The sequence below is a fragment of the Echinicola vietnamensis DSM 17526 genome (assembly GCF_000325705.1).
Classification (GTDB): domain Bacteria; phylum Bacteroidota; class Bacteroidia; order Cytophagales; family Cyclobacteriaceae; genus Echinicola; species Echinicola vietnamensis.
Genome location: NC_019904.1, coordinates 2973335 through 3204020, shown reverse-complemented (window position 1 = coordinate 3204020; position 230686 = coordinate 2973335). Strand labels below are relative to the sequence as shown.

Annotated in this window: 188 protein-coding genes, 3 tRNA genes, 1 other RNA gene, 1 pseudogene and 1 riboswitch (1 of these 194 only partly in view); of the genes and pseudogenes, 65 read left to right on the top strand and 128 right to left on the bottom strand. The window is 43.5% G+C overall.

Features of this window, described 5'->3' with window-relative positions; all coding sequences use genetic code 11:
• Together ECHVI_RS13140 and ECHVI_RS13135 are read left to right on the top strand one after the other, a co-directional pair.
• Positions 1 to 421: the 3' portion of a DUF4982 domain-containing protein gene (locus ECHVI_RS13140; RefSeq protein WP_015266488.1), read on the top strand. 2531 nt of this gene lie to the left of the window's left edge; only the last 421 of its 2952 coding nucleotides appear in the window; the start codon falls outside the window, past its left edge; the stop codon is at positions 419 to 421.
• A gap of 62 nt (positions 422 to 483) precedes the next feature.
• Positions 484 to 2118 carry a family 43 glycosylhydrolase gene (locus tag ECHVI_RS13135; protein WP_015266487.1) on the top strand — a complete coding sequence of 545 codons (1635 nt, stop codon included), beginning with the start codon at positions 484 to 486 and terminating at the stop codon, positions 2116 to 2118.
• Between the two features lie 278 nt (positions 2119 to 2396).
• Here the strand turns inward: ECHVI_RS13135 and katG are convergent, their stop codons facing one another.
• From katG to ECHVI_RS13110, 5 genes are all read right to left on the bottom strand, one after another.
• A complete protein-coding gene (katG, locus tag ECHVI_RS13130) occupies positions 2397 to 4658 on the bottom strand; it encodes a catalase/peroxidase HPI (RefSeq protein WP_015266486.1) in 2262 nt (753 codons plus the stop codon).
• Between the two features lie 124 nt (positions 4659 to 4782).
• Positions 4783 to 5526, bottom strand: coding sequence for a LytR/AlgR family response regulator transcription factor (locus ECHVI_RS13125; RefSeq protein WP_015266485.1), 744 nt, complete (start codon positions 5524 to 5526; stop codon positions 4783 to 4785).
• On the bottom strand, positions 5523 to 6584 hold the full coding sequence (locus ECHVI_RS13120) for a sensor histidine kinase (protein WP_015266484.1): 1062 nt from the start codon (positions 6582 to 6584) through the stop codon (positions 5523 to 5525). Before ECHVI_RS13120 ends, ECHVI_RS13125 begins: the two co-directional genes overlap by 4 nt.
• A 16-nt stretch (positions 6585 to 6600) precedes the next feature.
• Positions 6601 to 7590 (bottom strand): Kelch repeat-containing protein, encoded by a 990-nt coding sequence (locus tag ECHVI_RS13115; RefSeq protein ID WP_015266483.1) that lies wholly within the window; start codon positions 7588 to 7590, stop codon positions 6601 to 6603.
• A gap of 6 nt (positions 7591 to 7596) precedes the next feature.
• Positions 7597 to 8874 (bottom strand): DUF4270 family protein, encoded by a 1278-nt coding sequence (locus tag ECHVI_RS13110; RefSeq protein ID WP_015266482.1) that lies wholly within the window; start codon positions 8872 to 8874, stop codon positions 7597 to 7599.
• A 269-nt stretch (positions 8875 to 9143) separates the two neighbouring features.
• Between ECHVI_RS13110 and bamG the strand changes: the two genes are divergently transcribed.
• The 3 genes from bamG to ECHVI_RS13095 all read left to right on the top strand — a co-directional run bounded on the left by bamG (position 9144) and on the right by ECHVI_RS13095 (position 11716).
• Positions 9144 to 10382: a BamG family beta-barrel-assembly machinery protein gene (bamG, locus tag ECHVI_RS13105; protein ID WP_015266481.1), complete on the top strand. Its 1239-nt coding sequence runs from the start codon at positions 9144 to 9146 to the stop codon at positions 10380 to 10382.
• A gap of 11 nt (positions 10383 to 10393) precedes the next feature.
• Positions 10394 to 10822 (top strand): DUF2141 domain-containing protein, encoded by a 429-nt coding sequence (locus tag ECHVI_RS13100; RefSeq protein WP_015266480.1) that lies wholly within the window; start codon positions 10394 to 10396, stop codon positions 10820 to 10822.
• 171 nt (positions 10823 to 10993) lie between these two features.
• The gene (locus tag ECHVI_RS13095; protein ID WP_015266479.1) at positions 10994 to 11716 is read left to right on the top strand and encodes a dioxygenase family protein; all 723 of its coding nucleotides are present in this window, start codon (positions 10994 to 10996) and stop codon (positions 11714 to 11716) included.
• Positions 11717 to 11759: 43 nt separating this feature from the next.
• On the opposite strand, the gene ECHVI_RS23680 is transcribed toward ECHVI_RS13095, so the two are convergent.
• The 6 genes from ECHVI_RS23680 to ECHVI_RS13060 all read right to left on the bottom strand — a co-directional run bounded on the left by ECHVI_RS23680 (position 11760) and on the right by ECHVI_RS13060 (position 20717).
• A complete protein-coding gene (locus tag ECHVI_RS23680; protein WP_157501411.1) occupies positions 11760 to 11924 on the bottom strand; it encodes a hypothetical protein in 165 nt (54 codons plus the stop codon).
• On the bottom strand, positions 11921 to 12457 hold the full coding sequence (locus ECHVI_RS13085) for a dihydrofolate reductase family protein (protein ID WP_015266477.1): 537 nt from the start codon (positions 12455 to 12457) through the stop codon (positions 11921 to 11923). The genes ECHVI_RS23680 and ECHVI_RS13085 overlap by 4 nt, the downstream gene beginning before the upstream one ends.
• A 264-nt stretch (positions 12458 to 12721) precedes the next feature.
• The gene (locus ECHVI_RS13075) at positions 12722 to 14644 is read right to left on the bottom strand and encodes a sialate O-acetylesterase (protein ID WP_245553319.1); all 1923 of its coding nucleotides are present in this window, start codon (positions 14642 to 14644) and stop codon (positions 12722 to 12724) included.
• A 54-nt stretch (positions 14645 to 14698) separates the two neighbouring features.
• Complete coding sequence (locus tag ECHVI_RS13070; protein ID WP_015266474.1) at positions 14699 to 17575, bottom strand: glycosyl hydrolase 115 family protein; 2877 nt, start codon at positions 17573 to 17575, stop codon at positions 14699 to 14701.
• Between the two features lie 778 nt (positions 17576 to 18353).
• Positions 18354 to 19514: a glycoside hydrolase family 43 protein gene (locus tag ECHVI_RS13065; RefSeq protein ID WP_015266471.1), complete on the bottom strand. Its 1161-nt coding sequence runs from the start codon at positions 19512 to 19514 to the stop codon at positions 18354 to 18356.
• Between the two features lie 63 nt (positions 19515 to 19577).
• The gene (locus tag ECHVI_RS13060) at positions 19578 to 20717 is read right to left on the bottom strand and encodes an endo-1,4-beta-xylanase (RefSeq protein ID WP_015266470.1); all 1140 of its coding nucleotides are present in this window, start codon (positions 20715 to 20717) and stop codon (positions 19578 to 19580) included.
• A gap of 489 nt (positions 20718 to 21206) precedes the next feature.
• Between ECHVI_RS13060 and ECHVI_RS13055 the strand changes: the two genes are divergently transcribed.
• Positions 21207 to 23111: a 7TM-DISM domain-containing protein gene (locus tag ECHVI_RS13055; RefSeq protein ID WP_245553317.1), complete on the top strand. Its 1905-nt coding sequence runs from the start codon at positions 21207 to 21209 to the stop codon at positions 23109 to 23111.
• Between the two features lie 285 nt (positions 23112 to 23396).
• Here the strand turns inward: ECHVI_RS13055 and ECHVI_RS13050 are convergent, their stop codons facing one another.
• From ECHVI_RS13050 to ECHVI_RS12945, 22 genes are all read right to left on the bottom strand, one after another.
• Positions 23397 to 26117 carry a glycoside hydrolase family 3 protein gene (locus tag ECHVI_RS13050; RefSeq protein WP_015266468.1) on the bottom strand — a complete coding sequence of 907 codons (2721 nt, stop codon included), beginning with the start codon at positions 26115 to 26117 and terminating at the stop codon, positions 23397 to 23399.
• 224 nt (positions 26118 to 26341) lie between these two features.
• A complete protein-coding gene (locus tag ECHVI_RS13045; protein ID WP_015266467.1) occupies positions 26342 to 27280 on the bottom strand; it encodes an alpha/beta hydrolase in 939 nt (312 codons plus the stop codon).
• A gap of 110 nt (positions 27281 to 27390) precedes the next feature.
• Positions 27391 to 29133: a glycoside hydrolase family 43 protein gene (locus ECHVI_RS13040; RefSeq protein WP_015266466.1), complete on the bottom strand. Its 1743-nt coding sequence runs from the start codon at positions 29131 to 29133 to the stop codon at positions 27391 to 27393.
• Between the two features lie 44 nt (positions 29134 to 29177).
• A complete protein-coding gene (locus ECHVI_RS13035; protein WP_015266465.1) occupies positions 29178 to 30548 on the bottom strand; it encodes a glycoside hydrolase family 43 protein in 1371 nt (456 codons plus the stop codon).
• Positions 30549 to 30558: 10 nt separating this feature from the next.
• Positions 30559 to 32508 (bottom strand): glycoside hydrolase family 97 protein, encoded by a 1950-nt coding sequence (locus ECHVI_RS13030; RefSeq protein ID WP_015266464.1) that lies wholly within the window; start codon positions 32506 to 32508, stop codon positions 30559 to 30561.
• A 78-nt stretch (positions 32509 to 32586) separates the two neighbouring features.
• Complete coding sequence (locus ECHVI_RS13025; RefSeq protein ID WP_015266463.1) at positions 32587 to 34488, bottom strand: alpha/beta hydrolase-fold protein; 1902 nt, start codon at positions 34486 to 34488, stop codon at positions 32587 to 32589.
• Between the two features lie 34 nt (positions 34489 to 34522).
• Positions 34523 to 35359, bottom strand: a complete 837-nt coding sequence (locus tag ECHVI_RS13020) for a sialate O-acetylesterase (protein ID WP_015266462.1) — start codon at positions 35357 to 35359, stop codon at positions 34523 to 34525.
• Between the two features lie 179 nt (positions 35360 to 35538).
• Positions 35539 to 36498, bottom strand: coding sequence for a glycoside hydrolase family 43 protein (locus ECHVI_RS13015; RefSeq protein ID WP_015266461.1), 960 nt, complete (start codon positions 36496 to 36498; stop codon positions 35539 to 35541).
• A 28-nt stretch (positions 36499 to 36526) separates the two neighbouring features.
• Positions 36527 to 37969: a glucuronyl esterase domain-containing protein gene (locus ECHVI_RS13010; protein WP_245553314.1), complete on the bottom strand. Its 1443-nt coding sequence runs from the start codon at positions 37967 to 37969 to the stop codon at positions 36527 to 36529.
• Positions 37966 to 40461, bottom strand: coding sequence for a glycoside hydrolase family 95 protein (locus ECHVI_RS13005; protein WP_157501408.1), 2496 nt, complete (start codon positions 40459 to 40461; stop codon positions 37966 to 37968). The genes ECHVI_RS13010 and ECHVI_RS13005 overlap by 4 nt, the downstream gene beginning before the upstream one ends.
• Before the next feature lie 14 nt (positions 40462 to 40475).
• Positions 40476 to 41831: a family 43 glycosylhydrolase gene (locus ECHVI_RS13000; protein WP_015266458.1), complete on the bottom strand. Its 1356-nt coding sequence runs from the start codon at positions 41829 to 41831 to the stop codon at positions 40476 to 40478.
• 15 nt (positions 41832 to 41846) lie between these two features.
• Complete coding sequence (locus tag ECHVI_RS12995; RefSeq protein ID WP_015266457.1) at positions 41847 to 43418, bottom strand: glycoside hydrolase family 43 protein; 1572 nt, start codon at positions 43416 to 43418, stop codon at positions 41847 to 41849.
• 384 nt (positions 43419 to 43802) lie between these two features.
• Positions 43803 to 44957: an endo-1,4-beta-xylanase gene (locus ECHVI_RS12990; RefSeq protein ID WP_245553312.1), complete on the bottom strand. Its 1155-nt coding sequence runs from the start codon at positions 44955 to 44957 to the stop codon at positions 43803 to 43805.
• Positions 44958 to 45228: 271 nt separating this feature from the next.
• Positions 45229 to 47367, bottom strand: coding sequence for an endo-1,4-beta-xylanase (locus ECHVI_RS12985; RefSeq protein WP_015266455.1), 2139 nt, complete (start codon positions 47365 to 47367; stop codon positions 45229 to 45231).
• A 144-nt stretch (positions 47368 to 47511) separates the two neighbouring features.
• Positions 47512 to 48537, bottom strand: a complete 1026-nt coding sequence (locus ECHVI_RS12980) for a DUF5627 domain-containing protein (RefSeq protein WP_015266454.1) — start codon at positions 48535 to 48537, stop codon at positions 47512 to 47514.
• A 54-nt stretch (positions 48538 to 48591) separates the two neighbouring features.
• Entirely contained in the window at positions 48592 to 50367 is a 1776-nt protein-coding gene (locus ECHVI_RS12975) for a RagB/SusD family nutrient uptake outer membrane protein (RefSeq protein WP_015266453.1), read from the bottom strand.
• Between the two features lie 17 nt (positions 50368 to 50384).
• Complete coding sequence (locus tag ECHVI_RS12970; protein WP_157501405.1) at positions 50385 to 53405, bottom strand: SusC/RagA family TonB-linked outer membrane protein; 3021 nt, start codon at positions 53403 to 53405, stop codon at positions 50385 to 50387.
• 40 nt (positions 53406 to 53445) lie between these two features.
• Complete coding sequence (locus ECHVI_RS12965) at positions 53446 to 55344, bottom strand: RagB/SusD family nutrient uptake outer membrane protein (protein ID WP_015266451.1); 1899 nt, start codon at positions 55342 to 55344, stop codon at positions 53446 to 53448.
• A gap of 13 nt (positions 55345 to 55357) precedes the next feature.
• A complete protein-coding gene (locus ECHVI_RS12960; RefSeq protein WP_245553310.1) occupies positions 55358 to 58804 on the bottom strand; it encodes a SusC/RagA family TonB-linked outer membrane protein in 3447 nt (1148 codons plus the stop codon).
• Between the two features lie 142 nt (positions 58805 to 58946).
• Positions 58947 to 59972: a FecR family protein gene (locus ECHVI_RS12955; protein ID WP_041739804.1), complete on the bottom strand. Its 1026-nt coding sequence runs from the start codon at positions 59970 to 59972 to the stop codon at positions 58947 to 58949.
• Positions 59973 to 59991: 19 nt separating this feature from the next.
• Positions 59992 to 60645 (bottom strand): RNA polymerase sigma factor, encoded by a 654-nt coding sequence (locus tag ECHVI_RS12950; RefSeq protein ID WP_015266448.1) that lies wholly within the window; start codon positions 60643 to 60645, stop codon positions 59992 to 59994.
• Positions 60646 to 62288: 1643 nt separating this feature from the next.
• Positions 62289 to 62363: transfer RNA gene (locus tag ECHVI_RS12945), tRNA-Val, on the bottom strand.
• Positions 62364 to 62593: 230 nt separating this feature from the next.
• Here ECHVI_RS12945 and ECHVI_RS12940 point away from each other — a divergent pair.
• The 3 genes from ECHVI_RS12940 to ECHVI_RS12930 all read left to right on the top strand — a co-directional run bounded on the left by ECHVI_RS12940 (position 62594) and on the right by ECHVI_RS12930 (position 66452).
• A complete protein-coding gene (locus ECHVI_RS12940; protein ID WP_041738629.1) occupies positions 62594 to 63850 on the top strand; it encodes a site-specific integrase in 1257 nt (418 codons plus the stop codon).
• A 152-nt stretch (positions 63851 to 64002) separates the two neighbouring features.
• A complete protein-coding gene (locus ECHVI_RS12935; protein WP_041738628.1) occupies positions 64003 to 64653 on the top strand; it encodes a peptide arginase family protein in 651 nt (216 codons plus the stop codon).
• Between the two features lie 356 nt (positions 64654 to 65009).
• Positions 65010 to 66452, top strand: a complete 1443-nt coding sequence (locus ECHVI_RS12930; protein WP_015266445.1) for a hypothetical protein — start codon at positions 65010 to 65012, stop codon at positions 66450 to 66452.
• A 719-nt stretch (positions 66453 to 67171) separates the two neighbouring features.
• On the opposite strand, the gene ECHVI_RS12925 is transcribed toward ECHVI_RS12930, so the two are convergent.
• On the bottom strand, positions 67172 to 67498 hold the full coding sequence (locus ECHVI_RS12925; protein ID WP_015266444.1) for a hypothetical protein: 327 nt from the start codon (positions 67496 to 67498) through the stop codon (positions 67172 to 67174).
• A complete protein-coding gene (locus ECHVI_RS12920) occupies positions 67495 to 67902 on the bottom strand; it encodes a helix-turn-helix domain-containing protein (protein WP_015266443.1) in 408 nt (135 codons plus the stop codon). The genes ECHVI_RS12925 and ECHVI_RS12920 overlap by 4 nt, the downstream gene beginning before the upstream one ends.
• Positions 67903 to 68093: 191 nt before the next feature.
• Here ECHVI_RS12920 and ECHVI_RS12915 point away from each other — a divergent pair, with 191 nt between their 5' ends.
• The 7 genes from ECHVI_RS12915 to ECHVI_RS12880 all read left to right on the top strand — a co-directional run bounded on the left by ECHVI_RS12915 (position 68094) and on the right by ECHVI_RS12880 (position 72794).
• Positions 68094 to 68513, top strand: a complete 420-nt coding sequence (locus tag ECHVI_RS12915) for a helix-turn-helix domain-containing protein (RefSeq protein WP_015266442.1) — start codon at positions 68094 to 68096, stop codon at positions 68511 to 68513.
• Positions 68514 to 68519: 6 nt separating this feature from the next.
• The gene (locus ECHVI_RS12910; protein WP_015266441.1) at positions 68520 to 68792 is read left to right on the top strand and encodes a helix-turn-helix domain-containing protein; all 273 of its coding nucleotides are present in this window, start codon (positions 68520 to 68522) and stop codon (positions 68790 to 68792) included.
• A 290-nt stretch (positions 68793 to 69082) separates the two neighbouring features.
• A complete protein-coding gene (locus ECHVI_RS12905) occupies positions 69083 to 69421 on the top strand; it encodes a hypothetical protein (protein WP_015266440.1) in 339 nt (112 codons plus the stop codon).
• Positions 69411 to 70178: a hypothetical protein gene (locus ECHVI_RS23925; RefSeq protein WP_015266439.1), complete on the top strand. Its 768-nt coding sequence runs from the start codon at positions 69411 to 69413 to the stop codon at positions 70176 to 70178. The genes ECHVI_RS12905 and ECHVI_RS23925 overlap by 11 nt, the downstream gene beginning before the upstream one ends.
• A gap of 98 nt (positions 70179 to 70276) precedes the next feature.
• Positions 70277 to 70846 (top strand): hypothetical protein, encoded by a 570-nt coding sequence (locus tag ECHVI_RS12890; RefSeq protein ID WP_015266438.1) that lies wholly within the window; start codon positions 70277 to 70279, stop codon positions 70844 to 70846.
• 169 nt (positions 70847 to 71015) lie between these two features.
• Complete coding sequence (locus ECHVI_RS12885) at positions 71016 to 72170, top strand: PIN-like domain-containing protein (RefSeq protein WP_015266437.1); 1155 nt, start codon at positions 71016 to 71018, stop codon at positions 72168 to 72170.
• A 282-nt stretch (positions 72171 to 72452) separates the two neighbouring features.
• Positions 72453 to 72794, top strand: coding sequence for a helix-turn-helix domain-containing protein (locus tag ECHVI_RS12880; protein WP_015266436.1), 342 nt, complete (start codon positions 72453 to 72455; stop codon positions 72792 to 72794).
• Positions 72795 to 72882: 88 nt separating this feature from the next.
• On the opposite strand, the gene ECHVI_RS12875 is transcribed toward ECHVI_RS12880, so the two are convergent.
• A tRNA-Ile gene (locus ECHVI_RS12875) sits at positions 72883 to 72956 on the bottom strand.
• Positions 72957 to 73091: 135 nt separating this feature from the next.
• Here ECHVI_RS12875 and ECHVI_RS12870 point away from each other — a divergent pair.
• From ECHVI_RS12870 to ECHVI_RS12860, 3 genes are all read left to right on the top strand, one after another.
• Positions 73092 to 73724, top strand: a complete 633-nt coding sequence (locus tag ECHVI_RS12870; protein ID WP_015266435.1) for an HAD family hydrolase — start codon at positions 73092 to 73094, stop codon at positions 73722 to 73724.
• Positions 73714 to 74820 carry a site-2 protease family protein gene (locus ECHVI_RS12865; RefSeq protein WP_015266434.1) on the top strand — a complete coding sequence of 369 codons (1107 nt, stop codon included), beginning with the start codon at positions 73714 to 73716 and terminating at the stop codon, positions 74818 to 74820. The genes ECHVI_RS12870 and ECHVI_RS12865 overlap by 11 nt, the downstream gene beginning before the upstream one ends.
• Before the next feature lie 227 nt (positions 74821 to 75047).
• Entirely contained in the window at positions 75048 to 76076 is a 1029-nt protein-coding gene (locus tag ECHVI_RS12860; protein ID WP_015266433.1) for a hypothetical protein, read from the top strand.
• Between the two features lie 86 nt (positions 76077 to 76162).
• Here the strand turns inward: ECHVI_RS12860 and ECHVI_RS12855 are convergent, their stop codons facing one another.
• Positions 76163 to 78466 carry a patatin-like phospholipase family protein gene (locus ECHVI_RS12855; RefSeq protein WP_245553308.1) on the bottom strand — a complete coding sequence of 768 codons (2304 nt, stop codon included), beginning with the start codon at positions 78464 to 78466 and terminating at the stop codon, positions 76163 to 76165.
• Between the two features lie 356 nt (positions 78467 to 78822).
• On the opposite strand from ECHVI_RS12855, the gene ECHVI_RS12850 reads away from it, so the two are divergent.
• The 6 genes from ECHVI_RS12850 to ECHVI_RS12825 all read left to right on the top strand — a co-directional run bounded on the left by ECHVI_RS12850 (position 78823) and on the right by ECHVI_RS12825 (position 84545).
• Positions 78823 to 79626, top strand: coding sequence for an autotransporter protein (locus ECHVI_RS12850; RefSeq protein WP_015266431.1), 804 nt, complete (start codon positions 78823 to 78825; stop codon positions 79624 to 79626).
• A gap of 651 nt (positions 79627 to 80277) precedes the next feature.
• A complete protein-coding gene (gene proC / locus ECHVI_RS12845) occupies positions 80278 to 81093 on the top strand; it encodes a pyrroline-5-carboxylate reductase (protein WP_015266430.1) in 816 nt (271 codons plus the stop codon).
• Positions 81086 to 81874 (top strand): glutamate 5-kinase, encoded by a 789-nt coding sequence (gene proB / locus ECHVI_RS12840; RefSeq protein WP_041739798.1) that lies wholly within the window; start codon positions 81086 to 81088, stop codon positions 81872 to 81874. The genes proC and proB overlap by 8 nt, the downstream gene beginning before the upstream one ends.
• Positions 81875 to 81950: 76 nt before the next feature.
• On the top strand, positions 81951 to 83150 hold the full coding sequence (locus ECHVI_RS12835) for a glutamate-5-semialdehyde dehydrogenase (RefSeq protein ID WP_015266428.1): 1200 nt from the start codon (positions 81951 to 81953) through the stop codon (positions 83148 to 83150).
• 148 nt (positions 83151 to 83298) lie between these two features.
• Positions 83299 to 84072 (top strand): subclass B1 metallo-beta-lactamase ECV-1, encoded by a 774-nt coding sequence (locus ECHVI_RS12830; RefSeq protein ID WP_015266427.1) that lies wholly within the window; start codon positions 83299 to 83301, stop codon positions 84070 to 84072.
• A gap of 50 nt (positions 84073 to 84122) precedes the next feature.
• On the top strand, positions 84123 to 84545 hold the full coding sequence (locus ECHVI_RS12825; protein ID WP_015266426.1) for a hypothetical protein: 423 nt from the start codon (positions 84123 to 84125) through the stop codon (positions 84543 to 84545).
• 29 nt (positions 84546 to 84574) lie between these two features.
• On the opposite strand, the gene ECHVI_RS12820 is transcribed toward ECHVI_RS12825, so the two are convergent.
• Positions 84575 to 86404 carry an alkaline phosphatase gene (locus tag ECHVI_RS12820; RefSeq protein WP_015266425.1) on the bottom strand — a complete coding sequence of 610 codons (1830 nt, stop codon included), beginning with the start codon at positions 86402 to 86404 and terminating at the stop codon, positions 84575 to 84577.
• Between the two features lie 313 nt (positions 86405 to 86717).
• Positions 86718 to 87341, bottom strand: a complete 624-nt coding sequence (locus tag ECHVI_RS12815) for a class I SAM-dependent methyltransferase (protein WP_015266424.1) — start codon at positions 87339 to 87341, stop codon at positions 86718 to 86720.
• A 122-nt stretch (positions 87342 to 87463) separates the two neighbouring features.
• Between ECHVI_RS12815 and ECHVI_RS12810 the strand changes: the two genes are divergently transcribed.
• Positions 87464 to 88927, top strand: coding sequence for a potassium/proton antiporter (locus ECHVI_RS12810; protein ID WP_015266423.1), 1464 nt, complete (start codon positions 87464 to 87466; stop codon positions 88925 to 88927).
• Here ECHVI_RS12810 and ECHVI_RS12805 read toward each other — a convergent pair.
• From ECHVI_RS12805 to ECHVI_RS12780, 6 genes are all read right to left on the bottom strand, one after another.
• Positions 88920 to 89156: a hypothetical protein gene (locus ECHVI_RS12805; RefSeq protein WP_015266422.1), complete on the bottom strand. Its 237-nt coding sequence runs from the start codon at positions 89154 to 89156 to the stop codon at positions 88920 to 88922. The two genes, ECHVI_RS12810 and ECHVI_RS12805, sit on opposite strands and share 8 nt — an antisense overlap.
• A gap of 837 nt (positions 89157 to 89993) precedes the next feature.
• Entirely contained in the window at positions 89994 to 90788 is a 795-nt protein-coding gene (locus ECHVI_RS12800; protein ID WP_015266421.1) for a YoaK family protein, read from the bottom strand.
• A gap of 5 nt (positions 90789 to 90793) precedes the next feature.
• On the bottom strand, positions 90794 to 91261 hold the full coding sequence (locus ECHVI_RS12795) for a hypothetical protein (protein ID WP_015266420.1): 468 nt from the start codon (positions 91259 to 91261) through the stop codon (positions 90794 to 90796).
• Between the two features lie 11 nt (positions 91262 to 91272).
• Positions 91273 to 91776 carry a hypothetical protein gene (locus tag ECHVI_RS12790; RefSeq protein WP_015266419.1) on the bottom strand — a complete coding sequence of 168 codons (504 nt, stop codon included), beginning with the start codon at positions 91774 to 91776 and terminating at the stop codon, positions 91273 to 91275.
• Between the two features lie 233 nt (positions 91777 to 92009).
• On the bottom strand, positions 92010 to 93467 hold the full coding sequence (locus tag ECHVI_RS12785; RefSeq protein WP_015266418.1) for a sensor histidine kinase: 1458 nt from the start codon (positions 93465 to 93467) through the stop codon (positions 92010 to 92012).
• Positions 93464 to 94159 (bottom strand): response regulator transcription factor, encoded by a 696-nt coding sequence (locus tag ECHVI_RS12780; RefSeq protein ID WP_015266417.1) that lies wholly within the window; start codon positions 94157 to 94159, stop codon positions 93464 to 93466. The genes ECHVI_RS12785 and ECHVI_RS12780 overlap by 4 nt, the downstream gene beginning before the upstream one ends.
• A gap of 688 nt (positions 94160 to 94847) precedes the next feature.
• Here ECHVI_RS12780 and ECHVI_RS12775 point away from each other — a divergent pair.
• The 4 genes from ECHVI_RS12775 to ECHVI_RS12760 all read left to right on the top strand — a co-directional run bounded on the left by ECHVI_RS12775 (position 94848) and on the right by ECHVI_RS12760 (position 98698).
• Entirely contained in the window at positions 94848 to 95828 is a 981-nt protein-coding gene (locus ECHVI_RS12775; protein ID WP_015266416.1) for an amidohydrolase family protein, read from the top strand.
• A gap of 153 nt (positions 95829 to 95981) precedes the next feature.
• Positions 95982 to 97133 (top strand): redoxin domain-containing protein, encoded by a 1152-nt coding sequence (locus ECHVI_RS12770; RefSeq protein WP_041738627.1) that lies wholly within the window; start codon positions 95982 to 95984, stop codon positions 97131 to 97133.
• A 150-nt stretch (positions 97134 to 97283) separates the two neighbouring features.
• A complete protein-coding gene (locus ECHVI_RS12765; protein ID WP_015266414.1) occupies positions 97284 to 97874 on the top strand; it encodes a TetR/AcrR family transcriptional regulator in 591 nt (196 codons plus the stop codon).
• Positions 97875 to 97945: 71 nt separating this feature from the next.
• Positions 97946 to 98698 (top strand): HD domain-containing protein, encoded by a 753-nt coding sequence (locus ECHVI_RS12760; protein ID WP_015266413.1) that lies wholly within the window; start codon positions 97946 to 97948, stop codon positions 98696 to 98698.
• A 390-nt stretch (positions 98699 to 99088) separates the two neighbouring features.
• On the opposite strand, the gene ECHVI_RS22990 is transcribed toward ECHVI_RS12760, so the two are convergent.
• Positions 99089 to 100054: a GNAT family N-acetyltransferase gene (locus ECHVI_RS22990; protein WP_015266412.1), complete on the bottom strand. Its 966-nt coding sequence runs from the start codon at positions 100052 to 100054 to the stop codon at positions 99089 to 99091.
• Between the two features lie 157 nt (positions 100055 to 100211).
• On the opposite strand from ECHVI_RS22990, the gene ECHVI_RS12745 reads away from it, so the two are divergent.
• The 6 genes from ECHVI_RS12745 to ECHVI_RS12720 all read left to right on the top strand — a co-directional run bounded on the left by ECHVI_RS12745 (position 100212) and on the right by ECHVI_RS12720 (position 110923).
• Positions 100212 to 101288 (top strand): hypothetical protein, encoded by a 1077-nt coding sequence (locus tag ECHVI_RS12745; RefSeq protein ID WP_169316419.1) that lies wholly within the window; start codon positions 100212 to 100214, stop codon positions 101286 to 101288.
• A gap of 340 nt (positions 101289 to 101628) precedes the next feature.
• On the top strand, positions 101629 to 104694 hold the full coding sequence (locus ECHVI_RS12740; RefSeq protein WP_015266410.1) for a SusC/RagA family TonB-linked outer membrane protein: 3066 nt from the start codon (positions 101629 to 101631) through the stop codon (positions 104692 to 104694).
• A 44-nt stretch (positions 104695 to 104738) separates the two neighbouring features.
• A complete protein-coding gene (locus ECHVI_RS12735; RefSeq protein WP_041739792.1) occupies positions 104739 to 106313 on the top strand; it encodes a RagB/SusD family nutrient uptake outer membrane protein in 1575 nt (524 codons plus the stop codon).
• Positions 106310 to 107593 (top strand): oligogalacturonate lyase family protein, encoded by a 1284-nt coding sequence (locus tag ECHVI_RS12730; protein ID WP_015266408.1) that lies wholly within the window; start codon positions 106310 to 106312, stop codon positions 107591 to 107593. Before ECHVI_RS12735 ends, ECHVI_RS12730 begins: the two co-directional genes overlap by 4 nt.
• A gap of 374 nt (positions 107594 to 107967) precedes the next feature.
• Positions 107968 to 109530: an arylsulfatase gene (locus ECHVI_RS12725; RefSeq protein ID WP_015266407.1), complete on the top strand. Its 1563-nt coding sequence runs from the start codon at positions 107968 to 107970 to the stop codon at positions 109528 to 109530.
• A gap of 493 nt (positions 109531 to 110023) precedes the next feature.
• On the top strand, positions 110024 to 110923 hold the full coding sequence (locus ECHVI_RS12720) for a DUF6528 family protein (protein ID WP_015266406.1): 900 nt from the start codon (positions 110024 to 110026) through the stop codon (positions 110921 to 110923).
• 94 nt (positions 110924 to 111017) lie between these two features.
• Here ECHVI_RS12720 and ECHVI_RS12715 read toward each other — a convergent pair whose 3' ends face one another.
• From ECHVI_RS12715 to ECHVI_RS12530, 37 genes are all read right to left on the bottom strand, one after another.
• Complete coding sequence (locus ECHVI_RS12715; protein WP_015266405.1) at positions 111018 to 111839, bottom strand: alpha/beta hydrolase; 822 nt, start codon at positions 111837 to 111839, stop codon at positions 111018 to 111020.
• Positions 111840 to 111956: 117 nt separating this feature from the next.
• Positions 111957 to 112949, bottom strand: coding sequence for a polysaccharide deacetylase family protein (locus ECHVI_RS12710; protein ID WP_015266404.1), 993 nt, complete (start codon positions 112947 to 112949; stop codon positions 111957 to 111959).
• Complete coding sequence (locus tag ECHVI_RS12705; RefSeq protein ID WP_015266403.1) at positions 112939 to 114177, bottom strand: hypothetical protein; 1239 nt, start codon at positions 114175 to 114177, stop codon at positions 112939 to 112941. The genes ECHVI_RS12710 and ECHVI_RS12705 overlap by 11 nt, the downstream gene beginning before the upstream one ends.
• A gap of 461 nt (positions 114178 to 114638) precedes the next feature.
• Complete coding sequence (locus ECHVI_RS12700; RefSeq protein WP_015266402.1) at positions 114639 to 115094, bottom strand: transposase; 456 nt, start codon at positions 115092 to 115094, stop codon at positions 114639 to 114641.
• A gap of 920 nt (positions 115095 to 116014) precedes the next feature.
• A complete protein-coding gene (locus tag ECHVI_RS12695) occupies positions 116015 to 117145 on the bottom strand; it encodes a glycosyltransferase (RefSeq protein ID WP_015266400.1) in 1131 nt (376 codons plus the stop codon).
• A complete protein-coding gene (locus ECHVI_RS22985; RefSeq protein WP_015266399.1) occupies positions 117142 to 118275 on the bottom strand; it encodes a glycosyltransferase family 4 protein in 1134 nt (377 codons plus the stop codon). The genes ECHVI_RS12695 and ECHVI_RS22985 overlap by 4 nt, the downstream gene beginning before the upstream one ends.
• Positions 118276 to 118445: 170 nt before the next feature.
• Positions 118446 to 118814 carry an endonuclease domain-containing protein gene (locus ECHVI_RS12685; RefSeq protein ID WP_015266398.1) on the bottom strand — a complete coding sequence of 123 codons (369 nt, stop codon included), beginning with the start codon at positions 118812 to 118814 and terminating at the stop codon, positions 118446 to 118448.
• Positions 118815 to 118898: 84 nt separating this feature from the next.
• Positions 118899 to 120032: a glycosyltransferase family 4 protein gene (locus tag ECHVI_RS12680; protein WP_015266397.1), complete on the bottom strand. Its 1134-nt coding sequence runs from the start codon at positions 120030 to 120032 to the stop codon at positions 118899 to 118901.
• Complete coding sequence (locus tag ECHVI_RS12675) at positions 120029 to 120937, bottom strand: glycosyltransferase family 2 protein (RefSeq protein ID WP_015266396.1); 909 nt, start codon at positions 120935 to 120937, stop codon at positions 120029 to 120031. The genes ECHVI_RS12680 and ECHVI_RS12675 overlap by 4 nt, the downstream gene beginning before the upstream one ends.
• Positions 120930 to 121778 (bottom strand): glycosyltransferase family 2 protein, encoded by an 849-nt coding sequence (locus tag ECHVI_RS22980; protein ID WP_015266395.1) that lies wholly within the window; start codon positions 121776 to 121778, stop codon positions 120930 to 120932. The genes ECHVI_RS12675 and ECHVI_RS22980 overlap by 8 nt, the downstream gene beginning before the upstream one ends.
• Positions 121765 to 122676, bottom strand: coding sequence for a glycosyltransferase family 2 protein (locus ECHVI_RS12665; protein ID WP_157501396.1), 912 nt, complete (start codon positions 122674 to 122676; stop codon positions 121765 to 121767). Before ECHVI_RS12665 ends, ECHVI_RS22980 begins: the two co-directional genes overlap by 14 nt.
• Positions 122664 to 123536, bottom strand: a complete 873-nt coding sequence (locus tag ECHVI_RS12660; protein WP_015266393.1) for a glycosyltransferase — start codon at positions 123534 to 123536, stop codon at positions 122664 to 122666. The genes ECHVI_RS12665 and ECHVI_RS12660 overlap by 13 nt, the downstream gene beginning before the upstream one ends.
• Complete coding sequence (locus ECHVI_RS12655) at positions 123508 to 124209, bottom strand: class I SAM-dependent methyltransferase (protein ID WP_015266392.1); 702 nt, start codon at positions 124207 to 124209, stop codon at positions 123508 to 123510. The genes ECHVI_RS12660 and ECHVI_RS12655 overlap by 29 nt, the downstream gene beginning before the upstream one ends.
• A gap of 2 nt (positions 124210 to 124211) precedes the next feature.
• Entirely contained in the window at positions 124212 to 125204 is a 993-nt protein-coding gene (locus tag ECHVI_RS22975) for a glycosyltransferase family 2 protein (protein WP_015266391.1), read from the bottom strand.
• Positions 125205 to 125211: 7 nt separating this feature from the next.
• Positions 125212 to 125949, bottom strand: a complete 738-nt coding sequence (locus ECHVI_RS12645) for a glycosyltransferase (RefSeq protein ID WP_015266390.1) — start codon at positions 125947 to 125949, stop codon at positions 125212 to 125214.
• On the bottom strand, positions 125946 to 126572 hold the full coding sequence (locus tag ECHVI_RS12640; RefSeq protein ID WP_015266389.1) for an FkbM family methyltransferase: 627 nt from the start codon (positions 126570 to 126572) through the stop codon (positions 125946 to 125948). The genes ECHVI_RS12645 and ECHVI_RS12640 overlap by 4 nt, the downstream gene beginning before the upstream one ends.
• Positions 126573 to 126685: 113 nt before the next feature.
• Entirely contained in the window at positions 126686 to 127966 is a 1281-nt protein-coding gene (locus ECHVI_RS23325; protein WP_015266388.1) for an ABC transporter ATP-binding protein, read from the bottom strand.
• Positions 127967 to 128200: 234 nt separating this feature from the next.
• The gene (locus ECHVI_RS12630; protein ID WP_015266387.1) at positions 128201 to 129016 is read right to left on the bottom strand and encodes an ABC transporter permease; all 816 of its coding nucleotides are present in this window, start codon (positions 129014 to 129016) and stop codon (positions 128201 to 128203) included.
• Positions 129017 to 129455: 439 nt separating this feature from the next.
• On the bottom strand, positions 129456 to 131780 hold the full coding sequence (locus ECHVI_RS12625; RefSeq protein ID WP_015266386.1) for an arylsulfatase: 2325 nt from the start codon (positions 131778 to 131780) through the stop codon (positions 129456 to 129458).
• 268 nt (positions 131781 to 132048) lie between these two features.
• Complete coding sequence (locus tag ECHVI_RS12620; RefSeq protein WP_157501390.1) at positions 132049 to 132741, bottom strand: endonuclease/exonuclease/phosphatase family protein; 693 nt, start codon at positions 132739 to 132741, stop codon at positions 132049 to 132051.
• Between the two features lie 115 nt (positions 132742 to 132856).
• On the bottom strand, positions 132857 to 134023 hold the full coding sequence (locus ECHVI_RS12615; RefSeq protein ID WP_157501387.1) for an Sb-PDE family phosphodiesterase: 1167 nt from the start codon (positions 134021 to 134023) through the stop codon (positions 132857 to 132859).
• 115 nt (positions 134024 to 134138) lie between these two features.
• Complete coding sequence (locus tag ECHVI_RS12610) at positions 134139 to 135890, bottom strand: RagB/SusD family nutrient uptake outer membrane protein (protein ID WP_041739776.1); 1752 nt, start codon at positions 135888 to 135890, stop codon at positions 134139 to 134141.
• A gap of 21 nt (positions 135891 to 135911) precedes the next feature.
• Complete coding sequence (locus ECHVI_RS12605; protein WP_015266382.1) at positions 135912 to 139442, bottom strand: SusC/RagA family TonB-linked outer membrane protein; 3531 nt, start codon at positions 139440 to 139442, stop codon at positions 135912 to 135914.
• Between the two features lie 128 nt (positions 139443 to 139570).
• Positions 139571 to 140599 (bottom strand): FecR family protein, encoded by a 1029-nt coding sequence (locus ECHVI_RS12600; RefSeq protein ID WP_015266380.1) that lies wholly within the window; start codon positions 140597 to 140599, stop codon positions 139571 to 139573.
• Between the two features lie 290 nt (positions 140600 to 140889).
• Positions 140890 to 141432, bottom strand: coding sequence for an RNA polymerase sigma factor (locus ECHVI_RS12595; RefSeq protein WP_015266379.1), 543 nt, complete (start codon positions 141430 to 141432; stop codon positions 140890 to 140892).
• 134 nt (positions 141433 to 141566) lie between these two features.
• Entirely contained in the window at positions 141567 to 141848 is a 282-nt protein-coding gene (locus ECHVI_RS12590; protein ID WP_015266378.1) for an Rdx family protein, read from the bottom strand.
• A 376-nt stretch (positions 141849 to 142224) separates the two neighbouring features.
• Positions 142225 to 142743 (bottom strand): hypothetical protein, encoded by a 519-nt coding sequence (locus ECHVI_RS12580; protein WP_015266377.1) that lies wholly within the window; start codon positions 142741 to 142743, stop codon positions 142225 to 142227.
• Positions 142744 to 142835: 92 nt separating this feature from the next.
• Positions 142836 to 143636: a hypothetical protein gene (locus tag ECHVI_RS12575; protein ID WP_015266376.1), complete on the bottom strand. Its 801-nt coding sequence runs from the start codon at positions 143634 to 143636 to the stop codon at positions 142836 to 142838.
• Between the two features lie 121 nt (positions 143637 to 143757).
• Positions 143758 to 144327: an HdeD family acid-resistance protein gene (locus tag ECHVI_RS12570; RefSeq protein ID WP_015266375.1), complete on the bottom strand. Its 570-nt coding sequence runs from the start codon at positions 144325 to 144327 to the stop codon at positions 143758 to 143760.
• A 117-nt stretch (positions 144328 to 144444) separates the two neighbouring features.
• A complete protein-coding gene (locus tag ECHVI_RS12565) occupies positions 144445 to 145035 on the bottom strand; it encodes an outer membrane beta-barrel protein (RefSeq protein WP_015266374.1) in 591 nt (196 codons plus the stop codon).
• An 11-nt stretch (positions 145036 to 145046) separates the two neighbouring features.
• Positions 145047 to 145682 carry a DUF4136 domain-containing protein gene (locus ECHVI_RS12560; RefSeq protein ID WP_015266373.1) on the bottom strand — a complete coding sequence of 212 codons (636 nt, stop codon included), beginning with the start codon at positions 145680 to 145682 and terminating at the stop codon, positions 145047 to 145049.
• A gap of 60 nt (positions 145683 to 145742) precedes the next feature.
• Positions 145743 to 146801 (bottom strand): HAD family hydrolase, encoded by a 1059-nt coding sequence (locus ECHVI_RS12555; RefSeq protein WP_015266372.1) that lies wholly within the window; start codon positions 146799 to 146801, stop codon positions 145743 to 145745.
• 63 nt (positions 146802 to 146864) lie between these two features.
• Positions 146865 to 147932 carry a BamA/TamA family outer membrane protein gene (locus ECHVI_RS12550; RefSeq protein WP_245553305.1) on the bottom strand — a complete coding sequence of 356 codons (1068 nt, stop codon included), beginning with the start codon at positions 147930 to 147932 and terminating at the stop codon, positions 146865 to 146867.
• Between the two features lie 266 nt (positions 147933 to 148198).
• Complete coding sequence (locus ECHVI_RS12545; RefSeq protein WP_015266370.1) at positions 148199 to 148771, bottom strand: DUF4136 domain-containing protein; 573 nt, start codon at positions 148769 to 148771, stop codon at positions 148199 to 148201.
• A gap of 352 nt (positions 148772 to 149123) precedes the next feature.
• Positions 149124 to 150008: an AraC family transcriptional regulator gene (locus ECHVI_RS12540; RefSeq protein WP_015266368.1), complete on the bottom strand. Its 885-nt coding sequence runs from the start codon at positions 150006 to 150008 to the stop codon at positions 149124 to 149126.
• A 1722-nt stretch (positions 150009 to 151730) separates the two neighbouring features.
• On the bottom strand, positions 151731 to 153761 hold the full coding sequence (locus tag ECHVI_RS12535; protein WP_015266367.1) for a M3 family metallopeptidase: 2031 nt from the start codon (positions 153759 to 153761) through the stop codon (positions 151731 to 151733).
• A gap of 187 nt (positions 153762 to 153948) precedes the next feature.
• Entirely contained in the window at positions 153949 to 155295 is a 1347-nt protein-coding gene (locus tag ECHVI_RS12530; protein ID WP_015266366.1) for a M28 family metallopeptidase, read from the bottom strand.
• A gap of 68 nt (positions 155296 to 155363) precedes the next feature.
• On the opposite strand from ECHVI_RS12530, the gene ECHVI_RS12525 reads away from it, so the two are divergent.
• Complete coding sequence (locus ECHVI_RS12525) at positions 155364 to 155879, top strand: DinB family protein (RefSeq protein ID WP_015266365.1); 516 nt, start codon at positions 155364 to 155366, stop codon at positions 155877 to 155879.
• 100 nt (positions 155880 to 155979) lie between these two features.
• Positions 155980 to 156498: an acyl-CoA thioesterase gene (locus ECHVI_RS12520; protein ID WP_015266364.1), complete on the top strand. Its 519-nt coding sequence runs from the start codon at positions 155980 to 155982 to the stop codon at positions 156496 to 156498.
• Between the two features lie 110 nt (positions 156499 to 156608).
• Here ECHVI_RS12520 and ECHVI_RS12515 read toward each other — a convergent pair whose 3' ends face one another.
• Positions 156609 to 157811: a hypothetical protein gene (locus ECHVI_RS12515; RefSeq protein ID WP_015266363.1), complete on the bottom strand. Its 1203-nt coding sequence runs from the start codon at positions 157809 to 157811 to the stop codon at positions 156609 to 156611.
• Positions 157812 to 158232: 421 nt separating this feature from the next.
• Here ECHVI_RS12515 and ECHVI_RS12510 point away from each other — a divergent pair, with 421 nt between their 5' ends.
• On the top strand, positions 158233 to 159912 hold the full coding sequence (locus tag ECHVI_RS12510) for a long-chain-fatty-acid--CoA ligase (RefSeq protein WP_015266362.1): 1680 nt from the start codon (positions 158233 to 158235) through the stop codon (positions 159910 to 159912).
• Between the two features lie 52 nt (positions 159913 to 159964).
• Here ECHVI_RS12510 and bioB read toward each other — a convergent pair whose 3' ends face one another.
• Positions 159965 to 160942: a biotin synthase BioB gene (gene bioB / locus ECHVI_RS12505; protein ID WP_015266361.1), complete on the bottom strand. Its 978-nt coding sequence runs from the start codon at positions 160940 to 160942 to the stop codon at positions 159965 to 159967.
• Between the two features lie 137 nt (positions 160943 to 161079).
• Positions 161080 to 161625, bottom strand: a complete 546-nt coding sequence (locus tag ECHVI_RS12500) for a DinB family protein (RefSeq protein WP_041739774.1) — start codon at positions 161623 to 161625, stop codon at positions 161080 to 161082.
• Positions 161626 to 161813: 188 nt separating this feature from the next.
• Here ECHVI_RS12500 and ECHVI_RS12495 point away from each other — a divergent pair, with 188 nt between their 5' ends.
• The 3 genes from ECHVI_RS12495 (at position 161814) to ECHVI_RS12485 (ending at position 166237) form a co-directional block, all read left to right on the top strand.
• A complete protein-coding gene (locus ECHVI_RS12495) occupies positions 161814 to 163187 on the top strand; it encodes an exonuclease domain-containing protein (protein ID WP_015266359.1) in 1374 nt (457 codons plus the stop codon).
• 627 nt (positions 163188 to 163814) lie between these two features.
• The gene (locus ECHVI_RS12490; protein ID WP_041738617.1) at positions 163815 to 164612 is read left to right on the top strand and encodes a hypothetical protein; all 798 of its coding nucleotides are present in this window, start codon (positions 163815 to 163817) and stop codon (positions 164610 to 164612) included.
• Positions 164613 to 164827: 215 nt separating this feature from the next.
• Complete coding sequence (locus ECHVI_RS12485; RefSeq protein ID WP_015266357.1) at positions 164828 to 166237, top strand: alkaline phosphatase PhoX; 1410 nt, start codon at positions 164828 to 164830, stop codon at positions 166235 to 166237.
• A 59-nt stretch (positions 166238 to 166296) separates the two neighbouring features.
• Here ECHVI_RS12485 and ECHVI_RS12480 read toward each other — a convergent pair whose 3' ends face one another.
• The 3 genes from ECHVI_RS12480 to metE form a co-directional block, all read right to left on the bottom strand.
• Entirely contained in the window at positions 166297 to 166689 is a 393-nt protein-coding gene (locus ECHVI_RS12480) for an acyl-CoA thioesterase (protein WP_015266356.1), read from the bottom strand.
• Positions 166686 to 167078: a PAS domain-containing protein gene (locus ECHVI_RS12475; RefSeq protein ID WP_015266355.1), complete on the bottom strand. Its 393-nt coding sequence runs from the start codon at positions 167076 to 167078 to the stop codon at positions 166686 to 166688. The genes ECHVI_RS12480 and ECHVI_RS12475 overlap by 4 nt, the downstream gene beginning before the upstream one ends.
• Positions 167079 to 167226: 148 nt before the next feature.
• On the bottom strand, positions 167227 to 169554 hold the full coding sequence (gene metE, locus ECHVI_RS12470; RefSeq protein ID WP_015266354.1) for a 5-methyltetrahydropteroyltriglutamate--homocysteine S-methyltransferase: 2328 nt from the start codon (positions 169552 to 169554) through the stop codon (positions 167227 to 167229).
• Positions 169555 to 169759: 205 nt separating this feature from the next.
• Positions 169760 to 169955: riboswitch (cobalamin riboswitch) on the bottom strand.
• A gap of 4 nt (positions 169956 to 169959) precedes the next feature.
• Between metE and ECHVI_RS23675 the strand changes: the two genes are divergently transcribed.
• The 8 genes from ECHVI_RS23675 to ECHVI_RS12450 all read left to right on the top strand — a co-directional run bounded on the left by ECHVI_RS23675 (position 169960) and on the right by ECHVI_RS12450 (position 174445).
• A complete protein-coding gene (locus ECHVI_RS23675; RefSeq protein WP_157501381.1) occupies positions 169960 to 170118 on the top strand; it encodes a hypothetical protein in 159 nt (52 codons plus the stop codon).
• A gap of 53 nt (positions 170119 to 170171) precedes the next feature.
• Positions 170172 to 171128: an aldo/keto reductase gene (locus ECHVI_RS12465; protein ID WP_015266353.1), complete on the top strand. Its 957-nt coding sequence runs from the start codon at positions 170172 to 170174 to the stop codon at positions 171126 to 171128.
• 946 nt (positions 171129 to 172074) lie between these two features.
• A tRNA-Pro gene (locus ECHVI_RS12460) sits at positions 172075 to 172148 on the top strand.
• A 289-nt stretch (positions 172149 to 172437) separates the two neighbouring features.
• On the top strand, positions 172438 to 172881 hold the full coding sequence (locus ECHVI_RS24075) for an Arm DNA-binding domain-containing protein (RefSeq protein ID WP_245553304.1): 444 nt from the start codon (positions 172438 to 172440) through the stop codon (positions 172879 to 172881).
• A gap of 15 nt (positions 172882 to 172896) precedes the next feature.
• Positions 172897 to 173130 (top strand): phage integrase SAM-like domain-containing protein, encoded by a 234-nt coding sequence (locus ECHVI_RS24070; RefSeq protein ID WP_342662050.1) that lies wholly within the window; start codon positions 172897 to 172899, stop codon positions 173128 to 173130.
• Positions 173118 to 173732, top strand: coding sequence for a site-specific integrase (locus tag ECHVI_RS24065; RefSeq protein ID WP_245553303.1), 615 nt, complete (start codon positions 173118 to 173120; stop codon positions 173730 to 173732). The genes ECHVI_RS24070 and ECHVI_RS24065 overlap by 13 nt, the downstream gene beginning before the upstream one ends.
• A 75-nt stretch (positions 173733 to 173807) precedes the next feature.
• Positions 173808 to 173951, top strand: coding sequence for a hypothetical protein (locus ECHVI_RS23670; RefSeq protein WP_015266352.1), 144 nt, complete (start codon positions 173808 to 173810; stop codon positions 173949 to 173951).
• Between the two features lie 236 nt (positions 173952 to 174187).
• Complete coding sequence (locus tag ECHVI_RS12450) at positions 174188 to 174445, top strand: hypothetical protein (protein ID WP_015266351.1); 258 nt, start codon at positions 174188 to 174190, stop codon at positions 174443 to 174445.
• Between the two features lie 44 nt (positions 174446 to 174489).
• Here ECHVI_RS12450 and ECHVI_RS12445 read toward each other — a convergent pair whose 3' ends face one another.
• Positions 174490 to 174954 (bottom strand): hypothetical protein, encoded by a 465-nt coding sequence (locus tag ECHVI_RS12445; RefSeq protein ID WP_052331430.1) that lies wholly within the window; start codon positions 174952 to 174954, stop codon positions 174490 to 174492.
• 90 nt (positions 174955 to 175044) lie between these two features.
• Here ECHVI_RS12445 and ECHVI_RS12440 point away from each other — a divergent pair, with 90 nt between their 5' ends.
• Positions 175045 to 175653, top strand: coding sequence for a hypothetical protein (locus ECHVI_RS12440; protein ID WP_015266350.1), 609 nt, complete (start codon positions 175045 to 175047; stop codon positions 175651 to 175653).
• A 158-nt stretch (positions 175654 to 175811) separates the two neighbouring features.
• On the opposite strand, the gene ECHVI_RS12435 is transcribed toward ECHVI_RS12440, so the two are convergent.
• The 11 genes and pseudogenes from ECHVI_RS12435 to ECHVI_RS12390 all read right to left on the bottom strand — a co-directional run bounded on the left by ECHVI_RS12435 (position 175812) and on the right by ECHVI_RS12390 (position 189265).
• Positions 175812 to 178076: a S41 family peptidase gene (locus ECHVI_RS12435; RefSeq protein WP_015266349.1), complete on the bottom strand. Its 2265-nt coding sequence runs from the start codon at positions 178074 to 178076 to the stop codon at positions 175812 to 175814.
• Between the two features lie 203 nt (positions 178077 to 178279).
• Positions 178280 to 178438, bottom strand: a pseudogene (locus ECHVI_RS23320) (JAB domain-containing protein); the annotation flags it as partial.
• Positions 178439 to 178555: 117 nt separating this feature from the next.
• On the bottom strand, positions 178556 to 179569 hold the full coding sequence (locus ECHVI_RS12430) for a site-specific integrase (protein ID WP_015263899.1): 1014 nt from the start codon (positions 179567 to 179569) through the stop codon (positions 178556 to 178558).
• A complete protein-coding gene (locus tag ECHVI_RS12425) occupies positions 179556 to 180539 on the bottom strand; it encodes a tyrosine-type recombinase/integrase (RefSeq protein WP_015263898.1) in 984 nt (327 codons plus the stop codon). Before ECHVI_RS12425 ends, ECHVI_RS12430 begins: the two co-directional genes overlap by 14 nt.
• Complete coding sequence (locus ECHVI_RS12420) at positions 180532 to 181800, bottom strand: site-specific integrase (RefSeq protein ID WP_015263897.1); 1269 nt, start codon at positions 181798 to 181800, stop codon at positions 180532 to 180534. The genes ECHVI_RS12425 and ECHVI_RS12420 overlap by 8 nt, the downstream gene beginning before the upstream one ends.
• Positions 181801 to 182069: 269 nt before the next feature.
• Positions 182070 to 182615 (bottom strand): winged helix-turn-helix transcriptional regulator, encoded by a 546-nt coding sequence (locus ECHVI_RS12415; RefSeq protein WP_015266347.1) that lies wholly within the window; start codon positions 182613 to 182615, stop codon positions 182070 to 182072.
• Positions 182616 to 182850: 235 nt separating this feature from the next.
• A complete protein-coding gene (locus tag ECHVI_RS12410) occupies positions 182851 to 184029 on the bottom strand; it encodes a hypothetical protein (RefSeq protein WP_015266346.1) in 1179 nt (392 codons plus the stop codon).
• 343 nt (positions 184030 to 184372) lie between these two features.
• Positions 184373 to 184570 carry a hypothetical protein gene (locus ECHVI_RS12405; protein WP_015266344.1) on the bottom strand — a complete coding sequence of 66 codons (198 nt, stop codon included), beginning with the start codon at positions 184568 to 184570 and terminating at the stop codon, positions 184373 to 184375.
• A 265-nt stretch (positions 184571 to 184835) separates the two neighbouring features.
• The gene (locus ECHVI_RS12400) at positions 184836 to 185648 is read right to left on the bottom strand and encodes a DUF4249 domain-containing protein (protein WP_157501378.1); all 813 of its coding nucleotides are present in this window, start codon (positions 185646 to 185648) and stop codon (positions 184836 to 184838) included.
• A 2-nt stretch (positions 185649 to 185650) separates the two neighbouring features.
• Entirely contained in the window at positions 185651 to 187918 is a 2268-nt protein-coding gene (locus tag ECHVI_RS12395; protein ID WP_342662017.1) for a TonB-dependent receptor, read from the bottom strand.
• A gap of 366 nt (positions 187919 to 188284) precedes the next feature.
• On the bottom strand, positions 188285 to 189265 hold the full coding sequence (locus tag ECHVI_RS12390; protein WP_015266341.1) for a GlxA family transcriptional regulator: 981 nt from the start codon (positions 189263 to 189265) through the stop codon (positions 188285 to 188287).
• A gap of 122 nt (positions 189266 to 189387) precedes the next feature.
• On the opposite strand from ECHVI_RS12390, the gene ECHVI_RS12385 reads away from it, so the two are divergent.
• Entirely contained in the window at positions 189388 to 189801 is a 414-nt protein-coding gene (locus ECHVI_RS12385) for a VOC family protein (protein WP_015266340.1), read from the top strand.
• 30 nt (positions 189802 to 189831) lie between these two features.
• Here the strand turns inward: ECHVI_RS12385 and ECHVI_RS12380 are convergent, their stop codons facing one another.
• Both ECHVI_RS12380 and arsC read right to left on the bottom strand, forming a co-directional pair.
• On the bottom strand, positions 189832 to 190845 hold the full coding sequence (locus ECHVI_RS12380) for a cation diffusion facilitator family transporter (RefSeq protein WP_015266339.1): 1014 nt from the start codon (positions 190843 to 190845) through the stop codon (positions 189832 to 189834).
• Positions 190846 to 190872: 27 nt separating this feature from the next.
• The gene (arsC, locus tag ECHVI_RS12375) at positions 190873 to 191226 is read right to left on the bottom strand and encodes an arsenate reductase (glutaredoxin) (RefSeq protein WP_015266338.1); all 354 of its coding nucleotides are present in this window, start codon (positions 191224 to 191226) and stop codon (positions 190873 to 190875) included.
• 513 nt (positions 191227 to 191739) lie between these two features.
• Between arsC and ECHVI_RS12370 the strand changes: the two genes are divergently transcribed.
• Positions 191740 to 192687, top strand: coding sequence for a tetratricopeptide repeat protein (locus ECHVI_RS12370; protein WP_015266337.1), 948 nt, complete (start codon positions 191740 to 191742; stop codon positions 192685 to 192687).
• Here the strand turns inward: ECHVI_RS12370 and ECHVI_RS12365 are convergent.
• From ECHVI_RS12365 to ECHVI_RS12340, 6 genes are all read right to left on the bottom strand, one after another.
• Complete coding sequence (locus ECHVI_RS12365) at positions 192675 to 194567, bottom strand: ATP-binding protein (protein ID WP_015266336.1); 1893 nt, start codon at positions 194565 to 194567, stop codon at positions 192675 to 192677. The genes ECHVI_RS12370 and ECHVI_RS12365 overlap by 13 nt on opposite strands.
• 95 nt (positions 194568 to 194662) lie before the next feature.
• On the bottom strand, positions 194663 to 195382 hold the full coding sequence (locus tag ECHVI_RS12360; protein WP_015266335.1) for a DUF2490 domain-containing protein: 720 nt from the start codon (positions 195380 to 195382) through the stop codon (positions 194663 to 194665).
• An 8-nt stretch (positions 195383 to 195390) separates the two neighbouring features.
• Positions 195391 to 196005 (bottom strand): PepSY-like domain-containing protein, encoded by a 615-nt coding sequence (locus ECHVI_RS12355; protein WP_083891973.1) that lies wholly within the window; start codon positions 196003 to 196005, stop codon positions 195391 to 195393.
• Positions 196006 to 196102: 97 nt separating this feature from the next.
• Positions 196103 to 198376 carry an aconitate hydratase gene (locus tag ECHVI_RS12350; RefSeq protein ID WP_015266333.1) on the bottom strand — a complete coding sequence of 758 codons (2274 nt, stop codon included), beginning with the start codon at positions 198374 to 198376 and terminating at the stop codon, positions 196103 to 196105.
• Positions 198377 to 198700: 324 nt separating this feature from the next.
• A complete protein-coding gene (locus ECHVI_RS12345; RefSeq protein ID WP_015266332.1) occupies positions 198701 to 200008 on the bottom strand; it encodes a short-chain fatty acid transporter in 1308 nt (435 codons plus the stop codon).
• 96 nt (positions 200009 to 200104) lie between these two features.
• Positions 200105 to 201121 (bottom strand): acyl-CoA reductase, encoded by a 1017-nt coding sequence (locus ECHVI_RS12340; protein WP_015266331.1) that lies wholly within the window; start codon positions 201119 to 201121, stop codon positions 200105 to 200107.
• Positions 201122 to 201495: 374 nt separating this feature from the next.
• On the opposite strand from ECHVI_RS12340, the gene ECHVI_RS12335 reads away from it, so the two are divergent.
• From ECHVI_RS12335 to cas6, 5 genes are all read left to right on the top strand, one after another.
• Positions 201496 to 201843 (top strand): 4Fe-4S binding protein, encoded by a 348-nt coding sequence (locus ECHVI_RS12335; protein ID WP_015266330.1) that lies wholly within the window; start codon positions 201496 to 201498, stop codon positions 201841 to 201843.
• Positions 201844 to 202039: 196 nt separating this feature from the next.
• Positions 202040 to 202378, top strand: a complete 339-nt coding sequence (locus ECHVI_RS12330) for a DUF3276 family protein (RefSeq protein WP_015266329.1) — start codon at positions 202040 to 202042, stop codon at positions 202376 to 202378.
• A 133-nt stretch (positions 202379 to 202511) separates the two neighbouring features.
• Complete coding sequence (locus ECHVI_RS12325; protein ID WP_015266328.1) at positions 202512 to 203597, top strand: AI-2E family transporter; 1086 nt, start codon at positions 202512 to 202514, stop codon at positions 203595 to 203597.
• A gap of 11 nt (positions 203598 to 203608) precedes the next feature.
• Positions 203609 to 204706, top strand: coding sequence for a redox-regulated ATPase YchF (gene ychF, locus ECHVI_RS12320; protein WP_015266327.1), 1098 nt, complete (start codon positions 203609 to 203611; stop codon positions 204704 to 204706).
• Positions 204707 to 204819: 113 nt separating this feature from the next.
• Positions 204820 to 205686 carry a CRISPR-associated endoribonuclease Cas6 gene (gene cas6, locus ECHVI_RS12315; protein WP_015266326.1) on the top strand — a complete coding sequence of 289 codons (867 nt, stop codon included), beginning with the start codon at positions 204820 to 204822 and terminating at the stop codon, positions 205684 to 205686.
• 707 nt (positions 205687 to 206393) lie between these two features.
• Here cas6 and ECHVI_RS12310 read toward each other — a convergent pair.
• Complete coding sequence (locus tag ECHVI_RS12310; protein WP_015266325.1) at positions 206394 to 207662, bottom strand: type IX secretion system plug protein; 1269 nt, start codon at positions 207660 to 207662, stop codon at positions 206394 to 206396.
• Positions 207663 to 207766: 104 nt separating this feature from the next.
• Positions 207767 to 209689, bottom strand: coding sequence for an ABC-F family ATP-binding cassette domain-containing protein (locus tag ECHVI_RS12305; protein ID WP_041739767.1), 1923 nt, complete (start codon positions 209687 to 209689; stop codon positions 207767 to 207769).
• A 100-nt stretch (positions 209690 to 209789) separates the two neighbouring features.
• Here ECHVI_RS12305 and ECHVI_RS12300 point away from each other — a divergent pair, with 100 nt between their 5' ends.
• Entirely contained in the window at positions 209790 to 210983 is a 1194-nt protein-coding gene (locus tag ECHVI_RS12300) for a PQQ-dependent sugar dehydrogenase (RefSeq protein WP_015266323.1), read from the top strand.
• Positions 210984 to 211385: 402 nt separating this feature from the next.
• On the opposite strand, the gene ECHVI_RS12295 is transcribed toward ECHVI_RS12300, so the two are convergent.
• Positions 211386 to 212708, bottom strand: coding sequence for an ABC1 kinase family protein (locus ECHVI_RS12295; protein ID WP_015266322.1), 1323 nt, complete (start codon positions 212706 to 212708; stop codon positions 211386 to 211388).
• 12 nt (positions 212709 to 212720) lie between these two features.
• On the bottom strand, positions 212721 to 213386 hold the full coding sequence (locus ECHVI_RS12290) for a TetR/AcrR family transcriptional regulator (protein WP_015266321.1): 666 nt from the start codon (positions 213384 to 213386) through the stop codon (positions 212721 to 212723).
• Between the two features lie 156 nt (positions 213387 to 213542).
• Between ECHVI_RS12290 and ECHVI_RS12285 the strand changes: the two genes are divergently transcribed.
• The gene (locus tag ECHVI_RS12285) at positions 213543 to 214871 is read left to right on the top strand and encodes a S41 family peptidase (RefSeq protein WP_015266320.1); all 1329 of its coding nucleotides are present in this window, start codon (positions 213543 to 213545) and stop codon (positions 214869 to 214871) included.
• A gap of 78 nt (positions 214872 to 214949) precedes the next feature.
• Here the strand turns inward: ECHVI_RS12285 and hisIE are convergent, their stop codons facing one another.
• The 14 genes from hisIE to ECHVI_RS12215 form a co-directional block, all read right to left on the bottom strand.
• Positions 214950 to 215555 (bottom strand): bifunctional phosphoribosyl-AMP cyclohydrolase/phosphoribosyl-ATP diphosphatase HisIE, encoded by a 606-nt coding sequence (gene hisIE / locus ECHVI_RS12280; protein ID WP_015266319.1) that lies wholly within the window; start codon positions 215553 to 215555, stop codon positions 214950 to 214952.
• A gap of 23 nt (positions 215556 to 215578) precedes the next feature.
• The gene (gene hisF / locus ECHVI_RS12275) at positions 215579 to 216334 is read right to left on the bottom strand and encodes an imidazole glycerol phosphate synthase subunit HisF (RefSeq protein ID WP_015266318.1); all 756 of its coding nucleotides are present in this window, start codon (positions 216332 to 216334) and stop codon (positions 215579 to 215581) included.
• Between the two features lie 135 nt (positions 216335 to 216469).
• Positions 216470 to 217189, bottom strand: a complete 720-nt coding sequence (hisA, locus tag ECHVI_RS12270; RefSeq protein WP_015266317.1) for a 1-(5-phosphoribosyl)-5-[(5-phosphoribosylamino)methylideneamino]imidazole-4-carboxamide isomerase — start codon at positions 217187 to 217189, stop codon at positions 216470 to 216472.
• Positions 217190 to 217191: 2 nt separating this feature from the next.
• Positions 217192 to 217776, bottom strand: a complete 585-nt coding sequence (hisH, locus tag ECHVI_RS12265; protein ID WP_015266316.1) for an imidazole glycerol phosphate synthase subunit HisH — start codon at positions 217774 to 217776, stop codon at positions 217192 to 217194.
• Positions 217777 to 217992: 216 nt separating this feature from the next.
• Entirely contained in the window at positions 217993 to 218787 is a 795-nt protein-coding gene (locus ECHVI_RS12260) for a phenylalanine 4-monooxygenase (RefSeq protein ID WP_015266315.1), read from the bottom strand.
• A gap of 299 nt (positions 218788 to 219086) precedes the next feature.
• Positions 219087 to 220106 (bottom strand): bifunctional 3-deoxy-7-phosphoheptulonate synthase/chorismate mutase, encoded by a 1020-nt coding sequence (locus tag ECHVI_RS12255; protein ID WP_015266314.1) that lies wholly within the window; start codon positions 220104 to 220106, stop codon positions 219087 to 219089.
• 139 nt (positions 220107 to 220245) lie between these two features.
• The gene (trpA, locus tag ECHVI_RS12250) at positions 220246 to 221022 is read right to left on the bottom strand and encodes a tryptophan synthase subunit alpha (protein WP_015266313.1); all 777 of its coding nucleotides are present in this window, start codon (positions 221020 to 221022) and stop codon (positions 220246 to 220248) included.
• 112 nt (positions 221023 to 221134) lie between these two features.
• Positions 221135 to 222313, bottom strand: a complete 1179-nt coding sequence (gene trpB, locus ECHVI_RS12245) for a tryptophan synthase subunit beta (RefSeq protein WP_015266312.1) — start codon at positions 222311 to 222313, stop codon at positions 221135 to 221137.
• A gap of 33 nt (positions 222314 to 222346) precedes the next feature.
• On the bottom strand, positions 222347 to 222967 hold the full coding sequence (locus ECHVI_RS12240) for a phosphoribosylanthranilate isomerase (protein WP_015266311.1): 621 nt from the start codon (positions 222965 to 222967) through the stop codon (positions 222347 to 222349).
• A 3-nt stretch (positions 222968 to 222970) separates the two neighbouring features.
• The gene (gene trpC / locus ECHVI_RS12235; RefSeq protein ID WP_015266310.1) at positions 222971 to 223789 is read right to left on the bottom strand and encodes an indole-3-glycerol phosphate synthase TrpC; all 819 of its coding nucleotides are present in this window, start codon (positions 223787 to 223789) and stop codon (positions 222971 to 222973) included.
• A 3-nt stretch (positions 223790 to 223792) separates the two neighbouring features.
• Complete coding sequence (gene trpD / locus ECHVI_RS12230; protein WP_015266309.1) at positions 223793 to 224809, bottom strand: anthranilate phosphoribosyltransferase; 1017 nt, start codon at positions 224807 to 224809, stop codon at positions 223793 to 223795.
• A gap of 183 nt (positions 224810 to 224992) precedes the next feature.
• Entirely contained in the window at positions 224993 to 225562 is a 570-nt protein-coding gene (locus ECHVI_RS12225; RefSeq protein WP_015266308.1) for an anthranilate synthase component II, read from the bottom strand.
• 74 nt (positions 225563 to 225636) lie between these two features.
• The gene (locus ECHVI_RS12220; protein ID WP_015266307.1) at positions 225637 to 226017 is read right to left on the bottom strand and encodes a four helix bundle protein; all 381 of its coding nucleotides are present in this window, start codon (positions 226015 to 226017) and stop codon (positions 225637 to 225639) included.
• A 37-nt stretch (positions 226018 to 226054) separates the two neighbouring features.
• Positions 226055 to 227464: an anthranilate synthase component I family protein gene (locus ECHVI_RS12215; RefSeq protein WP_015266306.1), complete on the bottom strand. Its 1410-nt coding sequence runs from the start codon at positions 227462 to 227464 to the stop codon at positions 226055 to 226057.
• A 428-nt stretch (positions 227465 to 227892) separates the two neighbouring features.
• On the opposite strand from ECHVI_RS12215, the gene ECHVI_RS12210 reads away from it, so the two are divergent.
• Positions 227893 to 228120, top strand: coding sequence for a hypothetical protein (locus ECHVI_RS12210; RefSeq protein WP_015266305.1), 228 nt, complete (start codon positions 227893 to 227895; stop codon positions 228118 to 228120).
• Between the two features lie 17 nt (positions 228121 to 228137).
• On the opposite strand, the gene ECHVI_RS12205 is transcribed toward ECHVI_RS12210, so the two are convergent.
• Entirely contained in the window at positions 228138 to 228446 is a 309-nt protein-coding gene (locus ECHVI_RS12205; protein WP_015266304.1) for a hypothetical protein, read from the bottom strand.
• Between the two features lie 143 nt (positions 228447 to 228589).
• Here ECHVI_RS12205 and ffs point away from each other — a divergent pair.
• From ffs to ECHVI_RS12190, 4 genes are all read left to right on the top strand, one after another.
• Positions 228590 to 228680: signal recognition particle sRNA small type (gene ffs / locus ECHVI_RS23180), an RNA gene on the top strand.
• 257 nt (positions 228681 to 228937) lie between these two features.
• Positions 228938 to 229597, top strand: a complete 660-nt coding sequence (fsa, locus tag ECHVI_RS12200; RefSeq protein ID WP_015266303.1) for a fructose-6-phosphate aldolase — start codon at positions 228938 to 228940, stop codon at positions 229595 to 229597.
• Between the two features lie 153 nt (positions 229598 to 229750).
• On the top strand, positions 229751 to 229954 hold the full coding sequence (locus ECHVI_RS12195; protein ID WP_015266302.1) for a hypothetical protein: 204 nt from the start codon (positions 229751 to 229753) through the stop codon (positions 229952 to 229954).
• Between the two features lie 8 nt (positions 229955 to 229962).
• Complete coding sequence (locus tag ECHVI_RS12190) at positions 229963 to 230661, top strand: cell division ATP-binding protein FtsE (protein ID WP_015266301.1); 699 nt, start codon at positions 229963 to 229965, stop codon at positions 230659 to 230661.
• The last annotated feature ends 25 nt before the right edge of the window (positions 230662 to 230686 follow it).

The window sequence follows — 230686 nt, the reverse complement described above, 5'->3', positions numbered from 1 at the left end:
TCAATCCAATCCCGAGGACGTTTCCAAATCCTTTGATGACAATGAAATGACCAGTTGGGAAAATGATGGAGAACGATCCACGGGATGGATCGAGTACGAACTGGAAAGGGAAGCAGAAATCAGTGAAATCACCATGAAGCTCAGTAATTGGCGCAACCGGAGCTATCCGATATCCATTAGCATGGATGGTAAAGAAGTGTTTTCCGGTAATACGCCGAAAAGCCTGGGCTATGTCACCTTACAATTCCCTCCAACCCGCAGCAAGAAAGTCCTGATCAAATTGATCGGTGCCAATATCGATGGAGACGCTTTCGGGATCGTGGAAATTACTGGAAAAATAGAGCCTTCAGGAGCGGAAAAGAAATCCAAAGGCGAATTGGATATTGTGGAAATAGAATTTTACGAACGTAATCACCAATAGTAAGGACATACCTTTTCAAATTTAATCATAAACCAAAAAAACGACCCAAAACCTAAACACAAATGGATCACAACACTCATAACCTTACCCAGGCCATTAAATCAATTACCGCTATCCTGGCATTCTTTGCGCTAAGTCTCCACATGGTAAATGCCCAAAGCCTTAACATCAAAAATGACCGTTTTTGGGATACTCAAAACGGAGAACCCATTTACAGCCAAGGCGGTGGAATTTTCACCTTTACCGATCCCAAGGATGGTCAGGAAAAATATTATTGGTATGGGGTGCACTATGAAGAAGCGGAGAAATACCGAGAGGATCCATCTGTCACGCATAGCCGCACCCATTTCAAGGCAGTGACCTGCTATACCTCTACCGATTTGGTCAATTGGAAATCCGAAGGCAATGCCTTGGAAAAATCAGAAGTTGAGGAAAACTACCAGCACATTTACTGGATGGGAAGATTGGGCGTAGCCTATATAGAAGAAATAGATCAGTACGCCATGCTCGTACAGCACAATAGCAACGTAATCATTGCACTGGCCGACCAACCTGCCGGCCCCTTCAAATGTCATAATCGGCTGGACATGACCGATCGAATCGGCACCCCCAATACCGGGGACCAAACCGTTTTCACGGATCCTGACACAGGGACTTCCTACCTGGTATACTCATACGGAAAGGGAAGGCACAAGATCTACCTTTCAGAAATTGGGGTAAAGGATGGCAAGGTGGATTTACTGGATGTCAACCAAATCTTTAAGGGAAATGGACGAGAGGGAAACTGTATGGTGAAATATAAAGGCAAATATTATGTTTTTGCTTCCAACTTATACGGCTGGGATTCCAGTCATGCTTTTTACTTGGTGGCCGATGAAATCAAAGGGCCATACCTGCCAGAAAACAACATGCTGATCACACCGGGCACTTATGATGATTATGCCCATATCACCCAAACGGGCTTTTTTGTCAATGTAAAGGGTAGTAAGCAGGAAACGGTCATTTATTGTGGGGACCGCTGGGCAGATTTTGCCGGAAACGGATTGGGCTATAATCAATGGTGTCCCCTTTCCTTTGAGGGAGAAACGCCTGTCTTCAATTCCCTCAATTCATGGAACCTAAATGAATCGACAGGCGAATGGAGTGTTGCCGAGGACAATAACTTTGTCAAAAACAGTAGCTTTGAGGCTGACCGAAAAGCCATCCCCAGTACGGTCAAACCCATTCAAGAACAGCTACTGGGCTGGCATGCAGAGATCCAGCAAGGCAATACAGTTGTCGTGGGATCGGAGGATTCACCTGTCCTGAACCATGCCAATACCTTAGAAGACAGAAAACACGTCATCGGAGAACGGAGTCTGAACATTTCCGATCAGGTACCTTTCAAAAGAAAAGTCTACCAGATGATCACTTCCACTCCATATGTTCCCTTGGAGGATGGCACCTACACCTTATCGTTTAAGGTCAAAAGTGCAGGGACTTTTCACCGGCTGGAGGCCTATACCGAAAGCAGCGCCTATCAAAAAACCGAAAACGTGAAGCAATCGGACAATTGGAAAACGATTAGTCTTGAAAACGTAAACGTCACCAATGGCAAAGTAGAAATAGGCTTTATCGCCCATGGCGAAGCTGGAGCAAGTTGTCAAATAGACGATGTAACATTTGTATCCAACAAGGTGATGACGTATCAGCGGTAAATTGAGCAGTAGGATTAGCTTAAATAAACGAAAATTACTTTTTAAACTTCATTTCTTGTTCAATCTGATACTCCACATACCATAAGTTCATTTCTGTATCAATGATTATCGTATAACACATTAGCCTATGACCTAAGAACAAGTGACCCTCGCCCTGATCTGTTCCACCGGTGGATGACTAACCAAATTACTATTTTTTAAGTAAAACAGCCGCCAAAAAACTATTGGCGGCTGTTTATATTATCTTAGGAAATTATCTGAATACCCTAAGTATCGATTTAACGATACCTCAAATCAAAACGATCCAACTTCATCACTTTGTCCCATGCTTTCGCAAAATCCTTCACAAATTTCTCTTTCGCATCATCACTCGCATATACCTCTGCCAATGCTCTCAGTTCGGAATTGGAGCCAAAGATGAGATCAGCTCGAGTGGCCGAATAGATAACTTTTCCAGATTTTCTGTCCTTGCCCTCAAACACCTCTTTGGTATCATCCACTGGAGCCCACTCTGTACGCATGTCCAATAGCTTTACAAAGAAATCATTGCTTAGGGCAGCTGGATTTTCGGAAAAAATGCCGTGCTCACTGCCATCATAATTGGCTGCCAAAGATCGCATTCCCCCCACCAAAACGGTCATCTCCGGAGCCGTCAACGTCAGTAACTGGGCCTTGTCCACCAGTAGCTCTTCAGTGGATAACGTATATTGGGTCTTGAGATAGTTCCTAAAACCATCCGCCATTGGTTCCAATACCGCAAAGGATTCCACATCCGTTTGCTCTTGGACCGCATCCATTCGCCCTGGTACGAAAGGGATCTCTATTTCGTACCCCGCATTGGCAGCTGCCTTTTCAATGGCCGCATCTCCAGCCAGTACAATCAGATCTGCTAAGGACACTTTTTTTGCCCCGTGTGAAGCATTGAAATCAGCTTGGATCTTTTCATAGACGCCCAAAACCTTGGCCAATTGCTTAGGATTATTGACTTCCCAATCCTTTTGGGGTGCCAGTCTAATGCGTGCACCATTGGCTCCCCCTCTTCTGTCAGACCCTCTATAGGTGGAAGCAGAAGCCCAGGCAGTAGTGACCATTTCTTGAATGCTCAACCCGGAATTTAACAGGTCGGCCTTTAATCCCTCAATGTCTTTGGCATCGACCAATGGATGATTTACCGCAGGAATGGGATCTTGCCAGATCAAATCTTCTTGGGGTGCCTCGGGGCCCAAATAAGTGGTCTTGGGCCCCATATCCCTGTGGGTAAGCTTAAACCATGCTTTGGCAAAAGCCTCATTGAACAGTTCCGGGTTTTCGTAAAACTTTCTGGAAATCTTTTCGAAACTTGGATCAAATCTCAGGGACAGGTCCGTGGTAAACATGGTAGGTGCATGACGTTTGCTATCGTCAAATGCATCAGGAACGGTCATGTCCGAATCCTTGGCCACCCATTGGTACGCACCGGCAGGTGATTCGGTCAGTTCCCACTCATTCTCGAACAAGCTGACAAAAAACAAATGGCTCCACTGCGTGGGCGTAGGTGTCCAGGTGACCTCTAGCCCAGATGTAATGGCATCGGCTCCCTTTCCTGATTTATAATCACTCTTCCAACCAAAGCCCTGCTCTTCAATCCCTGCAGCCTCTGGATCGTCCCCTACATGGGAAGCAGGGCCTGCTCCGTGGGCCTTGCCTAGCGTGTGTCCTCCTGCAATCAAGGCAACGGTCTCTTCCTCGTTCATCCCCATTCTGCCAAAAGTCGCTCGGATATCATCCGCTGCCAATAAGGGGTCTGGATTGCCATTGGGGCCTTCTGGATTCACATATATCAATCCCATCTGAACGGCCGCAAGGGGATCTTCGAGCTCTCGGTCTCCCGAATAACGCTCTTCATCACTCAGCCACCTTTTCTCGGCTCCCCAATAAACATCGGTTTCGGGCTCCCAGGTATCTATCCTGCCCCCAGCAAATCCAAACGTCTCAAACCCCATGTCCTCAAGGGCTACGTTCCCCGTTAAGACCATAAGATCGGCCCAGGAGATTTTATTTCCATATTTTTGCTTAATTGGCCACAATAACCGCCTGGCTTTGTCCAAATTGGCATTGTCCGGCCAACTGTTCAATGGGGCAAACCGTTGCTGGCCAGCGCGTGAACCGCCACGGCCATCACCTGTCCGGTAAGTTCCGGCACTGTGCCAGGCCATTCTGATGAACAATCCTCCATAATGACCAAAATCTGCCGGCCACCAGTCTTGTGAATCTGTCAATACTTTTTGGATATCACTTTTTAAGGAATCGTACTCCAGACTATTGAAGGCTTGGATATAATCAAAATTCTCTTCCATTGGATCTGAAAGGGATGAATGCTGCCTCAGAATACTTAGATCCAACCTGTTTGGCCACCAATCGCTGTTCTCGGTAGCTTTTACTTTCTTTGTGGCGCCGGAATGTCCATCTGCGGACTGCTCCTTGCCTTGGTGATTTTGCTGGCAGGATAATGCCAACAATCCGAAGACCACCAAACTTAAAAATGGTAATGCCTTTTTCATCGCTGTCTAGTTTTATGTTTTGTTTATGACACAATATTAAGGGCTAAAAATGACTCTATAGCAATAAATGCAATTGATAGTTTTTATAATATGATAGACAAAATCTATCGAACCACCATTAATCTTATAGGTTTTTACGCACCACCAATTCATAAAAAAAATCCCTGTATGACTCTCCAATGGTAATGAACAGGTCCTTTTGATACAATTTAACTTTGTTTCTGCTAATGTTCTCTATCTGGTCAATGGACACGATATAGGATTTATGAACCCGGATAAATCCCTTTGAAAACAAACTCATTTCGTAGTGCTTTATAGAATTAAGCGTCAAAACAGGATGCTTTTCGTTAATCAAATGGATTTTTACATAATCCTTGTATCCTTCAAAATAAGAGATTTCATTTAAGTTAATTTTGATGGTGCTATGCTCCACTTTTATGAAAATGAAACCACGCTGCTCCTTTGTTTGCTGTATTTCGCTGGATATGGAAGTATTGGGTTCCTTCGCCAAATCAGATTGATTAAGGATTTTACTGACTGCCTGAAAAAACCGATCAAAACCAATAGGCTTGAGCAAATAGTCTGTGGCATTGATTTCAAAACCTTTGACAGCATATTCACTATAGGCAGTGGTAAAAATCACTTTTGGCTTTTGCGGTAAGCCCTCATAGAATTTTATTCCATTGATATCGGGCATATTGATGTCCAAAAATATAAGGTCTACCTTATTTCGCATGATACTGTCCATGGCCTGTATGGCGGAATTGAACTTTCCCTTTAGGGTAAGCAGGGGAATTTTGGAAATATAATCCTCCAAAATATCCACGGCCAATGTTTCATCGTCGATAATGATACAATTGATGTTCATTTACTGATGGTTAAAAAACTCTTAAACGTACTGTTTTCATAGATTTGTTTAAAGCTATGCTTTTTAGGATATAGTAACTCCAACCGTTTCTTTAAATTGGATATCCCCAATCCCTCTTTGTTGGTATTGGTTAGCACGCCGTCCTTTTGGTTTCCGACACTATTGATCACGGACAACAATATCTCTTTATCGTTTTCTTCCATCGATATCAGTATGAAAGATGGAGACACATAACTAATTCCGTGTTTAAATGCATTTTCTATTAGGGTTATAAACAACAACGGCTCTATCGGAAACTGCTCATGTAGAATGGAAAATGAGCAGTTTATTTTTGGAGCGATTTCGGGATGGTATTTCAGCTTTTCCAAATTGACATAGTTTTTGATAAAGGTTACCTCCTGCTCTAAGGGAACCTTTTCCTTACCGGATTCATAAAGCACATATCGTAACATATCGGATAACAGCAGTATCGCCGGTGTGGTATCTTCAGATTTCTTTCTTGCAAGAGAATAAATATTATTCAATGCATTAAACAGAAAGTGGGGATTAAGCTGATTTTTAAGAAAGTTTAACTCCTTGATGATCTTCTGCTTTTCTAATTCTTCGTACTTCTTTTTCTCCTTCTCAAACTGTAATATAAGTTCGATGCTGGTACCAAGTCCCATGATCATTAAAAAGCGGATAAACTCTGGCATAAAAAAGTGGAAACTAAATCGTGGTTTCTCAAACCCCTCCGACCCATTTATGTGCCCCTCTCGAAACATCTCTGGAGGAGCTTCCCTAAAATAATGGTGAAGCCAAATGAAAACAGCCATAAACCCCAGCAAAAAAAGGGTGTATTGCAGGTACCTGCTTTTTAGGATAAAACTTGGGATTAGCCAAATCACATTGACTACATAAAAAAACAGAAGACTTATATTAGTAATGCTGAAATAGAACAAAGACACCGGCCTATTATTGGTCCCTGTCAAAAAAGAAAGCGCTGGGGACATGATGATCCCCAGTACCAATAGGTGAATGATCACCTTCAATAAGCCTCTTTGTTTTTTTTTGAACATTTTTTATTTCAATATATCAATCCTCTTCGTCGTAATCAACAAAAGGATCCAATTCCCATATATCATCAAATCGCAAACTAGAACTTTTACCAAGCAAGACAAAAGCACGCTCTCCATTAACGGAAAAGGCAGAGGCACCTGTCCTGAAAGTCCCTTCAAAATCCGTTTTTTCTGCCCAACTATCTGTGGAGGGATGGTATTCCCAAGTACTGCCAATAATGGATCCTCTGTTTCCCACAGTGACGTAGCCATACCCGCCAATGGTAAATGCACTGCCATTGGAACGATAAATCAGATAATCATCATCGTAATCCAAATCTTCTTTTTGGGTCCATGCTAAGCTATTCCCATCCAATGCCCATAAATCAAACTCATACGAGCCATTATTGATTCCGGTACACACATACGCAACGTCATTGATAACAAATGCCACTGCACCTTGTCTTTTGGCACCCCCCATGCTAATTATCTGCTGCCAAGAATCCGAAGCAGGATCATATTGCCAAAAATCCTTCTGCTCACTCCCATCATAACCGGTCCCGATATACCCTTTTCCCGTCAGGGAAAAACCTACCGCATCATACCTGGCAGTGCCTCCAAATGGAGCCACTTCCTTCCATGAATCGGTTTCAGGATTGTATTCCCAAAAATCCTTCAGTCTGTCCGTACCATCATACCCTGTTCCTACATATCCTTTTCCGTCAATAGAAAAGGCCACTGCATTACTTCTGGCAGTTCCCGGAAAATCCCCTTTTCTTTCCCAATAATCCCCTTCTGCATTATACTCCCAAAAGTCATTTAAGTATTCATCTCCAGTATAACCTCCCATGATATAGGCCTTATTTCCAATGGAAAATGCCGCTGCATTGGACCTGTTGTCTCCGTCAAAATAAGACCTCCTGACCCAGTTTCCCTCTGATGTTTCTTCTTCTCCATCAGTACAGGAAAAGGTAGACAATAATCCCAATAGTAGAATAATGAATTTCAATAAGTTCTCTTTACGCATTGTTTCTTAATTTAATGGTAGATATGTGATATCGATTTTTATTTTTTGCTCTCCTGAAATATCCGAGAAAATAAGCCCCGAAGCCTGCAGTGTGCTAGTGGAAGGCGGAACTGAAATCCACAGGGCATCTTGGTTATTGATTCCTTTAGAAAGTTTGTAATCAATGAAATCCTTGATAGGAATTTCGTAAAAGGTCTTTTCTTGGAATTGCTCATCCCAAGACGTCAAAGATGTGCTTCCTACGTATTGGATAAGGAGATTTTTTTTATCCACTATGGCGGTATTGATCGTAGTAACGGGCGGATTAAAATACCTGTCATACGTATTTGGCTTCAATGGAAGCCTTAGACTGGCAGTAGTGATATAATAATCATCCGCCAGTTCCAGCAGCTCATGGATATTGGGCAGTTCTATACGAATGGATGCCCCCATGAGCAAATCGGCCATAACAACTCCTTGAGACTCCTCACGGGAAATATTTACATATGGTGCTGGAGATTCATAAAATTCAGAATGCCGGTCGACACTTATATGTGTAAATTTTTCTTCCCCTAGGTTTACGGGAAGTTTCAGTGTCTTGGCACCCTCATCAAGATCACTGGGGATCCTGTAATAAAACCCAATATAGGAATCCTCCGAATAGCTCACTAAGGAACTGTTGTCTCCTGTAGTAAGCATCAATCCTTTAAACAAGTCCTTAAGGTTTTCTGTGGATTCAAAAGGGCCATCATGCTCCTTCCCCAAGTCAAACAACTGCTTCCCAAAGGATACTGGTAAAGTTATAGTCAATGAATCCTTATGGGGAACTATCCTAGATCGTGCCGTGACCATGGGTTGTTCTGCATGACCAAACTCCTGATAGCTGAAAATATTGCCATTATCATTGGCCTCCAATTCTTCAGTCAGCTCATACACAGAAATATCAAAGGCAGGAAGTGTATCATAGTGATAATCTTCGTAAAACAGGATCAGCACAGTAGAGTCCAATGAAGCATCATCATCGATACTTGATCCCGAACTTATCCCAAACTGCAAATAGGGTTCTGCATGAATTTTCCCACGGTAATTGTCCTCGTGATGCCCAAGCATAAAGGAGCTAAGGCTATTGGTGACCAATGAATCATTAAAATAGGTGAATAATTCAATGTCCGTATATTCTATTAACTGAAGTTCTAGCTCATCACTATTGATGACCATCTGGGAGTCTGTAAGGCTCTCGTTTTGGAAACAGCCCGTTAACATGAGCATGTAAAACAAGAGATAAAAAGGTGTCTTTTTTGTCATATATCGACCTTAAAAGGGCTATTTAAATCGATTAATTATGGACACAAAGCAATAAAAAAAGTAAAGGTCAATGCCTGAAAAATAGACTTACTATGCATTTTCATCGATGAAACCTGCCTATGGCTCTTCCTAACCCAGCGGGAAGGGTTCCCTTCCATTATAGGGGGTTGATTATGACAATTGAGAGCTTGTCGTGAATTTTCACCTGTTGGTCTATAAATCCAAAAATCGAAAACCAAACGGGGTACTTTGCTAGAAATTTGAAATTTATGCATCGCATTTTAAGAATATTTTGTTGTAGTGTTTGTTTTCTGATTTTTCAGGGTGAGCTGTTTGCCCAGCGTGGTAATGGCTCACTTTACTCTTCCTATGGCGTTGGCCTATTATCGGAAAACAACTTCGGTCAAGCGGCCAGGTTATCTGGAAGTGGGATCGCCGCACGGTCTCCTTATTTTTTGAATTACCTGAACCCTGCCAATGGCACAAGTGTCACTGCCTATAACTTTATGGCCGATGCGCAGATTGACTATAAGTTGATGAACATTCGCACCTCTTCTGAAGAAATCACCATTAACCGGACCAACCTGAGTCTAATTTCCCTTTGGTTCAGGACATCCAGAAAATCTGCCCTTGGTTTCGGCATCATGCCTATGACCAGTGTGGATTATAGCTTTGTGGAAGAAACCTATTTCGCGGGCTCAGCTATCCCTTTTGACAAGTACATCAACGGGTATGGAAACATCAACAAGGTATTTGCCAACTATGCCTTTGACATCACATCCCGGTTAACGCTTGGGGTGAGGCCCTACTTTGCTTTTGGCCATATAAACCATGAAAAATATTACGATACCGATCAGGTTACAAGCGGATCAATCGCAGGCTTCACCATGAACAACCGTGACAATTATAAAGGAATAGGGCTAGATGCAGGGATCCAATATGTAGCCTTCAAAAAAGGAGATAAACAGTTTAACATTGGCGCTGCCTATGAAGCCCCCATTAAACTGACCGCTACCCCCACCACTTTGGCATACCTCAATGAGACTGATTCTGTACTCTATGAAATATCCGGTATGGAGACCAGTGCCAAGTTGGGGAATACGATCAAGGGAGGACTCGCTTTCCAAAATAAAAAATGGCTGATCGCTGCTGACTACAGTTATAAGATGTTTAACTCGAAATGGGAAAACTACACCGATAGTCACAGGTTTAGTATAGGAGCAGAAATTTTACCCAATTTTTACAGTTACAAATTCCTTAACAGAATGAACTTCTCCGCTGGCCTCTTTTATGACAGTGGCTATATAAAATCAAGGGACACAAGTGTGGGCGTAAAAGGTGCTAGTCTGGGTTTTGGATTACCAATTCAGGGATTCAGCAGGGTGAGTCTATCCTACCAATACCAAGAAACAGGCTCGGTTTCCCTCTTATCCAAAGAGGTCACCCATGGCATTACACTCAATCTAAATATCGCAGACATCTGGTTCCAAAAACCAGCCTACAAATAAATATATAACTCATGACAATTACTTTACTCTCTCTAATTCTCTTACACTTGGCACTACCTCTACCTGAAGAATATGCAGGTACCGAAATCATTATAGACAATATCGACCTCTCTTTAGGCGGGAATATTAAAATTCAGGTTTTTAATGAGCTTGCAGTAACTTCTGATAGGATGGTCCCCATCCTAGAAAAAACAATAGCTGCCAACGGAGATAAATCCCCGATAACACTGGCCCAATTGTCCACTGGAAAATACATGATAGCAATAATGCACGATTGCAATGGTAACGGAAAAATGGATTATTCCTTTTTTGGAGTTCCTAAAGAGGGTTATGCCTTCTCCGGTCAGTTTTCCTGTGGCTTAAAATCTGCTGGTCCAAAGTTTCACATGATAAAGCTAAATGAAGGGCTACAACAAGTCAGGATGCATTTATGTTATTGAAGCATTAAGCCCCATAGCCTGCACCATACGGCCCCAATATACCAAGTACCAGCAGCCTGGGATAAATTAGTTTACGTTAAAGGTTATCTGATATATTCCTTCAGGAAAACCATTGACTAACGATTTTGGCAAAAAATGATTAAACCAATTTACAACTAAACAAACCAAATCATGGAAAAAAGAACATTCTTAAAACAATTAGGCCTTAGCAGCTTGACGTTTCCATTTCTTACTTTTTGTACTGAAAACGAAACTCCGGAAACAGAGAATGATATGGAAAGCGGTGCAGGTGATGGCACATGTATGATCACTTCGACGGAAACAGCAGGTCCTTTCCCCACCCACTCCCCCTCGTCCCTTACTCGTATGGACATTCGTGGTGACCGAACGGGCATTGACCTTGACATCGAAATCACCATCCTTAATGGCAATGAAAGCTGCGCGCCTATGGAAGGGGTAATGGTAGACATTTGGCATTGTGATAAAGATGGAAACTATTCCGAATATGGAGGGACTGGCATGCAACAAGAAAATTATACTGACCAACATTTCCTTCGAGGACGACAGGTTACCGATGTCAATGGAAAAGTTGCTTACACCTCTATTTTCCCAAGATGGTACCAAGGCAGAGCCACACATATCCATGTGCAGGTTTTCAATGCGTCCAATCAATCTTTATTGGTAACCCAGATCGCCTTCCCAGAAGGGACTGATAGTGCTGTAAACCAAGTAAACGCCTCCAGTGAGGAAGGATACACCAAAGGTATGAGCGGCTACACTTCCAATGCGAGGGATAATGTATTCAGCGATGGGGTAGAAACCGAAATGTCCATCCTTTCTGGCAGTATCAGTGAAGGATACCGTTTGACACACCATATTGTAGTAAACGGATGATGGGCATCAATCCAAGGTTGTTCGAAACAACTTCTGGTATGGATCATTTGATGAATAAAAGCAGTATGTCCGATGCAGAAACTTTCATCGCTGCTGCAACGATCCGTTTCAGGTATACCTCTGTTCCGCCTATTCCCTCAGAAGGGGCCTTGACAATACACGAAAACTGTAAAAGAGTGGGCATCCCCCACCCTTTTCCACTCCTCATGGATCCTTCCGCTTGAACACCATTTGTACCAGACCGGTATCAAATGTTTTGACATCCATCAGTTTGAGCCGCTGTTCAGGCCTGCCCTTCCTGAACAGCCTGGTGCCATCCCCAAGCAATATGGGAATTACTGATATGGTCATTTCATCGATCAGGTCATGCTTCAACAGCCCATCAATAGTTTCTGCACCACCATCACAATAGATGGTATTTCCTGCCCCGGCTTTCAACTTTTCCACCAATTCGATAAGCCCATCCGAATGGAAAGTCACCTTGCCTTGGTCTGGTCTGACTTCCCTGGTGATGACATAGACGTCCCTCCCTCCATTGTCATAGTGTCCAGGACCTATGTGCTGTAGGACATAATCGTAGGTTTTTCTTCCGACGATGACCGTATCCACCATATCGATGAATTTGGCATAGCCATAATCTTCCCCTTCCTTTTCCACTGATGCCAGAAAACTTAGGTCATCATTAGGTCCGGCAATAAACCCGTCGAGACTGGTAGCGATAAACAGTGATAATTTTCTCATGGTGCTTTTTTCAACAAAAAAGCAAAATGCAGACCATTGGACAATTTATTGACATCAACTGTCCCATTTTAAATTGACCAAGGATCTAAGGGTAGCCTTGACCAGCCATGGTACCAGATCTTCTCTTGACAGATTCGGTTCAGCAGCGGCCTGATCGAATAGACGAGAGACAAGTTCGTACCGCGAGTGGCCCTTCGCTTTCCTGTCCTTCTCCAATTTAGATAAATACTGATTAGGGTAAATTTTCATCGCACTTTTCAGGCATCAACGAGGATCATCAATGACGACTTCAAAGGGTGAGGCTGGCAATCCCTTTTCATTGACCAGATTGGCCTGAACAGGATTATTTGCCCAAGCATAACAAACCTTTTCGGGCTGTTCAATATGACTGCAATCCAAAACAACCTTATTATTTGCAATTTTAGCCGCTACCCATTGATAGTTTTGTCCCTTTCCTGCTACTGCAAACCCCTTAGGTGGCCTGCCTTCTTTGGTGTTTAAGCCTTCGCCTATTTCCTCGAACGTCAGAATTATTTTACTTCCCTTCACTTTTACTTTTTTTAATTCAGGACCTGAAAAAGGACCTTTTTTTTCGCCATATGCTACTTTGAATGCCTGAAGGGCCAAGCGCTCACCAACAGTCTTCTTGTCCAATGGATGAATATCATTGGCTTCTCCCACATCTATGGTCACCGCCATTCCCGTATGGGGCACCTTTAGCGTCTTTCTCTGGGCTTCTCTCAACTCTGGCCAGTTTCCTGAATGTGGATCATCTGTTGGTGCCATAAAATTGGGAAGTTGCACAAAGAGAAAAGGTAATTTTGGCACCCCCCAGGATTTCCTCCACCCTTCAATCAACGAGACCATTTGATCTTCATATGTATGAGGCTGACCGGCATTGGATTCCCCTTGGTACCAAAGGACGCCCTTTACAGGAAATTCATGCAAAGGCGATATCATAGCATGATAAAGTCCCAATGGCTTGAACCTAATAAAAGTCTGTCCTGGCATTGGGGGCATGACTGCCCCTTGTTTGTAAATCCAATCATTTTTTAAGTCAACAACCTCTTCGCCCACTTCAATCTGATAGGGTTTATCTTTGACAAAACCTCCTCGGCCACGCTCATTGATCACTCGAACCACCAAGAGGTTCTTTCCGGGCTTCAAAACTCCCTTAGGAACACTATACCTTCGGGGAGGATATTGATAAGCAGTGGTTCCCACTAATTCCCCATTAACATAGGCTGAGTCACTGTCCACAATGGTTCCTAAAAGTAATTTTGCCTCTAACTCTCCAACCTGGTCCTGTTCCAGATAAAACTCCTTTCGAAACCAATACACGCCATTTCCCGGCTGCTTCCCCTTTTCTACCGGTAGCAAATCCAACCGCTCCATAACGTTCCAATTTTCAGGGTGGTATTTAGCATCAAGCCAAGTCATGGACTGATCCGCATACCCCTTATCTTTTTTTCTTACTTCAAGATGCCACTTCCGCCTATTGTCTCTGTCCTCCTCTTCTATTGCTTTGATCAGGTTTGGGTTTTGAAACCGTACGGCTTCCTTGTAATCCTCGGGAAAACGTTTCAGTTCTTTCTCCCTGATCCATGACTGAATCGGTGAGCCCCCCACACTGGCATTGATCAAACCAATTGGAATCCCATATTTCCGGTGAACTTTTTGTGCAAAAAAATAGGCCACAGCTGAAAACTGCTTAATATTTTCCTGATCTGCAGCGACCCACTTCCCTCCCGTTACATCTAGTTGGGGAGTAGAAAAATCATAAGCATCCGGCACATCAAAATAGCGGATTTTTGGATTATTGGCATTTTTCACCTCATCTGGGAACATGGGTTCTACTCTGGCCATGGTCTGCTCCATATTGGACTGGCCTGAGCAAACCCACACATCCCCTATCCAAACATCCTTCAATAAAAAAGAATGGTCATTCCCAATAATGTTCATCTCATAAGGTCCCCCTGCTGCCCTAGCAGGAAAAATCACCTCCCACATTCCATCAGTGCCAGTAGTAGTCTCTTTCATTTCCCCTACAAAATCCACTTTCACCACTTCTCCGGCATCTGCCCAACCCCAAATACGAATTTCGTGGTTCCTTTGAAGGACCATTCCATCACTGATCAAATAGGGCAGTTTTACCGCTCCATAGCTCCAATGAGCCTTAAGGATCAATATTACAATTAGACAAATAACTGACCTTATATTCAAACCGACTTTCATCCCTTTTTACTTTTTTGGTATTCTAAAAAAACTTTCCTCTGGCCCTAAATAACTATCTTTAAGTCCCCCTGTGTCCACCACTATTTTTTGGAACACCACCCCAGGATCTACTAACCATATTTTGATTTGGTGTTTTCCAGGCTTATCGATATGGTGTTGACTGCTTTTAATATTGATGCTCTCACCTACCCATTTGTCCCAACTTCCTGGTTTCTCATCCTGATGCATGGAGATGATCTGCGGTTCCTCACCATCCACGGATATTCCAAACCTTAAACCCTCTTTGGTGTTTTTATAGTTTAAGGTTGGCGATAAATAGGTATAAATAGTGATGTCACCAGAAGTCGTAAAATAGGCATCAAATGAAATGTGATGCTCAAGTGTATTTGTATTCTGGGTTTCAAAGTCCACTGGAAAAGCGGTAACAGCTGAACTAGTTTTGCCCAGTCCAGGAATCACCTGCCAACGCACCGGAGAGATTTCTTCCTTGGAAGTATAATGGACAGCTTCCATCGACACATAACCATTGCTCTCCACAAAACCCGTAAAATTCTCCGGCACTTCTACCCGGTTAACAGGAACCAGTATTTCCACTTTCTCTTCACCAGAACTGATGGTCAATTCTCCTTCCGTTTTGCCATAGGGAAGTCTTTGCCAATCTACCTTGATCGACAACTTCTGCTGCTCATCAAAGCTACCTGAGGCCTTATCCACTATAAGCCATTGGGGCTTTTTCTGAATCTCGAACCGAATAGGCGACTTACCACGGTTAAAAAGTACAACATGGTTGTCATAAATTTGATAATCACTCATCTCTTCCATCACCAATTTCTTGGTTTGCGGATAAAACGTCTCACCTTCTGATAAAGCGACCCCTAACCCTCCCATTTCAGGTAGTGTAATGCGCTTTACTTCCGGCATGACATTGGTCTTTGGCTCCTGCCAATAAGTATAGCCAATATGGGTCTGATCCATCATATGATTCCATTTTCCGCCTGATAGGTCTTCGTGATAGGACCGGGTCATTTCAGCATCCTTGGCAAAAAGTGCTTCTACCTTTTGGGCCATTTCATTGGTCTGTGCTCGCCCCTGTTGCGCATAAAGCCTGTTTTTAGCCACGGACAAATACAGCTCATGTAAGTTGGAGCAAGCCAAAACAGGAAATAACACCAACTGAAAATAAGCGTCCTTATAATGCCCTTCTAGTTGGCCATGGATAGTTTTGGCCTTTTGTGCCAAGGCCTGATAAGCTTTCACTACCCTTTCGGCCTCTTGATAATGGGTAAGGCTATAGGTATCCTCATCAAGCATTTCAGGGGTTCTCCTGCCATTGTATTGGGTATATAGATCCAAGATTTCGGCAATTTCCTCCCTGTATTTCACGCCAAATTGTTTCTCTGCCCATTGTCTGGTATATGCTGGAAGCCTTTCTGCTGGCCAAGCATTGGGGGACCAGGCATAATCCAGAAAAAAGCTAATCGGCAGCTCCATGGGCTTGATGTCCCCGACATTGACAATCCAGATCTCATCGACTCCATGTTCGTAGGTGAGGTGCATTTGCTCCCATATTCGGGGAATTGGATTGGTATTTAGCCATTTATAGTTTCTTGGGCCACCTACATAGTCAAAATGATAATACATACCATACCCACCTGAGTGCTGCTTCTCACCGATTTTGGGCAGTTTTCTAACATTACCCCAGTTATCATCACATAATAATAGGGTGACATCATCGGGAACGCGCATTCCTTTATCATAATACTCCTGTACCTCCTTGTACAAAGCCCAAACTTGGGGAGTTTCACGGGCCGGTTTACCGGTGACGGAGGCGATAATCTTTCGCTGGTCTTCCACTATTTTTTCCAAAAGTTCCACATTGCTCGCTTCGCTCATGGCTTCATCCCCATCACCTCTCATGCCTATCGTAACCAAGCTTTCATGGTCTCCCATCCGCTGAATCCCTTCCTTCCAAAACTGCCTTAATTTTTCATCATTTTTTGTATAGTCCCATTCACCTTCACCATGCCTGCCCCAATCGGCATGTGCACGCATTAAAGGCTCATGATGAGAAGTACCAATGACTACTCCATATTTATCCGCCAATACAGGATTCAAGGGATCATCTTCATACAGCGACCTACCCCACATTGCAGGCCAAAGAAAATTACCTTTTAGCCTCAGGATCAATTCATAGACCTTTTCATAAAACTGATGGTTAAAGCCGCCAAACTTTTCATGTGTCCAACCACTTAGTGCGGGGGCTTCATCGTTGATGAATATTCCACGGTACTTGACCGAAGGACTTCCCAAGCTAAACCTTCTTTTCTTCACAAAAAGACGTTTGGACTGCTTTATGGGCACATCTGCCCACCAGTACCATGGGCTTACACCAATTTGTTCGGACATCTCATAGATCCCAAAAATAGTTCCTCGCTTATCACTTCCTGCGATTACCAAGGCTTCTTCCACTCCCGGGAAAGGATGCTCCAGCGTCTCCACCAAAAAGGTCTCCCATTTGCCTGCCACTCCAGCAACCTTTAACCTACCGGATGCCACCATTTCATCCACAAGCCCTCCTGTCCCCAATGTACCTATAATGACGACAAAGGAATCATCTGGAGCATCTTCTGATTTAAACAGTTCCGGTTCGATCCCTGTAACGGCTTTGACATCTTGTTGAAAATTCTGGGCGGCTAGGATCACTCCTTCCTCTTCACCGGCATCGATCCATATAGGAACAGCTTCTTTATCAACCAATGGAAAACGATCCACCCCTTGCTCGTTGGTGACCAGTTGGCTTTCCTGTCTTGCCAGCGCATGAGCACTCGACAGAAGAAACATCAACACAAATAAGAGGTTAAACTGGGATTTGTAGGTATTCATAATTATTAGAATGTTATAATGGGCTTGCTCGATCACCTGATCTTGCCTGTATGGTTTAACTTTTCTCTTTCAACCTTATTTTAGGTTATGACATTATTTTAGCCATAAAATAACCCCAAATATTCTTTAGGAACCCTTGGGGAAAAGAACCAAATAGAAATTTGGCCAGGGGTTGTTTTGGCCTCTAGCTAAATATCCCTCCTTCCCCTCAGACGCTCCATGCCAAATGCTGTTCAACAGGTTACACGCTTCACGAAAGAGAGGTGATGTAAAGTAGTAAGGTTTAGCCATTTCTAGTAGTTTTTACGATCAACTTTTCTGACTTCCCCTATTTATAGGAAAAAGTCAGGGAGGACCCCTTCCTGACTTTCATGATTAATAAACCCCAAATATGAACCTGGCACTAATTATTGACAAGTGCACTTCATATTCTTATTGTAAAGTAGATTTAATGACACCTTTTCTATTATCTAAATTTCGATGTCAGTATTGTTCTCCCACTATTAAAGAGGGGCTCCCCACCTTAAACAACCTCATTTTTCAAGCATAATAACAAAATCTGCCTCGTGAATGCTTTTCAGCCTCATCGATAAAGAAACCAGTCCTATTCAGTGTATGCTGGCTAAAAAAACCAAGAAGGAAACCTCCTTGGCTTTTTAATTAGGTTTACCCTATAAAAATCCATTTTCCATGGATCGTTGTTGTTGTCCTTTAAGGGAATGACTTCGCTGTAGCGCTCTTCTACAGTCATTATTCAATTCTTCAATTCGCACTTTATTCAGTTAATGGAATGGCTCACGGGGTATATAGTCGCTATGTCCCCGTTATCCAGGTGTTCCAAAGGCGTCATCTTTATGTTTCTTAAGTGCGTCTTTCCTGACAATTGGGTATCATGGTAAAACAGGTACCACTGATTGCGCACTTTCACAATGGAATGGTGATTCGTCCACCCTTGTACTGGCGCCAGCAACACCCCTTTATAGGTAAATGGCCCATAAGGGGAATCTCCTGTGGCATAAACGATTTTATGGGTATCCCCGGTAGAATAAGAAAAGTAATAGGTTCCTTCATGCTTATGCATCCACGCCGCCTCAAAAAAGCGCCTTTCATGGTCTCCCGCCTTTATAGGTTCACCGTCCGCACCCAAAATCACCACATCTCGTGGGGTTTCAGAAAACGTGGTCATGTCTTCGGACAGTTTGGCAACCTTAGGGGAAATGGCAGGTTCATGGCCTGCAGGCTCATCGGCATATGGACTATCACTGGTCGAATGGTAAACTCCTGTTCTCCACTTTTGCAACTGTCCTCCCCAAATTCCTCCCCAATACATATAATAGTCGCTAGCATTGTCCTTGTATACGGCCGGGTCGATACTAAAACTGCCGGGTATTGGCTCATCCATTGGCTTAAAAGGCCCTGTTGGACTAGTAGAAACTGCCACCCCGATCCTAAAGATATCTGCAGTATCCTTGGCCGGAAAATACAAGTAATATTTCCCAGCTCTTTCAGCTGCATCCGGAGCCCACATCTGCCTTTTGGCCCAAGGCACATCCGCTACTCCCAAAACCTTTCCATGATCGATCACCTCGGCATCAGGACTTTCCATGGAATACACATGGTAATCCTCCATGTTAAAATGCCCTCCAGTATCATCTTCTACTGCATGGGACTCCACGTCATGCGAAGGATAAATATATATCTTGTCCCCAAAAACATGGGCAGAAGGATCCGCTGTAAAGGTCGATTTAATCAGCGGTTCATTCAAGAAGATCAATGGGCTGGAACCTGCAGGATTAGTTTTAGTTTTAGCTTTAGCCTCATCCTCTCTTTCACCATTACAAGCGATGACCGTCATTGCAAACAGCAAAACAAACAATCGATGACAGGGAACCGTATTCCCCAACAAGGTATTCACAATATATTTCTTCACTACATTCATTATTTTTAATAGAATAGTTTAATAATTGACATTATGAGATGAACCAAAAGGAATCAAGCGCATTTATCCGCTATTGTCTCCTTTTTTGAGGGTGGTCAATGAGTCGAAAATATAATCCTTCAACTGATATTCTTCATCAAACAATAATGGATAGGCCGTCCTGCCGCGAATTGGCCAGTTGTTTAGCCAACTGTCTTGGTCCCTAATGCTCCAAAAAGTGACCCTATCAATATGCTTGCGGTATTTGAGAAACAACTTGAAAATTTCCCGGTACCGCTGGGTAAGTTTCTCTTGCATCATTGGCGGAAGACCATCTTTATAGGGATCGTATTTGGCCTCGTAAGGGAAGTTGGCATCTATATCAGCTCCTTGACGCCCACTTTGATTGGGCAATACATCAATATCGAGTTCGGTTATGGAAATCCTGAACCCATGTTTAATGATTTTCTGTATGGCCACTTCCAATTGATTGACAGTAGGGTATTCCAACCCCAAATGGCATTGCATGCCAATTCCATGGATGTTCACACCTTGGTTCCGAATCTTTGAAGTGTAGGAAAGTATTGCATCCGTCTTTTTAGGCTTCCAGACATTGTAATCATTATAGTACAATTCAGCCTCCGGATCTGCTTCATTCGCGGTTTGAAATGCCAATTTGATAAAATCCTCCCCTAATGTCTGATACCAAGCTGAGGGCCTAAAGTCCCCCTCATCGGTAAAAGCTTCATTTACCACATCCCAGGTTTTGACACTCCCCTTAAAATGTCCCATGACATTTTGAATATGGTCTTGCATCATGGCTGAGAGGTCTTTTGACGACCTGGGCATCCCTCCTTGGTCTTTGAAAACCCATTCAGGAGTTTGTTTATGCCATACCAGCGTATGTCCCACCAAATGGCAACCCAGCCTTTTCCCCAATTCCACATACCGATCCGCCTGAACAAATTGAAATTTTCCGGAATCCGGATGAATGCTCTGCCACTTCATCAGATTTTCCGGACTCAAGCTGTTGAAATGATTACTCAATGTCATGACCATTGATGTGGGCTGCTCCCTGACATCATTTCCGGACAATGCTGCCCCTATATAAAAATCATCATAAAACAGGTCTTTGAGACCTGATTGGGCCTGCTGATCCCTGCTCAGCGGGAAGACGCATGACCATAGACCAAATAATACCACTGGTATAATGAAAAGTTTCATTGGTTATTAGGGTTATGTTTTAGGTATTGGATATCCATCTATAATCTATTTCAGAATGGATTCATGATCAAATATAGGCTTCTACGTGATATATTTGAAACCCTCAAAAAATACACAAAACACTGAAAACCAATAAATTAAATCTATAACCACATTTACATGAAGGGAAAAAAATCTTTAAAACGCTTTGTGGAAAGGCTCACGCAAACCGTATTCCCAAAATTAAGGGTATGAACCAATAAATTAGCCTTCGAAATAGCTAGCCCTGTTGCGGATAGATAAAATCACTAACTATCAACTACTTACGTTATTTATCTACAAAAACAATCTGAATGGATGGCCTGATGGCGTGATTATGCTTAAGAATAGAAATGGCTCATTCTCTCTATAAACTTTCTTTTTTCATCTAAAGGCAATTTAACCTAGGTTGAAATTATAGTTATCATTATATTCGATATTAATCTTTATGAAATACCCAGCAAGATAACCGTGAATAGACTACCCCTCCATTTTCCGATGATAGTACTGTTTCTGTTTTCTTTGGTGTCAGCACTAAAGGCAGAAGAGCACTCGGTCATCCATCTACAGAAGGATGTCAAATGGATCCCGGAAATTATCCAAAACCTTGATTATTTTATTGACACCACCAATTCTTTGGGTATCGAACAGGTAGCTTCTTTAGAATTCCAAGAGAAGTTTAGTCATATAACGGATCCCCATGTCGTCTATGGACATCTCAATGACTTCTTATGGATCAGGATGACTGTGGCCAATCAGCAACAAAACGATCACTACGGTTGGTATTTTGAATCATGGGGATACGACCTCGACGAAATCACCTTTTTTTCTCCGCAGGGGGAATCAGGTTATTTTCCCATGAAAGCAGGATATGATTATCCTTTTGATGACCGCGACATCCTTCACAAAAACTTCAATTATTTTCTTAACATTCGCCCTGGAGAAACCAAGACGTATTTCATTAAAATTCGAAGAAGCTATCCCTTGACCTTTTCATTTCATCTTCGAACCAATGACAATTTTATTTCTCATTCACTTAATGAATATTTCTTCCTGGGGCTCTATTATGGGATATTGGTGCTCATCCTGACCTTACATGTCTACCTTGTCATAAAACTGAAGGAAAACCTGTACCTGTTTTCCTCCATCTTGATCGTGTCCAGCATTTGGTTTTCTTTGGGACGGGATGGTCTTGGCTTCCAGTACCTATGGCCATCAGTGCCTTGGATCAATACCATCACCAATTTCAGTAGTTTGACAGAGCTCATTGTCATCATCTCCACGTTGCTTTTTTCCTATTTCTTTGTCCAGAAATATAAGAAGACCCCAATATTGAAACCCCTGACGGTTGCAGCTATTGCCATTATGATGGGCATGTTTCTTAACCAAAATTATGGAATGGTGATGGATGCCATCCCCTATATGGTCATATCCTTTCTGATATTATTGGTTCCCTTTACCATTGGCTTGAGATCACTGCTTTCCATAGGAAGGTTTTCTTTGTCTTATACATTGGCTTATGTTTGCCTTTTCCTTATCATTTTCCATAGCTATACACGTGCGTTTGCATTGTTTAATGACCCGATCTTGAATTGGTACTTTGTGCATCCAGTCATCATTATAGAAATGGTCTTGTTTTCACTGTCCATCTTAAATCAGATAAAGTATCTCCAAGAAGAATACAAAAAAGCCAACATTGAGAAGACCACCGCCTTGGAAGAAAAAAACCGGGTTACCTATGAAATGAACAATAGGCTCCACCAAAAGGTTAAGGAGCGCACTGAAGAAATCGAAAACATGGCCACTGCCCTGGCCCAAAAAAATGTGGTACTTCAAACGACAAACCTTAAACTTGAGGAACTCAATGCGCAGATTTCAAATATCAACCGGTACCTTAAGGAAAACAACGACAAACTCCGGAGCAATGTAGAAGAAATTACCAAAGATATGGCGCTGATGAGAGGATTTGATTTTGAAGACTTTAAAAAAGTCTTCCCTAACAAAGAGGCCTGCTTGAAATTTCTTTCAGAATTAAAGTGGCAACAAAAATTTGTCTGTAAAAAATGTGGGTATAACAAATCCAACGAAGACAATAACCATGGCAGGAGATGTAAAAACTGTAATTACTATGAATCTCCCACTGCCGAAACCCTTTTCCATAAATTAAAATTCCCCATTGAAAAAGCCTTCTATATCCTGTACCTCAGCAATAGAAAAGATGTAGAGCTAACCCTAAACGAACTATCCGAAATTTTGGACCTAAGGCGGGAAACCTGCTGGGCATTTAAAAACAAAATAGCACAAGCCATGGAGAAAGTCGGCCACAACAAAGACCTTAGCGGCTGGGAGACCTTGGCATTGGTCTATTTGGAGTAAATGGTAATCCTTCCAATTTGACCTTATTGTCCTCACGAGTCATTTCCAAAAACGAGCCTGTCTCATAAATGGGCCTCATTGCGCTCCCAGTAAAAGCGCAGAGCACCTGCCTAAAGGCGAAAGGCAGGCAGGTGCTCTCTAAATGCTATCGAATGCATGTGGGACAATCATGTGAAAATAGTAGCCGTACAAATGCCACTCTCTGCAGTCCGCATTGCAAATGCGGATTAGACGGCTATTCGGAGGTATCCGTGCTTTGGGAAACAGCCGCTACCCCTTATCTGCTTATAGATCCGCAAGTTCCTGGTTTCCTATTACTTGAAATTCACCAGTCACCACTTCGGTGGTTTCCGCCTGCAATTTACCATCAAATCCAGGTTGCTCCCCTCCCACATGGATGGAAAATACCCCTTCCTCTATCACCCTTTTGGATTCCCCATTGATCATGGACAGCTGCCGAGCAGATAAGGTAAAATTCACCACTTTGCTCTCCCCCGGCTTCAAATGTATCCTTTGAAAACCTTCCAACTGCCGAATCGGCCGCATTGTGGAAGCTTCCTTGTCATTTAGGTACAGCTGGACCACCTCATCACCTGCCCTGGATCCGATATTAGTAACCGTTACGCTGATCTGTACCGGGTCTCCTGCATTGACCTTAGCGGGAACTTCTAGGTCCTTATAGGAAAAACGTGTATAACTAAGTCCATAGCCAAAGGGATAAAGAGGTTTTCCTTCAAAGTAACGATAGGTCCTTCCCTTCATATCATAATCCTCAAAGGGCGGTAAATCCTCCACAGATTGATAGTAGGTGATCGGTAACCTGCCTGCCGGATTATAGTCTCCAAAGACCACATCAGCTAAAGCATTGCCGCCTTCTTCTCCAGGATACCCGGCACTGATAATAGCATCCACATTTTCCTTCGCCCAATTGATAGCCATGGCACTGCCAGCATTTAACACCAAAATCACAGGTTTACCGGTTTCCTTCACTGCTTTGAGCAAAGCCTCCTGCTGGGCAGGCAACGTGATAGCAGTACGGTCGCCCCTGTCAAATCCAGGCGTGACCACATCCATGCTTTCCCCTTCCAGTCTTTGGGACAACCCCAGCACCACCACAGCCAGATCAGCGCTTTTGGCCATTGCCACTGCTTCATCTATTTTACTCACATCTGGCATTGCCCATAGCATTTGGGCGATGGCATTGGTTTCATCACTAAAGAAAGTTACTTCGACTTTATATTTTTTCCCTCCTTCTAGGGAAAGGATATCAGTCGCATACCTTCCGCGATGAATGGTACCAGACCCATTGGATATTTCCTTTCCATCGATACGTATTTTCATGCCCCTTTTTGAAAACACACCGAACTCATACCGACCACTGGCAGGAGGAACCAAATAGCCTTCCCACTTCACGGAAAAATTATCAATCAGGTCTTTGGAAATGGGCTGGTGCTCCCATGAAAAATCTATTTGGTCATCAACCCGCTCCAAGACAGGTTTACCTTCCCACTTAAGATTATCGTAATAGGAAGCTTTAAGTCCTTGGCGCCCATCTTCAGTTTCAAAATAAGCAGACGGAATGGGCTTCAGGTTATAAAAACCTTCTGCAGGATGCACCCCTTCAGTATACAAAACTTCGGCTTTAGGGCCCACTTTATGCTTTATCCCGTCCAAAAAAGTAACCGGTTTTTTGGGAATACCGTGGTAATTCCCCAGCAGCGACTCCACATTGTCCGCATTGGGGCCTATGACTGCTATCCTTTTGATCTTATCCACTGAAAGGGGCAAAAGATTTTTCTGGTTCTTTAGCAATACCATGCTTTTTTGGGCGGCCTGTCTTGCTAAGGTATTGTGCGCTTCTGAGCAGACTATACCGAAAGGAATCTGCGCATAGGAAACCGCTTCCTCTGGATCAAACATTCCCAACCGGAACCTTGCCAAAAACAACCTTTTCACGGCAATATCAATCTCTTCTTCACTGATCAGCCCTTCGGCCACTGCTTCGGTCAAATGGGTATAATAATTTCCGCAATTCAAATCACAGCCGCCCGAAACGCCAATGGCGGCGGCTTCTGCTGCTGTGGAAGCAATCTTGTGCCCGGTGTGAATATCCTGAATGGCGCCGCAGTCCGATACCACATAGCCCTCAAAGCCCCATTGCTCCCGCAGCAATTGATTTAACAGAAAATCATGGCCGCTGCACGATTCACCCCTAAATCTATTGTACGCCCCCATGATGGAATATACTTTTGCCTCCTTTACCGTCTTGCGGAATGCCGGGAGATAGGTTTCGTAAAGGTCACGGTCACTTACATCCACATCAAACGTATGCCGCAAAGGCTCCGGTCCAGAATGCACGGCAAAGTGCTTGGACGTGGCAATGGTCTTCAGGTATTTGCCATCCGAATCTTGCAAACCTTCTATGAACTGGGAAGCCAACTCTCCCGTCAGGTAAGGGTCTTCTCCGTACGTTTCATGTCCTCTTCCCCAACGTGGATCCCGGAAGATATTGATATTGGGACTCCAAAAATCCAGCCCGGTATAGATTCCCCTTTTGCCGTTACGAATAAATTCATGGTGTTTGGCCCTGGCCTCATCAGAGATTACCGAGCCAATATCCTTCATCAGGTTTTTATCAAAAGAAGCCGCCACCGAAATGGACTGGGGAAAAACAGTGGCATAGCCCGCTCTCGCCACGCCATGCAAGCATTCGTTCCACCAATTGTATTCCGGTACCTTCAACCGCGGAATGGCCGGAGAAGCATTCATCATCTGGCTCACCTTTTCCTCCAAGCTCATCTGATCCACCAGAATATCCACCCGCTCTTCAAAGTTTTTTTCCATGTCCAAAAAGGAAAAATCAAGTGTGCCATCTTGGGCGTTTACCCTCATTATTCCCGCCATTAGGTAAATCAGTAAGCCCATTCCCAAGTACTTCCACTTAGGAAAACTTACACCCGATCGAATGATGGGTTGGGGTGTTTCTTCTTTTGTTTCTATTTTCATTATGAGGTCATTTTGATGAAATCATTTTGATATATGGTCAAATCCCTGGGTAGGGAAATCATGGCAACTGGAAAAACCCCATACCGTTACACAAAATCCGAATAAATGCTTCATGCTCCAATTTTATGTAACAAAGAGAACCTTTCCTATATCATATCCGCCTACCGATACCCCAACTTCTAAGGTTCTCGGTGGGGATACATGCATATCCCTTCATTCAATTTTCACTTATCATCTCCCTCTAGGAAGTCATTCACGTCCAACCAGTGCATAAAGGCTTCAAACCATCCGTTGCTGGTGCGGTCGGGATTTCCTAGGCCGAAACCATGACCGCCATTTTGGTAAAGGTGGAACTCTACCGGTATACCCGCTTCATACCAAGAGCGGATCACACCAAATTGCCCGTTGAAAAGAAAATCATCACTGGCAATTACATTGAACATTGGAGGTGCATTCTTTGGTACCTCTACTTCTCCCATCCCACCATAGACCGGGCCGATAAAGGCCAAATCCATGGTGACTGAATTAAGGGTGCAGTGCATGGTAAGACCTGCACCAGCAGAAAAACCGATCATGCCTATCCTGTCGGTATCTACGCCCCATTCTTCTGCACGTTCCACAATCATGGCATAGGCTGCTTCTGCATCTTCAAGTTGATCGGAAAGGTTCCTGCGAGGTCTTCGAGGGGCTTCCCTATCTTGTGTCCCTTTAGCTGCTTCGTCAAAGGTCCTGTTCATGGAATTACTGAAATCTTCCAACGATTCGGGGGTCGGATGCAGCCTGTATTTGAGTACAAATGCCGTGATCCCCTGCTCAGTAAGGGCTTTGGCCACTTCCCAGCCTTCGTTCCCCATAGAAAGCCACCTAAATCCTCCCCCGGGCGCTACGATCACCGCAGTGCCGTTGGCCTTGCCGGGTTCGGGGAAAAAAGGAGTCAGGGTGGCGGTACTGATATTTCGGGCCATCGGGTCGCCCCATTGACGGAACCAAGTCTCCTGAGAAGGTTGGCCTGCCACCCCTCCTGTTTCCAAGGGGATGGCATTGGGTTCTTCAGGGTTGTCAATTGGATACATGGTCCCATCCTGCGCCAAAATAACGTTGGCACACAGGAGCAAAACTCCAGTAAGGACGGTTTTGGTGAGGGTTTTCATTATGTACGACATCATCAGGTTATTTATTAGGTTAAAATCAATTATGTATTGTACAGTAGCATGTTTCGTTATCTAGTTCCTTCTCCGCATCACTTATCCATTCTAATTGGAGAAATCATCAACTACTCCGAAACAGGCAAGGCATCATTAGATTTGGTGGCATACAGGCCGATCATACTTCCGGTAAACCCTCCAGCCACATTGGTGGAAAGAATATCGCCGGAAACGGTCCCTCCCAGATTTTTCGGTGTTCCTCCATCCACGGCATAAGCGAATTCATAATTGTCTCCATCTGCACTGACCTGAAGACTGATCTGCCCGTCAAATGGAATTCGCTCACTGGCAATGGTGGTGGATTTGGTATCTCTGCTCCTCATGGACGGCTTTTCGTTGCGCTGAAGGACCACATAGTAATCACTTCCCTTTTTGGTCACCCCGAAAACATAGTTGAAGCTTTCGTTTTGCAGACAGGTGATCCCTGCCAACTCTTCTGCTGACCCCGGAAGGTAATGCATGTCCGCAGTGAACGAAAAGCGGTTGTGCTGCTGCCGGTAAAAAAGCGTGGAAGTAGGTTTAAGCTCCTTGATATTGGCGGCAAAAGGAGTGATCTCCAAGCCAGATTTGGATGTAGCAATAAAGGCTTCCCTGGGACCTCTCAGACCGATCCACCTGTAATCCAACTGTTTACCTGTAAAATCCTCCTCGTAAGTAAAATTCCCATTGGGAAAAAAGCCGTTTGCGCCTGTTTTATTGACCACTCCAGCTGGTACCTTTAGCTTGGGTTTCATCGGTACCAAGCCATTCTCAAAAATCGGAAATTCACCTGACCAATCCACCGGCAGGATAAATGTCTCCCTTCCGGTATTGACACGGTCTTTTTCGTTTGGTCTTACACCAAGGAAAACCCCATAATATTTATCGTCCGGCCCCAGCACCAAATCGGCATGTCCAGCCCAGTCCACTTTGTTTTTGCGGTCCTTTGGAAAGTACCTTTGGGTAAGGATAGGGTTACTGGGAGCAGGCTTAAACAGTCCCTTTGGCGAATCCGACACAAAAATCACCTCGCTGTGCCAACCTCCAGTACCACCTTCTGCACACATCAGGTAATAGCGTCCGTCTTTTTTGTAAAGGTGAGGAGCCTCTATCCAGATGGGTTGCTCGGAAAGGTCCACCCCTCCATTTACGATGATCTTGTCAGTACCTGCTATCACCTGGTCCTTTGCCACATCATATTCCCATACCTTGATCACACGGTGGCCATTGTACAGTTCTTCTCCCCTCGGTGGTGCATCATTGTGGACGACATAGGCCTTTCCATCCTCATCAAAGAAAATAGACGGATCAATACCATCAAAATCAAGTTTTATGGGATCACTCCACCCTTGTTTGGGATCCTTTGTCTTGACGATAATATTACCCAATCCTCCGGCAAAAGCCGTCGTGATCATGTAAAACGTATCGTTGTGGGGATTATAGGTGATTCCTGGTGCATACACCCCTGAACTGATCCCGGTATCATGGAGATCCAATTGAGACGTTCGGTCCAGGACATGGCCGATCTGGGTCCAGTTCACCAAATCATTGGAGTGGAAAAGGGGGACGCCAGGAAACATCGCAAAAGAAGAACAAACCATATAGTAATCGTCTCCTTTTCTGGTAATGGCTGGATCGGGGTAGCATCCTTGGAGGATTGGATTGTAAAATTCCCCCTCCTCCAGAGGATGATCATGATATACCTGATCGTCTCCCTGATAGATCACCTTGGTAAACAGCGGGGTACGGTCGGCTTCCTGCCTTCCTAACGCTTGGTTAAAAGTAAAAGTGGCCCATAAAAAAGCCAATAGGATAATAGGTCGTTTCTTCATTTTTATCTTCTTAATATGGATTCTATTTAATTTTGCTGAGAGGATTATTTTGAAAACATCCAATAATCGAAATACAATACGTCTTTTGGTGCCTTGCCTTTATAGATAAAGTAGAGATCATGTGCGCCTGTCACCTTGGTAAGTTGTTTTTTGACAAGGGCCCAGCGGTCACTTCCGCCAGTGAGCGGAACCTCCACTTCGGCAATCAAATCTCCCTCCAAGCCATCCAGCCTTACTTCCACGCTCACATTCCCATTGTGGGTCGTCGCCAGCCGCAAATGAATGGTCGTGGCGCCCACATCTCCAAAATCTACTCCTTTGACCATGGAATAGGCACCGTCATGTTCCGCAATGACGTAATTGCCCACTCCTTCGTTTTGCGCAGTGCTGACTCCTTCTGACCATGCAATGGTTTCCGCTTCATTTTTCCTAAACGGGTTCAATTGCGAAAGCCCTTCGGCAATTCCATGGCTCATTGTGAGGGGCATGATGGTTCCGTTTTCATTGAACTTCACCTCTTCGACACACACCGAACGGGTAAACCCTCCCCCTCCGGGCAATGCCCCATTATGGTAAAACAGATAGGTCTTTCCCTTGAAATCCACCAAACCTGGGTGGTTGGTAAAGCTCTTTCCCTCGGTAGGCATCAACACGCCTTGGTATTGCCATGGGCCTGTAGGGCTCGTACTGGTCGAATAGCCAATATGCTCGGGTAATGGCCCCGCAGCAAAAAGCAGGTAATACAGGTCATTTCTCTTGTACAGCCAAGGCCCTTCCTCATAGGTCGTGGGGCGACGTGGATCTTCTTTGCCTTTACGTTTACCAAAAGCAGCTACCGTATTGGGAAACTGCCCTATCTCCCCATCAAGAGAAATCATATCCTTGTTCAGTTTCACATAATAACAGACCGGGTTTCCCCACATCAGATAAGCCTGCCCATCATCGTCTATAAAAACCGTCGGGTCAATATCGGCCATGCTATTGCTGATTAAGGGCCTGCCTAAAGGATCAATAAAAGGTCCATATGGGCTATCGGATACGGCTACTCCAATACCGTTTTTATGATTCCTATCGGTAATGGGCACGTACATATAAAATTTTCCGTCCCGTTCGATACACTGCGGCGCCCAGGCATTCATTTTGCCCCAACTAAAATCCTTATAGGACAAGACTGCCCCATGATCTGTCCAATTAACCATGTCCTCTGTGGTGTACAATCTCCAGTCATTCATCGTAAACCACGTCGAATGATCCTCATCATGGGAGGTGTATAAATATACCTTGCCATTATAGACCATCGGAGCGGGATCTGCCGTATAGGAAGTTTGGATGATGGGGTTTTGGCCCTGGGCGTTCAGGCAAGTCCCTCCAAGGAGGAATGCCGAATAAACGAGTTTTTTAAAGCTTATATTCATGGAATTGTCCTTAATTCGTTATCACAAAGCCTCCCCCTGGCTGGACCGTCACGGTCAATTCTCCATTTTCTCCTACTTCCACCGTTTGGTGCGTAGGCTGTCTTTTATCGCCATCATTGTACAGGGAAACCTGCTGGCCTTGGAGCATGGGAAGAGCTATCCTCAAGGTCTTGGGAGCATTTTCAGCATTGACACCAGCGACATACCAGCGTTTTCCATTTCTTCGCGCCAAGACACTATATTTGCCTGGGTATCCATCGATAAAGACCGTTTCGTCCCAAGTCGTGGGTAGCTCCCTTATAAACTCCAGCTCAAATTCGGGTACATCAGTCAGGTTATTTGGTGTCAAGCCAAACATTTGGACCGGATTCTGGAAAAGTACCCCTGTGGCCAACTGAAAAACGTCAGTGGTCAGCCGCTCTTGGCCACGTTCATTTCCTTTGTTGAGGAATTTGTTGAGCAAAACCCCGCCAAACTCCATGCTTCCCACTGAATTTCTTATAAATGGATGCAATGATGCATAATATGCCTCCTTCTCTCTCACATCTTGGGAGAAAATCAACATCTCCGAAGCCAACACGGCCTCACTTCCTACAAAATTGGGATACATTCTTTCCCAACCCCTGGGCAAAGTAGTCCCATGGAAAATCACCATCAAGCCATGGTCATTGGCATCCACCAAAATATCCTCATATAGCCGCATGGTTTCCTGTTTGTCTCCACCGAAAAAGTCCACTTTCAAGCCTTTTACCCCAACTTCCTTCAACCATTTCATTTCCTCTTTCCTGGCTACGGAAGTGTTCATTTTGTTCAGGGGAGTCTGAAATGCATCATTAGCGCTTCCGTTGGAATTGTACCAAAGGAAGACATTAACCTCCTTCGAATTGGCATACTGGATCAGCTCTTCCATCTTTTCATAGCCAATTCTTTCATCCCACCACGCATCGATCAGGATGTATTCAAAATCCATGGCCGCGGCCAGATCAATGTACTTCACTTGGTCTTCATAATTCATGCTGTTGTCCTGCCAGACTATCCAGCTCCAGGTTCCTTTCCCATATTGGTAGGCAGTAGACGGCTCATATAGCGGCTCCACCACATCAAAGGGAATGGTGGTCTCTACGATCGGCTTAAGGGATTTTCCTACGGTAAGGGTCCGCCAAGGGGTGTGGCCCGGAAGTCCGATTTGGGCACCAGTACTCCCAAAACCATTGTTTTGCTCCATTTGGGGATATTCCATGGTGTATATTCCATCCGTGAAGCTGCTGAGGTGAGCGCCGTTATAATTGCTACCCACGCCTGTTTCGGACAGCAGGACCCAGCCATTTTCACCAATCTTAAAAAGTCCAGGAAAAACATAACCATACTCTGCAGTAGTACTTTTCAAATCAGCATCTGTCACATAACCGCTTTCATAACTGGGAGCCGTCCGCGCAAACCCGGTCATCGGCCTCATCATTGAGGAAAGAAAGGCGGAGCTTTCTGCTGGAAACCGAAATCCGGTATATTCCTTTTCTACCACCGTGGCCCGCGTGTCTCCCCATTTGGGCAGCTCATACCGAAAGGCAATATCGTGGTCGCTCACTTGAACACGAAGGACCATTTGTTTTCCTTCCTCATTCTTTATGGTATAATCCAGTGTGTTGGCCTCATACTTCACGGAGGCGGTCTTTATCTTTTCCTGTTTGTATTGTGTGGTTATTACATCCATGAAAGCCGCCACAAAGCTCAGGCTTGAAGTAAAGTCCCCTTCATTGGTCTTCAGTCCCAATGGGGAGTGCTCCAGCATCGGTTTATCATCATAAAGAACGTCATAGTGCCACTTCCCCTCCACGGTCTCCACGACGAAGACAAGCTTACCATCAGGACTGGATACCTTCCTGCTGTCTTGCGCACTGGCATCAACAGTAAATAATAGGATTAAAAAGACAGTAAACAGGGAATAATTAACCGTTTTCATGTTGTACTTTTAATAGGTTTGATGTGATTTAATTCGATATGACTTATATGCTCGGTGTGGTTTACTATACCTTAATGCTCATTGGAAAAGTAAAGGAGCAAAATGGTGGAGATCATGCCGCCACACCGGCCAAGTATGGCCACCAGGATACTCACTATAGCGATAGTTTATCCCTATCCGATCAAACTCCCCTAACATTTTTTCACAATTATCATGGGCTATATCCTCTTCTCCTCCCATGGAAATCCAAAAAAGATTCAATTCAGCATTGATCTTGGCAGCGTTTTTTTCCATCAAGGCATACTGCTTTTCGGCAATACCATTTTGACGCTGGGAAATCCAGCCAGAACTGAATACACCCAAATGGGAAAACATATTCGTGTTATTGATGCCGGCATAAAGTGTCTGGATTCCTCCCATGGAGAGCCCCGCCAATGCCCTGTTGGCTGGGCCTTCCTCCACCCGGTAATGCTTTTCCACATGGGGGATGATGGCATCTTTCAGTTCACTTTCGAATAGTTGTAAGCCCCTTTCCTCAAATGCGGCTATCGGCATATTGCCGTCAGGCATCACCACTAGCATTGGTTTAGCTTTTCCTTCTGCAATCAGATTATCAAGGATCAAATCTGTTTTCCCCTGCTGTCCCCAACCTCTTGCGTCTTCTCCACCGCCGTGAAGGATATAAAGTACCGGATATCCTTGAGCGGAATGATGATCATATCCGGGAGGTGTATAAAGAAAATACCTCCTCCACGTCCGTAACACTGGAGAATAGTACCTCACTTGCCTGATTTCGCCATGAGGAACATCCTTGACCGCATAGAAATCATCCCCGGAAAATGGAACCTCAATACCGCTGGCCATTCTGCCCATACCATAAAAAGCCTCACTCGCAGGATCTACTACCGCAACCCCATCAATCAACAGAGAATAGTAATGAAACCCCTCGCCCAATGGATCGGTGGTCACTTCCCACTCTCCTTGATCGTTCTTTGTCATAGGGTATTTTTTCCCCAAATCCACCTGGATATTATCCGCAGATGGGGCCCTAAACTTGAACTTTACACTTCCGTCAGGCATGATTTGTGGAAACTTCGCCCCACGTACGTTCGTTGCCGCGGCAATGCCTAAGGGACTGTATTGATTGAATTTAGCCTGATCCACTGGCTTAAACAACAGTTGTGAAAACATATAGAGTCCGTTTTTCCATACCTTAAAATCATGGCCACCTTCCTCGATATAAAAAATATGGGGAACATCCTTTTCTACCAAGTAATCATGGGTACGCTGACTAAAGCTCAATAGGCCATCCTGGTCCCCGCAGGATATCCAAAGCAATTTCAATTTCTCCCTGGCGTACGCAGGATCCGGCACCAGCATTTCAGGGCTTTTGGTATTTGGTGCTGCAGAATAACTCCCGACCCATGCAAAATAATCCAAGTTTCCTAAGCCAAAATTAAGGGTTTGGCCACCGCCCATGGACAAACCAGAAATGGCCCGGTGCTCCCTGTCGGCCAAAACGGGATAATGGCTTTCCACAAAAGGGATCAGGTCATGGAGCAGGTCCTTTTCAAAGGTGGCAAAGGCCTCTACCTTATCTTTTGCCATGATATTTCCCGTGGCACGGTCATCTTTCATGGCGCGCCCATTGGGCATGACGATGATCATGGGCTCCGCTTTTCCCGCAGCATAGAGGTTGTCCATGATCACTTGGGGCTGACCGCCTCGCAACCATTCTGTTTCATCCCCTCCGATGCCATGTAAAAGGTAGAGGACAGGGTATTTTTTTCCTTTGTCAAAGTTTGGCGGGGTATAAATTACCGCTTTACGTTCCGTACCCACTGTATTGGAAGTATACTTCACCGTATCCAATTTCCCATGGGATATATCACTTTGCACTTGGTCGAAACCTTCCGGAGCTTCCTTTTCCACTTGTTGGCGACCAAAACCAATCGTTGTACTCCAGACAAACAATAGCATTAAACAGGTTATTCTTCTCATGGTAGTTTATTGGTTAATTTTCTAAAATCGAGCTCATTTTGGCTCCGTAGCGTCTGCCTAGCTCCCTGTATCCTGCTGCTGAAAAATGCAGCCCATCGGAAACCGCTTCGCAATCTTGGGATGAGATCACATGGGCATTGGGAATCACCTCCGGTAAGGTGGCAATGATGGCATTCATGCTGGCACATTTCCCTCCCTGCTCGGCACTGACCATTTCCCCAGCCAATAGCGGTACTTCCTCTGGTACCAAGCCCAAGTCGGAAAGCAGGTTTTCATATACTCCCTTCACTTTATTGGGCCATTGGACATCACCAGTATTGGACTCGCCCTGATGGAGTAGAATCCCTTTGATCACGCCATCCTCCTGCGCTTTCCTTGCCAGTTCCACCAAATGGCCGTAAGGATCTCCATCGTATACCTTGATCATGTTCAGCATCCAATCAGGCGCTGTATCGACATAGGAGGAATAAGTATCTTTTTCGAACAGCGCTATTTTACATCCTCCCACAGACACATTGATCACGCCCACCCGGATACTGTCTGGCAGGTTTTTTACCAAGGTCCTTCCAAAATAATCGGCTGGAGTGAGCCCCGTATGGCATCGGGTCAATGGCGGAACAGCCGGGTACCATTGCCCTTTTTCCCTGCCCAAATCAGGACAATCAATGGATTGTAAGACCTGAAACCGTGGATTTACCTCCCTATCCTGTTCTTCAAACTTCGCTGCTCCTTCCATATTGGATTGGCCGAAAGCAAGAAAAATGTAAAAATTCTTGTCCTGGGCTTGGGCAGAAACCCCTAGGGTCATAATGACAAGCACCAGAGATATTTTTTTGAATGTTTCTTTCATTTAGATGGTTTATTAATTGGTTTTATTTTGTTTTCTGAGCCCTCCGATCACGATAGCTATCAGGATTCACAGTTCGCACGCTGCCTCGTCCACCCTGCCTTTGGCGGCAGACAGGAGCGGCGGAGCCTCTTTTCTCTTTATGCTTTTCTCTTCTTTTATGTCTTGATACATATGGATAATCACTCTGCCGGAAGTACTCCCTCTTTTGTCTGCGTCACTTTCCGGATGGTGCCGTCTTCATTATAATGCATATAATCTACACAGATGGAGCGTCTATAACTGCCTCCGGTGGGAAGTGTCCCATTATGGTAAAAGAAATAATCTTTTCCCTTATAGGTGGCTATTCCAGAATGAACGGTAAAGCAGTTGGGGACATTTTCCATGATGATTCCCTGGTAGTTCCACGGGCCTTCGGGACTTGAGGCAGTACAGTATTCTATCATTTCTGGTTTTGTGCCGGCGCTGGCATACACCAAATAATACAGATCTTGCCGTTTGTACACCCAAGGGCCTTCGATAAAATGCTTAGGCTTGAAGTGATGGATCGGACCGTCCAGCTCCACCATATTGTCTTTGAGCTTGGCCCATTTACAGCTTCCATTTCCCCAATAAAGATACGCCTGGCCATCGTCATCGATAAAAACTGCCGGATCGATATCATCCCAACCGTGCTCATTATCAGTAGTCATTTCATTGACGATCAATGCTTTTCCCAAAGCATCCTTGAAGGGACCAGTAGGACTATCAGACACGGCTACCCCAATGGCTGCACCGCCATTGCTGTTTTCATCTTTTTTATGAAAGGTGGATACATACCAATAGAACTTACCATCTTTCTCTACACAATGGGCGGCATAGGCATCACCAGTGGCCCAAGAAAATGATTTTGGGGAAAGCGGAGCACCATGATTGGTCCAATTCACCATATCAGTAGACGAAAACACCAACCAGTCTTTCATCTGATAGTTTGTGGCTTCCACGGAAGCGGTATCGTGGCTCGTGTACAGGAATACGGTATCCTGATAAACGATCGGAGCAGGATCGGCTGTGAATACATCGGTGATGATAGGGTTTTGGGAATATGATTTCCCGAAAAACCCTAAGCAAAAAAGGAAAGTTAAATAAAAGGTAGATTTCATTTCAACAGCTTTTTATATTTTAAATTATTTATAGCCCTGTATTCCAATATCGTGAAGCCCAAGCAATCCAAGTACTCCAGTTGGGGCCTGTAGAATGGCCTCCTGCATGCTGCCGGAAAGCCACTTCACCATCAGTCAAGGCAGTGCCCATTTCTGGGAATTCCGAGGTTCCAAGACCTTTCTTGCCCAAAAGTTCATACACAGGACTTGCTTGGACTCCTCCCAAAAACATCCCTCTGGCATCCACCCATTGCCCCTCGATAAAAGGCGACCCCACACTGATAAACACAGGCCGTGGAGCACAAAGGGCCAGTAGGGAATGTGCATCCACAGGTAAATCATCTACCGCCAGGTCACTACCATATTTCAAGAAATTCCCGCAAAACCAATGGTATTCGGCTGAAGAGGTCAAGTTTTCCACCTGCTCTCCAAAGTTCCTCCTCAGGATGGATGCTCCTCCGGCGCCAGAGGAACCTATAAATCCAAGTGAAAACCTGTTATCAAAGGCCATCGTGACCAAGGCTGCTTTTCCGTACCGCGATGTACCTTCGATGCCAATCCTAGAAGCATCCACATTCGGGTCACTTTCAAAATAATCCATGGCCTGACTGGCTCCCCATGCCCAAGCACGAAGTACTCCCCACTGTTCAGGTCTCCGGAATTTCCCCTTGTTGGCCAATCCGATAATTCCAGTTCGCAATCCAGCACCATGATCCGGTTGGATACTTGAAGGAACCAATACGGCGTACCCCCAACCTTTAGCCAGCAATTGCTGTTTCCAACGGGGTTCGTAAGGGGACATGAAATAACTGGCGGGCTCCGCCGAAGGATTGCCAAATGGCCACCGGATGAATCCAAACTCCATCACCAATGGAACCTCCGCTGTAACTGCAGTAGGTACTCCCACAAGCAACTCGATTTGTACATCAATTTCGGGATGGCTCGCATTGTCCACTTTGCCGACCAATAATCTTTCGGTCACCGGAAAATTTGCAATTACGGTATCTTTCTCCGAGACCACATGCCAGGTCACGGCAGGTAAATTGGCGGGCAAGGCCCCATACATTTCGGTTTCTAAGTCCTGTACGATTTGAGGCCTTCTTTCTTCCTCCCAACCTCCTTGTGACGTGACTTTTTTCCCGTCCTTTGCAATAAGCGGATCTGGCAAGGAATAACTCCTCACTTTTGATTCATCAGTATTGGCGGCATTAGCAGCGGAAGGATCTCCAGAAGGCCCAGGACGCATGGCTGCCTTTAGCCCCAGCTTTTGTTTCATGTCATCGTAGTCTTGCTGGGTCAGGTTATAAAGACTGTCACGTTCCGAGACTTGGGCTTGAAGTTCATGATCCATCAGTGAAAGGACATTCAGTATGGTCAGCGTAATTGCCATTAGCAAAAGCCTCTTCTCATTTGCTCTTTTTATATGATTTGGATTGATCAGTCTTAGCATGTTACTTTTTACAAAGGTCATTTCGCATGAAGTTCATATTTCTTTCCTGGTTTGGTGGATAAATCGTATTCATATATTTCATCCAAAACCAGTGGCAATAATGTAGATGCTGAAGCAACCAAAGCCGGTTTTACTTCAGGCGTCTGAAAGAACGGATTGCTGATTTCCCCGGTAGCTGGTTGAAGTCCTTCTCCGCTCAGGGGATAATAAGAGCGAATCCTACAATAGCCTCCTAATGTAGAGCTGATGGTCACTTTTTGCGGTTTTCCATTCTTCCAGGCCATTTCCACCTCAAACCCACCTCTTGTCCTCAACCCACTCACCTTTCCTGTCTCCCATGCATCGGGCAGAGCAGGCAAAAGGTGAATGGCTCCATCATGGCTTTGAACCAGCATCTCTGCAATTCCCGCCGCACAGCCAAAATTGCCATCAATCTGAAATGGTGGATGTGCATCAAATAGATTCGGATAGGTACCTCCTTTTTGTTTGCCATCCGCCTGGATGGACGGGGACAATTGGTCCTTGATCAACTTGAGTGCGTGATTTCCATCAAGTAATCTGGCCCAAAGGTTGACTTTCCATCCCATGGACCATCCGGTAGATTCATCTCCTCTTGCCATAAGGGAAGTTTTGGCTGCCTGAAATAACTTAGGTGTATGGTAAGGTGAAATCTGGTTGGAGGGATAAAGCCCATACAGGTGGGAAACATGACGGTGATGGTCTTCTGGATTGTCCCAATCGTACATCCATTCTTGCAGCTGGCCCCATCGTCCGATTTGCATGGGTGCAAGCAGTGCCCAACTATCCTTCAACTGCTCCGCAAATGCCTTATCATCCAAGATACTGGCCGCACGGGAAGTTCTCTGGAACAAGTCTGACAGCAGCTGGTTATCCATTGTATGTCCGGCACCTACAGAAGCATCATGGTCCAGATAAGGAGCATTCTCTGGAGAAATCGATGGTACCACCACCTTCCAGCCCGTTTCCGGAGCTACTTTTAGGATATCCAAATAAAATAAGCAGGCCTCTTTTAGTATGGGATAAATGGATTTTAGATAGGTTGTATCGCCAGAAAAATCGAATTTGTCCAAAAGGTGCTGGGTGAGCCAAGCTCCTCCCATGGGCCACATACCCCAAAATGCGCCGTCCACTGGACCGGTGATCCGCCAAAGATCGGTATTATGGTGCATTGCCCAGCCACGGGCGCCATACATGTCCTTGGCTGTTTTTCTTCCTGTTTGGGAAAGTTCCCTGACCATCTCCACTAGCGGCTCGTTCATCTCAGAAAGGTGGGTGATTTCAGACGGCCAATAGTTCATCTCTGTATTGATGTTTACCGTGTACTTGCTGTCCCAGGCCGGGTTGAGCTGGTCATTCCATATCCCCTGTAAGTTGGCCGGTTGGCCTCCTGCCCGGGAGGCGGCAATCAGCAGGTAACGTCCAAACTGGAAATATAAAGCAGCCAGCCCTGGGTCGTCTCTTTTCGAAAAGTTTTCTACCCTTTTGTCAGTTGGATCCTTTTCTGCTTCACTTTCCCCCAAATCAAGCGACACACGGTCAAAATACCGGCGATGATCTTCCTCGTGTGATTTCCTGATTTGATCAAATGACTTGCCCAAGGCCTTTTCGAGGTGTTGCTTGGACAATTCCACTGCATTACCGCTGATGTCATCATATTGCTTGAAATTAGTGGCCATGGAAATATAAATGGTAGCTGAATTGGCATTGTTCACTGCAATTCCCTCACCTGTCTTGACCATCTCCCCTTTTGAATGTTTGACCCTTACCCTAGTGGCAAATTCCACCCCGCCCTTGATACCTTCATGATCACCGGAAGTGCCTGTCATAAGCAATTCCCCATTGGCGGCGTGCTGCAGCTGGAAGGGTCCGGGCCTGTCCACCAAAGCCGTAAAATGAATGGCTCCAGGCTTATCGGCAGTCAGGTGAATAACCATGACCTGATCGGGATGCGAGGCGAGAACTTGTGTGGTAAAGTGGGTATCGCCCTTCTTATAATGCGTGGTGACAAGGGCCTTTTTAAGGTCAAGTTCCCTCCGGTATTCCTTCACCTCTCGCTCATCGTCAAAATAAAGCTTTAATTGCCCCATTGTCTGATAGGGCATTCCATTGATTCCCGAAAAAAATGTCTCATTGATCCGATGCTGGGCAGCACCATATTGACCATCAAAAATCATCGATTGCACTTCGGCCAGCGCTTCCTTTGCGTCGGGATTATCGTTTCTGTGTGGACGGCCAGCATAGAGGGTGTTTTCGTTCAGCTGGATCACTTCCTCATAGGGGTCACCAAAAACCATGGCACCCAACCTTCCATTTCCTATCGGAAGGGCTTCCACCCAAGATGCTGCGGGATCATCATACCAGAGTTTGAGCTCCTGACCGGCTACTTGCCCAGGACATATAATGCTCCCATACAGGCTCACCATGCACCACACCAAAGACTTCCACCAAAACTCCATTGGCCTGAAGTTACTAAATGAATTGATTTGCTTCATTTCCTTTACTTTCCTTACTCAAAATTGATCCAATCGACCGCCACCCTTTTTCCATTTTCATTCACCAATACGAGGTCATGGATGCCGGAAGGGTTTCCTTTGACTTTTCCTTGGACTACTGTCCAGTCCTCACTCTCCGAATATCCGATCTCCGCCATGACCTGTCCATCCTCCTTTCCTGATCGCAAGGCCAATTTCCCCGCATCTTTGGCTTGGATGCGGAGGCGTACCGTTTGGACACCTTGATGGAATTCGACACGGTTATACTTCACCCAAGCTCCACCTGCCAAAGTGACTTTCCATCCCATAAAAGGCTGTGATGGGTCCAAAAAGGCTATGGAAGCTCCTTGTTCTCCAAGTGCACTGTACCTGTCCATTTGAATGTGATCGGTCATTTGGGTCACCCCAATTCCCCTAAGGGTCGGCTGCACTTTTCTAATCTCACCATTGGCTTCAAAAAAAAGGCTGTCCGCACGGATGGAGCGGTTTTTATCAAATCCCGGCGAGTAATCATTATGATGATAAAACAAGAAATGCTGCCCCTTGAACGGGATGATCGAATGGTGGTTGGTCCAGCAGCCTGTGGGAGATTCGTCCATGATGACACCTTTAAAATCGAAAGGTCCCAATGGACTGCTTCCCATCGCATACTCCAAACGCTCGGTTTTATTGGCCACATGGGGATAGGTGAGGTAATAGGTGTCGTTCCTCTTGACCATATACGGTCCCTCTTTTAACCCTTGATCTGGAAGTTCCTTCAGGATTACAGGATCTCCCGCCAGCTCAAGCATATTATCCTTAAGTTTTGCTCCATAAATATGCTCTTGGGACCAATAAAGGTAGGCTTGGCCATCATCATCAATAAACACATTGGGATCTATTCCCTTCACTCCTTCAATCGGCTGATCTTGGGGAACGAAGGGGCCTGCGGGATGATTGGCCACGGCCACTCCTATGGTAAAGCCCTTGCCATTAATGCTGGACTCCTGGCCGTGATCAGGAAAATAAAAATAGTATTTTCCGTTCCGCTCGATACAGTCCGGCGCCCACATGCTGTTGGCGGAGGGATTGCCCCAAGGTACATTTTCTTGGCTGAGGATAACGCCATGGTCCGTCCATTCCGTGAGGTTATCAGAAGAAAAAACATGGTAATCCTGCATGCAGAACCAGTTTTCCCTTCCGTTATTTTCTTCACAATAAATATCGTGAGAAGGATATACATAAATCCTATCCCCCACCACCATGGCTGATGGATCAGCGGTAAACTGATCCCTTACCAGAGGGTTTTGGGCGTGGACAGTACTTCCATAAAAAGAGAATAAAATCAATATCCATCGGTAGCATTTGTTAGCAGTTAATTTAGGCATCATATAGTTGGCATGTGGTTAGCGTCGTGTATCGGTAATGTGAAAGAAGTCGAAATCGACATGGCCTCCTGGCGATTTGGTGGCGTAGTTAAACAACCCAAACCGGTAACCCATAAAATGGGGAAGGGTATATTTCATGTGCAAAGTGGATCCGATAGGCTTCCAGTCTTTTCCGTCCAAGCTGTAATAGAAGTTGGCTTCATCCTTTCGTTCGGTAAAATCACCGGTGGCTTTCAGGTAAACAGTGTTGGCATGGAATGGAATTCGTTCGATTTCTTCCGGTTCTCCCGCATCGGCATTGACCATGACAAGGACCTTTTCACCATTGACTGCCTTTACCCCTACTTGGCCGTACAGCTTCTGGAGCAGGGCAAGGCCTGCAAAATCACCGTCCTTCATGTCAGAAACATCCATCTTGATAATTCCCTCACAGTATGGCCCAATAGTCCGTTGGGTCAGGGTATTCTTCGCATCCACCAACGTCTTGTCCACTCTTGCAGTGGTCAGGCGTAGAAAGCCCTTTCGCTTACGCACAGACCAATGTTCAGGATCCGGGTTATGGTTCCACTGCCAGACCAAGGGCAAGTCTCTGTCTTTCTTTTTCCGGTCAAAATCATCCGAGGCTACAATTCCTGGAATCAGGCTTTTATTAGCAGGAAGATCCAATTGATCGGGTACTTTTCCGGCTGCTCCCAGCACAGGCCATCCATCTTGCCACTGGACAGGCACTAAGTAGGGAATTCTTCCTACGGCCCCATAATCCCTAAATAAATAGGCATACCATGTACCATCTGGCGTATCGATCAGCCCTCCTTGGGCCACACCTTTGTCCTGAAGCATGACCCTCCCTTCATAAGGGCCGTTTATCTGATCTGCGCGATGCACGATAACGGTGCGCATGCCACCCTGTGGCCAAGAAATATTGAAAAGGTAATAGTTACCATCCACCTTGAAGAGTTGGGAACCTTCAGCAGGAAGCATCACATCCGGACCGGAAGGAGCCGTAGCATTCTCGATCAAAACCCGCTCTGTGCCGGGTTTGACGCCAGACAGATCTTCCTTGACCTCCACCATGCTGAGCTTTCCTCCACCCCAGATCAGGTAAATCTTACCATCATCAAAAAATAGGGTGTGGTCATGATAGGAAGGAGAAAAGGAATGCGATTCCCAAGGACCATTTTCAAGGTCATCGGTAGTGAAAATGTAGGTTTTGCCGGTAGTGGAAGAAAATGTACTGACATAGTACATTCCCTCATGATACCTCAAGCAGCTTGCCCAAGATCCTGCCCCGTAGGCATTCTTACCATTCTCCATATTGATGGCATCCACCTCTCCCAAACGGTCATAAGCGTAATTGATCAGTTCCCAATTGACCAAATCCTTTGACTTCATTATAGGAACGCCTGGGCTCATGTGCATCGTGGTACTGCTCATGTAATAGGTATCGCCTACGCGTACCATGGACATGTCCGGTACATCCGCATGGATGATGGGATTTTTTGCGGCCTGGGCCTGTGCCATCGCGGTATGACTCATTAAAAAAGCCATCACTAAAGTAATTACAGGGAGTAAACTGTTAATTTTTCTCATGTGATATTATGACTATTCGGTATGTTGCACATAGCTATATATTCTTCGGTTTTGCTTTTATGATCCCTTTTCTGTCCTTTTCCATTGATGAAAAGGACCAAAAATCTAGGCCTGTGGTACGGCTTTTAAATTGGGAATATCGATTTATATTTATATAGAAATTCTATAGCACAATTTAATTTTAAGAAAACTGTTCAGACCTAAAAATGAGCGGATCTCGCTGTTCCACGACGCGAGCTAGCTCATTTTCTTAACGACCTGCCCATTTCCTTAAAACCTGCCCCACCAAGGACCTTCCTTATACTTCGATACCATATTCTGCTTATATACAAGTACGTGCAAGATTGCGGATACACATATTTGATATTTAATCATGAATAATATTTACTGCTTGGTTAGTTTTATAAGCTTTTCCACTATTGGTTTTGCTTTATTTTCCCGATCAAAGAGCAAGGGATAATCTGTCCTGCCTCGAATCGGCCAGCCGTTTCTCCAGGAATGCTGGTCGGCCACTCCCCAAAGGGTAACCCTAGAAATCTTGTCCTGGTGCTTAAGGAATAAAGCGAAGAACTCCAGGTAACGCGCATCAAAAGCATCCCTCACCTCGTCGGGGAGCCCATTGGGAAAAGGATTCATTTTGTCCTCATAGTCAAAGTTTTTGCTGACCTCAGCCCCTTGGTCATCCCAAGGGGAAGGAAGCACGGTAAGGTCCAGCTCGGTGACCATCACTTCCACACCCAAATCGGCAAAGGCTTCAAGGCTTTTTTCAAATTCTCTGATTTCAGGATGGTGCAGGCCAATATGCCCCTGCATGCCGATCCCATCAATCTTGACGCCTTCAGCTTGGAGCTTTTTGACCATGCGAACGACCCCTTCCCTTTTCCCGGGCTCAGCCATGGAATAGTCATTATAATACAGCTCAGCATCAGGATCAGCCTCATGGGTAAACTGAAAGGCCAATTTGATAAAATCCTCTCCGATAATCTGGTAGAACTTACTTTCCCGATAACTGCCATCGTCCAAGATGGCCTCGTTGACTACATCCCAGGTATCCACTCGGCCCTTGTACCTTCCGACCACGGTATGGATATGCGTTTTCATCCGCTCGATCAGCACTTCGCGTGATACGTCCTGCCCTTCTGCATCTGTGAAAAACCACCTTGGTGCCTGGGAATGCCAGATCAAGGTATGGCCATTGATGAGCATATCATTTTGCTCCCCAAATTCCACAAACTGATCGGCTAGGTCAAACGTAAATTCCCCTTCCTCTGGCTGCAGGCGGCCACTCTTCATGCAGTTCTCCGCCACGATAGCGCTAAACTGGTCTTTAATAATCTTGGTGGCGGCAGAATCCCTGCCGGAAATCTGCCAGGCATTCATGGCTGTGCCTATTGCAAATTTATCTTCAAAGGCGGTTTTCAGGGTGCTATTTTCTTCATGTTGTGCGTTGCCTTTGCATGCGCTAAACAATAGCGCAGAAGCCAACAGGCACTTTATGGAAGTTTGAAAAACGCCTGCCATTCGTTTAGTCCTCGACATAGTCATTAAATTACTGGTTAATTTGCATTTTGCAGCAATCAATAATTGTAGGATATATTTAAATAGTATCAAACGGAATAGGCCGATCCAACTGCCGCACGGTAATCTCCTTTAACCTATCAATAGAGCGATTCCTGCCTGAAACAACGCCCAGCTCTTCATAAGCTAAAGCCCCAGTTTAGGTATTGAACCTCGACCACGCCTTACCTGATACTATCTAACAGTCCATAACGAAACACCATTGATTGCTAATTTACTAATCATTGGTGTGTTACAATCCCTGAATTCCCTCCACAAAACCAACATAAGCTGGTTTCCTATTGAGGTCAAGGTCCCAAAGCCCCTGGTGTTCTCCCGGCAGCCAATTGGCATCATCCGGACTGTCGGTAATGCCCCAGACTGTGATGCCGTACCGTTGCGATTCCGGCACGTATTGCAGGTACATGTCCACCACGTATTTGTACATTTCAGATTGCTGTTGGAGGATTTCCGCGGTCGGTGTGGAGCTATTGACCCTTACGTCCAGCTCGGAGACCTTAATCAGCTTGCCCGTGGCCGCCAGCATTTCGAACATCTTGGCAATATTTTGCTTGTTGGAATCAATGCCGATATGCATCTGTGTACCGATGCCGTCCACTTGCGCGCCTTGGCTTTCCAGATAGGCCACATAGTCGATAATGCCCTGACACTTGTCCAGGTTGTATTCCAGGTTATAGTCATTGATAAAATGAAGGTCATCGGGATTTCCATATTCCCTGGCCCATTGGAAGGCTTTGACCGCGTAATCTTTGCCCACATAGTCCTGCCAGTAAAATTCATCTGATGCCATATCGGTCTTGCCAATGCCCGTTTTCAGTTCGTGAGGATTACCGTCATCCATGGGTTCGTTCACCACATCCCAAGCTTTTACATGTGCTTTACTGTTGGTCACCATTTCGGCTATCCAGCGCTCAAGTTCACCTGAAATGATGGCTTCTTTTTCCTCAGGTGTCTTTTGTACCAGCGTGGTAGAACCACCGGAAAAAGAGGCACTGCTCAGGACCACATTATCGATGTAAACTGTGCCGGCAAATTCTCCATAACTAAAGATCAACCGGCTTCTATCATCAGCAGTGGCCGTCGTAGTGAGCTCCACCTGCTGCCATTCCTTCGTCACCATCACCTGGCCATAACCATTGGAGGAATAATCCGGACTCTGGAGCTCAGGACGGATGATGCCCTCGGCATCACCTTTTACCCAGAAGGACAATTTGTAAGCTTCGCCATTTTCCAGTGGCTCAGCAAACTCATAGGAGGTCTGCACTTCCCAGAAACCGCCAGTCACCGATGGATTGGTCACGAAAAAGGCCTTTCCTTCTCCACCAAAACCCATTCCGTCCTCTGTAATGCCACGGGTGGAGCCATTGCCCCAGCCGCCCCAGCCGGTACCTGCCTCAAAATCCCCGTCCACGACAAGGTTATTGATCATTGGTTCTCCATTGGGGTCAAAGACATACAGGTTATTGATATCCAGGTAGGTGGTGGCACCGGGCGTATAGCCTAGGTCAAATTTGATCTTGAAGGTTTCCCCTTGGAAATCGTTTACCCTAATCCGAATCTCTTTCCAAGACATGGAAGTCTGAAAAGTCGCCGAGATCTCACCGGTGGACATCCAATCCATTTCAGGCTCGTTGTTCTCCAAGCCTTCAAAGCTGATTCTTCCCTCTGCAGGTATATCAGATTTGACATAGGCCACGATCTCGTATTCATTTCCAGGGACAATGGTCATTTCAGGGGTGACCAGTTGCAGGTTTGAAGGCTCCGAAACGCTCTCCCCTGCGCTTAGCTTAAAGGCAGGCGTTCCCGTTCCCATTCCTTCATTTTGGGCGATAGCCACTTCCCCTTGGGTATCCCATCCGGAAAGGTCACCTTCCAACGCTGGCGAAAGGTCCAGTTCATTGGCAAAAGCAGGGGAATTGACCACGAGCGGTTCCAGCAAACCATTCAAGTACCCCGCATTTTGATTGGCATGCCAACAGAGCGTGTGACCATAAATGCTGGTTCCCGCCGCTGCTGCAGCTTCGTACATAGCGTTTACTCCATCCAGTAAAAGGCTGCCATCTGCTTGTACGACAGCTCCATGTTTCATACCATAGCCGGCCGTGATTTCATTGAAATTACTGTTGATCAAGCGGTACATGACTCCCTTATCCGCATATTCGGACTGGCTTACTGCTCCACCAAGGATAAAATCAGGATGGGCAATACTGTCCACATAGGACTTTAGAGGCAAATACGCATTCAATTCCTCCTGCAGGGCAATACTTTCAGGTTTTTCCACTTGGTATTCATCTGTGGGCACATAGTCCACACAAGATGTACCGAGCCCCAGAGCGAGTATTCCCAGTATATTGATATATCTTGTTTTCATATTCTTAGGTTATTGGTTATTGAGGAAAGTCAAATCCCGATTACTTGGTAGCTCCGGATTTGAAATCGGGAAAGTATCCCTCAGGAAAGGCTTCTCGAGCTACCAAAGCCGATCTTGCCCATTCTTAATTCATCATTCTCCATTTTACTTAAGCACAGGATTAAACGTTTCCATACCCACACCACGATCCCTGAGAACCAAAGTATCCACGGTGGCCACGTGCATCTGCTCCATATCGATCTCATATTCGAGGTATAACGCATCCCGATCTTGGTTTCCCCAGCTGGCCTTCTCGCCATCTTTCACAAAACGTCCTGTTCCGGTAACCGTGTAACCGTCCTCAGCAGCAGAAATGGTACAATTTCCCTCATCATTGAAAGTCAGCAGGAGATCCGCGGAAACGTTCACTCCTCCCTCTCCGGTCAAGGTAAGCGGAAACACCACTTCGGTCATGGACCGCGTTACCAATTCATTGATTTCATCATCCACCACATTTTCTTCATGGCGGACCAACGTTTCATCTATAATGGCTGGATTTTTACCCGTAATGACATCCCTGCCCCTACGCAGGTAATTGCCGTGCCATTCATTGATGTATTTGACGGCATAAAGCGTAAAGTCCTTGGGAGCAGGAAACCAGTCATCCGCTATCGCTCTTTTGGGATTTTCTACCACGGGAGTGCCGGACAATACCGAATCCGCGTTCATCACTTCCGTGATCCTTACAGGAAGGACAAAAGTTCTGTTCACTGCTCGGGGATCGCTAAAAAATGCTCCGGTAAGCTGTACTTCCACCCCTCCGGCCACTGTGCCTTTGGGGATGGTCACTGTTTCGGAATTTAGCTGGTAATATTCAGAAGAAAGCACTTGTATTTCCTCCCCACCTTCTTCAAACAGCAGCCCCTCGGCCAGAGATTCGTCCACTTCTATCTGAACGGTCACATCAGTTGGAGAGGAATAAACGCCTCCTGTGGTCACCATTAACTTGAATTTGCCTTCATTGTCTAGAGAGGTGTCAAAGATATCCTCCCCAAAGGTGATCGTCCTCACCGGAAACTGATAGGCAAAATAAACCGTTTGGTATTCGAAATCGGGAAAATCCCAATCCTGGTTTTCGCAAGCGCTGAAAACCAACGAGAATACTAGGATTAAATATATTTTATTCTTCATCTTGTTTGTTCGTTATTACCTTGATCGTTTATTCATCATTCCTAATTCACCCACTTACCAGCCTGTATTTTGCTGGAGGGCACTGAACTTTAACATCTCGCTATACGGAACAGGACCGTAGATCATATAGTCTTGATACACACGGTTTTCCACATCTATAACGGAATAATCATCCTCATTTTGGATCCGCATTCCCTGGGCCGTTTCGGTCAGGTCTGCGCCCCATCTTCTCAAGTCCCAAAAACGGAACCCTTCAAAGCTCAGCTCCAATCGCCTTTCGTTTCTGATCAATTGGCGCATGGCCTCCTGATCACCTTTGATGGATTCCAAGTAAGCATCATTATTGTCCAATCCTATTCCAGCGCGCTGACGGATCGCCTTGATCACATCATAGGCGGAGTAGGAAAAGCTCCCGCTTGCCATGGGGCCCCAAGCCTCATTGGCCGCTTCGGCATAGATCAAAAAGAACTCGGTATAGCGCATTCTCGGCTGTAGGTGCCGCTGACCCGTGGTGGCCACTGGGTCCAGGTTTACGTCCTGACGCAGAAGTTTGCGCATGTAATACCCCGTACGCGTGGATGTTTCCACCTTGTTCAGTCCATCATTGGTATCCGAATCCAAGGCGGTATTGATGGTCTCCCCCGTCGGACCGGCAGTGCTTCCATTGAGTAGAATGAACTGAGCCAATCGTGGATCCCTGTCTGCATAAGGTGCCGCAGCCGAATATCCAGCGGCAGGATCGGTAATGGGATAGCCATTGGCCATAGGAAAGGCATCCACTAAATTCTGTGTGGGATTTACCAAGCCCTCGCCATACAGTGTTGGGGGATAATTCTGCGTTTCCAGGTTATTGGAAGGGCCACCGATAGACCCCCGCCAGAGGATTTCTGGAGGATTGTTTCCGGCTCCCAGTCCGTCGATTACCGACCTGTTATTGTACCAGGTCACGCCATTGGGATCCAACCCACTTATGCCTCCGATATCGTTGAGCAATTGACCTGCATAGGTAGCAGCATCGGCCCATTTGGCTTGGTCATTGTCCAGGTTAAAAGAAGGACTGGCAGCCAGCAAGGCAGCCTGCGCTCGGATGGCTCGTGCGATCCTTCCAGATACCAATTGCTTGGCATCATCCCCAAAAACCCTGTTATAATCATTGACTCCAATCCCGCCATCTTGGTATTTGGAAGGGATCATCGATGCATCCCCGATATTGTTATAATCCATGGGAAGTAAATCCATCGCAGTATTTAGGTCCGAATACAGCTGTGCCATACAATCCTCAAAAGTGGCCCTGGGCATATTGAAATCGGAATCTACCGATTGTGGCTCCAAAAATATGGGAACGCCCAAAAGCTCTCCTCCGGCCATTCCTCCATGTGCCTGCAACAGGTAATACATAAAGAGTGCCCTCAATGCGTAGGTTTCGCCCGTCAATCGGTCCAAAAACATTTGATTTACTTGTGGATTGGAGGCATACTCGGTATTCCCCACTTCGGTCAGCATTTCATTGAGGTATTGGATGGCGGAATTAGCAGCATTCCACCTGTCCACGGGGTTAAAATTGGATGCCCATTGTCCAGTGGCCATGTTCAGGTAGGCATTGTCCAGGTCATTGCTGACCGCATCATCCGTGGCCATTTCACTAAAATTGTAGCCATTGGTGGGAATCCTCAAATAGGCATTCAATAATAGGCCTTGTACCATTCCTGGTCTTTCCCGGATCATGTCCTTGCTTTGGATGTTTTCCACCGCCGGGTCGATCAGATCGCTGCAGCCGGCCATCAATACCAAGGCAGTAATGGCCAGTTTTATTTTAATCGTTATCTTCATCACTCTTTTGGGTCTAGTTAAAACTTCGCTTTGATACCAACATTATAAAACCTGGTCTGTGGGGCACTGCCAATATTCATCTCGAGAATTTCCCTGTTGGGTGAAATGGTCAGCAGGTTGGCGCCATTGGCATAAATGTCCAGTCCTTTCAGGAAACGCTCACCAAACATGTTGCTTGGGAAGGTATAGGAAAGCTGGACGCGAGAAAGGTCAAACCTGTTGGTGCTGTACATCCAAAAATCCGAATTCCGGAAATTATTGGCTCCATTCAAGGTGGTCAGTCGTGGATAGGTAGCCATGTCTTTTGTGGACTCTGTCCAACGCCCCCTGACCACTTCGGAATACTTATCATCGCCATTTACCCAGAAGTAATCATTGGTTTTCATGGCATACCCCCCGGTACGGGCGGTTCCTAAGGCGAAGAAGGTAAAGTTTTTATAACTGGCTGTGATGTTTACCCCCATGGTCAATGGCGCTCCGGACCATCCTCCCCGGCCGAGGTATACCTCGTCCTGAGCGTTGATGATGCCATCTCCGTTTTGGTCTTTGTACTTGATATCCCCCGGCTTGACTTCACCAAATGCTTGCTGGGGACTGTTTTCGATGTCATCGACACCCGTAAAAAATCCCATGCTTTCCAATCCCCATAGTCCATCCAAAGGCTTTCCAACTCGACTTTGATAATCAAACTCGAAATTCTCCGATCTTCTGCTGGCCTTGGTCGTATAGTAAATGCCCGAGAATCCCAGGCTCCAATCGACCTGCCCAATCCGTTTGTTCAGGTTCAGCTGGAAGTCCGCTCCTGTGCGCTGATCGTTGTTGTAGTTGATATAAGGAATCCAAGAGGATACTGGCCATCCCGTGCTGAAATAGTTGGGATAGATATTATCGTTTTGAACAAACAAGCCGGTCATCTTGCTGGTAAAAAAGGAACCATTTAGCGTAATCAACTTATCAAATAGGGAAGCATCCAACTCCACACTGATCTCTTCTCGCTTTGGCATGGCCAATTCCAGGTTTTCGCCTCTTCTCACATCAGTGGCGTAATTGTTCAGGCCATCCTTCCATTCGTACCAAGAACCCTCATCAGTATAGATCCCCTTATACAGGTAATACTCCTCGATGTCCAGATCGGTATGGAGAATCCCTCCGGATACGGACAGTCTTAGGTCGTCCAATACGCTGGATGAGACCAAGAAATCCTCTTCACTGAGCCGCCATCCAAGGGACACGGTGGGTGAGAAAGCATTCCGATTGCCCGGTGCCAACTTGGCACTATGAACAATGGCACCGCTAAAGTCCAAGTAGTATTTTTCCTTATAGTTATAACTTCCATAAAGCCCTAAATTGGCGTTACTGGCCTTGTGGTAAATGGCGGACTCGGAAGTCTGGAACCCATTGGCAATGAGCATCGTAGAAATATGGTGCCTATTGTCGATGTTTTTCTGATAGTTGAATTGTCCCGAAAAGGAAAGTGTCTGCCTGAACCAGCTATTACTTATATTTTGCGTTTTGGAGCTGGCATCTTGCCCATATTTGGCAAGGCTGGCAATTTCATCGATGCCATTAAAGTTTGTCCATGTGGGCTGGTAAACTGCATAATCGTTATTAAAAGAAAGGTTATAGGTAGTGGCATAGTCCAGTCCGAACAGGGAGTTAAAGCTCAATCCTTCCAAAACATTGCTCAAATCTGCATCGACTCCGGCATTGAACTGAAACTGTCTGCTGGTATACTTAGACGATCCTCCAGCATAACTGCCCGCAATGGGATTGGTCTGGTCCAGCTGGGTACCGCCAAGCAGATACTTGCCATCAATCAGGTGCTGGCTGCTCTGTACATAACTCTGCGAAACCTCATCATCGGGCGACAGCATATCGATCGGCACCAGCGGCGTGAAGCGGTAAGGTCTCAAGGTGGTGGATCCTCCCCAATAATCTGCATTGATCCCCCTTCCATTGTAAAAAATGGCTGCGGCATCCACTTTTGCGGAAATGTAGTCGTTCAAGTTGATGTCCACATTTCCACGCACGTTGAACCGCTCATTGCCGTTTTCGGCAGCCTGCCCAAAATCCAGCACGGAACCCTCTGTCCAAAAACCCAGGTTGGTATAGTATCGGGCCTTTTCATTGCCACCGGAAATCTCCATGGTGGCATCATAACGCGTATAGGCTTTCTGTAGATAGTCGTCCGAATAATAGTCGACATTGGGATAACGATAAGGATTGTTTCCTGAGGAATGATTATAGATGTCCTCTTCGGTATAGAGAGGGCTGAGTCCATCATTGGCCCTGGCCTCATTGTAGAGACTCATGTATTCACCCGATCCCAGGTATTTCGGATAGCTTTTGGGAACATTGACACCGGCATTGGTACGGACATCGATCGTCTGGGTATTGGCCACCCCTCTTTTTGTAGTGACTAATAATACCCCTTTTGCCCCTCGGCTTCCATAGAGTGCAATGGCATTTACGCCTTTCAGAAATGTTATTTGCGCAATTTCCGTAGGCATCACACTGCCAATGTCGCGGGGTACACCATCCACTAGCGTGAGGTAGCTATTGTTTCCCCATAGATTACCGTTATATCCTCCCACAAAAGCTTCCATCCCATCCAAAGGGTAGGTTATGTAATTCTTATTGAGGATTTCGGGCATATTGACATACGATACACCACCCATGATATCTCGCTTATCTTTGGATTGAAAAGCCACCAAGACTTCCTCTCCCTCCAGATAAGGATACAGTACGATTTCTTCCAGTCCCACATGTGCCTGAAGGATTTTGGTCTCGTAGCCTGGAGCCTCCACTGCCAGATAGGCATTGGTGGTCACTGCCAGCTTTACGGTGCCCAAGCTATCGGATACGGCCGAGTAGTCATCCAGATCACTGGTCACGATGGCTCCACGGATAGGATCCCCGGAACTGGCCCTGACCACAGGCTCAATGTTTATCTTCTTGGCATCCTGCGCCCTCAGGTGCAATGGAAATAGCACTAGAAGGACATAGCATACCGAAATGAATTTTATATATTTCATCATTTAAATTCGTTAAGTTTTACCATTGAAAAAGTCATCCCACTTACCATCCGGGGTTTTGATACAATTCCGGATAGAGGCTTACATCGGCCAGCTTTAGCGGCAGCCAATAATGCTTGGAGGTGAAATTCCGTTCGATGATTACTTCCTCTCTCATGTTCACAATTCTGTTCTCGGTAGGATCATCGGTATTGAATTCCCCCGCCCGGTCAAATTCGAATGAAGTCTTGATGGTATATGGCTCTTCTGTTAGGAGCATCCACCTACGGAGGTCATTGAAACGGTGTCTTTCAAAAGCCAGCTCCACAGCCCTTTCCCTTCGCAGCTCGGGGAGAAAATCACTTACCGATCCCAAAAACCTGTCTTGGACAAGTGCCATTCCCGCACGCTCCCTGATGGTGTTTACTGCCTCCACAGGAGTTTTTGAGAAATTAGAGGATGATGCTCCAAGACTATTGTATCCCATCAATGTAGCTTCTGCATACATCAAATAAACATCAGCCAGCCTCATATAGGGCACATTAATATGTAGGGCAGAACCCCAATCGTAAGCCCTATCGTATTCATTGGCTGACAGTGGGGAGAACTTACGCGAAGCATATCCCGATAAGCTCCCTGTCACCACTTCTCTATAACTCCCTCCCGTATACAGGTTGGCATATCGGTTGACTTCCTGATTAGCATCTGGGATGGCCCCCTGAACCACTTTTACACCGTCATACACGATAGTCTTGTAAAACCGTGGATCACGACCTTTCCAAGGGTAGTTTGGATCATATCCTGATGCCGGATCAGCTTGGGTAACATCATCCGGTAACGGTAGGCCATTGGCCATGCCAAAATTATCATGGACATAGTTGGCAGTTGGGTAGAAATTTGTCGGGTCACCTTGGTCCATGAAAGTAGGCTTATACTGCTTTGAAATCCGCCAGTGGGTATCATTGGCAACATAATAGGTTGACCTGAAAATCGCCTCTGTTCCTCCGGCCAGCGCCCAGTTTTGCCCCATGGTATAGAAATTATCATTATACTTGTCAAAAGGCAGCAAGGCATATTGGGTTTCCCCGCTTTCCACAAGCTGTAGTAGTTCTCCAAAAACATCAGCTGCCTGCTTACAGTATTCCGCGTGATACGTTTGGCTTCCTGTAGAGACCGAATTCATCAACGGGCTCCCCGCCCACAGGTAATTTTTACCCAAATAGCCCAAGGCCATGATCTTATTGATTCGCAGCTGGTTTTTGCCCAAGGTTCGTCTTCCGGCAGTCGTATCGTCCCAGTCTATTGGGAGCAGATCAGCAGCCTTTTGTAGATCTTGGGCTATACGGTCTGCACATTCATGGTAACTTAAGCGTGGTAACGTCAATTGCTCATCACTGGGCAATACTTGGTCCACATAAGGCAAGCCTCCAAAGTACTGAATGAGTGAAAAGTGAAACCAAGCCCTGAAAAACAAGAGCTGTCCTTCGATCAATTGCCGCTCTTCCTGGGTGGCATCCGTCATCAACGAGAGATTTTCCAGTCCCATATTGGCTTTGCGGATACCATACCACGCAAGCGGCCAGAGCCCCTTGTTTTTATGGTCCCTGTCCGTATTGGCTCCGTTTGCATCCAGCCAGCCATTGTTTCCAGCGCCATTTTCTACCTGCCAGGCCCAGAAGTTGCCCCGGTCGATATTATAGGACAAATGAAAGGTACCTGCAGTGGACTCGATTTCATCCTCACCCCAATTCCAGGAACTGGTATATCCGGACAAGGTGAAATTGGGCACGCAGTGGTACAACTCCTCTACATAACCTTGGAAATTAGTAAAGTTTTGGAAGGCCTGCTCCTCGGAAATAATGGATTCCGGTGCCCTTTCTAAATAGTCTTCGCAAGAGGAGACAATTAAAAGCATCGCTATCCAAATCGATCCTCTCATTAATGGTTTTATATATCTATTCATAGGATTGGCTCGTTTAGAATGTAACATTTAGACCCAAGTTGATCCTCCTTACTGTTGGATAGGCTCCTTGCCAGGATGGCCCTCCAAAGTTCGATTCCCTGTCATCTGGCATATCGGTCCACAGCAAGAGGTTGTTGCCATTGATGTAAAGTCGCATATTGCTCATCCCCATACTTCTCACCCAGTCGGACTGGAAATTATAGGCGATTTCAGCATTCTTTAGCCGGAGATAAGAACCATCGTAGAGGTACCTGGGACCATAATTATAACTGGCAGGTTGGGAACGCCATCTCGGTAAAGGTGAATCAGCCGAGGTGTTTTCCTTGGACCAATAGGTTCCTTCGTCATAGACCAGGTTCAAGCCTCCGCCCAAACTACTGAGTGAAACGTCCCGGGTCACGTTGTTCACACCATAAAACTGTACGTACAGACTCAGCCCTTTCCATTCTATACCCAAGTTGGTGCTATAGGTGTTTTGGGGAACGCCAGAAAAGCCATAAGGAGCAGAATCAAAGGCATCTACGACACCATCACCGTTAAAATCCACGATATAATAGTTCCCAGGCAATTTGGCCATGTCGTTGGTGTTGTGCTGGGGACTGCCATACAGCTCGTCCCAAGTATTGTAATATCCTGCACTGATATGACTTCTGTATTGTCCCAATTGATAGCCTGCATTCTTTTGGTAATCAGGACGCAGCTCTGGATCATCTCGATCAATCACCTGATCAATGGCATGGGTCATGGAAAAATCACCCCAAAGCCTGATCCCGCTATCAAAGGTGTGGTTCAGCCCAATGGTCAGTTCATAGCCTTCGGTCTCCACACGGCCAAGATTGGCAGCTGGGGCTGTGGCACCATAATAACTGGGAACCGAGCGGCCGCTACCCATTAGGATATCTACCCTATTGTCCCTGAACCAGTCCACGCTACCGTTGATCAGCCCATTCATAAATCCGAACTCCACCCCCGCATTGTACTTGTAAACCGTTTCCCAATGCACATTGGGATTGCCCACGGCATTTTGCCTGTACCAAGTGTAAGGACTGTCTTCTCCAGCTTGACCAATTACCCCCATTTGGGAAGTGCTCCCATAGACCCACTGGTCCATAAACAGGAAGCGTCCGCCGATATTGTCATCCCCTACTTCCCCGTAAGAAGCCCGCAACTTTAACCGGTCCACGAAGGACATGTTTTTCATAAAGTTCTCTTCGGTAATATTCCAGCCTATTCCCCCAGAGGAAAAAAAGGCAAAGCGATTTTCGGGAGAGAATTTTTCAGAGCCATTATAAGCACCGTTATATTCGATCAAGTACTTGTTTTTATAATCATAGGTAGTCCTAAATACCCAATCCTCACGATAACTAGGGATCACACTTCCTCTTGCATCCTCCTGCCTGTTCAGCAGTCCCATCAGTGAAAAATTATGGTTTCCTTCAATGCTTTTCGCATAGTTCAGTTGTAGCTGATAGAAAAGCCTTCTTTGAGATGCATTATTGTCTACACTCCCTGCTTGGTCCTGCCATGTGATTGCTTCCACGTAATCAAATCGGGTATTGGGATTTAGAATATTTGTAAAGTCCTCCTCTCCTGTAAAAGGGTTGATCCACTTGGTATTGGGACTGTTATTATCATCATTTACCCCCCTATTGGTTTCCTGAAAAGAATTGTCCACAGCCAGGGTTCCCCTGAAGTTCAATCCTTTGATGATCATGCCGAGGTCTTGCTCAAGCGAAAAATTAGTGGAAAGCCTTGTTGTGGTAATGTAATTGATGCCGCTGATGGCCAAGTTCAACAAGGAGTTGGTAACCGCATAATCATCAGGACTATACGTGCCATATGCCCCATCTGAGTACCGGGGCAAAAAGACGTCTGGTGGACTTCGATAGGCAGAGTTCCAGTAACTTTCCGGGAAGTTATACGCCCAAGGAGATTGGCGAACGCCATAAGTCCCGCCCAAGTTAACTCCCAATTTGGTAGTCGGTGTCAACTGAAAATCAAGGTTACTTCTGAAGTTGATTCTATTGAAGTTAAATCCAGCTTGGTAGCCCCTTCCTGTTTCAAATTTCCGAAAAAGGTCACCTTCGTACTGGTAATCGATGCTGGTAAAATATTTGACGAAATCCGTTCCTCCTCTTACGCCCACGTTGGCATTATAGGCCATGGCTTGGTCCTTGAAGACCACATCCTGCCAATCCACGTTTGGATATCGCTCCATTTCCTCCAGGTTGGCAGGAAACCGGTACTTCTCCCGCATGGCCTGTGGGATCATCTCATCCCAGCTGTTTGGGCTCAGGGAGAGTTCACGCTCAATGGCCCAGTTTCTAACGCCAATTGCATCATAGGAATCCAATTTCCCTGGCAATTTGGAAACCGACTTCATAGTGGTACTGATATTGGCAGTGATTTCTGCCTTGCCTTCTCGACCCCGCTTAGTGGTTACGATGATCACACCGTTTGCACCCCTGGATCCAAATACTGCTGTAGCCGAGGCATCTTTCAGTACTGAAATGGATTCCACGGAATTGATGTCCATATTGGCAAAAAACTCCGGCCGCTCTACCCCGTCCACCAAGATCAAAGGGGAATTACCATTCCAGCTGTTTTGGCCCCGGATGACGATTTGGGGCATTTCTTCCCCGGGTGTTCCCACACTGGAAGTCGTGATCACTCCGGGCAAGTTCCCAGTCAAGGCCTGTCCCACATTGGAAACTCCTCCGGTGCGCTTGAGCACCTCCCCGTCGGTCTGGGTCACTGCGCCCACGATGGTTTCCTTTTTCTGTTCTGCATAGCCCACCACGACCACTTCGTCCAAGGACTGTAGATCTTCTGCTAAAGAAATGTCAATGGTACTCTGCGAACCAACAACAACCTTCTTTTCTACAAAACCCACAAAACTGAACACGAGTGTCTCGCCCTCATTCACATCAATCGTGTATGCTCCATCGATATTGGTCACCGTCCCCCGTGTGGTTCCTTCTATGCGAACAGTAACCCCGGGAATCGGCATACCGTCCGTATCGGAGACCACCTTTCCGGTCACTTTTATCACTTCCGCAGTCGACGGGGTTTCCTTGACGGAGATATCACCGGACTTTTTCTTGGTGATATGAATGGTATTGTCCACCCGGACAAATTTCAGGGATGTTTCTTGTGATATTTCTCTAAGAACATCCGCTAAAGCTGCTCCTTTTTGGTCAATATCCAATTGAATATCCCTAAAGGAGATCTTGGCTTTGTTATAGCTAAACTGAAAGCCAGTCTGCTCTTCCAGTTCGGTTATGATCTGGGCAAGGCCTGTGGCTTCCACCTGAATGGTCACCTTCACCTCATCCAAACGCTTAAACTGGGCATTGCCTGTGTTTGCCATCAATACAGCCGTAAAAAACAACTGAAAGATAAAAGCACCCACAAAATATCTGGAAAGCATAATGATTTGCCTTAGTATTCTTTTTTCCATACTTTGTTTAGGATTTTAAGTGCATAAAACTTGAAATTGGCCTTTGTCTGGTTTGGCGATTGGATCAAAGGCCCAAAGGGCAGAAAAGGATGCTTCTCTGCCCTTTCCTTCAACTGGTATTTTGGTAATTTTTTCTCATGTTTTAGGGTTGGTTTGGGTTATAGATTGTTACGTTTTTTCCTTCTATCTCATAGGCAAACTGTGAAGCTATGCCAATTCCGTCGAGAACATATTCCAATGATTTATCATGGTAAGTTCCTGAATATGACCAGTCGGACTCTAGTTTTAAGTGAGCGGAAATGGTGACACCATACCACCTTTCCAACTTCGCCACCATCATGGCAAAGGAGTCATCCTTAAAAATGAGGTACTTATCTTTCCAGCCACATACTTCCAGGGGATCAAACTGCTTTTTGGTCACCTTTCCGGTGGGAACTTTTGTCAGCATCTGATTGGGAACTAACTTTTCGAAAGTTCCATTTTCGGGGGCATAAGTAACACTCCCTTCCACCAAGGCTAAAGAGACAAATCCTTTATGGGAACATATATTAAAAGCGGTTCCTGTTACCCTGATCTGATCTTTCCCTAAGTCTACAATAAAGGGTTTGTCAAGGTCCTGTTTTACTTCAAAATACGCCTCTCCTTCCATTTTGACCTTTCTGACATCATCGGAAAAGAATGGTGGATAGGACAGTTTACTATTACCATGGAGGTAGACCACCGTACCGTCAGGCAACCTGAAACTGGACTTTTGACCTGCAGGATTACATTTGATGATCATTTCCTCTTCGGACAGGGAAATGTCCTTTCCCCATTCCAAAGAATATTTGAAGCAATAGACACTCGAAAACAGCACAAGTAGGATGGCCGCCACTTTATGCCAAGTTCTCCACTTGACGGCGTTTACTTTGCTCGATTCCTTGGTTTTGGTATCTTTTATGATATTCTCATAAAGATCTGTATAGGCTTTGTTTGAGAGAAAATACTTTTCCTTATAATCCACCATAAGGATTATTTCCTTAGCCTGTTGAATGAGTTGGACTTTTTCAGGATGCTCAGCAATCCATTTCAACCAGAAATGGTCGGTTTCTTCATCAGGGCTTTTCACCCATTTGATAAAGAACTCATCGTTTAGAAAATCCTCCATATTGAATTGATGGTACATCATAATCATTGATGGGATATGCTCATTTGAGGCATCCATTGACATTAAATATTTCCTTCAGTTTGCCCATGGCCTTATAGACCAAAGACCTGGCTGTTTTGACTTCTTTAAATTCCATCAGATCTGCTATTTCCTTATAGTTCAACTCCTCTTGGTAAAGCAGTAATATTGCCTGCCTTTCCCGCTTGGTCAGTTGGTTTAGGGCTTCTTCCAACTCCTTTTTCCTTTCTCCAGAAAGCTCTTGGGCAATCAGTTTGGTCTCTGGTGAAGCTTCGATCAAAAACTGATCAGTGCTTTCATCAATGGCCACAAACTCACCTTTTCTCTTTTTCCGAATCAGTTTGAAGAGTTCTCTATGAAAAACAGTGAACAAATACCCCTTGATACTACGGACATCTCCTAAGCGAATACACCTTTTCCTTAAATCGACGAACATGGCTTGCAAGCAATCCATTACCCATTCATGCTGCTTACAGATTTGCATACCGTAATTATATAATTCCCTGACATGCTTGCGATAGATAAAGTTAAAGGCCGATTCATCACCATTTTTAAAGGAGTTCCACACTTCTAGGTCACTCTTATCGGCATACACAATCATTATTTTACTGTGTTTCATTAATAGCATCGGAAACTCAGCATTAGGGTCAAGGTTAGTGGTTTGGGTCTTTTTCATGATGGAGCAGTCAACTTTTTGACTCTTCACTTATAAAGAGAAGATGGGCTGTTAAAACAACCTCAGAATTTTACATTTAATTATTTTGACAAAATCAACGATTACCGAATTAGGTATTACCCACCGAAACAAATGCACATGCATCAACAATCAGGAGAAAACATCATGTAGACATACCAGTCCACTAATGAAAATTCACTTCAATCGGAAAGCCTGTGGTTCTTGAATTTGTTTGCGTGGGTACTAGAAAAAATACATCTCAGGTGATGGTACGTAACAGGGGAATAGCCCTTGGTTTTAACATTAAGTTCCAATTCCTCTTCCTTTTAAAGGAAGGTTCAATTTGATGAAAACTGCGTTTTGAATGTAAATAGTTCTTCATGTTCAATGATGGGTTTATAATTAATCGATAAACCTAATTTATAACCAAATATTCTTAAACAGAAGCAAACAATACAAACGCAAAATACTGGTTTTCAATGTATTACATAACTTATTGCGTTTATTCCCACGGGAATACAGCAAGCTAAAAATAGATAACCTGTAAAAAACACACTTTTGAATAGCTCCGTGACTAAAAGTGTGTTTCGCTTAAATGAAAACATTGATAATCAGGATATTAACACAAAAAATAATCTCAATCCTTTCTATCATATCAAAAATAAAATTCCCGATTGGATTACTCCCCTATTTCCAGAAGACAGGCAAAAACACATGTTTCATCCTACATCAAGCATGAAATAGGTTTAATGAATAATCAAGTTTATCATAGTTGCTCGCATTTTATACGCACACCTATTATGCCTTTGTTCACTATGATAACTGTTATAAACTACGATGAACAATTACTTCCAAATTAGCTGGATTCAAACTTAATAGGGTGAGGCATCATTTAAAATGGGATCAAGCAGAAAAGTTGGGGGACGAATGTTGACATGGTCTTATGAAATAGAATTTCATTCCGTTAAAACGATGGGCATCCTCCACAGGGCAAACGCCTTTAAAACAAATGTTCCTATTTGCATTTGTATCTGCCGTTCCTACGGAACTTACCCTTTTGTGTGTAATCATTCTTGGTGCAGGTTGTCACCTGCACCTTCTATATGACCCTCCGCCAAAGGCGGATTAGGCAGGATGCCCAGTTGCCAGCGCATATGCAGGGTATAAATTCAACCAAGCCAACCACTATTCCTGAGCAGATAGCTGCGACGGCTTGTACGGTCCAAATCAACAACTCATTCTCTCAGCCTATTCCGCCATTCGGCACCATAGGCTACTGCGGTTTCCAATGTACAAATCGGGGCAAAGTGCCTGCGGCACGATAAATTTTGTAACCTGCGGATTCATCCGCAGGAACTTAAGCGCTCCTCAACCTCCCGAAGGAGTGCCAGCGGCACGGATGATAGCTCCTCTACACGAAATTAGTACTAAATGTTGATATCCATCAGGGAAATCGCTTTTAGCCACTTGAAGTTCTTTAATTCAGGCTGACATCTCTTTACTAATAGTTTAAAACTGTTTGCCCTGGGGGAACTGCCAATTTTCATTTTGGAGTAAAATGCCCAACTATCCGGCTTAATCCCAAATCGAGTGCAAATAAAAAAGCCGCCTACAATCTTACGTTGTAGGCGGCTTTTTATCAGTGGGAAATACTGGGCTCGAACCAGTGACCCCTACCTTGTCGAGGTAGTGCTCTAAACCAACTGAGCTAATTTCCCGAGAAAATAAAAACCCCGGCAAGCCGGGGTTTGTGGGCCCACCTGGGCTCGAACCAGGGACCCCTTGATTATGAGATAAATTTTTGAATACTTTTCTATTATCAGCATACTTTGTTTACTACTGTAAATGAGTTACTTATATTGTTTTTACTGCTTTTCTTATTACTTTGCTTACAAGTTTTGATATCATTTTGTGTGCAAATCGTGTGCAAATCTCAAATCAACTAACCATGGAAAAGAAATTTGCCAAGTCTGGAAAACAGTTCGAAATGTCCATCTACCTAGACACCAGAAGAACTAAAGCAGATGAATATTATCCCTTAAAAATAAAGGTTTATACTCCAAAACCCAAAAAACGGAAATACTATTCTGTAGGAATAGATATGAACAAGGAAACCTATGAAAAGGTATTCCTCTCAGTAAAACCAAGAAAAGCAGAAAAGGAAATCCGCATTCAAGTAGAAAGCCTTCTACATAAATACATTGAGGTGGCGAATAGGCTGGACAATTTCACCTTTGAATCTTTCGAGAATCTTTTATTTAAACCTGAGGGTGATGTCAAAGATGTTTTCTATCTGTACCAGCAAAAAATAAAGACCTTAGAATTAGAAAAAAGGGAAGCTACTAAACACACATATGAAGCCAGTGTGAAGTCGATAAAGAAATTCCTTAAAGCTAATCGAAAAAGGGATCCCAAACATCTTTTCGTCCAAGATATCACAGTGGAATGGCTAAAGAATTTTGAAAAGTGGATGCTTGAAAAAGGCAATTCCAAAACTACTGTAGGCTACTACTTAAGAACCCTTAGACATATATTTAACACCATCAAAACTGATCATTATCCTTTTGGTAAAAATGGCTATGTTATTCCCAAGGGAACTAATAAAAAGAAGGCATTGGATAAGCACCAATTAAAATTATTATTTGAAGGTAAACCTGAGAACCAATTCCAACAAAGAGCCAAAGACTTTTGGTTTTTCTCCTACCTATGTAAAGGGATGAATATGAAGGATATCTTGTATCTCAAGTGGAAAAACGTTAATGGTGATTTCTTGGAATTTGTGAGGGAAAAAACCAAGGATACTACTGACGAACAAATCGTTATTCGCGTACCTCTAATGGAACATTCCAAGAAGGTAATCAAAGTGTATGGAGTAACCAGTGGCGATCGAGAAGAATATGTATTTCCAATTCTTCACAAAGAAATGGCGGAAGGAGAAAAGCTTAAAGCAAAACAAAACTTTACCCGATTAGTCAATCAGCATATGAAGCGGTATGCTGAAAAACTGGGAATTAAGGAGAATGTTAGTACTTACACTGCCAGGCATAGCTTTGCAACAATGGCGATTCGAAATAACGCCTCCATCGAATATGTGGGAGAATCCTTAGGACACGCGGATATTAAGACGACTAAGGCGTATATTAAGAGTTTCTTGGACGATGAAAGCGATAAGAAGATGATAGGGAATTTGGTGGATTTTGGGTGAATTTTATATATGATTACATGAATATAATTTAATTAATTTATCATTAACCTTAAACAGTTATTCTCTTTGTGATAAAATTGATTCATAAAAAATTTGATTATTCTGGATGTTACGACATTAACATACTTCATAAATCATTTAACTTTTATGTGATGGATAATCATGGAGCAGCATTATGGTGTTGGTTGCAGCACTTTAACCCTAATCAGAAGTATACAGTAATTCATATTGACAAACATTATGACACTCTTGCTTCCAATATGGAGCTTTGGATGAATTCCCTTCCCGATAATGTTACTGATTTAACTATTAATGAATTTTATGAAATAAAGCACAATTTAGGAGCTTCTGAATTTCAGACAATTAGATGGGACAATTACCTCCCAATTTTCGAAAGGCTTTGTGGTTCAAATGTCACCTCCTATTTATTCTACACACATCGTAAAGGTACCTCAGGAATAAAGGCATTTTATCCAGGTAAGGTTGAGGAGTTGAATGCATTTTCAATCTTTGAAAATTTAGAATTTGTAATAAGCAATACAGAGGATAAAATAATCCTAAACCTTGATATTGATTACTTTTTTCTGAGTTATAACAACTCCTATTTTCAGTGCTTTTCAGATGAAGCTATAGACATCCTTTTTGATCAAATTCAATATAGCTATTTGGAGGGAGATAAAATTGAAGTTTTAACGATTGCACTTAGTCCTGAATGTTGTGGTAACTGGCATAACTCATTAAAAATATACAACAAATTAGCAGTTAAGCTTAATTTAGACCCAATAACAATAGATGAATTTTAAATTACAAACATCATTATTTTCTGTATAATGGATGAAAATTCAAAAATTGGTAGCTAAAATGCCCCATGCCTCCTATTGCTTATTTAGCGTAAGTTCATGGTTTTTAACATTGATTCTAGTTTGATTATTAGGTTGTGCCAGAAAATAATCTACAATTAAGTGATTATAAAAATCTATCGCATAGCAGCATTTCAATGATATTATATGTAGATTTTAAAAATTGATATGACAGGATATTTACTATTTTTCGCTAGTTTCAAAATTCGAATAGACCTCATGCAGTTCCTGAATCAATAAAAATTTAAAAAAAAGAAAATCTTGCATAACTCTAAAGAGTTATTTATATATAGCGCCATATGACATCGATAGAAGCCATTTTAAAATCAAAGGGGCCATTGTTATCAAGTGAGCTTTCCAAAGAGATTGCATCAAAAGAGTCTCTTAGTTACAACACCGCTAGCCAAAGAATAGTCAGAAGCTCAGAAATCGAACGCATTAAGGGTTTTTTTGTAAGTGGCCAATCTTTATGCTTTCTTAAAGAGCATGCATTAACTGATACTTTATTAAAGTCATTGAGTACAAATTTATATGATTCCGGAAGAAAGTATTGGTATTGCTTAAACGCTGTAAACCTTCATGGAGGGGTGATTAGTCAAAGGTTCCTCGAATGTTACACCAACTATCCAGTTGCTCCATTAAAAAGTCATATCCCCTTCAAAGAGGTTATGCAGAATTTTGTAAAATCAGATATCTTAGTATTTGATGGCACTGACTATTATTTTTCTCCAAAACTCTTAAAGCAGTTTCCCAATACTTTTTATTTAAGAACTATTGAAGCAATTAAGGTTGATATTTTAGATAACTTTCATTCCCTTACTAGAAACACCGGAATGATCTCTTATAACTCTGGTGAAAAATTCTCTGAATTTGGAAAGTTCAGGTGGGCATTTAAGGGCACTTCTGCTATTTCGGGATTGACACAAAATAAAAAAAGTGGGTTTCTATTAGCTGATATTGTAATTGGAACCTCAATTAATGAAAATGACATCCTGTTTTTTGTTGATAAATTAAAAAAAATCAACTCATTTCAGAATTCATCAAATATATTACCCTTTTTAATAGTTGATGATTTGAGTAAGGAAGCACTAATACAGTTGAAAAGAAACGGTATTGTTGTTGGTATTGTAAAGGAGTTATTTGGGCAAAAGTACAGTGAATCATTAAACGAATTAATCTCAATTTTAAACAACGCAGGAGCCAGTTTGAAAAAGACTCCTGATAAGTATTTGGATCTTCTTAAAGAATTAAAAAAATACAACGAAGGCCTAGTAAATAATATAAGGGGAGCCCTGTTTGAATTTTTGGTTGGACATATCCATTCAACTAAAACAAATAGCAGCATAGATATTGGAAGAGAAATAGTAGTAGACCAGGCTCGACACGAAATCGATGTACTTGCCGTATATCCTGATGAAGTGCTAATTGCGGAATGTAAAGCAACTAAATCGATGATTGATTCGGAAACTATTGATAGATGGTTAGGAGTAAAACTACCTGCATTTAGAAAATGGGTTTCGAAACAAGAGACATGGAGAAAGAAAAAAATAAAATTTGAGTATTGGTCAATTGGTGGTTTTTCAAGTGTTGCACTTTCGATGCTCAAGAACATGAAAGACAATTCAACAAAATTCTCCTTGAATTATTTTGGACCAAGTGACATCAGGAAGGAAGTGTTGACAGTAGATAATAAAAAAATGAAAGAAGCTTTAGATGATTTTTTTCTTAAAACAAATGTTTAACAGCTAATAACCGATACAATCATTTCTTCAAGAAAATCTTTTAGATTTTCTTGCAATTAACCATGGTATGATGAAAAAAAGCCAGCTACATTTAAAGATAAACTGTCTGTAAGATTGAGAATGAAGTTAAAAATAATCCTGAATTATGGCTACAGCAAGATGTAGTTTTGTATACAAAACCATCTTTTCAGCTTCCAAAGTCGGGGAAAGGTGCTCGGGACTCGCAGCCTTTTGATGGCTAAAAACCTGAGATAAATTAGAAAAATCAAGTTCCCAAATACTCAAATTCTCAAGCGTTTAGGGAGAGTGTAAAATTGAAAACCATTCTCATTTTTACCAGAATCTGAACCTTGGTCAACAAAGAGAACTTTTAACCTTATGGTATTACACGGAGTTGTTCAGGACATCAGCAAGATGTAGGAATGTCTGACGCCATTCCAATCTTGCATTTCCCATTTCTATCATGGGAACAAAATCCTTCAACGGCGGATTTTTCTCTATTATTTAAAAGTGAATATTTTTCGATCTTTTCCCTCTAGAATGCAAAGGTATTTTGCTTAGGCTATTCCTCAAGGGCAGGTAAATGCCTCCTTACGTCAGCACCCTTGACCAATACCCTTCGCTTCATAAGGTGGCATCCAAGAGGTAAAAAGAAACAGTAGGGTCAATTAAATAGTACAGGGAAATATTACCTCTGAAAAAATAATTATCCTAGAACATTAGGGCTTTAGTTCTCCAGTAGGCACCTCTTTTTGAATTGCAGTCAAGGCCATATAGCACTCTTCAGCTAAAGGCTTTAGTTCTTCACCCATAGTAGATAGGGGATAGTGAATGCATCTATCCATAAACATCATATAGGTTTCATTAAAATCATTTATATCATCATCTGATATTTCCATCAACTTAGAGATCAGATCCAGTATACTAAGAAAATGGCAATAACCTGCATCCAGATTAAGTTTATCCAATCCGAAAAGTAATTGGCAATGCTTAAGGTCTTGGAGTATTAGGGTTTTGATAAGTTCGTCTTTTTGGATATTGATCATGATTGGTTTATTAAAGGTGAAACTAAGGGATCTGTTAACATGGCTTTCAATGAATCGTTACTCTCTTTAAGCTCCTTTAAAATAAGGATCAAGGATTCTATTTGATTCTTGTCCATCATATCTTTTCTCTTTTCAAGTCCATAAAAAAAATCAATTATATGACCAGGCTCGATGGTAAGGATATGTATTGGGTTAACCTTCACAAACTGTGAAAATTGTTTAATGATTTCTGTGGTGATTTTATTCTCCCCACGCTCATACTTTGTATAATTGCCTTCTGACATGCCCAGATGATCGGCAACCTCTAAGGCTTTAAGATTCCTTAGCTTTCTAAAGGCCATCAAGTTTTGACCAATCGAGTGATTGTCAAGAAGCTGATCTTGGAAAGGATTACCATCATTCATAATGTCTAAATTTGGATAGTGCTTGGTTCATTGTTGCCTGATAAATTCCAATACTTAAATTTCTTTGTTATCTTTAGCTTAAAGATTTCCTTATTCATAAAGATCAGAAGAATGGGCTTAGTTTGTAATAAGGAATATGTTCTAACCTAGAACATTTCTTTTCAGGTTTAGCAACTTTTATCGATCTCGCTATGCAAAACGCTCAAAAAATCATGCGGATACTACCGGAGTCCAAGGACTTTAGTCAAGAATATGTAGCCAATAAGCTAGATATGCATCAGCGAACCTATTCTAATCTTGAATCTGGAAAAACCAAATTGACGATTGATCGGATAAAGCAATTGGCTGAGTTTTACCAAGTAGGACCGGATTATTTTCTTTCGGATGAATTACCCACCATTAATTATAATTCAGGAAAATATAGCAGATCCATAATTGCTGCAAATACTTATAAAGAGGTTAATAAAACAGACTCAAAAGAACTTTTTAAGCGTATTATAAAGGAAAAGGAAATTCAGATTGACCATTTGGTAAAGGAGTTAAGTCAATTACGAAAAGAAAGAGAGAACCTTATCAATTTAATAACAGCGCTTACAGAGAAAATAAAATAATAAAGAATGAAAGAAACACTTTTAAGAAAGCTACGAGAAGAATTTAAGTACGATCTCGATCAAGTTGCCGCCAAGATTGATTCAAGTGTAGAAGACTACCTAGAGATTGAAAATGGAGGAAAAAGATTAGATATTTTGCAAGCGGCCAAGCTTGGGGATTTGTATAATATTAACCCGAGATACCTTTTAGAACTTGCTGAAAGTATTAATTATAATTTTGGGTCACACAGCCGGACAATTTACACGCAGAATTATTTCGAGGGAAAGGATGAGAATTAGTTTTATGCTTTTAAATCAATTATGAAAATAAAAATGTTAAAAACCACAACAATAGAAAGTTTTTAACATGATTTTAACGAAAATACCCTATATGGGTATTTTTTATGTTTTAGGCATTGCTTAGATTTAGAGAATATATTCAATTATAAATGTTTAAATAAAATTTTATTTTACACAAATGGCTTAGTGATAGGGGGGACTGATTTGATAGAAATAAAAATATAAGATATACCACGCACTAGTTCTAGGTGACGATATAGAAGTGTTGTTGTGGCACATTAATCTTTTAAATGGCAGATACTAAAGAAATATTAGATAGGATTGATAAAGTTCTGAGAGATAATAAAAGGACAGAGAACATTTATCTCTTTTTAACTGTTTTATTATTTCTATCTGGTATTGCATGTATTATTACAGCATTAGTAACAGGTGAATTAGTATGGTCAACCCCTTCTGCAGTAACTACCGGATTTCTTTATTTTCCACTAAAAGAAATTAAAGTTTTGAGAAACAAAAACGTTGCACTGGCTACAGCTCCAATAATAATAACGCAACTACCACCAGATAAAGCAGCGGAAGAAATACAAAAGTTATTAGAACATATTTACGGAGGTGAAAATGGCAGATAAGGGGGATAAAACAAAAAAGTTACTTGAGCACCTACTAGGTGAGCTTTATGAAGAGCAGTCAAACGTTCAGGAGAACCGAAGAGAATCCTTTTTAAAGGCTCAGGATGGTCAATATTTGGGCAAAATTACAACCAATAGATATGATAATGATTCAATCTTAAATAAATATGGACCATTTGGTAGTAGATACAGTAATACAAGCATTTTCAATAAATATTCACCCTACGGAAGCAGATATGGTAGTTATAGTATAAATAACCCACATAGTACTCAGCCACCACAATTGGTAATTAATGGTGATATTATTGCATATATCACCAAAAATAGACATTTAAATCCGAAAATTGATCCAGATAATTTTATCTCTAAACTCACAACAGATCCAAGTGGCATATTAAGATTAAGAAGTAATTCTAACTTCGAATCTGAGTTTAATAGGCAGGATTCTTATTTGGAAGCTGATGATGGTACTTTCTTAGGAAAGTTAACATCAAATGAATATGATAGTGAGTCTGTATTAAATAAATATGGAAACTTTGGTAGCCAATATTCAACTACATCAATTTTTAATGAATATGGAACCTATGGGGGAACATATTCTTCACAAAGCCCTTTCAATGAATACTCTACAACACCTCCTAAAATATATATAAATGGTGAGTTTTGGGGCTACTTGACTGTCAATGAATATCTATCAGGAAATAAATTAAATCCAAAAGAGCTTAAGAACTGGATATCTCAAAAAATATTATCTTAGGCTGACACAATCAAATCTACAACAAGTAAGCCTCAGAAATCCTTCCTCATGGCCCTCACTCATTTTAGTTGCGTATTGGATTTGACAAAAACGGAATAATGAATAAAATCGAGTATGAAAGATTAAAGCTTGACTATATTTTGCAAACTCATGCAAATGAGGAATTATTTGGTCAATGGTTAAGAAAGTTTTTCTACTTGAATAGTGAGTTGAATAAAGAATATGATTCAATCTACCAAAGTTCATTTTATGTGGTTTTTTATGAGTTAGTAACTGCAGGATTGGAATACTCAAAAAAAGTATTTGAATCTCTACAAAACAGTGAAAATCATGAGAAGAAAGAATTTTACTCGGAACTTATAGGTGGACTTAAAATTTTGAAATTACTCTTCTCTGAGTCTGAATTTGAATTTATAGAATACAAAAGACACAGTTGTTCTCATATTTTTCAAAATCACTACGAAAAACGAATTACTGACAAAGGAAAAATTATCACAAAAAGAAAGGGTAAATTAATAGATAAATTAAACAAAGAATTTAGTGAAACCATATTAAAACATGGTTTTGAAAGAGGTTTTGATGAATATATGACACAAAAGCTATATCCAAAAATAACTAAATTATATAATGGACTTGAAAAAATTAAAATGCAATACAATAGAAACTAAGCAATTATGGGAAGAGAATAGCTGAACATATTTAAGTCCGTAGGTAAACATTAATTTATTGTTGTACAAATCGGTGGTACGGATGGTGTGAATTTAAAAAAAAGTAAATATGATATATCAAATAATCTTTAGCAGTATATTAATTGTAGAAATCTTTTTTTAAAATAAAATGAAAGTAATTCCTGAAATCGTAGATCATGATAAGCGCCAATCAATTGTTTCTAGAATACTTCTAACGGGAGATGGAAATGATCTTGTCTTTTTAGATACAAACATTTTAATCTGGATTTATCGATTAAACACAGAATCATTTAAAGAACTTAAAATATTTTTAGGTAACCTAATATCTAACAAAAGGTTAGTTATTCCAAATTGGGTAATTCATGAATATAATTCATTGTTGAACAATTATTCTGAACATGTATTTTACCCATTTAAGAAGAGGTTACGATCCCTTGAAAAAGAGATTTCTTATCTTGAAGAGATGGGGCTTTTAATAGCAGATAATGAATTTTCAAAAAGGAATGGATTTACTAATAAGCATAATTTCATGTCCGAAATAAAATCCGAAACTGAATCTTTAAGACAAAAGATCAACCTTTTGACACATAAGAACAACTATAAGAATGAAAAAAGAAGAAGCTTTATAGAGAAATTAGTGGAAAATGCTCAAAGTAACTGCAACATTTCAGAATTAGTTAAAAACTTAGAATATAATGAGTTCAGATACAATCATAGAATACCACCTGGTTTTGAAGATGAATCAAAAACAGAAAATAAATTTGGAGATTTAATGATCTGGAGGGAAGTTATTGAAAACTGTAAGTTGCGTGAATCAAAAAATGCAATTTTTATCACTCTGGACAGTAAAAAAGATTGGGTTTTCTCTCCTAATAGAGTAATTAGGCATGGGAAGGAAATTAATAATAATACTAATGGTTGCCATTATTTTATTCTACCATGGCTTACTAAGGAGTTTAAAGAAGAAACACATGGTGATTTCGTTGAGATAATGAACATCAATTCGGTAGTAGACATACTTTATTCTCCTGATCACCACCCTATTGAATTTGAAAGGTTTAAAAATCTTGCTAAAACTGTTGCTTTAGAACTAAAAAATAGTGAAACGAACCGGATAATTGAGTGGTTTCTTGTTAATGGGGATAAATTAAATTTCCTGATTAATGGTATTTGTAAATGGGATTTTAGCCCTGGTGAGGTAGATGTTGATGAACTTAGACAATGGTGCGTGAAAAACATTAAAATTGAAATTGATTGGAAAAAAGTAGAATGGAATAATGTTTTTATGCAACTTTTCATCTAAAAAGTTTATTGGGAAAAACGTAACATTATAGATATAAGTGTTTTATTTTTTTAAACTTAAAATCAGTCAAATAAATTAAGCCTAGGTCCATCCTAATTATTGTTGCACCCTATCAAATTGATTTTGGATAATATCGAATTCCATTCCACTGATCCCAGTGTGATTATTTCTGAATTGCCATTTTTATATTACCCTGAAAAATTCACCCTACTACTGTTGAACTGGTGAATTTTTCAATCATAAAATTTGCACTATCCGCCTTCCCCAAAAATATAATATTCTATGGATCTAAAATTCGAAGACCTACCTCAAGCCGTTACCCACCTTATAGAACAAAACAAGCTTATTTTAGAGGCTATACAAGGTACAGAATTGACGAATCAGACCGATAGTCAGGTTCTTACACTAAACAAAATCTGTGAGCTTCTAGAGCTTAAAAAACAGACCATCTATAGTTATGTTTCCAAAGGTCAAATTCCTTATTATAAGAAGGCCGGAAAACTCTATTTTATCAAAGATGAAATCATGGAGTGGGTTACTTCCAAACCAACAGCATCCAAGTTAAGAGGAGTGAGGTATCACCAAAATGGTCGCCTCAAGGACAGGAGTTTTAAGAAAATTTAAAAATATTTTTTGACCCTATTTTGTGTGCAAATCGTGTGCAAATAAAAAAGCCACTTACAATTTTTAATCGTAAGTGGCTGATTTTCAGTGGGCCCACCTGGGCTCGAACCAGGGACCCCTTGATTATGAGTCAAGTGCTCTAACCAGCTGAGCTATAGGCCCGATAAAGCAAATCTTTTGGTCTGGTTTTCCGTAAAAACCTCATGTCTTTAACCTCTTGGAAGCTTCAAACATTTTTCCTTGCTTTTGGGACTGCAATGTTACATATTTGATTCCAAAACAACAACAATTGCCCTTATGAAAATAGATAAAAACATCGATTTTTTTGTATTTGACCTTGTAGGTGTCATCATTGACTTGGACATTCCCTTTACCGTCAACCAATTAGGAAAGTTACTGGAAAGCAATGGTAACCATCAGTCTATAGACTTCATGGCACACCCAGTGCACCACGCTTTTGAGAAGGGAGAGATTAGCGATGTTGTCTTTAGGAATGAAATCAGAAAAACGTTTAACCAACAATGGTCTGATCAGGAAATCGATCAAATTTGGAATGGAATGCTGAAAAACATCCCGCTACAAAAAATCAAGCTCCTAAAAGACCTCCGAAAGACACATCCGGTGTACATGCTCTCCAATACCAATAGTATCCACTTCAAAAGGGTGGAGGAAATTTTGCTGGCAGACACGGGAGAAACAAGCTTCTCTGGACTATTCGACCACCTTTTTTTAAGCCATGAAATGGGCTGCCGAAAACCGGACACAGTCATTTATGAAAAAGTGCTGGAAAAAATAGGGATGCCAGCCGAAAAAGGTGTATTTTTCGATGATACGGCTCCCAACTTAATTGGAGCCGAAAAAGTGGGGCTGCGCACAGTCCATATCAATCACCCAAATGCATTAATGGATTATTTCTCGGATGTACACTAAAAAAGAGTACTTAAAACATACATTATTTTTCATCCTAACCTTCATTTGTACGACATTGGCAGGAGGAGAATGGCTCTTCGGAAGAAGTGTGATATCCAGTGAAAAACCGCTGACATGGAATTACTTTCTTCAGTCCATGACATTCTCTATTCCCTTTATTGGGATTTTGCTCATCCATGAACTAGGACACCTGTTTACCTCCATCAAGCATAATGTCAAAGCCTCATTACCATTCTTCATCCCTTTCTGGTTTGGCTTTATCGGCGCGCCATCCATCGGCACCATGGGTGCTGTTATTAAAATGAAAACTTTCGTCAATAGCAGGCGGAAGTTTTTCGACATTGGTGTGGCTGGCCCTATTGCAGGCTTTTTGGTAGCACTAGGGGTTTTATTTTATGGCTTTACCCACCTTCCCGAAGCTGACTTCATTTACGAAATCCACCCGGAATACCTGGATCCAGATTACTCCCCAGACCAAGAAGGGGTGTTGAATATTGAACTTGGCCAAAACCTCCTCTTCTATGCCATGGAAAAAACGCTGGCTGATCCTGACAAAATGCCCAATATGATGGAAGTCATCCACTTCCCTTATCTATTTGCTGGCTATCTCGCCTTGTTCTTTACCGCCCTAAACCTCCTTCCCATAGGACAGTTGGATGGAGGACACATTATATTCGGCCTGTTCCCAAAATATCACAAACCGATCTCCCATGTTTTTTATATTGCCTTTATATTCTTTGCGGGATTGGGAGTGGTAAATCCTTACATGGACTCCAGCTACTTGCTCATCGCATTGCCACTATACGTGGGATTTATCTATATCTGCTTTCAAAAATCCATATTCAAGGCCCAAACAAAACTCGCCCTTGCCGTTACCATCGTTGCTTTACAGTATACCTTGCTCTTCTTCTTTCCCCATCTGGAAGGATACGAAGGATGGCTATTGTACGCTTTTATTTTGGGCAGAGTCTTGGGACTTGAGCATCCACCGGTCCGAGATACCGCCAAACTGAGTACCGGCCGAAAAATCCTAGGCTGGCTGGCGATCCTTATTTTCATCCTTTGCTTCACGCCTAAACCATTTATGATTTCCTGATAGATGGGTGACCATTTCTTGACATTGCAAAACATAAACTTACTACTCTATAACGTTTACAACTCCTCTTTTCATTTTACTATAATTTTATGCGTAAATTTATATCGTTGAAACAAATATTTATGTAGTTAATGATTTAGAGTCTTTTTTGACATCAACTGCATTTATATTCAGCGACCTTACCGACTTCCCGTAAAGTATTTCTTTTAACTTAACTGTTTAGGGTTATGAAATTAACTGTGTTCGGAACATCTGTTTGTGATTGGATTGAAGAACAACTCTCCAATCACACTGAAAATCAGCTACACACTGTAGGGTTGGAATTGCTCCAAGACCTACCGGGAGGAGCAGAAACCACTATAAAGGCTAGCCTTCTTCAGAAGAAAGCCAAAAGATTATCACACATAATCCCAAAAAACACTCCCATTCCATCATTATCCAATAATGTCTCGGCGATCTATGAAAAACTAAGCAGCTACCTTAATGTAAGGTCAGGACAAAACAGCTTTTATATCCACACTCCAAACACACCTTTTGCCCGATTGCTCCCTGCAAAAGATTTCCTGAAAGAACTCTATGAAATGATACCGGAAATGGAGATCCAGCTCAATAAACTTGAAACCACCTTACTGATCTTGAAAAAAACAGGATTTAAGGCCTTTGAACCAGATTGGCTCAGTCTGTCCGCTACTATCCAGAAGCGTCTTTACCAACAGGGCTTCTCGCCCGCCCACTTTCGACATACCACGCAGCTTTCCCTCAGTCTTGAACCGCTGGCTCATTTCAAAAACAACCGCTTGGAAGGTATTGGTATGTTGAAAGAACTTGCCAGTTTGGAGATCAAAGGAGAAATAAGCACCGAAACAGAATTCAATGAATTAGCCGCTTTGCCACAACTCCAAGCGTTAAAAATAGGAAAAGGCCCAAAATGTAGGTGGCCAAAGGAGCATTTATCCATCAAGGATCTCCCTGCTCTCCGTCAACTTACCATTGAACACGCCAACCGAACCGAAGACTATAACGTGATCTTCTCATTGGAAAACCTAAAAGAGGTCACCCTCATGGATTTTGACCCACAAAATCTCAAAGACATCATCACGATCAGAAGTCTGGAGCGACTCCGGAAAATCAACATCCATTTTTCCACTGGATTTGAATTATCCAATTGTACCAATCCACTGGTCAGAAACCTGATCAAACACTACCAAGAATATACTTCCATAAAACTTTTCCCTGCGGCCATACCGTACGAGTAGCAAGCAAAGCAGAATATGCCGTTAACAGACTTACTAGCAACCCCCATAGAGATAGATGTTCCTTCATCTAAAAATTGGGAAAAAGACTACCGGTCGGAATAGTTAAATGAAAACCCAATGGAAAGGTATGGCCGGATCACACCGTCTTTAGCATTGGAAGAAAGCCCTCCGGTGATCGGCCCCAGGAAAGAATCCAGCGTTAAATCAATACCGTATCCCCAAATCAATCTATCCTCGAAAAATTCATCAAAATCGACACCATCCCCGTCTCCCAAGGGAGAATGGTAGCCGTGTCCAAGGAGGTTAGTCCCCATTCTTAAATACAGTTTCTTGGTTGGAAGCCATTGGAAATTGACGCCTAGTTTCCCGAAATTTTCCGCAGTCAATTCCGCATAATTCAGCCCCCATATCGGAGTATCGTTAAAATCTACCCGCTGGTACCCACCAAGGGTGAATTCACTATAACTATAATCATCTCCTTGGCCGGACAAAGTAAGGCCCATGGCTATCGTAGGGCTTACCTGAAAGTGATCGTTTATGGGAAAATATTTGACATAATTAAAATACAACGATACAAAACCACTCGGAGTAATGCCTTCCAGTGTCTCATCCAAAACCTCCTTCGGGATTTTGACCGTCTCACCACCCTGCCCTAGGGTCAAGGTATCCACACCTGGACGTAGTTTTATCCGGTAATCGCTATACGCCCGAAACAACCCCTCGAAAATCGTTTCCGCTCCTTTGGTAGGATAATTCCTGTCATTGAGTGAATTTCGAGTATGCATAAACCTCACCCCCATGTAGGTATAGTAGGCGCCACGGATTTCAGAGGGAATGGAGATATTAAAGCTTGACTGCGCCCTGGACCGTTCATAAAAGCCCCCAAACCAAAAACTTTGTTTCAGCGAATGCGTCGTCAGGATATTCGCTCCTATATGGGTTTCACGGTTTAGAAAGAGATCTTGCCTGACGCCATCCTCGTACTCCGGAATCTGCTGAAAGAGGTAATTGTAACGGAGGTTTAGAGCAAACTTTTTGTTACTTCCAAGGTACTTATAATGGTCCAGCCTAAACTTCGGATTTTGGGAAACATCCAATATCCCCACCGTTCTTGAAGGTTTTCCTAAAAGATCACGAACGGTAAGGTTAAGCAATATCCCTGCAGAAAATAAATTATCATAGTGAAATGCTCCGCGCAAAATGGTATTGTGTTTTTCTTTGGCCTTTAGAAACAGCTCATACTCCCCGGCCCCATCAGGCTTAAGGTTATAATCCACCTTTCGGAAGCCATTTACCCCAAAAACCCGATCTACCCCGGACTGCACATCTTCACGCGTAACGGTATCCTTTGGGCTTATGCCTAATTTTGACCGGATGAGCTCATCTGAAAAAAGCCGATTACCCGTTATGGAAATGTTACTGATCCGCACCGGCTGGACCCCAAGGCCTATCCCAGCACTCTTTCGGTGCGAATCCAAGCTGTCAGCCAGCTGTTTAAAAACAGGGAAATTTTCTTCCCCCGCTTGATGCCCCAACTGAAGGATTTCTTTAAAACTGCTAAAACTAGCCGTATTGTAATCTTTTAAGTCTGGTTTGATGTAGATATCACAACCGGAAATATTCGTAGATAATTTCCGGTAGGAGCTGGCCATGGCAATTTGCATAAGGATGCTGGAAAAGGAGTCCAGTTCTTTGGGATCCAAAAAATCCTCCTCGCCCACATTGACGCCAATGATAATATCTGCTCCCATGTCTTGGGCCACATCTACCGGAAAATTATTGACCACCCCCCCATCCACCACAAGGGTACTGTCCAATTCGAAAGGAGTAAAAGCAGAAGGGATAGCAATGCTTGATCGCAACGCATCTGCCAAATAACCAGACTCAATGACGATTCCCTTACCGGTCTTTAGGTCTGTGGTCACGCAGCGAAAAGGAATGGGAAACGCATCAAAATCTTGATACTGAATAGACGGCCAGGTATAATAGTGCAAGGTTTCTGTCAGCTTCTGTCCCTCTATGAGGCCAGCAGGTACCGCAATTTTACCCTTGATGACCGGAAGCTCAAACACATACCGGTTATAATATTCTTTTTCTTCAAAAGCGATGGTATTAAAGCTCACCCTATTGGAAACAATCAGGTCCCAATCAGCCTTAAGCACGATCGACTCCAACTCATCTGCATTATACCCTATCGCATAAAGACCACCGATGACTGCCCCCATGCTGGTGCCCACAATATAATCCGGCCGCAGTCCTGCCTCTTCCATGGCCTTGATCACACCAACATGGGCAATTCCCTTGGCACCTCCTCCGCTGAGCACCAAGCCAATCTTTGGCCGAGGACTCTCCCCGTGCTGTTGGGCAAACAGGACAAAAGGAAATAACAAACAGAATAACCCCGTAAAAAAGAATGATTTATGGTGCATGTTGGCTCAAAAGTCAGGTCATCTAAATCTAATCAAAACAGATTGATTTTGAAACACCTGTAAGGCATTTAAAAATACATTTCAATCAAATTATGATGCATTTTTGCCTATTGGACCTCTCCTCATTTAAACCCGCAGAAACTACAGTGGACAATGATTTTAAGTCCTGCACTTTAGGGTCTCCCCTGTTCATCATTACTATGGCTCAAAATAATATTGAATTGCCAGGGTCATTTAAAAGTGGAATTAAATTTTAGTTTATCTTTACCTGACTTTTGTTTTAACAGAAAAGAAACTACGTGAGAACAACTTTATTAATGGGATTATTATGCTTATTTCCCTTTTTCACACAGGCCCAAGACCTATTGGTCACCAGTGAGGGGGATTCCATTTCTTGTAAAATCACTTCAATAGAAAATGGCACTGTTCATTTTACCCTAGATAGAAATGGTCAAACCGTCCAGACATTGATGCCACCCCAAAAGGTTTCTACCTTCGAGGAGGGATTCTATACTAAAAAAAATCAGAAGCCAGCCCTATCCGTCCCACGACAAAGGCCCTGGCGATTAGGCATTAGTAGTGGATACGGCAGGAGGTTATCCAAAACGCATGAATCATTGGCAGGAACCAGCTATGCAAGAGGCTTGAAAAACGGATATCATATCACATTGGAAGGGCAATACTTTTTTCCTTCTGAGACAGGCATAGGGCTGGTCTATAGCAGCTTTCACGCCAAAAGTGAAAGCCAGAGCCTTATGGATGACATTACCATTTCCTTTTTGGGACCGACCTTATATGCAAAAATGCCAAGCGGAAACAATAACTCCTTTTTGCTAGGAGGTTCATTTGGATACCTGAGCTATAAAGACCAGGCCTATTCTCATTCAAATGGCGATTTCACATTAAAGGGAGCCACTTTAGGTGCTATGTTGGATGCTACTTATGACATTGGGCTATCCGAAAACTTAGCACTCGGACTGGGATTATCGGTCACCTCAGGTGTGATCGAAAAAATTACGATAGAAAAAGGGAGAAACAAACAGACCATTGATTTGGATGCAGGTAATGAAGAAGGCCTTTTAAGGATTGACTTAAAGGTGGGGCTAAGTTTTTATCCTTAATAGCTCCGTCCTTTACCTGATTCAGGGGATCGCAAAAGGCAGTATGGCGGACATCAGGAACATAAACGCTCCCTCAGTTATTCATGTGTAGCCCGGCGATTGGCTATAGCCTTGATAGGAGGAATACGCATTATTTCTACTTTAGGAGATGAGTCGTGGTAGTCTTACTGGAATCCTATCACATAGCGGATTTTACCGAACGTGGCCAACAGTAACCTCCCGCGCAGGCTTTGACGATTCATCTTGTGTCTGCACGTTTAACCTTATCATTATAGAGGGGACCCAATAAACCAACAGCCCATTCCTTGGATAATTACTAGCCGTTAATTACCATTCTCCTCTACAAATGACATAATGTCCGTAAGTTTATCCTTTCTTTCTGCCATTTGTCTGAGAGCACTGACGAATTTACAGTCCTGCCATACTTCCCTGTTCAGTACAAAACCTTTTAGATATAATCCCAAAATAAAATAATAACTGCAGTTTTTTCTCAATTAAACTATGCCATTCATGCTGATTTAACAATTATTTAGCGGTAGTCATTAACTTTTTTCGTAAATTATGATCCCTGCACGATGATTGTGGCATACAGGGCATAGAAGACTGACAGGGATAGTCCCTGTTCTTAAATAAAAAACCTTTCTAAAAAATATGAAAGTTCTTGTAATCGGTGGTGGAAACATGGGATTAACCTACGCTGAAGCTATCGCAAACTCAAAATTTTTAAAAGATAAGGATCTTATGATCCTTGACAACTCTAAAGAAAAAACAGAAGAGCTGAGAAAAAGAAGTCACTTTGCTGTGTTTGAAAAGCTTGAGGACTGCGTTCCAGCAGCGGATGTGATTTTTATTGCTGTAAAACCGTATCATGCAAATGCATTGATGGAAACCATGAAGGATTTGACCTCCGAAGGGCAGATCTTCATTTCCTTGATGGCTGGGGTGACCATAGCAGCTATTCAAGAAGGACTTAATAGGAAAAAGGTGGTTAGGGCAATGCCAAACCTCCCAGCCCAAGTAGGCAAAGGATTGACTTCCTTTACAGCATCAGATGAGGTTTCAAGATTGGAATTGTCCACCATAGAAAACCTGCTGGATACTACCGGACGTTCTGTTAGACTCGATACCGAAAATGATATTGATGCTTCCACGGGTATTTCTGGAAGTGGACCAGCCTATATCTTCTATTTCATGCAATCCATGTTGGAAGCGGCTCTAAAAATGGGCTTCTCCAAGCACGACTCCAGGGTCTTGGTAGAGCAAACCTTTGCCGGGGCAGTAGAATTGTTTAGTTCTTCCGATCTGGATCCAGAAGCATGGATGAACCGAGTAGCTTCCAAAGGTGGAACCACCAGAGCAGCATTGGACTCCATGGATGACAATAATGTCAAGGAGATGATCAAAGAAGCTGCTTACGCTGCATTTAACAGAGCTGTTGAACTTGGAAAAGAATACCAAAATGGATAATAACGAAGGACCAAAAAGGATCGTCATAAAGGTAGGAACCAATGTGATGACCAACAGGGATAACCGTATCGTCAATACTGTCTTAAGGAAAATGGTCGATCAAATCGCCATCCTTTATGAACGCGGCATCATGTCTGTCCTGGTCTCTTCTGGTTCCGTCATCGCTGGTAAGGAAGTCCTCGGCAGCAAAGTAGGCATCAAAGATAAAATCATCCGAAGACAAGTCTTCTCTGCCGTGGGTCAGCCTCGAATGATGAGGCATTATTACAATATCTTTCAAGATTACGGTATGCGGTGTGCGCAGGTCTTGGCCACCAAAAGGGACTTTGATCCCGGAAAACACCGTGAAAACATGATCAATTGCTACGAAGGACTCCTTTCTGAAGGAATCATTCCGATCGCAAATGAAGATGATGCCGTTTCGCTCTCCATGTCCACCTTTACGGACAATGATGAATTGGCCAGTTTGGTGGCTGAATTGACCAAAGCGGACATGCTTATCCTGCTGACCGATACAGATGGACTCTATAACGGTCATCCTGATGACGAAAACACCGAAAGGATCGCCCATGTGGGTACGGATGAAAAAGTAGAACACTTCATTCAGGAATCTACGAAAGGTGAAGCAGAAGGTAGAGGCGGCATGAAATCTAAGCTCAATGTAGCCAAAGAGGCCGCCAGAAAAAATATCCCCACTTATATCGCCAATGGTAATGTCGACAATATGATTCTCGACATCGTCGATGGCAAAGAGGTGGGCACCAAGGTTTCGGACGATTAAAATACGAAACGGTATCTTTTTGCCGATCGTATCGTAATCCAGAAACCCTAAACACCATAAAAAGAAATCATTTGACATGAAAATATTAAGCACACAGAAAAAAAACGACGTGTTGGCATCAATGATCAAGATCATTGATAAAAACCGTGAGAAAATTCTGACCGCCAATAAAGCAGATCTCGATGCATTCCAGCGTGATGATCAAGCACTCTATGACAGACTGGTCGTGAATGACGCCAAAATAGATGGCATGATCCAAGCGGTCCAAGAGGTCAAAGACCAAGATGATCCCGTAGGTAAGGAAATTTCCAAGCGAACCTTGGCCAATGGGCTGGATATCACGAACAAAACAGCTCCATTTGGGACCATTATGATCATCTATGAATCCCGTCCGGATGTGACCATCGAAGCAGCTGTTTTGGCTTTTAAAGCCAACAGTAAAATCCTTCTCAAAGGAGGAAAAGAAGCCGTAAATTCCAATAAAGTTTTGGTGGAATGCTGGCATGAAGCCCTTGAGGAAAATGGGCTTAGCAAAGATTGGATCGAGCTGTTTACCCTAAACAGGGAGCAAACCCAAGCGTTCTTGAAAAATCCATCCGAAAAGCTTGACCTTATCGTGCCGAGAGGTGGCGAAAGGTTGATTGCTTTTGTAAAAGAACATGCTCAATGTGCCGTACTGGTAAGTGGAAGGGGAAACAATTTCGCCTATGTCGCTGAAGATGCCGACTGGGAACTGGCCAAAAAAGTGATCATCAATGCCAAAACCAATAAAATTTCAGGTTGTAATGCACTGGATAAAATTTTGGTGGATGAAAAACTGCCAGACTTTGAATCCAAATTAGCGGACTTGGCCAAAAGCCTTGCTTCCTATAAAGTAGAGCTGGTTGCTGAAAAAGAACTGGTTCCTGCCATAGAGGGAGCAAAAGAAGTCCCTTCAGAAGATACTTGGTATGAGGAGTTCTTGGCCTTAAAGGCTCTTATTGGCAAAGTAAATGGCCTTGATGAAGCCATTGCAAAAATAAACAAATACAGCGGAGGGCACTCTGCTACCATTTTGACCACTGATAAGGATAAAGCGGCTACCTTTATGGAGCAGGTGGACAGTGCTGCTGTATACCATAACGCTTCCACCCGATTTACGGACGGGGGGCAAATGGGAGTAGGCGCAGAGTTGGCCATTAGTACCGACAAATTGCACCACAGAGGCCCATTGGGACTTGAGCAATTGGTAACCAACAAATATTATGTATTTGGTAGTGGTCAAATCCGTGACTAAGACCTCAAACATCATACAATAATGCACCAAACCATCCGCCAAGGCGGATGGTTTTTTTATCTTTTTTTCGCAGCATATTATTTTCTACTGGTTGGAGGTGTTATTTTTAGGGCATATCATTGACCAATAACTAATAAATGTCGATTTAATGTATTACAGCCTCCTTATTTCAGCATTTCTCTTATCCATATCCGCTTGCGGAGGAAAAAGTGAAAAATTACAGGAACATCTTGTTGCTGAGCAAACCTCCACTTTTACTGAAAAAGAGGTCTATTCATCGGATAAACTCATTATCAAACAAGTCAGTCCCCATACTTATGTTCACGTTTCCTTTCTGGACACCGACACCTTCGGAAAAGTAGCCTGCAACGGGATGATCGTCATCAGTGATGGAGAAGCTGTCGTATTCGACACCCCAAGTACCTCAAATGAGACCAGTGAACTTCTTTCATTTTTGGAAGAGGAGAAGCTACAGGTCAACGCTGTAGTAGCGACACATTTTCACTTGGATTGCCTGGGTGGACTTGAAGCATTTCACGCCAGGAACATTCCGTCATATGCCTTTAAAAACACCCTATCTTTAGCATCTCAGCATGACTTCCCACAACCCCAAAAGGGCTTTTCTGACGAGCTGACCTTAAAAGTAGGCACTAAAGCAGTCTTTGTTCACTATTTTGGGGAAGGACATACCCAAGACAATGTAATTGGATACTTCCCTGATGACCAAGTGCTGTTTGGCGGGTGTCTCATCAAAGCTAATGGTGCTGGAAAAGGTAACCTCGAAGATGCCAATGTCGAGGCTTGGCCGGTCACCGTGAACAAAATCAGTACCGCTTATCCAAACCTTCGGCTAGTCATTCCAGGACATGGCAATTGGGGCGACAAAACCTTACTGCATTACACCGAAACCCTCTTCAAATGATGGTTACTTCTTTCTGTGATTCTTACTAACGACCTGGCAACATCCTTCCCATGAAATCTGACTCCACCAATACCATAAGTGTTTTTGCAGGGCTGATCATTGGCTGGGTGATCCAGATGGGGCTAATCCTGATCACCGGCATGGTGGTTTCCCTTCCGAGTGGAATGGACTTGACTTCTATCGCAGGCTTCAAATCTTCTTTGCATGGGTTCACCACCGGCCATTTGCTGATTTTCCTTGGCGCACACGCCACAGGCACCCTCGCCGGGGCTTTCACCTCGGCACTAATTTCCCTTCACCAAAAGCAGAAGTCGGCACTGACCATTGGCTTTTGCTTTCTGTTAGGAGGCTTGTTCCAAATCTTCTTGCTGCCCTTCCCCGCTTGGTATGGAATATTGGACATGGGGCTGGCGTATATCCCTTTTGCATACTTCGGGTATAGACTGGCACTAAAGGGGACTTCCAACATGTAGCCAAAAATAGGCCTGATCATGGCCTTTTACTATTTACCGTCATGGTACTGCTTTACGAGCTCCATGACCTTATCAAAGATCGCCGTGTTCTCGTATACCCCGATGAATTTGTCAGCATGGGCACCATAGGCAAAAATGGGCACCATAATCCCAGTATGATCTTTGGTGTCAAAATTGATCTCCACTTCTCCCTTTTCTAGATTCCCTTGTGGCAAGGTAGCTCCTCCTGTTTCATGATCGGCAGTGATCAGCACCAATGTCCCCGGATGGGCGTCTGCAAAGGAAATAACCTCTCCGATCGCATCATCAAAATCAATTTCCTCTTCCACTACCGTATCCGCACTGTTCCAGTGTCCCCCTGTATCAATCATGGCACTTTCTATCAATAAGAAAAATGGTGCTTCTTCTTTGCTCAAAAATGACAGCGCACCTGAGGTGGCTTCCTTCAAAAAACCCTCTCTCCCCTTCTCCACAGTCGGTAAGCCTTGATTACTGGCAAAATACCCTGCCTTGGACGCGGTGGATGTCTGTAGTGATTCTAGCCGCTTTATAAGCGTAAAACCAGCAGCCTCAAGGGGCTCGATCAATTCCCTGTCATGCAGCAGAAAATCGTTCTTTCCGCCTCCAATAAAGAGATCAAGCGGACTTTTTTGCAGGTCTTCTGCGATGCCCGCGGTCATTCCCCGATCTTCCCTGTGGGCATAAAATGATGCCGGAGTAGCTCCCGTTATGTGATCAGTCGTTACGATCCCAGAGCGAAATGAATACTGCTCCAACACTTCCGGTAAATTGGCCATTGCTTTTCCATCGGGAGAAACGCCAATTGCCCTATTGTTGGCTTTTTGGCCTGTGGCCAAAGCGGTGGCTCCTGCTGCTGAATCCGTCGTAAAGTCATCTGCAGACTGGGTCTTCACCAAGCCAATATGCCTTAATTGTGTCAAGTTGAGTTGATTGCCATGGGCATACATTCCGGCCGAAATCTGTGCCAGCCCATTCCCATCCCCGATCATCAGAATGATTTGTGTGACCGGTACTGCTGCACCATCCACCTTGAATTGTGGATGGTATATTTCATGCCGATGCTGACTACTGACCACATTACCGTTTAGGCTGCTCAGGTATCTACTGGCCTCGAAGGGCATGTCTGTATTGATAAAATCTATCCCCATGTCGGCAAAAGCCTTCCAAGCGGTTTTGCTGTCCGGTGCCCCCCAAAACCGGATAGGCCGATCTACCGCATGGACTTTCTGGATTATCCCCTCCAGCTTTTGCTTCTCTTCTTGGACCAAGCGCCCTTTCCCGTTCCAAACGGAAAACCGCTGAAAGGGAAGGCTCACCAAAGCAATCCGGTGCCAAGGTAAATTGCTTGGAAAATCCAAGGATTGATAATCAAAAAGGATGTATGGCGCATAATCATCGTAATCTTCCAGGCGAGGTCTGTTTCCGGAAATCACTACCGTAACACCATGTTGTTGGCCAGGCACTGCCAACAGCTCCTCATAATCCTCTAAAACAGCAGCTATGGCCTCCATGCTTGCGTCAGCATCGGTCTTGATATCGATCAGCAGTTGAAAGGTCAACTCGCCGATCCCCAATGCCTTTGCTTGCCGCATTGGGGCTAAGTATAGGGATTCGAGGGTTTTGTTTGCCGAGATGGTTTCTTTCTCATGGGCCACCATCAATTTCCCCTCCTGAAGAATAACATCCACTTCTATGGAAGCTGCGCCATTGGCATAAGCTGTCCAAAAAGGAACCGGCTGAAGGTAATCATTATGGGAGTGGAATTGGTATTCCCCTTGTGCCTTAACTACTAAAGGAAAGAGAAAAACAAGGAAACAGATGATAGTGCTTTTATTCATTATAATTTCGTATTGGATCCCAAATCACGGCCACCCGCTTGCAATCCCCTGAAATAAGGCAAGACGCTTCGTAAACCATCTTCCAAAGTGCTTTTGCAAGTAACCGCAATCGATGTGCTCCAGTAAAATAAAGATACAAAGATATCCGACTCGCTTTCGCAGCTTACCGAAATGTCATTAAGAAATGATTAATAATAAACGCCCCCACTAAAAGTTGGTTTTTGCCACGTTAGCTTATCCGTCATATGAAATACAGCATTAATAGGACAAAACCGTTACCTTAACAATGATTCGAATGCTAAAAAAGCCAATGCTATTTCTTTTTTCCGACAAACCTGATGACAGAACCTTCCCCATTATGGTACAATCCCTCACGCAGTGAAATCACCTTCTCCTCCAAATTCAGCATCTCAACGTTTTTAAAGTCAGCTTTTAACTCCGCAACAGAAAACAAGGTATCCACATCCTTTGGTCCTCCTACTTTAGGGTTCTGGTTCCTTAAGGCCAAATGGTTCTTTCCAAACGCCTCAAAAATCACATGGCCGCCGGGGCGAAGATAATCTACTAAAATCTTATGATAGGTTGACTTTATGGTCGCAGGAAAGTGGGCATAAATAAGAGCTATGGCGTCAAACTGCCCTTCGTGATAATCCAGTCGGGGAAGCTCTCCTACCTGGTAGTCCAAGACCACTCCTTGCCTAGTCGCCCATTGTTTGGCCTTTTCCCTGCCTACTTTACTGATGTCAAAAGCAGAAACCTCCCAACCGCTTTGGGCAGCAAAAATGGCATTTCTCCCTTCTCCTTCTGCAGGGAACAGTATTTTGCCAGGATCTAGCTTCTCCAATTGTTCCTTTAGGTATTCATTAGGCTCCTCGCCATAAGCAAAAGCCGGGTCACTATAGCGTTCATTCCACTTTTCCAACCATTTATCTTCCATAACCTTTTTCGTTTTAGGTAAAAATCGTTGAAGCTTAAACATCCATTTAAAAAAAACAATTCCTCGAAAGGCATTTTGCCCCTGCAGTTTATTAAATTCACTCTGAACAAAGCTTTCCTTCCATGATTCTGACTGCTGAAAATATCCTTTTGATCAGCTCAATATTACTTTTTGCAGGTGTGATAGCGAGCAAAACTTCTGGCAAAACAGGCATTCCTGCCCTTTTGATATTTTTGGGCGTTGGGATGCTGGCGGGATCGGACGGCATAGGGGGAATAGTCTTTGACGACCCCTCCATGACCCAATTTCTGGGAATAATAGCACTGACATTTATCCTCTTTTCGGGTGGTCTTGACACCAAATGGCCTTCTGTGAAACCCATTTTGGCCCAAGGCATAGGACTATCCACGATTGGGGTGCTGTTGACCAGTTTCTCTTTGGGAGGATTTGTATATTGGGTTTCGGACCTGACCCTGTTGGAAAGTCTACTGCTCGGATCAATCGTTTCCTCCACAGATGCGGCTGCGGTATTTTCCATCTTGAGAAGCAAGAGTATTGGACTTAAGGGTAATCTCCGGCCGCTGCTGGAACTGGAAAGCGGTAGTAATGACCCCATGGCATATTTTCTTACCATAGCCATGACCAGCCTCATCACCCTAGATGATTTCTCAATCATCGAAATTATTCCGCTGTTTTTTATCCAAATGATCGTCGGCGCCGTTTTGGGCTGGCTGATCGGACGTGTGGCAGTCCTCACGATCAACAAGATAAACTTGGATGCAGAAGGGCTGTATCCAGTGCTGATGATTTCTCTCGTCCTGCTCACCTATACACTTACCGATCTCCTCCGGGGAAATGGCTTTCTGGCCGTGTATATCTGTGCCCTCACCGTTGGAAACGCAAAGATACTCCATAAAAAAAGCATGATGAAGTTTTTTGATGGTGTGGCTTGGCTCATGCAGGTGGTCATGTTCATTACCTTGGGCTTATTGGTGTTTCCATCACAAATGCTGCCTGTAATCGGACTAGCCCTCTCTGCCGCGTTATTCCTGATTCTGGTAGCGAGACCATTGGGGGTTTTCCTAACCCTTATCCCCTTCCGCTATTCCTTTAAAGAAAAATTGTTCCTCTCTTGGGTAGGTCTCCGAGGTGCAGTGCCCATTGTCTTTGCGACCTTTCCAATGATCCATGGTGTGGAAATGTCCGATGTGATTTTTCATATCGTATTCTTTATTGTGCTAACTTCCGTAGCTCTTCAGGCAACCACCCTTCCTTTAGCTGCCAAGCTGCTGGATTTGGCCCTTCCAGAAGGACTGAAGAAAAAATCGCTGCTGGACATCGAACTCTCTGACGATGTCAAAAATGCGCTGATAGAAGTTGAAATCCCCAAAGAGGCAGCCATTGCTGGAAATAAAATACTGGAAATAGGTTTTCCAAATTCCTGTCTCATCGTACTTATCCACCGAAACGGAAAATTTCTCACGCCCAATGGTGAAACCGAACTCCTAGAAAAAGATATCTTGATGATCATGGTCGACGATCCTGATCAGGACCAATTGGTCAAAGAGGCTTTGGGAATCAAATAACAACTCCATCTTCATCACTGCTACCGTGAAACCATCCCACCTGTTCGCCGTCTACGTAAACCTTGATTTCTGTGGCACGATGTAATGGTGCAGTGGTCTGCTGATGGCTCAGCCGTACCCTTCCCGTTTCAAACGGCTGAAGCGGACGTACTTTGCCTGTAGCCACCGTCACCCAAGCATCATCCTGCAGGACTTCCACCTTGAAATGCCCGATCTTCAACGCTTCCATTTCGGACCTATTCTAGCCTACTCCAAACTATGGAATCTAGCAATATTTCTGGGAATGATTTTCGATATGCTCTTATGAAAGAAAATTCCATACCGCTAAAATGTTGCTTTTCCACCATCCGATCGAATGGGTTTTAGCGGGAACTTGTGGAGAATAAGGCGGTCAGTGCGGCTAAAACGGAAAACGTTGAATGGGTTAATTTACCATGGGCTTCACCCATGGCTATGAATGTGCCTCACTTTTGGGGCTATCTTTCGAGTTTACATCATACACAATATCACGGATCAAGCAATATTCCTGAGGGCAACTTTATTTAAAAGGATGCTATTTCATCTATAAACTGGATGAATCCAAACTTTGCCGAGAAGTCCTCTTCATTGCCAAAGGCATGGGCATCGTAATCTTTTAAGTTAAACTATTGATAAAAGTTTTGAAACGCCTTAAGCATCCTATCTGTGTTTATCAGTGTTCATCCGTGGCCAAATAGCAACCAAAGGTGGCGAAGAACATATTTACCCATCGAAATAGGCTACCCCAAACTTTTCTGCTAGATCCAGTTTACTTAAAGGAAACACCATGGAAACGAGATATGCCACAAAGTGCCAAAGGCATCAAGTGGATGCTGTAACCTGCATAGAAAGGAATTTACTATTGTTTTGTGTCTTAGAGCCTTGGTGGCGTAACCTTGTTCTATAAAAAAGAAATTTATCTCTCCAGAAATTTCACCTGATCCGTGATCATCGCAAACGATTAAAAATAGCATAAAAAACACCCACAAGTAACATAACCTGTAGGTGTCTGAACTAAGCCTGTCTTTTGACTACCACCATCATATTCTCAGGCTTTTTCGAGGATTTTCTTTTTATTCTTGACTCCTATATACCGGTAAAAATCCTTTTTGCTCTTGCGGTCGCGTCTATTGACCAGCTCATAGTACTTCAATTTGTAATAGTCATAGCCAATGACAATCAGCAAGAAAAGACAAACGATATAAAACACATTGTAAGCAATGGTCATGTAAATGAAGCCTGCAGTGATGCCTCCGGACATGTAACTGACCATAATCGACAACTGTATCTTAAGCTTGCCCCGCAATTGGGGATTTTCACGGTATTCTTTCTTGGTAAACATGGAAAAGAGCATGCCCAAGTCTGTGGTCAAGCCCGTCAAGTGGGTCGTTTTCACTGCAGAATTGGAAATACTCGCCGTCAATCCATTTTGGATGCCCATGGCATACAGCATCAGCCCTACCAACCATTCCGTCTCCAATAAGGTCTCGGCATAATAAAACTGCACGTAAGTCCCTACGACCAAAAGACAAAGGATTTCCAAAAACACGGGGACGGCATGCGCCAAATAAGTGTAGCGTTTATTAAAATGGATGATGATGCAATTGGAGGTGAACCCACCAAAAAAGAACAGCATGATCCATGCCGCCACCACACCAGCTTGGTACCAGTTACCTTTCGCTATCTCCTCTGCCAAAACCGCATAATGGCCCGTTACATTCGAAGTAAACGCGAAAAACAACATTACTGAGACCACATTCACCATCCCTGCCGAAAAAGCCGTTAGGCTTCCCAGTTTAATGTTATCGCTTAGTGTCCTGCTATTGCTGAATTTTCTGAGCATCGATGTTAACTTTTGGCTTTTTTGAAGGTCATCTTGATGATTCCCCGTGCTTGTAAGTCTGAATTAAAGTGAATCTCCATCGTGTCATCGGTAAGTTTTTGGATCTGGTAATGCTCTAGGCTGTCTCCATGCCCAAAAAGCTTTAACACATGACCACGCCCTTTCAACCGCCAGTGCAAGTGTTCACTGGCCCCATTTTTTTTATGCAGCAACAGTTCCCCTTCCGGCTTGATCTCCCAGGTCTCTGCTTTATGGATGACCAGTTCTCGACTGATTTCTTGCTTAAGTTGGTCGTTGATATGAAAAGAATCGAATACATTGCCTTCCGAGCTATCCAATTTTTCATACTTCCACATCACCTCTTCCCATTTTCCGATCAATTTCCGCTCTGGACTCACATCATTGGCCACCAATGTGACCACTACGCCAAACAGCAGCACAAATACGCCGACATACATTATTTTTATCTTCATCTTCTTTTTATTTAGGATGGACTGAAATGCCCAAAAAAGAGGGCGGCAAGTTGGTTCCGGTCCAGATCATGCCTTCTGCCGTGGTCTACCCATTTTACCTTCGTCAAGTGGACGCTTGTTTTTTCGATCAAGGGCATCAGGTCAAAACTCCTTTTATGGACGGCCTTAAAATCGTGGTCCGAAAATGCATAGATCTCATCTACTCGATTTCCCTCCAGGTAATTTTCAAACGCTGCCCTGTTATAACCTGAAAACAAGTCCACACTCAAACTTTCGATACGAGAGCCGTATTTTCCCAATAGCAACTGACAGGATTCTTCAAATGCTGGGTTTTCCAATTTCCTAATGGCTTCTTTTTTTCTAAAAAAAAGCATTTCGGTAATAGAATCCGGAAGGTACAAACCGTGTACAAGAATGATTTCCAGCTGACATTCCTCATTTGCATTCAAAGCTGATTTTACGAGGTTTAATGACTTCACCGTAAAATCAGTTGGTATTAGTACTGTTTTTCTCATCTATCCCGCTTTTTTAATGATCGTAAGCAAAACTACACACCACCTATTAGAGGGGATTAAGAATTAGATTAGGATGAGATTAGAATTGATTAGGGCTTCATCAACCCAGCATTTTTTCAGTATATATCGCCAAGGATTGTCCTTGGAGAATGACAGAGGGCATTATAATTACCTTGCTTGAAGCCCGCATTACAAATGCGGGCTTTTGACGGTAGTAGGCTAGGTAGGGGGAATTAAAGATTACTGGACACTTGGGTGGTACGGCCTTCACGATAGGCTTTTACGATCTGTTCCGCTTTGCCCTCTTTGATCTCTTGATTGGTGAAAAAGCAAGGAAGGGTGATCTGGACGGTAGTGCCTTCATTCTCGGTAGAATTCACCACCAGTTCACCACGGTGCATCCTGACGATGTTGCGGGCCAAAGGAAGCCCGATGCCATATCCCTCATGGTTCTTGGTGTTGGAGGCCCTAAAGTAAGGGTCATAAATGTATTTCATCTCCGAATCCGGAATGCCGATGCCCTCGTCTTTTACAATGATGATCACTTTTCCGTCTGACACACCCAAGGCAACATGGACGGGGTTAAAATCCGAATATTTACAACCGTTCAAGATGATATTGGAAAGGGCAAGGTGAAGGAGTGCCTCGTTGGCATTGATTTTTAGCCGGTAGGGATTCTCGGGCAAGAGGCTGAAATCGATGCTAATCTTGCTCCCGGGATAGATCTTCTCCACAGTATCCTTAACGTCCATGATCAGTTGGTCGGTGCGCAGCATTTGGAATTTTTGCCGCTTCCCGTCAAACCCCGTTTGTGCCAGCATCAGCAGGGCCTTGGTTTTCTTGTCCAGCTTTTCGGCTTCTTCCAAAATGGTCTGCAGGGCCATGATGTATTCCTCTGGTCTGCGAACCTTGCTGAGCGTCACATCTGCCTCACCAATGATGCTGGTCAGCGGCGTGTTCAGCTCATGGCTCGCATTGCTGATAAAATTCTTCTGGGTCTCAAACGAAGTCTCCAACCGGTTGAGCATATCATTAAAGGTCTGGGATAGCTGACTGATCGTATCGTCGTTTTTGGACTGCTGATTGAGCCGGAGGTGCAGGTTTTCCGAACTGATCTCCTTTACCTTTTCGATGATGTCGTTGATCGGCTGGATGTATTTTCGGGTAAACAAAAAGGCCACTACCAAGATGATCACAAAGGCAATCGCCAAAGAGGTGAAAAGCAAGTTTCGCAAATAGTGCACGTGATGGGTAATAAAGTAATTTTCGGCTGAAATGATTACCAAATAAGTGGCCTTGCCCACCGTTGTGTACGTGGTACCGTAAAAGAAGGTCCTGCTGTCATTGTACATACTGGTGCCGTCCTCGAGGATTTCATCAATAAAGCCATCTTTAAACTCTCCAAGCTCACGTATTCCCCGCCAGTCACCGCTTTCCGGAAGCTTATACATTTTAATCTCCTCATCAGGAAGCACCTCCAAGTATTCCTGCCGTAGCTCACGGATGATATTCCCTTCCCCTTCATTCTCCAACTGGGACTTTGCAGTGGTAATTGCCCTGATTTCAAGCCGCTTATAAAAATCCGTAAAGGCATAATTGGAAATGGAATAATAGATAAACCCGCTGAACAGCAAGGTATAGCTGAAAAAAACGATCAGCAGGACATAAACGATCTTGTTCTGTGTTTTCATTCGGCTTCTTTTAGCACGTACCCCATTCCGATGACGGTCTGAATCAACCTAGGGCCTTGGTATTTCTCCAGCTTCTTCCGCAGGTAATTTACATAAACATCCACCACATTGGTACCCATATCAAAATCAATCCCCCAGACCTCTTCCAAAATATCGATCCGCGAGAGTACTCTGCGCTGGTTTTTCATAAACATCAGCAGCAAGCGGTATTCGGTAGAGGTCAGGCTGATGGCCATCCCGTTTCGAAGCACCGTCTTGGTCTCATCATCCAGCTCAAGGTCCCCAAACTGATAAGTACTTTCCGTTTTGCTTTCACTTCCACTGCTATATGTGGACCTTCTCATCAGGGTCCGCACCCTGGCCAGCAGTTCGATAAACTTAAACGGCTTAGAAAGGTAGTCGTCTGCCCCACTGTCCAGGCCCATCACCACATTTTCGGTGCTCCCCAATGCCGTCAAAAACAGCACTGGTACGTGTGTATGCTGTTTGCGAAGAGCTTTACAGACCTCTATCCCGTTCATTTCAGGAATCATAATATCCAAAATAACCAAGTCATAATTGCCTTGCAGGGCCATCTGGAGCCCCGTCTTGCCATCCATGGCCAGGGCCACGTCATAACCTTCTTCTTGCAGGCCTTTTATGATAAATGCACTGACACGGCTATCATCCTCTACTAGCAATATTTTTTTCACTGATCTATTTTAAAGGGTATATAATTCCAATCAATATTAAATATTACTGACGGGAAATGGCAAAAAATGGTTCATTTCTAATGGGATTCTAATATGATAATGTACTACTAAAGATAAAAAACACTCCATTTTGAGTTTTAGAATCAGGGAAAAACACTAAGATTCTGATATACTCTTTGGCTCAAACTAAATTAACGCTATGATCCCGTTTAAAATGGAATATTTCTCAAGATCCGATAAGGCATAGACATAGTTATTTCTTGAATTCACTTACCCCCCTTAAAGAACATTTAAGACGTCGCTATCCTCATTCTCCTCATCTATTATCTGCCACAAGCCCCAAATAGATTTCCTCTTCATAAAATCAGGATTAATAATCTTACTTACTCCCTTTATTACTTCCATAAAAACAACTTGCGATCTATCAACTGATTATCAGGCACTTTCATCCATTCAAATATTTTAGTATCTTAGTTTCGTAGTGTTATTGATGGAAAACTTCAACTATTCTAACTCTATAATAAATATGGACGATTAGTTCTACAGAGATTGTCATAATAGCATCCCAGCATACCGGTCCTATATTTACCTTTATGATTCAACAGCTTAAGAGGCTTTTTTGATTATAGTTCTTGGCTTTCTAAAGCAGTTTATTTTAAAATGAAAGAACCTAAAAAATTATATCAATATGATCAATAAAATACTTTTGATTACATTAATGGTGTATAGTACTACTGGATATGCTCAAGAATCAATGGAGCACTTCCTTAAAAATCAGCCTATTATTGACATGCATTACCATATCACCAAAGGGTATAAAGATAATGAAATATATAATGCGATGGATACTGATATTGATAAAGCAAAACTTAAATGGTCAATTGAAAATTTCAATAAAAACAATATAGTATTGGTAATCGGGGGTGGCAACCTAAAGTATGCAAATATGTATGCAAAGGCTGATGATAGAATATGGGCAGGGTTAATATTTCCTTGTCGAGGTACGGTAAAGCAGGATGAACCATGTACCAAAACTTTTTTTTCGGAAGACGAACTACGTGAAATTTATAAAAATGAAAAATTTAGAAGTATGGGGGAATCTTTATACAACTATTACGGAGTACCCCCTACTGATGAAAGGTTATCGCATTATTGGAAAATTGCTTCCGAATTTAATCTCCCAATTGGTATCCATTCGGACTCAGGACCTCCTACCAAACAGGTAATTGAAGAAAACCCCAATTATAATCCTAAATATGCTAACCCTGCCTTATTAAGTCCTATACTTGAAAAGTATCCAGACTTAAAGATTTATTTGATGCATTTCGGAAACGAATATTCGGACGAAGCTATCCAGATTATGAAGAAGTATCCACAAATTTACTGTGAGATATCCGCAGTCAGTATATTTTTGCCCAAAGTAATATGGGAACCAAATCTCAGAAAATTATACGAAGCAGGACTAGGAGACCGCTTAATGTTTGGATCAGACTATTTTGGAACGGTCGAAAAAAATCTCAAAATCATCTTTGAAATTGATTGGCTAACAGACAAACAGAAAAGAGATATTCTATATAATAATGCCGCGCGATTTTTAAATCTACCTGAAGAACTAATCAATAAGCATCATGAGGACGTAAAGCTGCCCGCACAAGCTCATATGGATTAAATATCATATATTTAATCGCATTTTTCATTAATTATATTCGCACTGTTGCACGTAACCAAAACCTATAGGGTCAATGCTATTTTCCCTAAGTTTATTGTTTTATTAATATTGGTACAAAATCTCAGATAATCAGATTTTAATCATTAACCTTTTATGAAAAAAACACTTTTAACCATCCCATTGATGCTCCTTTTATTCAAGGCTATTGCTCAGGTGGCGGTTGGGGAAAAAGCTCCAGCCATTGAGGTGGATACATGGGTAAATCATGATAATGGTGATGTGCCAAAAACAACAGGCCAAGCAATCGTTTTGGACTTCTGGTTTACGAGCTGCGCTCCTTGTATCTATACGATTCCCCATCTAAACGACCTTACTGAAGAATACAAAAATGACAATATTTCATTTATAGCCATAACGTATGAAAAGGAGGAAGATATTTCCACATTTCTGTCTAAAAAGGAGTATTTGGCCCATGTAGGCACAGATACAAGCTATCAAACGATCCACAAATACGAAGTCAATGCTTATCCAACGACATTTTTGATCGATGAAAAGGGAATTTTGAAATGGAAAGGACATCCATCACTACTTACCAATGATATGATAGATGAGTTGCTCCATAAAAAACATGATCCGCAAGTAGTGACAAACAATCCAGCAGCTCCCCTGAACAAAGAACTACGTCTCAACCACATCTACCCCATCACTGTCACTAAAAATGATTACATGGACGAGGAAGTAGTCGGCTTCCAGTTTAACCTTAGGGAATACAGCCTAGTCAACCAAACCCTGGCTGAAAACCTCACGTTCCTCCTCCAAAAAAGTAAAAGCAGGATTTCAGTTAACGATCAAAACAACTATGATGTTCGCTTTAAATTCCCTAAGGATTTGCCCCCAAATGAAAGAAGGCCCACCATCGTCCGATCTTTATTGCATGAACTGGATTATGACCTTATCCAGGAGCAAAAGGAAGTAGCAGGCTATGCCTTGGATATAGCAAATGACAGCCTCTTTATTCGACATGCCGTGGATACGACAAAAGCTTATTCAGGAGGAGGAACCTCCACCAGCGGCAACTATTGGCAAGGAAATGGTGTCCCCATGCAAGGTTTAGTGGATGAATTGGAAAACAGGTTCCAAATTTATGTCACTGATAGGACCAAATTAAATGGATATTTTGAGTTAAAATTCCCGTTCAAAACCTTTGATGGAGCCAGAAGTTACCTTCTTGACCACTATGGAATTTCATTGAAGCCGGATCAGTTTGATGTGGAAATCACGAAAATAGTCGAAAAGCATGATTAGAAAACTCTCCATTTCATTTGACCAATCATGAATTGATCTTGGTCGAACGTGACGGTGCATTCCATGGAATGCGGTGCCCTTTTGGTGGGAAGTATAAAAAGCCCATGTCCAACTAATTTTGTTTCTTTGTAAAGGCCAAACAACATTCACGTGAAAAAAGCTGAAATAACGCGTTCGACCATTCTCAACAAAGCCTTTGACCTCATCTATACCAATGGCTACAGGGCCACGAGTATCGATGAGATCCTTGCCACCACTAAGGTTACCAAAGGAGCATTTTACTACCATTTTAAAAACAAAGATGAGATGGGAATTGCGATGGTCGAAGAAATACTCAAACCTCGACTTTCCAGTAAGTTTGTAGCCCTACTGGGTCGCGAAGATAGTCCTCAAAATGCTATTTATGCCTTGATGCAGCATCTTCTCCTGAAAGACGACACGCTAACGGTGGCTTGTGGCTGTCCTGCGTCCAATCTAGTACAAGAAATGACCCCATGGGACACCTCCTTTTCCAAGGCCCTAAACGAACTTGTCAATCAGTGGATCCGGTCATTGACGGATTTTCTGGAAAATGGACAGAAAAATGGATCTGTCCATAACACTATCAATCCCGCATCAGCAGCTCTTTTTATCCTTTCGGGGTATTGGGGAGCCCGAAACCTCGGTAAACTAGAGAATAGTAAACGCCCGTATCACGCGTACCTGGACCAACTCACTACCTATCTCAACACATTGACATAATTTTTTTCATTAAAAACATACTAGTTAGTATGTTTTTGTAAATTTGCACTTCATCAGAAAGCAAAACAGCAATGAAAAGCATTTACAATGACTTGGGGATATTGAACAGCAGGGAGGTCTCACAGTTCAAACGAGCACTATTGACGGCAAAGCTTACGGAAAACAAAGACAGGCTTCTCACATGGCTAGGGATTAAATCATACCGGGAAGCAGATATAGCCCATATCGGCATACCTGATTCCAAACTAGCCACACTTGCCATAGAAGAAGCCAACGATGTCTACAGCCCTTCCCTCCTGAAGCATTGTTACCGGACGTATTTCTTTAGTGCGGGATTGGCATTAGCCCAAGGGTTAAAAGTGGACGAAGAATTTCTATTTACCACTTCTATTCTACACGACATTGGCCTTACGGAAAAGCATCAGCATGTTTGCAGCAAACAATGTTTTGCTGTTTATGGCGGGCATCATGTCAAGGACTTTGCCCTGAAAAACGGAACCGATACGCTTAAGGCCAGCAAGATGCAAACTGCCGTTGATCTGCACCTAAACCCGCATGTTGACCGCGCAACATTTGGAAATGAAGCCTACCTTTTATCCAAAGGAGCGGCCATGGACGTCATTGGCGCGCACACCTTCCAGCTCCCTTTGACCTTCATTAAGGCTATTCATAAAAGATATGATCGCACCGGCTTTAGAGAAGCCATTCTTGAAACCATGACGTCACTGGATCATCGGGAAAAAACAAGAGCCGATATCCTTTTTAAAATGGGCTTCCAAAAACTCACGGCCAAAAATAAGCTGGATACCCTTTTGGGAGGTTAGCGGTTTGGAAAAACAGGGATCAAGCCATATTTCTGGGGGGCGAGGGATTTCCGACCAGGCCTAAGGATTGGGAAGTGGAGAAAAACTCCTCTTTAGGGGGAATTTCTCTATTTGACGTTGTCACTTTTTTCTGCTGGTGAAAAAAGTAACCAAAACCTGTCCACCGGTGGTGGAAAAACCGCTGCTGAGAGAAGAGAAAAAGTTGAAATCGATAAATGCGGGGAGGCCGACTTGGCAGCGGGTGGGAGCTTTGGGGATAGAAACGTCAATCATTCATCATTATCTCCATCCGGCCAGCCTTTCCCCCAGTTTTTCTGCTTGACCCCAACTATACTTCCATAGTGTGTGTCCTCACACCATAAAGCCTCCTTCTACGATTGGCCCCCCTGCTTAAAAAAGCTCTAAATCCCCTAAGCTGAACGCCAATCCTGTTGGATCAAATAAGCGCTCAATAGCCTGCTGTTCCCTTCCAAGATTACGAAGGGTTACCATAGGGCCTTTGGGGGCTTTAAAAAATCGATACATTCCAAAGGACTGCAGGGGCACCTTGGACTCTCCCGAAATGGAAATGAGTGAGGCCCCATATTGGCCTACCTGCTTTTTCAACTGTTTGTTAAATTCCGGGATATTGTACGCCATCTCATTGCCCAATGGCAGCAGTTCGCATATCCTAAATTCGCTAAACCGCTGATGGGCCTTCACCCTAAAAATGCACAGGTAACTTTCACCGTCCGAAAACCATCCGTACCGAAACAGTGGATTCTGCGCATACCGCCAAAGCAAATATTCATCTGACAATGCTGTCATCAATCCTTCCGGTGCCAGGTTTTCTGAAACAGTGTTAAATACGTCCTTGGGCCACTCTTGGAGGGCAACCTCCTGTTTAGGACTTCTCCCCTTTCCCAAAAACATCTCCAGCGGCCTCACCACAGCCAACCTGAGCGGCAGCCTACCCCGCTTCTGCCAGCCCATTTTCAGGTAACCGGGCAGGCTTTGGGGATTTGGGGTATTAAAGATAAACTGGAAGTCATCTTCCATGCATTCGTGGAGCAGCTCAAGGGTGAGTTTTTTGAAAATACCCTTGCCCTGAAAGCTGGGATGAATCGCTGTGTCCACCGCCCTCAGTGCCTTGACCGATTGCCCCTCACGGGCAAAACGCCAAGGCATAAACGCCCGCACACCGACAATTTCTCCTCCCGATTCTGCCACCAACACCGGTGACTTCCCGAAAGGATTGTCTACGTGTTTCCACTGCCATAACTTCACACTCTTAGGCAAAAGGGTTTCTCCCAGCGAACATTTCAGCAAAGCAACGATGGCTTCCTGATCGGTTGGTTTTGCTTTTCTCAACTGCATGGGACTAAATTAGGCGGAAACAGGGGAATTTTTAGCCCATATTATTTTTTTCCCCTCAAATAGTTGATTTTTGTACAAGGTGTTTTCGCTGCTGACCATGATCCAAGTAATAGTAATATGTAGTTTGACCTTGCTCCTTTTTTATACCAACCACTTTGTGGGGAATAAAAAGGGGCTTGAAAACATCCAAATCCGCCATTTACATGTTTTGCTGAGCTATCACCTGGGATTCAGCTATTTCTTTTATCAATATGTCATGGCTTTTGGCGGAGACGCCGTGGTATATTGGAACCTGAACGGCCCACTTGCCGACCCGAATGCCACGGGCTGGTGGGATTATTTTGGCATAGGCTATCCCTTTATGTACTGGCTGAATTATATCCCTTCCCGATTTTTGGGCTGGGACATGCTTTCTGGATTTTTCCTTTACGCCATGCTTAGCTTTCTGGGCTTTAGGTGGCTTTTTATCCGGCTAATACGGGAATATGATGGTAAAAAAGTGTTTTGGGGCATCCCGTGGCCCGTATACTTCCTTTACCTGCCCAACTTGCACTTCTGGACCGGAGGGATTGGGAAAGAGGCACTTTGCTTTGTGGCCATTATCTTGATCCTTCAGCATATCGATCAGCAGAAATGGGCCAGTGGGCTTCTCGGCTTATTTCTGATCTTTATGGTCAGGACCTACTTGGCATGGCTGGTATTGATTAGTTTTGGCATTGCGGCACTTCTATTTGGCCCTTCCAAAAAGTACCAGCTTCAATGGGGAATTCCATGTATCATGGCTGCACTGGCGGCCTTTCCCGCATTACTTTGGTATGTGGGCATGGACCACTTCAACTTGGAAGGTATCCAACAAATCATCCATCAGCAATTCTCCCTGCTTTCAGGAAAGGATGTGGGATCTTCCGTACCCATGGCTGATTATGCTTGGCCCATGCGGCTTTTCACTTATTGGTTTCGTCCCCTTTTGTTGGACGCGCATAATATTACTTCCTTTCTGGCTTCTCTGGAAAATCTCATATTGCTTACTGGCACCACGGGATTGGCCTTAACGGTCAAATGGCATCGCTGGAAACCTCTCCCGTTGTACTTAAAATTCGGGATTGTCCTCTTTTTGGCCTCTTCGCTGGTATATATCAATATCCTCAGCAATTTGGGCATCATCATGCGCATGAAAAGCCTTTTTATGCTCTTCCCGCTATTGGTGGGAGCCGGAATGATGAAGAAAGAATAAAGCACGTCTTACGATTAACTGTTTTTCCAGGAAACCGACTCCACTCGTCCTGAACATCGAATGTCAGGTAATGGCTAATGCCATACCTCTGACGCTAACAAACCATCCCTGATCCCTACCTTGACCATAAAACAAGCAACATCAAAAACGCACGAAAAGAAGCCCCCGAAGAGCAAATCAGCCCTACTCCTTTAACATCGTAATAGAACCATAAAAACTCATTTTTTACCATTTATAAGCATTTATGATGCATCACAGTTCAGAACAGATTCTTGAAAATCATTGGATACATTGGGAGTGAGTAACAGGTTAAGTCATTATCATTAAACCCAATTAACCAATGAAAGAAGTAATTACCCTAAGAATGTCTTGGAGGCAAGGTATGTTTGCTTTGCTGTCCACGATCTGTAGTTTGGGCCTAACAGATGCCCTGGCGACCCCCTCGGTCGAGAAAAACGTTACAACCATCCGTAGTACCCATGCAATGGAAAAGGTAATCACCGGCACGGTGGTTTCCAGTGAAGACAACAGTCCCCTTCCGGGTGTAAGCATTTTGCTGAAAGGCTCCGGAACAGGCACGGTCACCGACATCGACGGAAAATTCACCCTCGAAGTCCCCGACGAAGGAGCGGTATTGATTTTTAGCTCCATTGGTTTTGTCAAGCAGGAAGTATCCGTAGGAGACCAAACCAACTTAAACATCACCATGGAAGCTGATTTACAACAGCTCGGTGAGGTGGTAGTGGTCGGTTACGGTACCCAACGCAAAAAAGACATCACCGGTGCAGTAGCCTCTGTTGGTGAAAAGGATTTTAATACCGGCATGTCCGTCGCCCCGGAGCAATTGATGCAAGGCAAAGTGGCTGGGGTGAATATCGTCCAAAATAGTGGGCAACCGGGCGCCGCCTCCACGGTCAGGATCCGTGGCGTCAACTCCATTTCTGCGGGAAACGATCCGCTTTACGTGATCGATGGCGTGCCGATGCAGTTTAACTCTGCCAATAACTTTGTTTCCTCCATGCAGGGAAGTTCTCCATTTTCCTCTGAAGGCACCAACCCGCTAAACTCCATCAATCCATCCGATATTGAATCCATTGACATCCTTAAAGATGCTTCGGCGACGGCCATTTATGGTTCGCGAGGAGCAAATGGGGTCATCATCATTACCACTAAAAACAAAAGTGGTGGTGAGACGCTTACCTATGACACCTATGTGGGGGTATCCAATATCCGGAAAACCTTACCTGTGCTTTCGGCCGATCAATACCGTAACTATGCCGAAGAAAACGGGCTAAACTATCCCGACGAAGGCGCCAACACCTTTTGGCAAGATGAAATTTTCAGATCAGCAGTAAGCCAAAACCACAATGTAGCCTTTGGCGGTGGTTCTGCTGCCAGTACTTTCCGGGCTTCTCTCGGGTATACGGATCAGCAGGGAATCCTGCTTTCTTCAGGCTTAAAGAAGTATACCGCCCGCTTTAACGGCACCCATAAAGCCCTGGAAGGAAGACTGCGGCTCGGCATCAACATGACCTACGGCAAGACCGCTGAAGATAATACCCCCATTTCTTCCAACATCAACAACGAAGGCGGTAACATCCTAAAAGACGCCATCAGGTGGGCTCCCACCCTGCCTGTCACCAATCCAGATGGCTCCTATTACCAGATCGGTGAACTCCGTATCAACCCTGTTTCTTGGGTGGAAGTGGACGATGAAAGGAACACCAACTTGTTTTTAGGAAATGTAGATGTCGCTTTTGATATTATGGACGAACTTACCTTCCGCATGAACATAGGTCATAACGACCAATATGTGGAGCGGTTCACCAATATGCCGGCCACCCATCCCGCTGGGGAAACCGATGGTGGGCGGGCCTCTATCAATAAACTGAAAAATTACAGTTCCGTAATGGAGGCGACATTAACGTATAACAAGGATTTGGGCAATAACACCAACCTCAACCTACTGGGCGGATATTCCTTTCAGCGTTTTGTGACCGAATACACCTTTACAGAGGCCAATAACTTTGTTTCTTCCTCCGTCAAATGGAATTTGATCCAATCCGGGAACATCCTTTCCAACACCTCTTATAAGTCAGCCAATAGACTCGCATCGGTGTTTGGTCGTGCCAACCTGCGCTTAAAGGACCGGTATCTTTTTACCTTTACCCTCAGAAATGATGGTTCCAGCAGGTTTGGTGAAAACAACCGCTGGGGCTTGTTCCCTTCAGGAGCTTTTGCTTGGAATATTGCTGAAGAAGGGTTCATGAAGGCAAGTGCTTTTGATCAGTTAAAGCTGCGGATGGGCTATGGGGTGACTGGTAACCAGGAAATCCCGAATGACCTCTATCGACAGCAATTGGGCATTGCCGGATCAGCGGTGTATGTCCTCGGAGGAGAAGCCATTCCAAGTGTACTCCCCACCAATTACGCCAACCCCGACCTTCAGTGGGAACAGACCAACCAGCTGAACATAGGCCTGGATTTTGGTTTTTGGGAAAACCGTCTAACCGGTACCATCGATTATTATGAAAAGTACACCAATAACCTGCTGCTCCAGTTTTCTACCGCCGCCCCCTCCGTGGTCAATACCCAGTGGGCCAATGTCGGTGAGGTGGAAAACAAAGGTTTGGAGGTCTCGTTGAATGCGGATTTGATCATCGACCGTCCGTTTTCTTGGAACATGAATGTCAACTTTTCGCGCAACCGCAACGAAGTGACCTCTCTGTCAAACGAGCAATTTTCAAGAGATGAAATCAGGACCTCTCCCCTTTCCGGCGTGATCACGCCAAAGGATTTCTCCCAGATCATCAAACCCGGTTTGCCTTTAGGAACCTTCTATGGCCGCCAGTTCACTGGATTAGACGAAAACGGCATGGAAACGTACCTGGATGAGGATGGCGAAGATGGCGCTGACTTAGTGGTCATTGGCAATGCCAATCCTGACTTTATCTACGGAATGACCCATCGCTTTATGTGGAATAACTTTGATGCTTCACTGACCCTCCGTGGCGTAGTGGGCAACGATGTCCTGAACAATACGGCGGCGGAATTTTCCTATACCAATTCCACTCCGGGTATTAACATTTTGGAGTCATCGCTTAGTTCTGGGGTGAGTCGGGATCAAACGGCCCAATTCTCCTCCAGGTGGCTGGAAGATGGCAGCTATTTAAGGCTGGACAATATTAACATCGGTTACAATTTTGACGTCTCTGAGCTAGGCTTTCTGAAAAGAGCCAGACTGTACGTTACCGGCCAGAACCTATTTGTCCTTACTGGATACAGCGGCTATGACCCTGAAGTAAGGACCAATACAAACGGTGGCGGCAATGCTGCCATTGGCATCGATTACTTGGCCTATCCACGGCCCCGTGTGTTTATGTTGGGAGGAAGCTTTTCCTTCTGATGATCGCCAAGGAAAGAGATCTTAAAACCGTTAAAAAAATCACAATGAAAAATATCATCAATAGCTATAAAAAAACGCTCACCCTTGCTGGCGCCTTGGTGCTGGGCACCTTGGGCAGTTGCTCACTGGACGAAGAGGTGTACTCTATCTACACCCCGGAAAGCTTTTATTCCAATGAAAAAGAAGTTCTCTCCTCCCTGTCGGGAGTTTACCGGAATTTTGCCCAAATCACCGGCATGGGAGCTGAATACAGGACCTTGGAACTGTCCGCAGACCAAGTGGTCGTCCACGGTAAAATCCAAGGCTGGTGGGCAAACAACGACTTCGAGCAGCTGATGGAGCATAAATGGGACGCCAGCCATGCCTACATCGCCGGCACTTGGAATACCCTTTTTGGTACGGTGGGGCAAGCCAATGCCTTGATCGATGCCTTGGATGCATCTGGACTGGAAGGGATCGAGGGACCTCGTGCTGAACTGCAGGCCTTAAGGGCTTTTGCCTATTTCTACCTGGTGGACCTCTACGGAAATGTCCCCATTTTTACCGCTCCCAAAGTGGATCCCTTAGACTTGCCCACACAAAACACCCGAGCGGAAGTGGTCGATTTTATCATCGCTGAGCTGGAAACGGCTCTCCCTAACCTTCCTTCCCAAACCGAAGTGGGCAGTGAGTATTACGGGCGATTTACACGAGAAGCCGGATATACACTGCTGGCCACGCTCTACCTCAACGCTGAGGTGTACACCGGCACGGCCCAGTGGGACAAGGCCCTTGAATATGCAGACATGGTCATCAACTCAGGAGCCTATCAGCTATTGCCAGACTACTTTGACAATTTTGTCCATGACAATGAAGAGAATGCCGAATTTATTTTCGGTGGTATTTACACCCCCAATATCCCAGGAGGAATAGGCCATCCGTTGGTACAGAAGGTCCTTCCGGGCATCAGCGGTGGACTTTTTGGCTTGCCCTATACCCCGCAAAATGGCTTTGGCACACGCCCTTCGGTTTACGAAATTTATGAAGACCGCGACGATCGGAAAAGCATGTTTTTGGCCTACGGCCCCATGAAAGACCCGCGCACTGGTGAAGTCGTGATGGTCGAGCGAATAGTTCCCGACAACAACAGTAACCTATACCGGGAGGGAGCGTCTTCGGAAGGCCCAGTACCTTATGAAATCATCCCTGCTACTGGCATCAGAAACCAACCCATGAATGCAGGCATCAAATGGATCAAATGGGGCTTGGATCCCAATACCAATGGTGGAAATGCCAGCAATGACATTGCCTTTTTCCGCTATGCCGATGTACTGCTGATCAAAGCCGAAGCACTGGCCAGAATGGGCAATTTCGGTGAAGCAACGGCCTTGGTCAACCAAGTCAGACAAAGAAGCAATGCCTCCACGCTTAGCACTATCACATTAGAAGACATCTTGGACGAAAGAGGCCGGGAATTGGCGTTCGAATTGGCGAGGAGAAGGGACTTGATCCGTTTTGGAAAGTTTAACGAAGCTTGGGAATTCAAGGAAGCCTCTGAGCCCTTCAGGACCCTGTATCCCATTCCCAGTACGGCCATCGATGCCAACCCAAATCTTCAACAAAACCCAGGATACCAATGAAATTAACGTCATTAACCACCAACCTTACTGCCTGCACCATGAAAAAAATCATGGTGACGGGCAGTATCATCACGGGCCTCTTTGGGGCCCATTTTGTTCATTCCCAAACCATCGCCGGGACCGATTACTCTTCCAGAAGCCACGTGGACAAAACCTTTGACATGGTCGGTGCCAATGCCTTCGGTCAACACTTTCCTGCGGAAAGTTTTACGTTTCAGGACGAAGTCACCGGAAAAACAGTCATTGCCCTGACCACTTCCCGGCACCATAACTCCAAAATCTATCAAACCCATCCACAGTGGACCCCAGACGGAAAGCACATCGTGTTTCGCTCCGATCGGTCAGGAAAAGGGTTGGCCTATGCCATTTCCATGGACAGCCACGAGATCACACAAATTGCCTCTGGTGAAGATGGAAGTAGCTTTCACCTCGGCTGGGAAACGAATGTTGCCTATCACTTTCGCAATGATTCCCTGATAAAATTGGACCTAGAGGCGCTTTTGGAAGACAGTAAAGCGGGAACTATCGGCCCAAAAGCCGAATATGAGACAACCATAGGAACCATCCCCACCCAGCTACAGCCCAATGGCATGGCGCTGGACCGTGATGAGGAAAGCCTCTACTTTTCGACTCGGGTCGAAGAAGGAACATCTTGCATTTATGAAGTGGACCTGGCCTCGGGAAATACCACCGAGATCCTTACCGTTCCCTTTAGAATCGGCCATTTGCAAGCTAACCCTTACAAATCCGGAGAGATGATGTACTGCTGGGAAACGGGCGGTGATGCTCCTCAGCGGATGTGGTTTGCCAGCATCGATGAGGATGGGCAGGTCACCAACCGTCCGCTGTACGATGAATCGGACGAAACATGGGTGACGCATGAAGTTTTCCTCGACCAAGACCATATCGGATTTAATGTCATGGGACATTTGGATCGGCTTCAGCAAGGGGATAATGGCATCTATTCCCTGAACATCCGCACAGGTGACCTCACCTTCCACGGGCAGCAAGATTGGGGCGGCTATTGGCACACCGCGGGGACATCAGATCTAAAATGGATTGTCGGAGACACCTTTAACGGTGACATCTACCGCATTGCCTATGGAAACCCTGCTAAAACCACCCTGCTGACCACCGGGCACCGGCTTACCAGCAAAAGTCCCTTTTCTCGCGAGGCCCACTCCCATCATTCCATCAGCCCTGATGGCCAGTGGCTACTCTTCAATTCCAGCTTGCTCACCGACAGTGATATTATGATCATGCCCTTAACAGATGAATAGAGAAAAGAAACAAGAATAAAGAGCAAAATTTATTCTATAACCCTTTGCTCGCCATCTGAGTTAGCGTTACATTCATTACCGACACGGGGACATTGGGAAGCAATCTTTCTTTTGAAGACGAAATTGCTTCGCCACACTTCCTACCGATGATGTCAGAAAAAGTCATCACAGTGCAGGATAATGAAGCAAACGGTATGATCATGCCGTTAGTAGATGATTAAAGAAAAGAAACAAGAATAAAGAGCAAAATTAACTCTATAGCCGCTCAGCTCGACATATGAGTTACCGTGACATTCATTGCGGACGCTGCGACGCTAGACGGAAGCAATCTTTCTTTTGATGACGAAATTGCTTTGCCACGCTTCCTACCGATGATGTCAGAAAAAGTCATCACAGTGCAGGATAATGAAGCAAACGGTAAATGGTACATTATTACCTTGAAAAGAACCATTATGAAATTTAACAATAGCCTTTACCTTATCGTTTTGGCGATCGCCTGCCTTTGGGCGTGCCAAAACAAAGATACTTCCGATGACAGTCAGTCATCACCATCTGCTCCCCCTCCCAATATTATCTTCATCCTGGCCGATGACCTGGGCTATGGCGATATCAGTTGCTACGGCCAGCAGCAATTCGAAACACCCCATATCGACCGCTTGGCTGCACAGGGGATGTTGTTTACCGACCACTATGCTGGCACCGCAGTCTGTTCACCTTCCAGGGCCACCTTGATGGCGGGACAGCACACTGGTCATGTGGCCATCAGGGACAATCGTAGCTTGGATCCTTCCCCCTACGGTTTCCGTGAAAGAGAGGGACAATTCCCGCTAGCTGATTCAGTGGAGACCATGCCTGAGATGCTCCAAAAGGCTGGATATGTCACAGGGGCCTATGGAAAGTGGGGACTTGGCGGTCCCGATACCGAAGGGGAACCCAATAAGCAAGGATTTGATGAGTTTTACGGCTATGTCTGTCAATCCTTAGCCCATAATTATTACCCGGATCACCTTTGGCACAATCAGGAAAAAATCATGCTGGATGGTAATGACAATGGAAAATATGGCGCTTACTCCCCTGCGTTAATGCAGAAAGAGGCGGTAAAATTCATTGAAGCCCACCAAAAAAAGCCTTTTTTTCTTTTTCTGCCTACGCCACTTCCCCATGCAGAGTTGATTGCTCCTGAAGAGGAAATGGCCCTTTTTGAAGGGAAACTACAGGAAGGAAAGCCCTACAAGGGCACAGACGAAGGCCCTGGATTTCGTAAGGGACAATTGGGTTCTCAAGAGCAACCCCATGCGGCCTTCGCGGCCATGGTCAAAATCCTGGATGACCAAGTCGGAGAAATCATGAAAACCGTCGATTCATTGGGGCTTGCCAATAATACGCTCATCATCTTCACCTCCGACAATGGCCCACACATCGAAGGCGGCGGGGATCCTGCCTTTTTTGACAGCAATGGTCCACTCAAGGGAATCAAAAGAGATCTCTACGAAGGGGGAATCCGGGTGCCTTTGATCATGCGGTGGCCAGGGCGCATCCAAGCAAACAGCACCAACGACCATCCCTCTGCGTTTTGGGACTTTAAGGCTACCTTTGCAGCTCTCGCCGGTGTCGAGGCTCCCGAAAATGGCGATGGCATCTCGATGCTCCCGACCATGCTCGGCAAGGAAGAACAGCAGCAAAAACACCCTCATCTGTACTGGGAATACCATGGAGAAACGGGCAAGCAAGCTGTCCGCATGGGCAAATGGAAAGCGGTAAGAAAGGATATTCGGGAAGGAAATGAGACCATCGAGCTGTATGATCTGCAAAAGGATTTGGGAGAAACTACCGATGTGGCAAAACAATATCCTAAAATCACCCAACGGATGGACTCCTTGATGAGGGCTGAGCATACCACCAATCCCGTATTTAAGCTGGGGTATTTGGACGAGTAGTATATTTAACGGAATGCATCAGGTTATCAGTATCGACCTAATACCATCTCAAAATCAGCCTCTTCACTGCTGTTTTCGATTCTACTTGCGGCAAACAGGATCCCCGTCTTCCGCGGCCTCAGTCTCCAAACAGTCAGATATTATGGCAATTTCAACCCTCACCATGATTACTAATGCAAAAACATCGGGTTAAAGACTTTATCCTATATTAAGGTTACTTAGGGTTAACATGCATTATTTGTCACTGAACGATCAAAAGTTTATCTTTCACATCTAAATTATCGCTTTGTGTAGGTTCTGTTTTGGACATGAAAATAAAGATGATGAGAGCGAAACCTATGACATCGATCTGTATTAAGAAAGATGGAAACAGAATGGGGCCTTATGGCAAAGACAAAGGTGGCTTTTCGATGGAAGGGTAATCTGCGATCACCTGACTCCTAAGGGAGGATCTTATTGCTAGAAATGATCATATACATTCAAAAATTAAAGGATGGCACTAAAATTTAATTCTCTTTTTTCAGGCCTTCAGCTTGTGTTTTTAGGGTTGCTCCTTTCTTGTTGCCAGTCAAAGGATCGCTCCAACCTGTTTATGGTATGTGGAGACAGTAAGGTGCTCCTGGTGGACTATGAAAAATCAATGGAATCAACGGAACCTGTTGTAATATGGACCTGGGATGCCCAAAAAGCACCTGATCTCCCAGAAGCCTACCGCACAAAAAAATTCAATACCATGGATGATTGCAAGGCGGTCAATGGTGGAGCACAATTATTGGTTTCCTCATCCTCCGGAGGCGTAGCACTGCTTAATGGCAAAGACCGGAAGGTGGCATTCTTTGCGACCGTTCCAAATGCCCACTCCGTAGAAATGCTACCGAATGACCGCATTGTAGCGGCGGCATCCACCAACAGCAAAGGGAATAAAATTATGCTTTTTGACATTGACCAATCGGAAAAGGTACTGTTTGAAGACAGTCTTTATTCCGCACATGGCCTGGTTTGGCATGAGGCTTCGTCCCGGCTTTTTGCACTGGGATATGATGTGCTCAGGGCTTACAAGATGCCTTCACCGGATAGGTTGGTGTTGGAAAAAGAATGGAAAATACCGGGGGAAGGAGGCCATGACTTACAACTCGCACCGGGGGCAAGCCACCTCTATATGACCGAGCACACCGGCGCCTGGCGATTTGATATTAAAGAAGAAAAATTCAGCAAGCTAACCGATTTTCCACAGGCCGAAAACATCAAAAGCATCGGTGAAGATGCTTCTGGGCAATTTATTTTTACCGTACCAGAAAAAAGCTGGTGGACCCATCACGTACATTTTCATCAGCCTGCACAGCAGTTTGCCTTTCCTGACATGAAAGTATACAAGGCCAGATGGGTCAGGTAACCATTAAATAAAATCTTTGGTGGATAGTATATTAATTGGGCAAAGCAACAAAATGCGCTGATGGACTGATCCAATCATCCTGTTTCCTATTCTTTCAATCTTCTAATCCTTCAATACGATTCACTTCGTTCAGGAGTAAGGGAAAAGCAGGATAGGTCATGTTATGGCCATAGCCATCCATTTCATATAGCGTGGTTTCTGTGTGCCCAGCGACTTTCATCATGCGCATCATATAGGCATTTTCTTCATACCTTCCCAGCATTTCCATTTCCCGATCACCTGTAATGAGCAGTAGCGGGGGCGCATCCGGCCGGACATGGTATAAGGGAGCCAATTCATCGATAATCGGCTGGGTACCAGGAATTCCTCGTTCTTCGCGCACCGTAAAATGGGTGATCATATGGCCACTGAAAGGGATCAATCCTGCCAGGTCATCCGCATCAAGGTCATGCTGGGCCAACCATTTTTTGTCCAAGCCTACCATCGCGGCCAAATAACCGCCAGCAGAGTGTCCTGATAAGAAAACCTTAGACGGATCACCTCCATAATCGGCTATATGCTTCATCGTCCAAGCTATGGCAGCTGCCGCATCTTCGATATAGACTGGGGCACCTATTTTGGGATACAACCTATAATTTACCCCAACGACCGCAATTCCTTTTTCCTTCAATGCTTCCGGAATCTCCTTCTGACCTGCACTCAATCCTCCCCCATGAAACCAGACAACTGTGGAAAAACCAGCTTTGTTGGTAGGGTAATACAGGTCCAGCACACATCGCGATTTGGTGTATGCATCATCTTCGCGAATGGCAGCATCGTAATATGGAATATCCTTTTGGGTGGTGTAATCAATTTCTTGGGCAATCCCCCAAAAGCATATCATTACAAAAAGGATAGAAATGGAAGCTTTTTTCATTTTTATGGTTATTTGGAAGTAATTCACTGGAAATTCCGGCACTTTAAATTGGCATTTTGTTCGTTCAAAAACTATCAATGCCTGTAAAAATTAATCGTCAAGTTGTGAAACACCCTTTCAATTGGCCTTGGCCTCTTTGGCCAATTTCCCCATATTTACCGAACACATCCCATAATCCTGCTGTAGCTTTTTGAAAACCTCCAACAGCCGCTGAAGATCCCTCATGCTTTCCTTCGGGGCATGGCCAAAATTATGTGGATGCCACCACAGGTGGTACACTAGCCCATGTTTTGCGGCAAAAGTCATCTCACCGATGATGCGCCGTATCCGTGCTGAATTCATTAGGGAGTAATTTCCCAAGGGCCTCAAAAGACGCGACGCGGGCAGTTGGAGCGGTAAACCTTCCGTCTGTAGGAGTTTATCCTGGGCAAAAGTGGTGTGCCTCCCAAGAGGGAATACCGCATCTCCCGTCCTAAACACCTTGTCCAAAAGGCCTGCCTTTACCGGTTCCTTCCAAAACCAGTCGGAAGGATTTACCCTGACTGTAGCAAAACCTTCTTCATGACAGATCTTTAGACTTTGATGATCAAACTGATTTCGGGGAAACACGAGTGACTGCAAGGCTTTCCCACATTTGTCCTGTACAATGGCACGAGAAGCCTTCAAATCAGCCCTAAACTGCTCTATTTGCTGTCCGGGCTCACCAGTGTAATAATGTGAAAAGGTATGGCTGCCAAGCTCTTGGCCGGGAGTCAAAAGGAGCTGCTTCACCAAGGGATATGCACTGTGAATGGCGGAGTCATAGCCATTTTGGGCTACCCAATGGTAAGGGGACAATTGTGGGTTCTGGTAAGTGGGCAATTCAGCGGGTTTATAATGCTCCCACTCCTCCCTGCTTTCGGTGAGTAGCATGCCCACGGTGGCCCAGGTAGCAGCCACTCCGTACCGCTCAAAGACCTCTAATATTCGAGGAATAACCACCTTGGTTCGTTCAAAATCGGCCCTTTTCTCCTCCGGTGATACCTTGTCAAACACCCCCCAATGCAATTCGAAGTCCAGAGAAATCACCAACAAAGGCTTACCTTTATTTACCTTGGGATCAAGTTGCATAATAGGTATTGCTAGGTCCGGCTTTTCGCTTCTGGGCCATAAGGGCTTCACGGGCCTGTTTACGATACACCCACCTTGCCCTCTTTTTAAGGGCCTGTGTTTGCTTCCAATCTAAAAAAGCCACAATGACAAAGAACATAAAATACATGATCATGCTCTTTTGACGAATTATAATGCCCAAATTGGACATGATAAAGGTCATGGAAAAGGAAATGCTCAAGAAGACCACTGCGGACATTTTCACCATCGCGGAGGCCTGCTTCATAAACTTCCAAAATCCTTTTTGAAACAACTTGGTGAAATATACAAGGTAAAAGAGATTTTCAAGGGAAACAAAAATGCCCAGTAGATTTGGTGCATCGAAGAATAAAGGCCTAAACCAGAACGTAAATAGTTTTACCGGTAAACTATAGCTCTGCATGTCCACGGCCGATCCGGCATGTTGGAGCTGCCCGCCGATAAAGGCAGTGTTGTTCATAAAGCTCTCCAGTACATTGTCTTCATCCAACCGCAAAAACACGAGCAACTCGTCATAAATAAAGACCGAAATGCCAATTCCCGCAATGGCGATCAGTAGCTTTTGGTACAGCGGCATTTTTTCCTTCCCTATCATAAAGGACATCCCCATGCCGATCATGATCGCAAAAAAGATGTGCGGCCGCACGAAATAGGTCAACAGACCTCCCAGCGCAATATAAAACTTTCGCTTTGCTGGAAAGGAAAGGCCAAATACCAACAGGCCAATGCCACAGAAAATCATGCTTCCCTTTCCCAAAGAGGCTGTCCAAAAGTGCATATTGGGCAAAAACATCAGCAGGTTAACCACGTCATACCCTTTAAATTTGATGTTTAAGCGGAGATTTTCTTTGAAAAACAAGTAAAAAAATACAAAGCCCATGTACCCGGACCAGGCAAACAACACCATCATCATTTCATAGCTAAAATGCAGGTATTGGACAAAAGGAACCGCCAACCACTCTATGAAATGGGTGCCATGTGAAAAGAGTTTCCACCAACTTTCGGCTGTACTCGCGTCATTAAAATACGCATGTGAATCCGAATTTCGGAAAACGGCATAGGTATAATAGATCAGGGCAAAGAGCATATGGTACCAGTACAGATTGGTCATGGTGCGTATGCTCAACCTCCTGTACGTTTGCTTCAGCCGCAGCAATATCGACTGGCTAAGGGCATAAAGTACCCCAATCAGTAACAGCCCGCCAATCATCTACCTGATGGTTTTCTATGTGATCCGGTATATCTTTTCACGTTACTTTAATTCTTTTCAAGCGCTCCCTGTAGAAGGCCTACCTCAACGTTCCGCTTTAATTTTCAACTCTTTTGGTTCACTTGCCCTTACAAAGGGCCATTGATCCCTCGAAATGATCAGATAAAACACCCCATCAAAGGCTAAAAGCCTTGTTTCACCTCAGCCCAAGGTATCACCTTGGGAAATATAACCATTCCCGTTACACGCAGGCTGAAAGCCTAGGGCACTGACTGTCCCTGCTAAACACACCAGTTTCAGATGCCCTTACAGGGCGAAATTGTGTTCTGGCCATCATGCATTCACCCAATGAGCTTCATTGGGCTGAATTGAAATTCCCTTTCAGGGAATCAATATAGCAAGCTTACTCGATCCCCAAGTAAATGCTTTCAACGTTGTCCTAAATAATTTTATAGAGACCTTCAATCAAGCAAAATATACGCTTCATTAAAATCAATCTCATATTCCTTAAGAAACCTCCTATATTCCTCTTTAAAACTGAATTTTTTATGATGTGCTTCTTGATCTTCAATATATTTTTTGGTCTTTTCATATATTGAAGGACTTACGGAAAAACCGGCATAACCTCCTTGCCACGCAAAATCCTTGTAAATAGGGTTTATGGTTTTAATCCATCGACTACTATGACGTTTTATATTTTCAGTAAATTTTGAAAGCGATATGTTTTTCGACATCACACAAAGAATGTGAACATGATCTTCCATGCCATTTATCTTTATCGGAATGGAGTCATTCTCCTTTATGATTGATCCAATGTATGCATAGAGAGCCTTTTTGTCTTCTTTCCTGATTTTAACACTGGTAGTCTTTACATGATAAACAAGATGGATGTAGAGTTTCGATAATGATTGTGCCATAAACCAAGTTAACAAAAAAATCAAAAACGGTTAACTACAATGTGCAACATGAAATTATATTTCGACAAACAATTAATTTGACAAATTTATGTTTTTTACTAAATCAGATCATTCTTTTGATTATCCATTAAATGATCAGATAAAACACCCCTTTCAAAGGCTGAAAGCCTTGTTTCACCTTAGCCCAAGGTATCACCTTGGGAAATCAAACCATTCCCGTTACACGCAGGCTGAAAGCCTAGGTCACTGACTGTCCCTGCTAAACACACCAGTTTCAGGTGCCCTTACAGGGCGAAATTGTGTTCTGGCCATCATGCATTCACCCAATGAGCTTCATTGGGCTGAATTGAAATTCCCTTTCAGGGAATCAATATAGCAAGCTTACTCGATCCCCAAGTAAATGCTTCTAACGTTGTCCTAAAAGTTTCATTGGCCTATATTCTCTGGTGCAATCCTCTCGGACATCATTTTTTAACATCCCTTACAAAGCACCTTTTTATCCCCCCTTGTATTGCACAACTAAAATACACCGCCAAAGGCTGAAAGCCTTGTTTCAACTCAGCCCAAGGCATCACCTTGGGAAATCAAACCATTCCCGTTACACGCAGGCTGAAAGCCTAGGTCACTGACTGTCCCTGCTAAACACCCCAGTTTCAGGTGCCCTTACAGGGCGAAATTGTGTTCTGGCCATCATGCATTCACCCAATGAGCTTCATTGGGCTGAATTGAAATTCCCTTTCAGGGAATCAATATAGCAAGCTTACTCGATCCCCAAGTAAATGCTTCTAACGTTGTCCTAAAAGTTTCATTGGCCTATATTCTCTGGTGCAATCCTCTCGGACATCATTTTTTAACATCCCTTACAAAGCACCTTTCTCCTCGAATTGCCCATATAAAACGCACCGGCAAAGGCTGAAAGCCTAGGACAACTTTTGGACTTTGTCATAAACCTCCTCCAGGGACTTAACCATCCGTCCAATTCCAAATTGGGTTACCACGAGCTGACGGGCTTTAGTGCCCATTTCATCACGCTTTAGTGGATGGGCAATTAACATTTCTGCACCAGCAAGCAGCCTTTCGGTATCATCTTTTGGACACAAAAACCCCTCGACTCCGTCATGAATCACTCCTCCTATCCCACCGACATGGGTGCTGAGTACAGGCAATCCACAGGACATCGCCTCCAGCATCGCCACGGGTAACCCCTCAAAATCAGAAGTCATCATGTACATGTCCATGGCCGATAAGTATGGCAGGACATCCTGTTTTGCCCCCACCAAATGTACCCTCGACTCAAAACTTCCCGACCCCATGCTCAGGTTGACCGTCTCCCTTTCTGGGCCATCGCCCACCAGTAGAAAATGAACTCGGGGATGGGCTTCGGCAATCTTTTTGGCCACAGCCATCCAGCGATCAAGCCGCTTTTGGATTCTAAAAACAGCCACTTGCCCTACCACTATCGTTTCTTCATCCATTCCCAGCTGATCCCGTATGGTCCTCCTCTCGGTGGCCCCCCGCTGAAATGCCGCTGTATTCACCGCATTGGGTATTGTGGTGATAAGGGGTCGCATTTTGTTTGGGCGGTAGTGGCTTAAAATACTGGACTTCACCTCATCAGAAACGGAAATCACCACCTGTTGCCATCCAAAAGTCAGCTTGTTCAGCAATCTGGATAGTGGATGATACCTCTCCCACACATTGTGCTCGGTATAAACCACCTTCACCCCGGTCAATAAGGAAACACATCTCCCAAGCACCCCCGCCAAAGGTAAATGGCAATGAATAATAGCAATATGATGCGTTTTCACAAAATCGGCCACCTGCTTCACCAATCCTGGAAATCCAAAACGAGTAGGCGGAAGGTACTTGACTGGTACTCCAAGATCCATAAGCTCCTCCGTTAAACTGTTTGGGCGAAGGTGAAAGTAAAGGCAAAAAAAAGCATATTTCTCCCGGTCATGCATGGCCACCGTCTCAGGAATCAACTTCTCCGCCCCGCCTCTCCCCAGCGACTTTATCAAGTGAAGGATGTGGGTTTTGGAAGAACTCACGCTTGGGGATTTTTGGTTAAGACACTGAAAAACTCCAAAAACTGATCAGCCGATTTCTGCAAATCAAAACGCTCCTTCACAATATCCTTTGCCCGTTGTCCCATGCTAGATCTTTTCTCCGGATGGTCCAAAAGAAAGTCAACCTTCACGCAAAACTGATGCACCACCCCACCTTTTATCAAATACCCTGATTCTCCGTCCTCCACACATTCTTGAATTCCTCCCACAAGGGCACCTACCGTGGGTACTCCAAAATATGCTGCTTCCAACACTACTCCCGGCAAACCTTCTGTGTCACTTGTCAACAGTAAAAGATCAGCGGCTGCCAAATATGGGGCAACATCAGATTGATATCCAAAATGGAATACAAATGGATTCGCTTCAAGCTGCTTACGATAGGCTGGATAAAGTTCTCCATTTCCCACCATCAGTGCTTTTAACTTTGGCCGACGTTGGCTCAAATGATCCACAATTTCCAAAAAGCGGTCAGGCCGCTTTTGCTTCGAAAAACTTCCCAAGAAGAGCACAACTTCATCATTCTCCTCCAAGTTTAACATCTTCCTAGCCGCTCTCCTGCTAGGCGCACCCATAAATTTTCGTTCTTCAAAACTACGATGAATTACCTTGGTAGGCTTTGAAAAGGCATAATGACCCTTCATTGCCAATAAGCTTGCTTCACTCACCCCCACTGCCCCATCCAAAGCAGGGATCACCCACTTTTTGTAGTACGATTTAATGATTCTTTTGGAATTCCAATAAGCTGGATTATCGATCACTCTGCTCACCATCACAAAATCCATTTTGCTGCTCCTCTTTAAAAAAGCGCCATACTTGAGGGTCCTCGATCCATTCAACAGCAATACATCCGGCTGGTATTCCTGTAGAAGGTTCCCCAAACTTTTCAGAAGTCCGGGCTGTACTGTTGGAAATTTCTCAAAAAAACTATGCGCAGAAAAAGGCATCACCACGTCTTCCTTGTCTAAAAAAACGCGTTCATCATCTTTATTCCCCTCGTACAAGTACACCTTGCGAACACCATGCCCCATTTCCCTCCAGCGTATTCCTAGCTCAGCAGCAAAAACCTGTGCCCCCCTGCGAACCGGTGAAGTATCAAGGATCAATATTTTCATCCAGTAGTGTTTTCCATTCTCTTTTCACCCCTTGCCCCCCTAAAGGGGGGAACCAGTATCTTCTCTACACATCATGTTCGTCTGCCTTCAATAGTTGAAAACCACTAGCCTAATCCCATCTAGTCCCTCTCCTCCCAGAAGAGGTTAGGTGAGGTCATCAAAAGCGAAGCTCATTCATCCTTACAAGTAGAAACGATCTTCCGCAAAACATTTTCAAGGTCTGAATAGACCTCCTTATTCGTAAACCTAATTACTTTCAAACCCAATTCCTCCAACTCAAAAGTCCTTCCCTCATCCCTTTCTTTTTGATCAATATCCAAATGGACCTCTCCATCTACCTCCACTATTAATTGATGTTCATGACAGTAAAAATCCACAATAAATCTGCTTATAGGATGCTGTCTTCTTAACTTTAATTCGTTCAATTGTCTATTCCTGAGTACTTCCCACAAAACTTTCTCGACAGGCGTCAGCATTTTTCTCAACTCTTTAGCTCGACGTTTAATTTCAGCACTTGCTCCGAAAAACATATCGCTCATGTATACCCTCTTAGTCCTCCTAAAGGGGGAAATGAATTCTTATTTTCTAATCTTTTTTCAAAAGGTAATTCTACCCCTCCCCTCCTAGGGGAGGCCGGGAGGGGTCACCACCTTCCTTAGCACCCCTTCATACTCTTTGGCAATCTTCACGATATCAAATCGTTCTATAGCTTCCTGTCGGGCATTTTCGCCCATCTTTGCCATCATCAGGGGATTGTTTATCGCATAGATCATCTGTGCTGCCAGCATCGAAGGATCCTTTATTGGAAAAGTCAAGGCATTTTCATTTGGTGTTATCGCTTCCAAATTCATGGGGATATCTGAGGCTATAATAGGAATCCCGACCATCATAGCCTCTATTAACGCTCCGGAAAAGCCTTCATACCAAGAAGGAAAAACGAAACAATCGTAATCATATAACCTCTCTTGAACTTGAGGCACATTGCCGGGTAAGGAAACGCTTTGGGTAAGTCCTAGCTCTTCAATTCTAGACTCCATTGATTTCCGTAATGCGCCCTCGCCAAAAATCGTCATGGTGCAATCAGACCGCTCTCGCCGCACCAAAGCAAAGGCCTCCAATAGGTCTAGCCAGCCTTTGGTATTCAATAACCTCCCTATGCTTACAAAATTAATTGTAGACGTTCCACCTGAAGAAACGACCTTTTCACACAATCGCCCAGGGACTTCCCTCCCCCTATAAACGACGGTTATTTTTTGACGCTTTATTCTAAGAGATTCGCAATGGGAATCCGCAATGAAAGCAGAATTCGCGATCCAATGCACTGGAATTCTTGCTGACCACCTATCCAGTAACCAAAACAGCTTAAATTTCAATAAACCTTTACCTTGCATACTCTCCAGCCGCACTTTACCATAACTGTCACTGACCAATGTTCCGACCAATGGTATCCCGGTGATTCTTGAAACCACTCTGCTTACCAAATTTGACCGCAAGAGGGATGAGACCATAAGGTCAGGTTGGACTTCCTTAACCAGCTCCAGAAGCCTTTTGATCCCCTGTCGAAAACCATATTTCTGATCAATATTCAAAAAATGAACTGGGAGATTTGCTTTCTCAAACGCCCCTAACAAGTAATGATCCGGGTAAAAATACACCACCTCTACTTCCAAATCATTTGAAAATCGGGGCAACAACTTCAAATAACTCTTCTCTGTTCCCGCATTGGCAAGGCTGTCGATGATGAAGAGGGCTTTCATTTAACGTTTACTTTACCCATTTTTCCTTTTAAATGATCTATAAATGCACATAAAATGAAATATGCATTGGATTTACCGTAGGCCAGTCCATACTTAAAACCATAGCATATTTTCACAGACCACTTTAAGGCCAATCTAACCCTCATTTTATGGTATCCATGCCTTTTGGCAATATAAAGTAAATTCCGAAGGCTATAATATTCTCTCCACAATCGCTCTTTATCTTTTTTTTTGTACAGTTTCACTTCCATTCCCATTCGATTGCTTTTTGATCTCATGGCGCAAAAAAGTTCTTTGTCTACCCAGATATTAAACCCGGCTTCAGCAACTCTTAAGCAAAATTCCAATTCTTCAAATCCAAAAAATATGCGGTCATCCGGCGTAAAGCCTTTATGTATAACATTTGAATGAACAATAAAACCCATCCCTCCAGCGATGCTATTTACTTCCAAGTGCCCTTTCCCATTTAAAGATTGGTCAGAGGTCCTTTTAACAATTCCTTTTCGTACATCAAACCAGTGCCCAACACATCCTAACAGCCCTTTTACAGGCATCAATTCACCCAAATGGATCAATCGCTCAAAAGCATGGTCAAATCTTGGCGGGTCATTGTCATCTCCCCAATAAATCCATTCAAAGCCAGCATCAGCAACAGCTTTCAATCCTATTTTTGCTCCTCCAGCAGGCCCAGCATTATACCCAACCTTTAAATAAACAAGCCTATCGTCTTTAACCGTTCTCAACAATCGATAAGTGTCCTCGTTTTCACTATTGTCAATTATCCATAACTTTTGGGGAGGAAAGGATTGGGAAAAGACTTTGCCAATAGTGTCCAAAAGTGTATGAGGCCTATTGTATGTAATGACGAACCCTGCGAGCTTTTTATCTGATTTTCCTTCAATCACCGAAGTAAATTCTTTTCCTTAAACTGGGTATATATGCTATTATAATCCTAGCTAATGTTTTCATATTCCATGGCTTGCACCCAAAAGCCTTTATCAAATAGTTTATACCTTTTTTAGGGATTCCATTTTTCACCAACCCTACCCCCAAAATTTGAAAATATAAAAATCGAACATGATTACTTAGTGCTTCACCATGTTTTGTAAGAATATAATCTATAGATTCTATCTTTGCATCTAAATTTCTACTTCCTCCATCTGTAGACTGATTATAGATTAAGTTTGCTTTTTGCAGATATTGAATGGTTGGACAAGCTTTGTTTACTCGAAAAAACAATTCTGTATTTTCAGCATACCTCAACTTAGTATCATAGCCACCTAATTGGTTGAAGAGTTTACGAAAAATCAGAAAAGATCCAGGTAATGTGGTATTATATTTTTTTTCCCTCGGTAACTTTTTATATTGAATATCGTCGGATTGAAATTTAATATACCCTGTTATTATTACCTTCACGGCATATCCTTCTTTAGTACATTGGAAAAAATCCGCCAACCATTCCCTCTTCACCCAATCATCACTATCCAAAAAACACAAATACTTCCCGGACGCATATTGTGCTCCATGATTTCGTGCCGCAGATACACCTTTGTTTTCCTGATAAATGTATTTTACCCTTCTATCCGATAGAAATTGATCCACTACCTCGTTGGTGTCATCGTTACTGCCATCATCGACAATGATCAATTCCCATTCCTTAAAAGTCTGCCGGATGACACTTTCTATGGCTCGGGGAAGCAACTTAGCACGATTATATGTAGGAATGATGACACTAATCAAGGCCATATTGCTTCATTTTTGATTTCAAAAATTTATCAAGCCATAGTCTATTAACAAATCTGTTCAAATAATAGTCAAGCCTTCGTTTCCAGTGGCTTTTGTATTGTTTGCTTTCATTTCTGAGAAAATGCTCAAAGAGGTACTGTCTTTCATATTTTTCTAGGTTTTCAAACCCAATATTATCCATCATCACAGCCAGCATTTTCATTGTGGATGTCGGAGACCTATGCGTTATTCTATTGCTTTCATGACGCCTTACTACCGCCACTGGCTTTTCCCATTCCGCCGCTTGAAAATCCCCCCTTCTCATCAGTCTATTCCACAATTCCGAATCCTGATGGAGCCGAAGTCGTGTATCAAAACATTTATCTTTCAATAAAAACTCTTTTCTCAAAGTGATGCTATCGGTATTAAAAAGCACCTTTTTATTCATTAATTTCCATTCATAAAATTCCAGAAGGGTAATTGGGTGCTTTAGTTTTTTCTTTGGGTCATACCTAACGCCGTATCTCTTGGTAGCAGTATTATTCAAGTCTTCTTCTAATACGGTGCAGGAGTAGGCTGCATCAGTGCTCGGATACCTGGAAAAAACCTCCTTGTCCTTCTTAAATCGGTGAGGCAAATACCAATCATCAGCATCTAGAAACGCAACAAAATCGCATGTTGCCTTTTCGATTCCAAGGTTTCTGCTTGCTCCAGCTCCCTTGTTTACGCCATCAGCATGCTGGTAACAACTTACCTTTTCATATTCATCGGCAAGTTGTAAACATATTTCCAAAGCCCCATCTGGGGAGCCATCTTCAATCAATATCACTTCGCCAACTTCGGGAAGATCGACAGCAGATGCTACCGCAGTTTTTACAAATTGCGCCGCATTGTAAACAGGAATGATTACAGAAACCAAAAACACCTTTTTGATAATTTTTTTCTTAGTCGCCTAAAAACCTCTTTTGTTTTCAACGTTATTAGACGCCCAACACTCACCTTTCCTAGCTCTACATTAACACCAAATTCCCTTTGTAAAGATTCATAGCCAAATAATTTCAGCTTGCCATAAGCCCTGTTTGATATATTAGTATCATGTATATTTTGGAACCACAATGGTTTACCTATAATCTGGACCGATTTATAACGAGAAGTAATTTCCTGATGCTGGTAATCAAAAACAGTTTCTATATTTCCTTGGTTGTTTGCAACAAGTGATACAAATGGGTTACTTCTTCTAGAAACGCTATACAAGCACCTTTTTTTGGAAGAAAATACAAGTCCATTATTTAAATCAATTGCGAAAGGCAATTGACTGTTGGCCCAAACCTTGGATTTAACTACATCTTGAACGGCTTTAATATAATCTGCAGATACCGCATCATCATTGTCCAACCTTGAGCTAATGATCAAATCATTTTCTTCTATTTCGAATCGGGAAATTTCAAATCGGATATTTTCATTGATGCTTCCCCATGTTTTTGCAAATACAGGCTTGATTATTTTGGCAAAATCCTTTTCAATAATTCTTTCCAGATATTCTTTAGGCGTGTTCTGATCGAAATAAACCAACCAATAAAAATCCTTTTCTGATTGTTGAACTACCGAGGGATAGCAATAACTAAAAAACAGCTCAAAGCGCCTCTCTAGCCAGTCCTCCACTGAAATAGATAGATTTGCTTTTACCTTTTCTAAATATTCCACATTGAATCTAGTAATCAAAAAATGGTGGGTTTTCAGGCTTGCCCGATTATCCTTCGAAAAAGTGCTGTAATTCATTTTCTGACTTAAGATTTAACAATGTCCGTCTATCTTTTTCCAAAAAGCCATAATCAGCTTGCTCCAATTCATGAAGGTCAACGGAAATATGGTTCTCTTCATCTCTATTTAAAATCACTCCCAACCCTTGGTCATCGTCTATGGTGATAATACTCAAATCAGTCCGAGTAGACCTTAAGTGGACGATGGTTTTCCATACATCACCGTTCCAGCCTCCATCCCAACCTTCTATTTGGCCAGATTTTATTTTAGGTACCAATTCATCAAATGAATTCTTTACAGGCGTTGCTCTTGCGGCAGAAGTTGGGTTGCAATCATGCAGGATGATTACCCCATCCTTGTTTAAATACTTCAATCCATTTTCTACATCCTTCAATGATTGCTCATAATTATGTAAACCATCCACAAAAATCACATCAAAGCCATTATCAAGTATTCCCTTGAGGTTTTGAGAAAAAAAATCATCACTGTACATTTTGAACAATTTTGATCGTTCCAATCCTAAGGTTCTTCTAATCTTATCTTTTTTGGACAATCGATAATTTGGGTCAACACCCACTTTATTCTCACACTTCACCTCAAATAAATTACTACAGGTTCTCACTCCAATTTCCAAGTATCTTTTGCCTCCATTAAAATTTAATGATTGATGTATTAATTCAAGTCTGTCCATTTTCACCTTCGTAATAGTGATTTTATAAATAACCTTGCTCCGATTTGAGTTCGTCTATTTAGAAGAAACAATCTCAGGTAGTTTACGAATACAGATATCCCTAAAGGGCCATGCTTTAAATAGACAATATCCAATCTCCTGTATAAAGTTTTCAAAAAAACCTTTCTATTAAACAGGAAATCATCATTTGGGCTGATTTCCTGTTCCAATTTCAATGTTAATTTTCCCAAGCGAAAGAGTTCAGTACTGTTCAACCCAAATTCCTTATAACTCAATGCTTGGTACAACTTTATTTCTTCACTATTTAAATTCACCCCGAAAACCTCACCAAGTAACTCCACACGCCTTTTTGTGCTACTAAACTTCTGAATGTCTCTAAACTTTCTTGATACCTGATCATCATGCGTTCTAACCCAATATAGGTTTTGGTTCAAAATCGCTCCTTCAGAAACCTTCAAAATATTCGTAATAAAGTCGTTGTCCTCAGAATGTTTATAGCCTTCATCATAACTCAATTTATTCGATCTAATAATATCCATTCGATAAATAGCCGAGGCATGTGTAATGGCACAATTAAGCAAGTGCTTCCCCCTTATATCAGCATCAAGCACAGCATCAGGCCTGCTACTTGAATCTTCAAGCGTCCCCACTTTAGTACCGCATATACCAACCGTGGGATTGGACTCCATGAACTCAACCAAATGTAGAATCCGGTCAGAATGAGAAATATCATCCGCATCCATCCTAACCATGTATTTTGATCTTATCAGCTTCAATCCTTTATTAAGGGAAAATATCAATCCCATGTTCGTTTCATTCGAAACCAACCTAATCCTTTCATCACGGAAACTAGTGATAATTTCTCTACTCTTATCAATAGATCCATCATTTATAATGATCAATTCAAAATCCTTAAAAGACTGATTTAGAATACTTTTAACGCATTTATATAAGTATTTTTCACCATTATAAACAGGTAAGAGTACAGAAACCATAGCTTTATTACCAGTTGATTTTTACCCAAGCGGACTTAATTGTTCTTATAAAAAAAACACCTAGAAAAGAATATTCCCTTAACCTAAATACATCTTCCTTCAAAAAGGACTTAAAAGCTTTGATATACTTCCTCTCTCTCAAGTAGGTGTATTTGTCCTTCCACGAATGGCTCCAAAGATGTATGCCAATGGTATTGTCTTTTATGAATTTTTGGTGGTTTTCATGTTTTCTATTAAATGGTACAGGGTAGAAAACTTCAGAGGAGTACACCCTCAATTCCCTATTTGTAAGTAGACATTCATTCAGAACCATGGGAATTGTAATTTTCCCACCCAATTCAAATTTGTTATCTTGATACACCCCAATCAACGCCTTCAAATAACTATGGCCTCTTATAGCGCCAATTATTGCCCCATTGAGGGACTTCTCATTTTCTTTCCCAATAAAAAAGTCCGTTGCCAAAACCGAATTTAATGAATCAATAAGCAGCATATCCGTATCCAGGTAAATCCCCCCTTCCTGATGCAATGCATAAAGTCGGGCCACATCGGAGACAAAAGCGTACTTTTTCAATCGATAGGCCTCTTTGGTAAACTCGCAAAAAGCAATGTCAAAATTCCCCTCATTCCATTCCTTTATTTCAAAATCGGGGCAATGTTCTTTCCATGATTCCAAACAACGCTTTTCAAGCGCCGACATTTTACCCCTGCCAAACCAGCAATAATGAATGACTTTTGGGATCATTTCAATCTAGGCCTTAATGAACAATGAACTGCAAATGAATCATGCTTCTCTTCGAAAAAAATAAAATTGTTCATTTTAAAAATTTGTTTCACCTCTTCTTTACAGGTTTCGGATAGGTTAACCCACTCCAATTTTATCAATTTGGCATGGAACTTCTTGAAGTCTATCATTTTTATAATTTCTCCATCATAGCCCTCCGTATCAATTTGCAAATATTCTACTTCATAAAATCCTTGATAAGACGAAAGAAGGTTCATAAAACTAATGCCATTTACCTCGATTTCTTCCATATCCATTTTGTCTATACCAAACTTTAGCAAGTGTTGTTTATCGAAGGAGCCAATTCCTTTTCCCCAATCAGGTAGTTTCCTTAATCCTGATGGAGATAACTGATATAGAACTTTTTTATCTTCTTCGCAAATAGCCTTATTTAGCAATTTAACTTTCTTAAACTTTTCTAAGTTTAATTTCAATTCCTCAAAATATTTTGGAGATGGCTCAATGGCTAAACCACTTGCTCTATTCTGATCAAAAACATCAAAAATATCATCAAAGCTAAGCCCATCATTTGCGCCAATAAGTATAAACTTAAATTCTTCTTTACTGGAAAGTTCAGTCAGCATCCTTTTAAAATCAAGCCTTACTCTTTTTGAGTAAAACTTCATATTCAAAAATAGAAGTTGAACAAATAGCGGGCATAATTCTAAGCACTTGTTTATAATTTTTTTTAATCGCTTCAAATCACCGAATAGGTTACGTTTTTTAATTGATATTGATTTAGTCTGGAATTAAATGGATAGGAAGATCTCAGATAATCGGAAGTCACAGCTCGTATTTTCCCTACATTATGAAGGACTTCATATTCTGTGTCCAAATATCCAAAGTAAAATGACAAACTTAAAAGCTCATCCCTATACATAGGGAATTCATCAATTCTAATTATGACCTTGCCTTCTGTATTGTTCAATTTTACTAATTTCCTAAAGTTCCTATTATTAAAAGCTAATAACCCATTCAGCTCACTATCGAATAAACCAAACCCAATTTCCATCGGCATATTCAAATGAGAAACTTTAACTTTATAATCCAATATTATTTCTAAAGACTGCCCGGTCGTGATGCTATTCGTTTCTTCTCCATCAACCTTAATACAAGCTGACAACAAACCAATTCCTTTTAATTTTTTATCTGGATGGTTAGTCAGGAGCATTTTTGATGTACCAAGAATGGAGTCTTTTTCCACATAAACTTTCAGTACCTCTGAAGTTCCGCTCTCACATTTTATTGATCCATTTTCAATTAAAATAGCTCTTGAGCATAGATTCCTGACAGCCCCCATATTATGGCTCACAAAGAGCACGGTCCGTCCTTGGTTTTTGCTTACATCCTCCATCTTTCCGAGGCACTTTTGCTGAAATTCATAATCTCCCACGGCCAGCACCTCATCGATGACCAAAATCTCCGGCTCCAAATGTGCTGCTACCGAAAAACCCAGACGCACTTTCATGCCCGAGGAATAGAACTTTACCGGTGTGTCCACAAACTTTTCTATGCCCGAAAAGTCAATGATTTCATCCAATTTCCGGTCGATCTCTCGCCTCGTCATGCCGAGGATGGTACCGTTCATATAGATATTTTCCCTGCCGGTCAGCTCAGGGTGAAAGCCAGTGCCTACTTCCAGTAAAGAGGCCACGCGGCCATTCAGGGTGATTCTACCTGAAGTCGGTTCGGTGATTTGGGAAAGTATCTTTAGCAAGGTGGATTTACCGGCGCCATTTTTCCCGATGATGCCCAACACCTCCCCTTCATTCACCTCAAAGTTTATGTCCTTCAGTGCCCAAAATACCGATTCATCTTCCTCACCAAACTTACTGAGTTTGCGTAATCGCTGAAAATTCTCCCAAGGCGACTTGAGGATATTGCCCACCTGTCCCGCTAAGGTTTTGGAGCGCCTTTCTTTCAGGCCTAAGCGATAGCGCTTGGAAACGTTTTCTACTTTTATAATCGGTTTGGACATGGCATAGATCGTTACTGGGTAAGAGACCAATCACTATTGTCACTTGGGCATTACAAATGCCACGGTCGTGCGATCCTCATTACAAATGCGGATCAGAAGCTTTAGGATGGCAAGTTCCTTCTATTTCCGTAGCGAGACCACAAATCCCAAACAGCTGCCTGAGGCCTTTGACCTCCCATAGAAGCGGAAGCGGAGAAGTATGCTCAGTACTCATATCTAAAGTCTCAAGACTTCCTACGCTACATCAGCAAACACCCGCTCCATTCGCCGGAAATAGAACATCCCAAAGACAAAAAGTACCAGAGCCACCACTGCTCCTGGCCAAATCCATTCCCAGGGCATCGGTCGGTCCAAGAAGGCTGCACGGAAACCTTCGATCACTCCCACCATTGGATTCAGTATATAAAGTGGCCGGTAGGCTTCTGGAACGGCTGTCGTGCTGTACACGACTGGCGCCGCATACATCAGCAACTGTACCAAAAAGGTAAGGGCATGCTTGACATCACGGTACTGGACGGCCATAGCAGACAGGATCATACCCATCCCAAGAGACGTCAACAGTAACTGCACGATCAACAGCGGCAGAAAAATCAGCCCCCACCCGGGCATGACCTTAAAATAGACCAAAAAGCCTATCACCACCAAAAAGGCGATGATAAAATCTAGCAGTTTGGCGAATATCGATGCCAAGGGCAGTACCATCCGCGGAAAATAGACCTTGGTGATCATGCCCGAATTGGCTATAAGGCTATTGGCCGATTCAGTAAGGGTACCGGAAAAGTAATTCCAAGGCCATAAAGCCAAATAGGAAAACAAGATATAGGGCATCCCATCGGAATCGACTTTGGCCAGGTTCCCAAAAACCACGGTGAAGACCAACGTGGTGAACAGGGGCTGGATAATGGCCCATGCCACGCCAAGGATACTTTGGGCATAGCGGGCCTTGATCCCACGTAGGGTAAGAAAATATAGCAGGTCCTTATACCGCCATAATTCCCTGAAATCTACCAGCTTCCATCCCTTGGATGGTTCAATTATCTTTGAAGACACTGTGGGTCGTTGAATTTATAAACGAAATAATCATTCTCCGGGCTGTTAGCTTTCTGTATGGGATCTTTTCACCCTAAACGCAGCTTCGCCCCGTCAATCACATGAGGTGATTTAGCCTTAACCTTAAGAGTAAAAAAATTACTCATGAGTAACAAAATTACTCGTAAAAGGTAAAATTGCAAGTAAACCTCCCTGGAATTAAAGCCCTTGTGGATAAGCCGATGAGACAAAAAATCATGCTTTTTACCTGATAGATATTTTCACTCAACAAAAGTGTATCTCGTTTATTTTTTATTGCAATTCAAGTAAAAACCAATCATGGATCAATCCATAGTGAGCATAAAAAAAGTTCCTCCCCTTGTATAAATACGGGAAGGAACTCTTCTTAATTTAAGTCTCTCTGGAGGCCCCAATATCCACCAGTCAGTTGAAATCCATCTTAGTTGGTACCTAAGTCAATTCGGATATTGCTAAGTTTTCCTGAAAACTTAAATGGTGTATCATAATTGTTGTCAACAGGTGTTCCACCATCTTCTCCGATATCCTGTGTTTCATCCATCGTATATCGGAATGGGGTGGTTTTGGAGACCTCTCCTTCTCCGACCAATTGTCCATCCACAAAGAGTTTCACTTTTCCATTTTTCCCTACTTCTTTTCCTCCTAGGTATTCAAATTCCGCCTTCAATTCATGATTTCCAGCAGAAACTTTACCATTGGACTGGATGGTATATCGCTCCAGGTCAATGTAATTGTGGGTGAAATATAGGCTGCCATTTTTCATGTAAAAACCCCATCCAGCAGTGTTTCCACCTTGTGTAAAGATCATACCACTTGCATTTTTACCAATTTCGGCATCCACCGTAATGGTGAAACTCTTATTTTTCAAATCAGGTGCCGTGGCTTCTGGAATCCCGGAAAATGGCTTCGGATACACAAAGTGATCCCGTCCGGCACTTGGGTTTGGTTTCCCGGTGATTTCTATGGAAAATCTTTCCGCACCCCTCCAATCCATCGGAAGCGCATTATATTTGCTGGCTTGGGCCCACCAAAGGGTCTGTAGTTCCTCTAACTTTTCAGGATTGGATTCGGCCAAGTTATTTGCCTGGCTAAAATCTTCTTCAATGTTATAGAGTTCCCATTCTGCAGTCATGGGATCATAGGTATTCACATCTCTGACTGGATCCCAAGGTTCAAAAGCCAAACTGGATGCCCACCAGCCATCTTTATAAATCCCGCGGTTCGAAAACATTTCAAAATACTGCATGTTATGGGTAGTGGGAGCATCGTCATTGGTCAGGGAAGCCAAGAAGCTTGTGCCTTCCACGGGTTTTTGAGGAACTCCATTAACCATCTCAGGTTGCTCTAGCCCTACTGCATCGAGGATTGTAGGCATGATGTCCGTCACATGGGTAAATTGGTCTCTAACCTCTCCATTTCCCTTAAACTTGGCAGGCCAAGAAACGATCAGTGGATTTCTCACACCACCGAGATGACTGGCTACTTGCTTGGTCCATTGAAAAGGGGCGTTCATGGCCCAGGCCCATTGTGAAGGAAAGTGATTAAAGTGCTTTTCGGTACCTAATTCGTCCATTATGGGGAGCATCTCCTCATAAGTGGCCGCATGCGCATTGAAGAAAGCTATTTCATTCATCGTTCCGTTCAGTCCACCTTCGGCACTGGCGCCATTATCGCCTACAATGTAGATAATCATGGTGTTGTCTGCATCAGGAAGGGTCGCGACATAATCCAACACACGGCCGATCTCATGGTCCACATGAGCACCATATGCAGCAAAAATTTCCATCATACGGCTGTATAGTTTCTTTTGATCCTCATCCAGCGAATCCCATGCAGGAAGACTGGCCGGTCTCGGGGTCAATTCGGCATCCTCCGGGATTACTCCAAGTTCCTTTTGTCTTGCAAAAGTCTGCTCTCGGTAAGCATCCCAGCCCATATCAAACTGCCCTTTATATTTATCCAACCACTCCTCGGGAGCTTGGTGAGGACTGTGGGTAGCAGCTGTGGCCAAGTAGGTAAACCATGGCTTTTCAGGCTCCAAAGCTTCAGCTTTTTGTAAATATTCAATGGTTTTGTCAGCCAGTAAGGTACTCAAGTGTTTCTTACCCTCTGGTCGCTCCCATCGATCTCTATTCTCCAGTAAGTCATACTTAAACTGGTTGATATCTCCAGCATTAAAGCCAAAGAAATAGTCAAACCCGAGCCCGTTTGGCCAATGGTCAAATGGCCCCAAAGGTCCCACCTCGTACACAGGGGTATTGTGGTTTTTACCGATCCAAGCAGTAGCATAGCCATTCTGACGTAGAATCTCTCCTATAGTGGCCGTGCTCTTGGGGATTATTCCCGTATAGCCATCATATCCAGTGGCCAGTTCGGTTATAATACCAGTACCCGCTGAATGGTGATTACGACCTGTAAGTATGGCCGCCCGCGTAGAAGAACATACAGCCGTCGTATGAAACCTATTATAAATCAACCCATTATCGGCTAATCTCTCCATATTTGGAGAGGGAACCCCTCCTCCCGTAACGGAAAATTGACCAAACCCTACATCATCCAACAAAACCATTAGGATATTAGGTGCACCTTCAGGTGGTGTGATGGGCTTGGGAAAAGCAGCAGGGTCACTGTCTTGAAAAGTCGTCCCTACAGTACCTTCAAAGCGATATTCTGTATGGGGAAGGGTCTTCTGGGCAAATGCCTGAAATGACAACAACAGCATTCCCGAAACTAAAATCTTTTTCATTGTGTCAGTGTTTAAATAAAATTAACGTGTGGAAATAAGAATTAAATAATTTCACTTAAAAATAGACTAAAATACTGAAAAAATGAAATTTAATACTACTAAAATTACAAAATCAAATTATCTCCGAGCAATCATATTAACATTCATCATGACCAACTACTCCAGCCCCATGTCAAACGTATAAAACCGTAAACAATCACCTCCCGTAAATCCGAAAGTTCATTTTTAATGATATCATTCAGTTTTTAACCTGCATTGTATCAGCCTATCACTTCGTCATTTCCCATACACTTAAAATAGGTAAATGATCGGAAAGATGGTTCCCTACTCCCACTTCTGAAGCTAAAATCTTGTGGATAGCATTATGACTCACCATGATATAATCTATTTTCTTAACGGGATTATCATTGGGAAATGTAAGCTTATCCGCTTCCTGGGTCTGCAAAAAATGCTTCTTCAGTAATACTATTTCTTTAGAATCTGGCTCGGCATTAAGATCACCTGTAAGGACTACTGGAAGGTCACTGGCCAAGAAATTCACCACCTCTTGGGCCTGAAGCAGTCGGGTTTCCTGATCCAAGGCAAAATGCACCGTAGCAAAAATTATTTCCTGACCACCAGGTAAGGCAACTTTAGCTGACAGTAAGGCCAGTGTGCCCTTTTCCCCATTGGATCGAATACTCGTGATCCGGTCATTTCGAATATCCTGCAATGGGTATTGTGAAAGAATCCCCAGTCCATAAGCTCCTCCATCATAGGCAAAATGCCTCCCAAAGGCCGCATTCATCCCCGTAATCTCAGACAAAACCTTCATTTGATCACTATTTCCAGAACGGGCACAAACGCTATCCACCTCCTGAAGACCAATGATCATGGCTCCGCTGGACTTGATGAACTGGCCAATTTCCTGATACGTCAGCACTTCATCTTTATCTGCGCCGTGATGAATATTATAACTCATCACCTTCAGGTTTTGGCATACCGTCCATTTAGGTATGCAAAAGAGCAGAAATACAGCCCCCATGCATTTAAGCATAAAGGGCTGCAAAGAAATGTTTATCATCCGTAACAGGTCATTATTGGTTTAAATCCTTGAAGGTAAACACCGTCTCTAAAGCTTCATCTGGTGTCACCAGCACATTCCCCACCGTAACGGCCAACTGAGTTTCATCAGGTGTCTTCCAAACCGCTTTCAGCACCACCTCCTTCTGCTCTTGCGGCCCCAGCGTTAGCTGCCCTAGGGGGAGCAATTCGATATCATAACGACTTTTTAGCTGTAAGTGAAAAGGAATATCACTGGTATTTTGCAAGGTCACGCTTAAAATCGGTTCGCCATTTCGATCGATGCTATTAATGGTAGCTTTGACGGCTGCCTTGAAAAGCGCTTCTGCTTCTTTCTGTCGTGCCACTATATAATCATCAAAGTATAAGGCTGTACGCTTGGCCCGCATGGCCTCTTCTACTCCCTCTGGCGATCTTTCTTCCACAAAAACCAAGGTCATAGGGCGATGTGTATCAGCATAGCGTGGATACATGTCATAATGCTCGTCGGTGTTGCACAGCATCGTCAGGTCATATTTCATGGCCATTCGATGCGCGATAATATTGTACCTCCCGGAATTGACTACTTCTACACCTCCCAATATTCCCTTATCCAACAATTCTTGATGGAAATCAGTGAACAATACCGTATCCTTCTTGTCCCACCACTTATAACTGGGGTGGTTATAGGACACAAAAGCTCCTTGCCGCTGTGCTTCCAAAAACGGAGCCATCACCTGATCCCTGGTCACTGAGTCTTTCATGATGAATTGCTGATGGGTGTTTTCCATATAATCAATGGGGAAACTGTTGGCATCTTCCAGAAAAATGGCATTATGGTGATAAGGAGGAACTCGCGGAGAAATTTCCACGCCTTTGATCACCATCAATCCTTTATCCTTGGCCGCAGCCGCAGCGATCTCATAACTTTTGTTATAGTCTTTTTCGATTTCATCAGGAAATCCTTCGTAATCCATGTGTTCGGTAATGGCAATAACATCCATCCCGTCCCGTAAGGCTTCTTTGACCCGAAAAGTGGGCCAAACATGACCATCCGAAAACACCGTATGCATGTGAAAGTCTCCTTTCAATGTCTGATAACCTGGGATATCGGGAATGACTATATCGGCCTGCCGGCCAAAAGTATTGTCGATGATGCTCATGAGCATCATCGACAATAGCACTATTGTTTTATTTATCATATAAATGAAGTCAATATGGTTTACTTCAATACGTTACCTATAAATAACACCAGCCGACCAATGCATCAGGCGCTTCACCCTAATGCAACAAGGTGCTGAAGACTACATCAGTAATTTATTCCCAACCTGGATTTTGGCCCAAATCCGGGTTGAGTACCAAATCAGTATTGGAAATAGGATGAAGGTATTTTTTATCAGGAAACTGTCGATCTTCATTGGCCCTCCAGACGATATGCCCCTTGTCACCTTCCGTCAAAATGGAGTTGGTACCATCGATGACAAAGTAGATTACTCCAGCAACTTTACTTTCAGGAACGGTTTCCACAAAAGCCACATCAGGCTTGCCATTTCCATCCAGATCCATCGGCTGGTTTAGGCCTGGCACGTAAATCCCTTCCCAAGGCATCTCCACCAAGTCACCTTTTTTCCATCGCAGAAGATCGTCATACCGGAATCCCTCATAGCATAGCTCAATTCCTCTTTCTCGCCTGATCTCCAACAGAAACTTATCCGAGATACTGGGGAAATAAACCGTTTGGAGATAACTGTCTGCTGTCGCAGGAATACTGGAATCCACCCCTGCCCGCTCACGAAGTGGCGCAATGGTCTGCTCCCAAATGGATGCGTCAAACTCCCCAAGCTCCGCTTTGGCTTCGGCATAGTTTAGTAAAACCTCCGCATAACGGATCAGCGGAATGGAATTATAGGATTCAGAAATACCATCCAGTCTACTGTCATCCAAACTGAATTTAAGAATATGATAACCGGTGTAGGTGTAACCAAAATTCGGGGGAGCAGGAGTACCATCCAGCCTGGTATAACCCAGCGAGCGAACGGTTTGGGCCAAGCGGAAATCACGATTCTCCATTTCTCTAACAAACTGAATCGTATCATAGCCTTGCCGCTCGGTAAACCTACTACCATCGGTCATCAGATAGGTATTGACAAACTGCTTGTTCAGCCCCCAGCGGTTACCGTAGGTTGCACTGTTAAACTTCCAAGTGATGTTATGCCATCTTTTCAAGGCATTATTGTAAACCACTGCCCACATCACTTCCTCAGAAACGGGATTTTCATTTGTAAACAAATCCCGATAATCCGTCGCTGGACTTCCCGTGCTGTAAATTTGATACTGCTGGGCATCCATTACGGACTTAGCTGCATCAGCCGCCTTTTGCAATAGCTCCCCTACAGTTCCTTGGAGCCCAAGCTCCTCATGATACTTGCGATAAGTTCCCTCAAAGAGGCAGACCCTGGACATAAAAGCATAGGCTACTTGCCTGGTAACTAAAGAAGAGCCATTGTCCTTGGAGTCCCGTATATGCGATGTCGCAAAATCCAAGTCCTGTAACATCGAGTCAATCACCATTTCTCGAGGGTCACGTGGTTTGTACAGATCAGGATCCTCTGTGGACAGTGTCTTGGAATACCATGGCACATCACCATACCGCTTCACCATATCAAAATAAAAATAGGCCCTGAAAAACCTGGCGATTCCTTCATAGTGATCCCTCGCTTCTTGTGGAATCACTTCATTATCGAAGTTTTCCAGAAAATAATTGATATTCCTCAAATCGGACCAATTCCAAGCGCCTTCATCTACGGAGGAATATGCACCGGCGATAAAGTTATTGGATTGGTTTTTAGAAGTGAATTCTCCCATCTCATCACTTTGGACCACTGCCAATCCCCCGGGAACCTGCCGCTGATAAAAGGAATTAGAATAAAGCTCCAAGTCCTTTTCAGATTGGAAAAAGGTGTTCGGCACCAACTTGTCCACTGGTTCTGTTTCGAGGAAATCCTCGCAGGACACCAATATCGGCACCAATGCGATTAATGCTATAATTATGTGAAATATCTTTTTCATGATCATTGTCCAGTTTGTGGGTTAGAAAGAAAGGTTTACGCCAAGTGTGTAGGACTTGAGCATGGGATAGGCATCTCCCTGCCCATAACCATTGGTCATATCACCGAGTGGGTTTTCGATGATCTCAGGGTCAAAATTATCCGTATGCTTGCTCAGACCGGTACGGGTCCAGATGTTTTGTCCGGTAAAGAAAATCTTGGCCCGCTGCATGCCGATTTTGTTCACCCATTGTGTGGGAAGGGTATAATCCACCGTAATGTTTTTCAAACGGATATAACTCGCATCCTGAAGGTATCGGGTCTGTGGAGCTCCCAGTGACCGTCCTGTGCCCAAAGCCGTATAACCTCGTAATCGTGGAAAATAGGCATCAGGGTTTTCCTCCGTCCAATAGTCATTCATCATTTTGGTAGGCTGGAAACTGTAAGGTCTGTTATAAATCCCCCAGAAAAGGTCTGCCTCTGGCGCAAAATACCAGTCCCTTTTGGCTATGCCCTGGAAGAAAGCAGAGATCCCAAAATTATTCCAGTTGGCATTCAAGGTAAATCCAAATTGGTATCGAGGAGTATTGTTCCCAATGACCTTACGGTCTCCTGGGTTGTTGACCGTATTGTCACCCTGGTTGATCACACCGTCATCATTGAGATCGGCAAATTTAATGTCTCCGGGCAGCCAAATGTTTCCATTGGAATTGCGTAGAAAATCCTGATCGGCATGGTTAAGCACTTCTTCCTCGGAAGTAAACAAGCCCTCGGTAACATAACCCCAGATTTCTCCCACATTCTGGCCTACATAATAACCTGATCCCAGTACTTTTTCAGGGTTGTTAAACTTGGTAATGGTAGACCTGTTGTCCCAAAGCGATCCATTGAAGCCGTAGGTAAAAGGCTTTCCGCCTACAATGGCCTGATCTTTCCAGGTAAGGGTAAATTCCCAACCTTTAGTAGACAAGTCAGCATAATTACCATAGGGCTCGGTGGCTCCAAATACATTTGGCAAAGGCTGTCCATAGGTAAACATATCAGTGGTCATCCTGTTATACCAATCGTAATTGACACCCAAACGACCATCCAAGAAGGAGGCATCCACACCGATGTTAAAGGTAGTGGCACGTTCCCAGGTCAACCCGGCAGGAATCACCCCAGGAAGTGAAGTATACCCCTTTTGGATACCTTCCAGCATTACGCTGGATTTATTGACAGACATGGTTTCCAAGTACCGATAGGGAGCTACATTTCCGTTTCCAAGAGAACCATATGAGGACCTTATTTTAAGATTGGCTAACCAATTCCTGGTATTTTGCATAAAGCCTTCTTCAGATACATTCCATCCTGCAGAAACCGATGGGAAGAAACCATATCGCTCATCGGAAGGAAACTTGGAAGAGCCATCATAGCGGCCATTAAATTCCAATAGGTATTTATCCTTATAGCTGTAATTCAACCGGTAAAAAGCACCCAAATACTTCCATTCACTACCTCCGCCTCTGATGGTGTAGTTGAGTCCATCCAGCAGGTTATAATCTGGCTTGCCGGGCACCAATAGCCCGTCACGGCTAGTGTTCCAGTTTTCTGTTAACGAACTCTCAATGTTATATCCCAAAAGCAATCCCAAGTCATGCTCTTCGTTTAAGGTTTTGTTAAACTGGGCTGTAATGTTGGATCCCCAGTAGGTCGTTTCATCTTCATACTGTCGCAACAAGCTATTGCCAAAACGGTTGAGGTCACCCGGAGCATTACTGTAGTTGACGTAGTTGTTTACCCTCTTATCCTTGATGAATTTCTTGGAGAATGTAAAGTTTGCCTTAAGGGTCAAAAGATCTCCAAAAGGCGTTGCGGTAAGCGTTGGGGTATTTCGCACAAAGAAATTGCTTTGGTCAGATCGGCTATTTCCTTCCAAGAAAGATGCTCCTACATAAACCCCATTTTGAGAATAAGTACCATCAGGATTGTTCATCAGTAACATCGGGTAACTCTGCACGGCCAGGTATCTCCAAATATTGATATCTCCATTTGCCAACAAGGGGTAACCATAGGTATAGGTGCTCAGGTCAAAGTTATTTTCCAAGACCAACCAATCGTTCAGGTTTACCTCTCCTTTAGCCCTGAGGTTATACTTATCAAATTTATCAGAAGAATAATTAAAGATCCCGTCTTGGTGGTAGTACATGCCGGAAATAAAGTATCGGGCATTTTCATTGCCTCCGGAAGCACTGATGGAAGCCTCTGTAGCCGGCATATTGTCTTTGTGATGGTATTTGAACCAGTCAGTATTCCCATAATATTCGTAGCGGCCCACTTCTTCGACATACTCTACCTTGGGCAAGCTCGGATCCTCATCATGCTGACGAAGCCTATCCAGGTATTCCAAGGAAAAAGGAAAAGTACTGTTTACTGAAATGGGATGTGTTTTATAGTCATACCAACCGTAAAAAGCCTCGTCAAAATTTTTCGCCCATTGGTAGCCATTGTTCACCAAGTCTGGCACCACAGTACGCTTGTTAACAGAATGGTTAAGGTTTACATTGAGTTGGCTTTTTCCTGCTTTAGCGGATTTGGTGGTGATCAGTACCACGCCAAATGCCGCTCTGGATCCATAGACTGCTGCAGAAGAGGCATCCTTCAGAATGGTCACGCTTTCCACATCATTGGGATTGACCAGGTTAGGATCACCTTCCACACCATCAATGAGCACAAGGGCGTCACCACCGGCGCCGATGGAAGTCATTCCTCGAATATTAAATGCTGCAGACCTTGTTGGGCTCCCATCCACCATTTTGATGTTTAAGTTTGGCAGGGTTCCTTGCAGCATTCTGGTGAGGTTCGGCGCTGGACGATTTTCGGTCACTTCACTGCCTACTTGGTTTACGGCACCGGTAAGGTTAATTTTCTTTTGTTCCCCATAGCCTACCACGACCACTTCATTAAGGGCCGAAATTTTCTCTTCCAGCTGGACGTCGATCACATCCTTATTGCCAACCGCCACCTCTTGCGAAACAAAACCCACAAAGGAAAATACCAGCACACTATTTTCAGGAACATTCATGCGATAACGACCGTCCAGGTCCGTTGTAGTCCCATTCGTGGTACCCTTAACCAAAACGGTCACTCCCGGAATTGGCTGATTATTGGCATCCATCACGGTTCCACTTACAGTAACCTCCCGAATGACGATTTTGCCAAGGTGTAAGCCTTTGATCGGCTTGATGCTGATACGGTCATTGACCTGCTTAAATGCCCACCGGTGTTCTTTGGAGAGGGTCAACAACACATTTTCCAATGGTTCATTGCGGGCTTCAATGGATATTTCTGTATTGGATGGAATGATCTTATCATCATAGATAAAAACAAAGTCCGTTTGGGATTTGATGGATTCCAAGACAGAAGGCAAAGGCGCTGCCGTCGCCTTGACATTCACGGTAACTTTCTCCATATCTAAGTTTCCCTGAGCCTTGCTGGGCCCTGCATGGAGAAGGTTAAGGAATGCTAACTGGAATACAAAGCCAATAAGGGTGTATTTGCTGATCATACGGATAGCATGTAATATTTTTTTCATAGATTTGTCATGTTTTGATGATGTGAAATGTCATTGAAATAAAAGGGCAATAGAATGGCCTGAGAAACTCTTCTATTGTCACTTGGGAGGCCGGTTTTCTTGAACTGGCTTTCTTTTTTCATAGGCAATCAGTCATTAAAGGTGATGGTGATGTTTTTCTTGTTGATTTTGTATTCAAATCGGTAGGAATAGGCCAAACTTTCCAGCAAATGGGAGAGCATGGCATTTTTAAATTCCCCGGTAAAGCGAACCTCGTCCTGAGGCGGATTGGTCACCGTGATATCGACGTCATACCACCGTTCCAGCATTGGAACCACTTCCCTCAGAGGTGTCTTATCAAGCCAGATCTTCCCCTCTTTCCAAGCAATGGCCTGATCGATATGAAAGGAAAAAACAGATGATAGTTGTCCATCCTCAAGCCTTACTTCTTCGCCAGGAGATAACTGGACCGATGGTTGATCCTTAAATGCATGATACACTTTTACGATCCCACTGGCCAACTGTACCCGAATGGACGCAGCGTCAAAAGTGCTGATGTTAAAAGATGTCCCAAGGGCTTGGGTTACCAATCCCGCACTGTGAACCCGAAATGGGAGGCTGTCCTTGGCCACTTCAAAATAAGATTCCCCGTTCAAAAACAACTCACGATGGGTCTCGCCAAACCCATCTTGGTATTTGATTTCCGTAGCGGCATTAACATAAACCACGCTACCATCCGGAAGACGAACTTTTGATTTCTGTCCTGCGGGATTTTGATAGGTTGTCCACGCTGCCACCGTTTGTGGTACTTCTTGCTTCCCATATTGACTTACATAAATGGTCAGCACAGTAGCCATCAATAAAAAAGTGACTACCGCAGCACGCAGCCATATTTGTGTTTTATAGCCTGTAAATCTTTTATGAGCGGAAACAGTACGCGGATACGTAGCATCCGAAGAGACTCGACCTCCATTTCCTTTATCAATCTTATCATGGATCCGTTTAAGCATATCGGGGCCCAAATCTTGGTCAGCCGTCTCCCACTCGCTATCATAACACTCATCGTACCATTGATTGAGGTGATCAAGCTCTTCCGCTCCCAAGGGAATGCCGCTTAGCAGTTTTCCAATAAGCCTTGTGACCTCTTTTGGAATGTTGACATTGTTGTGTTCCATCATTAGTAAGTGTCATCAGCCCTCCATCTCTACTCGATCATTCGATTACGAAAAAATTAATCCTTACACTCGATCGTTCACATTGGCGTAACACAACATGTATGAATCAAGAACCAAGCGTAAACGCTGGGGACTGCCCGTTTGCTTAATGAAAAAACTGCGGATAAATAAAAACACCAAAAGAGCCTAAAGGCCCCAATTGCATATTGTATCCTGCACTGAAAAGAATTTATAATATACTTTGGTCTTCCATTACAGCACATCAGAAGTATGGCTTCCTTCAATCCACTCTACTATAAAAAATAATAGCCCTTTAGTTCCTTTTTGAGGTACTTGGTGGTTTTGGAAAGCACATTATGGACAGACTGCGGAGCCATGTTCACCTGTTCGCTGATCTCCCGGACAGACACCCCTTCCATTTTGTTCATCCTAAAGATTTTATGATGCATCGGTGCCAACTGCTCCAGTTTCACTTCAATCAAGTCAAAAATTTCCTCAAACTCCATAAATGACGCACTGGCACTCAATTCTTCCAAATGACTAGCACTAAGTTGTTCATGTCGGTTTAATTTATCCACCTTCCTGAACACCTTGTACTTGACAGCTGTCAGCAAATAGGCCTTTAGGCTGACATTGATATCGAGGCTTTTTCGGCGATTCCAAAAATCTATAAAAATATCCTGCACCACATCCTGAGCCAAATCTTGTGACTTTAACCGCCCCACAGCTGCCTGATACATGACCTCCCAATACTGATGGTACAACTGATCAAACGCACGGAGATCATCGTTACGAATACTTTCCAGCAATTCAATATCGGGGTGATGCGGTACCATGGATGTTGTCAGTTCACCATAAAGATAATGCCACACCGAAAAGAATCTGAATATTTGATTTTAACAAATCATTATGAAATAATAAGTAAACACATCCAATTCCTTGCTTATAGGCCTACCCCCCTAAAAGGCCATTAATGCTGCTTTCTATCCGCATGTCCCAGACTCCTCTCTGGAGCAATCACATCCCTTACCAGCTGCTTCAATTCGGTGATTTCAGGGAAACGCCCTTGCTCCTTTCTGGACCATATCAGTTGACCATTGGCCACCACTTCAAAAATCCCTCCTGTGCCGGGGCATAGGCTGAGTTCATCCAGTTCTGATTCGAAGGTTGTAAGCAATTCTTGCCCCATCCACGCAGATCGAAGGAGCCAACGGCATTGGGTACAATAGGTGATTTTTACGTGGTTTGACATGTTTGAACAATTTACTTTTGACCAAATTTACGGTAAGAAGCTGAATCAACAAACCTTACAAGGAGCATGTAAGGGATCCATCGGAAAAGTTGGGGGCTAAGCTATTTCGATAGCTAATCATATTCCGGCCACTTTTAGTGTCTATTAGGCCACGGTTGAATGCTGATAAACATAGATAAGATACACACCACTGTAATCTATATCCATCCCTTTTATCTGCAGCTTAAAATGACGCAAAAGTTTACCATGGGCTCCTTTGGTTATGAAAACGACTCTCTCAAGGCTTGGATATGCTGCTTGTTGGATGCTATCAGCCCCCTTCTTATTTGCGAGAAATGTCCCCTTTATACTCCTTGTAAGGTTCAAATGCAGGAAATTATTCCCTCACAAATGTGTAGGCCCCTAGGAGAGTACTGGTATTGGTCACGCCATCCATCGATTGGGAAATGACTCCTTCATAAGACAAGACCATCTTTTCATGTGTCAATTCCAATATAGTGCAGGAAGATGCAGGTTCCCCCTCCGATTGCACCGACAGTTGATCCCCACTCCGGTTCCACATGCCATTGGACATAAAACCTTCCATGGAAACGGGCAGCTCAGCTTGCTGCCCATACAAATCATAGCGAAGCATGACGACGTAATCACCTTCTGCTGTAAATGTATTTGGAGACTCCTGAATCGTTAATGTACAATCCAGATCTTGTCCTTTTCCTTCAAAATTTGATTCGAGACGCTCCCCCAGCCAGTCCACAACTGTAACGCCCGAATAATCCAACTCGGTCAATCTCCACTGACCAGTTACATCAGCATGAACTTCAGGCAACTCGCCCTCTGTACATGAAAACGCAAAAACAATAAAGAAAATAAATGCAGGAAATTTTAGTAGTTTCATTCTGTGTTAGGTTAGATTAAAAACAACCTAAACATACTACTTTTTTATGTATTTAAAAACCATAATTATACATACAAAACTAAAAACACTATTTAATCCCCCATAAACTGCATGTTGATCCCCGTGAACAGCTGAAATTGAGGCTGGGTTCCTGCATGAAGCAATGAATATTGCGGCTCTATAAAGAGATTGAATACGGTGTTCTCTACTTTCACCACTTTTCCGATCCCCAACCCCAATGGTACAGAAAAAGCATCATTCTTAATGTCAAAGCCCCAAATAGGTGCTCCCCTTAAATAGGTCCCTCCACCCAATTGCCAGAAATAAAAGGGTTGAATGGCAGCTATATTGGTTCCCGGGCGGTCGCTATCACCGGCAAAAGAGGCCTGCCAGGTTAATAAGCCTCCAAATTGAAACACCGCGGATTTGGCAACAAAGGCCACCATCGCAAATCCACCTTGCCACTTTCCTGTACCCAAAGCAGTTTCTGTCGCGGTTGGTGCAGTAATATTTGGCCCTATACCTATCGTAGCAGACGGTTTGGAGATAAAATTATAAGACATGAAGGCATTGATATCCCCGAGTCCATTAATGGCATTAACACTCCCGTCAGCGGGATTCGGCACCCCTGTGGTATTTAAAGGGGCAGACACTCGAAGAAGCCACTTCCCCTCACTAATCGGCTTAGCAAACCTCACCCAGGCATTATTGAGGTAAGCATCTTTTGGAGCATCTGTCAAGCGGGGAATGTAATAATTGTGAAAGTTAATGGCCGTCATATTGGCCAAGGGATTATTCGCTTGTGCTGCACTGCCTTTCTTTCCTGCATCTTGAGCTTCTACGCCCATTGATATCATGCAGAATATGACGATAATCGTTAAATGTATTTTCATAGGTCTTTAAAGTTTGATGCTAAAATCAAGGATGCTCGAATTGTTTGTCCTGCTCATTTTTTAACCATCACCGTTCTGTTGAGCAGGTATTTTCATCACTCACATGGCTCAAACCGATCTTTTAATGCGAAAGGTGCTTCCCAAACTTTCTTAGCTGAAAAGACAAATATACACTCAAGATGCCGATGGAGAGAAAACACAGTGCTGTCCAACTGACTATCGTAAGTCCTCCCAAGACAGGATTCCAAATAAGGATAAAGGAAAATATCACCCCCAAAATTCCCAGAAATAGCAAACTTGACCAATCTGAGAATCCCATGTGCTTTATTTCATACGCATAACTTATACTACCCACAGACCGGAAAAGGATCAAAAACCCCAAATATAAGGGCATGGTCGCCAATGAAACCTCAGGCCTGCTGAGCAACAATACCCCTACCAAACAATTAAATATTCCGAATGCCAATATCCATCCCCACCGGTCAAAAATGCGCTTGTTGATCACAGCAAACATCACCTCTCCCAAACCTGTAATCAAGAATGACATGCTGAACAAAAATGACAACGCCAAATAAGCCTTTGCCGGCGTAACAAAAGTGTAAATACCCAGTATTATAAATAATAAACCTACAATAAACAAAATATACCAGTGGCGTATGGTTTTAGTAATGGGATTATTCTCTACATTCATAATGATAGCTATTTTAAAAGAGGACAAAACAATCAAGGAATTGAGGAAAATACCTCCCAAAGTATCGGGAACACATACTCCTCAATTCCAATCTATTAACAGAAAATTATTCAATTTTTACAATTCAAAACCTAGCTTTAGTGCAAAATAAGATTGAGGATCATTTAACTCATTTCCTGCCTGAAAACCGTTATAATATTGGATAGAAACCGACGTCGAAAATTGGTTGGCAAACTCGATAAGCATGCCAACTTCAGGAGCCAAGGCAAAATTCCACGCTTCCTGCTCCAAGGTAAACTGGCCCATATCCGTATTTCTACGGGTATAAATGGTGCCTACTCCGACACTAACAAATGGATTCACTGCAGCTCTTGACTCCAAGTAATAGGTACCATTAAACAAAATGGGAATATGATTGCTGTTGCGGTATTGCTTACCCGATACCGCTTGATTTTCAAAATGATAGGTATCATAAGCCAATTCCTCATAAAATACGTTCCAGCCTGTGGATATCCCTACTGCGAAGTGGTCATTGACCATCCCTCGATAATCAAAGGCAATTCCTCTAAAACTGGAAGGTTTTACATATTCTCCCAATTCACCGATAGCAAATCCAACTGGATAAGATAACGTCACTTTATTTCTCTGAGCTGACGCTTGATGGGAAACTACTATTCCCAACACAAGCATGATCAATATTTTTTTCATATCGCTTAGCATTACTGGGTTTGGAGGTAGGGAGATTGGTCAAAAGCCTGATCAATGGCATCTGTTACACGATCAATATCATTATAGTACGTAAGGATCCCATTGCTTACCGATAGCCAGGCAGCACCGGATTTATTAACGGGATTGTTTTCAGCCGCATCCGGATCTGTAAACACCAAGATCAATGATCCTGTAGAATAGCTACTTACAGGATAATAAGGTGGATAATACCAGCCCCACCATCCTGGGTAATACCAGCCCCACCACCAGTCATACCACCAATCATAGTAATAATTGGTCGTACTGGTTGCCGCTGGCATCATCAGCATATCTGGGCCATCCTCCACTCCTACTCTTGACCATCCATAACTTTCCATATTCTGAGCGATCTCAGACAGAATAGGAGTAGCATACTTATCATCTAAATACACATAGGAAGTATCGCCATTGTCTACTTTCACATTTGTCACGATCTGATCCGGCATAGCGTAAGTACCCTGAGACTGGAAATCAAACTCCTCGTCATAAGTCGTATAAACGATATCCATATCCTCCACGTAATCTGGACCTGAAGGTAGGCACCCCCAAGTGAAGGCAGCTACTAAACCAATAGCCACCAAGGATAAAATAGTTTTATGGTTCATCATCTTTATGGTTTTTTACTAATGTTCTTCATAGAGTTAACATGGAAAATGGAAATGGCAGCATCAATCTGTATTTCCCCCATCATTAGGATAGATAATTTTCCAATCGCGCTTCATGTCCACTATCACCCAATCCTTTTGCAGGGCTTCCTCCCAGCCGGCCTTAAAAGTGCCAATGTGTGAAGTGCTATCGTAAGCCCATTCACGCTCACCATCGGTGTGATGGACATAGAGCTTGAAGCTTTTCTTTATATTAGCATCCGCCCACCGAAGCATCTGAAGATCGCCATCCGAATTGCCCGCTGCGAAAACCGGCTTCCGCCCAATGTAACTATGAATGCCTATGGGCTTGCCTTCCTTATCATCATTAAGATCGATTTCTGGAAGGATCATGATCTCTGGCTTGCCATCATTGTATGCGTATTCCGTTTTAAAGCTACTCCCTACAATCTGGTCCCTGGGAATCCCATAAACCTCTTCGGCCCAAGGTCGCATAAAATCAACCCCTCCGCCCGACACGATAAAAACCTTAAATTCATGTTGTTGCAAGTATTTCACCAATTCCAACATCGGCTGAAAAACCAATTCGGTATACGGTTTATTCTTAGTAGGATGCTTGGCCGTGGAAATCCAATCCCGCACTATGCGCTCAAATTCATCAGTGGTCAACCCCGTATGGCTGGCCATTACCAATTGGAGCAGCCCCGTGCCTCCTTGCGCCATCAGCGCATCCATATCATTTTCCAAAACGGCCTTGTAAGGCTGCTTGTCCTTCCACTCGGGATGATCCTCCGACATGGCCTTGATACGGTCTATGGCAAAGAAAAACTGAAAATACATCGGCTGCTCAGACCAAAGGGTCCCGTCATTATCAAAGGTCGCAATGCGATCCTTTTCCTCTATGAAATGAGGACTTTCCGGGTTGGTCACTTCCTCCACAAAAGCCATGATGGCTTGCTTGGAAGCGACATCATTCCAAGAAGACAACCCATTTCCGTCCTCTATTTCCCTCGAGGTAGTAGGCTTATCTATTACATCGTCTGTTTTGGAAGCACATGACACCGCCACAAACGACCAAACGAACGCCACCAACCATATCCGCAATATCCTATTGTTTTTCATAAGCCAAACACGTTTAATTTATTATAAATATCGAAGATCCATTTATAATTGTCCATCAAACTCCTAATTCCGGTTGTTCCATGCATGGCCAAAAACGATGTACCACCCAAAGTCATCATTGGACCAAGCCACATCTATTCCTGTCCGCAGTCCAAACTTTCTGGCAATAAGGTACCGAAACCCTCCTCCATAATTGTAAACTAAATCTGCATCACTAAACGACACTTCATGGGAGGGTGCTTTGGCCATTCCGGCTATCAAAATCCCACTCCACCGCAGACTAAAATCGTATCGCTGTTCTGTTTCCACCATGTACACTTGATCGCCTTGGTAGCGGGCCATGGGTACTCCACGCATATCGATAGATGGTTTCGCATAAAAGGGCGGGTCACCAAATTGCCATACTCCCTCCAGCCTGACGCCACTAACCCACTTTGAAGTGGGCTGCATAAATTTATAACCGGCAACATTCAATTTTTGGTAGTTGTAATCACTGCCTGTCCATTTGGCGTTGATGCGATAGGTGGACAATAAATAGACTCCTTTATTAGGCGTAAAGACATTATCGCGTTTATCAAACTGGATATCCGGACTGATCGTACTGATGTTACTGCTCAGTTCCTTGTCCTCTAAAAAAGAGGGCACTTCGTTCAATCCAAAATCAGGTCTGGCATTGATATGGGCAAATGAATAGTCCAACCCCATATACAACTCGGTATCAGAAATCTGTCGCAGGAGGGAAACGAAAAATCCGTTGGTCTTTAGATTAAAGCCCAACTCCCGCTCGCCAATCACAGGGAAATCCCGGTAAAAATCCATATTGACATCTCCGTGAAATACTGCTACACGATATTTCAAGTGTTGCTTTGGCAAAGAAGCTATTCGCACAGCGCCAAACCCCCAGCTCTTATTTCCGGTATACCCTACAAACCCTGCCGTAACATCCGGGGGAATATACCTTCCCGGCTCCTGATGCTTGTTGGGCTGTATGAAAATAGGGGTAAACACTCCTCCAATACTCCCCAAAGCCGGCTCGGTAATCAACTGTGGTACAGGAATAAACCCATGAAAATCAATTAAAAAATCACTCATATCAAGCTTGCCATCCAATGAATCCTTTAGAACACTCATGCTAAATTTTTGCTTAGGCTTTTGTGCCATAACCACAGCAGGTACCGTCCAAAGCAGTAAAAAAATGAAAATCGATAAATATCTTTTCATTGTTTCGTTCATTTTCACTTTAAAAATCCCTACCAATTTTTCGTTTCCAACGGTTTCTTAATTAAGAAAAATGGATAGCTAGCTGGATAAAACCAGCTGGACATTCCACTTAAGTATTCATTGAAGGAAATTCTCTATCTAAAATTTTAAACCAGCTTTACGCTACTAAGAAATGCTTACATCTTATCTACCGGAAATTTCTTCATAAGCTTTTTGATGTTCTTTGGGATGGTCCTGTCCCGCTTCTCAGGCTTTTCGGTCACCCTTGAAGTTAAAATCCCTTGCCAAACAAGCTTATCGCTGTCAACGTCGTACATGTCTACCACCAAAGTCCCTTCTGTATAATCGTCATCACTGTAAGTGGTGGTGGCCGTTACATTACCAGCCCCCAATCCCCAGCCCCATCGCGGACCGTAGCCATAACCGCCCATGAAATCGGTATAAGCAGTAGTACTGGTTTTTTGGTCAAGTACAACGTAGAGGGCTATTTTTGCATCTGCATTATCTTCAGAATGGACCATACCCCTTGCCTCGAATTCTGACTTAAGTGCCTGAAGGATGCGCTTTTTATCAAACTCATTGAGCTGCTGATCACTGTTCTTTTGCCATCCTTCAAAAGAGTAGGTTTTGTACATGGAAAAGTCGGTCTCCTTATCATGATCACTTTTCACCTGCGCCGCCACAAAATGACTGCTTATCAGTATTACAACTACCGAAAACAATACGGGAAGTAATTTGAATTTTTTCATAATGAATGTTGATAAATGTTGATCCTAATTTTAATGAGCAGCAAGTATATCAGCCACATTACCACTTATAGTAAAGCTAAAAAAATGAATCCGGTTAGTGGGGAGAAATATTCATAAGATGGTAAGAATTATAAATTTTTGCACTGAATAGCCATGAAAAAGTAATTTTCACTAAAAACATTAACCCAATATCCTATCATAGGGCATGCCAGAACTACGGCCAATTAAGTGTTCTTTTAGCCATAAACTCCTTGAACAGATTTTATCTTAACCTTTAATCGGTGACACTTTTAGCATTGTAGATCTAAAAGGACACACATTAACTTCATTTATAACCATTTACACCTGATCACTAATCCATTTTATTATGCCTTGCTCGGTGGGCTTTGGAATATTCAGAAGGGGTCATTCCTGTGATTTGCTTAAACTGTCTATTGAAATAGGAAATATTATAATACCCACTTTGGAAAGCTATTTCCTTGACACTAAAGCCTTCTTCAATCAACATTTTGCAGGCATGTCCAATACGAACCTCATTTAAGAACATGGAGAAAGTTTTCCTGGTATGGAGTTTAAAAAAACGACAAAAAGCATTGATGCTAAGGTTGGCCACATTGGCCGCATCGGAAACCACGATATCTTTATTAAAATTCATCATGATATAATTGATCACGACATTGATCTTTTTGGTATCTGCAGGCAATTCTGTCGGCTCAAAATTAATATGGCTTAACGGTATCAGCTCCTCACTCATGGACAGTTTATGGAGCTGCTTAAGCAGGTAGATAATGCGTGGCAACCCTTCCTTTTGAGCCATCCGATGGGCAGCAGCGTATATTTTTTGTCTTGCTTTCCCTTCTAGCTTTAAGCCCCGTTTACTTCGATCCAATAATTTCGTTACCGCATAAAACTCCGGCAACTCAAGGATCCTCTCGCCCATGGATGCCAATGCAAAAAGGATCGATATATTCTTGGACCGCAAAGTAGATGACGTGCTATAATACGGATGGGAACTCCTAAAGAAATGAGGCAAATTAGCACCAAGAACAAATACATCTCCCGCCTTAAAGTTCCCGATAGCATCGCCAATAAAGTAGGTACCTTCCCCTGCCACGATCACCATAATCTGTGTCTCGGCATGATAATGCAACTTGTCAAAAAAGTAAGGGTAATCCTCTTGCAAAATCCGGACGGTTTCTTCATTGGTTTTGGCGACTTTAAACAAAAGGGGCTTCATGGCATCAATTTACTTCTTGAACCTGCAAATTACAACGTCTTAGAAACATTCCAAGAAGCATGGCCCATGGCAAGCATAAAACTCCTATAGCCACAGCTAAAAGGATGAACACAGCTTGCAATGGTGTAAAAGCCATTTCTCGGTTCACCAACGTTCATCCGCGGCCTAGCAACTAGCAGTGACATGGAATAGATTTACCCACTAAATAGGGATCTAGCCATATTTCTGGGGGGGAGGAATGTTGACCTGGTCTTATAAAAGAAAATTTCATACCGATAAAACGATATGCTTCCTCCACGGGCAAACGACTTTTAAAAAAATTGTTCCTATTTGCATTTATAACTGCCGTTCCTACGGAACTTACCCTTTTGTGTGTAATCATTTTTGGTGCAGGTTCTCACCTACAACTTCTATATGACCCTCCGCCAAGGGCGGATTAGGCAGGATACTCAGTTACTAGCGCATATTCAGCGTTTAACCTCAACCAAGCCAACCACCATACATGAGCAGATAGCTGCGACGGCTTGTACGATCCAAATCAGCAAATCATTCTTTCAGCCTATTCCGCCATTCGGTAAGATAGGCTACTGCGGTTTCCAATGTACAAATCGGGGCAAAGTGCCTGCGGCACGATAAATTTTGTAACCTGCGGATTCATCCGCAGGAACTTAAGCGCTCCTCAACCTCCCGAAGGAGTGCCAGTGGCACGGATGATAGCTCCTCTACACGAAATTAGCACTAAAAGCGTTTGCCACACTTGAAAACCATCAGGGAAATCGCTTTTAGCCCCTTGAAGTTCTTTAATTCAGGCTGACATCTCTTTACTAACAGTTTAAAAGTATTTATCCTGGAAGAACTGCCAATTTTCATTATGGTGTAAAAAGCCCCCAACTTTTCGGCTTGATCCATTCTACATCCTGCCTACCCCATAAAACAAAAAAGCTATGAAATAATATCTCATAGCTTTAGTCAATTAACAATAAACCCAAAATAACCTGCTGTAGGAGAAGGACTCGAACCTCCACGGGGTAGTTAGGCAAAACACGAGCTCCATGTCTGCTTTATCCAAGGCTCCCCACCCCCGAGACAGGGGGGCATGTCTGCCAATTTCATCACCCTACAGTATCTGAAAGACCTTTTGTCTTTTCTTTATGATGTAAAGGTAACAACACCTGTTTTATTTTACAAATAATTCAACAAATTAATTTCAAAATTTTCTATTTCGCATAAAAACACATAATTCGTTACCTATTCCATAAACCCAAATCAGGGTATTCTTGGATCAAACTATCCTATAACCCAGGCTACATAAAACTGTCCCGAAGGCACCAAGTGGATGCTGTAGTCTGCGCTGATAGTAATTTAAAATTACTTTGTGCCTGGAAACTTAGTGGCGAATCATTGTTCCGATAAATATCAAAATTTATCGCCCCCGAAAATATTCCTTGATCCAAAAAACATGCCCACCTCAGTTCGATTATCAAACCGTCACTGCGAGGCTTAGGGTGAGATTTAGGGTTGGAAAAAGGGTACGCAATGACATTTATAATACTAAAAATAAGTCGAGCCCATGTTACCCTGATCCCCGGCCCCAAGGTTTGCCTAAGGAATAAACGCAAACAACCACCCACTAGCGCAAAAAAGCCAGTAATGGTGGTTGTTCAAATTTTATGCTTTACATGTTGTGGGCAAAAGTCCTGCTGAAACTGGACCTTTATGATCTTAAAGCAGTCCTGCCCGTTTCAGCAAGGCGTCAGGTTTTGGTGCCCTTCCGCGGAAACGCTCATACAGCACTGAGGGATGCACTCGTCCTCCTGCAGATAAGACGTTGTCTTTAAAAGACGTGGCTGTCACTGGATCGAATATGCCATTTTCAAGGAATAGCTCGAAAGCATCGGCATCCAGTACCTCTGCCCATTTATAACTATAATATCCTGCAGCATATCCACCTTGGAAAATATGCGAAAACGAGGTAGACATCATGATGCCCTCCACTGATGGCAGGAGTTCAGTTGCCTTCATGGCATTCTTCTCAAAGGCAAACAGTGACCCTACTTCCGCTGGATCAGCACTGTAATAGGCCATGTCCAACAGGCCAAAACTCACCTGCCTCAAGGTTTGATAGCCTTGATGGAAATTCGCCGCCTTCCGAATCCGCTGCACCAACGCTTCAGGGATCTTTTCTCCTGTTTTATAATGACTGGCAAAAAGGTCCAGACATTCTTTTTCATAACACCAATTTTCAAAAATTTGCGAAGGCAACTCTACAAAATCCCAATAGACATTTGCTCCAGACAGGGAACTGTAGGTGCCATTGGCCAACATCCCATGCAAGGCATGACCAAATTCATGGAACAGTGTGGTCACCTCATTGAAAGTCAGCAGGGAAGGGGTGCTTTTTGTGGGTCGGGAAAAATTACAGACGATGGAAATATGAGGCCGTTTGTCCTCCCCATCTATCTTGGACTGCCCCCGGTAAACTGTCATCCAGGCACCATTTCGCTTTCCTGCCCTTGGGAAAAAGTCCGCATAAAACACTGCCAAGTGCTTGCCACTATTGGCATCTTTCACTTCATAGGCCACCACTTCTTCATGGTAAACAGGAATTGCTTCGTTCTTTATAAACTCCAAATCATAAAGTTTAGCGGCCGTCTTAAACACTCCTTGAATGGTATTCTCTAACTCAAAATAAGGCTTGGTCAGCTCATCGTCCACTTCAAATTTAGCCTTCTTCAGCTTTTCTGAATAGTACCCGAAATCCCATTTCTGCAACACCTCGGGACCACCCTGCTGTTGGGCAAACGCCGTCAACTCTTCCAATTCTTCCTGCGCTTTTGGCCGGGCTTTTTCCAATAAATCTCCTAGAAACTTCTGGACTTCCGGAGCGCTTTTGGCCATTCTCTCTTCCAGGACAAAATCAGCATATCGCGGATACCCCAACAGGTTTGCCCGCTGGTTCTTCAAATCCAAGATTTCTTTCACAATTTGCTGGTTGTCCAGCTCGTCACCTTTGCAGGACTTGGTATTATAGGCCATAAACAGCTCCTGTCGCAAGGCCCGATTGTCTGCATACGTCATGAAGGGCACATAGCTCGGAAAGGCCAAGGTAAACACCCATTTTCCTTCTTTGCCTTTATCGGCTGCAGTCTGGGCGGCGGCCTCTTTGATGCCTTCCGGCAATCCCGACAGATCTTCTTCATTCTCCACCACCAATTCGTACTTATTGGTTTCTGCCAAGACATTTTCACCAAAGGCTAGGCTCTTTTGGGAAAGTTCTTTATCGATTTCCCTGAGTTTTTGCTTGTCCTCTTCCGAAAGATTGGCTCCATTTCGGACAAATGACTTGTAGGTTTTATCCAAAAGGGTTTCTTGCTCTTCATCCAAGTCAAGCACCGCTTTCTGCTGATACACTTCATCTACCAGTGCAAACAGCTCCTGATCTAGGAGAATATCATTGGAATACGCTGTGAGTATCGGGGAAATTTCCCTGGCCAGCTTTTGAATATCGTCGTTGGTCTCGGCAGCATTGAGGTTAAAGAAAATGCTGGAAACAATGTCCAACCGCTCACCAGATCGATCTAGCGCCTCAATCACGGTGGAAAAAGTAGGCGTTTCGGTGGCTTTTATGGTGGCGATTTCTGCTTTTGCCTCCTGAATCGCTTCTTCAATGGCGGGCAAAAAATCTTCATTCTTGATTTTATCAAATGGAGCCGTATCATACGGCGTATTGAATTTTTCCAATAATGGATTCATATGTTTTCTTTAGCGTTTTTATGATAATCTTGGCATTAATGAAAATGCTGCGGTAAAGTTAAGATTCTCACTTTGAGATGCAAGAATTACTAGACTGGATTAAAAGGAACCAATTGCTAGTCAAAAAAACCTTCCCACTTACGCAGGAAGGTTAAATCGAATTGTTTTAAGACCAAAACCAACCCCGCTACCTTACGGGTGCAGGAAATACCGCTCTGCTCTCCACCATGCCCTCTCCCACTGCCTGCACGGCAAAAAAGTAATTATCCTTGCTGTAAGGAAGAGTCATGGACAAGGCATCCGTAAAAAACTTCTTCTCCCAAACAGGAGAACTGGTTTCTCTCATCAGGACATAATAGCCTTTTGCCTTCCCATTTTCGGGTTCTTCCCAACGTAAGGTGGTACTATTGGTCAGTTCACTCACATCAATCCCTACTTCTTGGGGCACCGAAGGTGCTGACGCCAAACTGGCCAGCACGGCCAAGTTCACCCCTGAATTTTTGCGTAGGTATTCGTAATCAATATGTTCTGGTAAATCTCCATATTGCACCTTATCAGCGGTACGCAGGTCCTGATGCTGCTGGGTATAATTTTCATTATATTCACAGATTCTGACCGCTGTAAAACCTTCTTTGGAAAATGGCGTATGGTCCCCGCCACGCAAAAACCGATCATTGCGGTAAACCAACTTAACTTCCAATTGGGCTACATATCGCTCACCAATCTCTTTGATATACCGGGCCAATTGCCTGGATTTACTGTCATTTTCTCCGTTGGTGTATTGGCGGAGTTTAGCCATTTCTTCCGTTTCATGCAAGGGAACTCCTTCGCTAAACACTCTTACGCGGGTATTGTCCCGTAACTGGGTGCCACTTGAGGCACTGTTCCCGATCATATCGTTATTGATCATTGCAGCCAGGTTCCAACCTTCCTCTTTGGCCTTCCTGGCTAAATGAGCAGCTCCCTTAAGCCCTTGCTCCTCACCTGAAACGGCCACAAAAATGATGGTGGCAGAAAAGCTCCTTTTGCTCATTATGCGAGCCATTTCCATCAATGCCGCCACACCTGAACCGTCATCATTTGCGCCGGGAGCGTCACTTTCTGCATTCATTATATCCGAGACCCTGCTATCCAAGTGACCGCTGACAATAAAAATGCGGTCGTCAGCTGGATCCGTTCCCTTCAGCGTAGCCATCACATTGCCCATGCGGACATCTTCTGGGATCCTTCGTCCATCCTTCTCCACGGTAAAATAGTCGATCTTTGCCGAAAGCCTTCCCCCTGAAGCCTCCTCAAACGATTCAAACGTCGATAAGACATACTGTCTGGCGGCCTCGATTCCGCGTCCTTCCTGATCCACGCTAAGAGAATGGCGTGTCCCAAAACTTACCAAACCTTGGATGTATTCTTCTAATTTACTTGGTGAAATTTCCTGAACCATGTCCGCTATTTCTGTGTTTTGATGCATTATTTGCACTTGTGAAAACACCGAAAAGGGTACCATGATTAGGATAATGAGTAAAATTTTCTTCATGAGTAACGGGTTGTGTGTTAGTTTACGTTAAATTTATAGTATCCCTTTAGAAATAAAAAGATAATTACATGAACGAAAAACTAATTCCAGAAATGGAAGAATACGGACCGTTTTATGACACCTATGTTTCCAAAGTCCGCGGGGAAAATGTCGAAAAGCTGCTACTTTCGCAAGTGGAAGAATTTAGGAAGTATTTTGAAGGCATGTCCGATGAAGCTGCTTCCAAAAGTTATGAAGATGGTAAATGGAGCTTAAAAGAAGTCATCGGCCACATCAATGACACCGAAAAGGTCATGCTCTTCCGGGCACTGTCCATTGCCAGGAAGGACAAACAGCCATTGCCGGGCATGGATCAGGAAGCATATGTGAAAGCTGCCAAGTTCAACGACCGTCCACTTGCCGAGCTGTTGGAGGAATTTGAACTGACACGTTATGTCATCCGCAGTTTTTTCCGGTCCCTTCCCGAGGATGCTTACACCTACACGGGTACGGCAAACGATTACACCATGAGCGTCCGTTCTTTTCTGTACATCATTCCAGGACATTTCAAGCATCATATGCAGATTTTGCGTGAACGCTATTAGGTCATAGAAGCGCCTAACTACCCCCTAATTGATCCACTGAAGAGGCTGCAACGCGTCAGCCCCGCTAATCATTTCAATTTTAAAACCCTATTCACCAATTATGTTTGAGTATAACCCAGATAAGCATTACCCCAAGGAAACAGAAAGCCGGTCCTTGATCCGTTTTCAGGATTGTGATCCATTAAGGCACCTGAACAATGCCAAATATTTCGACTATTATTTCAATGCCCGTGAGGATCAGGTACCCAAACTTTACGGCATCGAAATGTTCGATATGATCAAAAAATACCAAGCAGCTTGGGTCGTCTACAACCACAACATCTCCTATGTAAGACCCGCCATGGTAGGTGAATGGGTCCGGATAATGAGCCGCATATTATGGCATGATGAAAACACGGTGGTAGTTGAGTATTTCATGACCGATGACAGCAAAAGGGAATTGAAAAATGTCCTTTGGACTACGTTAAAGTATGTGGGACTCGAAGATGGAAAAATCCGAACCCACCAAGGTGCCATTGCTGATTTCCTCAAAGCTACCTCTGATAATTTTGACATCCGTCAACACGCCATTACGGAACGAGTGAAACTGCTCAAACATCGCCTACAAGCGGAAGACTAAAAAAAGCCAAGGACGGGGAATTCCCCGTCCTTGGCTTTTAGTGATATTCTCATGTGGAAAAAAGTGTCAATCACCCTCGTTCTTGCAATGATCACACCTTAGAGCCTCCATCAATCCACTTTATACATTTTATTGGCCGCATTGATATACTCCAAGGGATTAAAGGCTGTATCAAAGGCACTTTTTAGACTGTTGAGCTTCGTCTCTAAATCACTCATTCTAGGCCCGATGTGCTTTGCCTCTTTATACTTGTCGATCAGGCCGTTGTACTTACTGATATTTTCACTGATCCGGAAGGTAATTCCCCCAAAACGGATTTTCAGGGATTGGATTTCGGCCATTTCATTGTAAAAAGTGTTTTTCCAGTTTTTGGCATTGACTTCCCGCTCCGTTCTTACGCGGTTGGCAATGATATTTGTAAGTTCGTTTAGGTATTCGTACCGCTGATTGGCGTCATTTTCGTTGCTGTACCTGCGTTCAAATTCTTTCTTATCAATGCCCAGGATTTTGAGGTTTTTGTCCAAATTCTGTGCATATAATTCCTTTAGTTCCTCTAATTCGGTATCAATTGCCTCCCACTCTGTTTCGATCAGGTTTTTATCATTGGTGTATTGGCCCAATTCCGCCACCAACTCAAACATTTGCTGGCTTTGCTCTTTGAGCTTTTTGTCCCTTTTCCCCAGATTGTCGATATAATTGGACATGCCCATGAACAGCGCTTGACTGAAGGTGCCAAATATCGGTGTGCCCGCGGACAGGTCTCCTGTGAGGCTGACCAGGTTGGACACTACAGAAAGGGATGGGTTATCCTTTTTGTTTTCCTCCACATAGGCTTGAAAACCTTTGTACCAATTATTAAACCCGGGATACTGTGTAGGATTGCCGATGGCGTTTAAGGTCTGGAAAAAATCTCTGGCGGCACTAAAAAGGATAAGGGGCCGCAGTTCCCGCTCCATGGACACCAAATTAATGATGGCAGACTGGTAATTTCCTTGATAAATGTTCAGTTCTGCATCCTTTTCAGCCTGCTGAAAATCCTCGATCAGCTTGACCCGCTCGATGAGCTTTTCGATCTTTTGGGCTTCACTGCTGGTCTGGCTCAAGGATTTATCGAGCATCTGTATTCGCTCATCCAGGTCGGTAAGCTTGGTCCCCAGCTGATCATCCATGGAGTCGGTTTTCACCTGGATGCTTTTTAAAAGGCTTTGTTTTAATGATTGCTCCAAAGAAACCTTTATGCTGTCTGTCTGACCAAAGGCCTGGATCCCGCTAAGCAGGATCATAATTGTCAATAGGTAAATATTACGTCTCATAAATAGCTATTTTCATCCCGTCGCACCAATTTTGTGCCATACTTGAAATGATAATGGTGATTTGCCTAAATAATTTTTTCTCAAAAATAATACTAAAGATGAAATGCTTGATAAAATTTTATTGGTCACAGCAAAATAACGCCAAATCGTTATAGCCTTATGATATCCAGCCGGCCTCCTCAAGCCCTATGTTATCCAGTTGGCTTAACCTCCACGTTTTGGTTTCCGTATCCTTTTAATAAAAGAATATTTAGTTCACCTTTTCATTGTCCCAGAAAAAGGGAAATGATATTTTTACTAGGGAGTTTTCGCCAAATCAGTCTTGACGAGTAAAGGCCCTTTTAAATCACACCGAAATGAACTATATTATTCTTGCATATCAATTGCATACAAAACGCGCTAAAACCCAAAATAGATAACAATGAAAGATTTTCCTTGGTTTAAGTTTTATCCTAAATCAGTTCCTCAAGAAGTAGATGTAGAAGCCTACTCCAGTGTGGTGGGACTATTTGAAGAAAGCGTGCAGAAATATGGAGAAGCCGTCGCGTATGAATGCATGGGCAAAAAAATCAGTTTCCATGAAGTCGACCGGCTATCCAAGGACTTTGCATCCTACCTTCAAAACGAACTCAAACTCAAAAAGGGAGATCGAATTGCGATCCAGATGCCCAATTTGCTGCAATACCCCGTAGCCATGTTTGGTGCGTTGCGGGCGGGCTTGATAGTGGTAAACACCAATCCGCTGTATACGCCTCATGAAATGGAGCATCAATTTAAGGACGCGGATATTTCAGCAGTTGTCATCGTCGCCAACTTTGCCAGCAACTTGGAAGAAATACTGCCCAGACTAGACGTAAAGCACATTATCCTCACCGAAATCGGCGACATGCTGGGAGGACTCAAGGGAGGCATTGTAAACTTGGTGGTCAAATACATCAAAAAGATGGTCCCCGCTTATAATTTGCCGAATGCCGTTAAATTTAACGATGCTCTTGACATCGGCAGTCACCTTGACCTACAACCGGTGACACTTGACTTAAACGATACGGCTTACCTGCAGTACACCGGCGGCACAACAGGTGTCTCCAAAGGAGCTGCGCTTACCCATGGAAACATCATTGCCAACATGCAGCAAATTTCAGCTTGGATGAGGCCCAAGCTGAAAGAAGGAGAGGAACTGGTCATCACTGCCCTCCCCATGTACCATATTTTTGCCTTGACGGTAAACTGCCTGGCCATGCTGAAGATCGGTGCTCACAACCTCCTGATCACCAACCCCCGGGACATGAAAGCGTTTTGTAAAGACCTTCGCAAACATAAATTCAGTGTCATCACAGGGGTAAACACCCTGTTTAACGGTCTCTTAAACCAAGAATCATTCAGAAACCTGGATTTTAGTTACCTGAAAATCTCTGTTGGCGGTGGGATGGCTGTCCAAAAATATGTGGCTGAAAAATGGAACGCGGTCACGGGAACCCCTTTGGCCGAAGGCTATGGGCTCACCGAAACCTCCCCCGTGGCTTGCTGCAATCCCATCGATGGCACTGAGCGGATCGGCACCATCGGTCTGCCCCTGCCCAATACCGAAGTGAAAATCATCGATGATGAAGGAAACGAACTGCCCAATGGGGAAAAAGGCGAACTGTGTATCAAAGGACCTCAAGTCATGAAAGGCTACTGGAACAAGCCTAAAGAAACCAATGACGTGATGCTCGGAGAATGGCTCAAGACGGGAGATATTGGCATCATCACCAACGATGGATTTATCAAAATCGTCGACCGCAAAAAAGAAATGATTTTGGTATCCGGGTTCAACGTGTACCCTAATGAGGTGGAAGACGCTATCGCCACCCATGATAAGGTCATGGAAGTGGGGGTTATCGGCATGCCGGACGAACATTCCACCGAAAAAGTCATTGCCTATGTGGTGGCCAATGATCCTTCAGTCACCGCTTCAGAAATCATCAAACACTGTAGGGAAAGCCTTACCAATTACAAAGTCCCCAGAGAGGTTTACTTTGTGGATGAACTGCCCAAATCAAATGTGGGCAAGATTTTGAGAAGGATCATTAAGGAAGATCACATAAAAAAATCAGCATAAATAGAGAGGGTTGTCTCTGGAATCAGCTGATTCCAGAGACAACCCTTTTCTTTTAAACACCTACTTCCTGATCCTTAAAGGCCTTTCTAGGCTTAAGGTCTAGGGTTTGGAAGAGTTTTTTATCCATGTCTTCTTCCGGATTTGGCGTGGTCAACAACTTATCGCCAGCAAAAATGGAATTTGCCCCGGCCATGAAGCACAAGGCCTGCTCTTCGGTATTCATTCTTACCCGTCCAGCAGACAGCCTCACCATTGACTTTGGCATGATAATCCTTGCGGTGGCGATCATTCTGACCATTTCCCAAACCGACACACGCTCCTGCTTTTCCAGTGGCGTTCCTTCCACCGGAACCAATGCATTTACAGGAACAGATTCAGGATGTGAGGGCAAAGTCGCCAGGGTGTGCAGCATCCCCACACGATCATCCAAGTTTTCACCAAGACCAATGATCCCGCCTGAGCAAACTGAGATATCTGCCTTACGGACATTGTCCAATGTATCTAACCTGTCATCGTAATTTCTCGTGGTGATGATCTCATTATAATGATCTTCACTGGTGTCAAGGTTATGGTTATAAGCATATAGCCCGGCATCTTTCAGCTTTTTGGCCTGCTCTTCCGAGAGCATGCCTAACGTGCAGCATACTTCCATTCCCATATTGTTCACCCCTTTCACCATATCCAGCACCTTGTCAAAATCCCTGTTGTCACGCACTTCGCGCCAAGCCGCTCCCATACAGAAACGGGTACTGCCCGCTGCCTTGGCATCAGTTGCCTTATTGATCACTTCCTCCACATCAAGGAGTTTATGTACTTTCACATCGGTATGATACCGGGCAGCCTGCGGGCAATAAGCACAGTCCTCGGGACACCCCCCTGTTTTTACGGAAAGCAGCGTACATACTTGTACTTCCTGAGGATCATGAAATTCCCGGTGTACAGTTGCCGCCTTATACATGAGTTCCATGATAGGGCTATCAAAGATCTCTTTAATTTCTTCTCTTGTCCAGTTGTTTCTAATTTCAGTCATCAAATTATGATTTGATTGAAAACTAAATAATCGTTAAAATTATAATAATTAAACAAGGATACCGTACATTTCCAAAGTTTAAAAGTGGTCAGTAACGCTACACCACTGATGAACAGACGGTTTCCTTCTACCAGCTGTTATTTCAATACCCGCTTGGCTTGCGCCAAATGCCGTTTTTCATGGGTGGTAATGATATCCATGGCCATCTCCAAAGGATAGGCGATCAAGCGATTGGCCGGTGAATGGATCACCTGCCCTTTTTCCAGCGCTGGCTTCAGCCGTACAATCCAGTCTGAAAACTCTTGTTGATGGGCTTCAAATGCCTCAAGCAACTTCTCCTGCTCCTTTTCCTCATACTTCTCCGGCTTCCAAACAGGAATGGTATTGATTTTCTTGGGGTTTTCAGGATCAACGGATTTCAAGATCATATTGCCAATGGCCTTGGTCAAAAAACCGAAATTCCCGATAAACGGCTTCTGGTAACTTCCCTCCTCCACTTGCTTAAAAATCGGGAAATAGCTGCTATTGATCACCATAAGGTGCTGGATATTTTCTGCAATGCTCCACGTACCTGCTTGAGGTTTTTGGTACAGCGCTTCCCGATCAAGGTGCTCAAAGGCACGCTTAAAGTCAGCGGTGGTCGTGGCGAGGCTGCTTTGCCAGTGCTCTATTTTTTCTATCATCTTGGAATAAGTGACCTTGAAACCTTTCGGCCCGGGCCCAGTTAATATTTTGGGACATTTTAAGTCAAAATTCGCTATAATGATTGACAATTCATTAAAATTGAACCGTAAATTTAATTTGTCGGTTATTGCCGTGGGCAAGCACATCTCACCTTTAAAGAAACCATTCAATCCCAGAGGGCCTGAACATGATATATGCCATTGTAGATATTGAGACGACAGGAGGTTATGGAAAAAGGCACCGCATTACCGAAGTGGCGGCTGTGGCCCACAACGGCAGCCAAATCCTGGATTCCTTTCAAACCTTGATCAACCCAGACTGTGAAATCCCCGGTTTCATTACAGGACTGACCGGCATCGATCAATCCATGGTGGAAGGAGCGCCTTACTTCGAAGATATCGCAGATGAGCTCTACGCCTTTCTGGAAGACAAAATATTCGTAGCGCACAATGTGAACTTCGACTATCAGTTTATCCGATCGGAATTTGAACGGATCGGAAAATCTTTTGACCGTCCGAAGCTTTGCACGGTCAGGTTGAGCAGAAAAATCTTTCCGGGCCTGAGATCCTATAGCCTTGGCCGCATATGTGAGCATAAAAACATTGAAATTAAATCTCGTCACCGCGCCTTTGGTGATGCGGAGGCCACTGCTGAACTGTTTACCAAACTGTTACTTGCAGACCAAGAGGGCATAGTGGAGCAATTACTCAAAAGAAACTCGGGAGAAGCATTTTTACCGCCCAATATTACCAAGGAACAATTTTTATCCCTGCCCGAAAGTATTGGGGTCTACTACTTTCATGACGCCAATGGAAAAGTAATTTACGTCGGCAAAGCCCTCAATATCCGTCATCGCTTCAAGGGGCATTTTTCGGGAGCAGGAAAAGGCAAGCAAGGCATGAAGTCAGCCATTTATGATGTCAGTTTCCAATTGACCGGCAGCGAATTCCTTGCCCTGCTGGTGGAAGCACTGGAGATCAAGCAACACTGGCCAAAATACAACCGCGCCCAAAAAGCAAAAAATGCGCCTTGGGGAATTTACAGGTACCAAGATGGTCAAGGCTTCGAGCGCTTCCAAGTAGCCAAGATCAACCGCTTCACCAAACCTCTTTTGGCCTTTCATTCGCATCATGAAGCTTGGTCATACCTGCTGGAAAAGATCGAAAAGCATCAGCTATGCGCTAAACTTTGCGGAGTTCAAAAATCAGCTTCTGCCTGCTTTGACCATCAGGCCGGGGCATGCCTAGGGGCTTGCTGTGGAGAAGAGGAACCCTCCTCGTATAATACACGGGTAGAAGATTGGTTACAGGAAATCCAACGTGAAAAAAGCCGCCTGCTGATTCGTGAAAAAGGCCGTCACCCAAACGAACAAGCCGCCATCTATTTTGAGGATGGCGTCCTAAAGGCCTATGGCTTTATCGATAGCGAAGCTGAATTCGATACGGATGAAGCAGTAATCGACCAACTGGAAATGGTAAAACCCGTCGGCGACACGTCCTCTATCCTCGCCCAATACCTAAGCAAAAACCTTATGAAAAAAGTAGTGGTGCTTCCCTCATGACTTTTTATTTGGTAAAGCATTAGTGAACACTTCCGCGAAAGATAATCAAAAGAAGCACCAACACGCCCAAAACCATAGTGCCTTCGTGTCTTCATGGCAATAAATAATTGGTGATTAGGGGCATTACAAATACCATGTTCAACAATCCGCGTTACAAATGCGGATTAGTTACATACCAATTCCTCAAAAAACTTTGGGCCTTCGTGTCTTCGTGGCAATAATTAAATGGTGATATAGAGGCATTAAAAATGCCATGTTCAGCAATCCACATTACAAATGCGGATTAGTCAACATTTGATCTGACACCAATTCCCGCTAAAACCTTTTTCAGCCGCAGGGAGAAGTGAAGTGCCTGTAGCGACATCAACCCAACACCCAAACCGGGTTTTGCAAGCAAAATAATAGGCGAAAGCTCTTATCACATTAAACTGTTTTTGAAAGGTTTGTTTTAAATAACGTAATAAAACCGAATAAATTTTGATATATCAGAATATTTTCAACACCAAACACTTTATTATAAAATTTTAACACAAAAAAAACCATTTTTTTTCTCAAACACCAAATAAATGATTATCTTAATAGTAAGAGATTAAAGAAATTGTTCTGAGAACCCAAAATACCTACGATATGAAAAAGTTGTTTTATTTCGTCCTAATTTTCACCTTCATGTACCGCAGCGCAGCAGCGCAGGAAAGCCACCAATACCTAGTCATAGAATTCATCAAGGTGTCTTCAAACCAAATGGTTGACTACTCAGAGAACAAGGATTTTTTGGAAAAAATCTATGAACAGGCCGTCAAACAAGGTGATATCCAAGGCTGGGACCTTTGGTCACTACAGTCTGGGCCGGATCAAGGCGGATTCCAGTACGTCACCATTACCTATTACAATGATCCCGTAAAAATGATGAACGGCATGACGGATGATAACTTCCTCAATTATGCCGAAAGGGCCTATGATGGAAAAATGAAAGAATCGGAAATTGCCGAGGCAGTGGACAAGACCAAAAAGAACCGAGACTTGGCCATGAGGGCCTATATGACCGTAGTGGCTCAAACGGAAGACAATTTCCAGATGGATCCGGGAGTATTGGCGTCATTTGACCTGATGAAAGCCACAGAAGGACAGTTCAATGAATACGAACATGTGGAAGAGGACCTTTACCAGCCCTTCCATCAGAAGAAAGTAGAAGCCAACATGATGGGTAGTTGGAAATTTCTCCGCACAGCCGTTCCCATGGGCAGTGAAGCGGAATACACCCACATGACCCTCAATTTCTATGACAACTACATGCAATTCTTCAACTCCATGGAATATGAAGACATGGAAGCTACTGAGGAGCAGTTGGTGGCCATGGAAGAAGGGCTCAGTTCGAGGGACCAAAAATGGGTATACATGGCGACCTTGATCAAAGCCATTCGCTAGTGCAGCTCTCGTACAAAATGACAACCTGGCTTCAAAAGCCAGGTTTTTTTTATGGCCTAAAATCCCGCGGGCAAGTATTACCTATAGTCAAAATCAGAAGGATAGCTATGGACACCTTCACTTTCAAACATCATTGAAAAAGGTAACCTTATGACAATATCTGCTTAACACCACAGTCAAATGATAGCCGTAGATTAAAAGTTTAAAACAATTATATGAGACAATTATCAAAAACAACCAGAAGGAGTTTTCTAAAAAAATCCGGCATTGCCACAGTAGGTTTTATGGGCTTGTACCAATTTGTCCAACCCAATGCCTTTGCCGGCGCTGCCCATGCAAAAGCAGGCTATGGAGCCCTCTTGCCTGATCCAGCAGGAATTCTCAACCTGCCCAAGGGATTTTCATACAAGGTCATTTCAAAAATAGGTCAAAAGATGAGCGATGGGCTGCTCACCCCTGGTAACCCTGACGGCATGGGGACATTTAAAGGCGAAAACAGCAGGGTACTGATCGTGAGAAACCATGAAATCAGTCCCGACGATTTGGAAAAAGGAGCCTTTGGAAAGGACAATGAACTCTTTAAAAACATATCGGCAGATTTGCTTTACGAAACAGGCAAGGGCCAATTGCCCGGATTAGGCGGAACCACCACCTTGGTCTATAATCCCAAAACCCAAGAGGTGGAAGATGAATTCCTAAGCCTTGCCGGAACAGTCCGTAACTGTGCAGGCGGCATCACCCCATGGAACAGTTGGTTGACCTGTGAAGAATCCACCGTTACCCCAGGATCATACGATGGGCGCTTGGACTTGAACCACGGCTATGTATTTGAAGTCAATGCCGCTGCCGACAAAAAGCTCAACAAAGCCATCCCCATCAAAGAAATGGGACGGTTTAACCACGAAGCAGTGGCTGTGGATCCCAAAACAAGCATCGTTTACCTGACAGAAGACAGAGGCGATGGCCTCTTTTACCGCTTTATCCCAAACGAACCGGGGAAACTTTACAATGGGGGGAAACTTCAAGCCTTGGCCATTACAGGTGAAAACAGCCGTGACACCAGAAACTGGAGTGACCTAGAAGTTCCTAAATTTCAAAAAAACCATCCCTACAAGGTGACGTGGATTGACCTTGAAGATATCGACGCACCTGACGATGACCTGCGACACCGGGGATTTGAGCAGGGAGCGGCCTGTTTTGCCAGAGGAGAAGGCATATGGTTTGGAGATGGGGAATTGTTCTTTGCCTGTACCAATGGAGGAGAAATCTCAGCAGGACAAGTATTCCGCTACACGCCCGGGGCCCATGAAGGCAAAGCCGACGAAAGTGCCGCACCAGGCACCTTAGAACTCTTTGCAGAGCCCAATGATAAGGAAATCCTCAAAAGCTGCGATAACGTAGCCATCGCCCCTTGGGGAGACTTATTACTCTGTGAGGATGATAAGCACCCCTTTGTGGTGGGGATCACCCCAAAGGGAGAATACTATAAACTTGCCGAAAATGTAGGCTTCAGAACAGAATTTGCCGGTGGGGTATTTTCTCCAGACGGCAGCACCTACTTTGTCAATATCCAAGGAGCAGGCCTTACCCTGGCCATCACAGGTCCTTGGGGGCAAAGAGCTTAATTTGCCTCAAGCAATTATTCTCCTTAAAAGGTCATTTCCAGTTGGGGAATGACCTTTTCTTAATCCTTCATAATAGCAGTTGGCCTTTTTTGATCGTCAATGGCGACAAGGGTAAAGGTGCCGCTGATGGCCTTTTCCCTCCCCTCTTCATACATTTTTTCGATGAATATATCCACCTGCACCTTAAGGCTGGTATTGCCAATATGTGCTATATGCGCTACTAACTCAACAATGGTTCCTGCGGGAATGGGAACGGTAAAATCGATTTTATCACTGCTTACGGTTACCATGCGCTGACGACTAAACCTGGTGGCTGCAATAAAAGCCACTTCGTCCATCATGTGCATGGCTGTACCACCAAAAAGTGTATCATAATGGTTTACCGTATTGGGGAATACGGCTTTAAAAACCCTTGTCTCAGCGTTCTTAATTTTCTCTTCAAGTTTGTTCATGCTTCTTTTTCAAGTGCCAAAATATGTGTGGTATTTCCTTTCTTATCCTGCAAAGGAAACACATGAATGGCACATAAATAGGTAGTTTGGTCTTTTTTATAATTGAGAAGCGTAGATTTAAAGGGTTTTTCCTCCTTCAACTTTTCCTTGAATCGTACCAGTGCCATGGACGAGGTCAAAGGTCCCTGTAAAAATACAGGCTTCTTGCCAATGGCCTCATGAGGAGTGTACCCAGTCATCTTTTTAAACCCAGCATTCACCCATAGGATTCGTTTACGAGCATCAGTCAATACGATGGTCTCATAAGCATGGGACTTCAGGTCGGGAAATGACCGCCACCCAAACCTCTTTTTAAAATAGGTGAGCACCTGATGGTCTCTAAATTCCATTTCAGCGCTTTTCCCAATTAAAAAACTACTGGCAAAAACATCCCAACACCTCAAAGGAGCACGAAATGGAAAAGGCTGCTTTTTGCTATGATTCATAATACGATAAATTCATCCGGACAGTCATAAAACTGCCCGGATGGATAATTGTTTAAGACACTGTAACATTTGAAGTAATTGCTGCTCTAAGCTTTCTGGCAGCCTCTACCATACGCCCAAGGGCTTCTTTGGTCTCCTCCCATCCGCGGGTCTTCAGTCCACAGTCTGGGTTTACCCACAATTGCCGATACGGCACCACTGCCTGGGCCTTTTGCATCAGTGTCACCATTTCTTCAGAGGCGGGTACTCTAGGTGAATGGATATCATACACGCCCGGACCAATGTCATTGGGATAGTTAAACTGCGCAAATGCATCCAGCAATTCCATTTGTGAACGAGAGCACTCAATGGTAATGACATCTGCATCCATGGCTGCTATATGCTCAATGATATCGTTAAACTCAGAATAACACATGTGCGTGTGAATCTGAGTGGAATCTTCCACTGCTGAAGCGGAAATCCTGAAACATTCCACCGCCCATTGCAAGTAATCATTCCATTCGGCATGGCGCAAAGGTAGCCCTTCCCGCAAAGCCGGCTCATCAATTTGGATGATTTGGATGCCCGATTTTTCCAAATCCTTTACCTCTTCACGGATGGCCAAGGCGATTTGTTGACAGGTAGCTTTCCGGGATTGGTCATTCCTTACAAAAGACCACTGTAAGATAGTAACCGGCCCTGTCAGCATTCCTTTTACTGGCTTATCCGTGAGGGATTGGGCAAATGTGGTCCAAAACAGCGTCATCGGTTTTGGCCGTGACACATCTCCATAAATGATGGGAGGCTTCACGCAGCGTGATCCATAGCTTTGCACCCAGCCATACTGGGTAAAGGCAAAGCCTTCCAGCTTTTCACCAAAATACTCCACCATGTCATTTCGCTCAAACTCACCATGCACCAGCACATCCAAGCCCACCTCTTCTTGCCAGCGAATGGCTTCCTGAGTGGCCGCTTTGATATTGTCGACGTATTGATTTTCAGTCAATACCTCTTTTTTCAGTTGAGAACGCCATTGCCGTACTTCCTTCGTCTGCGGGAAAGAGCCAATGGTGGTGGTAGGAAAATCAGGCAGGTAAAGCTTTTCTGCCTGTATGGTCTTGCGACTTGCAAAGGCACTTTTTCGTTGGCTGTGGTTGGGAGTAAGCCCTTCAACAGCTTTCCGAACTGCCGGTTTATGAATACGTTCTGACGTACGCTTCTTGGCGATTGAGGCTTGGTTTTCTTCCAGCAGCGCCTTGGACTTAGCAGATCCAGCATCCTCCACAATCACCTTGAGGGCTGTAATTTCAGTTGTTTTTTGACGGGCAAAAGCCAACCAATCCTTCAATTCTGCACTTAACGTATGCTCGTTTGATTCCTCCTCCAGATCACATGGACTATGAAGGAGCGAACAGCTCGGCCCGATCAATAGCCGCTCATCTTGCTTAGCAGCCCGAGCTTTATTTATTAATTCCAATGAAGCCTGATAGTCATTTTTCCAAATATTCCTTCCGTCCACCAGACCGAGTGACAAACTCATGTTTGCAGGTACTTTTTCCAATACAGCTTCCAACTGCTCCGGATTCCTGACCAAATCTACATGGAGTCCACAAATTGGTAATCCTGCAGCCAACGTCAAATTATCATCCAAGGCTCCAAAATAGGTAGTCAAGAGCGTTTTAATTCCTGGAACGGCTTTTTTGATTTCTTGATAAGCCCATCTTACAGCAGCTTTTTCCTCATCCTTCAGGTCCATGACCAAAAACGGCTCATCCAGCTGCACCCAATCGGCGTGCAATGATTCTAACTTTTTCAAAAGGTCAATATATACCGGTAGCAAGGCCTTTAACAGGTCTATTCGGTGAAATCCCGCCTCCTTTTCTTTGCCCAAAAGCAAAAAGGAAACCGGTCCCAGTAGCACAGGTTTTGTGTGGATTCCCAGACGCTTGGCCTCTTTAAACTCATCGAGCACTTTAGTGGAAAAAAGTTTGAACTGTTGGTCTTTGGTAAACTCCGGCACAATGTAATGGTAATTGGTATCAAACCATTTGGTCATTTCCATTGCGATGATGTCCAGCCCATCCTTTTGGTAGCCCCTGGCCATGGCAAAGTAGAGGTCCAGCTCCGGCTTTTTGAGTTCGGTAAGGATCTCATGATAACGGCCAGGAATGGCACCGACCGTAAAAGCCATATCCAACACCTGGTCATAAAACGAGAAGTCATTGGAAGGAATAAGGTCCAATCCAGCCTGCTGCTGCAGTTTCCAGTTGGTTTCCCGGATCTCAGCGGCTGCTTTTTGAAGGTCATTTAGCGGGATTTTCCCAGCCCAGTAAGCCTCACAGGCTTTTTTTAGTTGTCTTTTGCTACCAATTCGCGGGTAGCCAAGATTTTGCGTTAGCATAGTTTAAAACTTTTAACGTGATAAATAAATCGTCAAAAGCCCTTCGCCACACTTCACAATGCTTTCGAAATGATAAGGGTAAGAAATAACTGAAAAATAAACATACTTTTCCCTTGGGCATAGTAATCCCAGAGAAGAAAGGAAAAGCGTGAATACCTGACAGTAGCTTCAAATCGCGAAAGCATTGTCACCCCTGTCCATATGGATGAACAGGTCAATACAGGCAGGTCTCCTGGCTCATGACATTCTTGCCGTCCTTCCCATCCTGAAAACAATCAGAACAGTGGACAACCAAGGGCAAGAACTTTTAGGTCACTCACAGTTGCGCGACAGCCCGTGATTTTCACACGGTTCCCTATTATCCCCGACCGTAGTCGGCGACCTATATTGGTTTTAGAAGTAAATATGAAAAGAACTTTGGCTGCAAATATAGGAATAAGAATTGAATTTGGTGCAGAAATAATTTTTGCAGAACCTCCCTCCGTGCTTATCTCCAGACAAAATCGCTATTATCAGTTTTTTATCGAGCCATTTATCGTCTTTGAACAATTTGATACGGCTTAGTTTTGATCTCTGTTTTTTGTAGATTAGAAATGTAATTGTAAAATTGTTTATTGATGAATTCTACTCAAATTGGACTGGGAATGGCCGCACTTGGCCGACCTGAATACATCAACATCAACCCTACTGACCAGCGGGACAAATCAGAAGAAGCATTTTACCGGGAAACGCTGAGGGTATTGGACGAAGCTTACCGGCTAGGGGTCAGGTATTTTGACACTGCCGCCTCTTATGGAAAGGGTGAAACTTTTCTCCTAAAATGGCACCAAAAGAGGCAGCACCCAGATGTAATTTTCGGATCCAAATGGGGTTATACTTATACAGCCAATTGGGAATTGGGTTATGACGGTAAGCATGAGGTAAAGGAACACAGCTTGGAAAAGCTGGAAGAACAGTGGAGCTATTCACAAAAATTATGTCCCGCACTTGGAGTTTACCATATCCATTCTGCTACTTTGGCATCAGGTGTCCTAGAGAACAGTAAGGTTCTGGAAAAACTAGCTGCAATCAAGCGTACCACAGGAGTACAGATCGGCCTCAGTTCCAGCGGCCCAGCACAGCAAGAAGTCTTGGAGAAGGCCATGGACATTGCGATAGACGACACTCCTTTATTCGATACATTCCAAGTAACGTTTAATGTCTTGGAACAAGCCACTTGCGCTCTCCTCAAGTACGCCCAAAAGAATGGCGTAAAGGTTTTGATCAAGGAAGCCATGGCCAATGGCAGGATCTTCCCCAATGACCATTACCCTCATTACAAGCCAACATACAGCTATCTCTCAAGCTTGGCGGATAAATATCAGGTGGGCATAGATGCCATAGCTCTTCGCTTTTGCATGGATAAGATTGGCCCAGCATATGTTTTAAGTGGCGCCAGCAGCATTCCCCAACTCACAGCCAACCTGAAAGCATCCACCTTCAAACTTACCACTACTGAACTGGACAAACTCTCCGCATTGAGTGTAGACAGCACTGGTTACTGGGACGAGCGCTCCCTCCTGAAATGGAACTAGAATTGCGGAAGATTTTTTTTGAAATCGTGAAAAATTCTATTTTCTTTGCAGCACCTTATACCACAAAGGGGGTATTTTTGGCAAGGAACTGAACAGCATCATCTCCACTGAGGTTAGGAAGTGTTGTTGACGACTTGACCATTAACTTATGAAGCATATGGCCGTCTTGTTAGTTTCGCCATAGATATTCGGAGTGTAGCGCAGCCCGGTAGCGTATCCCGACTGTGGTCGGGAGGTTCGTGGGTTCGAAACATATCTTATAGAGTAGCGGCCTGCTCTTTAAACTGGCCAATGTTAATCGGAGTGTAGCGCAGCCCGGTAGCGTATCCCGACTGTGGTCGGGAGGTTCGTGGGTTCGAAACATATCTTATAGAGTAGCGGCCTGCTCTTTAAACTGGCCAATGTTAATCGGAGTGTAGCGCAGCCCGGTAGCGTATCCCGACTGTGGTCGGGAGGTTCGTGGGTTCGAAACATATCTTATAGAGTGGCGGCTTGCTCTTTAAACTGGCCAATGTTAATCGGAGTGTAGCTTATCCCGACTGTGGTCGGGAGGTTCGTGGGTTCGAAACATATCTTATAGAGTAGCGGCCTGCTCTTTAAACTGGCCAATGTTAATCGGAGTGTAGCGCAGCCCGGTAGCGTATCCCGACTGTGGTTGGGAGGTTCGTGGGTTCGAAACATATCTTATAGAGTGGCGGCCTGCTCTTTAAACTGGCCAATGTTAATCGGAGTGTAGCGCAGCCCGGTAGCGTATCCCGACTGTGGTCGGGAGGTTCGTGGGTTCGAAACATATCTTATAGAGTGGCGGCTTGCTCTTTAAACTGGCCAATGTTAATCGGAGTGTAGCGCAGCCCGGTAGCGTATCCCGACTGTGGTCGGGAGGTTCGTGGGTTCGAAACATATCTTATAGAGTAGCGGCCTGCTCTTTAAACTGGCCAATGTTAATCGGAGTGTAGCGCAGCCCGGTAGCGTACTTGCATGGGGTGCAAGGGGTCGTGGGTTCGAATCCCGCCACTCCGACGAAAACGGGTACATTTACCACCAAAACCCTTCAAATCGTATGAATTGAAGGGTTTTTTGTTTTTTACATAGCAAAAAACCACATACAATTTCAAAGAAAATGAGACCTATTCGGTGACCTCTTTAATTTCTTAAATTAGGTCACCAGTTAGAGCTTAAGTCATTGATATCCATCTAGTTCCTAATCTCTAATTTTGGGTGTTTTTGGGCCATTTTGAGCTTTAAAATCAGTCATTCTGGTGACCTTTTTAGACCAAAAAGGGCCAGATTAACCAAAATCAAATTAAGAATGAGATACTCAAAAACCTTTGGAATTCAGTTCATTATCCGCCAAAACAAACTTGATGAAAACGGCATGACGCCTATAAGAGCGCGAATTACAGTTGACGGAAAGCGTGTTGAACTTTCAGTAAAGAAGAAAATTTCTCCTAGTCTTTGGGACCATGGAAGAGGAAAGGCAAAAGGAAACAATCCCGAATCCAGAACATTTAATCGTTTCTTAGACCATATAAGGGCAAGGGTATTGGAATGTCATCAGGAACTTTACATTGAGAAAAAAACTATTACCCCAGAAACCGTAAAAAACAGGTTTCTGGGTATAGAAGAACAGGAACATACCCTTATGGAGCTTGTTGATTTTCACAATACCCAAAATATGGGGGTACTTTCAGAAGGCACCCTAAAAAATTACAGAACTACGGAAAGGCACCTTCTTGAATTCCTCAAAACCTAGAAGAGGAAATCGGATATCCCCCTTTCGGATATCGATTACAAATTCATTACGGATTACGAACACCACCTGAGGACTTTTAAGCCCAAAGACCACCGTCGTAGACCGGTAGCAAACAACGGGGTGATGAAACACCTTATCAGGTTGAAAAAGCTTATGACCTTGGCCTTCAAAATGGAATGGATAAAAAAGGATCCCTTTCTCAATTATAAGTTCAGGTATAAAACTTGGCCTTTAAAATGGAATGGATAAAAAAGGATCCCTTTCTCAATTATAAGTTCAGGTATAAAAAAGTCCAGCGACAATTTCTGGAAATGGAAGAACTGTCCAGAATTGAATCAAAAGAATTTACGATAGCCCGACTGGACTGGGTCAGGGATTTATTTGTGTTCAGCTGTTATACAGGCCTGTCCTACATTGATTCCACCAACCTTACCCAAGCCAATATCGGTAAAGGTATTGATGGGGATCTGTGGCTCATTTCGAAACGAAAGAAAACAGATGAACCGGTAAAGCTTCCTCTTCTACCCAAGGCTATCGAAATCCTCGATAAATACAAAGACCATCCCAAGGCCAAGGCCAACGGTACCCTCCTACCTCCTATTTCCAATCAAAAGATGAACAGCTACCTCAAGGAAATCGCCGATCTATGCGATATTACCAAAACCCTCACACACCATACTGCACGTCATACATTCGCTACGACGGTAACCTTAATGAACGGCGTTCCTATCGAAACAGTAAGCAAAATGTTGGGCCATACCAAAATCGCCACCACCCAGATCTATTCCCGTGTAGTAGAGAAAAAAATCAGTGAAGATATGAAGGGACTACGGGAACTTTTATCCAAATAAATGTTCCCCCACTTGTGATGCCGGTGTGAACATCCCAATGGTTAATTTCATTGATTTGCTATTAAAACAACTATAATGGAAGTGGATATCATCACAAAAAATGACCTTGAGCAGTTCAAAGTGGAGCTGTTCGATGAAATGGCAAAGCTATTGGAAGTCGGGAATTTTGAACAATTGGAATACGGTTCCATGCCCTTTAAGAGCAATACCCTAGTTTGACACAAAGTTTATGATCAAAAAACATGTCGGATAGATTTAATTTCCCGAAACTAATCCCTAATTGCTTCGTAATTTAATATGACATGTATAGGATTTGTTAAAATACATTAAGACCATGAAGTATAAATGGATTAAACCACTCCCCCATTCTCCGCCTGTAATTTAAGATCTTTTATTGCAGTTCAATTACACTGGAGATCTGTTATCCCTAATTGTAGTAATTAAACCAAACGATTATGAAAACATCCTATCTTGATTATTACAAATTGATTTTGGAAAAGGTGCGGTTTGATAAGAGGCTTTGGGAAAAAGAGTACAAAAAAGCGCTTAGGTTCTTGGATAGAGACGAAGCGAAGGAATTAAAGGCTTGGGCAGGCCAGCTGAATTATGCGTCCCGTAGTTTTTCAAAAACCAACTGGTCCCAGCTGCCCAGCATGGCCCCTCCCTTAAAATACCATGACAACAGAAAGGTTAACGAAAAAACCATCCATTGAAACGGATGGTTTTTCATTTTGGTCGAAAAGGGTTTCAGCCCTTTCTACATTTTCACCGACCTTCCTTTCTCCTGCTTGGGAGTATCCTTCTTCACTCCCACACCCTGCTGTAGGTTTTCTTTTATCTCCTGTTGCAGGTCCTTGAGGTTAAGCCGTTTTCCTGATTCATCGTACACGCTGATGGATTTATACTGGGGATTTGCGGCTACCAGAAAGGAGCCTTCCTTTCCGGCAATGTTCACCTCATGGAGGTTTCCTTTTTTCAGGGAGTATAGCAAGCGGTCCTTTTGGTCCATGCCTTCCATTTCCACGATGGGAAGTGCCTTCAACGACTTTTCAAGGTCGAATCCGTAGCGGTCATGGTACTGCAGCATGGGGTGCTGGCCCTTGTCATTCTTTTCGGCCAGGTCCAACTGGATCCAGGCATTGTAGCGCTCCCCTTCCTTGTTGAACAGTGCCTTGTTTATGTTAAGAACACCATCAACCTTTATTTTGATGGTGTTTTTCACTATTTTTAATCAGTTTATCAATAAAACATGTATCATTTTAAAATAATTTTCTGTCTTGTCAAATAAAGACATGATTTTAGCTTTATTGTTATGAAAAATATAATCACAATTTCACTATTAATTCTATTGGGTTGCTCAAACACTGATAGTGAACCCAACGGATTGCCTGAATTTTATGATATATTTTTCGAATTTAGCGACTCCGATGAGTTTGGTTATGGAGATATTCAGTATGCTGCGGTTTATAAAGCGGAAAATGGTCAATTGAAAGGTTTTTCGAATTCAGGGGAAATCGAATGGCTAAACTTAAGTTTAATAAACAATGAGGTATACGGATATGATTTATCTGACTACGGGACAATTTTTGGCTATATTACTGTTGCAGGTTCAGAAAAAGTGGATTATAAGGAACAACCTTTGTCCTTCTCCAGGTATTGGCTTTTTAAGTTCCCCGACAGCAGCTTAGACACCCTAAATGTAGAAGTCAAACATCATGTTGATACGGAAGGCCAATACTTAATGAAAAACTTTATCATTTATTATAATAATAAAGTCCATTCCAGCTACGACACTATTCCCCAAGGGATTGAGAATAATGATCAAATACCTGGTCCCTATTTTTTTTACGAAAACAATAGGCTGGTTCTTCCAGACGATGGATTTGGAGAAACACTCCCTTGGATCATTAGCATCTTCTAAATCAATACTATTATTTCTTATGAAAAACTATATTTATTAAGCATTTTGTTGCTAGCTCATATACAGATTCTTTTTGGACAAGAAATTCCCAGAATTAGATTCAACATATAACAGGTCAATTTATTAAGCTGACTACTACCATTCATGGTCGCTATCTTTTATTTAGTCAAAAGTTGAATGGCCTTCTCCAAAAACTCATCCCTTCCCGCCTTCACTCCTGCTATTGTTTTTTCCACGTAAATATCGGGCAGTACACCAATGCCATGATGCTGGGAACCATCATGTTTGACCACATGCATTCCGGTAAAGGTGATCTTGTAGCCACCGGGAAGGGTAAATGCATTAAAACTACCATTGGTACCAGCAGTGGGTTGGCCGATTATTGTGGCCAAATCATTGGCTTCCACGAAACCCATATAGCTTTCAGCATAGCTTATGGCCTGGCCATCAATAATAAACACCACCTTCCTATCACCCAGGTAGGGCTTTTGGGGAGACATTTGCCAACCTTGACTACTTTGTCCTGCCGGGTTCACCCTGTCCGGATATATTACCTGATCCACGTGCATCCATTTACTCTTGTCCGACTTTTTCAGCAAGTAATTGATCAACATATGGTTGTCCCCGACAGGATACCCCCTAAGGTCTGCAATGATGCCTGTACACTTCTCGAGTTGTGGCATTATCGCATCAATGGTGTCCATAGGTGCCACATCAAGGTTGATATAGATTATTCCCCCATCCATAAACCGGTAAGGTGGCAGGGACTTCCGTTGATTGGTCCTGTGCTGGTAGTGATCGACATCCCTAATCAATTGGTACTTCCTTCCATTCACATCGATGTCCATTTCACTTCCCTCTTCCCCAAAAAGCGTTTCACTATTGGCACGGTAATCCAGCCAGCCTTTTGTAGGTGCAGAAATTTTCCCTCTGAATTGGTCAAAATAATCATTTGGTTCATGTCCGTTAATTGCTTCTACCACATCCCCCCGGTTTAACCCCAACTTTTCATCATAAACCTCGGTGATCACCAGTTCATTTTCTACCCATTCCCAAAGGATGGGAGGCGAGAAATAGCTTGAGGAAGGCCCCGATACATTTATATGTCCATCTTTCAGTGGAGCCGTCAAGGTTTTAAGATCATCAATATGGGTTTCCTTGTTGCTCGAAAAAGTTCGTAATAATTGATCATGAAGGACCATGTCCCAATTGGCTCCAACTTCATCGAAGTAGGGATAAAAATGCTGGAAAACATTCCAAGCATTGATGATATTCCCAAGCCTGAATGCCAAAGAAGCAGCGTCGGTGGGTGTATCCTTTTCAGCCTGGTCCATGTAGGCCACAATATCTTCGGTAGCTACCGGAAAGGTATGGTCTTTATCGGTAAATAATACCAATGGCATATTGATCCACACCCCACTCCCCAAGGCGGTAATCCACGGTTCTTCCATCGAAGGAGCTTCTTCAAAGATGGGCTTTTGTATTTTTCTATTTTCATTTCCGGTATACTTTATGACCAATGAATACTGACCGTCAAACTTGTCAACATCATCAGTGAACTGATCATACTTCTCGCCCATTTTCTCCCAACCATTCCTTGCCCAATCCTTTCCTTCAAAACTGTTGTTCTCCAAAGGTACGTCTTCCCACTGGCTGTCTGTTTCAATATACAAATGGATATCATCCAATTTAAATGATCCTCTCCCCTTTAAAAACGCTCCAAATACCAATCGGTCGGAAAAATCCCCCAACCTGCCTTCAATTTCGTATTTAGTCCATTCCGAAGAGGTGATGGGGCGGTCATCCATATTATTGAAAAAACCCATTCCATTCCTTTTTGTGTCCTCCCTTACCCAAAGATGTCCGGTTCCCTGGCTCCCTGGAGAGAGTCTAGCATATCCTGTAAGCTTGAACTTTTTTCCATGATGGTCATTAGCCTTTATCGACCTTCCTATTCCCCCAAAACTTCCGGCCTCCTGTTCAACTTCCAGCCTATTAACCCTTACACTTTTATAAAGTTTACTTGGATTGAGCATATCCTTTCCTACCCCATAATGCTGCCAATAAACCTTATCAAATCCTTTTAGATCATGAGGAGTGGCCACTTCCAAAACCCTAGGTTTTTCCAATGCCCTACTGGAAAAATAAACTGTTGGGGCAATCGGGGCAAAAAGATGGTTCAATGAATCAACAAGTGTTTCTGAAGTAGGACAGTTAATGACCTTTTGTGCGCCATGGACAGCAAACCAGCCCCAGTCCAATTGTGCTGCTTCATCACTTGGATGAAAGTACTTCACATATCCATAAGCTTTGGCAAAAACTTCAAGATTCTCCACTTGACGGGAGGCCTGTGCCCATGCAAAAGATGTCCCCACCATTAATACCACTAGGGTATTTCTAAAGAAATTAAATAGATCAATCATATACAAAACAATTTAAAATTGCAGTCAACAAAAATTTCCATTGCATTAATCTACTTATTATTTTGTGATCAATATATTGTTCTTCTGCTATTTAACCTTTTTTAATATGTTGATACGATTTCCAATAGGAGCATATTATCATCAGAATGATCGGCTTCGGGACAGAAGATTCAAGAATTGGGGTAAAGAATAAAAAATAGCCCCTAAAGCCCTCCTCTATCGGCAAATGAATAGTACGCTTCCGCGGTCAATATGATATGATCTATTACCGGAAGCTCCAATAGTTTACCGGCCTTGTCCATCTTTTCGGTCAGCCGGTCATCCTGTTCACTTCGCCGAAGGGTACCACTGGGGTGGTTGTGGGCTTTATGTAAAGCTTTACATAAGGTGCATTATGTGAAGTATATGATTATGTAAAGTAATCCCTGTAAAAACCTGATACTATGAGGATTAATCAAGAATCACTTTACATAAAAATATCAGAATCTTTTGAGCCAAGAGATAAGATTCTCATTATTAAGCCATACAGCCTTTTCACCTGGATTTACGTCTTCATATGCTTTTTCCAGGGCAATGCGTTTCTGTTTGGAGTCAGCTCTGGCATAAATTTCTGTGGTCTGCACAGAGACGTGTCCCAGTATATCACGGATATAGACCAGGTTAACACCCGCCTGAAGGAGGTGCATCGCCTTTGTATGTCTGAAGGAATGACAAGTGATTTTTAAAGGTATCATCAGCTTATTTTCTTTCCTTGCCATTCCTACATACTTCTGGATAATGTAATTGATTCCTGCGCGTGTCAGTTTTTCTTTTTTACTGTTTGAAAAAAGAGGGTACAGTTTCGCCGAAGGACTATCCAACTCGTACTCTTTCAGATAGTTTTTAAGGTGTACTGTTTGTGCATCAAGCATTGGAACTAACCTTGCTTTATTGCCTTTTCCAATGATTTTGATGGTGGCAGGTTTGTCGAGCCGTAACATGGATGGTGTCAGATCAATGATCTCCTGGACCCTTGCTCCTGTGTCATACATTAATGCCAATAAAGCAAGGTTACGCCTGCCTTTCCTGGTTGTTGTATCGGGTTGCTGTAACAGAAGCCTGATACCCTCAACGCTTAGGTATTTGATGCTGTCTTTGGCTGTTTTCTTGGATCTAATGGATAAGATACGTTGACATTCGTAAAGGTTGTCCAAGTGTTGATATTGCAAGTACCTGTAAAAGGAATGAATAGCAGCCAACCGTAAATTGCGGGTTGAGTTACTGCACTTCCTTTCGCTCTGTATCCAATCCAAAAATGCGACGATTGTTTCTTTTGTGATGTAATCCAATGTCAGCTTTTCCAGTTTCACCTTCCTATGCTTTTCAATGAAGGACAGCAGTAATACGAATGTATCTCTATAGGCAGTTATGGTATTGAGACTAGCCCCATTTTCATTGGGAAGGTATTTTGAGATAAAGTCTGAGATATGCTTTGCAAAGTCAGTCGGCCCCATAGTTTCTGAATTTTGGAAAGACATCAATACACGTTTTATCCATATCCCTGATCAGGTCCGGGAACATTGAAGCTGTCAACCGCACATAATGGTCAGTTGCTCCTATTGACTGGTGCCCAAGATAGTTGGACAATATCGGTAGCGAGGCATACAGATCGATTCCTGCTTCTGCCATACCGGCAAGAGAGTTGACAGCAAAAGTATGCCGTAGATCATGTATACGCGGCCCATGTTTTTCTCCCAAATATGGGATATTGGCATGTTCTAAACATTTTCTGAACCATTTCCGAAAACCCTGGCCACACTTATTACCACTGACATTTACGAAGAAAAATCCGGTTGTTGAGTTCTTATAAGGAAGCCATGCCCTGTAAGAAAGATATTCTTTACATACCAAGTTCAAAGAAGCTGATATAGGAATGGCTCTCTGCTTTTTATTCTTAGAATCCTGAATACGGATATACCCGTCTTCCAGATTGACATCCTCATCTTTTAAATCAAGCGCTTCACCTATGCGTATTCCTGTTGCATAAAGTAGTCTCAATAGGACGGGCATGCAAAACAAGCAGGATTCCCTGTGGGCAATTTGCATCCTTAATTCATCACATGCCTTAAATAGCATGGCAATCTCGTCCCGTGAATATACATATGGTATAAACGTATTCTCGGGAAAGCGGGGAAGTTTTGGAATATATGATTCAATCCCTATATCATTTATATAGGAGGATAGTTGTACCAACATCAGCATTCTATGATAATGATATCCTCTGGATTCGTTGGGTCGCTTTTCAGCCCACATGTCGGCGAATGCCTTTGTGATGCCTTGTGATGTCTGCCTCGTTTGTGTTGCAAGATCATCGATTTTGGATAGCGCAAAAGTCTCTGTCACATACTTGAACCCCAGTTTTCTCTTGGTCTGTATGAACTGCTTTATGTGCAGGCCATATACACTGTGATAACATTTATCCATAAAACGCACCTCCTCTCTGCTGATAAAACTCTGTTGGTACAGGCGGGACGTCCAGCATACATTGCTTCATGGAGGTTAGATCGATCCGGAGGTAAAACCTTGTGGACTCTGAACTTTTGTGACCAAAAACCTCCGATATAACGGGGAGCATAGTGCTTTTTTCCAACATTCTGAATCCCAAGCTATGCCGTAATGAATGGGGACCAAACCTTCTGTTTTTGGTGTCAATACCGGCTTTTATTATCGCTCTCTGAACAACATGGGTAACCACGTTGCTAGTAGTAAAACAACCGTATGGCGGCCTTCCTGTTAAAAACACATGGGGTTCTTCTGAAACAGGACGTCCGTATTGTAAATAATCGATGATGGCATTGCCAACGTCTGGCAACAAGGGGAGCTGTAATGGGTTCCCTGTTTTTACCTGGTCAATCTCAATCGTACTGGTGTTCCAATGTAAATTTTTAAATTTTAATCTGGAGATATCCGAAGCCCTGAGCCCGAGCCTGGCGGCAAGCATGATAATAGCATAGTTCCTTTTCCCGGTAGGGCTTGATCTGTCTACTGATGCAATCAGTTTTTCTACTTCTTCCTTTGAATAGAGGGAAGGTATCTTGGGCTGGGTAACTTTTTTACATCTTGGGACCTTAGAAGAATAGTCAATAGCCGTAAGGTTTTCCTTAAACAGATACCGCAGGAAAATCCGTAAGGTCGAAATCAAGACAATCATTACGGTTTTCTTATCACAGTTGTACTGGTTTATGAAATGAAGCAGTAAGGGCAGATCAATATACCCAACGCTGCCAATACCTCGCTTTTCACAGTACTCCATAAATTCATATAAATGTCTTTGATAATTGTGGAGACTGCTTCTGGACATCCCCCTTTGCTGTCTGCGCCTCAAAAAATCCAGAATAACTTTACCAATGGGGCCCCTAAAGTCCAGTGGATATTTACTTGGCAGTGAAGGAATGTTGATCTTGCCTGTCTGATGATACTCGGTAAGCATCTTCAGCCCATTATAAGTGACTCTTTGACTGACAGTCAGATCCTTCCAACTTTTGTTTTTAAAATTAAACCGTAAAAACTGCTCTTCTACTGACTTATCATAATGACTAAAACCATTGGAAAACATAAATTCTCTGAGCCGTTTCCAGACCTTCGCATATTCATAGGATGTCTTTAATGAATAACAGAGCTTCTGTTCAAGGTAATTACCTGCACTGTTGGTGAGTTCATTGAACTCTGTGAAATGCTTGTTCATGATCATTTTTTTTGGTGAATACTACCCCTAAATAAAATGACCAGGCTCTTTAACAAAAGGAAGACAGCGTATTTTTATGTAAAGTAAACTCTTGTTAACTATCAAAAAATCAAATGTTTACACCCAGCGCTTTACATAATCATATACTTCACATAATGGGCGAAGATAATGCCCGATACCAACATCACAAGATCCTACGAATATGTCCGGATTACATTAAACGTTGACCTATTCACCAGATTCATGCAATCCTTTGATTATCAATTCCTTTAACCTTTCCGCATTGTTATCCCCCATTTCCCGATTGCTCCGATTATCGGTATCAGGCTCCTTCCAAAATCGGTGAGACTATATTCGACTTTTGGTGGTACCACCGGATAAATCACCTTGGTCACGAGCTCATGGTCCTGTAGCTCCCTCAACCGGAGGTTCAAAACCCTCCGTGAAGCGTCAGGAATTTTGCGCTGCAATTCACTGGGCCGTTTATGTCCTTGATCTATAAACCAAAGCAACCGCATCTTCCATTTTCCATATAGGACCTCTCCTACCAGGTCAAGTCCACAGTTTAGGTTGGGCACTATCTTTCTTTTATAGATCACAGTATAGTGGGAAATTGTCCGAAGCGACAACCGATGATGACCAAAATCTTCTTCAAAAACAGAAGCCGCCAGATACCCGGGCATCCGGCGGTCAAGTACCGCCTTCCATTCATTGGTCAGCGCTGATCCCTTCCCTACACCTGATTCTATGGCAAAATCCATAAGACTGAAGTATCCAACTTTGGTGTCTCCGAAAGCGGAATGACCTCCTTTCATAATAAAAACTCTTTTGGGGCAATTAATCCAATATCCAAAAATACGGACTACTCCTATTTCATTTCACGCGAAGAAAATCTGATTCAAAAAATAAAATCGTGCAATCAAACTCCACTTGAAGTGGATTTTTGATACTTAATTTTTTCATAACTTTTGATATTTCTTGAAGTTTACTGCTTACCCAAGACAATTCAGGACACCCGGAGCATGTGTCCATTCATTGCGATTGAATACCTTAGTTGGCATGATCAAGTCGGTAGATGTATCCAGTGTGAAAATCCCTTTCAACCTTTTCATTGTTTTGAACAAACAAAAACCTATTATTTCCTAAATAGGCGATACGGTTATACCAGGAACTATTTTCCCCGTTTTCTTTGGGTAGCATTACGTTTTTCCCTTTGTTTTCTTCGTAGTTAAACCAATAGCCCTTAAACACTCTGTTTTCTAAGTCAATGTCATTTACCCCTAAGGAATAGGTTAAAAACAATTGCCTGTTTTCCATTAAATAAGTTTGGGAAATATAGCTATGCTTATCTGATAAGTCATTTATTTCTTCATGGTTATTGATCGTTAAAGGTTCTGAAAAGCCTTTAGGTTGCTCAAATCCGGGGATTTTAATTTGAATATTATCTGTTGGATACATGCTGTTCAGGCCATCATAAACAAGAATTTCATCTACATATCCTCCAAGGCTATATACTTTATCCTTATTGACCCAACTTTTAAACTGATAAGAAAATAGTCTTTTATCTGAATAATATCCGCTCTTTTCATTAAGAAAACCTTTTCGCTTTACTTCAAATCTTTTGACCCTTTCGTCATATTCCAGGTATTTCCAAACTGGAATAGTGTCCAGTGTTGGTTTGACATGTGTGTTTTTTTTAACATATATAGAGGGGGATAGATTGTTTACAAATAGTTTGTTATGGTCTAAGAAATCAGCGGATAAATTGGGCATGCCTCCATGTTTTACCGGAAAGGGATAGTGCCATCGAACAGGATCCAAGGCATTTTCTTTTGGCAGGAAAAAAAGAATTTTTTGATGGTCAATAAAAAATGGCTGTTTATTATAAATTCCTGCATATTGTAGAATACCGGAGTACTCTTTAGGGCCATCTCCCCTGAAGTAATATTCTGTTAATGCCTGTTCTCCTGAATAATCTAATAAAAAAAAATGTTCATCAATGTATGAATATAATAGAACCGTTGAGTCCTTTGCTTCGGGCGTAACTACGCCAAAGCCATATGGGATATCAATTCTGATGCTGTCCTCTAATACAAACTTTGCCTTCTTTTCTTTTTCGACATGCTCATTCTGCTGCTCACTACAGCCAAAAGAGCACATAATCGTCAAAACAACAGTCACTTTTAGGAAAGTCGACCTGATAGTATTTTTAAATTCTATAGGGTACATGGGGTTTTGTCAGTTTCCATACGTCACAAAAAACTTAATAAATTAATACTGCTTTTATACCGATTCCTTTTAAATGAGCTAACAAGCTGATTATTGAGATGAAGATGCTAAACAAGCAGCATAGCCCTCTTAATTTTCGAGATAATAAAACCAAGAGGCATATTAAATCAACTAATATTTTAAGTAGTTTTGATGATAAATATAATAAAAGATAAAAATATTAATATATAAAGAATAAAAATCCAATGTGTTTTCCAAAAAATAAGATTCCACCAACCCTTTCTTTTCGGTGACAGAAAATAGCACTTCACCATGCTCATCCAATGCCATTATTTCATATTCACTATCGCTCACCAATAGTTTTATATTGGAAATCCTCTATCCAAAACCCTTCATCCTTCGGCTGGGGACTGGGACGGTAAAATGCAGCATGCTCTCGAGTCGTCTCCTCCCAGTTAATATCATACCAAGTGGTGTCTTTTTGGCCATAAACTTGTTGCACGACCAAAAAGACCAAAATCATTAACGTACTGACTTTCATCAATCTACTTTTGCATTAAAAAAACAGAAAAGCACTCCTTCCATCTGGCATTATTGAAAATGTAATTGCCGAACAATCGTTAAAATGCATCTATTGTAGAGCAGTATATCATTTTTGACAAACCATATCCAAAACAGGAGATGTAAAAAACAAAAAGCTTCTATTACACCGCTAAAGATAAACCAAAAATGCTGACAAGAGCCAGCATTTTTCTTCAAAATTCATCAAGCTATGACAACATTGGAGCGTGGCCAATCCTCGCCAATTACTCCACGGTATCTTCTATACTCGATACTGAAAAGGCCCCAAAATACCCCAGAGCGGTATCTCCAAAGTTCGAAATGGGATTAGATGGCGCCACGCCACCACCATCAATGACATCCACAAGCATCCGGTAATAATCGTAAGTTGATTTATCCAGGTGTCTTAACTCCACATAAACATCATCTCCCTCCTCTAGGGTGTGGGGAAAATCATAATCCTGAGCATTCCCATCCGTATACTTGTCACTATAAAGCCAAAAATTATCATCTTCGATCATTTCTCCGTCAAAGTCAAAAACATATACCTCACCGTTGACAAAAACATTAAAGCTGTAGTAATCGCCCAGGCCCGGAGGGTCTTCAAAATATGCCTTGAAATAATATCCTTCATCATTCAGCAGAGATTCCTCCTCAAAACGGAACCCAAGGGAGTCAATTACCACCTGCTCCTCAGGCATTTTGCTTTCAGCAGTATAGGTCTGGCCGTCATATTCCACGGTAAGGGTATAAGTCACGCCACGCTGTCCTTGCAGACTGGCCGTCTGGTACACTCCCGCTTCTTTTTCGGCAAGCACCTCCACATTTCCCTGATCGTCCGAAATTTCCACATAAGCACCGCTGATGGACGGAAATACATTGTCATCATAAAACCCTACGGATTCGGTAATGGTTACCGTATATGGTCCCGGTTGATCGGTCACAATTCCCTCAATGGCTATCCTCGGAGCTCCCTCGTCAAGGTCCAGTTCGATCACATCCTCGCATCCCATCAAGGTAACAGAAAGCAATACTAATAGTCCAATATACTTTTTCATGATCATTTGAATCTAAAATTATAGGTTACGGAAGGTAAGATGCTAAAGAGCGCTATTTTTACCGCCTCGGTTTTGGTGGGATCATCCCGGTTTTCACGGAACGATATGGAATAGGCATTTTTACGGGCATAAACATTATAAATGGAGAAGTTTAGGTCGGAGCTGAATTTCTCTGTATCCTTAAGCTTCATCGTCGCCCCAACGTCTAGCCTGTTGTAATCGGGCATGCGGTTATTATTTCGCTTCCCGTACATGTTGATGACCTCTCCCTTCATTTCATATTTACCTATTGGATAGGTCACGGCATTGCCCGATCGATAAACGAAGGAAGCAGAGAGGTTCCACTTCTTATTGAGCTGATAAATGCCCACCACAGAAAAGTCATGCGGTCGGTCCCAGCTGGCAGGGTAAACCTCTCCATAGTCCACCCCGTCAAATTTTCTTTCGGTTTTCGAAACCGTATAACTTACCCAGCCTGTCAATCTCCCTGAGTTTTTCCTCAGGAAAAATTCAGCTCCATAAGACCATCCCTTCCCAAACAACAACTGTGACTCTACATTTTCATTAAACACCAATTCGGCACCTGTCCGGTAATCCACTTGATTCTGCATATCTTTATAGTACACTTCCACAGATGTTTCATAGGTATTGTCCTTAAAGTTCCTATAATAGCCCATCGCAATCTGGTCGGCAATTTGAGGCCTCACATTGTTGCTGCTGGGAATCCACAAATCGATGGGAGTACCGGAAGTAGAATTGGACACCAAATGAAGGTATTGACGGTTTCTGCCGTAAGAGGCTTTTATCGAGGTCTCATCATTCAGCATATATGTCACGCCTAACCTTGGCTCCAATCCCCCATAACTTTCCACAATCTCGCCTTTTTCATAGGTTTCTGCGGCTATAACATCTCCGTCCTGATCATAGGTAAACACTTCCCCGGGACCAACTTGGGCAAACCAAGAATATCGTAACCCTCCATTGACACTTAGCGCTGGTGAAATGGTGAGTTCTTCCGATACATAGGCGGCAGCTTCCCAGGCATGCTTATTCTGAAGGGTTTGAGCATTGATATAACTATCGCCCTGTGGGGAGATTTCGCCAGGAACAAAATTATGGCGAATAAGTCCCGCTCCAAATTTCAAGGTATTGTCGGGATTGATATAATATTCAAAATCTTCTTTCAAGCTAATGTCCCTAATGGAAGACGTTACCTTAAAACCATCATTTTCCTCTTCTTCCCCTTGAATATCCACTACATAATTATAATCGCTGAACACCGCCGTGGAGTTCAAGAACAAGCGGTCATTAAAGAGGTGGTTCCATCTGATGGTACCGGTGGCATTTCCCCAGTCAAACCCAAATAGCTCGGCATATCCGAAGTTGTCCCTGCCAAAATACCCTGACACAAAGACCCTATCCTTGTCTCCAAACTTATAATTTGCCTTGGCATTAAGGTCATAGAAATATAAAGTGGATTTATTGATATCATCATTATTGGACAATTTTAAAAACAAGTCCACGTACGTCCTTCTCCCAGAAAGCACAAACGAACCCTTATCCTTTACGATCGGAGCCTCAATGGTCGCACGGCTGGATATCAAACCAATTCCTCCTTGGGCGGCAAACTTCTTAGTGTTGCCTTCCTTCATCTTAATGTCCAATACAGAAGAGGCACGCCCTCCATATTCTGCCGGAATATGGCCTTTATAGATGGAAAGGTCCTTAATCGCGTCTGAATTAAACACCGAGAAAAAGCCCAGTAAATGGGACGCGTTGTAGACAGGGGCTTCATCCAGCAAAATCAAATTTTGGTCGGCACTTCCACCGCGGACAAAGAACCCGCCGCCACCTTCATTGCCCTTGATCCCTGGGAGCAGCTGGATGGTCTTTACGATGTCTTTTTCACCAAATACCACCGGAATGGATTCCACTTCTCGCATGTCAAGCTTATTCACACTCATCTGGGTGGAGCGTACATTTTCGTCTTCCGGTTCCGCACTAACCACCACTTCTTCCAGCTCTGCAGAACCCGGCTCCAGCTCCACGTCCACGGTCATATCATCATCCAAGGAAATGGTCTTGGTAACTGATTCATATCCCACAAAGCTAAACGTCACCGTATAATCCCCCTCGGGAATGGTAAGGGAATAAAATCCATAGACATTACTCGTCCCTCCGGTCTCAAGTTCCTTTACAAAGACCGTAGCACCAATAAGCCCTTCACCTGTGGAAGCATCTTCCAGTGTACCCCGAATGGTATGTTTCACTTGCCCAAAAGCTGAAATGCTGCAAACGCACATACTTATGCCAAGAAACAATACGCTGCGTAACAAACCTCTATGGAGGAATGTTCTCATGTTTTTACCCATTAGTTTGGTTGGTTTAAATTCAAAAATTGTTAACTAACAATATCCGCTGATGTTTTAACATATACCGAAAAGATCATTTCTCCTGATCATTTATAATTCTCACACTGGCAAATAACTTTCCTAAACGTGGCATTTACCTGCAAGGTTTATGAATTCAGATTATCCGTATTTTATGAATGTTTCCATTACTAAATAACCCCGTTTCTCTATCAAGACACCCATGTGCCCCTTTACCCTGATCAAAGAACTAATATTTTATAGTTTTTAAAAAGACAAAACCGATTTGTGGTACTTATTCCGATATTCGATGGGGGTGAGTCCTGTGATTTTTTTAAAAACTCCACGGAATGCCTTGGAATCTGAATACCCCACTTCAAACATCACTTCTGAAATATTTTTCCGCGATGACTCAAAACACCTTTTCGCCGCCTCGATCTTTACCCGCTGAAAATATTCAATTACCGTATTGCCAGTCATTTGCTTAAAACGTCGCTCAAAACTCCTTCTGCTCAAGGCTACCATCTCGGCAAGTTGGTCCACCGTGATTTTTTCATCATAATGATGCTCGATAAATTCTTGTGCTTTTCTGATCTCTTCATCGCCATGGTCTTTTTGCCCCTTAAAAATGGAAAAAGCCCCTTGGCTGTCCCGATCGATATCTATGGCAAAATACTTGGCTGCCAGAATCGCCGTCTCGCGATCTGTAAACTTTTCCAGCAAATACAATAACAAATTCCAATAGCTATTGGCTCCTCCACTCGAATATATGCCATGATCTTCTGTAATAATGCTTCCGTCCACCATCTCTACCGCCGGAAAGGTCTCCCTAAATTCATTGTAATAAGCCCAATGGGTAGAACATTTTTTTCCTTCCAAAAGCCCTGTGGAAGCCAATAAAAAAGCGCCCACACACAATGAGGCTACCTCGGCTCCTCGGGCATGCTGCTCCACTATCCAAGGAATTAGCGCACGATTTTGGTCAACAGCATTTTTCATATCCCCAAAAAGTGCCGGAATGATGATAAGATCTGTTTTCTTTATCTCGTTGCACAATGTATCAGGAAAGACCGAAAATGCACCATCCCCAAGTTTTACCTCGCGGTTCATCCCAACAAGTCTCACCTCAAAAAGCGGCTTTCTTCCTGATGCACCTAAAAATTGATTCGCTGCCGTAAACATATAACGTGGATCTGCTATCGCCTCCATAACAGAAGATTCAGGCACTAAAATGGACACACTTTTCATGCCTAAAGATAATCAGATAATATGGCGAGATCAACCCCTCCTTTTGCCGCCTTACACCTTATAAAGGGGAATTGAAATTGCCGATATTTGATGTATGATACTGGAATCATCCAACCTGATCTATGAGTAAAATCATCACATACCTCACCTTTAACGGTAACTGTCGGGAAGCCATGCTCTTTTATCAAGGCTGTCTAGGAGGAAATTTGGAGTTCCAGACCATTGGAGATTCACCATTTTCGACAAAACTTCCACCGCTGTTCAAGAAGTGTATCCTTCATGCCACCTTGGAATGTGGAGACACCGTGCTCCTGGGCACGGATATGGTCGGTGCAACAGGGCTGAAAAAAGGCAATTCCGTCTCCATGATGCTGGATTGTGAAAGTGAAATGGAAATAAGGGACTGTTTCTCCAAATTATCGAAAAACGGAGTGCGCATTACGCCGTTGGAAAAAAACCATTGGGGAATACTTTTGGGAGAAATCAAGGACAAATATGGCAACTACTGGCTGCTGCGCTATCAAGAAAGACCTTGATTCCTGTTGACTTAACGATACCCCAGCGTATCAAAACTCATGTTCCCCCATATTGCTGATTAGCTCATGATAGTGCTTTTGATTTTTGGTCATGTTTGAGGTGTCCCAGGAGATTTTCTTGGTCCTTTCATACTTCCTGACAGGGCAATTATTGACCAGACAATAATGGCAGCATTTCTCTGGAAGACAAGGGTCTGCATGTACAAACACCTCAACATGACCGGACAATCCATTTTCCAGCACATGCTCTACCCCCTCCACTTCGTCATGGACTTTCTTGAGTTCAAAATAATACGGTAATGTCAAGTGGAGATCTATATGTTTATCGGCTCCGTACTGTTGTACGCGCATGTTGTGGATATCGATCCAATTATTCTTACGGTGCTTGTTCAGCAGCTTGATCACCGTATTCATGGAGGCGGGATTACGCTCATCCATCAGGCCTGCTACAGAACGGCGGACAAGTCTGTAGCCATTAAAAATAATATACAGGGCAAACATGATGGAAAGGATTCCATCAAGGACGACCAAGCCGGTCCAGTATATCAGTGCCACGCCCAAAATCAACACAAAGCTGCTGTAAGCATCTGTCAAAATATGACGACCATCGGCCTCGAGTGTCAAACTTTCATAGGCTTTCCCTTTTCCGATCAATAAATAGCCTAGTGTGCCATTGGCTAGGCCTGAAATACCGATCAAAGCCATCCCAAATGGTAGTGAGGTCAGTTCGGGCGGAAAAATAAATCCTACAATGGCCTGATAGATTATAAACAGCCCCGCCAACATGATCAAGACTCCTTCAATCCCTGCACTAAAAAACTCTACTTTTCCATGGCCATAGGGATGATTATGATCCCGAGGCAAGGAACTCAGGTGGATGCTATAAAAGGCAAACCCCGAAGCTACGACGTTTACAATACTTTCCAACGCATCTGTGAGAATGGCATTGGACCCGGTAAGGTAATACGTGTAGAATTTCAGTATGAGTAAAATTATACTGAGCACAAAAGAAGCAATGATCCAATGCTTTTTGGGATTTTTCACGGAATCCGATATTTGGTCTTCAATGGATTAAATGATGTCATAAACATTCTCAGGAGGCCTGCCAATCACCGCCTTGTCTCCTTTGAGTACAATGGGCCTTTCGATCAACTTTGGATTATCCACCATCAACTGGACAAGCTCATCTTCAGAATAGCTTTGCCCCTTAAAATTCTCCTTCCAGAGTTTTTCATTCTTCCTGACCAATTCCTCTGCCTTTATACCAAGCATGGACAGTACATTCTTCAGCTCCTCTGGGGAAGGGATTTCCTCTAGGTATTTGACCACTTCAATTTGATCATCTGACATTTTTTCTTGAAGCAATTTCAGGGTTTCCCTACTTTTTCCACATCGCGGATTATGAAAAATCTTGACTTTACTCATCGTATTACTTGGATTTAGTTCTTTGTTATAAAATGTTTATAGATACCTTTTCGCTGGTATTTCATGTATGGATCCACCTCATCTTTTCACGAATGAAGAATTCAAAATTAGCCATTATGCCCTTAAAATAAAACCACCCGTTCAAAACAGCTAAAAGGAATTACTCAGCGCACCAAATTAAATTTGGTTAGTTTAAAGATACAACGACCGATTGATCGTTTCTCCTCCGAATCATGCCTTCCAAATGCTTCCCCAATCAAAGGTTATGGTTTTTAACGTTTTTTTACCCAGTTATGCTTAACTTTATTGGATAATTTAAAGTTTGAACAGAGCATAAACCTTTCATTTCGCCCTTTCACATTCAACGAAGTATGCCATACAAGCTTTAATGCTGTAGTTACCGTTTAAAAACCACCAAAACCAACGAGTAAAAGGATATTCATATTTGATGATAATGGTAAAAAACGCGAATTGATATCCCTCTCTAAATCATATACAACCTAAATCAAGGCTATGATTTCCAGTAAGAAACTACTAAAATTTCTTTTCCCAACCCTTACAGTGTTCATCCTTCTGAGCTCTTGCGATTCGAATGAGGATAAAAAGGGACGATTTCTCCTTAAGGGGAACAATAAGATGATGGAAAATGACTTCGATGGAGCCATTGACTTTTACAGCGAAGCATTGGCGTTGGACCAAGAGTTTGTCGACGCCTATTACAATCGGGGAATTGCGTACACTAAGACATCTGACTTTCAACGTGCCATCAGCGATTTCAACAAAGCCATTTCCATCGATCACCAATATGTAGACGCATATTATCATCGCGGCATTGCCCATTTTGACAATGGAGCCAACTATAATGCCTTATCGGACGCCGATCAGCTGATCGCCTTGGCTCCAGATGATTACAGAGGGTATTTCCTGCGAGGGCTGGTGCAAGAAACATTGGGCAATTATGAAACGGCGCTGCAAGCGTTTGACCAAGCGATTGAACATGACCAAACCATTACTGACCTATACGTGAACAAAGCCACGATCCAGTATTATAGGAAAGATTATAAATCGGCAACTACCAACCTCAACAAAGCCGAAAGCCTCAACCCTGAAGAACCTAATATTTTCAACTTGCGGTCGTTGATCGCCTTTGAAAGAGATGCAATCGATTCTGCCCTCAAATGGGTCAATAAAGCCATTGACCTAAATGCTGGCCAGGCTTATTTTTATAACAATCGAGGACTTTATTATCTATTTGACGGCCAAATGGAGCGAGGTATTGAAGACATCAATTTCAGCTTAAAACAAAACAGCAAAAATTTATTCGCATTAAGAAACAAAGGAATCTATTATTATTTATCAGGTAATAAACCGTTAGCCATCAAGTACCTTCAAGAGGTTTATTCGAAAGACTCTTCCATCAAACTTACCAAAAAGTACCTGGACTTGGCTCAGGAAATGTGAGGTACAATCAGGTTATAAATCCTGTCCTTTAAGTCAGCGGCATTGATGGGCTTGGAGACAAACGCGTCCAAAAAGGCCATATCATGTTTGCTGCAGCATTCACTTTTAGAAGCGGCAGTAAGGGCAATTATGGGAACTGATGAATGTTCCTTGATCCGCTTGGCAGCTTGGCAGCCATCCAGAATGGGCATTTGTACATCCATCAACACCAGATCGTAGTCATTCCGCTTTGCTAATTCCACGGCCTCTTGTCCGTCGCAGACACGCTCACAAACCATTCCCCAGCGCTTAATAATCTTCAAGACGACAATAGCATTGACATCATTATCTTCTGCCAACAGCACTTTCAGCCCAACAGGTAAATTATGAACTTGCGACTTTAGGGTTTCAGGATATACCAATGCTCCTACTTCCGAAGCCACTGGCTTCATAAAGGAGAGTTCGAAAAAGAACGTACTTCCCTTTCCCTCCTCAGATTCCACTTGAATTTCACTTCCCATCAGCTGGAGGAGCTTTTTGGTGATGGGCATCCCCAATCCTGTCCCCCCATATTTGACATCAAAACTTTGTGTAACCTGCTCAAATTCATTGAACACCTTTTGAAGGTTTTCACGGGCAATGCCGATGCCAGTATCCTTCACTTCAAAATACACCCTGACGTCCATGTCTGTTTCCGCTGCAATGGTCGCCGTTACATCCACCCTTCCCTGATTGGTAAACTTAAGGCCATTGGAAATTAAATTGTTCAGCACCTGTGCCAATCGCAACCGATCCCCCACTACACGCAGGTCCAAGTGACCGGAAGCAATGAGGTTTAACGAGTTCTTGGATTCATGAGCCTGGTATTTTAGCCCTCCGATCACTTGTTCTAAAAGCTCGCGAAGGTTAAACGGTTTATATTCAAGCTGGATTTTACCTGCTTCGGTCTTTTGAAAATCCAGCAAGTCGTTGACCATGATGATTAAACTGTCCGTCGCAAAACTAATGTTGTTCAGCAATGGCTTTTGCCCAGCAGCATAGCCCTCTTCGTAAAGCGAGAACACCGATCCAGAAATGGCATTTAGAGGGGTACGGATCTCATGAATAATCGTAGAGATAAAATCTGACTTGACCTTACCGGAAGCCTCTGCATCCAGCTTGGCTTTTTCCAGTTCCATCTCCCGCCTTTTCAAAACCGATACATCTACAATAGAGCCATACCAATATAGATTATCTGATTCATGTTCAGGAATAGCCCTTCCCAAAACCCACAGCGGTTCTGCATTTTCCCTTACTGAAATTCGAAAAACACACTCCCAATGGCCCTTTACCCGGGCACTATGGACAATCGACTTCAGCACCTTCCCGACGTCCATTGGATGGACTTTACTCAACAAATAATCCAAGCTGGTGATCTCCTCTCCGTCTGCCTCAAGCTTGAACATCTTTTTTACCCTATCACTCAAATAAGAAAAGCACATTTTCCCATCACCATCTAACACAAGCTGGAAATTGGCACTGGGGACTTTTTCGTTCAATAGCTTAAAAAACTGCATTTCCCCGTTTGAAAACTGCCTTGTTTCTGCTCCTTGGGCAGTACTAGTGATTTTGACCTTGGTGCCCCTGTGAAAAAGAAAGACATGGTCCTCCTTTAGCTCTTCCATAAAAAAGGAAAAGTATTCGTTATCCAGGTTAATTATAAATTCCTCATGAAAAGAAAAAGCTCCCTCATCCACCTGCATCCCTGCCAGTGACTTGTCTGCTAACTTATCTCCTATCTGCTCATAAAAGATCTTATTCCCGTAAACAACCTTATACGGTGCTTTGTTATCCACAATAAAAACGATGTCCGTGGATTGTTCAACGACTGCCTTAAAAGTATTCATCGATGGTAGCCTCATCAGCTTATGGTAGTTTAAGTTTAAAATTGATTAAATTTTGCATAAAACCAAAATTTTAAATACCAAATACTTATTTTATTGTATTATTTAAACAATCAATTTAAAAACAATGCAAACCGAATGAACCAAAATTTCTCTTTATCAGCGACTTTTGAAATATCCGTCAAATAGTACCCTACTCCATATTCAATTTTCTTAAGCTTTTGGGTATATCTACCAAAATTCAATTGAAATCGGTTGTCGCTAAAAAAAGTACTTTGCTCATCTTGCCTTCTCAAGTTCATCATTGCTTCATATTCGCCCAATAAATACCACTCTTTTGGATCCAGGTTATTGCCCTGAAGCGGTAGTTCGTAGGTAAACTTCAACCGGAGACGTAATCGATTGCCATTTTCCAAGAAACGCTCCTCCAACCTTATTTGTTGTGCAAACCGGGACCTTCCTTTGAGTAGTTGGGAAAAGGTCACCTGCTGGAACAACCTATTCTCCCTAATAAACGCTCCGCCATATTCTCTCTCTCCACCAATAAGGTACCCCATCCCGTAGGAAAAAAAAGGAGAATGGTTTTTTGCGATAGCCAGACTAAAACGAATCACATCCATGGCTGGGGCTGTTTTACTGTTTTCCTCCCTTGCTTGGGCATCCTTGGCCCAGAAAATCCGAGTATACAGCTTACCGTTTGCTTTCCATCCTTTTGGGAGCCGATAGGTATATGATGTCTCGAGTTGTGTCCCCCAATAAGTATTACTCCCATCCTGTCCAAAAGTACTACTCGCTAACAAAAAAAATATACCGATGGCTAAGAAAAACCTCATATCAATGGTCAAAAAATGATGTTATCCATATTGTGCATCTCTACACTTTCTATTTTTTCATATTCTCCCGCTTCATTAAAAGTCACTTCATAAAGCTTGGCTGCTCCATCTCCAATATCGCCAGACACTTCCACCATATACTTGATCGTACAGAATGACATATCTTTTCCATCACTAAAAGCCTCAATAACAGTATCAATTTCAAGACCACTTCCTTTGGGCAAAAACAGTTTTTTAATTTCCATCACTTTTGTCCGTTTAAAGCGCTGATCAAAATACCCCATAATCGCCTGTCGGCTATCCGAAGGTTCTATTTCCTTTTGGCCAATATTTACCTCCACCCAGTTGAGTACTCCTTTTACATCAAACAAAACAGTATATTGTTCTCCTTTAACCTTAAACTTAGCCACATACACCTCGGCTCCCAGGCTGTCCTTTTTGTAATACTTAAACTTGTCCACTCTGGAAACATCCTCCAACAACCTTAAGGCATTTTTGGGGAAATCACCCTCAGAAACACCGATCTCCGTCTCGTCCTTTTCTGGAATGGAATCCGCTTCTTGCGCATGTGAAGAAATAGACAAAGCGACCAAAAACATTAACAACAAGCATTTAGTATTCATAAAAAGTTATTTTATACAGCTTAAATATAAAAAAAAAGAGGCTTAATGAATCCATCATTAAGCCTCTTTATTACCAAAAACTGTTAAATATTAACAATTAGGCATTCTTCTTTTGTTCTTCTTTAATCAAATTAAGGGCAGAACCTGCCTTGAACCACTTAATTTGCGCGTCATTATAGCTATGGTTAGCCACAATCACGTCTTTGGATCCATCAGCATGAACAAACTCCAATGTCAACGGCTTATCTGGCGCAAACTGGTCCAAATCCAAGAAGTTGATGGTATCATCTTCCTGTACCTTATCATAGTCAGCCTCATTATCGAACGTTAAGGCTAGCATACCTTGTTTCTTCAAATTGGTCTCGTGAATACGGGCAAAGGATTTCACCAACACCGCTTTCACGCCCAAATGTCTCGGCTCCATCGCTGCATGCTCTCTGGAAGAACCTTCGCCATAGTTATGGTCACCTACCACAATAGTAGGAATTCCAGCGGCCTTATAGGCGCGTTGGGTGGCTGGAACAGGACCATATTCACCTGTCAATTGACTCTTCACCGCATTTGTTTCTTCATTAAACGCATTGACCGCACCGATCAGGCAATTATCGGAAATATTATCCAAATGACCTCTAAATCTCAACCACGGACCTGCCATGGAGATGTGATCAGTGGTACATTTACCAAACGCCTTGATCAAAAGCTTGGCACCCGTGATGTTCTTACCATCCCAAGGCTCAAATGGCGTCAACAGCTGAAGACGTTTGGAATCTGGATTTACCTTTACTTCAATTCCGCTTCCATCTTCCGCTGGAGCTTGATATCCATTGTCCTCTACCGCAAAACCTTTGGCAGGAAGTTCCTCTCCTTTCGGAGGATCCAATTTCACTTCCTCACCGTTTGCATTGGTCAAGGTATCCGTAAGGGGGTTAAAGCCTAGATCACCAGAGATTGCGATCGCGGCCACCATTTCTGGAGACGTTACAAATGCGTGCGTGTTAGGGTTACCATCGGCACGTTTGGAGAAGTTCCTGTTAAACGAATGAACGATCGTGTTCTTCTCTTGCTTATCAGCACCTGTCCGCGCCCACTGACCGATACAAGGCCCACATGCATTTGTAAATATGGTGGCGTCAAGATCTTCAAAAATCTTCAACATACCATCTCTTTCAGCCGTAAACCTTACTTGCTCAGAACCAGGGTTGATTCCAAAATCCGCTTTGGTTTTCAGCTGCTTGTCCACGGCTTGTTGGGCGATGGAAGATGCTCTCGACAAATCCTCATAAGAAGAGTTGGTACATGAACCGATCAAGCCCCACTCTACTTTTGTAGGCCAGCCGTTTTTCTCCGCTTCAGCCCTGATTTGGGAAACGGGAGTAGCTCTATCTGGCGTAAATGGTCCATTGATATGAGGCTCCAAGGTAGAAAGGTCAATTTCAATCACTTGGTCAAAGTATTGCTCAGGATTGGCATATACTTCATCATCACCGGTCAAGTGCTCCTTAACTTCGTTGGCAAGGTCAGCCACATCAGCACGGTCTGTAGACCTCAGGTACCGCTCCATGGATTCATCATAGCCGAAAGTAGACGTGGTCGCTCCAATCTCAGCCCCCATGTTACAGATCGTTCCTTTACCTGTAGCAGAAAGTGACTTGGCACCTTCACCAAAATATTCCACAATACAGCCCGTACCACCTTTTACGGTCAAGATCCCCGCTACTTTCAAAATCACATCTTTTGCCGATGTCCAACCGTTCATTTTTCCAGTCAGTTTCACACCGATCAATTTTGGGAATTTAAGTTCCCAAGGCATTCCGGCCATCACATCAACAGCATCTGCACCACCTACACCAATAGCGACCATACCAAGACCACCAGCATTTACTGTATGCGAATCGGTACCGATCATCATCCCACCTGGGAATGCATAGTTTTCCAATACCACTTGGTGAATAATACCCGCACCAGGCTTCCAGAAGCCAATGCCGTATTTGTTAGAAACTGATTCCAAAAAGTTAAACACTTCCCCACTGGCGGTAAGGGAGCTTCTCAAGTCTTCTTCAGCACCTTTTTGTGCCAAGATAAGGTGGTCACAGTGCGCCGTAGAAGGCACTGCTACCTTTTCTTTTCCTGCCTGCATAAATTGCAAAAGTGCCATCTGTGCAGTTGCATCCTGCATCGCTACTCTATCCGGAGCAAAATCTACATAAGACTTCCCTCTTTCAAAGGCCTGCGTAGCATCTCCACCCCACAAGTGAGCGTAAAGTATTTTTTCTGCTAAAGTCAGCGGTTTGCCCACTGTCTTTCTGGCAGCTGCGATACGCTCAGGGTACTTCGCATATACTGCCTTGATCATTTCTATATCAAATGCCATTTGAAATGAATTATTTTTAGTGATAACTTGATTTCATTTAAATCGTTGGCAAAGATACATTTTTAGCCGAAAAATAGAAGCAAAACCTAAGTAATGTTACTTATTTATAAGGGTTTAAAATAACCCCTAAAGGGTCTTACAGGTATAATTTACCGCTTTAACAATCAAAAACACCAGCCCACGATCACCTCGCAAAAAGCGATCCTTGATTTAATTACCCTCAATATGACCGGAAACCGACCACACCCGCTGTATCAAACCGCTCCATTTCAAACGCGTTGTCCCTCTTACAGGCCACCACATTAGCAAGTCTAATCCTCTACACTATCCCAAAAAACAATAAATCCCAATGATAAAAACGCCTGATCCTACCAAGAAAAAACACACGGTATAGCCCAACATCTCTCTTGGAGAAATGCCGGTGATGGCCAGTAAAGGCATTGCCCAAAAAGGCTGAAGCATGTTGGTCACCTCATCACCATAGGCCATGACCATGACCATATCAGACACAGAAATCCCCATTTCCTTAGCCGCCTCCACGATGACCGGGCCCTGGACGGCCCACTGCCCTCCTCCAGACGGCACGAATAAATTGATCAAACCTGAACTCATAAAGGCCAACAATGGAAAGGTTTCTGGAGAGCTGACCTGGACAAAGTAATTTGCAATCCACACCAATAAGCCTGATGAACTAAGCACCCCTAAAATGCCCGCATAAAAAGGAAACTGTAACACAATCCCCGTAGCACCCTTCAAGGCTTCACCTGTGGCGGCCACATAGCGCTTTAAGCTCTTGTGAAAAACCAACCCCAATCCAAGCAGTAAAAAATTAATATAATTCAAACTAATAAATCCCCAGCCCGAAACAGCAACTGTCGTCAAATCACTTGCTGCCAAAAGACAAATCGCTCCTCCTACCCACCATCCCAGCTGATCGTTTCCTGCAGGCAACAACTGTCCACTTTGATCCACTGGATATTCCGGAGTAACCTTCTTCCACTTCGCAAGTCCGTACAAAAGGCCCAGTATGGCCAGCACCAAGATCGCATTTAGCGTTAGGTTGAAGGTGCTTAGAATGGTCTCATTCACCGGAATCACACCGATCTCTTCTTCCAAAAAATGACCGGACTCTGCTACTTTCAAGGGCGCGGAGCCTGAAAAACCTCCATGCCAGACCATCATCCCCAAATAGCCTGAGGAAGCAACCAACGGATAGTTAATGCCTACGCCCCTTTTGGCAGCCATCTCTCCCATTTTCCTTGCCAGCACAGCACCTATTATCAGGCCAAAGCCCCAATTAAAGTATCCCGCAAGCATGGTCACCCCACCGGTAAGCATCACCGCTTGAACGTTACTTTTGACCTTTGACGTAATCCGGTCCAATGCATTGGAAATGGGCCTGGAAACGGCTAAGACATGACCAAAAACCAAGATGAGCACCATCTGGAGGGTAAAGGCCAACAGTCCCCAAAACCCTTCCTTCCAATACCCCAACACTCGAAAAGTATAAGCCGCCACCCCCTCATTTGCCGGCCTTGTCTCCAAGACCGCCAAGAAGATACTGCATGCCGACAAGAGCAAGGCCAACCCAAATGGAGTGGGAAACGACACCTTCAATCGATGCTTTTTCAATTGGAATGGGGTTAGGGTTTACATTAATCTGTTGCCAAAGCGGCACTCCCCATCCAATATACAAAAACTCCCCGAGTGATTTAAACTCCCTAAATTTTAGCCTAAGCCCTGCAGGAAAGCCATGGTATCCACATGATCAGCATAATCGGAAATCTCAGGCTGCTGCGCCTTGCCAAAAGGGACACTCTCGGGATACCAAGCTCCTTTACTGACCACACATTGGATCTTTTCAGCTTGTGCCGCAAGCCTATCTTTTAGCGCATCCACCCCTTCGTAGGTTTCATAATATAAGACGGCCACTGGAGAAACCAATTCATCACTTTGTTTACAGAGCAAAAAACCATTGTCCAGGTGTTGGTCCCCGTTTACTAAATAAATGGATTTGTTGTAATCATAATTATTCAGGTACTTATGGTGGCTGACGACAAAATTATATCCTTCAATGGCCGTCAAGAAATCCTGTAATTGCGAAGCATCCTTTACAAAAACCTTGGAAACGTTCCTGCAGCCCAGGCCATAATATTGAAAAATGTCCTTGGCCAACTCCCGGTAATCGTCCGGTGTTTCCTTACCGTCCAACACCGCTACCGAGGTGCGGTTTTTACGGATTACACTCGGATATTTCCCGAAATAATAGTTAAAATACCTGGCAGAATTATCACTACCGGTGGCAATATAGGCGTCTTTGGCTTTTAGCATCTCTTCAAAAACCACCCGCCCCTTAAAAGCCGGAGAGATACTTTCCAGTTCACCCACCAGCCATTTAATCAGCACCTGATCGGCAGAACTAAGTTTGACGCAGGCCATATGTCCGGCTATCAGCACCATCATCAGGTCATGAAAGCCCACCGCGGGGATATTTCCGGCCATCAGGACTCCAATACTTTTAGGGCTTTTTACTTCCGACAAGTCATATGCACCGATCCATGACTTCATCTTTTTTTCATCAAGCATGTTTACCAGTCCCTGTAGGGCCAGCTTCACCTGATCCGGTGTAAACCAACTGTTGTTGTTTTCTACCCTGAAAACCAGCGCTTCAAATTCCGCATTCGATAATTGGTCTATCCGCTCACCCAGCCCCACGAAGGCAGCTATTCTCTCCTGAAGTGTCATGAAATAAATGAATTATGATTAAGGACGCAAAGATACCTATTTTGAATGTAAAGGTGAACAATCACTCCTTCAAAAAACACCAGGACATCTATTGGGGTGAATGCTTGCTTTTCCACTCACTATTTTTATACTGACATCTACAAAGAGAAGCACCTGTTCTTTAGCAATGTAAAGCAATTATACTGACGGGTTATGAAAGCTTACCAAATAAGCGGCATAAAGGAGAACCTTATGAATCCAAATTGAGTTCTAGAAGTAGAATTCGGAATATCAACATAGATTCATTATAAATTATTCAGCGTAGCAATAATTCTATTGGTATATTGTTATATGCTTCTTAATTTTGAATTTGTAATTATAAAAAGGAGATTGTAATGGCAATAATGATAACTGATGAATGCATCAATTGTGGTGCATGCGAGCCTGAATGCCCAAATACAGCCATTTATGAAGGTGGACTGGAATGGACATGGGGCGGAGGAACTGAGCTAAAAGAAGTAAAGCTGGAAGACGGTTCAGTGGTAGATGCAGATGAACCTCAAGAGCCTGTTTCTGACGAATTTTATTACATCGTTACAGGAAAATGTACCGAGTGTACCGGTTTCCATGAGGAACCACAATGTGCAGCCGTATGTCCTGTAGACTGCTGTGTGGATGATCCCGATCATCCGGAATCCGAAGAAGCACTTCTAGAAAAGAAACAATACCTACACGCAGAATAAACAAAGGAGTGGCGCATGTCACTCCTTTTATTTTTACCGTTTACTTAAAAAAGATACTGGTTTTTAACCTTTTAGATAAAAAAAACCAGTCAAATTAAAAAAAAACCTTCCCAGCCCTTGATATTAAATCCCGAATTGATTTAACTTGTCGTTCGTATTAGAAATCCTTGATTCAAGTAATTAAAAATTTTGGAAAGTGGAAGAGCATAAAGGAAACGACAGAGAGGAAATTTTCTCAAGAAAAGTAAAAGCTGGAAAAAGAACTTACTTTTTTGACGTAAAATCTACTAGGTCAAACGATTACTACCTGACCATCACTGAAAGTAAACGCAAAATTCGTGATGACAATTTTGTTTACGAAAAGCACAAAATCTTCTTGTATAAAGAAGACTTTGCCAAATTCGTGGACGCTTTGCAGGATACCGTAGATCACGTCAAAAACGAATTGATGGCAGACTTTGACTTCTCCCAATATGAAGTAGAAGCTGAAACCAGCTCCGAAGACAAATTCGGAGAAGATTTAAAGTGGGATTAAGTCCTGCTTAAAAAGAACCTTCGGGATTGAACCTTTACCTTGAGAAGTCCTATCATCTGAGGACAACTCGTTTTGTATAAAATTCTTTTTGTGCAAAGTAGTAAGGGTTCAATCTCTTTTTTATTTTTATGGTATGCAGAAACTGATCATTTCCGTCCTAGCTTTTACCATCTTCCTCCTTTTGTTGGGGTGGTACTTTTCCAATATTGCATTTTACCTTATCATCTCCCTGGTCATTGCCGCCGCCTTACGTCCTATGACCAACCGCATCAACAGCGTTCATGTTTTTGGCCATCATATTCCCCGGTGGATGGCTATCCTTTGTTCTTTTGCCACCATCGGCATGGTGCTGTTTCTGATCACCCTACTGTTCATTCCGTTAATTATCGACCAAATCGAAATCATCCAAAATGTGGACATCGAATTTCTGTATGAACAAATCCAGCGTCCCATCAACAAAGTGGAAGGATTTCTCATCAAGTTCAACCTCGTCAGCAACAACCCGGGAAACCTGTTCGAACAAGTAAAGGAGACCATCCTGGCCAGCGTGCGTGAAATAAATTTTCAGGGTTTTATAAATGGACTAATCAATACGACCAGCTCCCTTCTTATTACCATCCTTGCTGTGGTATTCATTTCATTCTTTTTGTTGTTGGAAAATGGACTCCTCCGAAGAAATATCATCAATTTGGTACCCAATGAGTATTTTGAACTTTCTGTGGCCACTTTTCACAAGGTGGAAAGGCTCCTATCAAACTATTTGGTAGGCCTGCTTATTCAGATGTCAGCAATATTCACCATCGCATCCACAGGATTGGCGATCGTGGGCGTCGATTATGCACTTACCATTGGGGTATTTGCCGCTGTGGCAAATTTGATCCCCTATGCCGGCCCATTGCTGGGGGCTACTTTTGGAGTAATTGTGGGCCTAATTACCGGAGATTTTATTGGCACGGAAGAAATGCCCCTCTTTATTTTGAAGATTTTATCCGTCTTTTCAGTGGTGCAGCTCACCGACAATCTATTTTTACAGCCCTTAATTTTCTCGAAATCTGTAAAAGCCCATCCACTTGAAATATTTGTTATTATCTTTGCGGGAGCAAAAGTCGGTGGAGTGATTGGCATGGTACTGGCCATCCCCGTTTATACGATTTTTAGGGTTTCTGTACAGGAGTTCTACAAAGGGTATAAAGAGTACCGTATATTTAAAATAAAATAGCGAATAGTTAAATGGCATTACAGTGTGGCATTGTTGGCTTGCCCAACGTCGGAAAATCAACTTTATTTAATGCACTTTCCAGTGCAAAAGCAGAAGCAGCAAATTTCCCTTTCTGTACCATCGAGCCTAATGTAGGCGTCGTTACGGTTCCTGATCCTCGGCTAAAAGTGCTCGAAAAACTGGTCGACCCGGAAAGAGTGATGCCGACCGTCATTGAATTTGTGGATATTGCAGGATTGGTAAAAGGCGCCAGCAAAGGAGAAGGCCTGGGCAATAAGTTCTTGGCCAATATCCGGGAAGTAGATGCCATCGTACACGTAATCCGATGCTTCAATGATGACAATGTTGTCCATGTAGCAGGAAAAGTTGACCCAATATTTGACAAAGAGGTAATAGATACCGAACTTCAGCTGAAAGATTTGGAATCGGTAGAGAAAAAAATCATCAGGATCGAAAAGATCGCCAAATCCGGTGATGCCAAAGCAAAAAAGGAACTGGAAATCCTGAAAGTATTCAAAGCAGGATTAGAGGCCGGAAAAAACGCAAGGGCCATCGATGTAGAGAAAGAAGACCTTGAAGCGATCCGCGACATCCATTTACTGACCATCAAACCCGTGCTGTACGTAGCCAATGTGGACGAAGGAAGCATCCAAGAAGGAAACGAATTCGTGGAAAAACTCAAAGCGAATGTAAAGGATGAAAACGCCGAAGTAATCATGCTATGTGCGGCCATCGAATCCCAAATCGCAGAATTTGAGGACATGGAAGAAAAGGAAATGTTCCTCGGAGAATACGGACTGGAAGAAAGTGGCCTTAACAGACTAATCAGAGCTGCCTATGACCTCCTTGACCTGATCACCTATTTCACAGCAGGCAAACAAGAAGTTCGCGCTTGGACCATCAAAAAAGGCTGGAAAGCTCCTGCCGCAGCAGGTGTCATCCATACAGACTTCGAGCGTGGCTTTATCAAAGCTGAGGTCATCAAGCTTCCGGATTACGAAGCATTCAAGACAGAAGCCGCATGTCGCGAAAATGGTAAAATCGCCGTAGAAGGCAAGGAATACGTCGTTAAGGACGGTGACATTATGCATTTTAGGTTTAATGTTTAAGAAATATTCAAATTTTATTATAATTTTGCGAATGAATTGATTATTATATCGTTATGGATATAGTAATGAGGATTAAAGATTAATTTATTGTTTAACATTTTATTTTTAATGCCGTGAGAATTAGATTAATATTTTCGTTAAAAAACAAAGGCGCTTATTTACCCTTTCATCACCAATACATTTTGGCCCAGTTTCTTAAAGGTCTGATTGTAAAAGGTGGCCGTGAAGAGTTTTTCAACTACAATTACTTCAACTTCTCTGGTCTTAAAGGACAGACCAAAGTCAGTAGAAGTGGCCTGCATTATTACTCAAGCTTAGTTACCTTAGTGCTTTCATCACCCAATGAAGACTTCCTTGACTATTTGCTGGAGCAAGTGTTCAAAACGCCAAAAATTGAGTTGGGAAATCTCATCATCTCCCCTGAGTACACAGAAAAAGAATCAGAGCCAGAATTGGAGGCCTCAAACAAATTCGTTTGTATCTCCCCTTTGGTGTTGCTGACTCCTACGTTTGATGATGATTCCGGCAAACGGTTCATTAACCCAGACACGGACGAGTTCTCGGATTTGTTATACGAATCCACCTTGACCCGTATGGAGCGCTCAGGATGGTACAGCCAGGAACAAATGGAATCTTTCTATAAATTCCAGGTGGTCCCAGACATGAATTATGTAAATAAGCTGAAAGAACAGCAAAAGAAATTTGCTAGGATTTACTCCGTGTACGACATGGATGTGAAGTATGAAGTAAGAGGCTACACCCTGCCTTTCACGCTCTATGCAGCACATGAAGTACAGGATTTCGTATTCAAATGTGGACTGGGAGCCTTTACACACAAAGGCTTTGGTATGCTGGATTTGGCCAACAACTCGCCAAGTCAACGCACTGAACCGTACAAGTTCAAAAGAGAAGGATTTGTCCCGTACAAATCCCGACAACAACAGCAAGACCAACCCAACAAAGAAGAAGACGAGCAGTAAACGACAAACTCCAGTTGATCAAATCAGCTGGAGTTTTTTTTTGATACTTTGTGCTTTCTATAAGGAATTGGACACATCAGCAGGCTAATTGATACTCTATCAAGCAGAAACGTTGGCACTAGCCTTTCTCGACGGCTACTATTTGGCCACGGATGAACACTGATAAACATAGATAGGACCTTTTAGCCATTGCAAATGGCTGCATCCCTTTTATCCGTGGCTTAAAATGATGATAACGTTTAACATGGACTTGCCTTGATCATGTAGAAGGCTCCCTGCTAAGGCTTGGACCAAACGTAATAGTCGAGGGCTGGCCTTTTTCGGTAGCTACTATTCTATTGGCCAAAGATGGACACTGACAAAACTATGCAGGATGCTTTAGCCATTGCAAACCTGTGCACATCCCTTTTATCCGTGGCTTAAAATGATGTTAACGTTTAACATGGACTTGCCTTGGTCACGAAGAAGGCTCCCTGTTAAGGCTTGGACCAAACGTAATAGTCGAGGGCTGGCCTTTTTCGGTGACTACTATTCTAATGGCCACAGATGGACATTGACAAACCTAGACAGGATGCTTTAGCCATTGCAAATCTGTGCACATCCCTTTTATCCGTGGCTTAAAATCATTCTAATTACCGGTGTGAATAAAGCTTACACTTGGATTAGTTGCCCCATAAAAACGGCATTATGCGGAAATGGCTCGCCTGCTAAAACCTTCGTTTATTGGCATTGATAGTCGTATAGCCTATCAATTCATCATAGCGAGACCCGAAATCCCGATAATACACCAAAACATCATATTCATTTTCCGTCTGAAAATGGCTTCCCTCCATTAAAGTGGTGTTCCAGCTTCCATCCTTTTTTATGGCAATTTGGTAATCATACCACCCTTGCTTTAGCAGCAACGCTGTGCGGAAATCACCACTCGCCCCATTTTTGGTCATCTTCGCCTGTGGAGATTGCCCCCAGTTGGTCAATGCGCCAAAGACATAAGGGACTCCGGCTTCCTCACCTGTGTCCGCCGAAAAAGTCACCAACACATATTCACTTTCCAACTTGGGATTTCCCCGCTCTTGATTTTCGATGATAAACTGCCCGTTCAGATCCAAATACTCCAAATAACTCGATGTACGCCGGGGCTCGTTGAGCGCTGTAGAAGCATAGACTACATCATCTTTCATGTCAATGGAAACAATATTCCTTCCCGTGGTCCTCACATAGCGTAAATCTATAAACCTGAACTCATTGCCGGCATCGAAGATATTTTCTCCTGTAAAAAACCGATATTCCAACTGGCTCTTATCTGGGCGAACAAAGGAAGGCTTTCCTCCGACTTTTGCATTGTCCCACCGCTGGTTTTGACGCACCACAACCTGGACATTTTCCAAAGGGTTCTTTATATCCCGGCTCCCATAATTCACTAAAACATCAATCTGCTGGCCGCTCATCCGCTCCTCATTCATGGAGGGAGGTAATAACTGCACACCCACTTTTGCCTGATCTTGGTACACCATAAACCTCCGAGTAATGACCACCTCGTCCTCATTCCGGCCACGGTAGACTTTAAGGATATAATTTCCGGACTTGGTCACTTGGGGAACAGGAAAGGTAAAATGCACATAGGGCACCCTGGTGTTTATGGAATAATCGTACTCGGTAATATTGAATTCATTGAAACGGGGGAGGTAATCGGCAGACTTTAGCCCCGATGGTGTCCAATCGGCATCACAATGAATCAGGGTGGCCGAATATCGATCGGGTTCATAGGCAAGGTCATCAAACTCCAATACCAATCCTCCATTGCCCAGCGGGATCACAGGAGTATTCATTTGGGCTGAAACCTGGCCACCATTACGGTAAAGCTGTACGGTCTGGATATTTTCCTCAAAAACCTTATCCTCCATTATCTCCTGGCCAAAAGCCACTTTTGCAGACAATAGGCTACCACATAAAAATAGCACGGTCAAAATTCGCATAGTCTACTTGGTCATGTTCTTAATCAAAAAGCAAGATAAAAAATAATGCCAGATCTACCGTACCGGAGACCTGGCATTTCATTTTTCACTTCTCAACTGCCCCGTCAGGAAACAACCTCCTGAAGCTCTTGGATTTCTTCTGCGATCTGCTCCCACTGAGCAGTAAGGCTTTGCTCCTTTCCCCTCAATTCCTCATACGCTTTATTTACCTTTTGCGACTGCTCTTCATCTTGGAAAACGGCCGGATCAGCAAGCTGCTTCTCCAACCCGGCTTTCTCCTCTTCCAGCTTCATGATGCTATCCTCGATCTCCTCCAGTTCACGTTCCTTTTTCTTGAGATCCTTTTTCGCTTGATTCACCTCTCCATCATTTCTGACAGGCTTAGGTTTAGTCACTTTTTCCTTTTTTACCGCAGGAGCATCTGTTTTTTCATCTTGCTGGGACCGCCAAAGCATATATTCGTCATAAGTCCCCGGATACTCCTTGATCTCATGGTCTTCGATATACCAAATTTTATTGGCCACCCCCTTGATAAAATGACGATCGTGCGAAACAGTTATAAATGTGCCCTCATACTGCTCTAATGCTTGGATCAAGATATTGACGGATTGCATGTCCAAGTGGTTGGTAGGCTCATCCAGCAACAAAAAATTCGCTTCGGAAATCAGCGTCTTCGCCAACGCTACCCTTGACTTCTCTCCCCCAGACAGTACCTTGATCTTCTTGAACACATCATCATTTGTAAACAAGAAACAACCCAGCACATTCCGCAGCTCGGTTTCCGTTTTGTCACTGCCCGCTTGCACCATTTCCTGCAGGATCTCATTGTTGACATTCAGGGCTTCCAATTGGTGCTGCGCAAAAAAGGATTTGACGACATTATAACCTTCTTGTCGCTGCCCATCGATTTTTTCGGAGCCGTCAATGATACGAAGCAATGTGGACTTCCCCTTGCCATTGGCTCCGATCAGGGCAATCTTATCTCCCCGCTCGATCCTGGCGGAAGTATTATCCAAAATGGTAATGTCTCCGTATGCTTTGGACACTTGATCCAAGGTCACCACATCCCTGCCGGACTGCTTGGAGAACTTGAATTTAAAATTAACGGAGATATTATCACTGACCACCTCATTGACACGTTCCATCCTCTCCAGGGCCTTCACACGTGACTGCACCTGGTTGGATTTGGAAGCTTTGGCACGAAACCGCTCGATAAACCGCTCCGTGTCCTTGATCATCTTTTGCTGGTTCTCATAAGCATTCTGCTGGATCTCCTCACGCTCCACTTTCTCCTCCTTATAGAAGGAATAATTCCCCGCATATGGTGTCAACGTTTGCCGCGATACTTCGACCGTTGTCTCAATGCAATTGTCAAGAAAAGTCTGGTCGTGGGATACCACGATCACTGCTCCTTCATAGGTTTTCAGGTAATTTTCTACCCATTGGATAGAAGGAAGGTCAAGGTGGTTGGTGGGTTCATCGAGCATTAACAATGACGGTTTTTCCAGCAGCAACTTCGCCAGCATTACACGCATTCGCCACCCACCAGAAAATGTCCGCAGTGGCCTTACCAAATCCTTGGTAGCAAATCCAATACCCTCCAGCACTTCTTCAGCCTTTGCCTTAATGGTATATCCTTCATTCGCTTCAAAACGCTCCTGTAAATTGGCCAGTTTATGGATGATTTCTTCCGAGTAATCGGTCTCCATCTGCTTGAGCACCGCATCGATCTCCGCTTGCAAGCCTAAGGTCTCCTTGAAAGCCTCCAAGGCCACATCCAAAATACTGTCATCCGACTGATAGGACAGCAGGTCCTGATTTAGAAACCCAATGGTACAATCTTTTGATTTTTGGATCTCGCCTTTACTGGGCTGATAGTCTCCATTTATGATTTTTAGCAAGGTAGACTTACCGGTTCCATTGAGCCCCACTAAGCCAATCTTGTCTTTTGGTTTGATATGCAAGGAAGCATTTTCATACAATGCCCTCCCGCCGATATAATAGGATAAATTATTGATGGATAACATGCTGCAAAAATAAGGATTCTCCCGTTTATAAATCATTCTGATGAAAAAAATCAACTTTTTCTTAACTTGAAGAATTATTGAACACTACAAACCCTATTTTATGAATTATCACAAAACCTTGTTTGGTACATTATCCTTCTGTCTCTTGATATTTTCGTGTGGAACAGATCAGGAAAATAAGCTCAAACCGATAGAAGCCAAGGATGGAGAAAACCGGGTGGATATTTCTTCGGATTCCGCGGAAGTAAAGCTCGAAACCATCCAATTACCCGAAAATTTCACCATCGACGTATGGGCTGCCAATATCCCCAACGCCCGCTCCCTGAGCATGTCTGAAGAAGGAATTGTTTTTGTAGGAAATCGCCAGGAAAACAATGTCTATGCAGTGATCGATGAAAATGGCGATGGAAAAGCAGACTTTCGCTACACGCTGGCAGAAGAGCTAAATTCCCCCAATGGCGTGGCGTACAAGGACGGGGATTTGTATGTCGCAGAAATCAATCGCATTTTAAAATTCCCGGACATCAAAAACCACCTAACCGACCCCAGTTTCGAAGTGGTTTATGATCAATATCCCACAGAGGGGCACCATGGATGGAAATTCATTGCTTTTGGCCCCGACGGCCTGCTTTACGTGCCAGTGGGTGCTCCATGCAATATCTGCGACCCTGAGAAAGACATCTTCGCCTCCATCACCCGATTGGACGTCAGTGCGAAGGATCCATCCCCGGAAATCGTAGCGCATGGTGTGCGAAACTCAGTTGGTTTTGACTGGCATCCGGACAGCAAAAACCTCTGGTTTACCGATAACGGACGCGACCAAATGGGCGACAATGTCCCTGAATGCGAACTAAATGCGGTAACTGAAACAGGCCAACATTTTGGCTATCCTTACTGGCACGCAGGCGACGTCAAAGACCCTGAATTTGGAGATGCTGGAGAAGAACAATCCGCTTATCAGGCTCCAAAAGCCAAACTGGGACCTCATGTGGCTCCTTTGGGAATGCGGTTTTATGCGGGAAACATGTTTCCTGATTCCTTCAAAAAGTCCATTTTCGTAGCCAAACACGGCTCTTGGAACAGAAGCAAAAAAAGTGGCTATACCGTCACCAATGTCTTGCTCGAAGGCAGTGAGGTGACCGGCGAAAATGTATTTGCATCAGGATGGCTCGATGATGCCAGTCAGGAAGTTTGGGGACGTCCTGTGGACGTACAGGAATTGCCAGACGGCAGTCTACTGGTATCAGACGATATGGCTGGCTGCATTTACCGTATCAGTTACCAGCATCCGTAAATCCGAAACATGCATGAAGTAACCTGCCATAAAAGGGCTTTATAATTATGCCGTGATATGGAGACTTGTTGGCGTTTCCTTGTTGCAAAAAACATAGAAATCCATCGCCCCCGGAAACACGGTTCCCCCTCTTGTTTCCCTGTATTTTCCGCTTTTATAGAGCCAACTCTGAACAGGTTAAAATGATCTCCAATACTTGATTTAAAACCATCATTGCGTGCGGAACGATAGTGGCACCAAGTAACTTGTCAAAGGCTGATAGCTCTCCATTATCATTGAGAAAGGAGGTTTGCCCTGCCTTCCACTAGCGTTCCTCGCGATGACGGCATATTGTGTACTCATTTTCGAAACCAAGTTGATGCGCCCTTCTTACCAGATGCTTATCGGGAAGAGCTGCGGTCATCACCCGTTGTTCTCCAGCCACTCCGGCTTAGTCGTCTGTACCTTGGCCTGTAGCTGGTTTAGTAAACTATACAGTCCAAAATAGGTCCTGTTGACATAGAGCCCGTGTTTAGAACCTCGGGCTTGCCTGGACTTTTTGAACATTTTGTCATTGGACACGCGATCACTAAGCGCAAAGATCTGATCAAAATACTGGTCGTCTGCGAAATCAAAAGACGCTTCATGAAACGGTTTTCCTATCAGGGAAATCATCTCTTTGAAAACAGCTTTAAAAAACGCCTTTTCCTCCGCTGTATCCCGATCTGAAATAAACTCCAAGTCATAAAATATCTTATCCAGCTCCTCTTTATTGGCAACCAGCTCCTTTTTGATCAAGCTAAAGTAGCCCGCATAAAAATCCGCTGGAATAACTTTCACACAGCCGAAATCAATGATTCCCAAATCACCATTATTCATCATGATGAAATTTCCGGGATGCGGATCAGCATGAACCTGCTTGAGCTCATGCACCTGGTGGTGATAGAAATCCCAAAGCGCTTGCCCGATCCTGTTCCTTGCCGCTTGGGATGGATTCGTTTGTAGCCATTCCTTGATGTGCATGCCTTCTAACCAGTCCATCGTAATGACACGTTCACAGCTGAACGCTTCATAGTAGGTCGGAAAGGCTAAATGCGGTATGTGACTGCATGCCGCAGAAATCTCCTTGGACCGCCGCACTTCAAGCTCATAATCCGTTTCTTCCAGCAAACGCTCCTCCACTTCCGCCATATAATGATTCAGCTCTTTATCACTGATATTCAGTAAACGAAGGGCAAAAGGCCGTACCAGCTTCAGGTCAGAACTCACGCTGTCGGCCACTCCAGGGTATTGGATCTTAACGGCCAGCTTTTTCCCTTCCGAGGTAGCCTGATGAACCTGCCCAATGGAAGCCGCATTCACCGCAGATCGGGTAAAGGTATCGAAAACCGCTTCTGGTGCCTTTCCAAAATACTTTTGAAATGTCTTCACCACCAAGGGATAGGACAGTGGTGGTGCACTGTATTGGGCCATGGAAAATTGCTCCTGATAGGCCCGGGGCAAAAGGTTCTTGTCCATGGACATCATCTGCGCCACTTTCAGGGCACTGCCTTTTAGTTCACTCAATGAACCATAAATATCCGTCGCATTTTCATTGTCCAATTGTTCGCGGGAATGCTCAGGATCCTTAAACTTCCGAGCATAATGCTTCACGTAATTGCCTCCGACTTTTGCGCCTGTTTTGATAAACTTCGCAGCCCGCTGGACCTTGCCCACGGGGATACTGACTTGCTCTTTCTTTTCCACTGGTAAACTTGGTTAACGGGATTGATACAGGAATTTGGCAAAGTCCACAAAAGTATCCAGTGCGCTTTTGCCCATCAGGTCAAAAGCCAAGTTCACGGATTTCTCAATGGCTTCATCGGTCTTTTCAAAACCATCCGATTGATCCTTCACCCAAAACCTAAACACAAACATCACTTGCAGCCATATGGCTTCATCGTACTTATCACTTAGGTAGGGACGCTTGGCGATCTCATCGGTCTCCTCTCCTGCTGCCAGCACCCCTTGAATATAGGTTTTAAAATCACTCCGAAATCCTTTCAGCTCTTGCGGTAACGACCGGCTGGGCAGCTGATGTTCACCATACAACACCAACAAATAGCTTCTATGATGCTTTAATTCTTCGATCCAGGTATAAAAAAATGCCAACAGTTTCTCCCTTGACGAATAGGTATGATAAACTTCCTGGGACTCAAGTGCCTCCAGCGTGACTTGGAGTATACGTTGCCAGATGGCTTTCTTCACGGAGGTAAAACTGGAGAAAAATGCGTAAAAATCTGCTTCTTTCATTTTCAGCTCCTTGGTAAACTTGAAAACCGAGGCAGGAGATTTGCCATGCTCAAGAATGTACCCCTTAAAAGCTTCCATTATTTTTGCCCGCTTATCCACTTTTGCCGGTTTCTTTGCAGTTGTTTTTTCCATAGTCTTTTGTATTTACTCATAAGTACTAACACCAAAACCAAGCTGCAGGTTTTAGTTTTGATTGAAATATCCCGTATTTTTAGCGACTGGAAAAACCACCATTTGCCAAAACCTGTACTATTCCTTTTTCCGTATATGCATGAAGATAAAGCCACTATGAAAAGAATCCCCCTGTTGTCTTTTATTGGAGTTATTACCCTTGTTACCTTGGCCATAACTTCCTGTCATGATGACCTGGATGATCCGCGCTTCACCGATAGCATGGTCAAAGCTGGCATATATGCCAGCATGGCGGAATGGTACTACTGGAATGATAAGATGCCTGCCAGAGTGGACTTTGATGCTTATCGGAACTATGAAGATCTTTTGGACGCCCTAACATTTAGCGAGCTGGACCGGTGGTCGTATTTGACGACGCCAGATGCTTTTGACAAGGCCTTTACAGGCCAAAATATCGGTCATGGCTTCGGCTGGGGACTAGCAGAAGACAGGGACCTCTACCTTACATTTGTGTACAATGACGCTCCTGCAGGCAAAGACGGGTGGAAAAGAGGCTGGAAGGTCATCCAAGTAAACGGAAAGCCTGTCGCGGAATACAAAACAAATACCGGTTACGATTTCCAACTTGGCCCTGCTGAAAGTGGCACTTCCAATTCTTTTACATTTGAATTACCCAACGGGACAACGACCACTCGGACAATCGTAAAAGCCGCCTATCAGTCCAATTCCATTCTGCACCAATCCATCATCGATGTAAACGGAAAGAAAACCGGCTACCTTGTTTATAACAGCTTTAAGGCCACAGCAGGACTCAAACCCACCCAAAGCCAAGAAGTCGAAGAGGCTTTTAACGCACTGGAAGAAGCTAACATTTCTGAGCTGATCATTGACCTGCGTTACAATGGCGGCGGTTCGGTTCGGGTGGCCGAACAGCTCATGAACAGGATCGTCCCTCCTGCTGCAGACGGGACCATCATGTATACCAACCAGCACAATCACAACAAAACCGATATGGATAAAAGCGTCCATTTTAGCAAAAAAGGGAATATATCCCTTGACCGTGTGATTTTCATTACCGCAAGAGGCTCAGCTTCTGCCAGTGAGCTTACAATCAACTGCCTCATGCCTTATATGGAGGTAAAACTGGTCGGTCAAAGCACCTATGGCAAACCTGTAGGAGCTTTCCCTTTATCTGACTTTAATAAAAACCTAAAGGAGCGTAACGTAGAACTCGTCCCCATCACCTTTTCCACTGCCAATGCAAACGGCACAGCCGAATATTTCGATGGCTTCCCGGTGGATTACGAGGCCATTGACGGCGTTTCATATGATTGGGGAAACATCAATGAACCGCGACTAGCAGCTGCATTGCATTATATTGAAAAGGGAAGTTTTCCAGCCCGCAGCAGAAAACTTCCCTCTAAAACATCTTGGGTGATGATCGATGATTTCGAAGGCCTTGCCAAAGAATTTCCGGCGTATTAAAAAATAAGTGGATGCCATCGTGAAATGTCATTCGCACAGCCACTGCACACATGGCCCCAAAAATGACCTAATGCAGGATTAACCCTTATGGCGCTGGATAAGCACATCCATCACCTCATCCAATTCATAGCCTTTGGCCTCCAGCAACACCAAATAATGGAAAAGCAAATCTGCCGCTTCTCCCATAAAAAGGTCCTTATGATCATCTTTCGCCTCAATGACAATTTCCACTGCCTCTTCTCCCACTTTTTGAGCTACCTTGTTGATGCCCTTGGCAAAAAGTGAAGCGGTGTAAGACTTATCGGTAGGGTTATTTTTACGGTCTTTGATAATGCTCCTTAACTGATCGATAAAGGCCGTCTTGGAGGTATTTTTCTCATCAAAACAAGTATCCGCCCCAGTGTGGCACACTGGTCCAACAGGATCCGCCTTGATCAAAAGCGTATCGTTATCACAATCTACTTTGATGGATTGGACATGCATAAAATTACCGGATGTTTCCCCTTTCGTCCATAGGCGCTGCTTGGTCCTGCTGAAAAACGTAACCTTTCCACTCTCCTGGGTCTTCTGAAGCGCCTCCTCATTCATATACCCCAGCATCAACACGGCATTGGTAGTGGCATCCTGGATAATGGCCGGAACCAGTCCGTTTACTTTATCAAAATCTATTTTTAAATTTTCCATTTGCTTGATTGTCCGTAATTACATTAAATTCTCATGGTCACCCCTTCTCCGGCCAAGTAATGCTTCAGCGCTGGAATGCCTATTTCCTTAAAGTGAAAAATGCTGGCGGCCAAGGCAGCATCGGCCTTTCCCGCGGTAAAAACACTTTTAAAATGTGGCATGGTCCCTGCCCCGCCAGAAGCGATGACCGGAATGGTCAAGGCGGCAGAAATCTCGCTGGTCAGCCCATCGGCAAATCCTGCTTTGGTCCCGTCATGGTCCATGCTCGTCAAGAGAATTTCACCTGCTCCCCTGTCTGCCACCTCTTTGGCCCAAGCTTGGGTTTGGAGGGTGGTAGGCTTTCGGCCACCATGGGTGTGCACGAGGTCCACTCCATCTACGTTTCGGGTATCGATGGCCACAACGATACATTGGCTGCCAAACTCGGCAGCCATTTCATCTATGACTTCAGGCCTTTTGACAGCTGCGGAATTAATGCTGATTTTATCCGCACCGGCGTTAAGCAATACTTTGACGTCCTCCACTGTGGAAATGCCCCCGCCGACCGTAAAAGGAATATTAATGGCTTTGGCCACCCGGGTCACCAATTCCGCCAAAGTCTTTCGCTTGTCTACCGTTGCGGTGATGTCCAAAAACACCAATTCATCTGCCCCTTCATCAGAATAGACCTTGGCCAATTCCACCGGGTCACCTGCATCGCGCAGGTCCACAAAATTCACTCCCTTCACCGTACGCCCTTCTTTGATATCAAGGCAAGGTATTATTCTCTTTGTCAACATCTAATTAATCAGTTTCGGTTTTTGGGCCGCTTCATCAACCATGATCATGGTGAGTTCGGCTACCGCGATAATTCGTTCAGGATAACCTTATTAAATTGCTGTCTTCACAAACTAAAGCCATCATTTATTCTTTTATCAGTCTGCAAAAGTGGCCAACTCCTCCAAGCTGACCCTTCCTTCATAGAAGGCTTTGCCGACAATCGTACCAAACACTCCGATCTTTTCCAGCACTTCCAAATCCCTCACTTCGGCCACTCCTCCACTCGCGATCAGTCGAATACCGGGGATTTCTTGGATAATTTCCCGGTACAAGTCCACAGATGGCCCTTGCAGCAACCCGTCTTTGGCCACATCAGTACAGATGACATAACGGGCACCTTTGGCATGATAGTCCTTGATGAAATCCACTACATCGGCCTCAGTGGTTTCTTCCCAGCCGCTGATCGCAATCTTTCTATTCTTGGCATCTGCGCCGAGGATAATCTTCTCGGATCCGTGCTTTTCTAACCACCCCTCAAACAGGGCTGGATTTTTTACCGCTATGCTGCCTCCAGTGACTTGGCTGGCACCGGCATCGAAAGCCATTTGAATGGTCTCATCTGATTGGACTCCGCCGCCAAAATCAACCTTTAGGCTCGTATGGGAGGTGATGTTTTCCAAAACCGCCCTGTTTACGATCGTTTTGGCCTTGGCACCATCCAAGTCTACCAAATGCAGCCGCTTGATTCCAGCTCCCTCGAATTTTTTGGCCACCTCCAACGGATTGTCGGCATACTCTTTTTTCTGGCCATAATCTCCTTGGGTCAAACGCACACATTTCCCTCCGATAATATCAATTGCAGGAATGATTTCCATGATTATAATTTCAAGAAGTTGGTTAATATTTTTTGTCCCGAGTGACTGCTCTTTTCCGGGTGAGCCTGCATTGCATAGAAGTTGTCCTTCTGTAACAAAGCACTGAAATCTTCGATGTAATGGGTTTTGGCTACGGTAAATTCAGGGTGAATTTCAGCGAAATAACTGTGGACATAATAAACATAATCATGCGTATTGATCCCTTCTAAAAGCTGCCCTTGAGTCTCCTGAAGGCTATTCCAACCCACATGGGGCACTTTATCCGCTGGCGGAAACTTCCTTACTTTCACAGGAAAAACCCCCAAGCATTCGGTATCATTTTCTTCAGAATATTCGCACAAAAGCTGCTGCCCAAGGCAAATGCCAAAAAAAGGCTGCTTCAGGTCCTTGATCAGCTGATCCAGGTTTCGCTCACGAAGGTACCGCATGGCAGAACTGGCCTCCCCTTGTCCGGGAAAAATCACCTTATCGGCCTTTTTGATCTCCTCCACATCATCGGTAAGGTTGGCGTTGATGCCGAGCCGCTCAAGCGCATAAAGCACAGAGAGCACATTCCCGGAATTATATTTTATAATGGCTACATCCATTTAATTTACTACTACTTAAAAGCTAAATAGACCTCAAATTCCCAAAGGAAAATTTGAGGCCTATCACTTAGGTTTGTGAACTTTTTGATCTGACTGTACAAGCATAGAATCACTTGTATTTTCGCGTCTCAAAAATAAACATTATATCCTATTTTAGAAGGCATTATCCAATCTATTTGGCAGAAAGGTCAATCCCCAAAACTTCAATCCAAATCCTTAAGGCTCTTTCTCAGGGTCTTCATTGGCTATCAGCTCTTCTGCCAAGACACGTTCAATCTCAGGAATGGAATTATAGAGCTGCTCATAACTTTCTATCACGTAATACTTGTCCTGAAACTTATCCTTCCAATAAGGGGTCTGCATGATACTTCTCACATCGTAATCACGGTGCTCAGGGTCATCCGAAAGGCTAAACTTGGTTTCACCCGCAGAACTTAAAATTCCTGCACCGTAAATCTTTAACGCACCGTTTTCCCTGATCAATCCAAACTCTATGGTGAACCAATAAATTCTGGAAAGCAAATGAATCGCCCATTTATCATCAATGTACTTGAGTGCAATACCGCTTAGATCCTGTAAAAAATCCACATATGGCTGATTGGTCAGCATAGGCATATGGGCAAAGGCATCGTGAAACATATCCGGCTCTTCCAAGTAATCGAGCTGTTCCATTTTCCTTAGCCAAGTGGAAGAAGGAAACCGCTTATGGTTCAATAAGCCAAAAAACAAATCATCATCAATCAATCCCGGCACCACCTGAACACCCCAGCCCGTAGACTTGCTCAGGATTTGGTTCACCTCGGAGAAATTAGCTATCCGATCAGCCGTAAAGTTGATTTCCTTGATACCCTCCAGATATGCCTTGGAAGCTGCATTGGGAAGGTTGACAATTTGCCTCTCATAAAGGGTTTTCCATACAGCAAAATTCTCTTCCGTGTAGGCATCATAATCCTGATGCATTGCTTTTAATCTGGGGTCCTCGAAGACCCATTCAGCTGATTTACCTGCCATTTTATATTTGGGTTAGTTTATAATATTCTACGAATTCTCTTTCATGGGGTTAAAAACAAAAAGGCCTAACCCCGTTTAGGATTAGGCCTTTCATTATCTTTTCAGTAAAGCTCACAGCATTACACCTAATCCTTTTCGGGGAGGAAATGGTAGTAATAGCTGTAATATTTTACGGATAGGTTCTTCATCTTGTGCGGTAAAGATAGAAAGATACTTTTTTTAATCAAAATTCCTTGTTTCAAAATTAAGCAAGATCACCTTGTACCGTTATCGTCCTACTCAAAATGGATCAAACCTGACTACAACAGATCAAAGGTCTTCCGCATGGCAAATGTCTTTCTGATCTGACTTGCCAATTGGGAGCTTTGGGCAAAATCAAGTGTCTGCTGACCATCCGAGTAAGCCTTTTCGGGGATTTCGTGTGTTTCATAAATGATCCCGTCAGCCCCGGCCATTACCCCTGCCAAGGCCATCTGATGCACAAATTTACGGATGCCGATGCCATGGGACGGGTCCACCACCACAGGCAGGTGAGATTTATCTTTCAGCACCGGAACAGCATTCAGGTCCAAGGTGTTTCGGGTGGCCTTTTCGTAGGTCCTAATACCCCGCTCGCACAATATCAACTTTTCATTACCGCCTGAAAAAACGTATTCAGCAGACTGCAGCAATTCTTCAATTGTGCCGGAAATCCCCCGCTTGATCATCACTGGCTTGTCCACCTTGCCCAATTCATCCAGCAAGTTGAAATTTTGGGTGTTTCTGGCACCCACTTGGAAAACATCCACATAATCCATCATCTCTTCGATCTGCGAAACCTGCATGACCTCCGTGATGATCTTGATGCCTGCCTTACTGGCCAGTTCATGCCATAACTTCAACCCTTCTATTCCTAATCCTCGAAATGCATACGGGCTACTTCGGGGCTTGTATACGCCACCACGCATGATCTTGATGTTATTGGCTTTTAAGTGATCGATGACTTTAACGATCTGCTCTTCACTCTCGATAGAACATGGACCAGCCATCACGGCCATATCACCTTCCTTGATATACACACCATCTCCCAAATCAATGGAAGTGGGATTGACCTTCCACTTTCTGGACACCAATTTATAGGCATCGGAAACAATGTGAATATCCTGTATGCCTTCGTGGTGGCCAAATTTCCGTATGTCAAATTCTGCACTACCGATCCCTACCAAGTACGTTCCCTTTTGGGTGATCACCTCGGTAATCTTGTAGCCAATTTGATTGATTTCTTTGATCAGGCGCTCCTTTTGAACTTCGGTGATGTCCTGTTTTACTTGTATGATCATTTTTTAATGTGTTTTGAAGGTTTGAAGGTTAATTAGGGTTAAACATGGTAAGGGGTGAAGGTTTCAGCTGGAGCAAAGTGATTCACCTTTTGGTCTCACCTCATTCTTTAAACGCTTCACTGCTTGCGCCCAAGAGAAACTATCCCTGCAGCACACCCTGGATATATGTATTGATATCTGCTTTCAGGTCCTTGGCATTGCTGAGTACTTTGATAAAAGCACTGCCGATGATGGCACCATGGCTGTAGGAGGAAGCTTTGGAAAATGTGGCATGGTCTGAAATCCCAAAACCGATCAATCGAGGGTTTTCCAATTCCATGCTCTTAACCCGTTCAAAATACGCCTCTTGCTCATCTGAAATACCGGATTTCGCACCTGTAATACTATGCGATGAAACCATGTAAATAAATCCATCAGATTGCTGGTCGATTTCACGGATGCGCTCCTCGCTCGTTTGCGGAGAGATCAGGAACGTATTTCGCAGATCATATTCGTCAAACAATGCTTTGTAATCATCCTGGTATTGTTGGATAGGTAAATCTGGCACTATTAGCCCATCCACACCCACTTCATTACATTTCTTGCAAAATGCCTCTATGCCATACTGCAAAATAGGGTTGAGGTAGCCCATGAGCACCACTGGGATCGTTACCGTTTCCCGCATCTTCTCCAGCTGCTGGAACATTTTTTTCATGTTCATCCCATTTTCCAAAGCCGCTTTGTTGCTCTCCTGTATCGTGGGGCCATCTGCCACTGGATCTGAATAAGGCATCCCTACTTCGATGATGTCAGCACCCGCTCCTTCTATGGCTTCCATAATCGCAAGCGTATCATCCAGCTTCGGAAAACCTGCCGTAAAATAAATGGAAAGAATGTTTCCCTTCTTTTCCTGAAATAATTGATCTATTCGGTTCATAGTTGATTGAAAGGTTGGAAATGTTAACATTGGAAGATTGGAAACACCACTCCTCCAACCTCAACTGCCAATCTTCTTTTTTTCTTTGCGCTTAATACTTGTTAATTGCTACTCAATACCCTCCCCATTTAATATAGGTATCCAAGTCCTTATCGCCTCTTCCGGACAGGTTGATCACGATGACATCGGAAGGCTTAAATTTCAACTGCTTGAGTACAGAAAGGGCATGGGCCGATTCGATCGCTGGGATGATTCCCTCCAATCTACTCAGCTCCACTCCGGCTTTCATGGCATCTTCATCTTCCACTGCATAAAATTCTCCCCGCTTGGAATCGAACAAATGCGCATGGACAGGCCCAATGCCCGGATAATCCAATCCAGCTGAAATAGAATGCGGCTCTACCACTTGACCATCTTCAGTCTGCATGAGCAAGGTCTTGCTGCCGTGCAAAACACCTGGTGTTCCCAGGGCGGTAGTCGCCGCAGATTTCCCGGAAGCCACTCCCAATCCTGCCGCCTCAACAGCCACCAGTCTGACCGAAGGGGTATTGTAATAATGGTAAAAAGCACCAGCAGCATTACTGCCACCACCCACACAGGCAATGACCATGTCAGGATCTTCCTTGCCTTCTTTCTCTTTCAACTGGTATTTAATCTCTTCACTGATCACGGACTGAAACCGTGCGACCATCTCCGGATAAGGATGTGGGCCTACCACAGAGCCGATAATATAATGGGTGTCTACAGGGTTGTTGATCCATTGTCTCAGTGCTTCATTCGTGGCATCCTTTAAGGTCTGACTTCCCGATGTAGCGGGCACCACTTTCGCTCCCAAAATGCGCATACGCTCCACATTGGGCTTCTGCCGCTCCATGTCGATCGCCCCCATATAGACGGTACAATCCATCCCCATCAAGGCACAAACCGTCGCTGTAGCCACCCCATGTTGGCCCGCCCCGGTTTCCGCGATGATACGCTTTTTGCCCAGCTTTTTGGCCAAAATAATTTGGCCAATGGTATTGTTCACTTTATGGGCTCCGGTATGGCAAAGGTCTTCCCGCTTAAGGTAAATTTTGGCTCCATACTCCTGAGAAAGCCGCTTGGCATAATACAGGGGAGTTGGACGCCCCACATAGTCCTTTAAAAGGGCATGAAATTCATCTTTGAATTCATCCGATTCCGTGATCTTTTCATAGTTGGTCCTAAGTTCTTCCACGTTGGGGTAGAGCATTTCGGGGATGTAAGCCCCTCCAAATTTCCCATAGAACCCTTTTTCATCTACTTTAACCATAGTTTTATCAAATCCCCCATGAAGGGCGTGTTTTTAATTTTTTAATTGCTTTACAAAACGACTAATCTTGACAATGTCCTTGACTGCTGGCTCACGCTCAAACTTGGAATTGATGTCCACTCCAGCCAATTGAGGCTGCTGCTGCTTTAACCTTAAAATATCCGCAACACTCTCCTGATCAATCCCCCCACTGAGCAAGAACGGTTTGTCCAGCGGATAAGCTCCCAGCAACTGCCAATCAAACTGTTTTCCAGAACCACCATATCCCTTCGTCTCGGTATCAAAGAGAAAATAAGCCACATGGGGCTCAAAACCTTTCAGAAACTCCCAGTCTACTTCAGCCGTCACCCTAAAAACCTTGATGACATTAGCCGTGGTCTTTTGCTTCAATTCCGCTACAAAAGCCACATCCTCATTGCCATGGAGCTGGATATAGTCCAAGCCAAAACCTTGGACGGTTTCGACGATTTCTGCGACAGGAGCATTGACAAACACCCCCACCTTGGCAGCATTGGTAGCCGGAATGGCTGAATGGTCAGCCACGTACCGGGGAGATTTTGGATAAAAGATCATGCCCATTAAGTCTGGCTGAACTTTTTCGTCAAGTTCACGAATGTTGTCCGCATCGCGCATGCCGCAAACTTTCACTATCATGCTTTAAACCGTTTCTGTTTTGAAATCCGGACTCAGTTCCCGGTATTTGTTCATAAAGTTATAAGCAGCCTGATGCGGCCGGATAGACTTCATAAAGTTTTCTCCTATCAAAAAACCATCAAATCCACCCTTCTTCAAATCCACCAATGTCTGAGGATCAGAAATGCCACTTTCAGATATCTTCACAAATTTATCGGGAATTTGACCGACCAAATCATACGAAGTATCCAGGGACACTTCAAAGGTCTTCAAGCTTCTATTGTTCACGCCCACCAAATCCAAATGATCGTTCAGAGAACGGTCAAGCTCCTCCTGATCATGCACTTCCATCAGCACTTCTAACCCCAGTTTATGGGCAAAAATGGCCAGCTCCTCCAATCGTTTTGGCTCAAGCGCAGCAGCAATCAATAGGATACAATCTGCCCCTATCGATTTGGCTTCCACAATTTGATATTCATCCACAATAAAGTCCTTGCGAAGGATCGGACAAAAATTAAACTTCCGGGCGGTGATCAGGTCTTCATTGGAACCACCAAAGAATTCCTTGTCTGTCAATACCGACAGCGCAGAAGCTCCCGCCTGCATATAGCCAATGCTGGTTTTCTCCACCTTTGCGGCACTGTTGATGGCTCCTTTAGAGGGAGATTTCCGTTTGAATTCCGCAATGATACCGGTTTTGGTTGGAAGCGTCACATATTTTTTCATGGACACCACCTTGTTTTCGAAAAACACACTTCTTTCGAGCATTTTGGTGGGAACCAAGCTTTTTCGCTCAGCTACTTCTTCCTTTTTGTGCGCAATGATTTTGTCAAGTATATTCATGGATTAAGATTTTGCTAGTGAAACAGATGTTTTTGAATTGACCAATTTTTTGAATGTCTGTAGCGCTTTTCCACTGTCCAAGGATTCGGCGGCCTTGACAATCCCTTCTTCAAAGCTCAAGGACTGGTCAGCTGTAACCAAAGCAGCAGCCGAATTGGCCAGCACTACCGCTCTCTGGGCTTCTGTCCCCTCACCTTTTAGGATATCTTGAAAGATCTTAGCAGACGCTTCAATGGTTTTGCCTCCCTCAATGGATTTGGCGTCTAACCTTGGCAAGCCTATGGATTCTGGTGAAATCAGCCGTTCTCCGCTGTTGGAAATCATCTTAAAATCTCCGGTAAGGGAGACCTCATCATAGCCATCCAATGAATGTAAAATACTGAAATCTACCCGACTGTTTTGGTATAGATAGCCATAAAGCCTTGCCAACTCCAAACTGAACACTCCTACCAATTGTTTTTTGGGAAAGCTGGGATTTACCATTGGGCCAAGCATATTGAAGAAGGTTTTTACGCCCAACTCCTTCCGAATAGGCCCCACATTCTTCATGGCCGGATGAAAAAGCGGTGCATGAAGAAAACAAATCCCCGCTTCATCGAGATTTTTCCGGATCACATTGATGTCATTGGTGAAGTTATAGCCAAACTGCGCCAGTAAGTTGGAAGAGCCACAAATGGATGAAACACCATTGTTTCCATGTTTGGCCACATTTTGTCCTGCTCCTGCGACCACAAAGGAAGAAAGCGTGGAAATATTAAAGGTATCCTTTCCGTCTCCTCCTGTACCACACAAGTCCATGGCGTCGTATTCTGGGATCTCCACTGGAATACACTGCTCGAGCATCGCCTCGCGGAACCCTTCCAATTCCTCTACCGTGATACTTCTCATCATATAGACGGTCATAAAGGCCGCCATTTGGCTCTGATTATACGCTCCTGAGGTGATCTTCTTTAATGTTGACTTCGCCTCTTCCTTGCCCAGTGTCCTATGTTCAATTAGGTGATTTAGAATATCTTTCATCTGCTTAAAGTGCTTTTTAAATGGTCAAGTGGATCTTGCATGTCGACGATTCCCCGCTAAATGTGGGCATGGCTATGCGCGATTTCATGATCAAATAATGGTTTTTCCAAAGCAACGGCTTTAGAATTAGAATATGATGGTGGTTTTTTATTTCCTTGTAATTTACTGATTATGGCGCAATAATCATCCATTTATCCAGTTTTGAACGATTTGTTTGCCATGCTCGGTCAGTACACTTTCGGGATGAAACTGCAGTCCCCTTACCTTGTATGATTTGTGTCTTACCGCCATAATCTGACCATCTGGAGTTTTGGCAGTTATTTCCAAATCGTCAGACAAGGTGGATTCATCGATCACCCAACTGTGGTACCTTCCGATCTTAAAATTATCCGGCACGCCCTCAAAGAGCAGGTCTCTTTGGAAAACCTTCACTTCGGAAGCCACCCCGTGAACTACCTCCGTCAGGTTATTTAGACCGCTGCCAAAAGCCTCGCCAATGGCCTGGTGTCCCAAGCAAACGCCGAGGATATCTTTCTCCTTGGCATACTGCTTTAACAGCTCAGGCATGATGCCCGCATCTGCCGGCACGCCCGGTCCGGGTGACAGCAATATCTTATCGTAAGCAGCTACATCCTCTACCTTGATCTTATCGTTTCGGAAAACATCCATCTCCGCCCCATACCCCAGCTCACGGACGATATACACCAAGTTATAAGTAAATGAATCGTAATTATCGAGTACTAGTATTTTCATGATATATTAATTGAAAGATTGAAAAATTCGAAAATTGAAAAACCATCTATTTCCCAATCTCTATTTTCTTCTAATCACTTTTTTTTATTCTCAAATGCCCTTAAGTATTTGATAAAACCTTTAATTTCTTTTGAAATATTTACCAGAATGTCTTTTAAGATCAAATAATCCTCTTCGACTATCCTTCCCGCCCTATTTAAAACAAATGCCTGGCTTCTCAATTCACCAGCTGAACCTTTAGCATACTTAAGAAACCGTATAAAATCATTGTTGTTATTGTATTCAAAGCCCTCAGCTATGTTGTTTGATATTGAAATTGCAGATCCAATAAATTGGTCTCTTGATTTAAAGTCTTTCGAAAGAGGGGGTTTGTCAGCTAATTCATACACTTTTATCCCAATTTCTGCGGCATGTTTCCAAACCTCCAATTCCTCAAAACAATCAATCTTTGCCATAATTTTTTAATCTTACAATTTTCAAATTTTTCAATTATTAGACCTGCTCGGCGGCTTTGAGGGCTACACGTAAGGCTTGGAGTTTGTTGGTGACTTCTTGCAGTTCACTTTCGATGGAGGACTTGGCGACTACTCCGGCACCGGCCTGGAATCGAAGGCGGTTGTTCTCGGACACAAACGACCTGATCAGGATGGCATGGTTAAAGTCACCATTGAATCCCAAAAAGCCTATGGCACCTCCATAAAACTTACGGCTTGTGTTTTCGAGCTTGTCGATGATCTCCATGGCCCGGTATTTGGGAGCTCCTGAAAGTGTCCCGGCCGGAAAAGTATCCGCTACCAGCTGCAGTGGATTGGCAGTTTCCGGTAACACGCCCGTTACTTTGGACACCAAATGGATGACATGAGAGTAATACTGGATCTCTTTGAAAACCTCTACCTCAACTTTCTCGGAAGACCTGCTCAAATCGTTTCTGGCCAGGTCCACCAACATCACGTGTTCGGAATTTTCCTTTGGATCATCATAAAGCTTTGTCGCCAACTCGGCATCGGCCAAATCATTCCCGGTCCGCTTAAAGGTCCCTGCAATGGGATAAATCGTGGCTTTCCTACCTTTAACCACTATCTGGGCTTCTGGCGAACTGCCAAACACCTTATAGGATCCATAATCAAAGTAAAACAAATAAGGTGATGGATTCACCGACCGCAAAGCCCGGTAAACGTTAAACTCATCCCCCTTAAAGCCTGTAGTAAAGCATCTGGATAGCACGATCTGAAAGACATCCCCTTTAAAGCAGTGTTCACGCCCCTGACGGAGGATATCTAAAAACTGATTATCGGTATAATTAGAGGTTTCCTCCCCGTCCAATTTGAAGGAATACGTAGGGATATTTCGGTTGTTTAAAAGCGTTTCGATTTCTCTGACCCGGTCATCCTCTCCATTCACATGATAATCAAAAATATGGAGTTCGTTCTTAAAATGATCGACCACTATCACATTTTTATATACCGCGTAAAAAGCCTGAGGCACATTGGATTCCTTGGTATTTTCCAAGGTAATGTCCTCGAAACTCCCCACCGTATCATACTGCATGTAACCAAACAGGCCATTGGTAATGAATTTGAAATCATTGGCCTCCTCTTCAAACCGGGATGAAAATGCTTTCAGTTTATCCACCAACTTCTCCCCTTCTTTCAAGTCAAATTGATGTTTCTCTTCTTCCGGGAAAGTTTCACTTATCGTTTTTCCATCAAAGGAAAAAGTGGCCATAGGATTGAAACAAATGTAAGAATAGCTATTGTCCTGGCCATGATAATCGGAACTCTCCAGCAAGATGGGATTTTTAAATTTGTCCCTTACTTGCAGGTAGATACTTACTGGGGTAATGGTATCTGCCAGCAGCTTTTTGTACCGTGTGTTGATTTTAAAGTGTTGTCTTGTGTCCATGGTTAAACTTCGGATAAAATAAAAAAAGGCTTACTGGGGAATTCCAGCAAGCCTTATATGGTAATATTTTCACTCTTAAATATTAGGCAATGGTCAGCTGTTCTCCCCTGTCAGAAGTTCTGTTTGCCACCACCAATATTGAGTATTAAATTGTTTCATAATCTTAACTTCAGGCAAATATAAAAAGCCATTTTATTTTACAAAAGGTATTTACTTTAATTTTTTACAGCCGCAAGTTCCGCAATGGATAGTTTAAAGACAATTCCCTGATAGGCCTACGATCCATCACCCATCGCATGGTCCTAACAAATCATCAATGGGCTTCAAAATCTCTAAGGATGCTGTCGCATAAAAATGATTGCTGATGAGGTTACCCGCTCCATTTTAAAAAGCTATCTTTACGGGACATTTAAATGGGATAAGTTTTTATGGCAAAAATCGCAAAGTATTTCAAAAGGACGTTTGATGATTACAAAGTCCTGGTACAAGTCAATCCAGACGATTTAACGGGAGTGGAGCTGATCATTCACCCCTCTGGAAAAATAGAAAAGACCATCATGGAATTCGATGACGAAATCTATGATGATCTTGAAGTGGACGAATTTGAGTCCTGCAGCCCCTTAGAATTCAACATGTACCTGAAGGGACTCGCTTAACGTCTTTTCTTTACCAATTACTGATCTTGATCCTGCTCTGCACTGGGAGCAGTTTTCTTGTTCCAATAAGGGGGCAATTCCTTTTCCTCCAATTTGATCAGACGTTCGTCTTCAAATGTGGCCAATAAGTAAAATCGCTCATCCCTCAACACCCGGTAGGTTTTTTGCTTTCCCTCCAGACTGCTGATCACTGCCTCTGGGTGGACTTTCAGAAAATCACTTTCTTCCATGCCTACCTTATAGTTAGGCGCGCCTTTCATGGATGAACAGCTTCCTACAAAAAGTGCAAGCGATAAAATCGGTAGAATAAATAGTAATTTTTTCATAATTCTTAAAATTGATATTCAACGATTGAGCTGCAATAATATTGCCAATTATATTTTTCAATTGATTTTTAAGGCGTTAATCTAATCCGAAATATATTTTCGTCCAGAGTTTTGCTAGGGAAAGTTTTTGCCGTACCTTTGTACTCAAGCGGCACGACCAGCTCCTGCCAAATCCCCCAGGTCCGGAAGGAAGCAAGGGTAGGCGGTTGTAGCGGTGCGATGCCGCTTCTTTTTTTACTTTTTTAATAAATGTAAAAAATACATTTATTATTTTTGACCATCTTTCGAAATAAACACCTAACTTTACATCCCATAAAGGGAACATGTGATTTCGGCCTTTTCCTGCACGTTCAAAATATAGAAAGCCAGGGGTTCAGGCAAGATTCCATGAAACAACTTACGTTAATACCTGAAGAATTGTATTTACAGCCATTGTCCATTAACAAACAATGGCCAACCATATTCATCAAAACCAAAAAACCGTTTTACAAATGAAATTCTTTATTGACACCGCCAATCTAGATGAAATCAAAGAAGCCTATGACCTAGGTGTACTGGATGGTGTAACCACTAACCCTTCCTTGATGGCCAAAGAAGGCATCACAGGAGACGAAAATGTAAGGGCTCATTACAAAGCCATTTGTGACATCGTGGATGACAAAGTAAGTGCGGAAGTAATTTCCACTGATTTTGAAGGCATCATCAAAGAAGGTAAGGAACTTGCCAAAATCGACGACAAAATCGTCGTAAAAGTCCCTATGATCAAAGACGGTGTGAAAGCAATCAAGTACTTTAGTGAAGAAGGTATCCGTACCAATTGCACATTGGTATTTTCACCAGGCCAAGCCATTTTAGCGGCCAAAGCCGGAGCTACTTATTTGTCTCCCTTCATCGGAAGATTGGATGATATCGCCTTTGATGGACTGGAACTGATCGAGCAAATCGTTCATATCTACGCCAATTACGGCTATGACACTCAGGTGCTGGCCGCTTCTGTCCGACACACCATGCACTTGATCAAATGTGCTGAAATCGGCGCGGATGTCGTTACCTGTCCACTTAACGTCATCACTGGTTTGTTAAACCATCCGCTTACAGACGCTGGTCTTGCCAAATTCTTGGCCGATCACGCCAAAGCAGCTGGAAAATAAAACCACTAAATTTTATATTTTTCCACCATCCTTTCATCATTTGATGTTTAGGGTGGTGGTTTTTTATAATAACCCATTTTAAATTGGCATAATATTTTTATCTCATAGCGTTATCATTTAAATTTCGCTTTCAAATCACAGCCAATTATTCTTATGTACATCATCAAGGTCAAGGGCAAAGCCAAAATACCGGATTACATTCAAATCAGGGACGAAAACTTTGTGCTTGTGGCTTATTTTAGAGCTGATCGTCCGCTAAAGAACCTGGAAAAATTTGGTTTGGAAGGGAAAGAAGAAGAAATGGAGCGCTTGATCAAAGCCCTTCCATTTGGTAAATTACAAAAACTAGAACTGTAACGCGCACTATGGTATTTTCCAGTGAACCGGTGGTCCGCCTTGACAAGGCTTGCATCTTCCAAGGCATTACTGCGATCCTGCAGGATGTCACCTTTGATATCGAAAAAGACGAATTCGTATTCCTCATCGGCAGGACCGGAAGCGGAAAAAGCTCTTTGCTGAAAACCCTTTATGCCGACCTCCCCCTAAAAATGGGCTACGGTAAAATCTCAGGGTATGACCTGAAAGAAATCAAAACCAAGGATGTCCCTTTCCTTCGCCGAAAGCTCGGCATTGTCTTTCAGGATTTTCAGCTGTTCACGGACAGGACCGTAGCCGAAAACCTCTACTTTGTGATGCGTGCGACGGGCTGGAAGGACAAAGCCAAAATGAAAACGAGGATGGTTGAGGTCCTCATGCGGGTAGGACTTGGCGGAGCAGCCACCAAAATGCCCCACCAGCTCTCCGGCGGTGAACAGCAGCGTGTGGTCATTGCCAGGGCCTTGTTAAACCATCCCTCTATCCTATTGGCCGATGAGCCCACAGGAAACCTTGATCCAGAAGTAGCCGATGGCATCTTCAAACTTTTTCAGGAAATCAACAAACAGGGAACGGCAGTACTCATGGCCACTCATAACCATGATTTGCTCAACAAGTACCCCTACAGGATTCTTAAATGTGAAAAAGGAAAACTGCTGGACTCCAAGACCACAGAAATCATCAAGTAAAAAAATATTAAGTGCACGGCACGAA

Bases quoted from the DNA above. Each gene is read 5' to 3' on its own strand.
- ECHVI_RS13135 (WP_015266487.1), top strand. From the start codon at position 484: ATGGATCACAACACTCATAACCTTACCCAGGCCATTAAATCAATTACC.
- katG (WP_015266486.1), bottom strand. From the start codon at position 4,658: ATGAAAAAGGCATTACCATTTTTAAGTTTGGTGGTCTTCGGATTGTTG.
- ECHVI_RS13125 (WP_015266485.1), bottom strand. From the start codon at position 5,526: ATGAACATCAATTGTATCATTATCGACGATGAAACATTGGCCGTGGAT.
- ECHVI_RS13120 (WP_015266484.1), bottom strand. From the start codon at position 6,584: ATGTTCAAAAAAAAACAAAGAGGCTTATTGAAGGTGATCATTCACCTA.
- ECHVI_RS13115 (WP_015266483.1), bottom strand. From the start codon at position 7,590: ATGCGTAAAGAGAACTTATTGAAATTCATTATTCTACTATTGGGATTA.
- ECHVI_RS13110 (WP_015266482.1), bottom strand. From the start codon at position 8,874: ATGACAAAAAAGACACCTTTTTATCTCTTGTTTTACATGCTCATGTTA.
- bamG (WP_015266481.1), top strand. From the start codon at position 9,144: ATGCATCGCATTTTAAGAATATTTTGTTGTAGTGTTTGTTTTCTGATT.
- ECHVI_RS13100 (WP_015266480.1), top strand. From the start codon at position 10,394: ATGACAATTACTTTACTCTCTCTAATTCTCTTACACTTGGCACTACCT.
- ECHVI_RS13095 (WP_015266479.1), top strand. From the start codon at position 10,994: ATGGAAAAAAGAACATTCTTAAAACAATTAGGCCTTAGCAGCTTGACG.
- ECHVI_RS23680 (WP_157501411.1), bottom strand. From the start codon at position 11,924: ATGAGGAGTGGAAAAGGGTGGGGGATGCCCACTCTTTTACAGTTTTCG.
- ECHVI_RS13085 (WP_015266477.1), bottom strand. From the start codon at position 12,457: ATGAGAAAATTATCACTGTTTATCGCTACCAGTCTCGACGGGTTTATT.
- ECHVI_RS13070 (WP_015266474.1), bottom strand. From the start codon at position 17,575: ATGAATACCTACAAATCCCAGTTTAACCTCTTATTTGTGTTGATGTTT.
- ECHVI_RS13065 (WP_015266471.1), bottom strand. From the start codon at position 19,514: ATGAATGTAGTGAAGAAATATATTGTGAATACCTTGTTGGGGAATACG.
- ECHVI_RS13060 (WP_015266470.1), bottom strand. From the start codon at position 20,717: ATGAAACTTTTCATTATACCAGTGGTATTATTTGGTCTATGGTCATGC.
- ECHVI_RS13050 (WP_015266468.1), bottom strand. From the start codon at position 26,117: ATGAAAATAGAAACAAAAGAAGAAACACCCCAACCCATCATTCGATCG.
- ECHVI_RS13045 (WP_015266467.1), bottom strand. From the start codon at position 27,280: ATGTCGTACATAATGAAAACCCTCACCAAAACCGTCCTTACTGGAGTT.
- ECHVI_RS13040 (WP_015266466.1), bottom strand. From the start codon at position 29,133: ATGAAGAAACGACCTATTATCCTATTGGCTTTTTTATGGGCCACTTTT.
- ECHVI_RS13035 (WP_015266465.1), bottom strand. From the start codon at position 30,548: ATGAATATAAGCTTTAAAAAACTCGTTTATTCGGCATTCCTCCTTGGA.
- ECHVI_RS13030 (WP_015266464.1), bottom strand. From the start codon at position 32,508: ATGAAAACGGTTAATTATTCCCTGTTTACTGTCTTTTTAATCCTATTA.
- ECHVI_RS13025 (WP_015266463.1), bottom strand. From the start codon at position 34,488: ATGCTATTGTTTGTCTGGAGTACAACGATTGGTTTTGGTCGCCAACAA.
- ECHVI_RS13020 (WP_015266462.1), bottom strand. From the start codon at position 35,359: ATGAAAGAAACATTCAAAAAAATATCTCTGGTGCTTGTCATTATGACC.
- ECHVI_RS13015 (WP_015266461.1), bottom strand. From the start codon at position 36,498: ATGAAATCTACCTTTTATTTAACTTTCCTTTTTTGCTTAGGGTTTTTC.
- ECHVI_RS13010 (WP_245553314.1), bottom strand. From the start codon at position 37,969: ATGACCTTTGTAAAAAGTAACATGCTAAGACTGATCAATCCAAATCAT.
- ECHVI_RS13005 (WP_157501408.1), bottom strand. From the start codon at position 40,461: ATGAAGCAAATCAATTCATTTAGTAACTTCAGGCCAATGGAGTTTTGG.
- ECHVI_RS13000 (WP_015266458.1), bottom strand. From the start codon at position 41,831: ATGATGCCTAAATTAACTGCTAACAAATGCTACCGATGGATATTGATT.
- ECHVI_RS12995 (WP_015266457.1), bottom strand. From the start codon at position 43,418: ATGAGAAAAATTAACAGTTTACTCCCTGTAATTACTTTAGTGATGGCT.
- ECHVI_RS12990 (WP_245553312.1), bottom strand. From the start codon at position 44,957: ATGTCGAGGACTAAACGAATGGCAGGCGTTTTTCAAACTTCCATAAAG.
- ECHVI_RS12985 (WP_015266455.1), bottom strand. From the start codon at position 47,367: ATGAAAACAAGATATATCAATATACTGGGAATACTCGCTCTGGGGCTC.
- ECHVI_RS12980 (WP_015266454.1), bottom strand. From the start codon at position 48,537: ATGAAGAATAAAATATATTTAATCCTAGTATTCTCGTTGGTTTTCAGC.
- ECHVI_RS12975 (WP_015266453.1), bottom strand. From the start codon at position 50,367: ATGAAGATAACGATTAAAATAAAACTGGCCATTACTGCCTTGGTATTG.
- ECHVI_RS12970 (WP_157501405.1), bottom strand. From the start codon at position 53,405: ATGATGAAATATATAAAATTCATTTCGGTATGCTATGTCCTTCTAGTG.
- ECHVI_RS12965 (WP_015266451.1), bottom strand. From the start codon at position 55,344: ATGAATAGATATATAAAACCATTAATGAGAGGATCGATTTGGATAGCG.
- ECHVI_RS12960 (WP_245553310.1), bottom strand. From the start codon at position 58,804: ATGGAAAAAAGAATACTAAGGCAAATCATTATGCTTTCCAGATATTTT.
- ECHVI_RS12955 (WP_041739804.1), bottom strand. From the start codon at position 59,972: ATGATGTACCATCAATTCAATATGGAGGATTTTCTAAACGATGAGTTC.
- ECHVI_RS12950 (WP_015266448.1), bottom strand. From the start codon at position 60,645: ATGAAAAAGACCCAAACCACTAACCTTGACCCTAATGCTGAGTTTCCG.
- ECHVI_RS12940 (WP_041738629.1), top strand. From the start codon at position 62,594: ATGGAAAAGAAATTTGCCAAGTCTGGAAAACAGTTCGAAATGTCCATC.
- ECHVI_RS12935 (WP_041738628.1), top strand. From the start codon at position 64,003: ATGGATAATCATGGAGCAGCATTATGGTGTTGGTTGCAGCACTTTAAC.
- ECHVI_RS12930 (WP_015266445.1), top strand. From the start codon at position 65,010: ATGACATCGATAGAAGCCATTTTAAAATCAAAGGGGCCATTGTTATCA.
- ECHVI_RS12925 (WP_015266444.1), bottom strand. From the start codon at position 67,498: ATGATCAATATCCAAAAAGACGAACTTATCAAAACCCTAATACTCCAA.
- ECHVI_RS12920 (WP_015266443.1), bottom strand. From the start codon at position 67,902: ATGAATGATGGTAATCCTTTCCAAGATCAGCTTCTTGACAATCACTCG.
- ECHVI_RS12915 (WP_015266442.1), top strand. From the start codon at position 68,094: ATGCAAAACGCTCAAAAAATCATGCGGATACTACCGGAGTCCAAGGAC.
- ECHVI_RS12910 (WP_015266441.1), top strand. From the start codon at position 68,520: ATGAAAGAAACACTTTTAAGAAAGCTACGAGAAGAATTTAAGTACGAT.
- ECHVI_RS12905 (WP_015266440.1), top strand. From the start codon at position 69,083: ATGGCAGATACTAAAGAAATATTAGATAGGATTGATAAAGTTCTGAGA.
- ECHVI_RS23925 (WP_015266439.1), top strand. From the start codon at position 69,411: ATGGCAGATAAGGGGGATAAAACAAAAAAGTTACTTGAGCACCTACTA.
- ECHVI_RS12890 (WP_015266438.1), top strand. From the start codon at position 70,277: ATGAATAAAATCGAGTATGAAAGATTAAAGCTTGACTATATTTTGCAA.
- ECHVI_RS12885 (WP_015266437.1), top strand. From the start codon at position 71,016: ATGAAAGTAATTCCTGAAATCGTAGATCATGATAAGCGCCAATCAATT.
- ECHVI_RS12880 (WP_015266436.1), top strand. From the start codon at position 72,453: ATGGATCTAAAATTCGAAGACCTACCTCAAGCCGTTACCCACCTTATA.
- ECHVI_RS12870 (WP_015266435.1), top strand. From the start codon at position 73,092: ATGAAAATAGATAAAAACATCGATTTTTTTGTATTTGACCTTGTAGGT.
- ECHVI_RS12865 (WP_015266434.1), top strand. From the start codon at position 73,714: ATGTACACTAAAAAAGAGTACTTAAAACATACATTATTTTTCATCCTA.
- ECHVI_RS12860 (WP_015266433.1), top strand. From the start codon at position 75,048: ATGAAATTAACTGTGTTCGGAACATCTGTTTGTGATTGGATTGAAGAA.
- ECHVI_RS12850 (WP_015266431.1), top strand. From the start codon at position 78,823: ATGGGATTATTATGCTTATTTCCCTTTTTCACACAGGCCCAAGACCTA.
- proC (WP_015266430.1), top strand. From the start codon at position 80,278: ATGAAAGTTCTTGTAATCGGTGGTGGAAACATGGGATTAACCTACGCT.
- proB (WP_041739798.1), top strand. From the start codon at position 81,086: ATGGATAATAACGAAGGACCAAAAAGGATCGTCATAAAGGTAGGAACC.
- ECHVI_RS12835 (WP_015266428.1), top strand. From the start codon at position 81,951: ATGAAAATATTAAGCACACAGAAAAAAAACGACGTGTTGGCATCAATG.
- ECHVI_RS12830 (WP_015266427.1), top strand. From the start codon at position 83,299: ATGTATTACAGCCTCCTTATTTCAGCATTTCTCTTATCCATATCCGCT.
- ECHVI_RS12825 (WP_015266426.1), top strand. From the start codon at position 84,123: ATGAAATCTGACTCCACCAATACCATAAGTGTTTTTGCAGGGCTGATC.
- ECHVI_RS12820 (WP_015266425.1), bottom strand. From the start codon at position 86,404: ATGAATAAAAGCACTATCATCTGTTTCCTTGTTTTTCTCTTTCCTTTA.
- ECHVI_RS12815 (WP_015266424.1), bottom strand. From the start codon at position 87,341: ATGGAAGATAAATGGTTGGAAAAGTGGAATGAACGCTATAGTGACCCG.
- ECHVI_RS12810 (WP_015266423.1), top strand. From the start codon at position 87,464: ATGATTCTGACTGCTGAAAATATCCTTTTGATCAGCTCAATATTACTT.
- ECHVI_RS12805 (WP_015266422.1), bottom strand. From the start codon at position 89,156: ATGGAAGCGTTGAAGATCGGGCATTTCAAGGTGGAAGTCCTGCAGGAT.
- ECHVI_RS12800 (WP_015266421.1), bottom strand. From the start codon at position 90,788: ATGCTCAGAAAATTCAGCAATAGCAGGACACTAAGCGATAACATTAAA.
- ECHVI_RS12795 (WP_015266420.1), bottom strand. From the start codon at position 91,261: ATGAAGATAAAAATAATGTATGTCGGCGTATTTGTGCTGCTGTTTGGC.
- ECHVI_RS12790 (WP_015266419.1), bottom strand. From the start codon at position 91,776: ATGAGAAAAACAGTACTAATACCAACTGATTTTACGGTGAAGTCATTA.
- ECHVI_RS12785 (WP_015266418.1), bottom strand. From the start codon at position 93,467: ATGAAAACACAGAACAAGATCGTTTATGTCCTGCTGATCGTTTTTTTC.
- ECHVI_RS12775 (WP_015266416.1), top strand. From the start codon at position 94,848: ATGATCAATAAAATACTTTTGATTACATTAATGGTGTATAGTACTACT.
- ECHVI_RS12770 (WP_041738627.1), top strand. From the start codon at position 95,982: ATGAAAAAAACACTTTTAACCATCCCATTGATGCTCCTTTTATTCAAG.
- ECHVI_RS12760 (WP_015266413.1), top strand. From the start codon at position 97,946: ATGAAAAGCATTTACAATGACTTGGGGATATTGAACAGCAGGGAGGTC.
- ECHVI_RS22990 (WP_015266412.1), bottom strand. From the start codon at position 100,054: ATGCAGTTGAGAAAAGCAAAACCAACCGATCAGGAAGCCATCGTTGCT.
- ECHVI_RS12740 (WP_015266410.1), top strand. From the start codon at position 101,629: ATGAAAGAAGTAATTACCCTAAGAATGTCTTGGAGGCAAGGTATGTTT.
- ECHVI_RS12735 (WP_041739792.1), top strand. From the start codon at position 104,739: ATGAAAAATATCATCAATAGCTATAAAAAAACGCTCACCCTTGCTGGC.
- ECHVI_RS12730 (WP_015266408.1), top strand. From the start codon at position 106,310: ATGAAATTAACGTCATTAACCACCAACCTTACTGCCTGCACCATGAAA.
- ECHVI_RS12725 (WP_015266407.1), top strand. From the start codon at position 107,968: ATGTCAGAAAAAGTCATCACAGTGCAGGATAATGAAGCAAACGGTAAA.
- ECHVI_RS12720 (WP_015266406.1), top strand. From the start codon at position 110,024: ATGGCACTAAAATTTAATTCTCTTTTTTCAGGCCTTCAGCTTGTGTTT.
- ECHVI_RS12715 (WP_015266405.1), bottom strand. From the start codon at position 111,839: ATGAAAAAAGCTTCCATTTCTATCCTTTTTGTAATGATATGCTTTTGG.
- ECHVI_RS12710 (WP_015266404.1), bottom strand. From the start codon at position 112,949: ATGCAACTTGATCCCAAGGTAAATAAAGGTAAGCCTTTGTTGGTGATT.
- ECHVI_RS12705 (WP_015266403.1), bottom strand. From the start codon at position 114,177: ATGATTGGCGGGCTGTTACTGATTGGGGTACTTTATGCCCTTAGCCAG.
- ECHVI_RS12700 (WP_015266402.1), bottom strand. From the start codon at position 115,094: ATGGCACAATCATTATCGAAACTCTACATCCATCTTGTTTATCATGTA.
- ECHVI_RS22985 (WP_015266399.1), bottom strand. From the start codon at position 118,275: ATGAAAATATTGATCCTTGATACTTCACCGGTTCGCAGGGGGGCACAG.
- ECHVI_RS12685 (WP_015266398.1), bottom strand. From the start codon at position 118,814: ATGAGCGATATGTTTTTCGGAGCAAGTGCTGAAATTAAACGTCGAGCT.
- ECHVI_RS12680 (WP_015266397.1), bottom strand. From the start codon at position 120,032: ATGAAAGCCCTCTTCATCATCGACAGCCTTGCCAATGCGGGAACAGAG.
- ECHVI_RS22980 (WP_015266395.1), bottom strand. From the start codon at position 121,778: ATGGCCTTGATTAGTGTCATCATTCCTACATATAATCGTGCTAAGTTG.
- ECHVI_RS12660 (WP_015266393.1), bottom strand. From the start codon at position 123,536: ATGAATTACAGCACTTTTTCGAAGGATAATCGGGCAAGCCTGAAAACC.
- ECHVI_RS12655 (WP_015266392.1), bottom strand. From the start codon at position 124,209: ATGGACAGACTTGAATTAATACATCAATCATTAAATTTTAATGGAGGC.
- ECHVI_RS22975 (WP_015266391.1), bottom strand. From the start codon at position 125,204: ATGGTTTCTGTACTCTTACCTGTTTATAATGGTGAAAAATACTTATAT.
- ECHVI_RS12645 (WP_015266390.1), bottom strand. From the start codon at position 125,949: ATGATCCCAAAAGTCATTCATTATTGCTGGTTTGGCAGGGGTAAAATG.
- ECHVI_RS12640 (WP_015266389.1), bottom strand. From the start codon at position 126,572: ATGCTGACTGAACTTTCCAGTAAAGAAGAATTTAAGTTTATACTTATT.
- ECHVI_RS23325 (WP_015266388.1), bottom strand. From the start codon at position 127,966: ATGTCCAAACCGATTATAAAAGTAGAAAACGTTTCCAAGCGCTATCGC.
- ECHVI_RS12625 (WP_015266386.1), bottom strand. From the start codon at position 131,780: ATGAAAAAGATTTTAGTTTCGGGAATGCTGTTGTTGTCATTTCAGGCA.
- ECHVI_RS12620 (WP_157501390.1), bottom strand. From the start codon at position 132,741: ATGAGTTATAATATTCATCACGGCGCAGATAAAGATGAAGTGCTGACG.
- ECHVI_RS12615 (WP_157501387.1), bottom strand. From the start codon at position 134,023: ATGATAAATAAAACAATAGTGCTATTGTCGATGATGCTCATGAGCATC.
- ECHVI_RS12610 (WP_041739776.1), bottom strand. From the start codon at position 135,890: ATGAAAAAGATATTTCACATAATTATAGCATTAATCGCATTGGTGCCG.
- ECHVI_RS12605 (WP_015266382.1), bottom strand. From the start codon at position 139,442: ATGAAAAAAATATTACATGCTATCCGTATGATCAGCAAATACACCCTT.
- ECHVI_RS12600 (WP_015266380.1), bottom strand. From the start codon at position 140,599: ATGATGGAACACAACAATGTCAACATTCCAAAAGAGGTCACAAGGCTT.
- ECHVI_RS12595 (WP_015266379.1), bottom strand. From the start codon at position 141,432: ATGGTACCGCATCACCCCGATATTGAATTGCTGGAAAGTATTCGTAAC.
- ECHVI_RS12590 (WP_015266378.1), bottom strand. From the start codon at position 141,848: ATGTCAAACCACGTAAAAATCACCTATTGTACCCAATGCCGTTGGCTC.
- ECHVI_RS12580 (WP_015266377.1), bottom strand. From the start codon at position 142,743: ATGAAACTACTAAAATTTCCTGCATTTATTTTCTTTATTGTTTTTGCG.
- ECHVI_RS12575 (WP_015266376.1), bottom strand. From the start codon at position 143,636: ATGAAAATACATTTAACGATTATCGTCATATTCTGCATGATATCAATG.
- ECHVI_RS12570 (WP_015266375.1), bottom strand. From the start codon at position 144,327: ATGAATGTAGAGAATAATCCCATTACTAAAACCATACGCCACTGGTAT.
- ECHVI_RS12565 (WP_015266374.1), bottom strand. From the start codon at position 145,035: ATGAAAAAAATATTGATCATGCTTGTGTTGGGAATAGTAGTTTCCCAT.
- ECHVI_RS12560 (WP_015266373.1), bottom strand. From the start codon at position 145,682: ATGATGAACCATAAAACTATTTTATCCTTGGTGGCTATTGGTTTAGTA.
- ECHVI_RS12555 (WP_015266372.1), bottom strand. From the start codon at position 146,801: ATGAAAAACAATAGGATATTGCGGATATGGTTGGTGGCGTTCGTTTGG.
- ECHVI_RS12550 (WP_245553305.1), bottom strand. From the start codon at position 147,932: ATGAGTGTTCTAAAGGATTCATTGGATGGCAAGCTTGATATGAGTGAT.
- ECHVI_RS12545 (WP_015266370.1), bottom strand. From the start codon at position 148,771: ATGAAAAAATTCAAATTACTTCCCGTATTGTTTTCGGTAGTTGTAATA.
- ECHVI_RS12540 (WP_015266368.1), bottom strand. From the start codon at position 150,008: ATGAAGCCCCTTTTGTTTAAAGTCGCCAAAACCAATGAAGAAACCGTC.
- ECHVI_RS12535 (WP_015266367.1), bottom strand. From the start codon at position 153,761: ATGAATCCATTATTGGAAAAATTCAATACGCCGTATGATACGGCTCCA.
- ECHVI_RS12530 (WP_015266366.1), bottom strand. From the start codon at position 155,295: ATGAAGAAAATTTTACTCATTATCCTAATCATGGTACCCTTTTCGGTG.
- ECHVI_RS12525 (WP_015266365.1), top strand. From the start codon at position 155,364: ATGAACGAAAAACTAATTCCAGAAATGGAAGAATACGGACCGTTTTAT.
- ECHVI_RS12520 (WP_015266364.1), top strand. From the start codon at position 155,980: ATGTTTGAGTATAACCCAGATAAGCATTACCCCAAGGAAACAGAAAGC.
- ECHVI_RS12515 (WP_015266363.1), bottom strand. From the start codon at position 157,811: ATGAGACGTAATATTTACCTATTGACAATTATGATCCTGCTTAGCGGG.
- ECHVI_RS12510 (WP_015266362.1), top strand. From the start codon at position 158,233: ATGAAAGATTTTCCTTGGTTTAAGTTTTATCCTAAATCAGTTCCTCAA.
- bioB (WP_015266361.1), bottom strand. From the start codon at position 160,942: ATGACTGAAATTAGAAACAACTGGACAAGAGAAGAAATTAAAGAGATC.
- ECHVI_RS12500 (WP_041739774.1), bottom strand. From the start codon at position 161,625: ATGATAGAAAAAATAGAGCACTGGCAAAGCAGCCTCGCCACGACCACC.
- ECHVI_RS12495 (WP_015266359.1), top strand. From the start codon at position 161,814: ATGATATATGCCATTGTAGATATTGAGACGACAGGAGGTTATGGAAAA.
- ECHVI_RS12490 (WP_041738617.1), top strand. From the start codon at position 163,815: ATGAAAAAGTTGTTTTATTTCGTCCTAATTTTCACCTTCATGTACCGC.
- ECHVI_RS12485 (WP_015266357.1), top strand. From the start codon at position 164,828: ATGAGACAATTATCAAAAACAACCAGAAGGAGTTTTCTAAAAAAATCC.
- ECHVI_RS12480 (WP_015266356.1), bottom strand. From the start codon at position 166,689: ATGAACAAACTTGAAGAGAAAATTAAGAACGCTGAGACAAGGGTTTTT.
- ECHVI_RS12475 (WP_015266355.1), bottom strand. From the start codon at position 167,078: ATGGAATTTAGAGACCATCAGGTGCTCACCTATTTTAAAAAGAGGTTT.
- metE (WP_015266354.1), bottom strand. From the start codon at position 169,554: ATGCTAACGCAAAATCTTGGCTACCCGCGAATTGGTAGCAAAAGACAA.
- ECHVI_RS23675 (WP_157501381.1), top strand. From the start codon at position 169,960: ATGAAAAGAACTTTGGCTGCAAATATAGGAATAAGAATTGAATTTGGT.
- ECHVI_RS12465 (WP_015266353.1), top strand. From the start codon at position 170,172: ATGAATTCTACTCAAATTGGACTGGGAATGGCCGCACTTGGCCGACCT.
- ECHVI_RS24075 (WP_245553304.1), top strand. From the start codon at position 172,438: ATGAGATACTCAAAAACCTTTGGAATTCAGTTCATTATCCGCCAAAAC.
- ECHVI_RS24065 (WP_245553303.1), top strand. From the start codon at position 173,118: ATGGAATGGATAAAAAAGGATCCCTTTCTCAATTATAAGTTCAGGTAT.
- ECHVI_RS23670 (WP_015266352.1), top strand. From the start codon at position 173,808: ATGGAAGTGGATATCATCACAAAAAATGACCTTGAGCAGTTCAAAGTG.
- ECHVI_RS12450 (WP_015266351.1), top strand. From the start codon at position 174,188: ATGAAAACATCCTATCTTGATTATTACAAATTGATTTTGGAAAAGGTG.
- ECHVI_RS12440 (WP_015266350.1), top strand. From the start codon at position 175,045: ATGAAAAATATAATCACAATTTCACTATTAATTCTATTGGGTTGCTCA.
- ECHVI_RS12435 (WP_015266349.1), bottom strand. From the start codon at position 178,076: ATGATTGATCTATTTAATTTCTTTAGAAATACCCTAGTGGTATTAATG.
- ECHVI_RS12430 (WP_015263899.1), bottom strand. From the start codon at position 179,569: ATGGGGCCGACTGACTTTGCAAAGCATATCTCAGACTTTATCTCAAAA.
- ECHVI_RS12425 (WP_015263898.1), bottom strand. From the start codon at position 180,539: ATGGATAAATGTTATCACAGTGTATATGGCCTGCACATAAAGCAGTTC.
- ECHVI_RS12420 (WP_015263897.1), bottom strand. From the start codon at position 181,800: ATGAACAAGCATTTCACAGAGTTCAATGAACTCACCAACAGTGCAGGT.
- ECHVI_RS12415 (WP_015266347.1), bottom strand. From the start codon at position 182,615: ATGAAAGGAGGTCATTCCGCTTTCGGAGACACCAAAGTTGGATACTTC.
- ECHVI_RS12410 (WP_015266346.1), bottom strand. From the start codon at position 184,029: ATGTACCCTATAGAATTTAAAAATACTATCAGGTCGACTTTCCTAAAA.
- ECHVI_RS12405 (WP_015266344.1), bottom strand. From the start codon at position 184,570: ATGAAAGTCAGTACGTTAATGATTTTGGTCTTTTTGGTCGTGCAACAA.
- ECHVI_RS12400 (WP_157501378.1), bottom strand. From the start codon at position 185,648: ATGAAAAAGTATATTGGACTATTAGTATTGCTTTCTGTTACCTTGATG.
- ECHVI_RS12390 (WP_015266341.1), bottom strand. From the start codon at position 189,265: ATGAAAAGTGTGTCCATTTTAGTGCCTGAATCTTCTGTTATGGAGGCG.
- ECHVI_RS12385 (WP_015266340.1), top strand. From the start codon at position 189,388: ATGAGTAAAATCATCACATACCTCACCTTTAACGGTAACTGTCGGGAA.
- arsC (WP_015266338.1), bottom strand. From the start codon at position 191,226: ATGAGTAAAGTCAAGATTTTTCATAATCCGCGATGTGGAAAAAGTAGG.
- ECHVI_RS12370 (WP_015266337.1), top strand. From the start codon at position 191,740: ATGATTTCCAGTAAGAAACTACTAAAATTTCTTTTCCCAACCCTTACA.
- ECHVI_RS12365 (WP_015266336.1), bottom strand. From the start codon at position 194,567: ATGAGGCTACCATCGATGAATACTTTTAAGGCAGTCGTTGAACAATCC.
- ECHVI_RS12360 (WP_015266335.1), bottom strand. From the start codon at position 195,382: ATGAGGTTTTTCTTAGCCATCGGTATATTTTTTTTGTTAGCGAGTAGT.
- ECHVI_RS12355 (WP_083891973.1), bottom strand. From the start codon at position 196,005: ATGAATACTAAATGCTTGTTGTTAATGTTTTTGGTCGCTTTGTCTATT.
- ECHVI_RS12350 (WP_015266333.1), bottom strand. From the start codon at position 198,376: ATGGCATTTGATATAGAAATGATCAAGGCAGTATATGCGAAGTACCCT.
- ECHVI_RS12340 (WP_015266331.1), bottom strand. From the start codon at position 201,121: ATGACACTTCAGGAGAGAATAGCTGCCTTCGTGGGGCTGGGTGAGCGG.
- ECHVI_RS12335 (WP_015266330.1), top strand. From the start codon at position 201,496: ATGGCAATAATGATAACTGATGAATGCATCAATTGTGGTGCATGCGAG.
- ECHVI_RS12325 (WP_015266328.1), top strand. From the start codon at position 202,512: ATGCAGAAACTGATCATTTCCGTCCTAGCTTTTACCATCTTCCTCCTT.
- ychF (WP_015266327.1), top strand. From the start codon at position 203,609: ATGGCATTACAGTGTGGCATTGTTGGCTTGCCCAACGTCGGAAAATCA.
- ECHVI_RS12310 (WP_015266325.1), bottom strand. From the start codon at position 207,662: ATGCGAATTTTGACCGTGCTATTTTTATGTGGTAGCCTATTGTCTGCA.
- ECHVI_RS12305 (WP_041739767.1), bottom strand. From the start codon at position 209,689: ATGTTATCCATCAATAATTTATCCTATTATATCGGCGGGAGGGCATTG.
- ECHVI_RS12300 (WP_015266323.1), top strand. From the start codon at position 209,790: ATGAATTATCACAAAACCTTGTTTGGTACATTATCCTTCTGTCTCTTG.
- ECHVI_RS12290 (WP_015266321.1), bottom strand. From the start codon at position 213,386: ATGGAAAAAACAACTGCAAAGAAACCGGCAAAAGTGGATAAGCGGGCA.
- ECHVI_RS12285 (WP_015266320.1), top strand. From the start codon at position 213,543: ATGAAAAGAATCCCCCTGTTGTCTTTTATTGGAGTTATTACCCTTGTT.
- hisIE (WP_015266319.1), bottom strand. From the start codon at position 215,555: ATGGAAAATTTAAAAATAGATTTTGATAAAGTAAACGGACTGGTTCCG.
- hisF (WP_015266318.1), bottom strand. From the start codon at position 216,334: ATGTTGACAAAGAGAATAATACCTTGCCTTGATATCAAAGAAGGGCGT.
- hisA (WP_015266317.1), bottom strand. From the start codon at position 217,189: ATGGAAATCATTCCTGCAATTGATATTATCGGAGGGAAATGTGTGCGT.
- hisH (WP_015266316.1), bottom strand. From the start codon at position 217,776: ATGGATGTAGCCATTATAAAATATAATTCCGGGAATGTGCTCTCTGTG.
- ECHVI_RS12260 (WP_015266315.1), bottom strand. From the start codon at position 218,787: ATGGCAGGTAAATCAGCTGAATGGGTCTTCGAGGACCCCAGATTAAAA.
- ECHVI_RS12255 (WP_015266314.1), bottom strand. From the start codon at position 220,106: ATGATCATACAAGTAAAACAGGACATCACCGAAGTTCAAAAGGAGCGC.
- trpA (WP_015266313.1), bottom strand. From the start codon at position 221,022: ATGAACCGAATAGATCAATTATTTCAGGAAAAGAAGGGAAACATTCTT.
- trpB (WP_015266312.1), bottom strand. From the start codon at position 222,313: ATGGTTAAAGTAGATGAAAAAGGGTTCTATGGGAAATTTGGAGGGGCT.
- ECHVI_RS12240 (WP_015266311.1), bottom strand. From the start codon at position 222,967: ATGATAGTGAAAGTTTGCGGCATGCGCGATGCGGACAACATTCGTGAA.
- trpC (WP_015266310.1), bottom strand. From the start codon at position 223,789: ATGAATATACTTGACAAAATCATTGCGCACAAAAAGGAAGAAGTAGCT.
- trpD (WP_015266309.1), bottom strand. From the start codon at position 224,809: ATGAAAGATATTCTAAATCACCTAATTGAACATAGGACACTGGGCAAG.
- ECHVI_RS12225 (WP_015266308.1), bottom strand. From the start codon at position 225,562: ATGAAAATACTAGTACTCGATAATTACGATTCATTTACTTATAACTTG.
- ECHVI_RS12220 (WP_015266307.1), bottom strand. From the start codon at position 226,017: ATGGCAAAGATTGATTGTTTTGAGGAATTGGAGGTTTGGAAACATGCC.
- ECHVI_RS12215 (WP_015266306.1), bottom strand. From the start codon at position 227,464: ATGGACACAAGACAACACTTTAAAATCAACACACGGTACAAAAAGCTG.
- ECHVI_RS12210 (WP_015266305.1), top strand. From the start codon at position 227,893: ATGGCAAAAATCGCAAAGTATTTCAAAAGGACGTTTGATGATTACAAA.
- ECHVI_RS12205 (WP_015266304.1), bottom strand. From the start codon at position 228,446: ATGAAAAAATTACTATTTATTCTACCGATTTTATCGCTTGCACTTTTT.
- fsa (WP_015266303.1), top strand. From the start codon at position 228,938: ATGAAATTCTTTATTGACACCGCCAATCTAGATGAAATCAAAGAAGCC.
- ECHVI_RS12195 (WP_015266302.1), top strand. From the start codon at position 229,751: ATGTACATCATCAAGGTCAAGGGCAAAGCCAAAATACCGGATTACATT.
- ECHVI_RS12190 (WP_015266301.1), top strand. From the start codon at position 229,963: ATGGTATTTTCCAGTGAACCGGTGGTCCGCCTTGACAAGGCTTGCATC.